The sequence below is a fragment of the Galbibacter sp. L-19 genome, from assembly GCF_056857615.1.
This window is the reverse complement of record NZ_JBSXNL010000055.1, coordinates 1-226,038: the sequence shown is the minus strand read 5'-3', so window position 1 is coordinate 226,038 and position 226,038 is coordinate 1. Positions and strand designations below refer to the sequence as shown.

Genomic DNA, 226,038 nt, shown 5'->3' with positions numbered 1-226,038 from the left:
CTAAATCTTTTGAGGGATTCAAAAACAGAATATTATCTAAGATTACGGCTATGACGGTCATTCAATATATAAACATATTTGAATTCAACAGAAATATCAATAACCTAAAAATCAATATTGCCTAAATGCACAACGGGTTAATATAATTAATAAATGGTAAGCTTTTTCTTTGTCTTCTAGGAATCTGAAATATCTTAAAATCTGCATATTTAAATCATTATTAGATCGAAACCAAATTAGTTTAGAAGTTGTTTGAGGTTATTTATGTTTTTCAACTTTTGTGCAGAATAGGATTTCTTGGCGTAGTTTGTATGAAAGTTATGTTTGTTTAAGAATTTGATATTCATTACTACCCACTGCTCATCAGAAAATTTTTGATTATTGAATAGAGCCCACTCTTTACGAATCTTTGCGTTCTTAACAAGAAAATTTTTTTTGCCCAGATGGGCAAGGTCTGCATCACAAATAACTTTTTGTGATACGGTTTCTGGATTTTGAGGCATTTTGGTTGCCTGTATATTTTTAAGGACCTTAATAATACGCTCCTCCGGAAAGTCTTCATTAGAAAGGAAATTTCGGGCATATTCACAACTCAGCTCTTCGTGATTGGTAGCACCATTAATATGTCCCAGGTCGTGAAAATAAGATGCAATGGCCAGCTCTTCCATTATATCTTCAGGAAGGTTTTCGTGTTGGGCTATCCATTTTGAATTACGCGCAACATCTTTGGCGTGCTGCCAATTGTGGAAGGGTAGATACTTACATCTGTTGGCTTCCATTGTACTTTTGCAATAAACCCTCGTTTTTTCTATTAATCCCAAATTATCCATAACAATAACACTTATATTTTAAACTTTAGATCACTAAACATTGGTTTCGGTCAACATACTTCCCTTTTTCATTATTTTTAAAATGAGATATATGAAACAGCTTGCTATGGCAGCATAAAACCAAAAATTAAATTCAACGGTTATTTTTTGTTTTTCAACCATACCGCCAATCCATTCGAAAAACCAGAAAACAATAAATATGGCCGCGAACCCATTCTTTTCTTTTTTCAGGACCTTTTTAGGGCAAAAAGGGTATTTTGCCTTGCGGTAATTTTTAAAATTTGGTATAAAAGCGGGTGTAATGGCTGACCACCTTAGGTAATCTGTGCCAAATTTTTTGATCAAATAGCTTTCTTCAGCATACATAATGCGTTCGTAGTACAACCAGTATAGCAATACGAAAGCTACTGTAAACCAAATATTTCCAGTAAGCATTGCTATCCCGAACCACATAAAGAAATTCCCTAAGTATAAAGGGTGGCGCAAGAGCGAGTACATTCCAGTGGTATTCAATTCATCTGCTATTTGACCGTTTTTTGTATTTCTGCCAGATGTGTTTCTAGGTGTATACCCTATAGTGGTTACCCGAATAAGCAAACCCAAGAGACTCAACATTAAACAGGTAAACTGATAATAACCTTCAGGTACTTTTTCAACTTGCCGTGGCTCAAAATATATCCCATATAGATACACGCCGAATCCCGCTGCCAGAAAAAGTAGCGGTAAATAGCTACGGTTCTTAAAAAGGAAATCCCCCTGTACCTTAAATTCTGTTTGTAATGCCATATTTTTTAAAATAATATTGGAAACAATTATTGTGTTATGCCGACTGTAACCTTTGGCCTATAGGCTTATGATTTTAATTTTGACCAAAAATAACCTACCAATCTTTTTGAAATTTGAAGAGAATCTAAAGGAAATCTAAAGTGTTATAAACCTATTTGTGGTAATATAACGTCCACTTTTGATAGTGCTTTTCGCTGTCGAAATTTTCTTTTAAAAAGGAAAATTTTTTATCTAAATCCCGTTTATTGCGAACAAGGAGATAGGTGGAGTGTTTTTTTGAAATTTTAGAAAGCTTATTTATTTCGGTTTCTTTATGCATATCCCAAAGATTTTGTTTGTAAGTGTCATTATTTTCAAATTGTGTTTCGCGCTGGGTAGTATGATGGGAATATTTTAGGGTTATTAAGGTATCATTAGTATAAAACGGAATAGACGAGAGAAGGTAATCGTAAACTAAAATAGTTTTGTTCCTTTCGTTGGAAACATTGTCTATGAATTTAACCATATCTTTCGTAGAATTGGTCACGGGACTATTATGTGACATAAAAGAAGTTGAAATCAAAATTATTGCACCGCCAAATGTTGCGGCCAATACAGGGGGCTTATAAAACTTTTCATTTTCAATAAAATGATATACTAATCCAAAAATGATAAGGGAAATAAGTGCTACTATAAGTGTTTTTATTGAAACATTTTCCATATTGGTTTTGAAAATCCAGCTAAAAACCAGACCAACAAAAAGCATTGTCAATAATGAGGCATAAGTAAGATTTACGATATTTTTAGAAGTATTGGAAATCTTAGGTAACCCGACCGCTATAATTATTGCAACCATCCAGAAAATTGGCAAGATGTACAGTATCAATTTTGTGCTGAATGCAGAAAATAAAAAAAACAAAATAGCACTTGAATAGATTAACACTTTGGTTTCCTTCTGCTTTGCAAAAAATGATTTTATATACTTTTTAAAGTTTGAAATTAGTGATAAGCACCAAGGTAAAAGCAGGCCAAGCAAAATTGGGAAATAGTACCAAAAAGGTTTCGACCTTTCCTTAAATGCGTTACCTGTCATCCTCCCCGCAAGCTGTTTATTGATAAAATAATCCCAAATTTTGGGGTGCTCCATAATTACTGCTATATACCAGCTAGCCCCTATTAAGGCGCACAATACAAAACCAATTACGTGGTGGTTGGTAATTTTCGCCCCATCTCCATAAATCAATTTTCTGGTAATGATATAAGCAAGAACAAATAGAAGGGCGACCGGTCCTTTGGTCAATAAGGCAACCCCCACGAGAGTATAAAAAAAGTATAAAAAGACAGTCTTATTTTTATGGTCATACACTTGCCAACAATATATAGCTCCAAGGATAAAAGTTGTCAGGAATGCATCGGTGGTCAGGTTACGGCTTGAAATTAAGACTATTGGAAACGAAAAATATACTAATCCTGCTATGAAGGCAATACGCTTGTCCTTATAGAGTAAATATGCCAAACGATATATTAATAACAACTGAATGATAATGGCCACTTGCAAAAAGAAGCGAGCGCCGAACTCATTAACACCAAAAATTTGATAACCCAAAGTTGTAATGTAATAGGTGATGGGGGGCTTGTGAAAGTGAAAAATTCCCAACAGTTCAGGGTTAAGGTAATCGCCGTTCAATAACATTTCACGGCTTATTTCTGCATAACGAGCTTCACTGGTTTCTGCAAGCCCATAACTTCCCAATCCTATAATAAGTATAAGAAAGGCTATAAAAAGAAATAAAAGGTAATAACGGTCGGTGGAATTTTTAAGCGTCACATCTACATTTTTAGAATGCAAATGAGGAAAGGGATTCTTATTAAAACCTGAACGGAATCTAAAGCAAATCTAAAGAAGTGTTTTTTCTTTTTTTAATAGTAAAATATTTCTTGTGTAAAGAAAAATCCCGAGTAAATGACCTGCTAGTAATACAGGATCTTTTCGCAAAACCGCATAGAAAAGTATAAGCGTTGAGCCTGTTAAACTTAATATCCAAAAGCCCATAGGGAGCTAAGACTCTTTTCGTTTTTCGCTGTAGAACCATTGATATACAAAACGCAAAGTGAAGATTGTTTGTGCAATGATACCAAGTATCAATAACCAAAATGGGATATTTTCATTCTGGAACAACAAAACGCGGTCATATACTTTGTTGTTATAACCAATATAGAGAATAATGAATGGAAATAGATACAAGAACCAACGTAAAAGCTTTGGAAATTTAATCCATTGATTTTGTAAGTGCATATTTCGTATGTAGATGAAATATGTCAAAATCTGTCCCAGCATTATCGCAAAATCATTTCTTAAATAACCATACACAAATAAGAGAAATGATGCAATTAAGCTCAATTGCCAGAAAAGCACCGGGGTGAGCACACGTTTGTTCCTTTCAGAAAGAACCCATTGCAAGATGGAGCGCCCTGAAAATAGGAGTTGGGCAGTAAAACCAATACTATATATCAACCAAATATTCACCCCTTATCCTCAACCTTGTAGTTAATATATTTTTTTCTCATCCATAAGAAAGCAAAGCAATCCATTAAGGGGCCGAGCAGGCGGTTCCACAAACCAAATTTCCCTTTACCGGCAATCCTGTGAAAATGTTGTATCGGTACTTGCTTCACTTTTCCTTCTTGCAAGAGAACCATTGCTGGTAAAAAGCGGTGCAGTCCCTTAAACATCGTAATGCGTTTGGCACAGTCTCTTTTAATAATTTTAAGTGGACAACCTGTGTCGTCCATACCATCGTGGGTGAAACTGCGGCGTACGCCATTGGCAATTATAGAGGACAGGTTTTTGGTAAAACTGTCTTTTCTATTGGAACGAACTCCTGTAACTAAATCATATTCATCAATATATTCCAGCAGGAGATTAAAATCCATTGGACTAGTTTGAAGGTCTGAGTCGATGTAGCCTATAAGCGAGCTCTCGGCATAGTCAAATCCAGCTTTTATAGCAGTACTCAAACCATAATTTTGGTCAAAATCAATGTAGTTGAATACAAGGCTTTGATCACATATTTGTCTTATAATGCTCAAACTTGAATCTTTGGATCCATCATTTACAAATAAAACCGAAGTAGGTATTTCTGCGCAATCTATGTACTCTTGGAGTTCTTTTTCAACTCGTCGTAAATTTTCTTCTTCATTATAAACAGGGACTATAATGGTAAAGGTTTCGCTCATTGTTTAATTTCAAAAATGGATTTAATAATAAACAAGCATTCTAAAGCAATTTTTAAGATTTACCTATTTTGAAAATATTGCCATAAACCTAACGGTCAGGACATCAATCTGAGAACGGATAAGGAATACACAAACGGGCAAGCAATAACAGTTATAGAAAGGTTGCTTGAAACCTCTATCAAAATTGAAGAAAAACCTCCTCGTTCAGGTGATCAATTAAGAACCAAGGCGATTATTGAGCTCAAAAATTACTGAATTACTATCCAAATATAAAACTTGAAGAAGGAGTATTAGAACAGTTAATTGGGTTAAGAACAAATTATAAAAAAATGTCCAAATCAGGTATAGATTTGGACATTACAAATTTAATCAAAGAAAAAATTTAATCTTCATCAACTTCCTCATCTTCTTCGGAATACTTTTTAACCACCTTGCCATTGTTGTCTATAACCACTTCCATTTCGCTATTTCCTTTTTCGATCTCGAACTCGTAGAACTTGCCGTCTGTAGTTTCGGTCATTTCGGCACTTTCAATATCATACCCTGGGAAATTCGATTTAAGGGATGAAATTACCGTGTTTGGTACTTCCGATTTTTCAATCTCGTGCTCGGTTTCCATCCAGGTTCCATTTTGCAGGAAATTTGCGGAATATTCCCTATTGTCCATTTTAAATTCGGCTTCCCATTCATCATTAGATTCTTTTCCCCAATCTACCTTTTTTGCGGTTGGGAATTTTTTAGCGAAAGCATTCTTTACGGTTTGGGGTACTTTCTCTTGGTTTCTCGTAGTAAATGCTACTGCGGTAATGGCCAAAAATAGCAAGCCTATACCTAAAATTGCTTTTTTCATTGTATTATATTTTTTAGTTATAGAGTAAACTTACGTTGTAATTCTAAAGATGGCTTTAAGGGATTCTAAAGAGATTCTATTGGTAGCAATTTTCCCCTTATTGCTGATAATTACATTTTTAGATTGAAATCTATTTGAAATATATGCTTTCCTTGTCCTTCCTGTAACTCTGTTGAAGCCCGAAAACGGTATGAAGGCAAAAACCCGTAATAGTCGCAAATTTTCTTAACAATGGAAAGCCCCAATCCAGTTGAGTCTTTCCGCCTACTTTCTTTATAAAAACGTTCAAAAACCTGATCGGGTCGGTCTAAAGTTTCATTTCCACTATTTATGACTTGTAGCTTTGTATCATAAATAGTAATAAGTATACGATCATTATTAAGATTGTGTCTGACTGCATTAGATAATAGGTTGTTGCACAAAACCGTTGCAAGGGAAGGATCCATTATTATATTAATCGTATTCTGTTCCTTAAGCTGAATATCGATTGATGTGAGTTCTTTAAAGTTTTCAATCGTTTCTTCAACAATATTATTAATTGAAATTGTCTCATTCGCTGTGAATTGATCGTTTTCAATTTTAGCAAGAAGAATTAGTTTCTTATTAAGCTGCTTTAAACGTGAAATATCAGATTGTAGGGAGGAAAATTGATGGAATTGCACTTCGTTTATTTCGGCATCATTGATCACCGTATCAATTTTAGCTTGCATAATAGCTAGTGGTGTTTGCATTTCGTGAGAGACATCTTCGGTAAATTGTTTGAGGTTACGATAATCTGTCTGGATTTTTGATGTCAGTATTTTTATCTCTTTATTGAGTTCGTAAAATTCCAATATTTCAGAATCTTCAAAGGTCAATGGGCTATCAGCCTTTAAGGAAAATTTTTTAAGCCGTTCAAGATTACTAAAAAAAGGCTTCCAAAGTTTTTTATTCCGGGATTTGTTAAGATAGAACAAGAAAATAAAAGCAAGGAATATTACCATCAAAAACATAAACACAATGGTAGATAAAATGTCCTCCGATTCGATTACCATTGACCGCACGGTGACCTTATATTCTTGTCCATTGATGTTTTTTGTTCCAGATAATTGCCTAAAAAGCTCTATTTCATCTTGAAGTGGATCATAGATAAGCGTATCTACGAGAATGTTTTTGTGTGGTTTTTCTGTTTTTTCGGCCATCATTATTGGGGGGACGCCTAACAGATTAGGATTTTGTTCCAGTAAATGTTCTACACGGTCTTTATTTGAAAAGAGCTCTTCTTCTATCTCATTTTGTAATAATTGTTTCAGATAAAAATAAAGACCAATACCAGAAAGCGTCATAATAATGACACTGGTAATCAGAAAGGTTTTAGATGCCTTTCTCAAAAGAGGTGTTTTATTTTTACTTTTGGTACTAATCTGCTATAAATTTATAACCGCTACCGTAGGCGGTCTGTATATATTTAGCCCCTTCTTTTGTGAGCTTTTTCCTTAGATTATTAATGTGTACATAAATAAAATCAAAATTGTCAAGTAAGTCACTATCATCACCCCATAAATGTTCTGCAATAATGGCCTTGGAAAGCACTCGGCCTTGGTTAATGATAAAAAACAACAGAAGGTCATATTCCTTCCGTGTGAGTGTGATTGGTTTATCGTTTACATAAGCACTACGTGCCAACGTATCAAGTCGTATCTCTTTAAATGTAATGGTATCATTTCCACCAAACTGTCCTCTTCTGAGTACCGCTTTGATACGAGAATTTAGTTCTGCAAGATGAAAGGGTTTAGTGATATAATCATCAGCACCCAGATCGAGCCCTTCCAGTTTATTGTCCAGGGAACTATTTGCCGATATGATAATAACCCCGCATTTTTTATGTTGCTTTTTAAGTTTTTTGAGCAAGACAAGACCACTTCCCGTTACCAGGTTGATATCGAGTATCACAAGATCATACTCATATAATTCTAATTTTTCAGAAGCCTCAAGATAATCTGATGCGGTTTCACAAATATTTGCATCACTGCTTAAATATTTAGCGATGGAAATTTGTAAATCTTTCTCGTCTTCGGCAATTAAATATTTCATTTGTTGTTAATAATTAAAAAATAAAAGTAATATAAAATTCTAAAGGGATTTTAAAGAAAATAAATAACGGGGAATAGTATAATCATTTTCTTTGGGAAGACACGGTAACAAATAGATTTTGATCACATACAGCAATTTTCTTCTTTTAATAAAAAACTCATCGGAAGGCGGCTACTGATCCATTTAAAAATTAAGGCCGTACAGGGACTAATATAAGTAAGTTTTAAAACGGTCATAGAATAATATTTTTAAAACATAAATTGATCAACTTACTGGATTTCAACAGTCTTAACTAGGTGGTTTTTTTTTACTTATCTTTTTTAAAAACGAAATTTTTTGGGTCAATCATTTTGGCCGAGAATACTGTTGAACAATCAGCAGGTCAAGAATAATGTTATTCGTTTCAGAAATTGGAAATAAAATAAGCATTTTCAAATAATAATCTTAAATTCGCACACTTAACATACAAAGGCGATGGAGTTCGCCAAAACCGCCCAAAAAGCTAATGACTCCTACTCAATTTAATCTAAAACGGTTATGGGTAGGATTTTTTTATTGGTGGGCACTGGGGGTTTTTTGGGCAGTATTGCAAGGTATCTCACGGCAATATGGTTGACCAAACACTTCCCCTCTGCATTTCCTTACGGAACATTTGCGGCAAACATATTGGGCTGTTTGTTGATCGGGGTGATTTTTGGCCTTGGGCAACGCTTTGAATGGCTCACGCCGGAACTGCGGCTTTTTCTTACAACCGGTTTTTGCGGGGGCTTCACCACATTTTCATCCTTTACTTTAGAAAACACAATTTTACTTCAGAATTCCAACTACCTCACTTTTGCCATCTACGCAATAAGCAGTTTCACGCTTGGCTTATTAGCTGTATTTGGGGGAATAACTTTAACAAAAATATGAATATGAAAAACTTTAATCCTTGGCACCACGTGCCCATCGGAAACGAACAACCTGAAATGGTTCAGGCCATTATTGAAATCCCCAAGGGAAGTAAGGCTAAATATGAACTGGATAAGGAAACCGGGATGCTCCGGTTGGACCGGGTGCTGTTTTCTTCGGTCAATTATCCCGAAAATTATGGGTTTATCCCCCAAACTTTAGGAGAGGACCACGACCCTCTAGATATATTGGTGCTTTCGCAAATCGATGTGCAACCGCTCTGTATTTTGGAGGCCAAAGTAATCGGGGTAATGCGGATGATAGATAATGACGAAGCCGACGATAAAATAATCGCGGTCGCGAAAAATGATATGAGCGTAAACCATATCAACGATGTTTCAGAACTGCCCAAACACTTTGCCCTGGAGCTCAAAAACTTTTTTGAGGATTACAAAAAGCTGGAAAATAAAACTGTCCGGGTGGAAGAATTTCAAAATGCGGCAATGGCGAAAGAAATTATTCAACAAGCAATTACAGACTATCAAAAAGAATTTAAAAACTAAAATTATGAAAATTCAAAAACTTATTGCAAGGGAAGTTTTGGACTCCCGTGGAAATCCAACTGTGGAAGCAGAAGTTACTTTAGAAAAAGGATTTTTTGGCCGTGCCATCTGCCCTTCCGGTGCAAGTACCGGGGAAAAGGAAGCTGTTGAACTCCGGGACGGGGACAAAACGCGATACAATGGCAAAGGGGTATTAAAGGCGGTAAACAACGTTAACCAAATTATCGCACCGGCCCTTTCCAATAAAGTGTTCGATAACCAACAGGAGTTGGACAATTTTCTAATGGAACTGGACGGCACCCCCAACAAATCAAATCTTGGCGCCAATGCCATACTGCCCGTTTCTATGGCATTTGCCAGAGCGGCAGCAGCATTTTCGAAAGAGCCTTTATACCGTTATTTGAATACCGATGGAAAATTCACAATGCCGGTGCCCTGTATGAACGTGATAAATGGCGGGGCTCACGCCGATAACAATGTGGATTTTCAGGAATTTATGATTGCCCCCCATAACGCCCCCGCTTTTTATGAAGCTATCCGAATGGGAGAAGAAACTTTCCACGCCTTGAAAAGTATCCTGAAAAATAAAAATTACTTTACCGGAGTTGGCGATGAAGGCGGGTTTGCACCTAATTTAAAATCTAATGAAGAAGCGATTGAAGTAATCCTTGAAGCCATTGAAAAAGCGGGCTATAAACCGGGCATCGATATTTCCATTTGCTTGGATCCCGCAGCGAGCGAACTATGGCAGGATGGGAACTATGTTTTATTTAAAAGCACTCAAAAAAAATATTCAAGCGACCAGCTCATTGATCTTTGGAAAAGCTGGGTAGATCAATATCCCATTATTTCGTTGGAAGATGGAATGGCGGAAAACGACTGGGAAGGATGGCGGACCCTCACAAATGAACTGGGGAGCAAGATCGAATTGATCGGGGACGATCTGCTGTGTACCAACAAAAGACTGTTACAGGAAGCCATCGATAAAAACGCCTGTAATTCCATTCTCATCAAGTTGAACCAAATAGGTACAGTTACCGAAACCTTAGAAACAATAGCATTGGCAAAGAAGAACAAATACGGTTTTTTCATTTCCCACCGAAGCGGGAAGACCGAGGATACTTTTATCGCAGATTTGGCCGTGGCAACGGCAGCCGGAAAAATAAAAACGGGAAGCGGTAGCCGTGGCGAGCGCATTGCAAAGTTCAATCAACTCATCAGGATAGAACAGGAATTGGGCAAAGAAGCTGTGTTTACGGGGATAAAAGCCTTTAAAAATAATTAATTAGGCCGTATGAATCTGAAAAAAATTAAAGAATCTTTAGCCTCAATAGAACAAATACCCTCCCTGCTATACCTTTTAAAGTGGATCTTGATCTGCTTGTTAATAGGTGCCATTGCCGGAAGTATTTCTGCGTTTTTTCTTTTAAGCCTGGAATGGGCAACGGCTTGGCGGGAATCCCATTTATGGATTATTGCCTTATTGCCCGTAGGTGGTTTTATAATCGGGCTATCCTATCATTTATATGGTAACAGCGTTGTTAAGGGCAATAATTTATTGTTGGAGGAATTTCACTCCCCAAAAAAGATCATTCCTTTCCGGATGGCACCTTTGGTATTGTTCGGAACTGTTCTCACCCATTTCTTCGGGGGGTCGGCAGGACGTGAAGGAACGGCAGTTCAGGTAGGTGGCGCAGTGGCCGACAGGTTTACGAAGCTGTTCAAACTTTCAAGACGAAACCGTAAAATTGTGTTGATTGCCGGGATAAGTGCCGGTTTTGCTTCGGTGTTTGGAACACCCTTGGCCGGGGGGATCTTTGCCCTTGAAGTTTTGGTATTGGGGCGTATAAGATTGGATGCTATTATCCCAAGTTTTATGGCGGCTGTTTTTGCTGATTATTTTTGCAGGATTTGGGGCGTTTCCCATACCCAATATCATATAACCGAAGTAGCTAATATGAACCCGGCAAATTTGTTATGGGCATTATTGGCAGGGATTATTTTTGGACTGGTAGGGATGCTGTTTTCCAAATCGACCCATTTTTGGGGAGATTTGTTTAAAAAATATATCAATTATCCGCCTTTACGACCGGTAATTGGTGGGGTTATTTTGGCAATCGCTATTTATTTTATGGGAACCACCAAATATATAGGGCTTGGCATTCCAACTATTGTCGATTCTTTTAATATTCATCTCAATTCTTATGATTTTTTATTAAAAGTTTTATTCACCTCGTTTACCCTTGGCGCAGGCTTTAAGGGAGGTGAAGTAACCCCTTTGTTCTATATCGGGGCTACATTGGGCAACGTTTTGATTTGGTTTATTCCTTTGCCAATGGGTTTGTTGGCAGGTATGGGATTTGTGGCCGTTTTTGCCGGGGCAACCAATACACCTATTGCCTGTACGGTAATGGGAATAGAACTTTTCGGAATAGAATCAGGTGTCTTTATAGCGTTAGCTTGTAGTACTGCTTATTTATTCTCCGGCCACTCCGGGGTTTATTCCTCCCAAATTATAGGAAGCCCCAAGCATCCGGTATATACCCGCGAAAAAGGCCTTCAATTAGCTGAAATTAAACATAGACGAAATAAAAACAATAATAAATGAAAAACCATATAACCATCAGGATTTACTTTGAATACGGTCAAAAAATCAAAAACCTTTCTTTTTGGAACAGGTTGAAGGCCGGGGATTTTGCTTCAGAATTGATAAAAAAAGCCAAAGCTTTTGATTTAGATCAGGCGTTGAATTTTAACGTGAGCAAAGGGTATTTTGAAAAAGGAAAAATTCACTGGGGAATTAGTGAAACAAGGCATTATAAACATCCACACGTGGTAGAACTCACAGATACAGAAGAAAAAATCAATGAATTCTTACAACATCAAAAGCTATTGCTTGAGGAAACAAAAATCGTAGTGGTAAAAAGTGAAATTGAATTGAAAAAATAAAGAATTGAATAGGTCAAGCTTTATCAATATACGATCTAAGAAAAATTATGGCAACCACCCAAAAATAGTTGATAATGATAGAAAAATTCAGCTCACTTGACACTAAGCTTTTCCTTTACCTTAACGGAAAGCACAAAGCTTTTTTTGATCCGATTATGTATTGGGCAAGTGATAAACTGTTTTGGGTACCCTTTTACATTGCTATCGCAGCTCTTTTGATATGGCATTACAAAAAATGGAGTATCCCGATTTTCATTTCCATTGGGATTCTTATTACTTTGGCAGATCAGATAGCCTCGCACCTTATAAAGCATATGGTAAAACGCTTGCGGCCATCTCATAATCCGGCATTGGAAGGATTAATCCATTTGAGCAAAGCCGGGCCGGGAGGTCAATATGGGTTTGTGTCGTCCCACGCGGCCAACGCTTTTGCCCTTGCTTCATTTTTATTTTTTATTTTACCAAAAAAATTCAACTGGTTGAAATGGATATTGGGCTTTTGGGCACTTCTGGTTTCCTACAGTCGGATTTATAATGGCGTTCACTATCCGGGGGATGTAATAGTAGCCGCATTGTTAGGAATAGGTTTAGGCTATTCAATAAGCAAATTGTATTTTTTCTATATAAAAAAAACCGCAAAACAACCTTTTAATGTTTAAAAATATAACCCGTCTGGTCTGGATACTTTCATTGGTAAGTATGTTTGCCGATATCGCAAGCGAAATACTGTATCCCATTATTCCGGTTTACCTTCAAAACATTGGGTTTTCCATATTTTTAATAGGTGTTCTGGAAGGACTTGCCGAAGCGACCGCAGGACTTAGCAAAGGCTACTTTGGAAACTGGAGCGACAGAGTTGGAAAACGGATGCCCTTTGTACGGGTGGGCTATCTTTTGAGCGCACTTTCCAAACCGATGATGGCCGTTTTCATTTATCCGATTTGGATATTTTTTTCAAGGACTATTGACCGTCTTGGGAAAGGTTTTCGTACCGCACCAAGGGATGCGCTGCTTTCAGGAGAGGCCACGTTAAAGACCAAAGGGCAGGTATTCAGTTTTCATAGAGGCTGGGACACCTTGGGCGCGGTATTCGGCCCTGCACTTGCACTACTGTTTTTATATTTTTATCCGGGCCAACTTAGGTGGCTTTTTTATATTGCTTTTGTGCCGGGGATTATTTCGGTAGGCATTACCTATTTTATAAAGGAGAAACCATTGCCAACAAAAAAGCAAATAAGTTCCCCGGGGTTCTTTTCATTTTTTAAGTATTGGAAAATTGCAAGCCCCACATACAAAAGGTTAATTGTGGGCCTTATTGCTTTTGCACTTTTCAATAGTTCGGATATGTTGTTATTGCTAAAAGTGAACGAAGCCACGGGAAGCGAAAACAATGTCCTCACAGTTTATATCTTTTATAACTTCATCTATGCCGTTGCCGCATTTCCGCTTGGATTATTGGCAGACCATATCGGTATAAAAAAGATTTTCCTTTTTGGACTGATCCTTTTTTCGGGCATTTACTTCGGAATGGCAGAAGCGGGAAACAATACCCTTTTTTATGTTCTTTTCGGGATTTATGGAATTTATATGGCAGCCACCGAAGGCATCTCAAAAGCGTGGGTGGCCAGCCTGGTCAAAAATGAAGAAGTGGGCACGGCAATGGGGCTATTTGTAGCCCTGCAAAGTATCGCATTGATGGTTGCCAGTGCGTTTGCCGGGTTGTTATGGACATTTTACGGCGCATCGGTTACCTTTCTGCTTACCGCAATAATGAGTATCTTAGTATTTCTGTTTATGTTGTTTTTTGTTCCCAAAACCAAAAATAAAATGGAACATCCACAATAACTTTTTTAATTCAAAAATAAATAGATATGGCGTACAAGAAAATTTTAATTGCCGTAGATAGCAGTGAGTATTCAATGAAAGCCGCCAAAAAAGGCTTGGAACTCGCTCATCAATTAGGGGCTAAGGCCGCATTGCTTTTTGTAATCGAAAAATCGAAAGCATTTGGCAATGTAGATGCCGGGATCACACACGAACAGGCCTTGATTGTATTAAAGAAAGAGGCGGAGCAAACCTTGGATGAATTGGCAGAAATGTACAATGGCAATGAACTTATGAAATTTATGCCCGAGGGCAATCCGGAAGAGGATATCCTAAAAAACGCACAAAACTGGAAGGCCAATCTACTTGTACTGGGAACTCACGGAAGGACAGGGTTAAAACATCTTTTGATGGGGAGTGTTGCAGAACGGGTGATGCGCCATTCCGATATTCCGGTAATGATGGTTTCTTGAAAATTGGAATTAACACATTTAGCTTTTATTCTGAACTATTTGATTGGGGATACGCTTTTAAAAATCCAAAAACCCATAAACGCCCAAATCAAAATGATTATGCCCCCGATCACCCAGTTGTTCTTTTTGTTCCAATTATAGTCTTTTGCCCTTGTCAAACACTCCGCTTTCACATCATCAGGGATAAGCCTGAAAGCTAAATAAATGCCTATCGGCAACAAAATTAGATCGTCCAAATAGCCAATTATCGGGATAAAATCTGGAATAAGGTCTATGGGGCTCAGCGCATAGGCAATGATTACGAATATCAATGCCTTGGCATACCAAGGTGTTCTTTTATCCTTATAGGCCAAATGCAGTAGCACCAATTGTAGCTTTAGCTTTTTTGCCCAAGCTTTTAGTTTTTTCATAATTATACAGAAGGTATTCAGATGCTAAAGGATTAGCACACAAAAAAATAGATAAAATTTGAAGGTATTTATTGTTTTTTAGTTTAAGATATTCATATATCTTTGTTTTCACGAATAAAATCGAGGCAAAGGTTACCTATTCGGTTACCTCGTTTTATTGAAACAATATAAGTGTCTGGTTATTAAAATATTGTCTAGTGGCAAGTTAGTTCTGCCACCCCGACTAACCTAGAAATGGGAAGAAATAAAACACTGTTAATCGTATGATTTTCAGTGTTTTTCGTTTTTTATGCATTTGTTTGATTTCATTTAAAATCATATAAAAGATGTGCAATGTTTCATCAAAATTGCACTATCTTAATAAAATTCCAATACTCATCTTCTATATAATCTCCATAAGAGATTGAATAAGAGTTTATATTCAAGAAAATTTATTATTTTAGTCTTACATTATTCTCCTCCTACAAATGGTCTCCCGCAACCTCTTTAGTTCATAAATTAAGTGCTTATTATTCGCTTTTTTTATTCTTTATAACACTGAAAATAACCAAATTCTAAAAAACCATGAAAATGAAATTCAAGGCAATAAACATTATAATGTTAAGTATTTTTCTCTGCTCTTTTATAGCATGTAAACAAAATACAACTGAAGCTATTACTGAAGCTGAAGTTACAACGGTAGTAGAACAAGCAGATCCTCTACCGTCTTGGAATGATGGAAAAACCAAGAAAGCTATTATAGAGTATGTAACCGATGTTACCACAAAGGAAAGCGCCAACTTTATTCCAATAGCAGATAGAATTGCAACATTTGATAATGACGGAACATTATGGTCTGAACAGCCTATTTACTTTCAGTTTTTCTTTGCGTTAGATCGAATAAAAACAATGGCTCCCGAACATCCAGAATGGAAAAGTAAACAACCTTTTAAAGCGGTGCTTGAAAATAATATGGAAGAATTGATGAAGCAGGGTGAAAAAGGATTACTTCAAATTGTAATGGCTACCCACGCTGGAACAACTACCGACGAGTTTGAAAATTTGGTAACAGATTGGATTGCCACTGCGCAACATCCTACCAAAAAGAAGTTGTTTACTGAAATGGTATTTCAACCCATGTTAGAGTTATTGCAATATCTACGTGATAATGATTTTAAAACTTTTATAGTATCTGGTGGCGGAATTGAATTTATGCGTCCTTGGGCAGAAGAAGTGTATGGTATTCCAAAAAATCAAGTAATAGGAAGTAGTGTAAAAACTGAATACGATTACAATAATGGGAGTCCGATAATTAAAAGATTACCTGCTATTGACTTAGTAGATGACAAAGAAGGAAAACCTGTAGGAATTAACCGCTATATTGGTCGCAAACCAGTATTTGCTGCAGGAAATTCTGATGGCGACTTACAAATGCTTCGTTGGACAGATGCAAATAAGCATAAAACCTTTAAATTGTATGTGCATCATACAGATGCTAATAGAGAATGGGCATACGATCGAAAATCTCATATAGGTACTTTTGACAAAGCACTAGACGAAGCAACCGAAAAAGGATGGACTATAGCTAGCATGAAAGATGATTGGAAGGTAGTGTATCCATAGATTAGCATGTATTTAAAAATCAAATATATCTCACTAAGTGTGTAAAGTTAAAAAAATAGCGGGGGCTGAGCCCCCGCTATTTTTTTAATCAACTACTTCGAGGCAAGCCTACGAGGTATTCAAAGGAAAAATATTTTAATCCATTTCGACGTAGAGCTCTTCGATAAACTCAGGGCAAGCTCTGGGGAATAAAACCCTCAATAAGGGATTTAATAACTCGAAAACATGTTACGAACATTTTAATCGTCTGCACTAAAATTTTTATTAAATTCTTCAATGGAAATTTCTATTACACTTCCGTGTCGCATTCCTTTTGGAAATGTAACTTCATCAGAAATATCTGTCCATTTTTTTAAGTCAGGAGACTTAACTGCCCCATACTTCTTATCGATATATTTATCAAAATAAACAATCCAATCTCCGTCAATTTGGGCTGTAGTTGGCCCTTCAGCCCAGTAATTTCCTGTAATAGGTTTCCCTGCATTTTCATAAGGTCCCGTTACAGTATCTGCAAATGCAATTCTAATATTTTTGGCTGCTAGTTCTCTAGTTTCATCTTTTAAAAACATAACATATTGTCCATTTTTAGGAACAACAGTTGCATCTATAACATTAAATCCAGGTTCGTAAAGCAACTCGGTAGCAGAGAATTCTTTAAAATTTTTAGTAGTTGTATAATACATTCGGTGGTTATACCCACTTTCTTCTTTTGATTGTGTCTCTGGATATTTACCTGCTATAGTTGTTGCCCAATAAATCAAATACAAGTCCTGTTTGGCATCATAGGTAATCTCTGGAGCCCAACAATTTCTAGCCTTTTCTTCAGTCTCCATCACTGGGAAGTACTGCTGTTTAGACCAATGTATCAAATCTGGAGAACTTGCATAACCTATTCCCTTCTCTGTCCATCCACAGGTCCAAACCATATGAAAATTACCATCCCTCCCTCTTATAATACAAGGGTCTCTCATTAGTTTACTCTCTCCTACAACTGGAGTTAAAAAAGATGCATCATTGTTTAATGCCTTCCAAGTATATCCATCCATACTATAGGCATAATGAAGTCCGTCTTCTCCATTTCCTTTAAAATAAGAGAATAGATAAACCTTTTTATTGGGTAAAATATTATTTGCTAATAGCCACTTTTCGCAAGCCTCAGTCCACTGCTTTGTCAACTCATTATTTCCCATCCCAAATCCATGCCCTCCTTTTTCATAAAGGTGTAGTTCTACAGCTACATTTTCTTTTTTTAGCGACTTGAAGTATTCAATACTGTTTTCTACAGGTACTGCTTGATCATCAATAGCGTGAACCAAAAATGCAGGTGGCGTTTGAGAATTTATTTGATAGCTTGAAGTAAACTCCTTTTTTAAAGCTTCGGAAGGGTTTTCTCCTAATAAATGGGTTTGAGATCCCTTATGAGTATAAGTATCTTCCATGGAAATAACAGGATACAAAAGAATAGAGAAGTCTGGCCTTGCACTTATATTTTCATCAAAATTATATACCTTTTTATTATATTGAGTTGATAAAGTAGCTGCTAAATGTCCTCCAGCCGAAAATCCTATCACTCCTACTTTTTCTGTGTTTATATTCCAATTTTCGGCATTTTTCCTAATAACTCTAATAGCTCTTTGAGCATCTTGCAAAGGACCTATTTTTTTATCCTTCATAATTTGATTACTAGGAAGTCTATATTTAAGCACAAAGGCAGCAATTCCTATACTGTTTAACCACTTTGCTATTTTATAACCTTCTTTATTAATAGATAAATGGGAATAACCTCCACCGGGACAAATTAGTATAGCTGGCCTTTTTTCATTGTATTTTTTTTCAGGCAAAAAAACTGTCAAAGTAGGTTTACTTACTTTAGATACTCTATTCGGAACATTATCCTCAGTATATTTTACTTCTTCTGTATAATCTTTTGCTTTTATACTTTCTGGAATCTCATCCCAAATATTAATAACTTTTTGGTCTTGAGAATACCCTAAACCAGTTATTAAAATAAATAAAAATGTTAAAAATGCCTTATTCCTCATAATCTATTCTAAATTCATACGATAAATCTCAGTACCTGCTAAAAGAAAACACCCTAATCCATAATCTTCAAAATCTGGAACTTTATCATACGACAAAGGTTGTCCTGCTTTAGGTTCCTTTCCAGTGGATTGTACATATCCTAAAAATCCATTTTCATGCAAACTATCTTTTATCAAAGCTTCCCAACCTTTTTTGATAACTGGTACATACGTTTCTTTATCCAAAATTCCTTGATTAACTCCATAAGCCATTGCATATATAAAAAGGGAAGTTCCTGTTGCTTCTTTGCCTCCATAGTTATTTTCATCATGCAAACTTACATTCCAAAAACCATCTTTTCGTTGCAATGGAACTAAAGCTTTAGCCATCGCTTTTAAATCCTTTATGTATTGGTCTCGATGTGGTGTTGATTCTGGAACAATAGCCAATACTTTTGCCAATGCTGCAATTACCCAGCCATTTCCTCTACTCCAATAAGAATCTTCTCCATTTGGCTCGGTATACGGCGGATCAAAATCTGCGTCTCTCCACCATAAGCCATCTTTAGGATTATACAATCCATTAGCTCCTTCTTTATCTCTTGTAAACATATACATATTGTACATCTTTTCATAAAATGCAGGATTATTATCCAATACACCCATTTTTGCCAAAACTGGCATCCCCATTTGTATCGCATCTATCCAATCCCAATCGTTTAACTGTGGGGTAGATAGCAACATTTGCATGCAAGCACGTGTGTTTTTAAGCTTGCTAGCCTCAGGCTCTAAATTATACAAATCTATATACGTCTGTGCAGCACAATAATTATCGGCATTTCTAGTGGTATTCCCTCCATTAAATCCCCATTTGTGAGAATTTGCCCAATCCAAAGCATATTGATAATAGGATTCTTTAGGATAAATTTCATGCAATGCCATAAGTCCTTCATAATACACTCCACGTGTCCATATATTACTAGGGCGCTCTTTATTGGTTATAATGGTTTTTCCTGTATCAGGCCATTTATCCATAAAGTATGCATTTGCTAACATAAGATTTTTTAATATCTCTTCTTTTTTAAAAGTGTCTTGTGCATAACTACTTGCAACTATGCAAAGTGTGATTATTAGTAATAGGTTTTTTTTCATCTGTTAATATTTATTGTTTTTTAATTATTGTTGTCCGATAAAAGTTAACGGAATTCATTGGACTTTGCTTATATCAAGATTTAAATGAGTTTTTTAGTCTTTTTGTCTTTGCTCTTTGCTCTTCTTGTCTTCTGTCTTTGTTCTTTATTCTTATAGCAAAGTGGTCTTGTATCTTACTTAGACATTAATGTTTTTTATTGCTGAATTAAAGGAGTTATGGTTACTGGCCCCATAAGTCCAGAAGGAGTAACCTTCCATTTAGTAGCATCAAATTTTTTATAATCCTTATCTACCATATTTATCTCATAGAATAGCTTCCACTCCTTTCCGCTTTCTTCTAAATTTTTAATCCGATTTGCTGGTAAATTGGTGACTTGAATTTTTAAAGTATTAACTCCTTTTTTAAACAAATTGGTTTTTATTTTAAATGGAATAGCCCACACAATACCTACATACTCATTATTAATCCACACTTTAGCACTTTCCCTTACTTGCCCTAAATCTAACTCCCAATAGTCCGCTGTTTTATCCAATTCAAAAGTAGTTTCATAAATTCCGCTCCCTGAAAATGCAGTAGCTTTTGCATCATCAATCTCAGTCCAAAAAGTAAGTTCTGATAGTTTTTTTGCTGATGGGATTTCTGGACCTCCTTGTTTAAAAGACAACTTCCAAGGCGTTTTTATTACTTCCTTTTCGGCAATTGGATTAGTGTACACCCATGGAGCAACAGCGGTGTCCAGTCCCGTTTTTAAAATATAAGCTTCTCCTGGTGCTATCTTTAATTTTACGTTGGTTTTATCTGCTTCTGAAGTAATTTTTGCTTTCCCTACATCTCCATTTAAAGGATTGTAAATGGTAATTTGTTCCGTAGAAAAATTCAAAAGAACTTCATCTTTGGCTTCTGCTGTATGGTTTACAACATAATATATTTTTTCTCCGTCTAGGTCTCTTCGGATATATTTCAAACCAGTTTCAACTAAATTTTCGTTTCTTACATTACTATTAGTTAACGCATCAAATAAACTGTTTTCAATATTAATATCCTTTGTAAGTGTTTTAAGCTTTTGTTCTTGCTCTTCTACTCCATAATAACCTGGAATGCTCTTTGGAACTCCTTGAAATATAATATGAGCCCCTTGTTTTTGAAGATTTCTAAGCTTCTGTAATGTTTTTAAAGGCATTAATTTGCAATCTGGAACAACCAAGGCTTTATAGACACCTCCAGGAAGTACAATTTTTCCTTCTTTTACTTCTATTTGCTCAATAAATCTATCCGACACATAATCTGCAGCATATCCTTTTTCTGTTAATTCTTTATTGGTTTTGTAAAATTTGGTATTTGTAAGCCATTCATCTAAAGAATGTATTTTAAACTGAAAAAATAAATCGCCTTTTAAATAGGAATCCCAACTATCATAAATAGGATAATATAGAAGCACCTCGTTATCTGGTTTTCCTAGTTGAAGAAAAGATTGGCAATTCGAGATATATGAAAATAAGCCCGAAGCATCTTCCCAAATACTATTGTTATAATTAAAATTAACAGAAGCATAAAATTTCCATCCTGGCCAAGCAGCTCTCGGCGGAGAATAAGTAGAACCGTGTAAGAAAATATGATTAATTCCATTAAGAAGCAAATCTTCTGCTTCTGGTTTACATTGAGAAAGTGCTGTTTTAAAATGATCTCGGAGCCATGTAAAAGTTTCTGATGACACCAATTTTTTTCCTGAAATATGAGCCGCTGAAGATGAGAATTTCAACATTGCAGGATCTGCATCTCCTTGCCTAATGTTTTCGGCCTCTCTTCTAAAACCCGGAATATCATATGGCATGGAACCAAAAGTTTCACATTCTGGAATATCAGCAGAAGCATATAAATCTATCAAGTTTCCGGGAGATCCATGCGCTTGTAATTTTGTTTTGAATCCCTTTTTATTCGCCCATGCAGTCCATGGCTCATCAAATTCTTCTAGCAATAAATCTGAAAGTGTTTCTCTATAATCACTTCGGATTCTATTGCTTATTTCATCATCTTTCTTTTCTAGTAATTTATCTAAATAAGGTTTTAAACTATACCCTCTTCTTTCTTCAAATTCTTCAAAAAATCGAGAGGTAAAATCAGTTCCATATACCTCATAACTGTCATTAAAAATAGCGCGTACTTTTCCTTTGGTTTCAGAAAAAGCCTTGTCAAAAGGTTTTACATAATCCTCTAAAGCTGCTTTAGAATAATGATCTAGTGTGTAACCTTTACCACCCGGAGCTGCCCGTTTTACTTGTTGCCCAGTAGGAGCCTGATAAATTATATACACTGTATATTCCTGATCTTTAGCCTCCCATTTTTTGTTTTTATAGGAAAGCTTTTCAGTTAAATCAACAAAAACATTGTTAGCTCCGTAGGCATAAATCCCTTTTAGCTTTAATGTAGTACCTTTTACAACAGAATCTCCTATAAATTGATGTAGGCTAGCTCCTTTGCTTAACTGTTTTTTGGCGCTTACTATTTTTTTTGCAGCATGAGAAACTTCTACTTGTTTCCCTCCATATGGCCAACCAGTTCCTAGCGTCATATCTACCCCCATGTGTAAACTATCAGCAACTTCAAGGGTGTAATCTAGCATCTGAATCCATCTCGGAGAAAGGTATTCTATAAAATTATCCTCCTCTCCTTTCACTCCATAAATAGGAGTAATCTCTACTCCCCCAATACCAGCTTTGTGCAACGCTTCTAAATTATATTTTATGCCGATAGAGTCTACCGCATTTCCCATCCACCACCAACGAGTCCACGTTTTTTGGGTTTTTGAAACTTCAGGCCACTTAGCATTGTTTTGTGCTGAAACAAAGGCTCCAATAAGCCCCAATATAATTGCTAGATATACTTTTTTATACATTTAATCAATTTAACCTTATCTGTTTATTACTGATTTCCTTGCCGATTGAATTATACTTTTGATTCGAAAAAACTCAGCAAAAAATAATGCCATCTAAAATAGTTTCCTCCTCTTATTTACCACATGCTGTTTAGTTCCTACTTTGAAGAAATATCAACTTTTTTGAACGTTAAATCCTTAATAAAATTGGTGTTCTCAATGGCTCCATCACTAGAATTTACCGAAATATTTTCAAAGGTGAAATTGGATAATTCATACTGATTAGATTCTTGAATATTAAAAACTTTATCGCAAGTCAGTTCTAAATTTTTCATAGTTATATGTTGCGCTTTAGACGCTCTAATATCCTTCTCCCCTTTCAAGTCAAAAAATTGAGTCCATGGCTTTATATAAATCATATTTCTTGCGCTTCCACTTATGTCTTCTATGGCAATATATTCATAATTCTGATTGGTATCTGGTCTCATTTTTAACCAAAAAACCCTACTGGCATCCTCCACAGTAGAACGTCTAAAAAGTACATTGTAATTATGTAAGGATTCACTCCCACAAGTAAGAGCACTGTGACAAAAACCATAGGTATTATCTTCTATTAAAATATTACGATTCTCACCATTATTTGGGTCTTCATGAGCAAATGGTCCCTTTCCTCCTTTTAGAGCAACAGCATCATCGTTAACCGACATATAACAATTCTTAATTAAGAAGTTAGTACATACATCAATATCAACAGCATCCGTACTAGGAGCTTTTACTGGTTTTGAAGGGGAGGTAATCTTTAAATTGAGTAATTTTACATTTTCACACTTATAAAAATGAGTTGTCCAAAAAGGGGAATCTTTTAGGTGAATATTAGAAATTTGAATATTCTTACTATTGGAAACATATAAAAGTCTTGGTCTCATTTCATCTTTATTGGTACAGTCTGGATTCCACTCTCTACGCAACCAAAAGGCCTTCCAATACCTTAATCCATTTCCATTGATAGTTCCTTTTCCAGAAACTGTAAAACCATCCAAGCCATCAGCGTTTACCAAAGCTGGAAAATATTTCCCAGACTGCCCTTCTATTCTTGTCATTACTACTGGAAAATCACTGATATCATCACTTCCTTTTAGCACACCTCCCTTTTCCAAATATAAATGAGTGTTTTGCTTAAAAAATAAAGCGCCACTTAAAAAAACTCCTTTCGGTATAACAATTACTCCACCACCACTTGTACCCGCTTGGTCAATAACTCCTTGAATTTTTTCAGTCTGTACTATCGTACTATCCATTTTAACATCAAAATCGGTAATAACGTATTGTTTCCCCAATTTAGAAATATCGGTTTCCTCCACTTGTTTAAACCAATCTGGGATGGTAGTTCCATCTGGAAAGACGTCTTGAGAAGTTACAAATTGGGGAGATATTAAAATTAAAAGAAGAAATATCTCTATACAGCTTGTTACGCTTAATACTTTCATAGGTTTAAATAGATTGGTATGGTTAAATAAAGGTATAAATATATAGTTTAAGCAAAAGTATATCATCCTGCTCCGTCCTGCACTAGCCTATTTTGATTCATTTTTAAGTACATAAAAAGTACTTTCCTTCGATAGAGTAATCACAAAATCCCCCCCTTCATATTAATAAATACACAATAAAAGCGCCTTTAAAAAGATAAAATGAAATAAAAACTTACAAAATATTCACTTAAAATCAATAAAAATATCACATTCTTAAATGCTTCAAAACATATGTGTTTACAGTACACTTAAGATATTTAAGTACTAAAATTCTTTAGAAAAGGGTAATCGATTACAGCACACAACAGGATAGTATAAAAACACCAATTAAATATTTTTGGTAAATCGATAACTAAACTAATTTATTTATGAAACAAAATTTTTTTCTTTGGCTAAGTACGTTACTCCTAATATTTATATCGGGTTCAGTTTATGGACAAGGTAAAAATATAACTGGTACAGTTACAGATGATTCTGGGATTCCAATGCCTGGTGTTAATGTAGTTGTAAAAGGAACACAAAGAGGTGTAAGTACAGATTTTGATGGAAACTACAGCATAAATGCTTCACAAGGAGAAGTATTGGTTTTTACGTATGTAGGCTCGCAAACGATTGAGAAGACTATTACCCAACAAAATACCTATAATGCAGTAATGAAATTGGACAGCAACGAACTTGATGAAGTAGTTGTAATTGGGTATGGAACTGCAAAAAAGAGTGACGTTACTGGAGCATTAGTTAGTGTAGGATCTGAAGAACTTATGAACCAACCTGTTAATAATGCCTTTGAAGCTTTACAAGGGAAAGCAGCAGGGATAGACATTACAAGTAATCAGCGTCCTGGTGAAATTGGAGATGTTCGAATTCGAGGAAGTCGCTCTTTAACTGCAAGTAACGATCCTTTATATGTTGTAGATGGGGTACCTCTTATGTCCGATAGTTCTATTGAAACATTAAACCCAAGAGATATTGAGTCTATTGAGGTTTTAAAAGATGCCTCAGCAACTGCAATTTATGGATCTCGTGGTGCAAATGGGGTAATTATAGTATCTACAAAACAAGGGAAACCGGGTAGATTTAGCTTGGATTATACTGGAGTTGTAACTACTTCTAATATTGTTGATAGAGCTCCTTCTATGAGTGCAGCCGATTTTATTGAATTTAGACGATGGGCTGCTTATAACCTTGATTCACAAACTTATGCAAACCCAAACAGTCCAACCTTAGAGAATGATCGTGTTATTTTTGATAGTGCTTTGGATGGACAAACTTCTAGAGATAATGTGTTAAGTGGCTGGCAAAACGGAACTTATGACGCTTCTAGAGTAATGAATACAGATTGGACAGATTTTGTTACAAAAACTGCTGTTACTACAGAACATAACATTAGTGCTAGTGGAGGTACCGAAAAGATGAATGCTTATGGTTCTTTTGGATACCTTAATAACGAAGGTACTCAAAAAGGGCAATTTTACGAGCGTTATACTGCAAAACTGAGTGCTGAAATAAAAGCAACAGATTGGTTTACATTTAACGCTACCATGAATGCTACTTGGAGTGAACAAGATTATGGAATGTCTAGGTTAGGAGCTCGTAGTGGTTCTGGTCCAGATGCAATCTATGGAAATGCAAAAGGAATTTACAATATGGCAGTTCCTTATGATGCTGATGGGAATCTAGTAATTAATCCTGGAGGAGAATCTGGTATTTATACCATTATTGACGAATGGGATAAAAGTACCCAGTTATCTGAAACCATGCGTTTATTAGGAAGTCTTTCTGCTACTATAGATTTAGGCGAAATTATTAGTCCGTTAAAAGGACTACAATACAAAATGAATTTTGGTCCTGATTTTCGTCATTGGAGAGAAGGTGCTTATATAGATGGTACTTCTTCTTATAAAATCAATGCCGACGGTTCTGAAGGTGTTAACTATGCAAGACTAAGAAATCGTAGAGATTTTTCGTGGACACTAGACAATATGTTATTATACAATAGAACTTTTGCAGAAAAACACAATGTAGGTTTTACCCTTTTACAAACCGCTTCCTCATGGAATATTGAAGAATCGGCTATGAGTGCTAATAACATTCCTAAAGAATCTTATTTATGGAATGCTTTTGGAACTATAGATATTACAAATCCAGATAATAATGCAGGAATGAGTTCGGGCTTAACAGAGCGTCAACTAAGCTCTTATATGGTTAGAGCAAATTATGGTTTTGACGACCGTTACCTTTTAACACTCTCTGGCCGTTGGGATGGAGCTTCTCAGTTAGGAGAAGGAAATAAATGGGACTTCTTCCCTTCTGCTGCTTTGGCATGGAGAATTAAGCAAGAAAGCTTTATGAGTGAAGCTACTTGGCTTAATGATCTTAAACTTCGTTTAGGATTTGGTGTTACAGGAAACTCAGCGGTTTCTCCATATGCTACCAAAGGAGATATTACTCAAATATACCTTCCATTTAACGGAATGGATAATTTAGTAGGATATACTACCAATGAACCATATTATTCTAGAGATCAATTAACAATGGCTAACTCTGATCTTGGATGGGAAAAAACCACTCAATACAACATAGGATTGGATTTTGCTTTGTTTAGTAATAGAATTAGCGGTAGTTTGGATATGTATAAGTCTTTTACAAACGACCTCTTAATGTCGGTAAACATCCCTACCCTAACTGGATATCCAAATATCATTGCTAACATAGGTAAAACAAATAACCGTGGAGTTGAGTTAACACTAAATGCTACTCCAATTCAAACCAATGGAGGCTTTGCATGGGATACTAATGTTAATGTAGCTTGGCAGAAAGACGAAATTGAAGAGTTAGCTTATGGTAAAAACGACATGGTAGATAATGGATGGTTTATAGGTAATTCTATAGCCATTGAATACGGTTATGACAACCAAGGTATGTGGCAAGATACTCCAGAGGACCAAGCGGAAATGGCTTTATGGAATGCCAATGGTTATGATTTTACGCCTGGAAATGTGCGACCAAAAGATCAAAACGGAGATTATGAAATGACAGAAGAGGATCGTGTAATTTTAGGAAACAGCAATCCTAGATGGGTTTTAGGATGGAACAATGCTTTTTCTTACAAAGGAATAGAACTTAGCATGAACATTTATTCTCGTTTAGGCTATAAAGATAATATTGGAGGACAAGCATTTACTTCCCATTCTAATCAAATAGATGTAGATTACTGGACTCCAGATAACACAGATGCAGAATTTCAAAAACCAATTTTAGGACAAGCAACCTCAGGTTCTCAAGATGACTTTTCAGGAATTCTAGGCTTTAAAGATGCTGGTTTTGTTAAAATAAGAAACATCTCCTTAGGATATAATTTCCCTAGAGATTTTTGCGACAAAAATGGATTTAACAATCTAAAAATCTATTTCCAAGCTATCAATCCAGGTAGTATTTATCAAACTGTAGACTGGTATGACTTTGATGTGAATTCCACATTCTTTAACAGAAGCTTTGCTTTAGGAATTAATATTGGACTATAATAACCTAGTACTGACGAATGAATATAAAAAATAAGATTATGACTACTATAAAAAACATAGGAATTTGCCTTTTCATCATATTAGGACTTTCATTGACTTCTTGTAATAAAGATTTCCTAGATGAAGAATTGACAACTCAATACTCTACGGATTATTTTGATACTCCTGAAGGTATAGAAGAACTTACACGCTCTCTTTATGGTAATATAAGATGGCATTTTGGATATGAATGGGCTTATGGTACAACACTCTATGGTACAGATGAGTTTACCAATGCCAACGATTTAACCAACGAAATGTGGAACACATACGATAATAGATTAGGACCACTTGGAGCAACACCAGAAACTGGAGCTGCTAACGGGAATGCTACTTCTCCAGCCAACCTTTGGGATCAATTGTATTACGGAATTGCTTCTGCTAATACCATTATTGCAAAAGCTCCTGAAGTTGTTGAAGACGAATCTGTACGTAATCGTTGCCTTGCACACGCTTATTTCTTAAGAGGTTATAATTACTACAGACTTACCGCTCAATACGGAAGTGTAGTATTACAAACCGAGCCCGCAGATGGAATTGTTAGAAATTTTGAAAGACCTACTGCGGAACAATGCTGGGAACAGATTATTTCAGATTTTAGAAATGCATATGATTTATTTGAAGGAGAAGTTTTTACCTACGGAAAAGGGATTACTTGGACCAAAGCCACAGCAGCACACTTTTTAGCGAAAGCCCTTTTATTTAGAGCTTCTGAGCGTAATGAAGATTGGAATAGTTCCTACATTGATGCAGACTTAAACGAAGCTGTAGATGTAGCTTCTTATGCTATTAATGCACGTGGACCTCTTACTCCAGATTATAACGATTTATATGCTAATTGGACAGGAATAGACTGTGAAATTGAGCAATTAGACGAAATCTTAATGGCTGCAGGATACAATGCCGATGGAGCAACTAGCGGACGCTTTGGAAATAGAACATACAACTACTTTAATCCGCAATTCTCTAGTTTTTCTGGAGGATGGGTACGCCGTGGTGTATGGATTGGTGGAATGGACTTTCAACGTTGTAGACCTACAGAATACAGTTATGCTGTTTTTGACCATGTAAACGATGCTCGTATGTGGAAAACTTTTAAAACCGTTTATGGAGCAAATAATATTGCAGATGAAGGATATGATGTTGAACCTGGAGATCCTGGAATTGTAATGATTCTTAATACCGAAGAAGATAATACCTATGATGGATATACTTTTGGTGCCTTTGTTCAAAATCCAGATTGGACAGATACAGAAGGAAGACTTGCAGAATGGAATATTGGAGAACGCCAAACACCAACCTCTGGTGGCCTTACAAATGAAACTGGACAATGGGTTCCAAATTCTTTAGTGTTGTATCAAAATGGAGAATATGTAGCTCCTAACTTTAAAAATCAGCCTATTTGTAACTTCTTTGCAGGAATTAACAAAACAGACGATGGGTCTCGTTTTGCTGAAAAAGGAGACGCACATAGAGACGTTACTATGGCAAGACTTGCAGAAACTTATCTTGTTAGAGCAGAATGCTATGTTAGATTAAATCAATATGGAAATGCTATGAATGATATTAATGAGGTTAGAAGAAGAGCGGAATGGAAAGCTGGAGAAAACAGATCTTATTATACCGATGGAGGAATGGCTTTTGAAAATAACAACCTAAATACGGGTACTGCCGCAGAAAATTACATCAATTCAAATCTTAATATGAATACTTATTATTTGTCTAATCCAGATGTTGATGTAACTACAGACCCTTCTAATTTAGAGCTTAGTTCTTTTCCTAGCAATTTACCTCCAGAAGATGAAAAAATATTAACAAAAGTAGGAGCTTCTAGCAATTATGAAAGAGCGTTGCATTTTATTTTAAATGAACGTACTCGTGAATTATTAGGAGAATGGCAAAGATGGGAAACTCTTTCTAGAACAGGAACTCTTGTTAAAAGAGCTAGAGCTTTTAATCCAGAAGCTGCCGCAGCTATTACTGAAAACAAACATGAACTACGACCAATTCCTCAATCTTTTATTGATGGATTGCTCAATGAAGATGGCTCAAACCTATCTCCTTCTGATAAGGCCATTTGGCAAAATCCAGGATATGGTAACTAATAAAAAAATTATGCAAAGATAATACCTTATCAACTACCTCGTGGCAAGTCCGCGAGATAGTCAAAGGAAAAATACTTTAATCCATTTCGACGTAGAACGTCAGGGAATAAAACCCTCAATGAGGGATTTAAATCTCGATTATCGAGTAAACTTTGTTCTTCATACATGCTAGCGTCATGTATTAAACGCTTCGTCTATAATAAGGCGAAGCGTTTTTTTATTTAACTCAACCTTCAGGTAAGTACAGGATAATTTAAGGTAAAGCAAACACTACTTTTATCTAGTTCCCTATTAAACTCTAAGAATATGATGAATAAATATTTACTTGTTGGATTCCTATTTACTTGTTTTCTGTTTTCATGTAAACAACAAAAAAAAGAAATAGCAGTCCAAACATCTCATATAACTGCTCCTTTTGGAAAAGTTTCCATAAAAGTGCCAGATTTTAGTAATAGTGAAGAATATTCCATTGCAGATTTTGGAGCTATTAAAGGAAATCAAGAAGCAACTACTAAAGCTATTAAACTAGCTATTGAAGAAGCAAATCAAAATGGTGGCGGGAAAGTTATTATCCCAAAAGGAGAATGGCTTACAGGAAAAATTCATTTAAAAAGTAATATAAATCTTTATTTAGAAAAAGGAGCTGTCTTACTTTTTTCAGACAATCCACAAGATTATTTACCTCCAGTTCATACTACTTGGGAAGGTTTGGAATGTTACAACTACTCTCCACTTATTTATGCGTACGAATGTAAAAATATAGCCATTACTGGACAAGGTGAGTTAAAAGCAAAAATGGATACTTGGAGGGATTGGTTTGATAGACCTCCAGGACACATGAATAGTTTAAAACGTCTTTATAATCTTGCAGCAAAAGATATTCCTGTTGAAGAACGTCAAATGGTAAGCGATTCTTCTGATTTCCGACCACAATTTATCCAATTCAACCGTTCCGAAAATATTTTAATGGATAGCATTACCATTACGCACAGTCCTTTTTGGGTTATTCATCCCTACCTATCTAAAAACGTTACCATAAAAAATGTAAAGGTATTTGCTCACGGGCATAATAATGATGGTGTAGACCCAGAGATGAGTCAGAATATAATTATTGAAGATTGTGTTTTTGATCAAGGTGATGATGCCATTGCTGTAAAATCTGGTAGAAATCAAGATGCTTGGCGATTAAATACTCCTTCAAAAAATATAATAATCAAGAATTGTAAAATCATCAACGGACACCAATTACTCGCCATTGGCAGTGAGCTTTCTGGAGGGATTGAAAACATTTATATGTCTAATTGTGAAGTTGCTGAAAATGCAAAACTCAATCATCTACTTTTCATAAAAACCAATGAACGTCGCGGAGGATATGTAAAAAATATTTATATGGATAGCATTCAGGCAGGAAAAATAAATGCTGGAATTCTAGGGATTGAAACTGATGTGCTTTACCAATGGCGAGATCTTGTTCCCACCTATGAACGCAAGCTTACTCCTATTAAAGATATTTATATGAATAAAATTCATGCAAAAAATGTAGAATTTGTATCTAGAATTTTAGGACAACAAGAAATGCCTATTGAAAGTATCCATCTAAAAGAAGTAACTGCCGATAGCATTAGAACGGAAAAAAACATCCATGAGAATGTTAATAATTTCAATCAAAATTAACCAAAAAATTTACCTATGTATAGAAACGCATTTACCATGAAGCTAAAACCTGGCTATATAAATGAATATAAAAAGAGACATGATGAGATATGGCCAGAACTTAAAGCATTACTTTCTGAAAAAGGTATTTCTAACTATTCCATATTCTTAGATGAAACTACTTTAACCCTGTTTGCAGTTCAGGAATTGACAAACGACTTTAATCCATCGGAAATTCCCAATCATCCTTTAGTAAAAAAATGGTGGAGTTATATGGCAGATATTATGGAAACTAACCCCGACAATTCTCCTGTTGAAAATTCATTGTTAGAAATGTTTCATATGGATTAAGAGAGCTCACCGCTCTTTACAATAGCCATTTCTAAACCTCGTATTTCTGCTAAACCTTTTAATCTACCTATAGCTGAATAACCTGGATAAGATGTGTTTTTGTTTAAATCGTCCAGCATTTTATAACCATGATCGGGTCGCATTGGTAATTTCTTTTCTGGTTTCTTCTTTCCACATTCATAAAATGTTTTTACTAGTCTAAACATATTTACGCTTCCTTCTAAATGAGCTGCTTCATGGAAATAAAAAGGTGCTGTTCGATGCACCGATCTTAAATGCACAAAATGAATCCGCTCATAAAAAGTTTCAATAATTTTTGGCAAATCATTCTTTTCTGACGCTCCTAAACTACCACTACAAAAAGTTAATCCATTGTATAAAGATGGTACGCTAGAAAAAATATAGTCTAGATCTTCTATACTACTAACAATGCGTGGTAAGCCAAATACAGACCATGGCGGATCGTCTGGATGAATTGCAAGGGTAACTTCTTCGGCTTCAGCAACAGGAATAACTTCATTTAAAAAATAAATTAAATTCTCTCTTAACTTTTCTCTATTTATATCTTTATAAGCCTGTATTCCTTCTTTTAATCGCTCTAAAGTAAAATTATTACTATCTCCAGGAAGCGCCAATAGCAAACTTGATTTTATTACTTCCAGATCTTCTTTAGAAATTTCATTATAATACGTATCTACCTCCTTTAATAATTCTTCCGAATAAAAACCCCTTGCATTTTCTCTTTTAAGCACATACATATCAAACAAGGCTACATCCCGCATATTATAGAGTAAGGTGGAGCTACCATCTGGTAATGAGTAATTAACATCGGTGCGTAGCCAATCTAAAATAGGCATAAAATTATAACAAATACAACGAATTCCACACGAAGCCAAATTCTTAATACTCTGCTTGTAATTTTCTATATAAACATTTCTATCGCTCTTTCCTTGCTTTATATGTTCGTGTATTGGCAAACTTTCCACCACATTCCAAAGCAGTCCATTTTGTTCTTTTACACCTTGTTCTATTATTTTTTTTCGTTCTTGAATAGCAGCTACACTCCAAACCTCTCCTACCGGAATTTGATGCAATGCAGTTACTACTCCAACTGCCCCTGCCTGTTTAATAGTTGCTAAACTCACCGAGTCTTCTGGACCAAACCATCGCCAACTTTCTTGAAATATCATGCAGTATTTGTTAGTTATTTTTTGTTTCGGACATTAATTTATACGGTACTGTATTAGTATTTGTTTTCAAGATAAAATAATCTAAACAAACCCCAGCATCAACACTATAAATCTTTAGCGTTTGTTTCCCAAAAGCTTTAATAGCTACCTCAACTTCCTTAATTGCTTTGTTACTCAATACATTTTGCTTCCAAGTTTCACTCCTGCCTTTCGTTTTAAAATCTATAATTTCAATAGGATCATCATTCCATTGTACAGCTATTCTTACATCTCCATTAGTCGTTAAAGGGTGAGTTGGCAACGCTGTAATTAACAATGTTGCTTTATCTGTTACAGTCTCGGTATAAAATTCATATTCTAAAACGGAAGCCTCTTTATAATTTAATATTGGAAGGTTTTCAAAAGACTCCGCTTGCATTACGGCTCCTGAATGCCCCAATCCTTCTATTTTATTCCACTTAATTTTTTCTGAAGCTTTATTTTTTAAATAACTATGAGCATATACCATAGCTACCCCATTTTTTTCAGTAAAACTATCTTCTGGAATAGAAGCATACTTGTTTGAAACATTTATTTGAATCTTTTTCTCCCTTCCATTCATTTCAATTTTAATAATTTCTGAAAGTGGTTTTCCAGCAGTTCTCCATGCTTTCCAGTCAATTGTAACATATACTCTTTCTTCTAAATCGTCTTCATTTAATTTTCCTGAAGATTTTGAAACTTTAACCCATTCTGGTAACGACTCAAATTTCCATTGAGCATTATTGGCTGCTTTAAGATAGATATCTATAAAATATGAAGCAAAATTGTTTACATAAAAAGTTGGAAGCTTATCAATTCCAGTTTCTGTTGTTAGCGTATCTTCCACCACAATCCCTGCAAGTTGCTTGTAATATACATCCGACAAATCTATTTCAGGTTTATCAAAAACAGGTAATCGTCTAGGCTTCATATCCATTATTCCATTCCATTTCCCATTAGAAATTTGATTATATGTTTTTGTCAATTCTACAATGTCTTTATAAGAATTGTAAGACAAATCTTTGTATTTATGAGCACTTTTCCTAAACTGTTTAGCATAGGTAAGCGACTTATCTCGATACAGAAACTTTTTATTTATTGCGGCGGAAGCTTTTACAGGATACTTAACTAATTGAAAATAAGTGCTTTTTAAATTTTCTGGTAGTTTTCCCTCTATTAAATCTACTTTTTCTTCAATATCCCCATAGGCATTAATCCGCTGTTGAACCTCATCTCCATAACTCAAAGTCTTATAGGCGGTTTGATATATGGATGTGGTAGGTTCGGTTTGACTCCACCCCATAAATTCTGGTTTTCGTTCAAAAGCCAATTTGTAATACCTATTTTGTACCTCACCAATACTTTTTGCTAAGTCAGCTCCAAAAATTGTAGCATAAAACTCTTGTTGATGCTCTTCTACATAGCTCGGATCCCGAAATTTTTCAGCATTGTATGCCATGTCCAAAAACAACTGGGTATTATATTCAGCAGGTTTTATATCGCCTACATTTAAAATCCATATTTCTTTGTTGTTTAAATTATAAGCTTTCATCATCTCTTCTCTTATCAAAGATGGATGAGTGGTGCTTAGCCATAGATAATCATGCGGGCGTCCCCAATAAGAAGCATGGTAATAAACCCCTCCTCCACCAGTTCGTTTGCGCTCTTCTGCATTACTTAAAGAACGGATGTACCCATAATTATCGTCTGTCCAAACCAAAGTAATGTCGTCTGGAATTTCAAGTCCGTTTTTATACAAATCCAAAACTTCCTTGTAAACGGTAAATGCCTGTGGAACGGCAGAAACTTCTTTATTGATGTACTTTTTTATTAAAAATCGTTGGTCGTTAATAACATCATTTAGAACAGCCACCGCTTCTTCTTTACTACTTACACCCTCCATACCACTGTCGTGAACGCCACGCATTCCAATGGTATAAATAGCATCCATTTTTTCAGCTTCTTTAACACGAGTTTCCCAATAATTGTAAACGTTTTCCTTATTGGTTTTATAGTTAAAACTCCCCATTTTTTCTTTGTCCCATTCGTCTACATTATTTCTCAACATTGGTTCAGCATGGGAGCTTCCAACAACAATATGGTATTTTTTTGCTATTTCTGGATTCCTTGGATAATAAAAAAATGCTTTGGTGCTCGGGTGCATTGCTGGCCAAATTGTATTGGCATTTAAACGCAATAAAAGCTCAAAAATCTGCTCGTATGTTTTAGGACCAATATCTTTAGTTTCTGTCTCAAAGTTATTAGCAGCCCAAGGCTGTAACCCCCAATCTTCATCGTTTAAAAATATTCCTCTATAGCTTACAGAAGGCTCTTTGGAATAAAATGTTTGTACATTTATTTTTAATTCTTCCTTTTTTTCAACAGGAACATCTGCCCACCAATACCACGGATTTACACCCAGTTTTTTTGAAATGGAAAACACTCCATAAGCTGTTCCCCTTGCATCGGTACCTGCAATAATTAATTGTTTTTTATCTTTCGAAGCTTGTAATAAATAACTTTCCTTTTGTGCTAAAAATTCTGTCTTTGGAGAATCCTGAAGATTTTTTTTAATAAAATTAGAAGTTACACTTCCAATTAAAATAGCAGATTCGTGTATTTCCTTTTTTTCTGGCTTAACAGTAGGTCTGTGTCCTGTTACCCGAGCAATATCATCAGCTAGTAAGTTTGCCGAAATAGAATCTAAAGAATTTCCATCAGCATCATAAAAAACAGCGGTTAATTTACCTTGAGTATAAATGTCAAAAACAATATCTCTTTCTATAGTTTGTGTACTTCCTTTAAAAGAAATCAACAAAATAATTATACCCAACCAAAACTTTACCATACGAAATATTGTTATTTTTTATTTTCAATTGAAGTATTTAGAGCAATCTGAGAGAGCCTATCTATTTCTTTTTGACTCAATACCAAATCTCTTAAACCAAGACTTTTATCAGCCTTTAAACATATTACCACTATCGATGCATTAAAAGAAGCCCCATCTGCATTGGTATGTGTATGATCTTTCGGGAAAAATTGTTTAATTTTCTTAGCTCCTATTTTCTCGTAAGCTACAGAAATACTATCATTTAAATCAATAAACGCTGCATTGTTTTTTTGAGCTATTTGTTTAGCCCATAAGCCATAAGTTTTATCGGCTCTTTCCACACTATTGCCCTTCCATTCGTTTCTTGGAATATGACTAAATACTATCGGAATTGCTCCTTTTTCTTTTGCTTGATTAATAAAAGTAGCCATATACCAACCGTAGGTATGCACCGTTTCTTTGATGCTGTCATTTTTTGTAACAACCATTGTAGAATCGCTAATCCCTTGTATGGAACCTCTATATTTTGGCTGGTCTATATGTCCGCCATCATTATGTCCAAATTGCATCAACACAAAATCTCCTTTTTGTAAAGTATCGTATACGGCTTGCCAGAGTTTTTCATTATAAAATGTACGACTACTCCTTCCTCCTCTAGCTTTATTAATAATATTAACGCGAGTGGTGTCTAAATATTTATGAAGTTCTACTCCCCATCCTACAGCCTCAGGGATTCCATTATTTGCTACTGTAGAATCTCCTATTAAATAAATATTTGTTTTTTTAGGAAGAATTATAGTGGGGTTTTCTAGCACAAAATCCTTTAAGGAATTATTTGTTTTTTTAAGTTCTTGCGTTATAATAGAAGCGGCTAAAACTGCTCCTTTTGCGCTGGTATGTGTGTGGTCTTTTTTATAAAATAAATTTCCATAAATTTTATCCTCTCCCAAGGTTTCCATCTTTTGAGCCATCTGTTCATTTAAGTCGATAAAAGTTACATGCTCTCGAGCTGCAACTTGTTTTGCCCATAACCCATAAGAATCATTATTTCTTGGTACTTTTTTTCCTTCCCACTTATTTCTAGGAATAGGAGACATTACTACTGGAATTGCCCCTTTTGACTTAGCTTCTTTAATTATTTTACTCAGGTACCATCCATAAGTATGCACAACCTCATGTTTACCTGTAAGCATATTGTCTATTTCTTCAGATTCACTCCCAATTCCTTTTATAGTACCACGCGCTCTAAAATCATCGTTAATTGGACCATCATCGTTATGTCCAAATTGAAGCAATACATAATCTCCTTTTTTCAAACTATCTAGTACTGGTTTCCACAAACCTTTTTGAATATAGGTTCTGCTACTAGTTCCTCCTAATGCATGGTTTTTAACTTTTACTTTTGTAGTATCTAAAAACTGATTTATAAAATCTCCCCAACCCCATAAACCTGCGGCGCCATTGCCCTGTCCATTTTTTACGGTTGAGTCTCCTACAGTATAAACCGTAGGTTTTTTAGAATTAGAATCTGCTTCTTTACATTGAATAAAGAAAATGCTAACGCAAAGTAATATAGCTATTGAATTTTTCATCAGTAATTATTTTATTGTTGTCCGATAAAAATTAACGGAATTTATCGGCTTCCATTTATATCAAGTTTTAAATGAGATCCTCAAAATAGCCCCTTTCTATTAATAAAAATGAATAAAAAGAGGGTTGGTTTTCTGTAATATTGTTTCTTTAAACTACATATTTTATAATAGTTAAGATTTAGTCTTTGTTCTTTTTTCTTATAGCGAAGCGGTCTTGTATTTTTACTCGGACATTAATTATTTTATTTATCTAAAATCAAACCATAAGTTCATAGAAATTCCATCGTCCCCACTTTTTATACGAATATTAGAAGGCTGACTATGGGGACCATGCTGAGAAACTGGTTTAAAAGATTTCATTGCTGGAATTTCATACATAAAGGAAATATCTCCTGGAGGAAAATCTGGGTACGCATCGGCACCCTTCAAAGCATATTTAGGCTCATCTGGAGTGAATAATCTTAAAAATACATTTTCAGATTCGCTAAATACCCTAAAAGTATCATCTTTTGCTGCTATCGTTGTAGCTACTAAATTAGCATGATACCCTTTAAATTCTGGATAAATTAAATTTTCAAAACTCTCTCCAGTAATTGTATTATTATACTCTTTTTCCCATAAACCGTAATTGGTTCCTTTAATTCTATTTTTCCAAACTCTGTATGGTCCTCTTCCAAACCATTTCATCCCTTCTACTTGATCTTCTGGGTACGAAAATGTAATGCCAAACTTATCAATATCTCCTTCGTAAAAAGCACCATCAAAACCACTACTTCTCCCTGAATTTTTTAATGCTAGCATTTGCATTTTTAACCTTCCGTCAGGAAATAATATCCACTTTATATGATCTATTCCTCCAGTATAATGTACTATACAAACCGCGTTATTGGCTTCCATTTTAGTATCCACCTGCTTTACTTCTGCTTTCATTCCAATAGGGTAAGGACCTTTATTAAATGGAACTAATTTTTTTCCGCGGTAAATACTTTTTATAATTCCATCTTCTTTTCCTATTTCAACACGGATATTTTTGGATTTTAAGACCACAGAACTGTTTAATTCTTCTACTTCTGCCTTTTTTTCACTTCCAACTTTTATTAATTTTTGAGTATAATATGTTGGCTGATGAATAGGCCATGTCCATGTGTTTATAAGTCTCCCATGCTGATCGTGGGCTTTAACCTCCAACCAATCTCCTTTAAAAAAAGTCGAAGTTATATCCATACTTACTCCTCTTTTCTCTCCTGGCTTTATAGAAGGTAATTCAATTTTTCCATTAGTTATGGAGGTTGCTTTTTTAGTTGAATAAAGAGCATCTTTATCTATAGAAAATACCTCATAACTTAAAGTACAGCTATTTAAATTTGTATAAATATATTCGTTGGATATAAAAAACTCACCATCAAAAGAAGATGTAATCCGTAGCGGATCAAACTGAATAGGACTCCAAACATCTTTTACGGTGTAGAAACTTCCTTCTTTTTCTCTATGAGGCCCTAAAATTCCATCGGGAGCCAAAGAACCCTTTGAATCGTATTTTCTATCTCCTTTCCAATCTGTTCTTAATACAGCTTCGTCTGAAAATGCCCACATAAATCCACCAGCAAAAAGCGGACTCTCCTTAAATCGGTTCCAGAAATCTTCTAGTCCAGATCCGTGACCATTATCATACGTTCCATGCATAAATTCAGTAGGAAAAAACACATTTTCTCCACTTACAAATCTATGCACTCCTGTTAAATATGTAGGATAATGATGCGTATCCCAACCATTATAATCCGCCCACGGATGAATAACTATTCGCTTTTGCGGATCGTGCTTATAAAAGACTGAATCCAACTCATCTCTCCATCCTCCTTCATTGCCTTGATCCCAGATAATAACCGAAGGATGGTTTACATCTCTAGAAACCGTTTCTTCTATTAGTTTTGTTCCAGTTTCAATATCATATGGATTTTGCCAACCAGCTAGTTCGTCCAAGACAAACAATCCTAAAGAATCGCATACCTCTAGAAAATGATCATCTGGAGGATAATGTCCTCGAACTGCATTCATATTCATATCTTTTAACAAATTAACATCCATTATGCTAATTTCTTTATCTGTGCTTCTTCCAGATTCGGGCCAAATGGTATGCCGATTGATTCCCTTCATTATTATTTTTTTTCCATTTACATAAATCCCATCCTTTTTTCTGAAATCTATGGTTCTAAAACCAAAACGCTGGTTTACTTCATGCAGGACTTTATTCCCTTGTTTTAATTGAAGTTTTAAACTGTATAAATTGGGAGTTTCTGGCGACCAAATTTGTATTTCATTCCAATGAAATTCTAATAAAGCATTAGCTGCATTTATAGCTATTTTTTGTGATGACGAAGTAGTATTGGTTCCACCTACAAGGCTTATTGAAGCCTCAACAAAGGCATTTTTAGGAATATTAGTTCCTTTGAAATCAAGAGTCATATTCCCATTCATTTTTGCATCTATTGCAATATGCTCGATATTCGATTTCGGTTTAATTTCAAGCCAAACAGGTCTGTATATCCCACCGAATAGCCACCAGTCTGCTTTTCGTTCTGCATTGTTTACAGAGGCGTTTTCGGAATGCTTTTTTACATGAACCTCTAAAAGGTTTTTCCCTTCTGTTTTTAACAAATCTGAAATATCATAACTAAACTCATAAAAACCTCCTTGATGAATTGCCCCAGCTATTTGTCCGTTTACTTTAACCTCAGTATCGGTCATAGCGCCACCAAAAAAGATCTTCACTTGTTGATTTTCATAGCGATTAGGGACTTCAAATTCATACTTATAAAACCCCTCTTCTTTACTAGGCTCTTCTTGATCTAATTCTTTATACCATCTTCCGTAGGTATACGTTCCGAAGCCTTCCAATTCCCACTGAGAAGGCACATTTATGGTAGTCCATTTATTACTATTTGCTCCATCAGTACACATAAACTCCCATTTTACTGGATGCTTAAAATCTTTTCCTGACAGATATATTTTAGCCGTTTCTTGTCCCCATATTATCTGTATAGACAATATGCAAACCACTACTAATAATCTTACTATAACACTTTTCATTCTTGTTGGTTTGTTAGTTTCCATCTGGTTTGATAGCTTTAAATCTCGGACTCATTGGGAAAGTCCAGTTTTTTATATTATTTGGTTTATTTGGAGTGTAATTACTTATTTTCTTCAAATATTTCTCTAATCCAGTAGTGTTTTTTCCTATCCCATCAACAACACATAAAGCAATCTCATTCGCACCAAAATCATTGAAATGAGTATTGTCTTCAAGCGCTTTATTTTGTCCTGGAAAAGTTTGAGCTGGATATTGTACAAATGCATTTCTAGAGATTTCATCCCCCCAACTTTCATAGAGCACAGTAGTCATTTTTGTTAGATCTATCAATGCTACATTTAGGTCTTTTGCTACTTTTCTCATAGCAGCTGGATAGTCTCCATGTGTGTCATTTAGCTTACCATTTTTGTCAAACCAACGGCGTTGAGTTGGGGTTATCAAAATTGGAGTTGCACCTTTTTCTCTTGCACCTTTCACATATTCTTTTAGCAAATCTGAATACGATTGCCACGGACCTATTCCCTCTCCTTTTCTTTTTCCATCATTATGCCCAAATTCAATCATTACATAATCTCCTTTTTTGATAAGTGATAAAACTTTTGCCCATCTTTTTCTTCCTTTAAAAGAAGCCAATGAAGCTCCAGAAGACGCATAATTGGCTACCACAATTTCATCATTAAAATACTGTGTAATAAACTGCCCCCATGAAGCCCAAGGCGATAAATCTTGATCGGTTACCGTAGAATCTCCTGCCAAAAAAAGTGTCTTAATAGCATCTATTTTGGTAATTATTAATTCTCTAACAGCTGTTCCTTTTGCAAATTCAAGAGTTAACTTTTCATCCCAATTTAAAGCTAATCTTTCCCTGTCTTTCAAATTAACAGTTTCCGTATTATTTATTTTAGCATTTTTAACATCTATAGCAAAGGTTTTACTTATAACCTCCCCTACATTTGTTTGTTCCTCACAAACCATAGCTCTCCTTGATTCTGCTTTTATGGTATTTATTGTTGAGGCGGTTTCACTTCCTAATTTAATAGTTACTTTGTAATTTCCATCTGGGATTGCTATTGAGAAATAAACCGTTTCTGTAGCGAGCATATAATGCTTTTTCATTTTAACAAAAGAAGAAGTCAGGAAATCAAATCCGTAGTTTTCTTTAAAAACCTTAGCATGAGAAACAGGTACAGCGTTATTTGACTCTTTTGTACCAAAATAATAGTGTAGTTCTTTAATACTAGCGTTTTGGCCAAATGTAGAATTTGAAATAATTAAGATTATAAGGAAAAATCTTATTTGTTTTATGTGCATTGGTTGGAGTTATATTTTGCCTAAATATATCAAGGCTTCATATAACCTCCATCCTGTACTATGATGACCGCTACTATTATAAGGAATTTCTTTCAATGTATTTAAACACATTCTTCACCTTTTCCTTTTTATTTTTTAGAACCATATAGGCAGCAGTTTCTCCCATTGCCTTAAAATCTGTACTAATAACAGTTATTCCTAATAATTCTTTTAGTGGAGTTTCATTATATGAAATAATTCCAATATCTGACCCCAAAACAAGTCCTTTCTTACGGATTTGTCTTACTAAATTTACCAAATCCATTTCTTCAATTGTAATATAAATATCTTTACTCTGAAGCTCCATATCATCATAGATTTCATCTAAAATCTCAAAATCAAAATTGTATTCTACACAAAATTGTCTAAAACCATGAAGAATTCGTTTTGGATATGGATGAACAGATTTTGTAGGATATACTAATAATATTTTATCATATTTTTTTAACCTATCCAATCCTTCTTTAAGAGCATTGTATATGTCTTCTTGAAAATCTTGAAAAACAGACCCATAATCTCCTTGAATAAATGGTTTTGCATTATCCATTATAATAAGTTTGTCTTTTGGGATTTGATTGATGGTATCCAATACCATTTCGGTATAGCTAACATGACTCAAATCGTCTAACTTAAAATGAGGCATGATTACATAATAATCATAAGCGCCCATATGTTTTTCTAGTGTTTTAACAAATAATGACTCCTCACAATGGTAAATAAATAAGTTTACATGTGCATTTACCCCGATAGCATTTACAAAAGAATTGTAGATCATCATTTTATAAGAACTAGGCTTATTAATCATGAAAAAGATATTTGCTTTGGATATAAGATCGGTTTTAGCAGTATAATACCCCTTCCCTTTTACAGATACAATTACTTTTCTTTCCTTTAATTGTTTATATGCTTTTTCTACCGTATCTCTAGATAAGTAACAAGCTTCACTCAATTCATTTATTGAAGGAATTTTCTGTCCCACTTGGAGTCTCCCTTTACTAATATCGTTAATTATAGAATCAACAATCTGTTTGTATTTAGGAACCCTAGAGGTTTCGTTAATGGTTATATTTATAATAGGTTGTGCCACGGAGGAACTCATAATTTATTGTGATTTCGGCGGTTATTTAAAGGATTAATTGCGTAAAATTAAATAATTTTTATCAATATAATCGTTTTTATCAGAAACTCTTTTTTCGCCCTATGCAGTACACTACAGGATACAATGGTATGATTTAAGAATTACATTTGATTTATCAAAATCAATTTAGAATTAAAAATGGACAAAACCTTTAAGTACGTAAACTATCTTTGGGATGATAAAAAAGCTAATGCATTAAAAGGAAAAGAAGTTGACCTTTTCTTGTACCGCTCTAATATATTAGGTGCAGACCTTAGGATTACTAATTACGGCGGAGGAAATACCAGCTGTAAAACCATCGAAAAAGATCCTTTAACTAATGAGGATGTTGAAGTAATGTGGATAAAAGGTTCTGGTGGAGATATTGGAACCCTTACACGTTCTGGTATAGCAGGACTATACACCAACCGCCTAAGAAACTTAAAAAATGTATATAAAGGTCTAGATGACGAAGATAGAATGGTGGGGCTTTTTAACCATTGTATTTACGATTTGGATAGCAGAGCTCCATCTATTGACACGCCTTTGCATGGGTTATTACCATTTAAACATATAGATCATTTACATCCAGATGCCTTAATTGCGGTTGCAGCAGCTGAAGATAGTGAGAAAATTACCAAAGAAATTTGGGGTGACACTATGGGATGGGTTCCTTGGCAGCGACCAGGATTTGATTTAGGACTCCAATTGGAAAAATGTCTAAATGAAAACCCTGGAATTCGAGGAATCGTTTTAGGTAGTCACGGACTCTTTACTTGGGGAGATACTTCTTATGAATGTTATATGAATAGCCTAGAAGTTATTGAAACAGCTTCTGCGTATATAGAACAGAAAACAAAAGAAAAAGGAAGTGTTTTTGGAGGCGAAAAAATTAAAAGTCTTCCTTCAGAAAAAAGAAAAGAAAAAGCTTCAGAATTAATGCCACTTTTAAGAGGACTATGTTCTTCTGAAAAACCTATGATAGGCCATTTTACAGATAGTGATGTAGTTCTAGAATATATAAATAGTAATGATTTAGAGCGTTTAGCGCCTATGGGAACTTCATGCCCAGATCATTTCTTACGTACTAAAATACAACCGCTTGTACTTAATTTGGATACTGCGGAAGATGTTAGTAATACCGATTCCATATTAAAAAAGTTACAGCCTGCTTTTGAGCAATACCGACAAGAATATGCCGATTATTACAATGCGTGTAAGCATGATAATAGTCCGGCAATGCGCGACCCAAATCCTGTTATAATTATATATCCAGGAGTTGGAATGTTCTCTTTTGCTAAAAACAAACAAACAGCACGTGTAGCAAGTGAGTTCTACGTAAATGCTATAAATGTTATGAGAGGAGCAGAAGCCATTTCTGCCTATACATCTTTACCTAGACAAGAGGCTTTTGATATTGAATATTGGTTGTTGGAAGAAGCAAAACTACAACGGATGCCTGCTGAACAACCACTTTCTAGAAAAGTGGCTATTGTTACTGGCGCTGGTGGTGGTATTGGTAAATCTATTGCTGATAAATTAGTTGCTGAAGGTGCTAATGTTGTACTTACAGACATTAATGAAGACTATTTAAAAGACGCAGAAAAAACATACAAAAAAGACCAAGTAGCCATTGCCCTTTGCGATGTTACTAAGGAGGATTCTATAAAAGAAGCTTTTAGTAAGGCATGTCTTGCCTTTGGAGGGGTTGACATTATTGTTCATTCTGCTGGTTTAGCCATTTCTAAATCTCTTGAAGATACCGAATTAAAAGATTGGGATTTACTACAAAATATATTGGTAAAAGGTCAATTTTTAATGGCGCAACAAGGAGTAGCTATATTAAAGAAACAAGGGCTCGGCGGTGATATTGTAAATATTGCAAGTAAAAATGGACTGGTAGCTGGCCCTAATAATGTTGGCTATGGAACTGCCAAAGCCGCACAACAACATATGACTCGACTTTTAGCAACAGAACTTGGAGAAGCTAAAATACGAGTAAATACTGTAAATCCAGATGGTGTTATTGTAGGGAGCAAAATCTGGGAAGGAGAATGGGCGGAAGGAAGAGCTAAAGCCTATGGAATCTCTGTAGATGAACTTCCTGCTCATTATGCAAAAAGAAACTTATTAAACGAAATAATTTATCCAGAAGATATTGCTAACGGAGTATTTTCATTCGTTGCTATTTTGGATAAATCTACCGGAAACATTATAAATGTAGATGGTGGAATGGCAAATGCATTTGTTAGATAAATGTAATAGTTGTTAGTTAGCTTAAGTAAATCTCCCATAGGTTTTTACCAACCTATGGAGATTTATTTTTAAATTCACTTTGGTTTTACAACCTAAAATAATCTAAACTTATGATCTTAAACCCAGACCAACTAAATACCAATAAAGACGATATATCTATTCATAAAGATCAATTTGATAACTTAGCTTCTTCTCTTTCGAGGCAAAATATTCAAGTAGATCAAATTGTAAATAAATTAGCCGATTTTCAAATAGCAATTCCAAGTTGGGCTCTAGGAGCTGGAGGTACCAGGTTTGGAAGATTTTCTTACCATGGAGAGCCTTCTTCACTAGAACAAAAACTAGAAGATATTGGAGTAATTCATAGCCTTACCAAAAGTGCTGGAGCTGTTTCATTACATATTCCATGGGACATTCCAAAGGATTATAACGCAATTAAAGAATTAGCAAATAGCCTCGATATAAAATTTGATGCTGTTAATTCCAATACTTTTCAAGATCAACCCAATGCAAAAGAGTCTTATAAATTTGGATCGCTTAGCAATACAAGTCAAGCGGTAAGAGACCAAGCTATAGCTCATAATAAAGAAGTTATTAATATTGGAGAAAAATTAGGTTCTAAAAGTATTACTGTTTGGTTAGCAGATGGGAGTTCTTTTCCTGGCCAAAGCAATTTTCAAACGGCACTTTCACATACCCAAAACAGTTTAAAAGACATCTATAAATCGTTACCCAATGATTGGAAACTTTTTATAGAGTACAAACCCTACGAACCTTATTTTTACAGCACTGTTATTCAGGACTGGGGGACTTCCTTTATGCTTGCTAATGAATGTGGTGAAAAAGCTTTTACACTTGTAGACCTTGGACATCATTTACCAAATACTAACATCGAGCAAATTGTTTCTACACTTATGCTTAAAGGAAAACTAGGTGGTTTTCATTTTAATGATAGTAAATATGGTGATGATGATATTACAGTGGGCTCTATAAAACCTTATGCGCTTTTCTTAATTTTTAATGAATTGGTTTACGGAATGGAAAACAATCCGCAAAATCCAGAACTCTCTTGGATGATTGACGCTAGTCATAATCTAAAGGACCCTTTGGAGGACCTTATTCAATCATTAGAAACCATTCAAATAACATATGCCAAAGCCTTATTGGTAGATCAAACCAAACTTAAACAAGCACAGGAAAATCACGATGTAAGTTTATGTCAGGAAATTCTTCAAAACGCTTATTTAACAGATGTACGTCCGCTTGTAAAACAAGCTCGACTGCAACAACAAGGAGCTTTAGATCCTTTAAAAACATATAGATTGCTTTCCATAAGAGAACAATTGATAAAAGAAAGAGGAAAAAATACGGTTGCAACTGGACTATAACGATTGAAACATGAAAAGGAAAGTTACTGCTGTTTTTGATATTGGAAAAACTAATAAAAAATTCTTTCTCTTCGATGAAGATTTTCAAGAGGTATATCGCGAATATGCTCGTTTTGAATCTATTGAAGATGAAGATGGTTATCCTACCGAAAACTTGGGAAAACTTCAGAATTGGTTAAAAAAATTATTTCATAGAATTTTAGAAGCGGAAGAGTTTGATGTTAAAGCTATCAATTTTTCTTCCTATGGAGCCAGTTTTGTTCATTTAGATGAAAATGGAGAAGCACTCACCCCCTTGTACAATTATACAAAACCGATTGAAGAAGATTTAATCAATTCATTTTATAAAAAATACGGTCCTGAATTGGAGTTCACACGGCAAACAGGTTCTTCTAAAGAAGGTCTTTTAAACTCTGGAATGCAGTTGTATTGGCTAAAACATACCAAACCAGAGGTGTTTAAAAAAATAAAATTTTCATTGCATCTGCCACAATACCTCAGCTATATTTTTACGGGAATTCCTTTGAGTGAATATACAAGTATTGGTTGCCATACTGCATTATGGGATTACAATAAAAAAGATTATCATCAATGGGTATATAAAGAAGAAATTCATAAAATTTTACCCCCTATCGTTTCTACAGAAACGAGTATTAATATGAATTACAACGGAAAACGTATTAAAATTGGTGTTGGAATTCACGATAGTTCTGCTGCTCTTTTACCGTATGTAAGGAGTTTAACAGAACCTTTTGTTTTGGTATCTACTGGTACTTGGAGTATCGCTTTAAATCCATTTACTTCTTCTGAGTTAACCACCGTTGAGGTTACAAATAATTGTATTAACTATATGAGAATTAATGGTAAACAAGTTAAAGCTTCTCGATTATTTCTGGGAAATGAATATAAAATTCAGGTAAAAAAATTATCAGAAATGTATCAGGTTTCAGAAGATTATCATAAAACTGTTCAGTTTGATGAAGATGCTTATTATGAAATAACTAAAGAATTTGAGCACCTTTTTAAATGGGAAAGTATTAAAAATAATATCGAACTAACAGCCACAGAACTTCCATACGATACTTTTGAAGATGCTTATTATCATTTAATGATTGAGCTTGTTAAGCTTCAGGTGCAAAGTATAGAAACTGCCAAAGGAGATGACCAAATAACAAAATTGTATGTAGATGGCGGGTTTAGTGATAATGATGTATATATTAAATTATTATCTCACTATCTTAGAAACATGGAATTACGTACTACCGATGCATCCTTAGGGTCTGCCTTGGGCGCTGCTATTAGTATTTCTGACACCCAGCTTAATTCTAAGTTCCTTAAAAAGAACTATTCATTAAAAAAACATGTTCCGCTAATTATAAAGTAACAAGTTATGGCATTAAACTTTAACTATAAATATCCTTCGGTTGATGATTTAAGGAAGAAAGCACAACAAAGAATTCCAAGGTTTGCTTTTGAATATTTGGATGGCGGTTGCAATGAAGATGTTAATATCCAACGAAACACTGCTGAGATTAGAGAGGTTCAGTTAGAGCCTAGATACCTTAAAAACTATAACGATAGTTCTATAAAAACCACCTTATTTGGTAAGGAATACGATGCTCCTTTTGGTATTGCTCCAGTAGGTTTACAGGGACTCATGTGGCCAAATTCGCCTGAAATTTTAGCAAAAGCGGCTTTTAACCATAATATTCCCTTTATTTTAAGTACAGTAACCACATGCAATATAGAACGAGCAAGTGAACTCACCGAGGGAAACGCATGGTTTCAACTTTATAATCCAGTTGACGATTACATCCGAAAAGATATTATAAAAAGAGCTGGAGATGCTCAATGCCCAGTTTTAGTATTATTATGTGATGTTCCTACTTTTGGTTACCGCCCACGAGATTTTAGGAATGGGCTAGCGCTACCTCCAAAAATGAGTTTACAAAATATCTTGCAAATTCTAGGAAAACCAAGTTGGGCTCTTGAAACTTTAAAACATGGACAACCAAATTTTGAAAATATAAAACCCTATATGCCAAACGGACTTAATTTAAAACAATTAGGGAAGTTTATGGATGAAACTTTTTCTGGGAGACTTAACGAAGAACGTATAAAACCAATCCGCGATCAATGGAAAGGAAAATTGGTTTTAAAAGGAGTTGCTTCTGAAGAGGATACTCAAGAAGCTATTCGATTAGGTTTTGATGGTGTTATTGTTTCCAATCATGGAGGGAGACAATTGGATGCTGGAGAATCTACCATCAAACCTCTTACAAACATTGCAGAAAAATACGGAAATCAGATTGAAGTGATGATGGATAGCGGACTCCGTTCGGGACCTGATATTGCTAGAAGTTTAGCAAGCGGTGCCAAATTTACCTTCATGGGAAGATCTTTTATGTATGGGGCTGCAGCATTGGGTAACCAAGGTGGCGACCATACAATTTCCATGCTAAAAGTTCAATTAAAACAAGTAATGGATCAATTGTGTTGTGAAAAAATAGCCGATTTACCTAAACATTTAATTAACCACTAAAACCAAATTATGACACAATACAGCATTGAAGATGATATAGAGCAAATTGCAGGAGGAGAATATGAAAGACAACGTGTTCCAGAATCAAAACTTAAAGGATGGAAAAGTTTTTTAGGAATGTATGCTGGGGAACACGCCGCAGGAACCGAATTTGTAATTGGTCCTCTATTTCTTACCACTGGAGTAAGCGCTTTTGACCTTATTGTAGGTCTTTTATTAGGGAATTTAATGGCGGTATTGAGCTGGCGATTTTTAACAGCAGAAATAGGGACTAAATTTAGATATACTCTTTATTTTCATTTGGAAAAAATATGTGGTAAAAAATTAGTGACGGTTTACAATTTGGCAAACGGAATTTTATTTTGTTTTCTAGCTGGAGCCATGATTACCGTTTCTGCTACTGCTGTAGGAATTCCTTTTGATATGGAAATGCCCAAATTAACAGATACAATGCCTAATAGTATTACTTGGGTTGTTATTGTATTGATATTAGGTGCCATTATTTCTTTAATTGCTGCCAAAGGTTACAATACGGTAGCCAAAGCTGCAAACTATATGTCGCCTATAATTGTACTCGCTTTTATAGTTTGCGGGATCGTAGCGCTATCTCAACTTAATGTACATAGTTTTTCAGATTTTTGGAATCTATGGGGAGAAGGAAGTGAACCTTTTCCAGGACAAATAAAATATACTTTTTGGCATGTTTTCTTATGGTCGTGGTTTGCTAATGCAGCCATGCATATTGGAATGTCCGATCTCTCTGTTTTTAGATTCGCAAAAAAACCATCTATTGGATGGACAACTGCTGGAGGAATATACATTGGTCATTATATAGCTTGGATCTCTGCTGCTTTATTGTATGCAGTATATTTAAAATCTCCAGAAGCACAGGCTTTTTTAGCAGGAGGTCAAGCTCCAACGGTAGCTCCCGGTCCCTTAGCTTATAATGCCATTGGTGTTTTCGGGATTATTGCAGTTATATTAGCGGGCTGGACAACAGCCAATCCTACAATTTATAGAGCAGGTTTGGCCTTTCAAGCCATAATCCCAAAAGCTTCTACTTTTTGGGTTACTATTTTAGCGGGTTCCATTGCTACAATTGCTGGTCTTTTTCCTGCTTTTGCAATGAAATTATTAGATTTTGTAGCGCTGTACGGATTTATTCTTGCTCCTATTGGTGCCATTATTGTTTTTGACCATTTCTTTGCTGAAAAAAGTGGCTTTAGCTCTTTCTTTGCTGAAAAAACAAATATCTCATTTAATTATGCCGTATTATGGGCTTGGTTAATAAGCTTTGGGGTATTCTATTTTATTTCTGTAAAATTTGATATTTTCTTATCCTTTGTCACCTTACCAACATGGCTCTGCTGTGGGATTTTATATATTTTATTCAGCAAGTACTATCAGAAAAAACATACAATTTAAAAAAATGTAAGTGACTCTCCATAAAGCATCTAAATTCTAAATATCATCCTGAGTAGGTCAAAGAATCTTTTGAATGTTAGTTATTTAAAAATTTTGACAGGCTTATTTTGATAACTACAAATTGCTTTATAGACAGTCACTTTTTTCATACATGGATGTACAGGATGCACTTTTCATGATATTTTAGAAACTTACGGTATCTAAGAAATTAAAAAAATGAAACCTATTTACCAAATCACCACTTTTTCCAAATATCTATTTTTATTGCTTTTTAATGGTCATCTGGAACAGCCAAATAATCATTCTACTGTGTTTCTAAAAATTAGACGTGGATGCTTCATACTATGCTTATTTAGCATATGTTTATCCTGTAAAAACAAGTCAGAAAACACCCCACAACAAGACACTCCTGCTTGGATTGATAAAGTTGGTGCAGAAAATGCTATTATCAAGGATACCGTATATTTTGTAAATGATTTTGGTGGAATTGGCGATGGCAAAACCATCAATACAGAGGCTATTCAAAAAGCTATTGATAAATGTGCAAAAAATGGTGGCGGTACGATAGCGTTTAAACCAGGAACTTATTTATCTGGTTCAATATTCATTAAAAAAAATATTCGTTTTAAAATTGGTAAAAATGTTACCATTTTAGGGAGTCAGGATATTAATGATTATAAAGAAATTGACACTCGTGTTGCTGGAATTGAAATGAAATGGCCAGCGGCTCTTATCAATGTTTCCAATCAAGAAAATGTAATTATAGATGGGGAAGGTTTAATTGACGGACAAGGAAAAGTGTTTTGGGATTATTATTGGGATTTACGAAAAAATGAATACGAGCCAAAAGGATTGCGATGGATTGTAGATTACGATGCTAAGCGTCCTCGAACCATCTTGATTTCCGATTCAAAGAATATTGCCTTAAAAGATTTAAACATACAAAAAGCTGGTTTTTGGACAGTACACGTCCTCTATTCTGAAAAAATAACTGTAGACGGGCTCATTATAAAAAATAATATTGGCGGACACGGTCCCAGCACAGATGGCATTGATATTGATTCTTCTAAATGGGTGTTAATACAAAATTGTGATATCGATTGTAATGATGATAATTTTTGTTTAAAAGCAGGTCGCGATTGGGATGGACAACGTGTAAATAGACCTACCGAATATGTAGTTATAAGGAATTGTATTGCAAGAAAAGGTGCTGGATTATTCACCCTAGGAAGTGAGACTGCTGGAAGTATTAGACATGTGTATGTTTCTAACATTAAAGGTTTAGGAACCAGCAATGGTTTAAATATAAAATCGGCTCTTACCCGTGGCGGAACGGTTGAGGATATCTCCTTGCAAAATATTCAGATGGATAGTGTGAAAACATTTGTGAAAATTTCCATGAACTGGAATCCTAGTTATAGCTATTCAAAACTTCCTGAAGGGTATGATATAGACAGTATTCCAATACACTGGAAAAAACTCCTTAAAGAGGTTCCAGCATCTAAGGGTATCCCTACATTTAAAAATATTTCATTAAGTAATATTGATGTTAAAGGAGCAGAAAAAGCCATGAACGTAAAAGGATTAGAGAATTCAATTATTGAAAATATCTCTTTAAATGATGTTCATATAGAAGCTAAAACTGCTGGAGGAATTTCATACAGTAAAGACTGGAATTTAGAAAATGTTTCTATAAAAACTGAAGACAAGTCAGAAATAACCCTGAATAATACAGAAGGAATTCATTTTAACACTCCTTAAAGCATGACCCTATTTAGAATCTGCATAACATTTTTATTTACCGTTATTTTAGTTTCATTTTTGAATGCCCAAAATTCTCAATATTGGCATGATAGCATTCGAAAAGTACATTACCTCCCCTTTGAAAAAGGTTTTAAATTACAAAATGGGGAGCGAAAATTCAACAGAGCTTTATACGGTACAAATACAGGATTTAGAGTAGAAACTGGAGATTTACCAGAATTTGCAATGTATATGCCTGGAATGGGAGGTAATTTTAAACTAGGAATTATTACTCAAGATGGCTCAAGTAAATGGTTAACCGAATTTGATAGTATAACTACTGTTTATACCCCAGGAATTATGAATTATCAAATTTCGGATTCTTTATTAAAACAGGGAAGCATACACCTTAAAGTAGTTGCTTTAGCAAAAAGTGAAGGGTTTATGCTCCAAGCTACTTCTATAGATATACCAGAAACCGTCAAACTTATTTGGGTATATGGAGGTGCTAGTGGTAAAAAGTTTCATCGAGATGGAGATATAGGAGCCGATCCAGAGTCTGTTTTTTATCTTCAACCAAAATATTGCATCAATAATCAATATTCGGTTACTAATAATTCGTTTATAGTAAAATACGGTTCAGAAAATAATAAAGAGAAAAAAGGAAATTACAGAACAATGTCTGGGGTTTTTCCTACTTCAGAAATTAAAATAGCATCTGCCTCCAATCAAGAAAATCCATTAGCTGTATATCAATCTGAAAAAGATTCTTTTCCAGTAATAATAGGAAAAGTAAACTCCTTAAAACAACCGCTCTATTGGAAGTTTGAAAATTCTGATGCATTAGCAATAGAAGCATCATTGGAATCCGATTTTAAAGCAGGGGTTGAAAAAGTTAATAAAACAGCTCAAATTTTAACGGTACAAACTCCTAATCCATACATCAATACAATTGGGGGAGCATTGGCAACCGCTGCAGATGCTATTTGGGAAAGTCCCGCTTTTTTACACGGATCTATTGCATGGCGAATGCATTTAAATGCATGGCGCGGTGCTTATGTAGCCAACCCCTTAGGATGGCATGATAGAGCCGAATCTCATTTTACAAGTTATGTAAATTCGCAAGTAATCGATCCTCCAACAGGACCCGTTGTACCAGATACAACAAGAAATTTTGCTAGACAGAAAGAAGAAATTGGCACAGCCATGTTTAGTAGTGGATATATTAGTAGACGGCCCAACAATAATACCATTGCACATCATTATGATATGAATTCGGTGTTTTTTAATCAGTTGTTCCGTCATTATTTATGGACGGGAGACGATGCGCTGATTAAAGAGTTATGGCCTGCCATTGAGCGACATTTAGCTTGGGAAAAAAGAAATTTTGATTCAGACAACAACCATCTCTACGATGCTTATGCAACCATTTGGGCTAGCGATGCCCTCCAATATAGTGGAGGATCGGTAAGTTATTCTTCTGCATATAATTACAGTGCTAATAAACTTGCTGGTGCAATTGCCGAAAAAAATAATATCACAAGTTCTAATAAAGATAATTACACCCAAGAAAGTAATCAAATAAAAAAGGCTTTAAATAATGAGCTTTGGATTCCAAAAAAGGGTGTTTTTTCAGAGTACAAAGATTTATTAGGAAACCAATTAACACATGATAGTCCAGGGGTTTGGAGTATTTATCACACTATAGATGAAGGGGTTGCAGATAAATTTCAAGCCTATCAAATGCTCCGCTATATTGATACTGAAATTCCTCATATTCCAGTAAAAGCAGAAGGTTTACCTTTTGATAATTTGGAACTAATTTCTACAACCAATTGGCAACCTTACACTTGGTCTGTTAACAATGTTGCATTAGCAGAAGTTTTGCATACTTCGTTAGCTTATTGGCTAGGACAACGTCCAGAAAAGGCATATAAATTGTGGCAAAGTGGAATTATGGAGAGTATGTATTTAGGGGCATCTCCAGGAGGTTTTCAACAATTATCTTTCTACGATGCCATGCGGGGAGAACTCTACAGAGATTTTGCCGACCCAATTGGAATGGCTGCTAGAAGCCTTGTAGAAGGACTCTACGGAATAAAACCTAATGCTATTTCAGACACCCTAACCCTTCAACCCGGATTTCCTGAAAGTTGGGATAATGCAAGTATTAAACTTCCAGATATCCACTATTCTTTTACTTCAAAAAACAATAAAAGTGTTTACCATATTTCTCCTTCGTTTCCAAAAAAGATGAAACTGAAATTAATAGTAAATGCTGAGAGAGAAGCTATTGAACAGATCAAGATTAATGATGAAAAAGTAACCTCTTGGTACGTTGATACTACGGCAATTGTAAAACCAAAAATTATAATTACTGATATTTATAGAACTGATTATAAAATAGATATTACATGGAAAGGAACTAAAATTGAGAAAGTTCAATTTCCAGTAAATTATACCCCTAACGATACTTTTAAACTGTTAAATAAAACAGTTCAATTCAAAAAAATATACGATCCACAATTAGTTTTTAGAAACCAATATCTTAATAAACATGATTTTTCGGGTAATTTTAATGAATCTCTTGGAGCTAAAACCTTTTTCCTTCAACTAAAGCAAGGAGCTTTTACATGGTGGCAGCCCATAGATGTAAAATTGATTCCAGCCATTAAATTGGCTAAGGTTGTAACGCTAGATAAGGGCTCACAAATTACCTTAAAAAGAAAAAATCCTCAGCAAGAATCTCTTCAATATTGGATAAACAATACTAAGAAAGGTGTTCTAAATAAAAAGAATTCTACTCTTAACATTGAAGAAAATGCTTTAATTCCTGGTTCTAATTTATTACACGTTTCATCTAAAAAAAATAAACGCTACAAAGTTGGCACTTTTCAAAATTGGAAAGTAAAAGCAGCAGCTAACAGCAGTTTTGAAACTATAGATATAGGTAGAAGCTTTAACAGTAAGGTAACTAATATATTTAAACAAGAATATATGGAACCTCGTCCTACATCTCCTACCCTACAACTTCCTACACAAGGCATTGGAAATTGGTGCTACCCTTTTATTGCTCCAGAAATAGATGCTACAGGAATTAAGCAAAAAGCGGCAGCAAACAATGGAAATATTATTTATAATAACATTCCTTTTAAAATAGCTCCAAAAAACGCCAATGATATTGTATTTACTTCCCAATGGGATAATTTCCCTGAAAAGATACAAATAAAACTTTCTGGGAAAGCCAAACACCTATACCTTCTAATGGCTGGAACTACTAATCCAATGCAAAGTAATATTACAAATGGAGAAATTATAGTTCATTATAAAGATGGGACTCATACAAACTTACCCCTTAAAAACCCTGAAAATTGGTGGCCTATAGAGCAAGATTATTATACCGATAATTTTGCTTTTACTACTAAAGCGTCAAAACCACCTCGTGTTCATCTAAAAACAGGAGAAATCTTTCTTGATTTTAAAGATTATACATCTATTAAAGGATTTACCAACTTTGCTATAGATGGTGGTGCTGCCACTATTTTAGACCTTCCGTTAGACGCAACTAAAGAATTAAAAAACATAGAATTAAAAACCATTGCTAATGATGTTGTTATCGGCATTATGAGTATTACTCTCTTAAAATAATTATTATGAAAACTACTTCCACCATTAAGCTTTACATTTTTCTTTTATTTATTAGTATAATTCATCAGGGATTTGCTCAAAAAATAGATAGAAAAGCACTGGTTACTCGCCATAACGTTGTTGTAACTTCGGTTGATACTTTGGCTTCTCTCACTGTAGGAAACGGAAAGTTTGCTTTTACTACAGATATAACTGGACTTCAAACATTTCCAGACTATTATCAAGGAGGCATTGCATTAGGAACACAATCCGAATGGGGATGGGACTCCAATAAAAACCCGAATTCCTACACTTTTGAAGAAACGCTTAAAGACTATGACCAATATGGACGTAAAGTTTCGTATTCCGTACAGATAAAAACTCCAAAACGAAATAACGATGCAGTTAATTGGTTTAGAGAAAACCCGCATCGTATCCAGCTTGGAAATATTGGTTTTGAAATTACTAAGAAGAATGGAGAGCTAATCAGTCCGAAAGATCTTACGGATATGAATCAGGAGTTAAATTTATGGACCGGAATCATTACCAGTAGTTTTTCTGTTGAAGGTGTGCCTGTTAAGGTTGAAACCCTTTCTCATCAAGATGAAGATCTAATTGCCGTAAAAGTAACATCCGACTTAATTAATAAAGGACAACTTAAAATTAGATATCGTATTCCATATCCTTCAAATAACTGGAAAGATACTGGCGTAAATTGGAATGGTTCTGAGAATTATACAAGTACCTTAAAATCTATTAATCCAAAAAAGGCTTTGGTAACTCATAAAATGGATTCTTTAACCTACCATACCTATTTTCAATGGAAAGAAAAATCGGCTAGCATTACTGAAAAAGAAGAGCATTATTTTATTATTTCTCCTACTGAAAACAATTTTTCTTTCACTTGTAAATTTACCCCTGAAAATAAAAATCAAAACATTTCTAACTTTGATAAAGCGGTAACTAATAGTGAAGAAAATTGGAAAGATTTTTGGCTAAGTGGTGGTGCTATTGACTTTTCATCGTGTACAGATCCTAGAGCATTTGAAATTGAGCGACGTGTGGTTCTCTCTCAATATTTAACCAAATTGCAATGTACCTCCAATCAACCTCCTCAAGAAACTGGACTTACTTATAATAGCTGGTATGGAAAACCACATCTTGAAATGCATTGGTGGCATGGTGTCCATTTTGCGTTATGGAACCGAAGTGATTTACTAAAAAACGCTATGCAATGGTATGATAAAGCCAGTGGAAAAGCATTTGAGATAGCCAAAAGACAAGGTTTTGATGGACTGAGATGGCAAAAAATGACAGATCCTTATGGAAATGAAAGTCCGTCATCTGTAGGTTCTTTTCTTATTTGGCAACAACCCCATTACATAACTTTTGCAGAACTCTTTTATCAAGAAAATCCTTCAAAAGACATTCTAAATACCTACAAAGACAATGTATATGCAACTGCCGATTTTATGGCTTCTTTTGCAAATTATAACGAAGAAAAAAATAGATATGAACTAGGACCAGGTGTGATTGCCGCACAAGAACGTTTTAAGGCAACCGAAACCTATAATCCAACTTACGAACTTAATTATTGGTATTGGGGGTTAAAAACGGCTATTGAATGGAAACAAAGACTGGGAGAAACTCCTCCTAAAAAGTGGATTGAGGTAATGAATAATTTATCAGATTTACCTATTTTAAATGATGTATATCTAGCTACAGAAAGCGCCCAAGATTCTTACACAAATCCCGTTTTTAAAACAGACCATCCATCAGTTTTAGGAACTTTAGGCATGCTTCCTTTAACTAAAAAAGTCGATCTCGACATTATGAAGAATACGTTTAATCTTGTTTGGACAGATTGGACTTGGGAAGATACTTGGGGTTGGGATTTCCCAATGGCAGCTATGACAGCAACACGCTTACAGATGCCAGAAAAAGCAGTTGAAGCCTTACTTATGGATATTCGTACCAATACCTACCTTCCAAATGGGCATAATTTTCAGGACGAACGCTTAACTTTATACCTTCCAGGAAATGGTGGCGTACTTACAGCTGTTGCCCTTATGTGTGCTGGATGGGATGGAAATACCGTTAAAAATCCAGGATTCCCAAAAGATGGAAATTGGAATGTAAAATGGGAAGGACTTCAAAAAATGTTTTAAATGAAAATTATAATCTTAGTGGTTTTTATAGGTCTTTCCAACCTATTAAATGCGCAACATGAAAATTCTCATGTTGCAGATAAGCCTTTATATAGAGACCCTATACATGATGGGGCTGCAGATCCTTGCGTTATTTGGAATAAAAAAGAGCAATTGTGGTATATGTTTTACACCAATAGAAGGGCAAATATTGATAGCTTAGATAATGTTAGTTGGGTACATGGAACAGAAATAGGCATTGCAACCTCATCCAATAATGGATCAACTTGGAGTTACAAAGGGATATGTACAATAGACTATCAACCTACTGACCAATATTCCTATTGGGCTCCAGAGGTAATAGAGATCAAGGGAATATATCATATGTTTTTAACTTATGTTCCCGGTATTTTTTCTGATTGGTATCACAAACGAAAAATTATTCATTTAACAAGTAGCGATTTAATAAATTGGGATTTTGTAATGGAGTTAAAACTAGCTTCAGAAAGAGTAATTGATGCAGATATAATAAAACTTCCGAATGGGAATTGGCGACTATTTTACAACAATGAAAACGATGGAAAATCTATATATTATACTGATAGTGATAACTTAAACCAATGGCCTAACCCAAGTAAAAAAGCGGTAAAAAAACGCGGTGAAGGGCCTGTAGTATTTAAATGGAAAGAATTATACTGGATGATATGCGATAGCTGGGATGGCTTATCTGTTTATAATTCTACCGATCTTACCAATTGGAACAAACAGGAACATAACATTTTAAAAGAACCAGGAAAAGGTATTGATGACCAAGTAAAAGGTGGGCATCCTGATGTGGTTATTGATAATGGTAAAGCCTATATTTTCTATTTTACGCATCCAGGAAGAGTTCCTTCAAATAAAGGAAAAGACAGTTATGAAACCCGCAGAAGTAGCATTCAAGTAGCGGAACTACATTTTAATGAAAAAGACATAACAATTACCTGTAACAGAGATCAAAAAGTAACTCTTAATTTAACCCGGATTATGCATTAGAATTCGTAGTGAAGGTTTAAAGTGGAAGAAAATCAGGCGGTTTGGAGATGGAGCCATAGCACCGCTATGGTGAGATCGAAAACAGAAACAGCGTGACTGATTTTGAAGCACTTTAAAGCTGTAATAGATTGTCTAATGCATATTTCGGGTTTAATTGGTAATTAGAAATTATACATTTTTAAAGCCACTTTTTAGGCACAGGAATAATACAAATATTTAAGCTTCTGCCATCTTTAGAAAGCATAGCCGATTGAATTTCTATTTTAGTACCATCAGGGCTAAAAGTAGGGTGCGGATGATCGGCAGCTGTTTGTTTATGCCCCGTGGATAACAACATCATTTCTCGGGTCTTCCTATTAATTAAATAAATACTTCTTGAAAAATCATCACCAACGGCAAAACGTCCATCTGGAGATCCATGCACATGCCATAAACCACTCCCTGAAGGGGTTTGCCCTACAATAGTCATTTCTCTAGTATTTATATTTACAATTCCAAGTCCTGTAGGTTTTTCTCTTGTTCCAGAAGGTCCCCACTCTGAATCTTGACCAGGATTGGCCCCCTTAACATCCGTTCCCGCAGATACTTTAACGGTAGACTCTGGAATTTGTCGATGTCCCATAATAGCAAATGCAACTTCATTGGGTGTTATAACCGCCTCATGGGTTACCCACTCATATTTTGACTCAGGGTAAAGCGGTCTCAAACCACTTCCGTCAGCATTCACTATCCACGTTCTTTGTGGAGATTTCCCGCCAGTTTCCCAACAAAATATAATTTGACCAGAAACCCAAGGGTTGGTTTGGATGTGCCCTACTTGAAACGGAACCGAAGTAACATATTTTATTTCCCCTGTATTAAGATTCATCCCAGCAATTCCGCCAGGACCTGCTCCCATATTTCTCGGGCCAAAATCTTCTTCAATCTTTATTCCTTTAGCTAAATGTTTTTGTGCAGCTTCTTTTCCTACCCGAAACCAAGCCCATTCTTCATCAGCATCTAAAGCCATATCCCCACCAGCGCCCAATTCTTCTGGAGTAACACCACATAGTTTTTGATAGGCATCAGCCGATTTTAAATTTCCGTTTGAACTGTCGTCAAAAAGCTTTTCTAAATTAACTACCACAATTTCAACCTCTTTACTTTCAGATACTTTCCTCATAAAATATAACTTCATACTATTACGAGCTACATTTAACATCCCAGAATACCCTCCCTCAGTTACCTGAACAATTTCTCCAGATTTTTCATTTACAGCCATTGCTTCTCCTTCTACTCGATGAGATCTAAAAATAACCCATTCCCCATCTGAAGTCCATTGATTATGGGTTGGGTATATTTTAGAATCCCCATGAGGCTGACTAGTCAAAAAAGTTAATTCCGTACCAGTTACAGAATCTTTAATCACTTTTTTTTCTGAAGGAAAACGTCTTCCTATTTGTGCTGATAAACTACTAACAAACAAAAAAACTGTTAGGCAAAATAAAGTTAGTGTTGTCTTTAACTGGACTTTCATATCTTAAATTTTTTATTCTTCTTTAAAAATAGGAGCATCAGTTGTAATTGGATGCGAGTAGAACATTACGGCACTATCATTCATTTTAGGATAATTATTCTCCAATAAAGAAATCATTTCTGCTCCTGCTAGCAATACAGGACCATAACCATGAGCTGCATATACATTTACAGGTCTGTAATAATAATACGCTGGGTCAAAGCCCATTCCAGTTCCTACACAAGTTCCTTCTACCTGTCCTTTATTATTTATTTTTGTACTAATAGCATTCCAAGCCAAACAAACAACAGGTCCATAAGCTTTTGCATCTACATATCCTTTATTTATGGAACGAGCTATGGCGTACGTAAAAATAGCGGTTGCTGAAGTCTCTAAAAATGAGTCATTTTTATCTATTAATTGATGCCATAAACCAGTAGCAGATTGATAGCTTGCCAAACCTTTAATATGATTTTGTAAGAGTTTTAATACTTCTTTTCTACCTTTATAATCCTCTGGAAGCACTTCAAGTAATTCCACCATTGTCATAATTGCCCAACCATTTGCTCTCCCCCAATGAAATTTTGGATGCTCTTCCATACTCTCAATCCATGCATGCATGTATAAATTCTTTTCGGTATCAAACATTCGCTCAGAAAACTGTAATACCTGTTTTACCGCATCATCATAATACTTATTGTCTTTGGTATACTTTCCCATTTGCGCTAGCGCAGGTACGCTCATAAAAAGATCGTCTAACCATAAGGAATTCTTCATAGGTCTATTTCTAGCTAGGGTTCCATCTTTTAATCTATATTGTTTATTACTTATATAATCAATATAGTTATTAATCATTCCATCTAATTCTCCTGAGAATCCTTGCCCTTTTGCTTTAATCATAGCGGCACAAATAGCTCCAGCATCATCTAAGGCATGCGGATGTATTACAGACTTTATTGGGTTTGATGCATCTGGATTTTCCTTATCTCGAGCCACCATGGATGGATATATTTCCGACAAGAATTGTATTCTATCCATCGTATAATCGCTAAATTTTTTGTCGCCTGTAACAGTTCCTGCTAAAAGCATTCCAGCATAGGTTACCCCCCATTCGTAACTAATTAATCTAAAATCTCCTTGCTTGAAAGCAATTTTATCATGCTTGGAAAAGTCTTTTATAACAACTACTTCCTTGGTAGTTGCATCCACTATTTCCGCAGGAGTAGTTTCATTTAAATAATTATATACTTTTTCTAATGAATTAAGCACATCTTGCTTTTCTGGAACCCCGTATGGAACATCATACTTCGGTTTTAATAAATGTAAAGGAGTGTCTGAATCGGTTCCCGATTTTTGGGTGTATTGTGCATAACCCTGTGAAAAAGGAAATAGAAAAGACGCAAATATTATAAAATAAATGAAGTGCTTATTTGAAGCCGACTTTTCTTTGGTTGTGAACTTTGGAAGAAGCATAATTTAGTTTAGTGAGTTAATTAATAATTCACACAAATTAAAACTTATGCTATGGTAATACATCCTGTTCTGTCCTGTAACATATTTTTAAGCATTTACAGCAGGGTATTGTTCTATACAAAGTATCAACTTTTGCTATTGTTATTTATTAATAGTTGTTTTATCTAAAGAATCCATACCATATCCTAAATAAAAAGAAGGCCATGGAGGTTGGTTATAACCTACATTTTGCCATACAATAGCCATTCTGTATTGTCTATTGTGCATTAGCGTGGTTAATCTTCTAGTAGAAACATCAGAATTTATATAAATGCGTAAAGCCGAATTATCTGACGTTCGAAACATAACCTCTTCTCTCCAATCTCCAAACAGATCTGCTTGGAGACTTGGAGTAGCCTTAGTTCCATTATTGGAGCTACAGTTTTCAGCAGTAAAAATAGTTCCTATCCCATATTTAGAAATGGTTGTTCCATCTAGGAGTTCTCGTTGTAAATCGTTATCCCACCAAATAGCAAAATTTATAGATGGAATCTTTGAATCTACTACTTTTCCTTTAACATTATACACTCCCATATCTCCCATTGCCCAGAACTCGGCTCCTAAATGAGTAGAATCTATATCGGCTGCAAGTCCTCTTCCTACATCAATATTTTTTTTATGCTGCCAAATGATCTCTCCTGTACGAGCGCTTCTAAAAGTAACTCCATCTTTTTTATTTTCATGAGGCATAAAAACTTCTAACCCTGGTCTGTTTGGATCAAAATCAGACACATGTAATGCATCTCCATGTCCTAAACCAGTTGTATAAAGACCTGTTCCATCATTATCAACCGTCATCGAACCATAAATAATTTCATCTTTCCCATCTTCATCTACATCTGCAATACTTAAACTATGATTTCCTTGTCCTGCATACTCTTGATTTACTTTATCATCTGTATCAAAAACCCAACGTTTAAGAAGTTGCCCATCTTTAAAATCCCAAGCTGCAATTACAGTTCGTGTATAATAACCTCTACACATTACCAAACTAGGATGTTGACCATCTAAATATGCTACCCCGCCTAAAAAACGATCTACCCTATTACCATAAGTATCTCCCCAAGCTTCTAAATCTCCTCTAGCAGGCACATAATCTGTGGTTGATATAGCTTTTCCTGTTTCTCCATCAAAAACGGTAAGATATTCTGACCCTTGTGTTATCCTTCCTACTTTATTTCTGTAATCTTTATTTGTTTCTCCGATGATATTTCCGAGTCCATCTTTAGTTCCATCTGCTGTTTTACAAGCCATTTCTGCTTTTCCATCGCCATCCAAATCATATACCATAAATTGCGTATAATGCGCTCCAGCACGTATATTAATCCCTAAATCTACACGCCATTTTAACTTTCCAGTCATTGTATATGCATCTATATAAACATTCCCAGTGTAACCCTCGTGCGAATTATCTTTTGCATTAGTAGGGTTCCATTTAAGAATAACTTCATATTGACCATCGCCATCTAAATCTCCCACACTTGCATCATTAGCAGTGTAAGTATAAGAAACCCCATCGGGAGTTGTTCCTCCTTGTGGAATTTGTAATGGAATTTCTAAATAATTCTGTTGCCATACTTTTACCTTCTCAGAAACTAAGACCTCTTTATTATCCAGAACAGCTTTTATTTGGTAAGTAGCGTTTTTAATAGTAGCATCAAGGAAATTTGTAGATTGTTTTATAGGTTGATTATTTAATAAAACCCCATCTCGATACACATTAAAAGAAACATTTTTAGAGTCGCTTTCCAATAATCTCCAAGCCACATATACCTCCTTAGGATTTGTTCTTATGGCGACTAACCCTCTGTTTAAATCTTCCATTTTATGTTGTGCACTGGTATTAAATAATCCTGCAATTGTAAATAACAGCATCCATAGGTAGTTGGCTTTCATATTGGCTTTTCTTAAGATTTTAAGACTTATAATTTAGATTCTTAAAAGTATGCCATTGTAAGAAACCTCTTATCCTGTACTATCCTGAAGTTAAGAATTATAAATTATTTAGTTATTCCGTAAAGCTGTTATTAATTCTTTTTTCTTCATTTTAGAGCGTCCAGAAATACCAACATTTTTGGCTTGGTCATACAACTCCTCTTTTGTCCATTGCTCATAAGGTTTTGCTTTCCCTCCTTTTTTTCCTGAATCTGGTGTATTTGCTATTCGGGCAGATTTTTCTTTACTATAACCTTTATCTCGTAAAGCCTCATACTGCTCTTCATTTTTTATTCTTGGATTTGGCATTTTCTTAAAATTTTAATAGTTAAATCAACTACCTCAAGGCAAGCCTACGTGCTATTCAAAGGAAAATAATTTAACCCATTTCGACGTAGAGCCCTTTGGTAAACTCGACTCTGGGGAATAAAACCCTCAATGAGGGATTTAATCGTGTTCTTGTAGATATTCCTGACAAGCATTAGCACATTCCTTACAAGCCTGTGCACAAACTTGACAATGATTATTAGTGTGTTGCTCGCACTCCTTTTCACATTGCTGACAAACAAAGAAGCAGAAATTAATCAACCCTGAGGTTTCCTTGAAATTGGTTGATAATACTTCTGCTAAAGCATTACATGTAGTAGCACATACATTATTTAATCGAATACAGTTACTCATATCCATTGGTTCTTCCAAACAAGCATCTGCACAATGGTAACATTTGGCAACACATTTATATAATATGGAAATTAATGCTTCTTTTTTCATAATTTCTAACTTTTTGGTTACTTAAATTTACACATCATAAAACCGTAACACAATAATATTCAGGTGGTTTATCAAAACTTTAGCACTCTTTTTCATCTTTTTAACATACAAAAAGCCTTCAGCAAAAAAAATGCTGAAGGCTTCTTTAAACAGATAGTTTTACTAATCTCTAACCACTATTCTGTTCTTTTGGTTGCATCCAAAATGGACATCAACCAAACACTAATCAAAAAAAACTAATCCTATTTTTAAAGTAAGAATGAGGGAACCTTACTAACACTAAATTCAGGATTAATTAATCATTACGAATGCTAATTCCATCCGCCACCAAGTGCGCGATACATTTCTACCATCGCACTCATTTGTTCCATTTTTGTTTCAACAAGATCAAACTTAGACTCTAATGCATCGCGTTGCGTTAACAACACTTCCATATAATCTGCTCTGGCAGATTTAAACAGAATATTAGAAATATCTATTGATCTGGTAAGCGCAGCTACCTCCTGAGATCTAAGGTCATAACTTTGCTTAATATTATCTATTTTTGCTAGCTGATTTGCCACTTCTACATACGCATTTAAAACCGTTTGTTCATAATTATAAACAGCTTGTATTTGCTGTGCGTTTGCGCTGTAATATGTTGCTTTTATAGCACTTCTATTAATTAAAGGCGCTGTTAACTCTCCTGCAACATTATACAATAGAGATTCAGGAGAAGTAAAAAGATATTTGGTATCAAAAGCCTGATATCCAATCCCTGCTGTAATATCTAGACTAGGATAAAATCTTTTTTTGGCAACTTTAACATCCAATTTAGAAGCTGCTAATTCCAATTCTGCTTGTCTAATATCTGGACGATTTTCTAGCAATTGTGCGGGAACTCCAGTATGAATCATACTAGGAGATAATTCTGTAAACGATTTTGAATCTCTCTCTATATGCTGAGGATATCTTCCTGTTAAGAAATTAATTCTATTCTCCGTTTCTGTTATTTTCTGCTGAATATCAAATTGTAAACTCTTTGTATGAAGCACTTCTGCTTCAAATTTACGAACTGCTAACTCTGTAACTTTAGCAGCTTCTTTTTGAAGTTTTACAATCCTTAAAGCATTAGATTGAATCTCAACATTCTGTTTTACAATTTCAAGCTGATTATCAAGAGCTAATAATTCGTAATAAGAGTTAGCTATTTCAGCAATTAAATTAGTAATCACAAAATTTTTCCCTTCCACAGAAGATAAATACCTGCTCACTGCTGCTTTCTTAGCATCGTGTAGTTTACCCCAAATATCTACTTCCCAAGAGGCATGCGCTCCCAGCATAAAATCTGGAAGCGGATCTGGCATTTCTTCTCCTGGTTTAATATCTGTAGTGGCATCATTAGCTCCTAAACTTGTATAACGCGCACGTTTTTCAAGCCCTGCTCCAGCTCCAAGTCCAATTGAAGGCATATACTCTCCTTTTTTGGCTCTCACTTCACTCTTAGCAATTTGGATTTCTTGTAACGTAATATTTAATTCCTGATTGTTTTCCAAAGCAATTCCAATCAAGCTATCCAAATATGGGTCGGTAAAGTACTCCTTCCATTTAATTTGGGCGGTATTCAAACTGTCTGTAGTTTGATTCTTAAATTGCTCTGGAACCGACTTATCTGCTTCCATACTTTTAATAGTTGGAACACAAGAATAAAGGGTTGTTATAGCAATAATCCCAACCAGATACGTTTTTTTAGAGTGTAACATAATTCCCTTTTTATTGTTCATCGTCAGATTTTTTCATTAATTTTTTCATGAGTTTATCAATTCTGCGAAGCTTCATTTCTGTTTTTCTCTCCCCTTCTCCGGTACGCATAAACTCTTCTGAAACAGGCTCCGTATTTTCATCCTTTATAAGCTCACGTCCGTCGGACATTTTAGCAAAAACAAAGTACAACCCTGGAATAACTAATACCCCTAGAATAGTTCCTATAAGCATTCCTCCCATGGCAGAGCTACCAATAGTTCTGTTTCCTATTGCCCCTGCTCCAGTTGCAATTACTAAAGGAATTAATCCAGCAACAAAGGCAAAGGAGGTCATTAAAATTGGTCTAAACCTAACTTTTGCTCCTTCAATAGCAGCATCAATAATACTAGATCCTTGTCGCCTTTTTTGAACTGCAAATTCTACAATCAATACGGCATTTTTACCCAGTAATCCAACCAGCATAATAACTCCAATCTGTGCATACACATCGTTTGCTAACCCTGTTAATTTTAATAATAAGAAAGATCCAAAAACCCCTACAGGTAAAGAAAGAATAACTGCCAATGGCAATAAGAAACTTTCATATTGAGCAGCAAGTACTAAATACACAAATATTAATACGACTCCGAAAATGTATAAAGATTCATTTCCTCTAGAAGCTTCATCATAAGAAAGACCTTCCCAACCTATATCATATCCTCTTGGCAGCGTTTGCTCGGCTACTTCACGGATAGCTTTAATAGCATCTCCACTGGTATAACCTTTAGCTGGAAGTCCTCTAATTGCGGCAGAATTATATAAGTTGTATCTGGTAATTTCATTAGGTCCTAATTTCTTTTCCATTTTCATGAAAGCAGAATAAGGAACCATCTCTCCTTCTTCATTTTTAACATACAGCTTTTCTAAATCGGATGGCATTCCTCTATATTCTGGAGCTGCCTGTGTATATACTTTAAAAAATCTTCCGTATTTAATAAATCCTTGTTCATACGTACTCCCAATTAATATATTAAGGTTTTCCATTGCTTTTCCAATAGAAACTCCTTTTTGCATAGCAGCTTTATTATTAATTACTAACTCATATTGTGGATAATTGGCAGCAAAGAAGGTAAATAAACCTGTAATTTCTGGTCGCTTTCTCAATGCATCCATAAAATCGTTATTTACGCTTTCGAACTCATGAAAGTCTGTTGAACTTGTTTTATCGAGTAAACGCATTGCAAAACCTCCTGAAGATCCAAAACCAGGTACCGCAGGTGGCTCGAAGTACTCAATAACAGCTCCAAGGTCTTTGGTTTCTTCTTCTAACTCTTCCATTATTTCATGAACACTGTGTTGGCGCTCATCCCATGGTTTTAAGTTAATAAGGCAAGTCCCAGCGTTTGACCCTCTACCTTCGGTCATAATTTCATAACCTGCCAATGAGGACACAGATTTTACTCCTTCGGTTTCTTCACAAATCTTTTGCAGCTTTTTTGCAACTTCATTTGTACGCTCTAATGTTGCTCCTGGAGGAGTTTGAATAATGGCGTAAATCATTCCTTGGTCTTCATTCGGAATAAATCCTGCTGGCAACACCTGATTAGTAAAGAATATCCCTACACAGAAAGCTGTTAAAAGTCCGAAAGTTATTACTCTACGATTAACTATTAATGTAAGTAGTTTTACATACCTTCCTGTAAGCTTATCAAACTTAGAGTTAAACCAATCTATAAATTTATCTACAGGAGATCTACGCTTTTTACCATGATTGTTTTTTAATAAAATAGCACATAAAACTGGGGTTAACGTCAATGCTACAACCGCCGATAAAATAATGGCAGCCGCCATTGTTATAGAGAATTGACGGTAGAAAACTCCCACTGGTCCAGACATAAAGGAAATTGGAATAAATACGGAAACCATTACAAGGGTAATAGCAACAATAGCTCCTCCCATTTCTTCTAATACGGCATATGAGGCTTTGTATGGCGTGAGGTTCTCTTCATGAATTTTAACATGGACTCCCTCTACCACCACAATAGCATTATCTACCACAATACCAATAGCCAATACCAATGCAAAGAGGGTAATTAAATTAATAGAGAGTCCAAACATTTGCATAACAAAGAAGGTTCCTATTAAAGATACAGGTACTGCAATAATCGGAATCAGCGTGGAGCGCCAATCTCCTAAAAACAAGAACACAACAATTCCTACCAGAATAAAAGCATCTCGTAAGGTATGTACTACTTGTTCAATAGAAGCATCTAAGAAATTTGATACGTCATATCCAATTTGATAATCTACCCCTGGAGGTAAATCTGCTTCCAACTCTTTAAGTTTATCTTTTACAGATTTTATTACATCACTACCATTACTTCCAAAGGTTTGCTTTAAAACTATAGACGCCGCTGGATCTCCATCTAAATTGGAGTAAATATCAAAAAATTCACTCCCTAATTCAACATCGGCTATATCTTTTAATTTTAAAACCTCCCCATCTTCATTGGCTTTAATGATAATGTTTTTATAATCTTCAGGTTCATTGTACCTTCCTTGATAGGTAAGCACATATTCTAAAGCTTGTGCCTTTTTACCCGAACTTCTACCTAATCTTCCTGGCCTAGCTATAATACTTTGTTCGTCCATAGCCTCTAAAACTTCTTCAGCAGAAACTTTATAAGCTCTCATACGGTCTGGCTTTAACCAAACTCTCATTGCATATTTACGACTTCCCAAAATTTTAGCACTTGCAATTCCTTTTATACGCTGTATTTCTGGAACTATTTTAGTGTATGCATAGTTGTATAGAAATTTCTCATCGTTATTCTCATTCTTACTAAACAAGTTAACATACATAAGCATACTCGGCTGTACAGGGGTAATTACCACTCCTTCTCTTTGTACTAGTTCTGGTAAAAGGGGCATTACTTGGTCAACCCTAGTTTTTACTCTTACTACAGCCTGATTAGGGTCTGTACCTGGTTCGAAAATAATACGTAAAGTTCCTTCTCCTGCACTGGTTGCATCTGAAGCTATATAACGCATTCCTTGTACCCCATTTATAGAAGTTTCTAAAGGAATTAAGGTTGAATTTACTAATACATCTGCACTTGCTCCCGGGTATGCAATAAAGATATTAACAGTAGTTGGTGCAATTTGCGGAAATTGCGATATTGGCAATTGCTTCATGGCCAGTAATCCCGTAAAAACGAGGACCACCGATATGACAATAGCCAACACGGGTCTTTTTATAAATTTACTAAACATTTTGTTGTAATTTTATGGGTTTGAATTACTCTGCGTACATATCTAAGTTTGCTAAAACAGCATCTGGTTTTTCAAGCTCATACGCTATCTTTTCACCATCTTTAACCATTCGGATCCCTTCGAGTAATATCTTATCGTTTGCGGAAAGACCTTTATCTATAATAAACAAGTGTGGTAACTCGGCTTTTACACTTACCTCTGTTTGTCTCACTTTATTATCTTTATCAATTACAAAAACAAACTTCTTACTTAAAATTTCGAAGGTTGCTTTTTGAGGAATTATCATAGCGTCTTTAAATGGAACTTCCATCATAATACTTCCTGTTTCTCCATGTCTAAGCAATCCTTCAGGATTTGGAAATGTTGCTCTAAATGGAATGTTCCCTGTTTCATTATTAAATTCAGCCTCAATAGTACTTACTTCTCCTTGGTGCTTAAACAGTTGATTATTTGCCATCAATAAATTAACATCTATAGGATTTTCTTTACTAAAACTAGTAGTGTAATTCAAGTATTCTGCTTCTGGTACATTGTAGTATACCCACATTTCACTATTATCAGAAAGGCTCGAAAGTAATTCTCCTTCGTCTACTAAACTTCCTTCTCTTACAAGAAAACGGTCTATAATTCCGTCGTATGGGGCTCTAATTTCTGTAAACTGAAGATGAACATTAGATAGCGCCAACTCAGCTTTAGCCTTCTCCCATTTTGCTTTCGCCATTGCTAATTCGTTTGGCGAAACAATATCGTTATCAGCTAAATTTTTAGTGTTATTGTATTCTATTTCTGCAAAATTTGCTTCTGCCTTTGCTTTCTCAAATTCTGCCTCATATAATTTTGGCATTATCTGAAATAATAATTGGCCTTTTTTTACATGCTGACCTTCATCTACATATATTTTTTGTAAATACCCACGTTCTTGGGCTCTTAATTCTATATGTCTAATGGATTGTATTTGACACACATAATCTTCGGTAATAATTGTGTCTTTAACTTTAGGAGTAGTTACTGCAAATTTAACTTCTTCCTTCTTTTCTTTTTCTTTTTTTGATGAACAACTTGTATGACTTAACAAGGCAAACAAGCTCATCACTATGAGCGTATTCTTCATAACAATTTTGCTTTTAAAGCGTAAGGATTATTTAAGGTTATTTAAAAATTTGAAAAACACAGCAGATGCTTATAGCAACCTTAATTGTTGCTAATAACTTTGTGTTTAAATTTTAACTAAACGGAAGTGAAAGACAATGACTCTTGCCCTTCTAATACTTTAAAATCAAATTCGGAATACTCGAAATATGATATACAATCTGTAAGATAATGAGTTAGGTAATTTCTTACAGTGAAATAAATGTTTTTTTGGAAAAGGAAAGAAAGCTATAAGTGCTAAAGAGAAAAGTGTAGAATTAATAAAATTATTTAACTCTACTTGCTTTTTATAAGAAGTTACCTCTTCCTCAACTTCGCTTTCTATTATTTCTAATCTGTGATTCTTTTTTTCTGAATTAGAAAAAGAATATGCACTTAAAGATTGTGCATTTTTAATAAGTTCAACTCCAGAATGTGTAGAGCTTTCAATACCATTTATAATAGAAATACCACATTCTTCCTTATTACTATTAGCAAACAGTAAACTGTAGCCAGTTATAAGGACAACAATGAAAGATATTAATATTTTATAGAGTAGTTTCATTTGCGGGGCTAAAACTACAAAAAGAGTCAATTTCTTACAAGATAAGAATCGTTAAATATTGTTATAACTTTTTTATGCCTTTCTATTTTTCTTCAATTTAAAAAAATAAAATCATAAATAACTGATAATCAGAATATTTGAAACCATTAATGTCCGAATAAAAATACAAGACCGCTTCGCTGCAAGAGAAAAGAACAAAGACTAAATCTTAACTATCACAAAATGAGTAGCTTAAAGAAAAAACATTACTAAGCTCCTCTTTTTATTCATTTTTCTTAATAGCAACGGGGCTATTTTAAAAACCTCTATTAACCCTTGATATATGTGGAATGCTATAAACGCTGTCTGCTTTTATCGGACGACAATAATATTTAGATAAAAATACTTTTCTTATATTCTGATAAAAATAACAGCATAAATAATATCGAGATTAAGAAGTGTTTATATCTTGTGTTATAATTAACACCTAAAATTCATATTTTTGTAAAAAATAAAACGAATATGCTCATAATCGGAATTGCTGGTGGAACTGGCTGTGGGAAAACAACCGTTGTTAATCAAATAGTAAACGAACTTCCAGAGAACGAAGTAGGAGTTATTTCTCAAGATTCTTATTACAATGAAACTTCTCATTTAAGCTATGATGAACGTACAAAAATAAATTTTGACCATCCACGGGCTATCGATTTTGATCTTTTATACGATCATTTAGTAGCTTTAAAAAATAATGAAGTTATAGAGCAACCTGTATATTCTTTTGTAAAACATAATAGAACAAAAGATTCTATCCTTACGCACCCCCACAAAGTAATGATTGTGGAAGGTATTTTAATCCTTACAAATCCTAAAGTACGAGAACTTTTTGATATTAAAATATATGTACATGCCGATTCTGATGAGCGATTAATACGTAGAATAAAGAGAGATATTTCTGAAAGAGGGCGAGATATTGACGAAGTTTTATTACGTTACCAAACAACGCTAAAACCGATGCACCAACAATTTATTGAGCCTACAAAAGAATTTGCAGATATTATTATTCCAAACAATAGATACAATACTGTTGCCGTTGATATTGTAAGAACCATTATAAACGAACGCTTGCTATAAAATGACATTTAAAGAAATAAGAAAATCTAGATGGTTTAAATTTTTCAGCAACATTTACGTGCTTGTTCTAACCGTATTTGTTATTTGGATGTTATTTTTTGATGCCAATTCTTGGTGGTTTACACATAGAGAATTGGATAAAGAAATAGAAAAATTAGAGGAACAAAAAGTTCATCTAAAAGAAGCTATAGAAAAAGATAAATCTATTCTTCGGAAGTTAAACAGCAAAGAAGAAATAGAAAAATTTGCTAGAGAAGAATACTATCTAAAAAAAGATGATGAAGAAATTTACCTTATTGAATATGCCGATAGTATAAAAAACGACTAACTTTTTAGGTCTAAAACAAAGACTACTTCCTAAACCAAAACTGAAATAAGCCACTATGACTAATTCACTTTTTAATGAGTTTCCAGAAATCTCTACTAAACAGTGGAAACAAAAAATACAGTTTGAATTAAAAGGAGAAGATTATAATGATACTTTGGTAACTAAAACACCCGAAGATATTAATATCAAACCTTTCTATAATTCTGATGATTTTCCGGCAGAAAACAACAGTATTATAAATCCTGAATGGAATATCTGTGAAAAAATATTTGTGGCTAAAGCTTCGGGAGCTAATGTAAAAGCTATTGAAAACATTAAGAAAGGGGCTCAAAGTATCCTTTTCTTTTTCCCCGATGATACAGCCGACCTTCATACATTATTTAAAAGTTTTCCTTTTAAAACTGTAGCAATTCATATAGAAACAGCTTTTTTATCTGTTGATTTTGTAAAGCAACTTGTTAATTTCTTTAAAAATAAACAAGCACATATTTTCCTACACATAGACATTATTGGAAATCTTGCACGAACAGGGAATTGGTATTTCAATTTTAAAAAAGACTTTGCTATTTATAATAACATCCAAAGCATTCTTACCGATATTCCCCAATTTAAAACCGTTGTAACTGTTGATCTTTCTTTATACCAAAATGCTGGTGCCAATATGGTACAACAACTAGCTTATGGGCTGGCACATGTAAATGAGTACTTTACCTATTTAGAAAGAAAAGATTTTGCAGTAACTTTTAAAATAGCTGTTGGGAGCAATTACTTTTTTGAAATTGGGAAACTAAAAGCATTGCGTATTTTATGGAAAACCATAGCTTCAGAATATAATTCTACTGCTAATTGTTTCCTTTTTTGCACCCCAACAAAGCGGAATAAAACGCTGTACGACTATAATGTAAACATGTTGCGAACCACCACAGAATCCATGAGTGCTATAATTGGTGGTGCCGATACTATTTGCACACTTCCTTATGATAGTTTTTATCATAAAGACAAGGAATTTGCTTCAAGAATTGCAAGAAATCAATTGTTAATTCTTAAACATGAAAGCTATTTTGACAAAGTAAAGAATCCTTCAGATGGAAGTTATTATATTGAATCTATTACGGAAGATTTAGCTAAAAAAGGACTCGAATTATTTAAAAAGATTGAAGCAAAAAATGGTTTTTTAACTTTATTAAAAGAACATCTTATTCAGAAAAAGATAAAAGAAAATGCAAATACCGAGCAGACAAAATTCAACGAAAAAAGTAAAATATTAGTAGGCACAAATAAATATCAGAATCAAAAAGACCGCATGCAAAATGAGCTTGAGCTCTATCCTTTTGTAAAAACTGAAATCAGAAAAACACTAATCGAGCCAATTATAGAGCGAAGATTAGCAGAAGCTTCTGAACAAGAACGATTAAAAAAGGAAGTTTTATGAAACGGAAAGACCTTCAACATATTACCTTAAAAAAAGCTTTAACTAAAGAAGAAAATGCTTCTGAAAGTATTTCTTTTCCTACTGCTGAAAAAATAAATTTAAAAGCGGTTTACAATAAAGACGATATGAAGCAGCTTGAGCATTTAAATTTTGCTGCAGGCTTTCCTCCTTTTCTTCGGGGTCCATATAGCACCATGTATGTTCGAAAACCATGGACTATAAGGCAATATGCTGGTTTTTCTACTGCTGAAGAAAGTAATGCTTTTTATAGAAGAAATTTAGAAGCTGGTCAAAAAGGACTCTCAGTAGCCTTTGATTTGGCAACGCATCGTGGTTATGATTCGGATCATGAAAGAGTAGTTGGCGATGTAGGAAAAGCTGGAGTAGCTATCGATTCGGTTGAAGATATGAAAATACTTTTCGATCAAATTCCCCTTGATAAAATGTCGGTTTCTATGACCATGAATGGTGCGGTACTTCCTATAATGGCTTTTTATATTGTTGCCGCTCAAGAACAAGGGGTGGATATAAAAACCCTCTCTGGAACTATTCAGAATGATATTTTAAAGGAATTTATGGTTCGAAATACCTATATCTATCCTCCTACACCTTCTATGAAGATTATTGCAGATATTTTTGAATTCACCAGCAAGAACATGCCAAAATTTAATAGTATTAGTATTTCTGGCTACCATATGCAAGAAGCGGGCGCTACTGCCGATATTGAACTTGCATATACACTAGCAGATGGATTGGAATATATTAAAACAGGGATAAAGGCCGGCATGGATATCGATACATTTGCACCCAGACTCTCATTTTTCTGGGGGATTGGAATGAATCATTTTATGGAAATTGCTAAAATGAGAGCCGCTCGAATGCTATGGGCAAAATTAGTCAAGCAATTTAATCCGAAGAACGAAAAATCTTTATCGCTCCGCACCCATTGTCAAACTAGTGGTTGGAGTTTAACCGAGCAAGATCCTTTTAACAATGTTGCTCGAACTTGTATAGAAGCTACGGCTGCTACTTTTGGCGGCACACAGTCGCTTCACACCAATGCCTTAGATGAAGCTATTGCACTTCCTACAGATTTTTCAGCAAGAATAGCAAGAAATACGCAATTGTTTTTGCAAGAAGAAACTGAAATTACAAAAACAGTAGACCCATGGGCAGGAAGCTATTATGTAGAAAGTCTCACCCATGAAATTGCAAATAAAGCATGGAAACTTATTGAAGAAGTGGAGACTTTAGGAGGCATGACAAAAGCTATAGAAGCTGGTATTCCTAAAATGCGTATTGAAGAAGCCGCAGCAAGAAAACAAGCTCGAATTGATAGCAATCAAGATATAATTGTAGGGGTAAATAAATATAGATTAGAGAAAGAAGATCCACTCCAAATACTAGAGGTAGATAACCAAACCGTTAGAAAACAACAAATTGAACGCCTAGAAAGCATAAAAGCTACACGAAATGAGGCTGCTGTTACCGCTTCTTTATTAAAATTATCACAATCGGCTAAATCGGGCGAAAATAATTTACTAGCTTTAGCTATAGAAGCTGCCAAAAATAGAGCTACTCTGGGAGAGATTTCCTCTGCTTTAGAAGAAGTTTTTGGCAGATACAAAGCAAAAATTCAATCTTTTAGTGGCGTGTATTCAAAAGAAGTAAAACAAGATAAGAGTTTTGAAAAAGCAAAATCGATGACCGATAAATTTGCAGAGCAAGAGGGCCGTAGACCTAGAATTCTTATTGCCAAAATGGGACAAGATGGTCATGATAGAGGCGCCAAAGTTGTAGCTACTGGGTATGCAGATATTGGTTTTGATGTAGATATTGGTCCGCTTTTCCAAACACCACAAGAGGCTGCTAAGCAAGCCGTAGAAAACGATGTTCATATCCTTGGGGTTTCCTCTTTGGCAGCTGGACACAAAACTTTAGTTCCAGAGGTAATTAATACGCTAAAGAAATATGGTCGAGATGATATTATGGTCATTGTAGGCGGAGTGATTCCGAAACAAGATTATCAATTTTTATTTGATGCTGGCGCTGTAGCTGTTTTTGGACCTGGAACCAAAGTAAGTGAAGCCGCTATTAAAATTTTAGAAATTTTGATTGAGGAGTGAGGAAGTCGGAAGATTAAATAATTAAAAGATTAAAGGATTGAAAGATTGAAGGATTGAAAGACTTGGGAGTCGGAAGTTTAAAAAAATCTTTACAATTTTGAGATTTTGAACCTGAAATTAATAGAAAAGAAACCAGAAACAGGAAACAGGAAACTAGAAACATCAGAATTTAATCCCCTTTGCGACTTTACACATCTTTAATTTTTTAACTTTCAACCTTTAACTTTTCAACCTTCAACTTTAAACTTTTTAACTTTCAACTAACTAAAAAACATACATATGAAATACACAGATAAAATGCTTCGTGATGGAGCGCTTGAAGGAAAATCAATAGTAGTAACAGGTGGTGGTAGCGGTTTAGGCAAGGCTATGACCAAATACTTTTTAGAGTTAGGAGCCAATGTTGCTATTACCTCTAGAAGTCTTGAAAAATTAGAAACTACAGCTAAAGAACTAGAGGCTGAAACAGGTGGAACTTGCTTTGCTGTAGCTTGCGATGTTCGCCATTATGACCAAGTAGAAGCAATGCGAGATAAAGTAATTGCCAAATTTGGAAAAATAGATGTACTCCTTAATAATGCAGCTGGTAACTTTATATCTCCTACAGAAAGACTTTCTGCTAATGCATTTGATACCATTATTGACATTGTATTAAAAGGGACCAAAAACTGTACACTAGCTTTTGGAAAACATTGGATAGATACAAAGCAAGAAAACACCAATGTATTAAATATTGTAACCACCTATGCTTGGACAGGCTCTGCATATGTAGTTCCATCTGCTACAGCAAAAGCTGGAGTATTAGCACTTACAAGAAGTTTAGCCGTAGAATGGGCAAAATACGGAATGCGTTTTAATGCAATTGCCCCAGGCCCCTTTCCTACAAAAGGTGCATGGGATAGATTGTTGCCGGGCGACTTAAAAGAGAAATTCGACTTAGCTAAAAAAGTGCCTTTAAAAAGAGTTGGCGATCATCAAGAATTAGCAAATCTTGCCGCTTATATGGTTTCAGATTTTGGAGCATATCTTAACGGAGAAGTAATTACTTTAGATGGAGGAGAGTGGTTAAAAGGCGCTGGTCAATTTAATTTGTTAGAAGCTGTACCAGAAGAAATGTGGGATATGCTAGAAGCAATGATTCGCAGTAAAAAGAAGCAATAAAATAGTATTAAGTATTTTGTACATAAGATTAAAATATTGAAAGATTAAAGGATTAAAAAATTTTATTACTTATTTTACTTTGCCTCTTTGAGTTGAAAGTTGAAGGAAACACGTATAAAGATTCTTTTTCTTCGGACTTCGGACTCCCGACTTCTCTTTCATTCACAAATTTACAACTATACCCCTCTGCTACGAAGAAACAAACTATCCATAAAAAGCAATGAAGTAGATCCGTGAATCTGTGGCTATAATCTATAAAGATTAAAATATTTTTAAACCATGTTTAAAACCAAAAAACTTTCAGAAAAAAGCATCTATAAAAAAAATTATCAACTGAAATACAAATAAATATCCTATAGATAATCTATGCTTCGATGAGGTGTTGAATAACTGTTAACAAAATTCATTTTCTAAACTCGCAAATAGTTGTATTTTTACCTAACTATAATTTACCTTACTAAATCGAATTTCAAACATGGGCAAAGTAATTGCTGTAGCTAATCAAAAAGGTGGTGTTGGAAAAACTACAACATCTGTAAACCTCGCTGCTTCTTTGGGAGTACTTGAGAAAAAAGTACTTCTTATTGATGCAGACCCCCAAGCGAATGCTACTTCTGGTCTCGGTATTGATGTTGAGTCGGTTGAAGGAGGTACATATCAATTATTAGAGCATTCTGTAAAACCAGAAGACACTATTATTAAGACGGATTCCCCAAACGTTGATTTAATACCTGCCCATATAGATCTTGTAGCTATCGAAATAGAATTGGTAGACAAAGACTCAAGAGAATATATGTTGGCTAAAGCTATGGAACGACTGAAGGATTCTTACGATTATATTTTAATTGATTGTGCGCCTTCTCTTGGCCTATTAACATTAAATGCTTTAACAGCATCAGACTCGGTTATCATTCCTATTCAATGTGAATATTTTGCATTAGAAGGACTTGGAAAACTATTGAATACTATAAAAAGTGTTCAGAAAATACACAATCCTAATCTAGATATAGAAGGGTTATTACTCACCATGTATGACTCTAGATTAAGACTTTCTAACCAAGTGGTAGAAGAAGTGCAAAAACACTTTAGTGAAATGGTATTTGATACCATAATCCAACGAAATGTTCGTTTAAGTGAAGCACCAAGTTATGGAGAAACAATTATTAATTATGATGCTACAAGTAAAGGTGCTACCAATTACCTAAGCTTAGCACATGAAATAATTAAAAAGAATAAGCAAACAGTTTAAATGGCAAAGGCAACAAAAAAACAAGCTTTAGGAAGAGGGTTATCTGCTTTATTAAACGACCCTGAAAACGATATTAAATCGGCTTCAGATAAAAATGCAGATAAAGTAGTAGGTAGTATTGTGGAATTGGATATTGATGCCATTGAAGTAAATCCATTTCAGCCACGTACTAATTTTAACGAAGAAACGTTACAAGAACTTTCTACTTCTATTAAGGAATTGGGTGTTATACAACCAATTACCGTTAGAAAAATGGAGTTTAACCAATACCAATTGGTTTCTGGAGAAAGACGTTTAAGAGCTTCTAAATTAGCAGGATTAAAAGCAATCCCTGCTTATATCCGTATTGCTAACGACCAAGAGTCGCTAGAAATGGCATTAGTTGAAAACATTCAGCGTCAGGATCTAGACCCTATTGAAATTTCATTATCATACCAACGTCTTATAGACGAAATTAATATTACGCAAGAGCAACTTAGTGACCGTGTGGGTAAAAAACGTTCTACCATTACCAATTACCTACGTTTATTAAAACTAGACCCAATTATTCAAACAGGAATGCGCGACGGTTTTGTAAGCATGGGGCATGGAAGAGCTTTGATTAATATTGAAAATAAAAAAGACCAGTTAGAAATCTACGAAAAGGTAATTACTAATAATCTTTCTGTTAGAGAAACCGAAAAATTAGTTAGAGAATATCAAACTGGAAAGGAACAGAAAACAGAAAAAACCACTACTTCTGAAGTTCCAGAGTACATCTCAAAAAATGTAGAGGAACTTACCGAATACTTTTCTTCTAAAGTAGACGTTAAAATAGCAAAGAATGGTAAAGGAAAGTTTATTATTCCTTTTCATTCAAAAGAAGACTTTTTACGCCTCACAAAACTTTTTAAATAGTGTTTAAAAGAAGTATTGCCGTTTTATTTTTATTACTTTTTCATTTTATTTCATCAGCTCAAGAAAAAGTAATCGACTCAGTAAGTAAAAATACCGAGGTCGATGCCACGCATGAAATGACCAAAAGAGAATTGCGAAAACTTGAAAAAGAAGCCCAAGATTCTCTTCAGAAATACGAAGAAGTAGATACTTTAGCAATTGCTTCTGACACTCTGTCGAGAAGAGAAAAACGCAAACTTAGAAAGCAACGAGAAATAGATAGTTTAGCAAGTTTAAACATCGATATTGATCCGCTTTCTCCTGCAAAAGCTGCATTTTATTCTGCCATTCTCCCTGGTTTAGGTCAGATTTACAATAAAACCTATTGGAAAGTACCTATTGTATATGGAGCAATTGGAACTGGAATGTATTTTTACATTAACAATACCAATTATTACAATAAATATCGGGATGCCTATAAACGTAGGTTAGCAGGATTTTATGACGACGAGTTTTACGATATTAATGGAGATGGAGTAATTCCCGGAACTCCAGATGTTAGTGATGATGCTTTAAGAGATGCGCAAGAATACTATCAACAAAATAGAGATTTATCTCTCCTAATTACGATAGGATTGTACGCCTTAAATATTATTGATGCCAATGTTACTGCACATCTAAAACAATTTAACGTGAGCGATAAACTTGCATTAAAACCTTATTACGAATACAATCAAATTGACTACACTCCCAACTATGGAATGCGGTTAAGTTTGAGCTTTTAACCTCTCACAGAGGGTTTTAAAATAGAAGATAACGGCGTACAGCAAGCCATATATAACTCATAGTTAATTAGCTAATTAATTAAAGTTAAGAGATATTTACAAGTCTGCCATTTTTTTAATTTATCTTATTGAAGAGGATCATAAAAAAAGTCCATGCTTAAGTGAAAAATCATCACTAATTTATACGCTACAAGCTATATTCAAGTATGCTGTAGCTAATGTATAACTGACATTATAAATAAAATAAAGTTGTTTTGGAATAAATTTTGCAATATATTTACTAATACAAAGTTTAAGAAAATGTCTAAAAAGATTGTAAATTATAAAATATCTTCTGCAACTATACGTAAGGCAAACTCTTTACTTATTCGCAACGGAATATCTGAAAAATCAAGGAATGCTTATAACGGGGATATTAATATACAGTACCAGACCAAAAACGGAATTGTAAAAAAATCTTTTTCTAATTCAGATATCAAAGAAGCCTACAAAAAAGCATTACACGCTTATGTCCAAAAAGTTTAACTATATCTACGAAAAATTAGTAGATGATAAAAATGACATAATTGGTCATATTGCATATTCTATTTACAAGCAAGATAAAATAGATTATATCACTTCCAAAAAAGAAGAAAATCTTGAAATAAAGAACAAAATATTAATACCTTTTCACGAAATATCTTCAACAGCATCCTCAATAGAAGCTTATAAAATAAAAGCAGAGATAGTTATGCAAGCTTTCTTTGAAAACACTATAAGCGAAATCTACTCGGATATAGAAAAAGAAACTAAAGAAAATTACACCCAATTAATAAAAGATACGATAAAACCTCTTACATCAGGATTTTGGAAAAGCTTTTGAGCAGGATTATTAAGTGCTTTTATTTTCGCTTTAGTTATAGCAGCAATAGCCTTTATTCTTCAGTTTCAGAATTCTACAATAAATGTTACAGTTGACAAAAATAAGACTGAAAAAACAACTAAATAGAAATAAAAAACACTACAAAACATAGAGTAATAATAAAAATAAAAACATGAAAATAGCTTTACTTGGATATGGAAAAATGGGAAAAATGATTGAGCAAATTGCTATTTCCCGAGGACATGAAATTGTAGCCAAAGTAGACGAAAGTACACAAGATTTTGATATTAAAACTGCCGATGTAGCCATCGATTTTAGTATCCCTTCTGTTGCTTTTAAAAATATTTCTCTTTGTTTAGAGAATAATGTTCCTGTTATATCTGGAACTACTGGTTGGCTTGACAACTATGATAAAGCAGTAAAACTCTGCAACAAAAATAATGGCGCTTTTATCTATGCTTCTAACTTTAGCTTAGGAGTAAATGTTTTTTTTCAGCTGAATGAATATTTAGCTGAAATGATGAAAAACCTCTCTCAATATGAGGTAGCTATTGAAGAAATTCACCATACTCAAAAATTAGATGCTCCTAGTGGAACAGCCATTACACTTGCTGAAGGAATTATAAACAACTCCAACAAAGAAGCCTGGAAACTTGAGGAGGCTGCATCAAATGAAATTCCGATTACAGCTTTACGAGAGCCTGAAGTTCCTGGAACACATACTATTTCTTATAAAAGCGAGGTAGACACCATTGATATTAAGCATACAGCTCACAACAGAGAAGGTTTTGCTCTAGGAGCTGTGGTTGCTTCAGAATGGATTATCGGCAAAACAGGAGTTTTTAGTATGAAAGATGTGTTAAACTTGGGTTAAAAACATCCTTTTTGGGTTCTAAATATAGGCACATACGCTTATTAAACCGATAAAAAATATATTTTTACCGTAACTAAAATCCTTTTTGATTGTCTTATAGACATATCAAATAGGAACAAAGCATATTATTATGACGATTACACAATGGTTAATTTTCTTTCTGATAATTCAAGTAATTCATTTTTTAGGAACTTGGAAACTATATGTTAAAGCAGGAAGAAAAGCTTGGGAAGCAATAATTCCTGTATACAATGCAGTAATTTTAATGAAAATAATCAACCGCCCGTGGTGGTGGACAATCCTACTTTTCATCCCAATTATAAACCTTATTATGTTTCCAGTTGTTTGGGTAGAAACAATTAGAAGTTTTGGAAGAAACAGCACTGCCGATACTTGGCTTGTAGTGCTTACGCTGGGTTTATATATTTTCTATGTTAATTATGCTTTAGATGTAAAATATATTGAAGAAAGAAGCTTAAAACCTCGTACCGCTACAGGAGAATGGGTAAGCTCAATACTTTTTGCTGTGGTAGCAGCCACCTTGGTTCATACGTATTTTATGCAACCTTATGTAATCCCAACCTCGTCTTTAGAAAAAACCTTATTGGTAGGCGATTTCCTATTTGTCAGTAAGTTTCATTACGGTGCTAGAACCCCAATGACAACGGTTGCTTTCCCTATGGTACATGATACCATTCCTGTAATTAAAACAAAATCATATTTAAAAAAACCACAATTACCATATTTCAGACTTCCGGGTTTACAAAAAATTAAACGCAATGAGATTGTAGTTTTTAGCTGGCCTGCGGATACTGTAGAACAGTTTTTTGTAAAAACTAACAAGAGGATCCGAAAACCAATAGACAAAAAATCTAATTATGTAAAACGTTGTGTTGGACTCCCAGGAGATTCTCTTTCTATTAAAGATGGCTATGTATTTATTAACGGAAAACAAACAGTTTTACCAGACCGCGCCAAGCCTCAATTCTCTTATTACGTTCAAACAAAAGGGCAGTTAACCCCTCAATACATGTATGAACGCTATGGAGTAACAGGACGATTTGGACAAGTTAAGCAAGGCGTATACTTCTTTAGCGCCATGACTGCCGAAGCAGCTAAACAGCTTGAGGATAATCCGAATGTTATTAGCGTTAAAAGAAATATAGACACCCAAGGTAACACGCAAATGGGTACTGTATTCCCTAATTCTAAAGATTATAAATGGAATCAAGATCAATTTGGTCCAATATACATTCCTCAAGAAGGAAAAACAGTTGCTTTAAACCTAAAAGTTCTTCCTATTTATAAAAAAGTAATAGAAGAATACGAAGGAAATACCCTTTCCGTAAACGGAAATCAGATTTTAATTAACGGAAATCCGGCAGATTCTTATACTTTTAAACAAGACTACTATTGGATGATGGGAGACAACCGTCATGCCTCTGAGGATAGTCGTTATTGGGGATTTGTTCCAGAAGATCACATTGTTGGAAAACCAGTGTTTATTTGGTTTAGTTACGATACCAATGCTAGTGGTCCTTTTTGGAATAAAGTACGTTGGGATCGAGTATTTACAACAGTTGGTGGTGACGGAAAACCACGTTCTTACCTCGTATATTTCTTAGTAGCAATAGCTCTTTGGTATGGAATAAGTAAATTCAGAAAACGTAAAAAAGAAAGTAGTTAGTATTTAAATTCTAAAATCACAAAAGTTATAAAGTTGCTTTTTTTACAATCAACTACCTCGGGGCAAGCCCACAAGGTATTCAAAGGAAACAAATTTAATTCATTTCGACGCAGAGCCCTTCAGTATACTCAAGACAGGCTCTCGGGAATTAGACCTCTATGAGGGATTAAAATAAAAGATTGTGGAGCATCAATAAATCCGAAAATTGTATAATTCTAATGAATAAGATTTTATCAATAATTAAAAAACCTTAAACTTTAAACTTTAAAACTTTTAACTTAATTACAAACTCTAGAATGCAAACTGTTATTCATCCTACATATTTTCCTTCTGTAGCACATTGGATTGAAATCAATAAGGCTGCTGAAAACTTAATATTTGAGAAAGAAGACAATTACCAAAAGCAAACTTATAGAAATAGAACCTATATATACAGTCCAAATGGCATACAAATGCTTTCTATTCCTATAAAACACAATAAAAATAAAGCACATCAAAAGTATAAAGATGTTGAACTAGAGACCAATTTTGATTGGAAAAAGCAACATTGGAAATCCATACAAACTGCCTATAGAACTTCTCCTTTTTTTGAGTTTTATGAAGATGAATTTGCTCCTTTTTTTGAAAAGCAACACAAATTTCTTTATGATATGAATATGGAAAGTATTGAGATTTTAGCAGATTGCTTTCAAATAGAATTGGATTTTTCTTTTACTACGGAATTTGAAAAAGAGATCAGTGGAGTTTTAGATAACCGACACTTAGCAAAAGCAAAAGAAGAAAAGAACTATAATTTTGATGTCTACACACAAGTTTTTGATGATAAACATGGTTTTATAGAAAATCTAAACGGCTTGGATTTACTCTTTAACGAAGGAACCAATGCTTTAAATTATTTAGACAACCAATCTAAGTAGAATTTTTTAAAAGTATATGCTCCGATTTATAGTCCATTACGGAATCCATTTTATAGTTCCCCTTCTTGTTGCGTATTTATTTTACAAAAAAGATTTTTTAAAAGTAAGCGGGATTCTTTTACTTGGAATTCTAATAGACATAGACCACCTCTGGGCTTCTCCTATGTTTGATGCTAATAGATGTAGCATTGGATTCCATTTTCTGCATAGCTATTATCTAATTGCGCTTTATTTTGCATTGCTATTTTTCAAAAAAACGCGAATTATAGGTATCGCTTTAATGATACATATAATTGCAGATCTAACCGATTGTTATCTCATGAAACATCCATGTCTATTTTCATAGCGGAATGATTATTTTAGATATCCCATATAACTCTTAAAAAAAACATATATATGAAATAAACACGCTAGTCGCTCTTAAATTTTCAATTGAGAGATAATAGGATAATGATCTGAAAGTAGCTCATATCTATTCTTATGAGACATCACCTCTATGGTTTCATCCACCAAAATAAAGTCAATTCTAAACGGAAAATACTTAAAGTAATAAGTTTTCCCTGTGCCACTCCCCTGCTCATCAAACGTATCTACATCGTCTCCTTTAATTTGCTTATAAATTGCCGAATATTGATTATTGTTTAAATCGCCACAAGTAATTGTTTTATATGGACATTGTTCTTTATGAGAAACAAAAATATCTGTTTGGACTTGTTGTTTTGAAAACACAGTCCCCATCCGTTTAGCTAATTTACTGGAGTTTTCTTGAGAAATTTCTTCATCTTGAGGATTAATATGGAACGATTGCATATGTAAATTATACACCCTAACAGTATCATTATCTTTTAAGATATCAATAAAAATTGCATTATTTTGAGAGTTGGGAAAGTTTAGAGACCCCTTTTTCACAATTGGGAATTTAGAAAAAATAGCTTGCCCAGTACCTTTAGTCTTGTATTTTATAAAACGGTATTTATAATTCTTAAACTCCTTCTCTTTAGAATCGTGAAACTCTTGTAAACATAGAATGTCTGGGTTTTCCTCTTTTATCATATCCATAATTTCTTCGGATACTCCTTCTCTATCCAACCATTTATAAAGGTCGAAAATACGCACGTTGTAGGTCATTACTTTAATTGCAGACTGACTAACAACATTTTTAGTTCCAGAAAATTGATATAATGAAGAAACTTGACCATACCCTAATAAGAGGATAATAAACGAAAGTAAAAAATGTCGTTTCCACTTTACAATCCAATAAACAAGAAAGGCTATATTTAATAAAATTAGTACAGGCGTTGCAAGACTAAAAATAGCTGTTTTAGGAAACGATTTAACAGGAATATATGGTACTAAAAGGCTTATTTGTAATAAAAAAGCAAATACTGTATTCAAAGTAAAAACACCTTTATTAATCCAGTTAAGCTTTTTCATGTTTAATATAATTTATATGAAGTCCCTTTTATTCTTTGCCTGCTTTAAATAAAAAATCCTTTTCTTCTTTGGACAAACTCTCGTAGCCACTTTTACTTATCTTATCTAAGATAGCATCTATTTTTTTCTGATGCTCATTTTTTGAAGCTTTATTAGCAGATGCCCGTTTTGTATCTTTATGAACCGTTTTTAAGGGAGATTTTTTTTTCCTTTTAAAAATATTAGAAATAGACGAAACAAAACCATCAACTCCCGAACCTATATCTTTCCCTTCTTGAAGCTTTTTAGCATACACATACCCCAACAAAGCTCCTCCTAAATGCGCAATATGGCCGCCAGAATTTCCTAGTGGTAACTGTACTAAATCCAACAACACAAAAGCAACTCCTAAATACCAAAGTTTAATATTGAAGAAAATTAATCTTACTTCTTGATTAGGAATGTAGGTACAAACAAAAATAAGAATTGCCATAATAGCAGCAGAAGCTCCAATTAAAGGAGAATTTACTCTCGAGAAAACAGGAAATATATTATAGCTAAGTAAGAAAAAAGCACCGCCTAAAACAGCTCCTAAGAAATAAACATTTAAAAAATATCTCTTACTAAAAAGGTTTAAAAATATTCTTGATGAAAAATATAACAACAACATATTCCAAAAAAGATGCATAAAGCCTCCGTGAAAAAATGCGTAGGTAACAATAGACCAAGGCTGTACAATAAAGCCTAAAAAGCTTTTTGGCAACTGAAACCATTGCATTATAGCATCTGGCATTAGTTGTAGCAAAAAAACTATCAATGCATTTAAAATGAATATAGCAACATTTACAACAATGAGCTTTTCTGCTATATTTAATGTTGAAAATTTATATTTAATATCGTTTGTAATACTCATTCGCTATTTTATTTCTGTAAAATACTATAACCCCATTATTAAAAGGTTTGGCATGTTGTAATTCTATATTTTATCTCTATCTAATAAAAATCAATTCCAACGATTTCCGTTAAATTGATTTCGTTTCCAGTACCACATCATTATAAAACCAAACAAGGCACCTCCTAAATGCGCAAAATGTGCTATTCCTTGTCCAAAAATAGAATATCCTGTTACCCCAGAAAATAAATCCAAGGCAATAATTACTGGAATAAAATACTTTGCTTTTATAGGAATAGGTAAAAATATCAGCATCAATTCTGCATTAGGAAACATCATTCCAAAAGCTACTAAAACTCCATAAATGGCTCCAGACGCTCCTACAGCAGGCGTCATATAAGAACCTATAAAATTTTGGAGGGTACTTTCAGATATCACATTAGCCCAAGAAGTGTCGTACTTTCCTTGACTAAGAATGTTCAATATTTCTGCTTGATTATAACCTTGCTCAACCAACGCTTGCATCCCTTCATTAAAATAATAATAGTTTACAAGTGTATGTATTAAAGCGGCTCCTAAACCTGCAGAAAAGTAAAAGAAAAAGAATTTTCCTTTACCCCACATTTGTTCCAAAGGAGTTCCAAAAGCCCATAAAGCATACATATTAAACAAAATATGCATAAAACCTCCATGCATAAACATGTGAGTAACAACCTGCCAGAGTTGAAAATGTTCATTTTTAGGAAACCACAGTGAAAACAAATCGTACATCTGCTGCCCCATAAGCTGTGTTGCAATAAAAAACAACACATTAATAATTAATAAATGCTTTACTGCATCGGTAATTCTTCCCATTACTTGGAATTTAATTTTATAAAAATCGTTTATCTATTTCTTCAACGGTCATTGTAATATATGTAGGCTTATTAAATGGGGACACTGTTGGCTCTTTGGTTGCAAAAAGATTATTTACTAACGCTTCTTGAGATGTTATATTTAATAATTCTCCACTTTTTACTGCTAATGTTTTACACATAGCCTTTGCTAAAATATCCGCTTGAGACAATGAACTCTCTGGCACTTCCGACTGAAAATCTGATAACAATTGGTCTACTATAATTGCTACTTCACTTTCAGAAATATTTAAAGGAATTCCACTTACCTCCACTTCATCTTCCTTAAAATTAGAAAATAAAAATCCTGTATTTTCTAAACTGTCTTTTAATTCTTTCAATAATGCTATTTCAGTTTTCGAAAAACTCAAAATTAAAGGAAATAGCAATTGCTGACTCACCCCTTTATCAACCGTAATATTTTTTAAATATTGCTCATACAACACCCGTTGATGTGCTCGGTGTTGGTTTATAATAACCATTCCCGATTTTATAGTAGTAACAATATATTTTTTATGCAACTGATACGTAGTTGCAGCTAACTCTTCATTTTCATTATTAAACAAAGAACCGGTAACTTCTTCTGACTCTAACTCAATAGAACTAAAATCTGATTTTCGCTCTAGACCTACATACAAATTCTCCCAACTAGCCTGCGGTTTCTCTCTTTTCTGATATCCAACAGAAATCCCTCCTTTGCTTTCTTTTTCAAACGGATTAAAATTTGCATCTACCTCTACCGTTGGAAAGTCTGCATTTTTACTTTTGTAATTATAAGGCGTATCCAAATTGGCATCTCGCTCAAAATCAAGCACTGGAGCCACATTAAATTGCCCTAAACTATGCTTAACAGAAGCCCTTAAAATAGCGTAAAGAGCATGCTCATCGTCAAACTTAACTTCTGTTTTTGTTGGATGAATATTGATATCAATCCCAGAAGGATCTACCTCTAAAAATAAAAAATAGCTAGGGTGGGTTTGCTCTTTCATAAGTCCTTCAAAAGCGGAACAAACCGCATGATGTAAATATGAATTTTTAACAAATCTATTATTCACAAAAAAGAATTGCTCCCCCCGTGTTTTCTTTGCAAATTCAGGTTTACAAATAAACCCACTCAGATTTACAACCTCTGTATCTTCTTCTACAGGAACTAATTTTTCATTTGTTTTCCCTCCAAAAATATGCACAATTCGTTGTCGCAAATTGGATGCTGGAAGGTTAAAAAGCTCACTCCCATTATTATAAAAATCAAACTGAATAGTGGGATGCGCCAAAGCCACCCTTTGAAATTCATCTATAATATGGCGAAGCTCTACAGTATCCGATTTTAAAAAATTCCTACGTGCAGGAATATTAAAAAACAAATTTTTAACCAGTAAAGAAGTCCCTTTTGGAGTTACTGTAACTCCTTGATCTACAATTTTACTTCCTTCAATTTTAAGTTGTGTTCCAACCTCATCTCCTTCCTGGCAGGTATTCATTTCTACATGAGCAATTGCCGCAATAGAAGCCAATGCTTCTCCACGAAACCCTTTTGTATGTAATTGAAATAAATCTTCTGCTGCTTTAATTTTAGAAGTTGCATGGCGCTCAAAAGACATTCTGGCATCGGTAACACTCATTCCCTTACCATTATCTACTACTTGAATAAGTGTTTTCCCAGCGTCTTTAATAATTAGTTTAATAGAAGTGCTCCCTGCATCAACTGCATTTTCTATAAGTTCTTTAACAACAGAAGCGGGTCTTTGTACCACTTCCCCCGCTGCAATTTGATTTGCAACATGGTCTGGTAAAAGCTGAATAATATCTGCCATTAAATAAGTTTATCTAAATTAATATATCGTACCGCTACCATTGCAAACATTAGTAAGAAAATTAAAATAACTATAAAACGAATTCGTGAGTTCATACTAGAAGAAGTAGAACGTACCGTTTTCCAATCATCTCGGTATGCTTTTCTCCTATACCCCTTAAAATACTCCTCATCAGAACGTTTCTCTTTGCTCTTTTTAAGCTCTTCTAAACGCTCTTTTCTTTCATCATAATACCTTGGCGTATAGTTATACGACTTATTGGCGCTTGTCTTAAAAAGTGAAGGAAGTCTCACAGCTTTATGGTTTTTTAAATTTAATGTAAATGTTTATCTGACTGAAAAATAAAATTCTTCAATCAACAATATAAATTTATTGCGATAAATATCAAAATTACTCAAAAAGGAATAGACTTACCACCTATAAATCCTAAAAGTTGTTAAGAAAAATAGTTATTTATGCTAACTAAATTATTACTAAGGACTCTCTAATAAAATATAATTATTCTATTACGGAATCCTAGAAACTAGAAGATATTAATTTCCTAAAGCAGCCATTTTTATAGCAGCAATAGCAGCCTCTGTACCCTTATTTCCATGCTTTCCTCCACTCCTATCAATGGCTTGTTGCATGGTATTATCGGTTAAGACGCAAAAAATAACTGGGGTATCATATTTAACATTAAGATCTTTTATCCCTTCTGCGGTAGCTCCACAAACAAAGTCAAAGTGCTTAGTCTCCCCTTGAATAACACTTCCAATAGCTATAATAGCATCTGGCTCGTGTTTTTTAATCATTTTCTTTGTTCCATATGTAAGCTCAAAACTTCCTGGAACATCCCAACGAATGATATTTTCTACAACAGCCCCACAATCCAATAAAGCATCCATAGCTCCTTGACATAGTCCTTCTGTTATTTCTGAATTCCATTCTGAAACAACAATCCCAAATCGAAAATCTTTCGCATTTGGGATTGTAGCTTTATCGTATACTGATAAATTTTTATTTTCTGTAGCCATACTTTTTACGCTAAGTTAATCATTCAATATCAATTTACATTAATAAAGGAACAACCAACCAATTACTTTTTAAGCGTTTCTGCTTTTCCAATATAAATATCTATAGTTCTTCCTTCTTCAGAATCGCTATATTCATTTTTTACTCTATTGAAATATTTTAATGCTTTAGCTGCATCTCCAGCCTGTAAAGAAATTACACCCGCTTTAAATAAAAATTTAGGGGTTGTAAAAGCATTTTCAGAGGTAGCAATTGCTTTTTCATAATACTCCAAACCGTCTTGCTCTTGTCCTAATTGCACAAATGCATCTCCAATTCCTCCTTTTGCCAAAGCACTTAAAATTGGATCATCAGATTTAAAATCTTGAAGATATTTAATTGCTTCATCATACTTTTGAGTATTTAAAAATGCCATTCCAGCACTATAATGCGCAAGATTAGCAGCTTTTGTACCCCCGTAATTATCGATAATATCGATTAAACCATATTTTCCATCTGCTCCATTCAATGCTAATCCGTACAACGAATCTTTTGCAGTGCTATTTACAGCCTCATCAAAATATTGTTGCGCAAAAAACATTTCATTAGAAGCCTCAGCCTCTTTAGGTTTTAAAATAAACTGTTGGTATCCCAAGAACCCAAGCACTAAAAGCACTACAACTCCTATTCCACCCAATATAAACTTTTGGTTACTTGCAACCCACTCTTCTGTTTTGCTAGCACTTTCGTTTAATGTATTAAATACTTCTTCTGTAGTACTTTCACCATCGTACACCTCGTTCTCCAAAAGATCTCCTTCCTTTTTCGTTGGTTTCTTATAGCCTCTTTTCTTATACGTTGCCATATCTATATTTTATTAAGCCTCGCAAAAATAAAATTTTTATTCAAATAGGAAAGGGAATTTATTTTATTATTTTTTATCTGTCTTTTTTATTTTACTAATTTCGTCGTTTTATATTTGCCAATAACGCCATTAGTCTATTAATTTAGCTATGTTATAACATTACTATTTATTTTTAACTGAAAAAATAATTCCGTAGAATCCTACAAATGCAATTACAAAAATTATCGCTTATAAATTTTAAAAATTTCGATTCGCAAAGTTTTGAATTTGATGCTAAAATAAACTGTTTTGTAGGTCAAAATGGTATTGGAAAAACAAATGCGCTAGATGCTATTTATTTACTTTCCTTCGGAAAAAGCTATTTCAATCCAATTGCCTCTCAAAACATTAAACACGAGGAGAGTTTTTTTGTAATTGATGGGGAATTTTTAAGAGATGAAAAAGAAGAAAGAATTATTTGTAGCTTAAAAAAAGGGCAGAAAAAAATTATAAAACGCAACGGAAAAATTTACGACAAATTATCCGAACACATTGGTTTTATTCCGCTTGTAATTATTTCTCCTGCAGATAGAGACCTTATTATTGAAGGAAGTGAAACACGCCGAAAATTTATAGATAGTGTTATCTCTCAAAGCAATAAATCCTATTTACAAAATCTAATAAACTACAATAAAGTTTTAGCGCAACGTAATTCGCTTTTAAAATATTTTGCACTCAACAATACTTTTAATGCTGATACTCTTGAAGTCTACAACGACCAATTACACGATTACGGGCATAAAATCCATGAAGCACGCAAAGATTTTCTAGACATTTTTATTCCTATTTTTAAAGAGCGTTATGCCTCTATCTCTGGTGGAAAAGAAGCAATTAATTTAAGCTACCAAAGTCGGTTAACAGAAAAAGACCTCAACACCCTTTTTAAAGAAAATTTGAATAAAGATAAAGCTTTACAATATACTTCTGTAGGAATCCACAAAGACGATTTAAGTTTTGAAATAGGAGATTTCCCTATCAAGAAATTTGGAAGTCAAGGGCAACAAAAATCGTTTTTAATTGCTTTAAAGCTTGCGCAATTTGACTTTATTAAAGCACAAGCTGGACACACTCCTATTTTGCTTTTGGACGATATTTTTGACAAACTTGATGAAAATCGTGTGAGTCAGATTATAACCCTAGTAAATCAAGACGAATTCGGACAAATATTTATAAGTGATACCCATGCCGAAAGAACCGAAAATGTTGTTAAACAAACACATCAGTCTTATAAAATGATTATTTTAAAATAGAAAAGTTTTTGGTTGATTTGAAAATTCGCTAATTTGATAATTTACATTAAAAAATTATTCTCTAGATTTCCTTTTTAAATTTCCAGCTATTAATAATCCAGCTCCTACTCCTATTAAAATCCCTGATATAAAATCTGTTCCCTCTTGATCTGCAATATATTGAACTAAGATTCCGATTACTAATATTGCCAGTCCTATGATTCTTATTTTGTTCATTGTTTAATTTTGGTTAGCTAAATATAAAAATATCCTTATATAAAAGCTTTTTAATGATTTGAAAATGTGTTGATTTAAAAAATCGCTAATTCGCTAATTTACATTTAAAAAATCTATCCTTTCAAATTTCACTTAGCCAACAACTTTTAGCTACCTTTGTTTTTCCAAAAAACTTAGCTTTGAAAATTAGAGTTCTTATCATTCTTTGCAGTATATTTTTAAGCTGCAACAAAACGCAAATCGAAGACATCTCGCTTCTTAATGGCTATTGGGAAATTGAAAAAGTTACATTCCCTTCCGGAGAAAATAAAGATTACAAAGTAAATACTGTGATTGACTATTGGCAATTAAAAGATTCTACTGGAACAAAAGAAAAAGTAATGCCTCGATTAGACGGAAGGTTTCTTAACATGAAAGAGTTTGAAAACTTCAGTATAAAAAAAGAAAACGACGGACTTTACATTGAGTACAATAACGATGGAAATGTCCGAAAAGAAAAAATAATCTTACTTACCAAAGATAGATTTGGTATCGTAAACAGTCAAGACAAAACTTATTATTACAAACGTTTTGAAAAATTCTCTTTAAAATAATGGCCAAAAGACGAAACGAATATATTTCATTAAGTGATGCACTGAAAGAATTTGTAAATGAAAACAAATTAGAGACAGGCATGGATAAAGTGGACGTTCGAAACGCTTGGCAAAACCTTATGGGAAACGGCGTAAACAACTACACCACACAAGTGCAATTAAAGCAAGACACGCTCTATGTCTCTTTATCCTCCTCTGTGTTACGCCAAGAATTAAGCTATGGAAAGGAAAAAATTGTAAAGATGTTAAATGACGAATTAGGAAAAGAAATTGTAAAAAGTATTGTTTTAAGATAAGCAAATAATCTCTCTGGATAAAGACGTAAGACCGCTTCGCTACAGAAAAAAAGAGCAAATACTAAATTGTAACTATCATAAAATGATGGCATCTAAAGTACATTTTCATCTCTATTTTTAATAGCAAAAGAGATATATTCCTGAAATTTTTCTCAAACCTTTGCCATTAATAAAGTTTCAATATGTAAACTTCCTCTTACTAGACAATGGTGTTTTGATATCACAAAAAAAGCTCCATTTTTCAAAAGAAAATGGAGCTTTTTTATAATTATACTTTTTTGCTTAGAAAATCTCTCTTCCAGAAAAATGGAAAGAACCTTCTATAGCAGCATTTTCATCGCTATCTGAACCATGAACTGCATTTTCTCCAATAGAAGTTGCAAATAATTTACGGATAGTTCCTTCTGCAGCTTCTTCTGGATTAGTAGCACCAATTAAGGTTCTAAAATCGTCCACAGCATTATCTTTTTCTAAGATTGCTGCTACAATTGGACCGCTAGTCATAAATTCTACTAATTCTCCAAAGAACGGACGCTCACTGTGAATTGCATAAAACGCTTCTGCATCACGCTTACTTAACTGCGTATACTTCATCGCTACGATATTAAACCCTGAAGCAGTAATTTTTTCAAGAATAGCCCCGATGTGTCCGTTTTTTACAGCATCTGGCTTAATCATTGTAAATGTTCTGTTTGTTGCCATTTCTTTTAAATCAAATTTTGCAATTTTATAGTTAATTGCACATTAACAAACGCCCTTTTTGGGCTTTTTTAATTTTGCCGCAAAAGTAAGGGTTTTATTTGACTTATTCCCATAGGAAACACAAAATACGTATTCTAACCGTATATTCTCCCTAATACCCTTGTTCTAATTGGTTTAAAACCTTATTTCCATCGCCTCTCATCTCCATTTTTACATGATAATTTTTCATATTCAATTTTAACAAACCGAAACTTTTTACTTTTACTACTTCGCCTACTCTGTAAGGGTTTTCTTCTCCTGAATAAGCTTCATACGTATGTGTAAGTCCGCTAGAAGTAAAATCTATTATAGGATACGCTAAATCGCTTATATTAATTTCCGAAAACTCAGAAATATGTCGGTCGCCAGATAATAATATAACTCGTTTTGCATTGCTTGTTTTTATAAGCTTAAAAAGTTTTTCTACCTCACTCGGAAAATTCCCCCAAGCTTCAAATCCATGTTTATTAGAGAGCACCTGTATACTACTTACAATAATATTAAAAGCTGCTGTAGAATTAGTAAGTTCGTTAGTAAGCCATTGCCATTGTTTGTTTCCCAATATTGTACCTACCCCCGCTGGATTCGGCATATAGCGTTTGCCACTATCTCCTAAATTTTTTGTAAGTGGAGATCTAAAATAACGCGTATCTAAAAGTATTACTTTTACATCTCCAGCCTTTGTTTTATATGTTTTAGAACTGTAAACCCCTTCTTGTTTTCTCCTTGGATCATATTTTGGGACATTCATAAAATTAAGAAACAACTCCTGCGCTTTTTCTTTCATCTCCCAATCGGCACCACCATCGCCTAAACCATAATCGTGGTCGTCCCAAGTACCAATAACATCCATTGACTTTACAATTGCCTTATAACCATCTTGATACCGCTGCTCTTCATAGTCTTTTCTCATTTGGCGAAAATCATCAGTATCTGAATAAATATTATCGCCTCCCCAAATCCAAACAGAAGGTTTATTCAATAAAACATCATCCCATAATACGTTTTCTTCGTCTTGCTTATTACAAGATCCAAAAGCAATGACAAAATCATCTCCTTGCAAGGGATAAATAGATGTTTTAGCTGTTTTACATCCGCAGCAAAGAATAGCTACACATAACGCAACAAAAATTACACGCATAAATATAGTTTAAGACTACAAATGTACTATTCCTTTTTTAAGTATTATATTATTAAATTGTATATTAGCCGACCATGGAAGAAACGCAAATAAAAGAATTAAAAACACTCCTATCTACTCCAAAAAAGATAGTGATAATACCACATAAAAACCCAGATGGGGATGCTATTGGGTCTTGCTTAGGACTCTATCATTATTTAACACAATACAAGCATGACCTCAGTATTGTAGCACCTAATGAGTATCCTGAATTTTTAAAATGGATGCCAGGAGAAAGTAATATTATAAAATATGAATACCAAACAGAATTGGCTTCTCAAAAAATAAAAGAAGCTGAATTGGTTTTTACTTTAGATTTTAATTCTTTAAGCAGAATTGACGATGTTGCAAATGCATTAGAAAGTTTTAAGGGGGATTATATTATGATAGACCACCATCAAGCCCCCGACGATTATGCGCGTTTTATGTATTCTGATACTTCAATGAGTAGTACTTGTGAGATGGTCTATAATTTTATTGATTTTTTTAAAGACACCAATAAAATTACTGCCGAAATAGCTAGTTGTTTATACGCTGGAATTATGACTGACACAGGTTCTTTTAGGTTTCCATCAACCACTAGTAATACGCACAGAATTATTGCCAACCTAATAGATAAAGGGGCAGAAAACTCATACATCCATAATGCTATTTTTGACAGCAATTCCATTGATAAATTACATTTATTGGGTTGTGCCTTAAAAAATTTAGTAGCATTGCCAGCATACAACACCGTTTACATTACCCTTTCTAGAGAGGAATTACAGCAGTACAATTATAAAAAAGGTGACACCGAGGGTTTTGTAAACTACGGACTCTCATTACAAGGCATAAAATTTGCTGTTATTTTTATTGAAAGTGTACAAGAAGATATCGTAAAAATTTCGCTTCGTTCTAAAGGCGATTTTTCTGTAAATGAATTCTCTAGAAGTCATTTTCAAGGAGGCGGACACAATAATGCGGCTGGAGGAAAAAGCGACTTATCGTTAACTGAAACCACCAAATATTTTGAATCTGTTTTAAAAGATTATAAATCTCAATTACAATGATAAAAACCTACGTCCCATTACTTGCCATTGTATTATTATTTATGGCCTGCAAACAACCCGAAGCCCGGAGACCAGTAAGTGTAAAATCGGGGTCGTTTATGAGAGCTTCTATTGAAAGAAATAAAGGCCTTTTAGAATATGAAGAATCTTTAATAGATAGTATAATCAAAATAGATTCTTTAAATAAATACCACTCTTCTTCCAATGGATATTCTTATTATTTTATAACTAGAGATTCCACACAAAGCTACCTTCCAAAAGAAGGAGATGTTGTTAAAATAAACTATGATATTCGCACCCTTGCCGAAGATACTATTTATTCTAGCCAAGAAATTGGAATTGTAGACTTTAAAGTAGACAAAGAAGACTATTTTCCTGGTTTAAGAACAGCTGTTAAATTATTAAAAAAGGGAGAAAAAGCCACTTTTTTATTCCCATCTTCCTTAGCTTATGGCTACCATGGAGATGATGATAAAGTAGGTACTAATCAGACCATAAAAAGTACAATTACATTATTGGATATCGATCAAAAAGCTATTGATAGCACAAATACTACTTCAAAAGAATAATTATAATAAAACAATCAATTTTAATATGTATACAATGAAAAAATTAAGTTTCATTTTTATCCTAGCTGCCGTACTAGTTTCGTGCTCTACCTCTAAATACCCTGACTTAGGAGATGGTTTATATGCAGATATTCAAACCAACAAAGGAGATATGGTAGTTAAGCTTTTCTATAAACAAACCCCAGTTACTGTAGGTAATTTTGTTAGTTTAGCTGAAGGAACAAACACTTACGTTATAGATTCTTTAAAAGGAAAACCTTATTATGATGGCGTTATTTTCCACAGAGTTATAAAGGATTTTATGATTCAAGGAGGAGATCCAACTGGAACAGGAAGTGGAAATCCAGGCTACAAATTTAAAGATGAATTTGTAGATTCTTTAAAACACGATAAAAAGGGAATCCTTTCTATGGCGAATGCAGGTCCTAAAACAAATGGGAGTCAGTTTTTTATTACCCATAAAGAAACTCCTTTCTTAAATGGAAAACATACTGTTTTTGGAGAAGTTGTAGAAGGTTTAGCTATTGTAGATACCATAGCAAATGTAAAAACCTCTCAAGATCCAATGACGAGAGATAGACCAATTGATTCTGTAATAATTAAGCATATTGAGATTATTAGAAACGGAAAAGACGCTAAAGGTTTTGATGCTGCTAAAGTATTTGCTGCTTCTTTTGCTGAAGCTGCCGAAGCTAAAAAGGCAATCGAAAAAACTAAACGTGATATCGCTACCGAGTTTGCTGCTCAAAAAGAAAAAGCAGAAACTGCAGATTCTGGACTAAAATATCTTATGATTAAAGAAGGGGATGGAGAAAAACCTAAAGTAGGAAAAACTGCTCTTGTAGAATATACTGGGTATTTTGAAGATGGAAATGTTTTTGACACAAGCTCTTTAGAAATTGCCGAGAAATTTGGCAATGTAAATCCCGCAAAAAGAGACCGAGGAATGTACCAACCTGCTCCAATGCCTATCAGTCCAGATGCAACTATAATTCCTGGATTCAAAGAAGGATTAATGATGTTAAAAGTTGGAGATAAAGTTAGGTTATTTATCCCTTCCTATTTAGCGTATGGAGAAGCTGGATATGGGCCTATTGCTCCAAATACTGACTTGGTATTCGATTTAGAAATGGTTGGTGTCCAAGAATAAAGTAAACTACCTCAAGGCAAGCCTACGAGGTATTCAAAGGGAAATAATTTAATCCTCTTCGACGTAGAGCCTTCGGCAAACATAGGACAGGCTCTGGGAATAAAACCCTCAATGAAGATTTAAGCTTTATTTACAAAAAACAACCCCGAAGATTATATAATCTTCGGGGTTGTTTTTTAGGCAATATTTGTTTCATTACGGATTGTAACCTTCAATTTAAATTTACCCCTTCACAGGAATATCTTTTAAAATCTCTTTTAAGAATTTCCAAAACTTTTCTACGGAAGCAATATGCGCTCTTTCATCTGGAGAATGCGCTCCTTTAATTGTTGGTCCAAAACTTATCATATCCATTTCAGGATAATTTTGCCCTAAAATTCCACATTCCAATCCTGCATGGCAAGCAACCACATCTGGAGTTTCATTAAATAATGTTTGATATTTATCGGTTAACACCTTTAAAATAGGGCTCTCTGGATTTGGTTTCCACCCAGGATATTCTCCACTAAATTTTACTTCACATCCACATAATTCAAATGCTGCTCTTAAGGCATTTGCTAAATCAATTTTTGAGGATTCTACAGAAGAACGTGTAAGACAAAGTATTTTTATTTTTCCTTCTCCAATTTTTACACGAGCAACATTATTTGAGGTTTGTACTAAATCTTCCATATCTGGACTCATAGCATACACTCCATTATGCGCTGTGTACAGAGCTCTAGTAATTCCCTCCTGAACTCCTATTCCCATTACGCTACTTGGCGTTTCTGTAACTTCTGCAGTAATAGACAACGAGGGTTCTGTAGTTTTATATTCTTTTTTAATAACCGCTGCCAATTGGTTAAATTCTAAAGCAAATGCATCATGGTGCATTTCTTCCACCACAATTGTAGCCTCACTTTCTCTTGGAATTGCATTCCTTAATCCGCCACCATCAATAGCTGCTATTCGGAGTCCAAAATTTTCAAAACCATCAAAAAGTAGACGATTCATAATCTTATTAGCATTCCCAAGACCTCTATGAATATCCATTCCGCTATGTCCTCCTTGGAGTCCTTTTACAGAAATTTTATAGGCAGTTACACGCTCTGGCGTCTCCTCTTCTTGATATTTTCTAGTTGCAGTAACATCTACTCCTCCAGCACATCCTATATCAATTTCATCATCTTCCTCGGTATCTAAATTTAAAAGGATTTCTCCGTTTAAAACCCCACCTTTTAAGCCTTGAGCTCCAGTCATACCTGTTTCTTCATCTATAGTAAATAACGCTTCAATAGCTGGATGTGCTATGTTATTACTTTCTAAAACCGCCATAATAGCAGCAACTCCTAGTCCGTTATCTGCTCCTAATGTAGTTCCTTTGGCTTTTACCCAGCCATTTTCTACAAACATCTCAATTCCTTGTGAGCTAAAATCAAAAGTGGTGTCATTATTTTTTTGGTGCACCATGTCTAAATGCGACTGTAGCACTACTGCTTTTCTGTTTTCCATCCCTGCTGTTGCAGGTTTTTTTATAATAACATTTCCAACCTCATCCTTAAAAGTTTCTAAATTGAGTTTCTTCCCAAACTCCAACATAAAAGCAATAACTTGCTCTTCTTTTTTTGAGGGTCTTGGAACCGCATTTAAATCGGCAAACTTATTCCAAACTTCCTTAGGCTGTAAGTCTCTTATCTCTGAATTCATATTTATAACTTAGATTTTCACAAAAATAAGCATTGCTTTTTTAATAAATTACAAGGCTATTATAAAAGTCGGAAAACATAACTTCTTATTAGTATGTTAAGAGCATTTTTATCAACTAAATAATTTCTATTTTTGACAGTATGTCCGACCGAATTAAAACGTATATAGCACTTTCCATAATTCCTCAATTTATTTTGATAAAATGGTTGGCTTACTATCCTGAAATTGTAGAAAAATACTACAGTAATTTTTTATATCAAGGCATTGCTAAGACTTCTAGATTTTTATTAGGATGGATTCCTTTTTCTGTAGGAGATATTCTTTATACAGCCCTTGCCATTATAATTATTCGATTTTTTATTCTGAAAGGAAAAACTCTTATTACCAATTCAAAATATTTTTTTCGGGAACTATTTGTGGCCATTTCTACCATTTATTTTTTGTTTCATCTATTATGGGGTTTAAATTATTACCGTCTTCCCATTCATGAAAAACTAACTATTTCTGATACCTATACCTCCGAAGAACTTTACAGTTTTACAGAACAACTCATTAAAAAAAGTAACGAAACTCACTTTCAACTAACACAAAACGATTCCTTAATAGTAAAAATCCCATATTCAAAAGCAGAAATTTACCAAAAAACACTGGATGGATATCAAATCCTATCCAAAGAGATTCCTGCTTTTACTTACCATACAAAAAGCATAAAAACCTCTCTTTATAGCACTGCTTTAACTTATATGGGATACAGTGGATATCTAAACCCTTTTACCAATGAAGCACAAGTAAACGGACTGCAAATAGACTTTAAATATCCTACCGTAAGCTGCCATGAAGAAGCGCATCAAATAGGTTATTCTGCTGAGAATGAAGCTAATTTTGTAGCTTTTCTAGCTGCTACCTCCAACAACGATTTATATTTTAAATACTCAGGATATATTTATGTGCTTCGCTATTGTTTAGCTGAAGTAAAACGAAGAGATATTAAAAAATATGATCAATTTAATACAGAAATTCATCCTGGAATTATAAAAAACTATATCGAAGTAGCCAATTTCTGGAGAAGACATAAAACCAAAGCAGAACCCTTTTTTAAGAATACTTTCAATTCTTTCCTAAAAGCAAATAATCAAAAAAAGGGCTTAAAAAGTTATAGTTATGTAGTGGCGCTATTGGTAAATTATTATAAAGATAAAAAATTATAGTTCTGCCTATTAATTGTTGATTTTGAAACAAAAAATCATATTTTTACCAGTAAACTACCTCAAGGCAAGCCCACGAGACGTTTAAATAGGAAAATATTTTGATTTCGAGGCAAGCCTCGGAGCATTTAAATCTCGATAATCGAGTAAACTCATTTAACTAATTCATAACTCAAACTTAAAACATGAAGCTAAAATTATGCCTTCTAGCACTGTTTTGTTTTTGTATTACTGTTTCTGCACAGGAATACTTCCCAAAAAATGACGGTGTTAAAACTAAAAACTCAAATTACACAGCATTTAAAAATGCTAAAATCTATGTTTCTCCAACTAAAATTTTAGATAATGGAACTTTACTTATTCAAAATGGAAAAGTAGTTGCTATTGGAAACTCTGTGAGTATTCCAGAAAATGCAGTAAGTATTGATTTAAATGGTAAATACATTTATCCTTCTTTTATTGATATGTATTCCGATTTTGGTATTGCTGAACCTAAAAAACCACAATCGGATAACAGTCCGCAATACGATGCCTCAAGAGAAGGGTATTATTGGAACGACCATATTATGCCAGAAAACAACGCTGTTGAAAACTTCGCTTTTGATAAGAAAAAAGCTGAAGAATTACTTAAAGCCGGATTTGGAGTAGTAAACTCTCATATTTCCGATGGAATTGTAAGAGGTACAAGTTCTTTAATAGCATTAAACAACGATGCTTCTAATAGCAAACGTATTATTACTCAAAAAGCATCGCAAGTTTTGTCTTTTGAAAAAAGTAATGCTTCAAGGCAGGCGTACCCAACATCGCTTATGGGAGCTATAGCACTTTTACGTCAAATGTATTATGATGCTGAATGGTACCAAAATGGAAATGCTGATGGGAAAGATTTATCATTAGAAGCTTTAAATAATAATAAAAGTCTTCCGCAGATATTTGTAGCTAATGATAAGTACAACGACATCCGCGCAGACAAACTCGGAGACGAGTTTAAATTGAACTATATTATAAAAGGTGGCGGAAATGAATTTGAGCGCATCGAAGAAATTACAGAAACAAATACCTCTTACATTATTCCATTAGACTTCCCTGAAGCATATGACGTTACCGATCCATATATTGCTAACAAAATTGCCCTAGAAGAAATGCTTCTGTGGAACCAAGCCCCTACCAATCCAAAAGTATTAGCAGACAACAATATTACCTTTGCTTTTACTGCTTCTGACAACAAAAAAACAACCGATTTTAAAAGCAATTTATTAAAAGCTATTGCCTACGGTTTGGACAAGACTAAAGCTTTAGAAGCGCTTACAACTACTCCTGCAACGCTTTTAAATAAAGCAGATGAGATTGGAAGCTTAGAGAAAGGGCATTATGCAAACTTTTTAATTACCTCTGGAGATATTTTTGAAAAAGAAACTACCCTCTATGAAAACTGGGTACAAGGCTCTAAATATGTGGTAAACAACATAAATATAATTGATGTTAGAGGAGATTATACGCTTACTTTAAATGGAAATAGCTATACTTTAAAAATAGATGGCGAACCTGAAAAAATAAAATCTACCTTAAAGCAAGGAACTACTAAAATAGCTTCCAATGCTTCATACAATAACGGGTGGCTAACGCTTTTTTACAATCCAGAAGGAGCTACTAATAAAGATGAGTTTATCAGACTTTCTACTAAAGTTGCTACGGAAGGAAATCTAAGCGGTACGGCAGTTCTAACCAACGGAAATAATGCAACATGGACAGCCGTTAAAAAATCTTCCGAAGAAAAAGAAACTGATAAAAAAGAAGGTAATGAACTTCCTAAATTATTACCAGTTACTTATCCAAACAAAGCTTATGGCGTAAAAACACTTCCTACACAACAAACTATTTTATTTAAAAATGCTACAGTTTGGACAAGTGAAGATGCTGGGGTTTTAGAAAATACCGATGTCTTAATTAAAAATGGAAAGATTGCAAAAATAGGAAAAGACCTTTCTGGTTCTGGGGCAACTGTAATTGATGCTACGGGGAAACACCTTACCGCAGGAATTATAGATGAGCATTCCCATATTGCTGCTGCAGCTATTAATGAAGCTGGTCATAACAGTTCGGCAGAAGTAACTATTGAAGATGTTGTAAATCCAGACGATTCAAATATTTACAGAAACCTTTCTGGTGGAGTTACTACCATTCAAATTTTACACGGTTCGGCTAATCCAATTGGAGGACGTTCAGCAATTATTAAATTAAAATGGGGAGAAGATGCTGATAATTTATTATTAAAAGACCGACCAAAATTTATAAAATTTGCCTTGGGAGAAAATGTTAAACAATCTAATTGGGGAAGCAATAACACCATCCGTTTCCCACAAACGCGCATGGGAGTTGAGCAAGTTTTTACCGATTACTTCCAGCGTGCTAAAGAATATGATGAGCAATGGAAAGCTTTTAATAATTCATCTTCTTCAAAAAAATCAAAATCTAAAGCTCCTCGTTATGATGTAGAGATGGAAACTTTAGCTGAAATTTTAAATAAAGAACGCTTTATTTCTTGTCACTCTTATGTGCAAAGTGAAATTAATATGCTAATGAAGGTTGCAGATAAATTTGACTTCAATATAAATACTTTTACTCATATTTTAGAAGGTTACAAAGTTGCCGATAAGATGAAGGAACACGGAGTTGGCGGCTCTACTTTTTCCGATTGGTGGGCATACAAATATGAAGTAAACGACGCTATTCCTTATAATGCAGCAATTATGCACAATCAAGGTATTACAGTGGCCATAAACTCTGATGATGCCGAAATGTCTAGACGTCTAAACCAAGAGGCTGCAAAAACAGTAAAATATGGAGGCATGAGCGAAGAAGAAGCATGGAAGTTTGTTACTATAAATCCTGCTAAACTTTTGCATTTAGACGACAGAATTGGAAGTATTAAAGAAGGTAAAGATGCTGATGTTGTACTTTGGAGCAATCACCCTATGTCTGTTTATGCCGTTGCTGAAAAAACTATTATTGAAGGAGCTGTATATTATGATTATGAAAAAATGCAGCAAGTCGAAAAAGAAGTTCAGCAAACTAAAAATGAGCTTATCAATATGATGATTCGAGAGAAGAATAAAGGGGTAAAAACTCAGGCTCCAAAAGTAAAAGAAGAAGAAGAATTCCATTGTGACACTTTAATCTATCAATTGTAAAAAAATGAAACATCCAGGTCTAATTTTTAGACACATAGCGGAATAATTATTTGGATGTTCTATGTGACCGCTAAAAACAATAAAAATAAACACATGAAAAACATAATACAACTCATACTAATAATGTTCGTTACTATTTCTGTAGCGCAACAAACACCTGCCCCAGCACAAAAGGAGAGTATTTTAATAACAGGAGCCACTGCTCATATTGGTAATGGAACTGTTATTGAAAACAGTGCGGTTGGGTTTGAAAATGGTAAAATAACTTTTATTGGGAAGGCTTCCGAAGCGAATACCTCTAATTACAACCAAGTAATTGACGCTAGTAATAAGCATGTATATCCTGGATTTATTGCTTTGAACTCTACTTTAGGTCTTGTAGAAATAGACGCGGTAAGAGCCACCGACGATGAAGACGAAGTTGGGTCGCTGCTACCACATATTAGAAGTCTAATTGCCTACAATGCAGAATCAAAAATAGTAGAATCTATGCGTCCTAACGGAGTACTTATGGGTCAAATAACTCCTCGTGGAGGGATAATTTCTGGGACTTCTTCTGTGGTTCAATTTGATGCTTGGAACTGGGAAGATGCTGCCATAAAAACCGATGACGCTATTCATCTTAATTGGCCAAATAGCTTAAAAAGAGGTCGCCCATGGAGAGGGGAAGAACCAGGTCTTAAACCAAATGAAGATTATAATAATGAAATAAACGAAGTAACAAGCTTTCTTACAGAAGCTAAAGCGTATTTCTCTGGAGATGAAAAGCCAAGAAATCTCCCTTTTGAAGCTACCGAAGGACTTTTTAATGGTTCAAAAAAACTATTTATCCATGTAGATGGAGCTCGAGAAATTACAGATGCTATTAACTTCGGAGAAAAAATAGGTGTCCAAAATATGGTTATTGTAGGGGGAGACCAAGCAGATAAAGTTTCAAATATGTTAGCTTCCAAAAACATTCCAGTTGTTATTCAACGTCCACACCGCTTACCATCTAATAATGATGAAAATATAAAGCATACATTCATGCTAGCTTCTCTTTTAAATAAAGCTGGAGTACTATGCGGGATCGATCCTTCTGGAGGTATGGAACGCATGAACACTCGTAATCTACCTTTTTACGCAGGAACTTTTGCTGCCTATGGATTAGAGAAAGAAAAAGCGGTACAGTTAATAACCGAAAATGCAGCTAAAATTGCAGGAATTGATGCTTTTGCTGGAACTATTACAACAGGAAAAGATGCTACATTATTTATTTCTGAAGGAGATGCGCTTGATATGCGTACCAATATTATTAGTGATGCTTTTATTCAAGGTCGAGCTATTAGCCTAGAAACACATCAAACGGAATTATGGCACCGTTATAGCAATAAATACAAACAACAATAAATACTATAGCTGTCTGTCGAAGTCATCCAGAGCCTGTCGAAGTCATCCTTCGACAGGCTCCTTTTTTACTCCCGACTCTTCTATAACAGTAAGCAGTGTTCAGTAGACAGTGTTCAGTAGGCAGTAGTTTTTGGTTTTTGGTTTGTAGTTTGTGATAAACTAAAAATTCAAAAAAGCATAAGAACACAAAATCTATATTCTCTTCTCTTTATTCTTATCTCCCCTTTTAATTCCGACTCCCGACTTTTTCAATCTTTCAATCTTTCAATCTTTTAATCTTTCAATAAGCCTTTAATAAAACTAAAAATCCGAAAAAAGCATAAGAACAAAAATCTATATTCTCTTCTCTTTATTCTTGTCTCCCCTTTTTCTTCCAGCTTCCGACTCCCGACTTTTTCAATCTTTCAATCCTTAAATCTTTCAATCTTTTAATCTTTTAATGAGCAGTAGTTTATGGTTTATAGAAACTAAAAATTCAAAAAAGCATAAGAACACAAAATCTATATTCTCTTCTCTTTATTCTTACCTCCCCTTTTAATTCCGACTCCCGACTCCCGACTTTTTCAATCTTTCAATCTTTCAATCTTTCAATCTTTCAATAAGCCTTTAATAAAACTAAAAATCCGAAAAAAGCATAAGAGCAAAAATCTATAGTATTGCTAAAGTTCGATACAATTCAGCAGCAATTAAAAAATAATCGTTTTCTAGTTCTATTTGTGATACCCTTGCTTTTACCAATTTATTTTCTCGAGTATTGATATAAAAAATAGAACTTTCTCCCATTTCAAACAATCGGACTTCAGCATTATGCATTTGCTGATAATCTGATACTAAATCGGCATTCATTAGTATTTGTTCTTGGTAGGAATTTAGCTCCGCAAATTTAGCCTTTACTTTATTCTGAAGTTCTTGCATTTGGAACTTCAATCCATATTGGGCATTACTCAATTCTGCCTTTGCTATTTTCACATCAGCTCTCTCTTTTCTCAATAGAATAGGAAAAGAAAGCGAAGCTCCAATTTTATAATCATCCCAATTATAGTTGTCTATATAATCTGGTGTTGCTATGTAATTATAATTTACATTTAGCTTTGGTAAAAGTTTATTTGCCATTAGTCTCCTATCCACATCTTTCATGGCTATTTTTGTACTCAAGGCTTTTAATTTTGGATGATTTTCAAGATCTACTTCTTCAGAAACAGGATTGATATTCAAAACAGAAAGGATATTATCTTTTAAAGTTTCCTCTGGTTGCATTTGTTCAGAAACTTCAAGAGGAATTTCATCTTCTGTCCAAATATAATTAGATAAAGAAAGTCTACTTTTTGTGAGTTTTAAATTTGCCTGCTCCCACTCTAACCTACGAGTTTTTAAATTAATTCCAGATTCTACACTATCAATTGGAGAAAGTTCGCCTAATACAATGGATTTAACAATCCATTCCTGACGTTCTTTAGCATTTTCATAAAACGTTTCATACAGTTTTGCTTTATCATATTGCTGTTTCCAGTCAAAATAAGCTGCAGATGCTTCCGTTATGGCATCAACTACAGCCAATGTACGTTCATAATCTCCTAATTCTTGATAGAGTTTTCCTTTTTTAACTTCAGCCATTCTTTTATTAATCCATAATCCTTGTCCTACAGGAACCGAAATTCCAAAGCTTGCTAAACCATCTTCTGGAACATAATTTTCTGGATTGATATAATCTCCTTGATTTTTATCAAAAGCTGCCTTTAGTTCTACTCCATACCAAGTAGGAATTTTAAAACTCCCATTAAATAAAGAATAATACTCTGTGTCTTTATAACGTTTTTTATTAAAATCTGCCGTTACTTTTGGATCAAAATAACCACGGGCTTTTAAAAGTTTTGCTTCTGAAGTGGTTAAAATTAAATCGGCTTGTCTTACCAAAGGATGGTATTTTTTTACAACGCCCAAGAACTCTTCATAAGTAAATGTTTCATTAAAAGTTTCTTCTTGAGCATTTCCTTTTTGCACACCAAAAAACATCCCTATTAAGAACAAGGAGAATACATAGATATGTAACTTACTGATCTTCATAAAAGCTTATTTTTCGTTTTTTTCTGCATTACCTTTATCTACCACTTTGTTTTGCGTCTTATAAAAATTAGGAGGGAATCCATTTAGTGTTCGCCAAATTTCAAACCAAATTGGCACGGTATCTAAAAGCGCCAATGTTTGTGCACCTGCACCAATACTCAATAAATTAGGCCATGTTTTTTCTTCTGGATCGGGTGCAATTAAAACACGATATTTTCCATTAGCACTAATAAAGTTTTCTTTAGCAACAATAACTCCACCAAAAGTTCCATAAGACACTCCAGGCCAACCACTAAAAACAATTGTTGGCCAACCATCAAACCAAATACGTACTTTTTCGCCTGTATTAATTAACGGATAATCCATTGGTTCTACATAAGACTCTACGGCAATCTCAAAATCTGAAGGCATAATACTTACCACAGACGCTCCTTCTTTAATAGTTTCTCCGAGTCCCGATTGTAAGGCGCGGTTTACGTAACCCGCCTGTGGTGCAGTAATATAATACATCCCGTTACGAATTTGATAACTCGTATATTGAGAACGCAACTTACTTACCTGAGATTCGGTATCAAACTGTGTACTTAGAGCCGTCTGTCGATCGCTCGCAGCCTTAGCTAATTTCTCAGCATAAGAAGCCTCCAAACGTGTAAGTTCCATTTCACTATTAATTAATTCGTTTTCACTGGTTAGTAACTTATTTTCTTGTGTTACTATTTTGGCTTGCATTTGTTGTAGCTTTACTTTCTTCTCCTCCACATAAGTCATCGGTTTCAAACCTTCATCATTTAGTTTAAAAGCACGTTCATACTGTGTTTCAGCAATACTCAATTGAGTTTTTACGGCTTCCAAATCAATACTATCACTTTTAACTTTCAGCCTACTTTGTTTCAATTTATTTCCAGCCTGCTTCAGTTTAAGTTGTCTTTCCCGTTTTATAGCATTAATTTGTTGTGCCAAAGCTTCTACTTTTGCCGTGTAAGACACTACAGCGCTCTCTTTTGCCTTTACTTGAATTCCAGTATTTTCAACTAAATTTGGATCAAAATATTCCGATTTAGTTTCAGAGATATGTAAAATAGTATCTCCTTTTTTAACAAAATCTCCTTCTTGTACATACCAAGCTTCTATTCTACCACCAATAATGGCATGTACAGCTTGTGGCCTTTGTCCTGGTTTTAACGTAGTAACAAATCCGCTTCCCTTAATATTTTGCGTCCACGGAAGAAACAATACTAATACCATGGCAATAAACACCCCCCATACTACTTTCCGAATAATTTTATAATGCTTATTATCTGCAAAGATTGTCATAGATTTAAACCTACTCGAATCTACATAATTGTGAATTCTATTATTTGAAATATTCAGCATAGTCTAACTTTTTAAGGTTCCATTTACCATATAAAAACTCTTATTAGATTTTGATTTCCAATATGGATTTTTGGAAATTACTATTAAAGTCCAGTTTTTATCAGGTGCGGTCATATAATCTATAATGTCTATGGAAGAAGCTTTATCTACATTTTCTAGTGGTTCTTCTAAAAATATTATCCTCGGATTTGAAAGTACACAACGTGCTAATAATATTTTCTCGACTATAGAAGACGATAATTGTTTCCCTCCAGAATGTACTTGTGTATCCAATCCATTAGGAAGCGACCTAATGTAATCTGAGAGTTTCAATTCTTCTAAAACTTTTAATATTCTAGAAAGTGATATTTCTGGATTTTTACACGTAATATTTTCCAGAATTGTCCCTTCAAAAACATTATCATTTACACTAATAGAACTCATATTAAACCTATAATCTTCTAAAGAGTATTTTTTATAATTAGTTCCATTTATATACACCATTCCTTCGGTGGGTTCTACAATTCTACTTAAAACTCTTACCAAAGTAGTTTTTCCAGAGCCATTTGGTCCTTCTATTAAAATACGGTCGTTTGGATCTATTTTTAGGGTTATATTTTTAAGCACATAGTGTTCAGAATCTGGAAACTTGTAGCTTAATTCTTTAGTTTCAATTGAAATTGGAGTTTCCTCTAATTTATACTGCCCTTTTTCTTCAGACTCTAATTCTATGTCCATCACTTTCCCTATTTTTTCTAGGGATGCCAACACATCGTAAAACAATTCTGTTCCAGAAAAAAGCTTTTCTACTGCGTTGGTAATATTTAAGATGATAATTTCTGCGGCTACAAACTGTCCAATATTCATTTGTTGATTAAGTACCAATATCCCCCCAATAATTAAAAGACCAGCTGTCATTAATACTTTAAATCCTGTTAGCTGTATAAATTGTCTTCTTAAAATGGCAAAATGACTTTCTCTATACTTTAAATATCCCCCTACCAACTCATCATTTTTATCCAACGAAAAATTAAAAACACGCTTGTTTTTAAAACTCATATGATTACGTGCTACTTCTTGTAACCAATGTGCTACTTTATATTTTAAATTCGATTCTTGTAAACTGGTATCAACCCCAGGGTTAAAGTTTAATTTGAAAATAAAATATAATAGCGTAATAAGCATCAATCCGAAGAAAATAAAGAAGGAATGATAGAGCGATAATAATATAATTCCGAAGAAAACTTGTAAGGCAGCACCACTCATATCTAATAAAAGCTTTGATACTCCTTTCTGTACATTAATGGTATCAAAAAATCGGTTTGCTAGCTCTTCAGGCAAGTATGGATATAGCTTACTGAATTTCATTTTTGGGAACCGAAAAGCAAACTCAAAAGAAGAACGTACAAATATTTTTTGCTGAAGATTCTCCGTAATTCGATATTGCATAATCTTAAAAACCCCTACCATAGCTACTCCCAATACTACAATAATAACTAGTACTACCCATGAAGTACTAACTTTTCCGGCTTGTAAAAAGTTTACAATGGACTGAATCCCTAATGGAAGCGATAAACTAATAACTCCCGCTAGAATGGAATAAAGAATAATTTGATATATATCCTTTTTATCGACTTTTAATAAGCCTCTAAATCTTTGAAATGGCGTCATAACAATATTTTATCAAGTGTTTGGATGTAAAATGATGCTACATTTTTATCTGGTTCTGAAAAATCGGTAATACTTTTAAAGTGTCGTTTTATAAAATGCTGATTTAAAGCTCCAACAACAACACTTGAAGCCAACGATTTACTGTATGGATATTCGGGATTTACTTCAGCAATAATGTTTGCTAGCAGTGAAATCACTTTTTTATAGACCAAGAAAAAACCGTCTTTATTTTCTGTATCCACCTCTTTAGTTAAAAATGCTTTGGAATACTCAGAAATAATAATTCTATTTAGAACAGCTTCATCAATATATTCCGTTCTTATATCGTCTTTTACCTCGCAAGTAACCTCATAGACTACTCTATGAAGCTTTTCTTTAAAGTCGTTGATATTCTGAATAGCAAATAACATTCTATATTCTACCCAAGACCAATACCAAGATGATAAGTACAATAACAGCTTGTGTTTGTTTTCAAAATACCGATAAATAGAACTCTCATTAGAACCTATACACTCTCCTAATTTCTTAAAAGTGAAAGCATCAAATCCTATTTCATCTATCATTAAAATAGAGTGCTTCAGAATCTTTCTCCCTAAGTCAGACGACTCAGGGTCTTTTAAAAATAGCTTCTCATTTATCGTAAACCTCAGGTTACCAGGCAACTTCATAGCCTTTATTTTTTTATTGATATTACAGCATTCAAAATTAATAGTATTACTATCAACATATGTTTATTTAACATTAATTAACTGTATAAAAATGATATTAAAAATAAAAGCATAAAAAATTATCAATATGTAAAAAACTACCTATTCAAGTTGCCAAATTATCATTTTAATAACAGAAAATAAACTTTAATAAACCCTTGTAGTATTACAAAAAATCGTTTTCCTTGATTTCACATCTTGAAAAACCACAGATTTAAAGTATTTTTGAAAAAAAATACTGTTGAAAGAGATTACAAGCACACAAAATAGTTTGGTAAAGCAAATTTTACACTTAAAGGAAAAATCCAAAGAGCGTAAAAAATCGGGTTTATTTATTGTTGAAGGTATCCGAGAAACCGAGCTAGCCTTAAAGGGTGCATACCATCTAGAAACAGTTCTTTTTAATGAATCCATTATTTCGGAAGAAGCGGTAAAATTAATACTTCAAAAACATCCGAATGTAGAATTAATTAAAATTTCAAAAGAAGTTTATCAGAAATTAGCATACAGACAAACCACCGAAGGTATTCTGGCAATTGCAAAAGCAAAAACGCATAACCTCTCTAACCTTCAATTTAAAAATGAAAATCCGTTGATTTTGGTTGCCGAAGCACCTGAAAAACCAGGGAATATTGGTGCCTTGCTACGTACAGCAGATGCTGCCAATTTGGATGCTGTAATTATTGCAAATCCTAAAAGCGACATATATAATCCCAATATTTTACGTTCTAGCGTTGGTTGTATTTTTACAAATAATATTGCTACTGGGAGCACTTCAGAAATTATTTCTTTTCTAAAAAATAAAAATATTTCTATTAATTGCGCTGCCTTAACGGCTTCCATAAATTATAGCAAAGTAAATTATAAGCAAGCAGCAGCCATTGTTGTAGGAACTGAAGCTACTGGATTAAGCGGAGAATGGCTTGAAGCCTCTACTCAAAATATAATTATTCCCATGCAAGGAGAAATAGATTCCATGAATGTTTCTGTAGCTGCAGCTATTGTTATATTTGAAGCCAAAAGACAACGTGGCTTTTAACAGCCAAATTATTTAATTTATCTTAAAATGAGTCCACAAACAATATTTTACATCATTATTGCCATACTTAGTATCGATTTTATAGTTGATAAAATTTTAGACAGCTTAAATGCTAAAAATTTTGACAATCCAGTTCCAGATGCTTTAGCAGATGTTTATGATAAAGAAGCATATAAAAAGTCGCAGGCTTATAAAAAAACGAATTATAAATTCTCTAATATCAGTTCTTTATTTTCGTTATGCCTAACCCTTGGTTTCTTCTTTTTTGACGGATTTGAATATGTTGATGAGATAGCTAGAAATATAAGCAATAATGAAGTTATTATCGCTTTAATTTTCTTCGGAATAATAACTTTTGCAAGTGATATTATTACCACACCATTTTCTTATTACCATACTTTTGTTATTGAAGAAAAGTATGGTTTCAATAAAACTTCAAAAAAAACTTTCTTTCTAGACAAACTTAAAGGGTGGTTAATGCTAACTGTTTTAGGAGGTGGAATTCTAGCTCTTATTATTTGGTTTTATCAAATAGCAGGTGCTAATTTTTGGATTTACGCATGGATTATGGTAGCTGTATTTACCATTTTTATGAATATGTTTTACAGTAAAATAATTGTTCCACTTTTTAATAAGCAAACCCCTTTAGAAGATGGGAGTTTAAAAACCAAAATTGAAAACTACGCTGCAAAAGTAGGTTTTCAGCTTGATAATATTTTTGTTATTGATGGTTCTAAGCGCTCTACCAAAGCAAATGCTTATTTTTCTGGTTTTGGAAAGCAAAAAAGAATAACACTTTTTGACACCCTTGTAAACGATTTAGAAGAAGAAGAAATTGTAGCCGTGTTAGCTCATGAAGTTGGTCATTATAAAAAGAAACACATTATTTTTAATATAGTTGCTTCTATCATTTTAACAGGGATTACACTATTCATTCTATCATTATTTGTTAATGTTCCCGAATTGTCACTTGCAATTGGTGTAAATCAACCGAGTTTTCATGCGGGATTAATCGCTTTTGGAATTCTTTACAGTCCGATTTCAGAAATCACCGGACTCATAATGAATTATTTTTCAAGGAAATTTGAATATCAAGCAGATGATTTTGCAAAAAATACCTATGCTGGGGAGCCACTAGTTACTTCGTTAAAAAAACTATCAAAAAATAGTTTAAGTAATCTTACACCACATCCAGCCTATGTTTTTGTACATTATTCTCACCCAACATTATTGGAACGCTTTACAAATTTGGTTAAGTAAAAACCAAATTTGGTAATACTAATCTTACATTTTGCTTATTGCCTTCTTACAAGGAAAAACATTTCTTAAAGAATTAATCGTAAGGCATAGATTTTGTTGGTTAATAATAAACTTTATGTTATTTTTATTCTATGACGGTATTAGAGGTAGAAAAGGAAAACAAGCAAATTGCTAGGCAATACAAAGAGTTATTGCGCATAAGTTATCAAACCCTAACAGATGAGGATAAAAAACTCATTCGTTTGGCTTTTGACACAGCTGTTGATGCGCATAAAGACCAACGCAGAAAAAGCGGGGAAGCCTATATTTTCCATCCAATTGCGGTAGCTAAAATTGTAGCGCAGCAAATTGGACTGGATGCTACTGCCATTGCGGCAGCCTTGTTGCATGATGTTGTTGAAGATACTTCTTATACTTTAGAAGATATGGAACGTTTATTTGGGGAAACTGTTGCCCGAATTGTAGACGGTCTTACAAAAATATCTCAAATGACTTCGGAGCAGGATATTTCACTGCAAGCAGAAAATTTCCGAAAAATGCTTCTTACTTTAAATGATGACGTTAGAGTAATTCTTATAAAAATTGCCGACCGACTCCATAATATGCAAACCATGGATTCCATGGCTGCACATAAGCAGGTAAAAATAGCTTCGGAAACGCTGTACATATACGCTCCCCTAGCCCATAGAATCGGCCTTTACAATATTAAAACAGAACTAGAAGACCTTGGTTTAAAATACACCGAACCGAATGTTTACAACGACATTCTAAGTAAGATGGAAGAAACTAAGGAAGACCAAGAGGTCTATATAGAGTCTTTTAGCAATGTTATAAAAGAAAGTTTGGATGTAGAGGGTTTAAATTATTCTATCAAAGGAAGACCTAAATCTATATTTTCTATCCGTAGAAAAATGAAAGCTCAAAATGTGAGCTTTGATGAAGTTTATGATAAGTTTGCCATTAGAATAATCTACAAGAGCGATCGTGACAATGAGAAATTCCTCGCTTGGAAAATATATTCCATTGTAACAGACCACTTTAGACCAAATCCAACCCGTTTAAGAGACTGGATTTCTTCTCCTAAAACTACAGGATATGAAGCACTCCATATTACAGTTATTGGTCCGAAAGGACGTTGGGTAGAAGTACAAATACGAAGTGAACGTATGCATGAAATTGCCGAGAAAGGTTATGCTGCTCACTTTAAATATAAACACGGAGAACAAAAAGAACAAGGAATAGAAATCTGGTTAAACAGACTACAAGAGGCACTAGAAAACGCCGACGGAAATGCCGTAGATTTTGTTGAAGAATTTAAACTTAATCTATATTCCCAAGAAATTTTTGTTTTTACCCCAAAAGGAGAACTAAAGTCCTTACCAAAAGGAGCTACGCCATTAGATTTTGCTTTCAGTATCCACACAGAAATAGGTTTAAAAACTAGAGGTGCAAAAGTAAATGGAAAATTAGTTCCATTAAGTAGAGAGTTAAAAAGCGGAGATCAGGTAGAAATTATAACTTCGGAAAGCTCAAAACCAAACGCCAACTGGCTAGATTATGCTACCTCAGCAAGAGCAAGAGCTAAAATAAAATCTTCTCTTAAAGACGAGAAAAAAGAAATTGCCGAAGAAGGAAAAGAAATATTACGCCGTAAACTAAAACAACTCAAAATAACACTTAATGAAAGTGTTGTTAACGATTTGGTAGTATATTTTAAATTAAAAACAAGTTTAGATCTTTTCTACCGTGTAGGAATTAGCACAATTGACAACCAGATGTTGAAAGATTTTGCTTCTTCGCGTAACAATACCTTTATTAATTTCTTCAAGAATAAAATGCGGAAACCAGCCGCTCAAGAGGAAATTAATCGGGAGGAAATTACAACTAATTACGACCAACTTGTATTTGGTAAAGAAGAAGAAAAATTAGATTATAAATTCTCCAATTGCTGTAATCCTATTCCTGGAGACGATGTGTTTGGTTTTATTACGGTAAATGAAGGCATTAAGGTTCATAAAAAAAACTGTCCTAATGCTATTACTTTACAATCAAATTATGCGTACCGGATTATTTCTGCAAAATGGATAGATTCTACACAGCAAGAATTTACAGCCATCATAAAATTAGATGGTATTGATAATTTAGGATTAGTAAGTAATGTTACCAAAGTAATTTCTAACAATATGCATGTAAACATGAAAAATATCAACTTCGAAACAGAAGGTGGTGTTTTTTCAGGTAAAATTACAGTAGAAGTTAAAAATAAAACCATTCTGAAAAAATTGTTAGAAAATTTGAAAAAAATTAATGGTATTGATAAAGTTAGACGTATTTAAATAAGCACATTAAGAACAAAGTACTCTCTTAATATTGTTATAATGTTTTGCGAGTACTTTTTATTTTCTGGTGCATATTTCGTCATTAAACATTACATTTGTATCCTAATTCGTAGATTTGATTATGGCGAACGAAAAAAATCAAGAAATCGTTAAAAATGTGTTTACCAAATTTTTGGAAGAACACAAACACAGGAAAACACCTGAACGATATGCTATACTACAAGAAATTTATGATAGTACTGAACATTTTGATATAGAATCTTTGTATATCAAAATGAAAAATAAGAACTATCGTGTAAGTCGTGCTACCCTCTATAATACTATAGAGCTTTTGTTGGAATCTGGTTTAGTAAGAAAACATCAGTTTGGACAAAATCAAGCACATTACGAAAAATCATATTTTGACAAGCAACACGACCATGTTATTTTAACAGATACTGGAGAAGTAATGGAGTTTTGCGATCCACGTATACAAAATATCAAGAAAACTATTGAAGAGGTTTTCGACATAAAAATTCAAAATCATTCACTGTACTTTTACGGTACAAAAAATGAAAAAAGCTAATAATTTTATTTACAGAAAATGGCAGTAGACTTACTACTAGGATTACAATGGGGAGACGAAGGAAAAGGTAAAATCGTTGATGTACTCACCAAAAATTATGATATCATTGCTCGTTTCCAAGGAGGCCCAAATGCTGGTCACACTTTAGAATTTGATGGCATAAAACACGTTTTAAGAACAATTCCATCAGGTATTTTTCATGAAAACTCTATTAATGTAATTGGAAATGGGGTTGTTATAGATCCTGTAGTTTTTGTTAAAGAACTAGAAGGGTTAGATCAATTTAAAATAGATTACGTTAAGAAACTTATATTATCTAGAAAAGCGCATCTTATTCTTCCAACACACAGATTATTGGATGCCGCTTCTGAAGCTTCCAAAGGAAAAGCCAAAATAGGTTCTACTTTAAAAGGTATTGGCCCAACTTATATGGACAAAACTGGAAGAAACGGTCTAAGAGTTGGAGATATTGAGTTAAGCGACTTTAAAGATAGATATAGAGCTTTAGCCGATAAACATGAGGCTATGATTAGCTTTTATAATGTAGATATTCAATATGATTTAGCAGAACTTGAAAGAGAATTCTTTGAAGCTATTACCGAATTGAAAAAATTAAAATTCATAGATAGTGAAGAGTTTTTAAATCAATCTTTAAAAGAAAATAAAACTATTCTAGCTGAAGGAGCTCAAGGATCTTTATTAGATATTGACTTTGGAACATACCCATTTGTAACCTCTTCTAACACAACTGCTGCTGGAGCTTGTACAGGTTTAGGAGTTGCTCCAAACAGAATTGGTGAAGTTTTTGGAATTTTCAAGGCTTACACCACTCGTGTAGGAAGTGGCCCTTTCCCAACAGAGTTATTTGACGAAGATGGAGAAAACATGGCTAGAATTGGAAATGAATTTGGAGCTGTAACGGGAAGACCTAGAAGATGTGGATGGTTGGATTTAGTTGCTTTAAAATATGCTGTACAAGTTAATGGAGTAACCCAATTAATGATGATGAAGGCTGACGTTTTAAGCGGATTTAAAAAATTAAAAGTCTGTACCGCTTATTCATATAAAGGAGAAACTATTGAGCATTTACCTTATAATATTGAAGCTGAAAATGTAACTCCTATTTATACTGAAATGAATGGATGGGATAAAGACCTTACTAAATTAAGCTCAACAGAAGAATTTCCGAAGGAATTAAATGATTATATAGATTTCCTTGAAAAAGAATTAAATGTTCCTATAAAAATAGTTTCTGTTGGACCAGACAGAACTCAAACTATTAACAGATAGTTTTAAAAATATTACAAGCTATAAAGCCTCATTTCATTAAGATTTGAGGCTTTTTTATTTCGAACTTGAGCATCTATACAAATCAAAAGAGCCTAAAGTATAAATACTAAAGGCTCTCTCTTAAATTCAATTTTTACAAATTGAGAACAATCTTTAATTTACATCCCACCAAAGTTTAGTGTGTAAATTATCTGGTCCTTGAAACTGAATCATTTCTTGATAATTGACTGCATTATTATCAGAAATAGAAGCATCGTAAGCATGTCTTACTGGAATTCGAGGGTCATTAGCATAAGACGATGGTGTTAGTGCAGGAGCATCTAACCTTCTCCATTCTGCCCAAGCCTCTGGTCCATTTAAATATAATGCCACCCATTTTTCATAAGCTATAGTTGCTATACCAGCATAAGGATGTGCAGTAATATAGCTTTGTATATCTGTAGCCTCTACTCCCCAATACTCCATGGAAGCGCTTATGGCCTCTTCATAAAAAGTAGCAGCATCTCCATTTACATTCCAACCTTTCATTGAAGCTTCCGCCAAAGCAAATTTTATCTGTGCAGCGGTATAAATTGGCGATGGATAATCTGGTTCGTAAATAATCTCACTCGCTATAAAAGAATAACTAGGAACGTTTCCATTTACATTCCCATTAGGAGCCCCTACATATTCAGCATCTATCCCTCCAGGGAAATTAGTTATTGTTGAGATACTATCTCTAGCAGGAACTGCAAACTCAAACAACCTTGGATCCATATTATCTCTCAAAGATTCAACCATAGTTCGCGACAGGATATAATCCTCTCTTGTTCTAAAGTTATCCATCCATGGACTATCACTGGCATCATCTGTTCCATAATGATATTCAATATTATCGGCATTGTCCATTACTAACAATCCAGAAGCCACAGTCTCTTCAAACTTAGTTTTAGCCAATGTTGGATTTACATCGGAAATTCTCAATGCCATGGTCATTTTTAAATTATTAGCAAATGCTTCCCAACGATCCATATCTCCAGCAAATAATATATCGCCACTTGGCCCTGATGCGCTATGATCTATGGTAGCCAATACATCTTCAATTTCAGCAAACATAAAATCATAAAGACTCTCTTGAGTATCAAATTTAGGTTGCGGATTATCTATTCCCATAAAAGCTTCAGACCAAGGTAGTGCCCCCCAACGATCTGTCATATACTGTAAAAAATAAGCTCTAATTATTTTAGCTGTTGCTATTTGATTTGCATTAGCTCCATAAACAGCCACATCCTCCGCGGTTTCAGGGTCACTGTTAATAGCAATAATTTCATTTAAATCTTGTAAAGCTCCTGTATACCATCCGTCGTAACTATAGGTTAGCCCAGAATATCTTGAAGCTCCAGGATACTGCCCTTCTGTAATATGTTGCATATATAATATTGGGGTTTCATCCACTACAATATCAGGAATGCTTGTTAATGCATTAGTTAAAAGTTGAGAAGTAACCGCACTGGTTGGTCCATTTGGATTCTCATTGGTATCGTCATAATCTATGGTGCTACATGAACTACATAATACAGTTATACATGCCACTATCTTTATATGTCTTAATATGGTATTCATCATCATTGTTTTTTTAGAAAATTAAATTCAGGTTTAAACCAACAGTACGAGTCATTGGTAAAGTCCCCCCTTCTGCCCAATTTATATCATTTCTTTTTTCTAATTCTGATGGGTCAATCCATGGTTCATCAGAATAAATTAACCAAACATTATTGGCATATAAGCTTATTGAAGCTCCCGAAAGACTCAGTTTTTCTATTAACGCCTTATTAAAGTCATATTTCAAACGAATGGTTCTTAATTTTATATAAGTAGCATCATGAAGGTTATTCTCATAGATGGTCCCTAAGTTTCCAGAGTTATATAATACCTGTGGATCTACATAAGCATCCACAACAGTTCCATCGCTAATTGGATTTCCGTCAGCATCCAATCCAGTTTGAAGCACCCCTACAATATGCTCTCCTCCTCCACTACTTACAGGATCTCTCTTGGGATTCCCCAAATCATTTAAACCAGCAGTTTTAGCAGAAAGTCCAGAATGGTCTAAATAACGCTCTGTACGTGAGTAATACTTTCCTCCTTTTTGAAAATCGAATCCTAAATTAAAAGAGAGGTTTTTATACTTGAAGTTTGAAACAATTCCGCCTGTATAATCTGGTAATAGGGATCCTAAAAATTTATTCTGCTGAATACTATAGTAATAGTTTCCATCATTTTCGGTAAAAAGAATATTCCCATTTTCATCCTTAGCATATCCTGTTCCGTAGAACAATCCATATTCTTCCCCTACTCTCTCTTGCAACCTTATACTAGTACTATAGGTACTTAAATCTCTAGCATCAATCCCTGGATAAAGTTCGTTGACAACCTTTTCTAAAGTTGCAAAATTCACCCCAAGAGTCCAAGTTACATCTTTACTCTTTATAATATCTCCTGTTATTCCAACTTCAAAACCATTTGTAGTTTGTTTTCCACTATTCACGGTAATATTAGAATATCCTGTAGCGCCGTCTAAAGGCACATTAATAGGAAGATCATTGTCTATTCTATTAAAGTAAGTTAAATCCAAAGAAACTCTATTTCTAAAAAATTGCAACTCAGATCCTATTTCAAATTCATCCCTAGTTCCTCCTCTTAAAATAGGATTTTCTTGATTATTAGATACTGAAAGTCTTCCATTTCCTTGATACAAAACATCCACATCATAAACATTACTAGTTAAATATGGATCTGGAAAAAAAGGTGCGCTAGCATAACCAGCTCTTAGTTTAGCAAATGTTAAAATATCATTTTTGGGAAGTATTTCATGCAACAGAAAACTAAGAGACCCTCCATATGTTTCTACTCGGTTATCATCGGCTCTAGCCGTTGAAGACCAATCTAATCTATATGACCCATCTATATATATTGTTCCTTTATATCCTAAGGATGCTTTAGTAAACAATCCATTTCTCTTCTCTCTTTCAGTTAGATTTTCAGCTGTAACAGGATCTTGAGAACCAGCTAGATTATAGAAATCAGGTATTGTAAGATCTCCATTGGTAGTACTGTATAATGATCTGTAATCTTCCTCTATTTTTTCCCCTCCAACAACAATGTCAAGATCTAAATTTTCATTAAATAAACGCTTATGATAATTAAGCATTCCAAAGAAGTCTTGCCGCTCTCTTCTACTTTGCTGCTCTGAATAAAAAGCAGGATCTAATAAACTAATTGTTGTAGCTCTATCATCTGCTAAGTAGGAATAAAAAGTTCTTCTTACATCGAATGTAAAATCAAGATCATCTGTTATCTCATAAACAATCCCTATTTTACCAAAATATGAGTTTTTATAATCATGCCTTTCATTTTCATAAGAATGAAAATAAGGAGAATCCCAATACAAAGGCCTAGCATCTCTTGGACCTCTTATATTCCAAGACACTGCTTGTCCATTTCTCATATAATCCTGTAGTCTATTAAAATCTAATTGTCTTTGCCACCATTGATTAAAATTAGAGCCTAAATTGCCATAACCTTGATCCGGGTTATTCAATCTATCTCTATCCTCTATATTAATATTTGCTACAAACTTTAATTTATCGGTAACATTATAAAAAGCATTTAACGCTACTTTAGTGTATTGGTTACTTGTATTTGGAATCACACCATTTTGATTAACATAAGACACTGTACTCATTACATTATAATCTTCACCAGCTTTAGAAAAAGAAACCGTAGTATTATTGGTGAGGGCAGAATCGTAAAAACTTCTTACATCGTTTGGAGATTGTGTCCAAGGTCTAAGCTCTCCAAATTCAGGAGTACCTGGAATCCAACTATCCCAATGTCTCACCATTTGTCCATCTAACCTTGGTCCCCAACTTTCATCAGCCCAAAAATCTGGGTATTGCTGTCCGTCAAATGAAGCCCATGATGCAGGGTCTTGAGCAGGATCATAACTAAACGTATTAAAAGTTTGACTATATCCCCCTCCATATTCATTTTGATATTTTGGTAGGGCAGAGACCGAACTCAACCCAACAGAGTAATTCACTTCCACTTTAGCAGCACCTATAGCACCCGACTTACTGGTAATGATAATTACCCCATTTCTTCCTTCAGGGCCATAAATTGCAGTTGCAGAAGCCCCTTTTAAAACAGACATCTCAGCAATATTATCTGTATTTATATCACTAGAATTATTAATCCTAACCCCATCCACTACATAAAGCAAATCGTCATTTCCTCTAAGTCTAACTTTAGACTCCCCAAAAGTAGAACTACTGTTTCCAACCACCTGAATCCCAGAAACCCTACCAGCCAAGGCATTATTAACATCTGTTTCTCTAGCCTGAACTAACTGATCTCCTTCTACAGATTGCTGAGAAAAACCCAGTGCTTTTTTCTCCCTTCTAATTCCTTGCCCTGTTACTACTACTTCAGCCAAGGCCTGAGCATCTTGCACGAGCGCTAAATTAATTTCATTAGAAGTCCCTACTGTACGTTCTTCTGGTTTTTGTCCTACATATGAAAAAACTAATATATCTCCTACATTAGCTTGAATAGAATACTCACCATCAAAATTTGTTTGAGCTCCTACTGCAGTTCCTTTTACTACAACATTTGCTCCAGGTAGGGGTAAACCATCTTGATCTGTAACCACTCCGGTTACAGTTTTTTCTTGCGCAAAAATAAATTGCACATTAAATGCTAGTACTAGCATTAAAAATACACTCAATTTTGATTTCATTATTAAATATAGTTTTTGATTAGCGGTACTAACTTATAGAAATTTATGTTAAAACTATATTGAAAAACTAAAGAATAGTTAATTTTAATGAATTATTATTAGTGATTTAAATAATTAGGTGAAAAAAAATCAATAATATAATATCTATCTAATATTTTAAGAATGTGTTAAATATTGTTAATCAAGTAAGAAAAGTCTATAGATTTAGTAGATAATACAATTCTATTTTATCTGAAAAAAGATACACTAAACGTAAAAAAAATGTCGTTTGGAACTAGTTCCAAACGACATTTTAGCCATTCATTATTCAATAATAAATAGTATAATTTTCTATCTTATCTATTAACTTAGATAGAAAACTTTAATATTTATTTTGATCGTCTTCTGTTAAGTTTGGATTTGCATCAATCTCAGCTTGTGGAATTTTCCATATCCATTTTGGATTCACCGAAGGTTTAGCTTGCATAAATCCATTCTGATATAAAACCTCAGCAGCTCCTGAATTTGATTGATCTAAACCTTCATCCCAACGAATGTTATCATGAAAGCTAAATCCTTCAGCCCACAGCTCTACACGACGTTGAAATTTAATTTGCTCCATCAATGATTCTTTAGTTCCAAAAGCAGTTTTATCAAAAGCTGAATCCCTCTTCTCTCCTAAAATAGCCAATGCATTTTGAGCGCCAGAAATATCTCCCAACATAGCCTTTGCTTCTGCTTCTATCAATACCATTTCTGAGGAACGCATGTATATTACATCATCTGGATCTGTGGTTCCTGGATTTTTCTGTAAAAACTTAACATTCATATATGGATGCGTATTATGCCCTGTAGTCATACCATAAGTAGTTATAATATCTTCCCAAGCATCCCAAAAGTCATCGTCATTATCATAATTAGGATCAGTTTCATAACTTCCTCCTTGATCATTAGAAGCACCAGAATTTGTGTTAGGAGCTAAAGGCAACCATGCATCTGCACGATAATCTGTAGCAGGAATTTGATTATATAATTCACTACTAATTAACTTAGGATTACTTCTATTTTGAGACCCATTAAAGGTTGAGCATATATAATAGAAATAGGATTGGAAATAATTCGTTTCAGCATCTATTACACGTCCACCCCAAATAACTTCTGATAAATCAGTAGTATTAAATCCTGTTTTCCATGCAGCTTCATCAATTAAAGAGTAACCATTTCTAGCTAAAGCTGCTGCATCAGCAGCTTCTTTCCATGCTCCTTTTGACAATGCAATTCTTGCTTTTATACCATAAGCGGCATTTATTGATATATGAGATTTATTTGCTGCTGCAGAAGCATTTTTGAAATACCCAATAGAAGTATTTATATCATCTGCTATTTGTTGATAAATAACTGCCACTGTTGAACGTGGTTGACTTGTATATGGTGCTTCTGTTGCTAATAACAAAGGTACTCCTGGATCTGTATCTGGACTACCTACCAAATACCCTTTTGCATAAGTCATTATTAATTGATGATAAGCCCAAGCTCTATAAGCATGTGCTTGTGCAAGAATATTATTCATCTCCTCATCAATTACAAACTCTCCTTCAGCAACTTCATTAATAATAGAATTACAACTAGCGATAAAATGGTAACGTTGGTACCAAAAATTTTTCACAGTAGTAGAACCAGCATTGATGTGGGTACGCCATTGTAAATCTGAAGTCATCCAACCATTCCCTGGAGAAGAGTGGATTATATTTCCTCCCATTGCATCTAAAGCAGGTATAAAGTGACTTTGTCCACTTCTAGAACTCTCAGCCCCTGGCAATGGAGACTGTGCATACATTTGTCTATGAAGACCTTCAAGTATTAACATCATATTTTCAGGAGAAGAAAGTGCATCGTCTGCTGAAATAGCATCTGTTGGTGTTGTGTCCAAATAATCTTCTGAACAACTTATGGTAAAAAGTACTGTTGAGACTATCAACAAATACATATAAATTTTTCGTAACATAATTTTCAATTTATTATTTTTTAATTCCCCTTAAAATGAAACATTAACTCCAAAAGAAATTACTCTAGATGGGTTATAATCATTTCCTTCTGGTGTTCCTGATAAATTATACATTGGGTTCAATCCTCTTCTTTCAGAATCTATAAGTAAGTTCTCTCCAGTAACATAAAATTGAAGTTTACTTAATCCTAACGGATCTAGGATATCATTACTAAAATTATATGCTAAGCTTACATTCTTAACTCCAAAATAAGAGGCATCGGTTAGAAATCTTGTAGATCCTGATACCAATTGATTTGGTGCTCCATTTTCCAATCTTGGAACATCTGTAATATCTCCAGGTGCTTTCCAAGCATTCATCATATCTGGATGAAGCGATTCTCCATATTCTCCCTCATGCATCATAGCCGCATAACCATAATCTAAAACTTCTCCCCCTATAGAATACAAAAGAAGTACACTAAGCTCTAAATTTTTATATCTAAAGCGATTGGTAATCGATCCAAATAAATCTGGGATTGGCGTGGAGTTTGCATATGCTTTCCCTGCATCTTGATAATCATTTGTAGTTTCATGGTCTCCATCTGCATTTAGTACAGGAACTCGGCCCCCAGTGTCTACATCATCTTCATACATATAATACAATGCATCCCCATTATCTGGATCTACTCCAGCATAATCATAGATAAAGAAGTCGTACCTAGAACGTCCAACATCCCATCTCTTCGAACCATCAATAAATGGTGATGGAATATCTGTAATCTCATTCTTCAGAGTAGAAGCTTGAACAGTTAAATCCCAATTAAAATCATTTGATCTTAGTAACTCCCCAGTAATACCAATTTCAAAACCTTCATTGTACATGTCTGCAATATTTGCTGGTCCTTCATTTAAACCATTTGAAAGTGGAAGCGGTACGTTGTATAATAAGTCAGAAGAATTTTTTCTGTAATACTCCAAAGAACCGTGTAATCTATTATTAAAGAAACCATACTCCAATGCAACATCCCAGCTATCTACTGTCTCCCATGTCAAAGCATTGTTTCCTAAATCTGACCAATATATCCCTGGATCCCCAGCATTTGTATATAATGAGTATCTAGGCTGAGAAATGTAATAATCGTTTAAATCATCGTTACCTACTTGACCAAAAGACGCTCGCAATTTTAAATTATTAACAAAATCAACATCTTCCATAAAACCTTCTTGGTCTATTCTCCAAGATCCTCCTATTGAATAAAAATTACCCCATCTAACATCTTTATTAAATACTGATGATCCATCGCGTCTTGCAGAGGCACTTATATAATATTTATGTCCGAAGTTATAATTCAACCTTGCAAAATATCCTTCAAGTCTCTTATCTGAGCTATATCCAGATAAATCTGAGATAGTAGAAAAATTATCGAACTCATAAATCCCTACAGCTGTTTGGGTATTACTAGAACCATCCATTTCACTATAATGACGGTTAAAACTTTCGTGTCCTAAAGTAACGTCAAAATTATGTCTCCCGAAGTCCTTATTATAGGTAATAATCTGATTAAAGTTTTCTACAGTTCTTCTAAATCTCAACTCACCATAGCGACCAGCAGGCGCTCCATCTCCTACAATGTTGTTTTCGTATTCCTTATTTATATAATCATTAGTATCTTGACCATATAATAATTTAAAATTTAAGCCTTCTAAGATTTTAAAATCTGCAGTATATCTAAGACTTATATTATTAATTTTAGTAACATCACTATTAAATAAAGCTTCAGCAATAGCATGACGCCCTACGTTTACGGGTCTAGAACGAATTCCATAATCTGAATATCCTTCACCATAATCAAACTGAGTTGCTCCTTCAGCATCTAAAATATAATCCCCTGTAGTTGGATCCACCACATATACTGGATAAACTGATCCCATTCCTTTTGCAAAACCAAATGGATTGGCAATAGAACTTCCTCTAGACATTGGTCCTTTTTGTGTGGTAGAAGAAAAATTCATGTTTGCTCCTAAACTCAACCATTCTGCAGGAGAAAAGCTCCCACTTAAACGATTAGTCATTCTTTTATAATCACTAGTTACAACATATCCTTTTTCATCTAAATAAGATGTTGAGAAAAACACGTTATGATTTTCACCACCTCCAGAAGCATTTAAAGAAAGATTTTGTCGGCTTCCTGTTCTCTCCAAAGCATCATACCAATCTAAACCTTGAGCAATTACTTGGGCATTTGGGTTTAATTTTCCATCTACCCCTACTATTTGATCATTAGGAACATTAAATGGATTATAACCCAAACGATTATAAATAGATGCAGAAGCCTCTGTAGCTGGGTCACTTCCTCCTAAAGAATTTTTATATGCCTGCCACATCATTTCGTAATATTGACCAGGCGATGCAGCTTCATACTCAGGAACACCTTTTGTAACTACCCCATATTGACTTGACATATTTACTTTAATACCAGTTCCTTTTTTACCTTTCTTAGTTGTTATCATAACAACTCCATTTGCAGCACGAGAACCATATAATGAGGTTGAAGCTGCGTCTTTTAAAACCGTAATAGATGCAATATCATCTTGGTTTAGACTATTAATACCTCCTTCAAACTGAATACCATCTACAATATAAAGCGGATCTGTATCTCCATTTAATGTACCCACACCTCTAATAACTATACTAGGTGAAGAACCTGGCTGACCAGAAGTTGATAAAACCTGAACTCCAGTTGTAGACCCCTCTACTGCTCCAATAGGAGAGGTTAATGTTCTTAAGCCAAAATCTTCAGCTTTAATAACATCTGCAGAACCAGTAAAGTCTTTCTCTGTAGAAGTTCCATAAGCTACTACTATAACTTCATCCAACGTCTGCGCATCTTGTTGCAAAGCAACATTAATAATATTTGAAGCTCCTACTTTACGTTCTACTGTAGTTTGCCCTACGTAAGAAAAAACTAAAATATCTCCTGTAGATGCATTAATGGAATAATTTCCATCAAAGTCGGTCTGACTTCCATTTTTAGAACCTTTGACCAACACATTAGCTCCGGGCAAAGGAATATTGTCCTGGTCGGTAACTGTTCCCGAAACGGTTACTTCTTGTGCAACGGCAAATTGAACAAGAAACGCTAAGAATAGCGAAAAAAACACATGTAATTTTGATTTCATTATTTAAATAAGTTTAGAAATTAGTGCCGCGAAAGTAGCCAAAAAAGTCAGTTTTTTGTAGGAAAGAATGCTTTTCAGTAAGAATTTTATCCGTTATTATGGATATACAAAAATCCAAATTATAATTTCATAATATCTTATTTTGAAGAGCCCATTTTCAATAAATTCATAATTCAAATTAACTAGTTTGGAAGTCTTTTTCCTGAAATTTCACCAGATAAATTAAAGGTTTCGCCTTTCTTTTTTATAAATTCTTCCTAACAAATCATCAACTAAATGAAAAAACTTTATTTTTGATGCAAAATTTAAACGGTTGACTCAAATACGTACATATCTATCCCTCATCCTCTTTTGTTTTTCTACTGTGTTATTGGCTCAGGAGAAAAAAGAAATTACCATCATTCATGGAGGAGATTTTAATAAAGATGAAGTAAAATATCCAGGTGCCTCTATATTTAGTAAAGACGATAGACAGGTTCAATTTGAACATCAAGGAATTGATCTTTGGTGCGATCTTGCTGTTTATTATCAAAAAGAAAATAAAATACAAGCCTATGGAAATGTCTTTTTTCAACAAGGAGATTCCATTAAAATGAATAGCGAATATGTAGAATACGATGGAACTACAAAAATTGCTTTGGCTAAGGAAAAGGTTGTTTTAAGAAACAACTCAATGACGCTAAATACCGAAGAATTAGAATTTGACAGAAATAAACAAGAAGCATTTTACGATAATTTCGGAACTGTAAAAGATAGTGCCAATGTCCTAACAAGCGATAAAGGTCGCTATTACATGGAAATTGATAAATACGAGTTTAAAAGTGATGTAAAAATTACCAATCCTGATTATGTAATTAATTCAGCCCGAATGGATTATTACACCAATACCAAAAACGCATATATGTACGGCCCATCAACTGTGGTTGGAGAAGACTATAAAATGTATTGCGAGCGTGGTTTCTACAATACGGTTGCAGAAACTGGTTATGGGGTTAAAAATACGCGTATAGATTACAGTGACCGGATTATTTATGGAGATAGCTTATATTTTAACAAGGCTACAGAATTTGCTTCAGCAACCAACAACATTAAAGTAATAGACACTGTAAACGATGGAGTTTTAAGAGGTCATTATGCAGAGATTTATAAAGCAAAAGATTCTGTTTTAGTTACTAAAAAAGCCTTGGCTATTAGTCTTTTTGAAAAAGATTCCATGTATATCCATGCAGATACTTTAATGGTTACTGGAAAAGAAAATGAGCGTATTGTTAGAGCTTTTAGAGACGCGCGTTTTTTTAAAACAGATTTAAGTGGAAAATGTGATTCTATTCATACGGACGAAAAAACTGGAATTGCGCAACTTATAACTAAAATTCCGCCAAATACTCCAGAAAACAAACTTTCCGCTTTCCGACCCGTACTTTGGAGCGGAGAAACACAAATGACAGGAGATAGCATTCATATTATCTCCAATGTAAAAACCGAGAAGCTAGACTCCCTCAAAGTGTGGGACAATGCTTTTATTATTCAGAAAGACTCCTTAAGTGGTGTAAAGTTTAAAGACTCTCTTAAACAAGGTTACAACCAGATAAAGGGAAAATATCTCTATGGTTTATTTGAAGAAAATGAATTAAGAATTGTGGATATTGTCAAAAATGCGGAACTTATATATTACTTATGGAATGATGATGATGAGTTGGTAGGGATAGACAAACGTCTTTGTGGACTTATCCAAATGGTAATGGAAGATAACGAAATTGACAATACCACCTCTTTTATTAATGTAGAAGGAATTATTTATCCCGATTCTGAACTTCCTGTTAACGGTCGTAAATTTAGAGGTTTCTATTGGCGTGGCGATGAAATTATTTCTAGTGTAGACGATTTATTTAGTGAAGAAGATAAAAACATAAAACTCCCTGTAATTAATGGAGTTAACAATCCTATAGATATTGATAATCCTAATTTAGCTCCAGAAGAATTAACTCCTATTAATCCTGAAGAAGAAAAAGAGGAAACGCCTACAAACACTGCTAATTCAGTAAATAAAAAAGCAACACTTCCTAAAAAAGCGCCTGTTAAGAAAGCTGAAAAAGAAGAAAGTTCTAAATAATGAAGCAAAACTTTTTAAAATATCAAGCACAAACGGGACCAACTCCCTTAGGTATAGAAGTTTCTCACGCAAGAGGTTCCTATATTTATGATCTTGATGGAAAATCTTATTTAGACTTTGTTGCTGGAGTCTCTGCCAATACGTTAGGCCATAGTCACCCAAAAGTTGTGAATGCTGTGCAAGAGCAAGCTGCTTCTTATATGCATGTAATGGTTTATGGAGAATATGCACAAGGCCCTGCGGTTGAGCTTGCAAAGTTATTAGCACAACAATTACCAGAACCTTTGAGCAGCACTTATTTAGTAAATTCTGGCACAGAAGCTATAGAAGGGGCTATGAAACTCTCAAAAAGAGCTACTGGAAGAGGAGAAGTTATTGCTGCAAAGCATGCGTATCATGGTAATACTCAAGGCTCTATGAGCTTAATGGGGTATGAAGAAAGAAAAAAAGCGTACCGCCCTTTATTACCTGGTATAAAATTTATTGAATTTAATAACGAAAAAGATTTAAAAAATATAACTACTAAAACTGCTGGAGTTATTCTTGAAACCATCCAAGGAGGAGCCGGATTTATAGAACCGAAAAACAACTATTTACAGAAGGTAAAAAAACGTTGTGAAGAAGTTGGGGCTTTACTTATCCTCGACGAAATTCAACCTGGTTTCGGGCGGACAGGAAGACTTTTTGGTTTTATGAACTACCATGTTACTCCAGATATTTTAGTAATGGGGAAAGGAATGGCTGGCGGAATGCCTATTGGCGCTTTTACCGCCTCATATGACATGATGGCACAATTAAAAGAAGCTCCAAAAATGGGGCATATAACTACTTTTGGAGGACATCCTGTTGTAGCCGCGGCTGCACTTGCCACCTTAAAAGAATTAACTACCACAACTTTAATTAAACAAACACTAGAAAAAGAAAAACACTTCCGATCACTTTTGGTACATCCTTTGATTAAGGAGATTAGAGGAAAAGGATTAATGTTGGCAATACTTGTTGAAAATGCAGAAGTTGCAAACTTTTTAGTACTTGAAGGAATGAAAAAAGGACTCATTCTCTTTTGGCTTCTATTTGAAACAAGAGCAGTACGAATTACACCACCATTAACCATTTCAAATGAAGAAATTGAAAAAGGTTGTAACACTATTTTAGAGCTTCTAAATGAGTGGAATAACCAAAATGTTAACTAATTTGTTAATAACAATAAGGTTTTTGATTCAATCATAACGCTTCAAGCCCTAAATTTATTAACGTAGAAATCTAAAAACGCATCGCTTATGCCATTTAGTGCTCACGAAGATCATAACCCACCGTTAGCAAAATTTGAATCAATGTTGAAAACTAATGACGTTTACTTCTTTGATTCGGAAGACTTCCAAGAGATAACACATCATTATCTTGATTCTGGAAAAGTTGCTTTAGCTAAAAAAGCTATACAAATTGGTTTACAACAACACCCTACTTCTTCAGAGTTAAAACTCTTACAAGTAGAGATTCTTGTTTTTGAAAATCGGTTTGATGTTGCTGAAGTAATTTTAGATGAATTGGAAGCAATAGAATCTTCTAACGAAGAAATATTAATCCAAAAGGCTAATATTTATTCCAAACAAGACAACCATCAAAAGGCAATAGAATTACTGCATGATGCTTTATCTATGACAGATGATAATGCAGATATTTATTCTTTATTAGGAATGGAATATCTTTTTTTAGACGATTATGAATCGGCTAAAGATGCATTTATTAATTGTTTAAATGAAGATTATGAAGATTATGCTGCCCTATATAATGTAATTTATTGCTTCGATTTCTTAGAAGATTTTGATGGTGCTATTACATTTTTAAATTCGTATCTAAATCAGAATCCGTATTGCGAAGTTGCATGGCATCAATTAGGAAAGCAATTTGTAAGTAAAAAAATGTACAAAGAAGCGCTTTCTAGTTTTGATTTTGCTATTTATTCCGACGATACTTTCATAGGTGCTTACCTAGAAAAAGGACGGGTATTGGAACGTTTAAAAAGATATAATGAAGCCATTGAAAACTACGAAATCACTTTAGGTTTAGACGATCCTACTTCTTATGCTTATTTAAGAATAGGAAAATGTCATGACAAGCTAGGGAATTTAGAATTAGCAAAAAAATTCTTTTATCGTACCGTTCATGAAGATCCGCTTTTAGACAAAGGCTGGATTGCTATAACCGACTTTTATTTTAAGCAAGGGAATTATCAAAAAGCACTATATTACATCAATAAAGCTATAAATATTGATAGTGAAAATGTATTATATTGGAAACGAAGCGCCAAAATAAATGAATTACTTCATTTTTATGAAGAATCAGATCTTGCCTATCAAAAAGCCGTAGAATTAGGAAACTATGAATTACAAACATGGATTTCATGGTCGGATATTTTATTGAAATTAGGCGAGTATGACAGCGCTATTCACACACTTTTACAGGCTTTAGAATTTTATCCTGAGCATGCAGACTTAGAATACCGTTTGGCAGGAATGTACTACCTATCTTCTGATGCTTTAAAAGGAACATATCATTTAAAAAACGCCTTAAAACACAACTATGAGGAGCATGATACTATGGAAATTTTATTCCCTGCAGTTTATAACCGCAAAACAGTAAAAAATATAATCCATAGTTTTAAAAATGCGTCCCTATAAAATTGCTATTTTTGTTCCCCTAAGAACAAAATATGCAAAGATCAATTTTAGACTACTTTATTATCACCCTTAAAGGTATTGCTATGGGTGCAGCAGATGTTGTACCTGGCGTTTCTGGAGGTACTATTGCTTTTATTTCTGGTATTTATGAGGAACTTATAACCTCCATAAATAATATCAGCATAGAAACTTTTAATATTCTAAGAAAAGAAGGTTTTAAAAAAGCTTGGAATCATATCAATGGTAATTTTTTAGTTGCCTTGTTTCTTGGTATTGCAATTAGTATTTTATCCTTAGCCAAATTATTAGCATGGCTATTAGAGACGCATCCAATTTTATTATGGTCGTTCTTTTTCGGACTTGTAGTAGCAAGTATTATTTTTGTTGGAAAACAAATTACAAAATGGAATGCTGGTAGCATTATTGCCTTTATAGCTGGAGCTGCGGTTGCATTTTATATTACCACCCTCCCCCCTATGCATGAAACTGGTGGAGCTCTTCATTTGTTTTTTTCTGGAGCCTTAGCCATATGTGCTATGATTTTACCTGGAATTTCTGGAGCTTTTATTTTAGTTCTCTTGGGTTCTTATGGTACCATTTTGGCAGCAGTAAACGAGAGAGACATTCAAACAATTGCTATTGTTGGGCTAGGAGCTATCTTTGGATTATTAAGCTTTTCTAAACTTTTAAAATACCTATTTACAAATTACAAAAATGTTACGTTGGCTGTTTTAACAGGTTTTATTTTAGGCTCTTTAAATAAAATATGGCCCTGGAAATTGGTTACCGAAATCAAAAAATTTGGCGATAAAACTATTATTATTGACGAAAGTACGAGTCCTTTTAATTATGATGGCGACCCGCAGCTATTATGGGCAATAATTTTGGCTATTATCGGTTTTTTAACCATCTTTCTTCTTGAAAAATTGGCTACCATAAAAAAATAAAAATGCAACAACCAACGCGTACACTTCTCGATAAGTTTTTCCTTTTCATAAAGGGATTAGCCATGGGAGCCGCCAATAAAGTTCCTGGCGTTTCTGGAGGGGTGGTTGCTTTTGTTGCTGGTTTTTACGAAGAATTTATTTACTCGCTTCAGAAAGTAAACTTAAAAGCTCTAAAATTAATCCTTAATGGACGGTTTAGAAGCTTTTATCAATATATAAATGGTCGCTTTTTAAGTTTATTGCTATTAGGAATGCTAGTGAGTTATTTTAGCGTCTCTAAACTTTTAGACTACTTTATAGCGCAAAAAGAATTGTATGTTTGGGCCGCTTTCTTCGGAATGATTTTAGGCTCTATTTATTATATAGCCAAGGATTTTCATTATTGGAATCGGAAAACCATTTTATCCTGTATCATTGGAATAATGATAGGTATCTCCTTAAGCTTTTTTAACCCAGCAAAACAAAATGAGAATCTATTTTTTGTGTTTTTCTGCGGAATAATAAGTGTTTCTGGGATGACGCTACCAGGCTTATCTGGTTCTTTTATTTTAATTCTACTTGGAAATTATGTACTCCTTTTAGTAGATTCTGTAAATGCTCTTTATGATACTTTTGCTGAAATATTTAAAGGCGATTTTAACTTTATAAACAACCAACAGCGAATAGAAATGTTGAAAATTTTAGCAGTTTTCACCTTAGGATCGGTTACTGGTTTGGTTACACTTTCGCATTTATTAAGCTATGTTTTAAAGCATTTTAAACATATTACCACCGCCATTATCCTAGGGTTTATTACTGGCTCTCTGGGAGTTGTTTGGCCTTGGAAAAAAACAATATACAGACTCAACGAATTTGGAGAAGTAATGAAAGATTCGGCTGGAGAAAAAATAATTGTTAACTACCAACGCTACCTACCACATATAAATAATACAGAAACATGGATTGCCATTGGCTTTGTTATTGTTGGAATCTTAATTGTATTAGGATTGGATTGGTACGGAAAACTAACTCAAGGCGAAACTGTAAAACATTAATTTTAATATACACCAACCGCCAAAACGTATAAAACTTACTTAATGAAAAAAGAACTTAGACATTTCGGATTATTAGGAAAGAATATTTCATACTCATTTTCTGCTGGTTACTTTACGGAAAAATTTAAGCAGCTCGATCTTGATAACCATTCTTATGTTAATTTCGATTTACAAAACATTGAAGAAATTAAAAATGTTTTAGCACAAGATAAAGATATTGTTGGTTTTAATATCACCATTCCCTACAAAGAAGCTATTATTCCTTTTTTAACTGAAATAGACCCAAAAGCAAAAGAAATTGGCGCTGTAAATACCGTAAAAATAACCAAGAACGGTTTGAAAGGCTACAATACAGATGTTTATGGCTTTTATAAATCTATAGAACCCTTTATAAAATCACACCATAAAAAGGCACTAATTCTAGGTACAGGAGGTGCTTCTAAAGCAGTAAAACACGCTTTAATTGACTTAGGTTTGGAGATTCAATTTGTATCCAGAACTGCATCGGAAAACAAATTGAGTTACGAGATGCTTACAAAACAAGTTATGGAGCAACACCAAGTAATTGTGAATTGCTCTCCAATTGGTACTTTTCCAAATACGGAAGTTAAACCTGCTATTCCATATGAATTTCTTACTGAAGAGCATTTAGTTTTTGACTTAATCTACAACCCTCCAAAAACAGCTTTCATGAAATATGCTGAAGCAAATGGCGCTACCGCAGTAAACGGAAGCAAAATGCTAGAACTCCAAGCTGAAAAAGCCTGGGAAATTTGGAATGGGTAGAAGTCGGGAGTCCGAAGCTAGACAGTGTTCAGTTTACAGATTGCAGTCTTTTTGGTTTATGGTTTATGGTTTATGGTTTATGGTAAATTAAAAATTCACAAAAGAATAAGGACAAAAAATCTATATTCTTTTCTCTTTATTCTATATTCTTCTCTTTAACTCATTAACTTTTTAACTCAAAGTGGCATAGGTTCAAAGATGCAAAGATTCAAAGATGTCAATTTGAAGATTTGGATATGCGGAAGTGAAAAAAGGTTTGAAGTCGGAAGACCGAAGTCGGGAGTGTTCAGTAGACAGATTGCAGTTGGTTTATGGTTTGTCGTTTTTAGTTTTTAGTTTTCAGTTTTTGATAAACTAAAAATTCAAAAAGTATCAGAATACAAAAATCTATATATATTGTTTCTTTATTCTTGTTTCCTTCGAACTTCCAACTTCCAACTTCCAACTCCGGACTTCAGACTATTTCAATCTTTGAATCTTTCAATCTTTGAATCTTTCAATCTTTGAATCTTTCAATCTTTGAATCTTTCAATCTTTCAATCTTTGAATCTTTGAATAAGCAATAGGCTTTTGATAAAATGCAAATTCGAAAAATCATAAGAACACAAAAATCTTTACTCTATACTCTTTATTCTTGTTTCCTTCGAACTTTTTACTTCCGTCTACCGACTTCAGTCTTCCGACTTCAAACTTCAAAACTTACCCTCAACTTTAAACTTTTTCACCTAATACTCAACAGTTCCAAACAAAACACTTGGCTAATTTGTTACTTGTTAGTATCTTTCAACTTGAAAGTATTGACGAACCTTAAACATTTACAAAATGTTAGAAGAAAAAGATGATAACCTGCAGCCAGAGGCAGACGGAAGTGAAAAAAATAGCGAGACGCCGCAAATTGACAATCAAGAGAGTGTTACTACCGAAGAAACGGTAAGTGAAGTGGAAGTAACTGCTGATGCTGAAGGAGAAAATAATGATGATCCGCAGAATGAAATAGATGAGTCGAATGCGGAAGATGCGGAAGATGAAGGACACAAAGAGCGTCATGAAATTCCTATGCTAGACTATCATGCCATGAATATGGATACGTTAGTTGAGGAACTCAATATACTTATTACAAAAGAAAAAATACAGGCTATAAAAAGTCATGTTGACCAAATAAAATCAGAGTTTGATCTAAAATTTCAAGAACTCTTAGAACAGAAAAAAGAAGATTTTATCCAAGAGGGAGGCAATGAAATTGACTTTAATTATTCTTCGCCAGTTAAGAAGCGTTTTAACGAACTATATAATGAATATAGAGATAAACGCAATCAATATTATAAGAATTTAGAACATCGATTGGATCTAAATCTAAAAAATAGATTAGATATTATTGAAGAATTAAAGGGCTTGATTAATGTTGAAGAAAATATTAACGACACTTATAAACACTTTAAGGAGTTACAAGAACGATGGCGAAATGCTGGTCCGATTCCACGTGTAAATTACAATGATGTTTGGCGCACCTACCACCACCATGTGGAGATATTTTACGATTTCTTAGATTTAAATAGAGACCTACGCGATTTAGATTTTAAACATAATTTAGAAGAAAAAGAAAAAATTATTGCTCAAGCAGAATCTCTTGCCGAAATGGGCGATGTAAACAAGGCCTTTAGAGAATTACAGTTGCTTCATAAAATATGGAAAGAAGATTTAGGCCCTGTAGATAGAGAACATCGAGATGCTATTTGGGATCGTTTTAGCGCTGCTACCAAAGCAATACATCAAAAGCGACAAGAATATTTTAAGAATCAAGATGTAATACATGAAGCTAATCTTTTAGTAAAACAAGATATTATTAAAAAGATTGAAGCTATTACGCAGCAAAAAGTAAATAACCACAGTAGCTGGCAAAAACTCATAAAAGAAGTAGAAGCTTTACGAGAAGAGTTTTTTAATGCTGGGAGAGTTCCTTACAAAGTAAATGAACAAACTTGGGCTGCCTTTAAAGAAGCTGTGCGTAAATTCAACAGAAATAAAAATTCTTTTTATAAAGGACTTAAAAAAGACCAGCAAGACAATCTAGATAAAAAAATGGAATTGGTAAAATTGGCTGAATCCCTAAAAGACAGTGATGAATGGGAAAAAACTACGCCAATAATGAAGAAAATTCAATCTGATTGGAAAAATATCGGTCATGTTCCAAGAAAATATTCTGATAAAATCTGGAATGAATTTAAGTCTGCTTGTAACCATTATTTCGATCGACTTCATGCTAAGAAAAACGAGCATTTTAAAGATGAAATGGAAGCTTTCGAACAGAAGAAGGCATATTTAGATAATTTAAAAGAATTCCAATTATCTGGAGACAAGGAAAAAGACTTAGAGCAAGTAAAAGCTATTATTGCCGACTGGAAGGCTATTGGAAGAATCCCTCATAGCAAAAAAAGCATTGAAGGAAAATTCAACAAAATATTGGATGCATTATTCAAGAAATTAGACCTCGATAAGCAAAAGGCGGAACTTATAAAATATGGGAACAAGCTAGATCAACTGGCAAATGCAGATAATGATACGCTAATTAATAATGAGCGTGTATTTATCCGTAGAAAAATTGACGAAGTAAAATCGGAAATACGTCAATTGGAGAATAATTTACAGTTCTTTAATGCAGATGAAAGCAATCCTATTGTAAAAGAGGTGATGAATAATATTGATAAACACCATGAAGATTTAAATTTATGGAAAGCAAAACTCAAAAAGCTTAAAAACATAAATCAATAATATATTCAAAGTAAGGTTACACACTATTTTATTAAAAAAAAAGCAATCTAAAAAGGTGTATTCAGAAAATACCCTTATTCCATATAAGTATGCGGTTGTGCATTAAATTGAAATAACAAAAAACCCCGAAAAAGGCTGTTCAGAGCTAAAATCGGGGTTTTCTTATTCCATTCATTTATGAAAACACAGAAAATTAGTGAATTTTCAGTATATACATTTTCCTTTTTTTATTTCAATATACTCAATAGCCTTTTTCCATAACCGCTTTTCATTAACGGCTCAATTAAAGCTATAAATTCTTCTTTTGTAATATAACCCATTTCATAGGCAGCACCTTCTATAGCTCCAATTTTAAGTCCTTGTCGCTCTTCAATAACTTCTACAAATTGCGAAGCTTGCATTAAAGATTGAAATGTTCCTGTATCTAGCCATGCAGTTCCTCTATCCATAATACCAACCTGTAATTTTCCTCGTTCAAGATACACTTTATTAATATCGGTAATCTCTAACTCTCCTCTTTTACTTGGCTTGATATTTTTTGCTATTGCCACCACCTCATTGTCATAAAAATAAATCCCTGGAACCGCATAATTCGATTTTGGACTTTGTGGCTTCTCCTCAATTGAAATAGCTTGCCCATTTTCATCAAACTCTACTACACCATATCGCTCTGGATCATGAACATGATATGCATAAACAATTCCGCCATCAGGATTATTATTTTCTTGTAACAACTTATCTAATCCAGTTCCATAAAATATATTATCTCCTAAAATCAAAGCTACTTTATCATTTCCAATAAAGTCTGCTCCAATAATAAAAGCTTCTGCCAAACCATTAGGATGTTCTTGTACCGCATATTCAAAAACACAACCATACTTTTTACCATCTCCCAGCAATTCTTTAAACAACGGTAAATCTTTTGGAGTAGAAATGATTAATACTTCTCGAATTCCTGCTCGCATTAACGTAGAAAGCGGATAATAAATCATCGGTTTATCATAAATAGGCATTAACTGCTTACTAACCGATAATGTTAATGGATGTAATCGTGTTCCTGAGCCTCCAGCGAGAATAATTCCTTTCATTTTTAGTTAAATGTTTAAAGTTTAGTGTTCATTTTCAGACTGATTTTTTCAATCCACTAATCATCTTAGCAATTTCCATCGCCATATCTTTTACCATTTGAGAGCTTTCGGTACTTATATAACTCAATTCCTTAGCAATTATAATTTGATTTACTAATTCCATTAAACTCCCATAAGCTATAGTGTAAAATCTTTTTTTATCTTTCTTTGAGTCCCGAGAAGTTCCTTCTGCAATATTTGAAGGAATCGAAATTGCCGATCGTCGAATTTGCGAGGTTAATGAATATTGTTCTTCTTTTGGAAAATCAGAAGTTAATTTATAAATAAATTTAACAAGCTGAATACTCTTTTCCCATACTTTTAGACTTTCAAACCCAAATCTATTTTCGCTCATTTTTTAATGGTTTAGGTCTATAAAACTTTACACTTCACTCTCAACTCTCAACTTTTCAACTTTTCAACTAACACCCATATTGCTTATCATAATACCTCTGATATTCTCCAGAGGTTACTTGCGCCAACCAGTCACTATTATTTAAATACCAATCGATAGTTTTTGCTAGTCCTTCTTCAAAAGTAACCGAAGGCTCCCACCCTAGTTCTTTGTTAATTTTAGAAGCATCAATAGCATAACGTAAGTCATGCCCTGGTCGGTCTTTTACATAGGTAATCAATGCTTCCGATTCGCCTTCCCTTCTGCCTAACTTTTCATCCATCAATTTACATAGCAATTTAACCAAATCGATGTTTTTCCATTCGTTAAAACCTCCAATATTATAAGTCTCCTGATTTCCTCCTTCATGAAAAGCTAAATCAATAGCCCTTGCATGATCTATTACATACAACCAATCGCGCGTATAATTTCCATCTCCATAAACTGGTAATGGTTTTTTCTGAATGATATTATTGATAAATAATGGAATTAATTTCTCCGGAAAGTGATTAGGCCCATAATTATTAGAACAATTACTTATAACATATGGCAAACCGTAAGTTTCTCCATAAGCTCTTACAAAATGATCTGAGCTTGCTTTGGAAGCGGAATATGGCGAGTTTGGATCGTATGAAGTGGTTTCGGTAAACAAACCATCTTCTCCTAAAGACCCATAAACCTCATCGGTACTTACATGATAAAAACGAGCCCCCTCCCAGCCTCCCCCATTGGGGTGAGGAGTGTGTAACCAAAGTTTTTTTGCCGCATTCAATAAATTCATTGTCCCGATAACATTTGTCTTAACAAAAGCCAACGGATCTTCAATAGAACGGTCTACGTGACTTTCTGCCGCCAGGTGTATTACTCCATCGAATTTATATTGCTGAAATAGCTGATTTATAAACGACTCACCTGTAATGTCTCCTTTTACAAAAGTATAGTTAGCAGCACTCTCTATGTCCTTCAGGTTCTCTAAATTCCCTGCATAGGTTAAAGCATCCAAATTAATGATTTGATAGGATGGGTATTTATTTACAAACAACCGAACCACATGAGACCCTATAAATCCTGCTCCTCCAGTTATTAAGATTTTTTTATTTTTATTATCAGAACTATTATTCATTTTAACCTTGGTTTTCTTTACCTATGAAAAAAAATTTAAGGCGATTCCCAATATTTTTTTCACTCCTATCACAAAGGTATTACAATCTCTCTGTAACCAATTCTTTAGGTAAAAAACTTTTCACATCGTAAATAACCGTTCGCGGACTAGATTTTAACTTTTCAAAATCCAATTCTAAAAACTGATTATGACCAACTGCCAAAACAATAGTTTCGTATCTCTCTGTTATTTCATCTATTAAATCTACTCCATAATACTTTTTCACTTCCTCTTTATCTGCATATGGGTCGTAAGTATCTACATTCAAACCAAAGCCTTCTAATTCTTCAATAACATCTATCACTCTAGAATTTCTAACATCGGGGCAATTCTCTTTAAAGGTAATTCCCAACACCAATGCCTTTGCATTTTTTACTGGAAGCTGATCTTTCACCATCAGTTTAACGATTTTATTGGCAATAAAAATTCCCATATCGTTATTAATACGTCGTCCAGATAAAATTACCTGTGGATGGTATCCTAATCGTTCTGCTTTATGAGTTAGATAATATGGATCCACTCCTATACAATGCCCTCCTACCAAACCTGGACGGAAAGGTAAAAAATTCCATTTAGTGCCTGCCGCTTCCAATACCTCAACGGTATCTACTCCTATTCTATCAAAAATAAGTGCCAATTCGTTCACTAAGGAAATATTAATATCTCGTTGCGTATTTTCAATAATCTTAGAAGCTTCTGCCACTTTTATACTCGATGCTTTATGAGTTCCTGCGGTAATTATACAGTTATAAAGTTTATCCACCTCTTCAGCTATCTCGGGAGTACTTCCTGAGGTTACTTTCATAATATTTGGAAGTCTTCGCTCTTTATCCCCTGGATTTATTCGTTCTGGGGAATATCCACAATAAAAATCTTCATTAAATACTAATCCGCTTGAAGCTTCTAATACTGGCACACAATCTTCCTCAGTACAGCCAGGGTATGTTGTAGATTCGTACACAACAATATCTCCTTTCTGAAGATATTTCCCTACAGTTGTACTAGCAGAAATTAATGGTGTTAAATCTGGCTGTTTAAAATCGTTTACTGGTGTTGGAACCGTTACTATATACATATTGCAATCTTTCAGATCGCTTTCATCAGAGCTAAAAATAAGTCCTTTAGCGTCTTTTAAATCATCATCTAAAACCTCATCTGTAACATCTTTTCCTTCTTTTAATTCTGAAACTCTCTTTTTATTGATATCAAAACCTATTACCGAAAATTCTTTTCTAGCAAATTCAACTGCCAATGGTAACCCTACGTATCCTAAACCTATTACGGCTATTTTATATTTTTCTTTCATGTGTATATTTATTGTTTTTTTTTGCGGTCACATGGAACATCCAAATAATCATTCCGTTGTGTGTTCAAAAATCATACATGGATGTTTCACCTTTATTTAATTTTATTATTTATCATTTAAAAATTGAGTTCCTATATCTTGCCCCCAATTTTTAACAACTCACAAAATAATATATCTTTTTATCATATACGAAGCGTTTGTAAAAATAGGCTTTCTTATTAAGAAACTTTAACCTTCTCCATGAGAAACTCCTAATTGTAGCAACAAAAAAAAAGAGGCTTTTGAAATAAATCAAAAGCCTCTCCCTGTTGTAAATATTTTTTTTACTAAACAATCATTCCAGCTGCAACTGTTTGATTAGTTGCTGGGTCTATAAGAATTAGACTTCCTGTCATTCTATTCTCACGGTATGAATCGTACATCAAAGGTTTTGTAGTTCTAATTTTTACCTTTGAAATATCATTCATATGAAGTTCTTTATCATCATTCTTTCGAGAAAGAGTATTGATATCTATCTTATAAATCACTTCTTTTATCATAGCCATTTGCTCATTTGAAGTATGACGAACCACATATTTTGTTCTCGGTTTTGCCGATTCATTATTTAACCAACACAACATCACTTCTAAATCTTGAGAAGATTCTGGTTTGTTTTTAGTGCGCACTATCATATCTCCGCGACTAATATCAATATCGTCTTCCAAAGTAATAGAAACCGACATTGGTGCATAGGCTTCGTCTATCTCTTCTTCAAAAGTGTCAATCGATTTAATTTTAGAGGTGAATCCAGAAGGCATTACTGTAATTTCATCTCCTTTTCTAAAAATTCCACTAGAAATTCTTCCAGCATAACCTCTATAATCTCTATGCTCTTCACTCTGAGGACGTAAAACTGTTTGTACTGGAAAACGACCATCAACTTTATTAATATCACTACTAATATGCATGGTTTCCAAAGTATCCAACAACGGAGAACCTTGATACCAATTCATATTTTCAGAACGCTTAACAACATTATCTCCCAACAAAGCACTTATAGGGATAAAACGTACATCTCTAACTAATAATTTAGAAGAAAATTCCTCAAACTGCGCAATGATTTTATTGTAATCTTCCTCTCTAAAATCTACCAAATCCATTTTGTTAATACAAACAATAATATGTGGTATTTGCAATAAAGAAGCAATAAAAGCATGCCGTTTAGTCTGCTCAATCACTCCATGGCGTGCATCTACCAATATAATTGCAGCATTTGCTGTAGAGGCACCGGTAATCATATTTCGAGTGTATTGAATATGTCCAGGAGTATCAGCAATAATAAACTTACGCTTTGGAGTTGTAAAATATCTATAGGCTACATCTATTGTAATTCCTTGCTCTCTTTCATCTCGAAGTCCGTCTGTAAACAAAGCTAAATCAACACCTTGATGTCCTTTTTTCTTACTCGTAGTTTCAATTGCTTCCAATTGGTCCTCGAAAATCGATTTTGAATCGTATAATAATCTACCAATAAGCGTACTCTTTCCATCGTCTACACTTCCCGCTGTGGTAAATCTTAATAATTGGTTGTTATCTATTTGCATTATTTTAGGCTTTAGGCAATAAGCTATACGCATTAGGCTATTAGCTTTTTGCTTAAATTATATAATTTACTTTTTATCTCATTAATTTTTATAGTCAACTCATCAAAAATGTCTTCAGAGATATAATTTAAATCCTTCGAAAGAAGAATGAAATACTCTAACTCATGTGCAGAACCTAAACATACTTGAATAAATCTATTAAAGTCCTTATCAGAATCCCGACCACATCCTTCACTAAAGTTCGAGGGAATAGAATAAGCTGCCCGCTGCATTTGAGACATCAATTGAAATCTTTCTTCAGAAGGGAAATTCTTCGTCACTTTGTAAATTTCCAAAGTAAACTCATGACTTAAGCTCCAAATATTATATTTTTTAAAATCCCTCATACAATTTAGATCTATAGAGCTTAATGCCATAAAGCGTACAGCTTAAAGCTTTTCTAGAAATACCCCTGTCTCTTTCTATCTTCCATGGCTGTTTCTGAGCGTTTATCATCTGAACGATTTCCACGCTCTGTTTGTCGCATTGCAGAAACTTCTTGTGCTATTTTTTCTACAGTATCGGCATCACTCTCAATACCTCCTGTAATTGTAATATCTCCTAAAGTTCTAAAACGAATTTTCTTTGTAAGTACTTCTTCATTTTCTTCTAATTGCAGAAATTCTGAATACGGAATCCAAGAACCACTTCTTCTTACCACCTCTCTCTCATGAGCAAAATACAAAGACGGAATTTCAATATTTTCTCTATTGATATAATTCCAAATATCCATTTCTGTCCAATTACTTATTGGAAAAGCTCGGAAATGCTCTCCTTCAAATTGCTTTCCATTAAAAAGATTCCATAATTCTGGGCGCTGATTTTTCGGATCCCACTGACCAAAATCATCTCGATGTGAAAAGAAACGTTCTTTAGCTCTCGCCTTTTCTTCATCTCTACGTCCACCTCCAATTGCACAATCTACTTTATTAGTTTCAATAGCATCTAAAAGCGTTGTAATCTGTAAGGCATTTCTGGTAGCACTTTTTCCTTTTTCTTCGGCAACTCTCCCCTGATCGATAGATTCTTGAACCGAACCAACAATTAATTGAACGCCTAAACTTTCTATTAAATCGTCTCTAAATTTTATAGTTTCAGGAAAATTGTGCCCCGTATCTACATGCATCAATGCAAATGGAATTTTTGCTGGATAAAATGCTTTTTTAGCTAAGTGAGTTACCACTATCGAATCTTTTCCTCCTGAAAATAATATTACAGGATTTTCAAATTGAGCCCATACTTCTCGCAATACATATATTGCTTCCGATTCTAACTCGTCTAAATAATTTAAATAATACTTACTCATTCTTATTTTGAGTTTTAACATCAATTTTTAGCTAAAATATTTTACTAAAACTGATACAACTTATCTTTAATTTCTAAATATATTTTTTCAACAGCCCCATCAACACTGTCGCTTTCTGTAATTTCAACATCGGCATTCTCTGGAGCTTCATAAGGAGCATTAACCCCTGTTAGATTCTTCAACTCTCCGCTTTCTGCCAGTTTATAGAGTCCTTTTTTATCTCTTTTTTTACAAATATCAAGCCCTATATTCATGTAAACTTCGACAAATATATTAGGTTTTATTGTCTTTTCTACATATTCTCTATCTTTTTTGTAGGGTGATACAAAACTTGCCAAAACTACAGCCCCAGATTTCAGTAATAAATTAGCTGTTTCAGCCACTCTTCTGATATTCTCTGATCGGTCTTCCTCACTGAAATCCAACCCCTTACAAAGCCGCCCTCTCATGTTATCTCCATCCAAAATAAACGTTCTTATTTTTTCTGAATATAATTTTTGTTCTAAGGCATCTGCAACCGTAGATTTACCAGAACCTGACAATCCAGTAAACCAAACAAGCAAGGAATTATGTTTATTCAGCAAATTCCTATCGCTTTGCGTTATATTAAATTTATATGGAAAAATATTCGGCTCCATTATTAAATTTTATTCTTTCGTTTATCCAATCCAAAGTTAATTTTATACCATGTACGTTCATGTAAATAATATAAAACCATTTTTGTAACCACTTCGGCACCTCCTATTTTAAGACCTGTAAATGGGTCTCCAGAAATAAACCAAGCTAACATCATGGTATCCAAAGTCCCTAAAAGTCGCCAAGTAATGGTTTTAAAAACATGCCGTTTTCTACTATCAGGAACATTTGCCTTAAACCAAATCCTTTCATGAAAATAGTAAAGCAACATCTTGGTTACTACTTCTGCTAACCCGATTTTTAATCCTGTAAAAGGGTTTCCCGAAATAATCCACGATATAATAATCGTATCTATTGTCCCAACAATACGCCAAGTAATAGCCTTAGCAATATGTCTTTTTCTTGTTTTATCTTGCATTTAATTTACAATAAAAGAAGGATTTACCAACTCTTTTTTATTATACACTAATCGTTTTTTAGTCTCGGCATCTATTACCTTTAAACCTGCGGCAGAACAGATAGCGTCTCCCGCACAGGTATCCCACTCCATTGTAGGAGAAAATCTAGGATAAATTGAAGCTTTTCCTTCAGCCAAGAAACAAAATTTTAACGAACTTCCTACAGAAACAAATACTACTTCCTCTCCCGATTGCCTGATTTCTTCAATATATTTTTTTGTTGCTGATGAAAAATGAGATCTACTCCCAATTACTTTTTTTACAGTGGAAGCACCAACCGCTCCATTCAACTCTTCAGCTTTACCCAATAAATCTTCTGAAAAAGTAACAGTATTGATTTTATAAGCCTTTTTTTCTGAAGTTAGTCCGAAGTATAAATCGCCAGAAACTGGAACATAAATAACACCCATTATCGGAAGGTTATTTTCAACCAAAGCTATATTTACGGTAAACTCTCCATTCCTTTTGATAAACTCTTTTGTACCATCCAACGGATCTACAACCCAACAACGATTCCATTGTTTACGGGTTTCATAATCCATTATTTTATTCTCCTCACTAATAATAGGGATTTGTGTAGCCTGCAAATATGTATTAATAACAGCATTTGCATTTTTATCGGCTAAGGTAATAGGGGAATCATCCAATTTCTTTTGAATTCCGAAATCGTTTTGATGGTATATTTTTAGAATTTCATTCCCTGCTTCAATAGATGCTCGTATCGCAATATTTAATAGCGCTTTGTTTTTATGATTCATATAAACTGAAACTAATTACAAAACCTTAAAAATACAATAAAAGTAGTAAGTTGAAAATTGAAAGATTGAAAGATTTAATTTTGAATTTTAAATTTTGAATGCTTAATGTTGAATGATAAAAAACTGATTACTGTATACTGAACACTGAAATTTTGAATTTTAAATGCTTAATGTTAAATGATAAAAAATGATTACCGTTTACTGAAAACTGAACACTGAAATTTTGAATTTTGAATGCTTAATGTTAAATGATAAAAAATGATTACCGTTTACTGAAAATTGAACTTTTGAATTTTGAATGCTTAATGTTGAATGATAAAAAACTGATTACTGTTTACTGAATACTGAACACTGAACTTTTAAATTTTGAAAGATTTAATTTTTTTAGAAAACTAGAAACGCATATTGCTTAGAGCCTACAGCGTAAAGTTTATAAATTAAAACGGCACGTCATCTTCTCCAAAGTCTTGATTCATGGAGCTTCCAAAAGCTTCGTCTGCACTCGGTAAATCTTTAGTTGCAAACGGATTCTCTTCGCCATCATTCATTTTAGATTGGAATTCGAAAGGCGAATCAAAGTCATCTAAATTATCAAACTTACCAAGCTGACCGATAAACTTCAGACGGATATTCTCCAAACCACCATTACGGTGTTTTGCAACGATAAACTCTCCTTGTCCCTGAGTTGGACTACGTTCATCGTCATCCCATTCTTCAATTTTATAGTATTCTGGTCGGTAAATAAAAGATACAATATCCGCATCCTGCTCAATCGCACCCGACTCACGAAGATCGGAAAGTAAAGGTCTTTTACTCCCTCCTCGTGTTTCTACCGCACGCGATAACTGAGAAAGTGCAATAACGGGAACACTCAATTCTTTTGCTAAAGCTTTTAAGTTTCGAGAAATTGTGGAAATCTCTTGCTCTCTATTTCCTCCTTTCTGACTCCCTCCAGCCGTCATTAACTGCAAGTAATCAATAATAATCATTTTAATTCCATGCTGAGATGCTAATCGGCGTGCTTTTGCTCTTAAATCGAAGATGGAAAGCGAAGGTGTATCATCTATAAACAAAGGTGCAGTTTCAAGAGATTTTACTTTTACATTTAACTGCTCCCACTCGTGTTTTTCTAATTTTCCTGTTCTCAATTTTTCAGAAGACAAGCCTGTTTCCGAAGAAATCAAACGTGTTATTAACTGTACTGACGACATCTCCAAAGAGAAAAAAGCTACAGGAATATTGGAATTTACAGCAATATTTCTCGCCATGGAAAGTGTTAAAGCTGTTTTTCCCATACCAGGTCTTGCAGCTACAATAATTAAATCACTCGGCTGCCAACCAGAAGTAAGTTTATCTAATTTATCAAAACCAGATGGAATTCCACTTAAACCTTCTTTATTAGAAATTTCTTCAATCTTCTTTTTAGCCTGAATTACCAAACTCTGTGCTGTTTCCGAAGATTTTTTAATATTTCCTTGCGTTACTTCGTATAATTTTGCCTCTGCATTATCTAACAAATCAAAAACATCGGTTCCTTCATCATAAGCCTCTTCAATAATTTCACTAGAAATTTTAATAAGACTTCGCTGAATGTATTTTTGTAGGATTATACGTGCGTGAAACTCAATATGCGCTGAAGATGACACTTTTTTAGTAAGCTGAATTAAGTAAAAGTCGCCTCCAACAGCTTCTAATCTTTTATTCTTCTTTAATTGCGCTGAAACTGTTAATAAGTCTATTGGCTCTGAAGTTTCAAAGAGCTGAACTACAGCTTCATAAATATATTTATGACCATCTTTATAGAAGGCATCGGGATGAAGTATATCTATAATTTCATCAACACCCTTTTTATCAATCATCATTGCACCCAATACAGCTTCCTCTAAATCAATAGCTTGCGGAGGGATTTTACCTTTCTCCAGCTGAATCACATTTGATTTATCAACTTTAATTCCTTGTATCGGGTTTATTTTTTCCATGAATGCGAATGTATATAATTGTAACCTGAAAAGTGGTTAAATTGAACGCTTGGTTTTTAACTAACTGTCAACAAACTAGTTGTTAATAACTTGTTTTTCTTGTTAATAAAGGTAAAAAAAACCGAAGCGCAAACTCCGGTCTTAACAATAAGGTAACAAATACGGGGATTTAATTTTTAAATACTCCCATGTTTGCATATTTATCCATTCTTTGATTTACTAATTCTGTTGGGGATAACTTTTTCAACTCATCATGAACTGTAGTAATTTGCTTTGCTACGGTTTTAAAAGTTGTTTCCCTATCGGAATGCGCCCCCCCAAGTGGCTCTTTTATAATATCGTCTACCAAATGTAACTTCTTCATATCGGTAGCCGTTAATTTAAGTGCATCTGCTGCTTGTTCTTTATATTCCCAGCTTCTCCATAAAATAGAAGAACAAGATTCTGGAGAAATTACAGAATACCAAGTATTCTCTAACATCATAACCTTATCTCCTACTCCAATACCTAAAGCTCCACCAGAAGCCCCTTCACCAATAATTAAAACAATAATTGGTACTTTAAGGCGTGTCATTTCAAGAATATTCCTTGCAATAGCCTCCCCTTGCCCTCTTTCTTCAGCTTCAATACCTGGATAAGCCCCTGGAGTATCTATTAATGACACTACAGGAATTCCAAACTTCTCAGCCATTTTCATTAGGCGTAGCGCTTTACGGTATCCTTCTGGATTTGCCATCCCAAAGTTTCTATACTGACGGGTTTTAGTATTATATCCTTTTTGTTGACCGATAAACATATAGGTTTGATCTCCTATTTTTCCTAATCCGCCAATCATAGCTTTATCGTCTTTTACATTTCTATCGCCATGAAGCTCTAAAAATGTATTTCCGCATAACGCTTTGATATAATCTAAAGTGTAAGGCCTTGAGGGATGCCTGGACAATTGTACTCGCTGCCAAGCAGTAAGATTTTTATAGATGTCCTTTTTAGTCTTTTCTAACTTTTTTTCCAATTGAGTGCATGTATCAGTAACGTCAACATCGCTTTCTGACCCGAGAACTTTACATTTATCTAATTGTTCTTCAAGCTCTTTAATTGGTAACTCAAAATCTAAATACTCCATGAGTCTTGTTTTGATAATTTTATTAGCGTACAAATATAAAACTTTAAACTATTTAGCCTGCCCTAGAGAGACATTTCTTTTCAACGAATTCTTTAAAATACCGTTGGCCAGCACAGTAGCTAAAATAATTAAGGCGCCTATGTAAAAACCTTCACTCATTTTTTCTGATGATCCTAAAATCATGTAAGCTAAAACAATTCCATAAATAGGCTCCATATTAATGGTAAGCATTACTGTATATGGGCTTATTAGCTTCATTACTTTTACAGATCCTATAAATGCATATGCCGTGCAAACACTTGCTAACAACAGCAAATACATCCAATCTGATGCCGAAAGTATAAAAAATTCAGCAGAGAAACCACCTGTAAATAATAAATATAATGTTATGAACGCAACACCACTTCCTAATTCATAAAAGGAAATAATAGAAGGCTTATATTGTTTGGCTAATTTTCCGTTGATTAAAGAAAAAGTAGCAGAAAGTAACGTAGCTATTAAAGCATAAACAATCCCTAATACATACTGTGTTTCTACACTGAAAATTATATACAAACCGGCAATAACAACAAGTCCGAAAAAAATTTCATACCAAATCATTTTACGTTTATAAAAGATAGGTTCTAAAATTGCGGTAAAGAAAGCTCCTGTAGACACTGTTGCTAATGTTACCGAAACATTAGAAACTTTTATTGCCATAAAAAAGAAGATCCAGTGCAATGCAATAGTAATTCCTGCAATAATTAATGTTCTCAATGCTTTTTTAGGAACTCTAAGTGAGAATTTCTTAAACATAACATAGAGTCCTACAAAAAATATTGCCAAAAGCATTCTAAACCATACAAGTGGAATTGCATCTATAGTTATAAGTGCCCCGAGCACAGCGGTAAACCCCCAAATAAACACAACCAAATGTAAATGGAGGTAGTTTTTTAATTTATCGTTTAGCATTTTTTAATAAGTAGATCGCAAGGATACCGAATAAAATATTAGGAATAGCAACAGCCAATAAAGGTGGGAAATTAGATTGTTCTGCCATGGTTCCAAAAACTTTATCAAAGAAAATATAGATAAAAGCCAAAGAGATTCCTACAGCTAAATTTACTCCCATTCCTCCCCTTCGTTTCATTGAAGAAACAGAAACAGCAATAATGGTTAAAATAAATGCTGAAATAGGCAAACTCCAGCGTTTGTATTTTACTACTAAATATGTGTTTATGTTTGGAGCTCCTTTCTTACGTTGCTCTTCAATAAAACTATTTAATTCGAATAAATTTTTTGTTTCAGCCACATAAGAAACAGGTGTAAGATCGTCTAAATCAAATTCAAACAGCGTATCAAGTCTGTTTTGCTTTTCAAGGATATCATCATTAACACCAATAGTACGTTTCATATATCCACTCAAACGGTAAATACTATCTTTATCTATCCAACGAATATTGCTAGCCGTAATTTTATATTCCAACTCGTTTCCGTCAAAATGTTCTAATGTAAAGTTGTACCCTATTTTTGTACTCGGAGTAAAGCTACTTACATAAATATACTCGTTATCATTTACCTGATTAAAAACCCGCGAAGTCTCTCGGTCCTTATCTCTTCCCCCTTTTAAATATTTTATTCGAAAATCGTTATAGCCTTCACTAGCTTTTGGCACTATAAACATTCCCATAACAAACGAAAATACTGCAATTATGGAAGCTCCAATAAAATAAGGTCTCAAAAAGCGCCAAAAAGAAATTCCAGAACTCAAAATAGCAATAACTTCTGTATTATTTGCCAACTTAGAAGTAAACCATATAATTGATAAAAAGAGAAATATTGGAAATAATAAACTAGCAAAATAGAAAGTAAAGTCAATATAATAGGATAGAATATCGGCAGTAGGCGCTTCATTATCTATCATTTTATCAACTTTTTCTGATACGTCAATCATAATTCCAATAGGAACGAACAACATTATCATAACAAAAAAGGTAGCTAAATACCTCTTAAGAATATACCAATCTATTATTTTCACTTGTTCTTTATTTCTGGGGTTTCAGACTTACTCCTCTCAACTATGGTTAATAAAACTGTAAGCTTAAATTATTTAGTATTCAGCTTAAAAAATTACAATCTTTTATCCATTTGCTTAACCATCTTATTTTTCCAATCTGTAAAATCTCCTGCTAAGATATGTTTTCTAGCTTCACGAACCAACCACAAATAAAACCCTAAATTATGAATTGTAGCAATCTGTTTTCCTAAATATTCATTTGCAGCAAATAAATGTCTTAGGTAAGCTTTTGTATAATACGTATCTACATCGGTAATTCCCATTTCATCGATAGGAGAAAAATCGGCTTCCCACTTTTTATTTTTTATATTAATTGTACCATGCGCGGTAAACAACATTCCATTTCTAGCATTTCTTGTTGGCATCACACAATCAAACATATCAATTCCAAGTGCAATATTTTCAAGAATATTGATAGGAGTTCCTACCCCCATTAAATAACGAGGTTTATCTTCAGGAAGAATCTCACAAACAACCTCTGTCATTTCATACATTTCTTCAGCAGGCTCCCCTACAGAAAGCCCTCCTATCGCATTTCCTTGCGCACCAGAATTTGCAATATACTCGGCCGATTGTCTTCTTAAATCTTTATAAGTAGAACCTTGAACTATAGGAAACAATGTTTGTTCGTATCCGTATTTATCTGGTGTCTCATTAAAGCGTTTAATGCATCTATCTAACCAACGGTGCGTCATGTGCATAGAACGCTTCGCATAATTATAATCGCATGGATACGGGGTACATTCATCAAAAGCCATGATAATATCTGCCCCGATGGTTCTTTGAATATCCATAACATTTTCAGGAGTAAAAAAGTGATAAGAGCCATCAATATGACTTTTAAACTTAACTCCTTCTTCCTTAATTTTTCGATTATCAGATAAAGAATACACTTGGAATCCCCCACTATCTGTTAAGATATTTCGATCCCAATTCATAAATTTATGCAACCCACCAGCTTGTTCAATAATAGAAGTTTTTGGTCTTAGGTAAAGATGATAGGTGTTTCCTAAAATAATATCAGGATTAATATCTTCTTTTAATTCTCTTTGATGTACTCCTTTTACAGTGGCCACAGTACCAACTGGCATAAAAATAGGTGTTTCAATTGCACCATGATCGGTTGTTACTACTCCTGCCCTTGCCTTACTTCCGGCATCTTTTCCACTTAACTTAAATTCCATTCTTGTTTCTAACTATTAAGATTTTTGGATTTTGATAGCAATAAACATCAACCTAAATCCTCCTTATGTTTCCTCACAAAGTGAGTTTTAAATCTGCAAAGATAATCAACAAAATTGCTCTTTCTTCATAAAGAACCTCTAAAACCTTACATTTAAAACAAATATGTAGCATATCTATGTAAAATTTACTTTGCTATGGTTTTATAAAGGTTTATTTTTGTTTAAGATAATTAATTAACAATTACAGATGCCAGACACACAACAATTAAACGATTTGACAACCCAAGTAAGAAGGGATATTGTAAGGATGGTGCACAAAGTAAACTCAGGACACCCTGGTGGTTCTTTGGGATGTACAGAATTCTTAGTAGCACTATACAACGAAATTATGGAAGTAGATACCAACTTTAAAATGGATGGTATTAATGAGGATTTATTCTTCCTTTCTAACGGACATATTTCTCCTGTTTTTTATAGCGTATTAGCAAGAAAAGGGTATTTCCCTGTGGAAGAATTAAATACTTTTAGATTATTAGATTCTCGTTTACAAGGACACCCAACCACCCATGAAGGTTTACCAGGAGTAAGAATTGCTTCTGGATCTTTAGGACAAGGAATGTCTGTAGCTCTTGGAGCTGCACTTGCAAAAAAACTAAACAACGACACACATACTGTTTATAGCTTACATGGAGATGGAGAGCTTCAAGAAGGTCAAAATTGGGAAGCTATTATGTATGCTGCGGGTAATAAAGTAGATAATTACATAGCTACAATCGACCTAAACGGACAACAAATAGACGGAGCAACAGACGATGTTCTTCCAATGGGAAGTATTAGACAAAAATTTGAAGCTTTTGGATGGGATGTTATGGAAGTTGAAAAAGGAAACGACCTTGAAGCTGTTATAGCAGGACTTAAAGAAGCTAAATCTAGAACTGGAAAAGGAAAACCAGTTTGTATTTTACTTCATACTATTATGGGTAATGGTGTAGATTTTATGATGGGAACACATGCATGGCATGGAAAAGCTCCTAACGATGAGCAATTAGAAAAAGCATTGGCTCAAAATCCTGAAACTTTAGGAGATTATTAATCTGTTGCCGAGAGATTATTAATTGATGTATAACTCTTAGTAAGCTAATATCAATTATTTATAACTCAATTTGCAGCGTATTTACATCTCGTATAGTGAGTAAAATGCTTCAGACCAAGCTCAAGAAGCATTCAAAGGAAAAGTTGAAAACATCTTGACGCAAATGTCAAAGCATTCAAATCTCGATTATCGAGTAAAACACAGAAATTAAAGAAATGAAAAAATACACATACACAGAAAAAATAGATACACGAAGTGGTTTTGGAGCAGGTCTTACCGAACTTGGTCGCACCAATCCAAATGTAGTTGCGCTTTGTGCTGATTTAGTAGGATCTTTAAAAATGCAGGATTTTATTAATGAAAACCCTGAAAGATTTTTCCAAATCGGAATTGCAGAAGCAAATATGATGGGAATTGCAGCTGGTTTAACCATTGGTGGTAAAATTCCATTTACAGGTACGTTTGCAAATTTTTCTACAGGAAGAGTTTACGACCAAATAAGACAATCTATTGCTTATTCTGATAAAAACGTAAAAATTTGTGCTTCTCACGCAGGTTTAACTTTAGGTGAAGATGGTGCAACACACCAAATTCTAGAAGACATTGGACTTATGAAAATGCTTCCAGGCATGACCGTTATCAATCCATGTGATTTTAACCAAACTAAAGCAGCTACTATTGCCATTGCAGAGCATGAAGGGCCTGTTTATTTACGTTTTGGTCGCCCTGCGGTTCCAAACTTCACCCCTGCCGATCAAAAATTTGAAATAGGAAAAGCTGTTAAAATTAACGAGGGTAGCGATGTAACAATTATAGCAACTGGGCATTTAGTTTGGGAAGCTATTCTTGCAGGTGAAAAATTAGCAGAACAAGGAATTTCTGCAGATATATTAGACATTCACACTATAAAACCTTTAGACGAAGAAGCTATTTTAGCTTCTGTAGGAAAAACTGGTTGTGTAGTAACCGCAGAAGAGCATAACTTCTTGGGAGGTCTTGGAGAAAGCGTAGCTAGAACTTTAGCACAAAATACTCCTGCGCCACAAGAATTTGTTGCTACGCAAGATACTTTTGGAGAAAGTGGAACTCCAGCTCAATTAATGGACAAATACGGATTGAATAGTGAAGCTATTGTTAAAGCTGTTACAAAAGTGTTAAAAAGAAAATAAACGGCAGTAATTTCAGTTTATAACATAATTAACATTTAAAAAATAACAGACAAACATGAAAAAATCAATCTTAATAATCTGCCTACTAGCAGGTTTCACAAGTTTTGCTCAATCTGAATCAGGTTTCGGACTTAAAGGAGGTTTAAACTTTAACTCCAATGGAGATGCCTCTATAGGTAGTGACATTGGAGATATTGGTTCCGATTCTCAGGTAGGTTTCCATGTAGGAGCTTTCGGGAAATTAGATTTTGGAACCTTATACGTTAGACCAGAATTGGTATACACTAACACCAATTCTGATTATGACGGTGATAAATTTAAAATGAGTAAACTGGACATGCCACTATTGGTTGGACTTAATATTGTAGGGCCGTTACATATTTTTGCAGGACCTTCTTTACAATACATACTCGACACCGATTTAGAAGGAGTTACTATAAACGATGTTGAGAATGATTTTACAGTAGGCTTAAATATGGGAGTTGGCGTTAATCTAGGAGAACGATTAGGAGTAGACCTGCGTTACGAAAGAGGATTTAGTGATAATGAAGCTGAATTTGTTGGTTTATCAGGAACTGGAAGAATAGACACCAGACCTTCTCAACTTATATTGAGTTTATCGGTAAAACTATAAAAGCATTCATTTATAAAGCATAAAAAAAACCAGCGCAGTAAACGCTGGTTTTTTTTATGCTTTGCTTTATCTTCTTTGGTAATTTTTCGATATAAACTTAAACATAGAGTAGATTTAACCACATAACTTTCAGTTATTTTAACCTCTAGAAAAATTAATTTCCTTCAATTCGAGAATCTGGATCTAAATAATCTGGAACACCATCCCCGTCTGAATCGTCTACAACTCCATCTTCATCATAATCATATTCCGCTTTTGTTAAAACACCATCTCCATCATCATCGGCATCTAAATAATTAGGAATTCCATCTCCGTCGGTATCATCGTTTCTTGGGTCTCCATCTCCATCTACATCTTCTAAATGAGAAGGAATCCCGTCTGGAGAAGCAGCTGTTTGAGAAGAAGAAATATATACAATATCTTCATCTAGCTCATTAAATTGAAGCATATCCACTTTAAAAATAAGTGGACTATATGCTGGAATTCCAGACTGAGCTGTGCTAAAATACCCTAACCCAGAAGGCATAAAAACAGCTCCTACTCCATAATCTTGAGTCCATTCTAATGTTCCGTCTGTATTTTCAGTAAAAGATGTTCCTACTTTTAGTTCTGGGAAAACAGACCCAAAACCAGCAACAACACTTAATGTACTAAATCTTACTTCTACATTGGAAACATCAAAAACTTCCCCATCAATTAAACTCCCCTCATATCTTGTAATTACTTGATGCCCCAGAGCTGGACTTTCACCAACACCTTGACGTGCTATTAAATAGTACAAAGTATGAGATACATCTTGAAAATCCATCAATTTCTGATCAACTTGTTCTATCAATGGAGTTTTATCAGCATTAGCCCCTGCAATCGTATCAAATACAATTTTATAATCAAAATCGGCAGGAGGGTTTTGAAACTCTTCATAATTATAAAAATGAGTTTGCAAATACAACTGTAACTCAGCATCATCTTCAGCTTCAACTTCAGCAACGTCTCTTACCTCTATTGTATCTCCTCCATCATCGTCATTATTACATGAGATTGTAAAAAAAGTACAGGCCAATAATAAAATAGGTATTATAAATTTAATCTTCATCAATCTTGCTTTTAGTATCTATATTTATATATTCCACAAATTCAGGTGCGCAAGATACTATTTTCTAGTATTTTTGCTTTACCCATTAACGAAATTTTTTAATTAGTGTTATGCGTATTGATAAGTATTTATGGTGTATTCGGTATTTTAAAACCCGAAATATGGCTACTGAAGCCTGTAAAAAGGGTCATGTTAAAATTAACGAGCAAAAAGTAAAGCCTTCTCGCGATGTTTTTCCTTCTGATAAAATAGAGCTCCGCAAGAATCAAATTAACTATACAATCAAGGTTTTAGACATCCCTGAAAGTCGCGTTGGAGCTAAGTTGGTCGATATTTACCGAAAAGACACCACTCCTAAAGAGGCTTTTGAACATGTAGACCTTCTAAAATATTCTAAAGATTATTATAGAAAAAAGGGAACTGGAAGACCTACAAAAAAAGACCGTCGAGATATTGACGATTATAAAGAAGAAGGAACATTGGACACTCCGAAAAAGGTTGATAGTTGAAAATATAAAGAATAGAGAGAAAAGGTCAGGAGTCCGAAGTCCGAAGTCCGAAGATTTTTATTCCTTAATTTACATTTTTAAATTTCCAAATTGGCTCATCCACAAATTTAAAACTTTGTCTCTTTGAACCTTTGAACCTTTCAAACTTCCAAACTTTGCCTTTTTTTCTTTCAGCGAAGCGGTCTTAAATCTTTATCCAAAAACTATTGTTATTAAAAATTTGGATGCGTCTATTAACTTTTCATGCATACAAAATCAAACTTTAGTATCTTTGGATAAAATTATTAAGCAATGACAATTCAACAAAATAAAATTCTCAACCATACAGAAATTGAGCATAAAATAAAGCGTATCGCTTATCAAATTTATGAAACTTATGTAGATGAAGAAGAAATTGTTATTGCAGGAATTGCTTCTAGCGGACTAGAATTAGCAAAAAAAATAAATAAAGTAATTACAGAAATTTCTGAAATTAAAACTACTTTTTGCGAAGTTAAAATTGACAAAGAGAATCTTTTAACTCCTGTTCAAACATCTATAAGCGAAAAAGAATACCAAAACAAAGCCGTTATTTTAGTAGACGATGTTTTAAATTCTGGAGGAACTCTTATTTATGTGGTTAAACATTTTTTAAACGTTCCTTTAAAGAAATTAAAAACGGTAGTTTTAGTAGACAGAAATCATAAAAGATATCCTGTAAAAGCCGATTTCAAAGGAATCTCCCTCTCCACTTCGTTACAAGAACATGTAGATGTTGTTTTTGAAGAGGGAAATGACGCCGTCTATTTAGGCTAATTTTTCTGAGATTTTAGTTGCAATTTCCTCTGGAGTTTCATTCGCTACCGAAATAATGTGATGCGACTTTAGATAATAAAAGTTTCTTTCAAAAAGATGCTTCCTTATAAATTCTGATAATTCTTTATCGGCAATATCTTTTATTAAAGGTCTTTGTGCTTTCTCCTTCTGAAGACGCTCTTCTAATTTATCAACAGATAGTTTTAAGTAAAAAACATTCGGAGTAGCCTCTAAGACAACCTCCATATTATTTCCAAAACAAGGAGTTCCTCCTCCTAAAGAAATTACTGCTTCTGGTTTTTGAGAAAGTAATTCGGTTAAATATTCTGTTTCTTTTCTTCTGAAATATATTTCTCCTTTTAATTTAAAGATTTCTGGGATAGATAAATTCTCTTTTTCCACAATATAATCATCAAAATCGATAAACATTAAATTGTTGTTTTTTGCCAAAACCTTCCCCACTGTAGATTTTCCGCTTCCCATATACCCTATTAAAATCTGCATCATTTATTTTCCAATTTATTAATTTTCACTGTTTTATATATTCAACATAAAAAAAAGACAAATTTATAGTAAAAATGGCTTGAATAATAAATAAATCATCTTATATTTGCACCCGCAAACGGGAAAAGTTTGCGACGTACTTTTAACATTACGTAATGACTCGATAGCTCAGTTGGTAGAGCACAACACTTTTAATGTTGGGGTCCTGGGTTCGAGCCCCAGTCGGGTCACTTTAATTTTTTATAATTGTTTTCTTTTGAAAATTTATTATTAAATTACGTTGTTACATTTTTCAATGTAACAAAATATGTATTTAAAATAGCTGCAAAGCTATTATTTTTTTAGACTCGATAGCTCAGTTGGTAGAGCACAACACTTTTAATGTTGGGGTCCTGGGTTCGAGCCCCAGTCGGGTCACAAAATGACAATTTAAATGTCATTAAAGATAAAAAAGTTGAGCTTCTTGCTTAACTTTTTTTATTTTAGCTACCTACAAACACCGGGATGCTGGAATTGGTAGACAGGCATGGTTGAGGGCCATGTGTCCATTAGGGCGTGTGGGTTCGACTCCCATTCCCGGTACAACAAAAGGCTCAGAAGTAATTTCCTGAGCCTTTTTTAATGTATATAGTTCTATTTATTCAAATTATTGTAAATTATCATTATACTCATACAGAGGAACTGAAACATCAAATTTTAAGCCCATAATCTCGTTTTTAAAAGGCTTTATCCTTTTTTTACATAAATATTGATTTACTTTTGCATAGCATGCAATAGCCACTTGATATACAGTTATAAAATGAAAAAAGACATAACCCAGCTAGACGACATAAAACTTCTTGTAAATACATTTTATGATAAAGTTAGAGAAGACGATTTGCTCAAGGATATTTTTAATGAAGTTATTCAAGATAAATGGTCTATTCACCTTGAAAAAATGTATCGTTTTTGGGAAACTGTTTTATTGGAGAATCACACATACTACGGAGGACCTTTTGCTCCACATGCCAAACTACCTGTAACAAAAGAACATTTTGACCGATGGAAACTTCTTTTTTTTCAGACCCTTAATGATAATTTTGAAGGAGAAAAAGCTGATGAAGCAAAATGGCGTGCTGAAAAAATGGCCGAAATGTTTTTATATAAAATTGAATATTTAAGAAGTTAACCCTGCTTTCTTTAACACCTTATTATTCAATATTTTCTTTTTTAGCTTAAAAATACGTGTGTACTTTTTATTAGTAGGATATTGCCTACTCGAAGTAATATTATTAAAAACTAAAGCTACTACTAATAAAATAAGGCATCCTGTTAATACTGGAGAAATTACATACATATATCCCAAATCTTTAACCTTTTCAGAACCTATTACTGCTATCAATGCAGTAGCCCCTCCTGGCGGATGTAACGTTTTTGTTATTTGCATAAACACAATAGACAAAGCCACAGCCAATGGTGCGGTTAACCATATTATATCTGGAAGAATCTGAAAAACTGTTACTCCAATTATAGCCGAAATAACATGACCACCAATTAAATTTCTAGGCTGAGCAAATGGACTTTGAATGGAACCATACACCAACACACTCGAGGCTCCAAAGGAACCTATCAGGAATAAATTTTCATATCTTGATAAGGATTCGCTGTGAAAAAAAGCCATTAAACCAATTCCAATAAAAGCTCCAATAAACGACCAAAAGTGTTCTTTTATATCTATTAGCGTTTCTTTATAAACAACATACCGTGTTATCCTCGCGCTTCTTTTAATTTGCTTTTTCAATGGATTTACAATTTTCTAAAGAAATTTCTTTTTTTTCAGCACAAAAATAACTCACTCTTAATAGACCTACCATAAATTAAAATAATCAAACAAAATGTTAGGATTAAATTATAATTTATACATTTCTGATTAAGAAAGAACAAATTTATACGCTCCAAAACCTACTCTTTGTTAAACAAAGGACTTACGTTGGAATATTATTTAGGTCTCTTTTTATGCTATATTTACTTTCTCTAAACTAGTTTGTTAGATGGTCTAAAATATCTTTTGCCATTTTAGACATATCATAATTATGCTGCCAATCCCAATCCAAGCGCGCTCTTGTATCGTCAATACTATCTGGCCATGAAGCAGCAATTTCCTGACGAAAATCTGGGTTATACTTAATCTTAAAATCAGGGTAATATTTTAAAAGCTCACTATATATTTCTTTAGGCGAAAAACTAACTGCAGAAACATTGTAAGATGAGCGAATACTAATATCTTCTTTTGGAGCCTGCATCAAATCTAAAGTTGCCTTTATAGCGTCTGGCATATACATCATTGGAAGGTACATATCTTCTGCTAAGAAACACTCAAACTCCTCTCCTTCAATGGCAGCTCTAAAAATATCTACCGCATAATCTGTAGTACCACCACCAGCGGCCGACTTATAACCAATTAATCCTGGATATCTTAAACTACGTACATCTACACCGTACTTTTCAAAATAATAAGCACACCATCGTTCTCCAGCAAGTTTAGATATTCCATAAACTGTTGTTGGATCCATTACACAATCTTGAGGAGTATTATCTGCAGGGGTGTTTTTTCCAAAAACCGCTATTGATGAAGGCCAATAAATTTTTTCAATCTTTCCTGCCTTTCCAATTTCTAAAACATTTAAAAGGCTATCCATATTTAATTTCCAAGTAAATAGTGGATTCTTCTCTCCAACTGCCGATAAAATTGCTGCTAAATGATATACTTCGGAAACCTCATATTTATCAATAAGCTCAACTAAGCGATTATTATCAAGAACATCTAAAACCTCAAAAGTGCAATAATCAAATTTATCTTTTGCATTTTCGTTTATATCCGTAGCTATAATAGTTGCACCTCCAAATTTATCTGCCAAAGCAGCAGTTAACTCCGATCCTAATTGACCTCCAGCGCCAGTTATAAGTATTTTACCCATATTAGAAATTAAAAAATTTGTAAAAAACAATCCTTTGAAAACTTCAAATTTTCACATTCGCAAATATCCTTAAATTTTAAGGAGTTTTTAAAGCAAAAAGCATTTTTTTTATTTTTTAACTTCTCTTTATTATTGAGAATTTAATTGTAATTTTTTTTATTCAAAACAAGCCATAGACAATCTTTTTAAAATCACTACTTTTGTTTAAAGACTTTTCGGTTTGAGATGAACATTATAAAAGAACATTTTAGCATTAAAGACCTTGAAAACCTTTCAGGAATAAAGGCACATACCATTCGTATTTGGGAGAAGAGATACAACCTACTTGAACCTAATAGAACCGACACTAACATTCGTTACTACTCTTTAAAAAGCTTACAGAAGCTGCTAAACATAACAACATTATACAATAATGGGCATAAGATTTCTAAAATAGCTAAACTTCCTGAAAAGGATTTATTTATTTTAGTGAAGGAAATTACCAGTAATAAGAGTCAGAAAAACTACTATTTAAACGATTTAAAATTAGCAATGATGAATTTTGATCAGAGTCTATTTTTTTCTGTTTACAATAGTCTTCTAGCTGTAAAATCCTTTAGAGAAATATTTTTTGAAATCTTCATTCCTTTTCTTGATGAGCTTGGCCTTTTATGGCAAACCGAAACAATATCTCCTGCACATGAGCATTTTATAACTCATTTAATCAAACAAAAAATTATTATTAACACAGAGAAGTTCCAACAACAAGCTCCCATCCATACAGACCGTGTTTTTGTACTATTTCTACCAGATAATGAGATTCATGAAATAGGATTGTTATATCTAAATTACGAAATAATGTTACGAGGTTATAAGTCGATTTACTTAGGGCAAACACTGCCCGTTCATGGACTCCAAAATATTGCACAGCATCATCAAAATATTACCTTTGTTAGCTATTTTACAATTACCCCACTCAAGGAAAATGTAAATAGTTATTTAGAAGAATTTAATTCTTACGTTGGCAATTCTGAGACTAACAATATATGGGTGCTAGGAAGTCAAATACAAGATATTAATATCTCTGATACATTGAAAAACGTAAGAACCTTTAGAAGAATTGATGAAGCCGTACACGCTATATAATCTTTTTTTATTCTGACACTAATTTATCTAGCGTACTCCTCATTTTGTCACTATTCCAATTAGCGGCTCCTTTTTCATCAATAACAATAGCTCCATCTTTAGAGATTAAATACGTAGCAGGTATCGATTTAGAAATTAAATGTTTAGGCACTTCAGAGAAACTATTAAACACTGGAAGCGTGTATTGATGTTTTTCCAAAAACTTCGCTAAAGTCTTCTTTTCTTCATTACTAACAAAGACAAAAACCACCCGATCTCCATAATCCTTATACAGTTTTTGCAGAGAAGGCATTTCGGCAATACATGGTGGGCACCATGTAGCCCAAAAATTTACAAGTACAACTTTTCCTTTTAAATCTGAAAATTCTAATTGTTCACCTTCTAAACTAACCAAACTCCAATTGTAATTTTCTAACACCTTTCTTTCTTCAGTAGTTTCAACACTAGGACTCATGGCTAACAGCCTTGTTACATGTACTTTTATATATGTTCCAATTGGAGTAAATAATAAAACAATTATTAATCCTAGAAATAATAAATTACTAACGGTTGATTTTTTTATATGCACATCTTAATAATTTAAAAAGTGTACTTTCATATACAATGGAAGCACACTTTTTTAGCAAAAAACTTCTTTAAAATTACAAAAATTTATCGAGTAGCAGTACCAGTTGGCAAGCTTCCTAAATTTAAACCTAAACTATGTACCTCTGGTGCTGTTGCAGTACCTGCAGTTCCCACCAAAGGCTTCAATGTAAACGGTGCCGGAGAATTATCTGGAGATGGTTCTACAGAAATAACAACTGTTTTCCCTCTTACATCCAACGGAAAAGTAAATCCACTAGGCGCATTTAAGAAAAAATCTTCCCCAGGAATAGGAGGACCAGCATTAGCCTCAGCTCCGCTAAAAGGGTTCCCACTATCTACAGCATCAAGAGCGGTAAAAGTACCAGTTGTAATTGGCCCTTCATCTGCAACAACCCAACCTTCATAAACCCAACCATCTGGTAAATCAGGAAGCTCTAAACCCGCTGTTGGCGGCATTCCTGGTAATCCAAACCACACTCCATTTTCATCATTTCCGTTATTAGTTCCAGTCTCATCTGTAGGTGTTCTTAAGAAAAAACTTCCGGTAGCATCAGTAAAATCTCCAACAATACCTGTTGTTAACGAAGCATTGTCATTAGAAAAATTTCCTACTAAAATTTTTGTATCGGCTGGCGCTGGATCAGAATCAACTGAAGGCTCTATAGAAAGAACAAAAGTTGTTGCTGCATCTAATACGGTCTCTTCTATTTCAAAATTAGTTTGAGAAAGAACTCCTTCAGAATTTACTGTAAACACTCCTGTACTTACTGGACTACCGTTAACTATAACCCATCCTTCATAAACATAATTTTCTCCAAGATCTTCTAGTCCATTAATATTTAAACGGAGTGTTTCTAAATCTGATCCATTATTATCGTCATCGCTACTACAAGAAACAAGCGTTAAAAATCCTATCAGCATCAATGCCAATCCATTTTTTACTATTCTAATCATGATTATTTTATTTAATTATTTATCCCCTAAAGCTACCAATTGTAAAAATCAAGAAATGTTAGCTAGCTAACATTTCTTGATTTTTTGATAAAATAATCTCATTTCTATAGTACACTAACACTCCTTCGTCTTTTAACTCATTAAATAATCCATTTAATGTGGGTCTTGAAGTCCCTAACAGACTCGCCATATCTTTTTGTGTGTAGGGATGTTTAATTATATGCTCTCCAGTATGCTTACAATTATATCCATACTCTTCTGACAACTCTTTTAGGAATTCTATGAGTCGTGATTTAACATCTTTAAACAGTAGAATAGACAACCTTCTTTCAATCTTTTTAAAACGAAGTCCTATAAATTTATATATTTTCAAACTGAAATGTTGATTATCTCTCATGAGTTCCAAAATTGTATCTATAGACAAACAACAAATAGAAGTATCTGACAAAGCTACGGCAAACTCATTACGGTTTTCTTCCCCTATAATAGCTTTTTCTCCAAATACATCTCCTTTTCCATGGATACTTTTAACAATTTCTCTCCCATCTTCAGTATAGTAACCAATCTTAACTTTACCACTCTCTATGAGGTAAATTTTATCAGAATTATCCTTTTCAAAATAAATATAATCTTCTTTAGAATACTTATGAAAAGTGTGATTCTCTTTGTAACAAGCATATTTATGAGGACATAGAATACTGAAAAGATTTACATCTATTAAAGACCACGTACATGTCATTTTGACTATTTCAAGTTACCAGTTAGCATTATAGTCTATAAAACAACTCGTTACTTACAAAAAAAAGCTCCCGAAAATTCGAGAGCTTTTTGAAAATTTATAATAACTCCCTCAGGATAAACCCAAGGGATGTTTAAAAATCTTATTTATGAAGCATTTTGCTTTTTAATAAGGTTTAATGCAGACCCTTCATTGTACCATGCAATTTGAGAATCGTTATAAGTATGATTTAATTTAATCACATCTTTAGAACCATCTGCATGAACTACCTCCACAGTTAAAGGTTTGTCTGGTGCAAATTCATTTAAATCTAAAAAGTTAAAAGTATCATCTTCTTGGATTAAATCGTAATCATTTTCATTTGCAAAAGTCAACCCTAACATTCCTTGTTTTTTAAGGTTTGTTTCGTGGATACGAGCAAAAGATTTCACTATTACAGCAGCCACTCCTAAATGTCTAGGCTCCATTGCAGCATGCTCACGAGAAGAACCTTCTCCATAGTTATGATCTCCAACTACTACAGAGTAAACCCCTTTAGCTTTATAATCTCTAGCAACATCTGGAACTCCTCCATATTCTCCCGTTAATTGATTCTTAACGAAGTTTGTTTTCTTACCAAATGCATTTACAGCACCGATAAGCATATTATTAGAAATATTATCTAAGTGTCCACGGAAACGCAACCAAGGTCCAGCCATAGAAATATGGTCTGTAGTACATTTACCGAAAGCTTTGATTAGTAATTTAGCACCTTTTATTTCACTTCCAATTGGCTCAAAAGGCGTTAACAATTGCAACCTTTCTGATTCTGGACTTACAGAAACATTAACTCCAGTACCATCTACTAAAGGTTCCACATATCCTGCATCTTCTACAGCAAACCCTTCTGGTGGTAACTCAATACCTCTTGGCTCGTCTAATTTAACTTCTTCTCCATCCTCATTGATTAAAGTATCTGTCATAGGATTGAAATCTAGACGCCCTGAAATTGCTATTGCAGCAACCATTTCTGGAGAACCTACAAAAGCGTGTGTATTAGGGTTACCATCTGCACGTTTTGAAAAGTTTCTATTAAAAGAGTGTACTATTGTATTCTTTTCTTCTCCTTTTAAGTCACTTCTATCCCATTGTCCAATACAAGGTCCACAAGCATTTGTAAATACTGTAGCATCAAGGTCTTCAAATATTTTCAAAATTCCATCACGCTCTGCAGTGTAACGAATTTGTTCTGAACCAGGATTAATTCCGAAATCGGCTTTAGATTTAATCTTTTTATCTACAGCCTGCTTAGCAATTGAAGCAGCTCTTGTTAAATCTTCATAAGAAGAGTTTGTACAAGACCCTATTAGTCCCCAATCTACTTTAATTGGCCAACCGTTTTCTTTTGCTTTAACTCCAAGCTCTCCAACAGGAGTTGCTAAATCTGGAGTAAAAGGTCCATTTAAATGAGGTCTTAATTCGTCTAAATTAATCTCGATTACCTCATCAAAATATTGTGCTGGATTTGCATATACTTCATCATCTCCAGTTAAATACTCACGAACTTCATTTGCAGCATCTGCAACATCTGCTCTATCTGTAGAACGTAAATAACGCTCCATAGAATCGTCATAACCAAAAGTAGAAGTAGTTGCTCCTACCTCAGCTCCCATGTTACAAATTGTTCCTTTACCAGTACAAGAAAGGTTTTTAGCTCCCTCTCCAAAGTACTCTATAATTGCTCCAGTTCCACCTTTAACGGTTAAAATTCCAGCAACTTTAAGAATTACATCCTTTGCTGAAGTCCATCCGTTAAGACTTCCTGTTAATTTTACTCCAATAAGTTTTGGGAATTTAAGCTCCCAAGCCATTCCTGCCATAACATCTACAGCATCTGCTCCACCAACACCAATAGCTACCATTCCTAAACCACCTGCATTTACAGTGTGAGAATCGGTACCAATCATCATTCCTCCTGGGAATGCATAGTTTTCTAAAACTACTTGGTGAATAATTCCTGCTCCAGGTTTCCAGAAACCAATTCCGTATTTATTTGATACTGAACCAAGAAAATCGAATACTTCGTTACTAGTTTCATTTGCACGCTTCAAATCTTTTGCAGCACCTTGTTTTGCTTGAATCAAATGATCGCAATGTACAGTGGTTGGAACTGCTACTTTTGGTTTTCCTGCTTGCATAAACTGTAAAAGAGCCATTTGCGCAGTTGCATCTTGACAAGCAATTCTATCTGGTGCAAAATCAACATAGTCTTTACCTCTTGTAAAAGCCTTTGTTGGATTACCATCCCAAAGGTGAGAATAAAGTATTTTCTCCGATAAGGTTAGTGGCTTACCTGTTAGCTCACGAGCCTTGTCTACTCGTTCTGCCATAGTAGCATAAACCTTCTTAATCATATCAATATCAAAAGCCATATTTTTTGTATATTTTTAATTTGAAAAGTCCTGCGAAAATACGAAAAACCAAAGAGTTATTAAAGTTTTTAATAAAACATTCAGATAGTACATACATTTTAGAAATAATTCAAATAAAAATAATATTGACGTAAATTAATGTAAAATAAAATATCGTTTTTTACGAATTCATCAAAAATGAAGGTTAAAAAAAATGAATCTCCAACAATAGAGGCTCATTGAATATCAAAGTCGTAGTAATTTGTTAAAAAAAGTAGTGACAAATAAAGGAATTTTTAGCATAAAATAAAGATGCAAGACCGCTTCGCTGTAAGAATAATGAGCAAAGACTAAATTATAATTCCCATTAAATCTTTAGTTTACAGAGAACCCTTTTAAAATTTCTCTTCCCTTTTAAAATTTTAAATAAGAAAAGAGGATATTCTTTCAACCCTTGATATTATTATTTTTTCAAGTATTTATACTCATTATTAACGGACAATGTGCCAACAAATGCCCAATTACAATTTAGAGAAGGCTTTTTATAATCTGTTCTACAGAAAGTCCTTCTGCAGCTGCCTTATAATTTTTTAAGATTCTGTGTCTTAAAACACCATTAGATACCGCTTGCACATCTTCAATATCTGGAGAGAATTTACCACGAACCACAGCATGCGCTTTTGCTGCTAATATTAAATTCTGAGACGCTCTAGGCCCTGCACCCCAGGCAACATATTCATTCACTAAATCGGTAGCTAAATTACTATTGGGTCTTGTTTTCCCCACCACTTTAACTGCGTATTCAATAACATTATCTGCCACTGGAACTCTGCGAATTAAATGCTGAATTGCAACAATCTCCTCAGCAGTAAACAAAGATTTTATTTTATTAGCCTCATCAGAAGTGGTTGCTTTTACAACTGCTACTTCTTCTTCAAAAGAAGGGTAATTAAGTTCTATAGCAAACATAAATCTGTCCAACTGCGCTTCTGGTAGCGGATATGTACCTTCCTGTTCAATAGGATTTTGGGTTGCCAATACAAAGTAAGGTAAATTTAATGGATACTGATTTCCAGCTACCGTTACCGATCTCTCCTGCATAGCTTCCAATAAAGCTGCTTGCGTTTTTGGTGGGGTTCGGTTAATTTCGTCTGCTAAGATGATATTTGCAAAAATCGGTCCTTTTAAGAATTTGAATTCTCTGTTATTATCCAAGATTTCACTTCCTAAAATATCACTTGGCATTAGGTCTGGCGTAAACTGTATCCGTTTAAAATCTAACCCCAAAGCTGTTGCTATAGTATTTACCATAAGGGTTTTTGCTAACCCTGGAACACCTATTAATAATGCATGACCTCCGGAATAAATAGACAATAAAATTTCGTCTATTACTTGTTCCTGACCAATAATTATCTTTGCAATTTCTTGCTTTAGCTCCCTATGTTTTTTAACTAGATTTTCAACAGCAGTAACGTCGGACATCTATTATTATTTTTTCAACCAGTTATTAGCAAAATCACAGTCTCTACTATCTGCAGCTACATTTATGTAAGTATCTTTTATTTTCTCGTCCATCCATTTAGCTATCTCATCAAATTGCTTTTCCTTCAAAGCTAATTCTTTAATTTTTACATAATCTTGAGAATAATCTGCTTTATGAGATTTAAATCTAGTAATAACTTTTAAAAGTTTAAACTGAACTCCTGTTCTAGTTTCTTCCATTAAAGGCTGAGAAATTTCGTCTCCCTGTAATGGACTAATCTGACTGTACAAAGTAGGATCCATTTTGGTAAGCTCGAATTTAGTATCAAAAGTTTCAGGGTTTCTTAAAACTCCCCCATCAAAACGGGTTTCTTTTTCATCTGAAAAATTACGCGCAGCTTCAGAAAAAGTAAATTCTCCTTCTAATATTTTTGCACGAATACTATCTAACTCTGTTTTAGTTTCTTGAATAGCTTCTTCTGAAATTTTTGGACGCAATAATATATGACGGATATCTCTTTCCTGACCTCTTATTTTTTCAACATAAATTATATGATACCCAAAAATAGTTTTAAAAGGATCTGATATTTCTCCTTCTTTTAAAGAAAAAGCAACATCTTTAAATTCTTGTACAAAGCCAGTACTTTTACTTATTTTATAGACTCCTCCATTCTCTTTTTTCCCAGGATCGTCAGAATATAGCGTCTGTTTTATAGCAAAACTAGAACCGTTCTCCTCAACATCTCGTTTATATTCATTCAACTTATCTATAACCTCTTGCACTTCTTTATCTGAAGGCTCTGGTACTTTTACAATCTGAGCAATTTCTACTTCATCTCCAAAAACTGGTTTTTCATCTTCAGCTAAACCATTATACCATTGACGCACTTCCTCTGGAGTAATTTCAATTTCTTCCACTACTTTAGCCTGCATACGCTGCGATAATTGCTGCGCTTTTACAATTTCAAATAGCTCTTCTCTAAAACTTTGTTCATCTTCTTTTCTATAAAACTCTAAAAGTTTATCTATAGAACCTACTTGACCCACTAAAAAGTTTAATTGACGATCTACGGTGCTGTTAATTTCAGCATCAGAAACCACAATACTATCTTGAATTGCTTGATGCGCATAAAGCTTATCTTCCATTAATCTTCCTAACACTTGACAACGAGTAATCCCTTTTGTAGAAACTCCTTGCGTTTGCATATCGATAAAACTTTTATCAATATCAGATTCTAATATTACATAATCTCCAACTACTGCTGTAACACCATCCACTTTTTCTCTTTTGGTATCTACAGCTGTTGTATCTGCAACCGCAGTAGCTTCTGTACCACTTGTAGCAACTGGATTTTCTGCTAAAATTTTATTAGAAGTTACTGTTAAAGAATCTACCGACTTTTCTTGTGCAACCATAGTTGTTACAAACATCAACATCAATCCTGCAACATATAAAACTTTACTCATTTCTGATTATTTTTTATTGAATTGTATATTATTTTCAAATATTTCAAACTCTTTTTTTCTAGTTGCTTCATCCATTAAATCTTTTTCAAGATTTTTTATAAAAGTAAGCTTCCGCTTGTTCAAAATAATTTTTTTTACTGTTGGCTCTACATATTCCAAAGGAGCCGTTTCTGTACGATTAAGCACTTCATTTACAGTGACCAAATATACTCCTAAAGAATCGGAAAGCTCAAAAAAATGTGATTTTTTTAAGTAAGACTCTTTATTTTCTGAGGTTATTTTTGGTATCTTTTTTACTACTGAAGACGATTTTACCCAAATAGAATCGTTAAAAGTATATGCTTTAAATTTTATAGCTTCACTTTGAAGGTAACTCTTATCATCATCATTATACCTTTTAAAAGCTTTTCTAATACTAGACAATTCTCCATAATCTACTGGTAAACTAATGTACCTTAATTTTACCAAATCTTCATTCAGCTTGAAATTAATTTTATGACTTTCATAAAATGCTTCCAACTCCTTCTTACTTACAGTAGTATCCATAGATTTGTCTACCAAACCTTCTTTGTATGCATTTATATAAAGGTCTGCTCGATATTTCCTTACTAACTCTTCAAACTGAATTTGTTTATTCTCAGAAAGATTTATTTTTGCACGCTCCAAAAATATTTGTTGCTGCGCCCAATTTTGAATATAGTTATTCACTACAATCAAACTATCCTCTTTAGTAATATTGGAATTTAAAATCTTTTTCAAATCAGATTTTACTAAATAATTTTCTCCTACACGAGCTATAGGATTCTCCACGGGCTCAGATTTAAAATAATCGCACGAGGTTAGGAGGAGTACCAATAAAATTGCTATTAAATTTCTTTGCATTATTAATTTATTAATCAACTTCCTCAAAAACAAGTCCAAAAAAATATAAACGAAATAAATTTACTTATTTCAACTCAGGACAAGCTTCAAAGAAGTTAAACCCGCTATGAGGGATTAAAGCAAAAGCTTTAATTCGGACAAAAATAACAATTAGGGTATATAAACCAAGGATTTTAACAACGCTATAAGATAGTTTGTTGTTTGCAGTTGCTCCTTTATTTATTCATTTTCAGGAAAAGTAATCCTCTTAAAATTTATTATTTGAAAGATATTTAAGAGCGATGTTTATCTTTGTAAAAATTACTATAAATGCAATTATTAAAACTAATATGGGATTTTAGAAGTCCTACTGCTCTTGAAACTGCTAAGCATTATGAGATTCATTTAAAAGAATTTATGGCCATTGATAAGGTTCCATACGTAAAATCTGGGTATGAAGTTATTATTCCAGATGAACATGCTATTGCCTTTATTGTTGTTGCTAAGGAACATATGATCCAAGTTCGAGATGCTTTAAAACCCCAAAGAGGAGAATATTATAAAGAAGAAGCATAGTAAACATACAAGACCACTTCGCTGTAAGAACAAAGAGACAGGAGACAAGAGACAAGAAGACAGAAGACAGAAGACAGAAGACAGAAAAAAGGTAAAAAAAATTTAAACACCCATTCGTGTATCTATGGCTAAAAAATTTTAGCACAAAGGGTTGAAAATATAAAAGTATAGGAGATTATTAAGAAGAAGGTTTTTTTGTGTGCAACTTTGCATAAACACAACTTTTGGGAATGATCCTTTATTTTTATCAGACAATAATGATTAATAATAAAAAAGGGCAAAGTTGAAATAAACCTTGCCCTTTCATTATATATTAACACAACTAATTACCTACTATAATTAGGTGCTTCATTTGTAATAGTTACATCGTGTGGGTGACTCTCATGGATACCGCTAGAAGTAATTTTTACAAAACGTCCATTCTCTTTTAAAGCTTCAATACTATCAGCTCCGCAATACCCCATTCCAGCACGAAGACCTCCAATAAATTGATGCATACTTTCGTACAACTCTCCTTTATATGGAACACGTCCTACAATTCCTTCAGGAACTAGCTTTTTAAGATCATCTTCTACATCTTGAAAATAACGATCTTTACTTCCGTGTTGCATCGCTTCAACAGAACCCATTCCACGATACGATTTATATTTTCTACCGTCGTATATAATAGTTTCTCCTGGAGATTCTTTTGTTCCTGCTAAAAGAGACCCTAACATTACGCAATCTGCACCAGCTGCAATTGCCTTTGGAATATCTCCTGTATAACGAATTCCTCCATCTGCAATTACTGGCACTCCAGTTCCTTTAAGCGCTGCAGCTACTTCTAAAACCGCAGAAAACTGAGGAAAACCAACACCTGCAACCACTCTTGTAGTACAGATAGAACCTGGACCAATCCCAACCTTTACGGCATCTGCTCCATTTTTTACAAGATATTTAGCAGCTTCTGGAGTTGCAATATTCCCTACTACTACTTCTAAATCTGGAAATTCCTTTTTAACTTCTTTTAAAATTGTAACTACCCCTCTAGTATGCCCATGTGCAGTATCTATAACTACCGCATCAACACCAGCGTAAACCAATGCTTTTGCTCTATCCAGCGCATCTCCTGTAACCCCAATAGCTGCGGCTACTCTCAAACGCCCAAAGATATCTTTATTAGCAATAGGTTTTTGTGTAAGTTTTGTAATATCTCTAAAAGTAATGAGCCCAATAAGCTTATTATCATCGGCTACTACAGGAAGTTTTTCTATTTTATGTTGTTGTAAAATCCCTTCAGCATCATCCAAAGAAGTTCCTTCGGCTGCTGTTACTAAATTCTTGCTGGTCATTACCTCAACAATAGGACGCTTGTTTATTTTCTCAAAACGAAGATCTCGGTTAGTAACAATTCCTTTTAAAAAACCATCCTCATCTACTACTGGGATTCCTCCAATACTATGCTCACGCATGCTATTTTTAGCATCTTCCACAGTGGCAGTTAGAGGCAAAGTAACAGGATCGATAATCATACCACTTTCTGCACGCTTTACTTTCCTAACCTTAAGTGCCTGCTGTTCAATACTCATGTTTTTATGCAAAACACCAATACCACCTTCTCTAGCCATGGCAATTGCCATTCTACTTTCGGTAACTGTATCCATTGCCGCAGAGACAATTGGCACATTAATTTTTATGTTTTTTGTGAATTTTGTTTGTATACTAACTTCGCGGGGTAAAACCTCAGAATAGTTAGGAACGAGTAGGACATCGTCGTAAGTTAATCCTTCGCCAACAAACTTGTTTTTGTGAGCATCCATATTGCAACTTATCATTTAGTTGCACGCAAATATACTGCTTTTTTCAGTAACAAACTACCTGTTTTTTATTTTATGAATATCTTAACTTTATTCATAAAATATCGTTTCATTCTATTAAAAATAAACAGTAAAACAGAAATAATAGTATTAATAATATACTTAACTCAATTAATGATAAAATTTAAAAACTTTCAAAGCTTCATTATAAGCGCTTTCAAAACTCATTGCTTTTATATTTGAGTTTGCTTTTACTGAATTTGAATAGGAGAATAATTTTTCGGTTGGCATATTCCCAGTAAGTTCATCGGCGGCCATTGGGCAACCTCCAAACCCTTGAATGGCTCCGTCAAAACGTCTGCATCCTGCTTTGTATGCAGCATCTACTTTTTCATGCCAACTATTTGGGGTTGTGTGTAAATGTGCTCCAAATTCTATTTTAGGATATTTAGGAATTAGATTAGAAAACAGATAATTAATTGTTTCTGGATTAGAAGTTCCTACAGTATCCGACAATGAGAGAATTTCCACACCCATACTGGACAACTTTTCGGTCCACTCCCCTACAATTTCTACATTCCATGGATCGCCATATGGATTTCCAAAACCCATAGACAAATACGCCACCACTTTCTTATTACTTTTATAAGCATGCTCTAAAATTTCTGAAAGAACAGCCACACTTTCCTTAATAGTTTTGTGTGTGTTACGCATTTGAAAATTTTCTGAAATAGAGAAAGGATAACCTAAATAATCAATTTCAGGATGTTTACAAGCATCTTCTGCTCCACGAACATTCGCTACAATTGCTAATAACTTACTTCTGGTTTCTGTAAGATCCAAACGCGACAAAACTTCCGCAGTATCTACCATTTGCGGAATTGCTTTAGGAGAAACAAAACTCCCAAAATCTATGGTATCAAAACCACAACGTAGCAGTGATTGGATGTATTGCACCTTTTTTTCTGTAGGAATAAAATCTTTTATTCCTTGCATAGCATCCCGAGGGCATTCTATGATTTTTACAGATTCCATTAAGAAGCCAATTGTTTTATTTTTTCTGAAGTTAATTCAGCAAAAGAATCAACAATAATATCTGCAGATGACAAATCTTGGTTTCCAGAATTTACATTCCTAAACCCAATACAAGTCATTCCAGCTGCTTTAGCTGCTTTCACTCCATTTCGACTATCTTCAATTACCAAAAATCGAGCTGGATCCACCTTATAATTATCGGCTACTTTTAAAAAAATATCAGGATTGGGCTTGCTTCTTACCACATTTTCCCCACTCACCAAATAATCAAAATAAGAAGTTATTTCAAGGTTGTTTATAAATTGCTCAATAAGCTTAATGGAAGAAGACGATGCTAATGAAATTCTAAAATCTAAAGTTTTTAATTGCTGAAGAAAATCTAAAACTCCAGGAACAGCTTCAACACTTTGAGCGTCCATTTCGATAAAAAGAAACTCTTTATGAAAATTCATCAATTCTCTGGCATTAGTTTCTATATCAAAATCCAACTTAATTTTTTCCCACATAGGAATGGCTGCCATCCCAACTAATGTTTGATGGTAAGCATCGGAAAAATCTAAACTCAATTCCTCAAAAACTTTCTTCAATATTTCTTTATGAGCCGGTTCGCTATCTACAATAACTCCGTCCATATCAAAAATAAAATGGTCTTTTATCAAAATCTATCAGGTTTAAATCAAAGGTAAACAACCTACTTAGCTTACACAAGTATTTTCTATGGCTGCGTTATCTTTATTTAGACACAGTTTATTTCTGACTATTGACTTGGCATTTTAGAATTTTCAACTAAAGCCTCTCTACCTCCTGGCGTATTGTCTTCTTCTATTTCCACCGTGGTTGCTGTAGTAGCATTTGTGTTGTTATTAGGAGCATTTACCAAAAGTATAGCTGCCTCATTAGCAGAAAAGCTAGGATCTGTATCATTAGTTCCATTTGGCTTATTATCGCTAATATTTGTTGCCGTTCCCAAGGCAATATCATATAAGAATACTTTTGAATTTAGCATTCTTTGATTTTCATTTTCAAACTCAGAAATATCATGCGTATACAAAACTTTATTTCCATCTATTGAAATATCTACTCCCCCAACGGCTCCTTTTACCCCGCTAATAACAGTAGTTAAAAGAGCTCCAGAAGCGTCTACAACATACACAGAGCCTTCATATCCAGAAATATTAGTTTCCAATACAGCTATTTTTGACCGATCCAAACTTTGAGCAGCATCCATAATATAACGCCCACTTTGTGCGGTGTATATAAGCTGACTATCACCGCCGTTTATATTAATTTTAAAGAGATTTTCGAAATTAGGGTATATAATTGCAGCATCTCTATCTGCCCAACAAAATCCAATCTCTTCATTATTTATAGAATTTGCTGGGATAGATTTTGTAAGTTGTTTTAAATTACTCCCATCTAAATCCATAGTAAATAGCTGAGTCATCCCAGAAACTGTTCTATAAAAAGCTACTTTATTCCCTCTAGCATTTAGCTTTGGCCTAAAGCTATTTAAAGCACTACTTGTAAGCTGATTCTCATTTCCTTCTTCATCTATAGAAAAGATCACATTATTTCCATCTATTTCTCTTACAAACACATAACCGTAAGCTGGTAAGGGCTTTGTTTTAAAGGTTTGCACTTTACTTAAAACTGGTCCGTTAATACTGTCTGAAGCTGAGACTTGCCAAAAATATTTATATCCATAATTTAATTCAGAAATAGTATATAAGGTATCTTTTATATCTTCAATGGTAATAACATCACTATTTACACTATTTTTTAACTCTAACTTATAAGTTAGTTCATCGCCCTCTTTATCTACAGAATTCCAAGCAAATTGTATTTCTAATTCTTGGTTTGTAGCTTCATCTTCAGGAAATAATAACTCTGGAGCTGAAGGTTGTTTATTGTTGGCTGTTTCTGTCTGAAGTTCAAAAATAACATTAATTGTTTGTCCAGCCTTTAAGGTAGCACCCTCTACTCCAGTTATATAACCCGTTTTTTGCGCTTGAACAGAATAATCTCCCTCTACTATTTCATTTAATATAAAATCTCCATTTTCATCAGAAAAAACGGTTGTAGAACTTGGACTTGTTGATACTTTTACGTTTTCAAGAGGACTATTATCTCCTTCCAGCACCACCTTGCCTGTAATAACACCAGTTCCATAATTATCTACAGTATCTTCGCTACATGCAATCACACTTACTATTAGTACTATGAATATGAATTGTCTAAATAGGTTCATACTATGATTTTTTATTTTTTCGATTGAAATTTATTTTTAACACCTAGAGTAAAATTGACCCCAATTCCGAAATTGAAATAATAATCATCTCTAGTTCCATTCACCAAATAATCTAAGTCGTCTGAAAAAGTTATATTTTGATCTGCAAATAACTTAACAGAGAACTTCTGATTAACAAAGTATTCTAAACCTACTCCATATTGCATTTTAAAAAAGGTGCTTTCGCTATCTGCTGGGGTATCATCATTATCAAAACCAAAAAGAATTCCCCCTCCTCCGTATACATAAGGAGTTAAGTCGTCGTTTGGTAAAAAAGTAATTCCCAGATTTGAATCTATAGAAGCAAATTTCCTGCTGTATCTAACTTTATTATTAAGCTCAAAAAAACTACTACTAATATTGTAGGAGAAATAAGGAGAAATCCTATAATTATAATCAAACTTAAATGAAGGTCTTAATTCTGCGGCATTGTAATCTCCAGAAATTAGAGCTCCCCCAACACTTATCCCTATGGTACTATTGTACAGTCTGTTTATATATTTTCTATCGTATAATTTAGTTAGTTCTGCCTCCTCTTTTTCCTCTTTATATTGATTTACCAATATTTCCTCAACTTCTCCCCCATCTTTAGCATGCCAGAGATCCGATTCAATCCCCTCTACAATCATACCTTCCACTGCTTTTTCTATAGCTTCCGTTACTGCCAATTGCACAGGCTCATTTCTAGTAAAACCTACTTCGGCCTCTAAAAGTCGCTGAAACTTTACATATTTAAACAAACTTGCATCTAACGCCTGAGAAAGTATGGTTTTAGAAACATAAATATTTTTAAGGATTTTACCACTGGACGTAGAAATTGCTCTTAAATATACTGTAACTCGATCTTGACGGTATTGCGTACTCCCGCCAACACCAAAATAACGAGCTCCCATTCCCCCAGTAATAATATTAGAATCGTAAGAAACAATTCCCCCTTCAAAGAGCACTCCCGCAAATAACAATGGAGGCACATTGGGTTGCCCTTGATTTCCTTGGTACTCCTCTCTGGTAGAACGAATAATATTACGCTCATTTAATAGGTTTCCAATATTTTCTCGTTCTATTGGAGTAAACCATCCAGAATCTTCCATGGCATTTATTAGAATAGCTGTACCTCCTTGAGTTACAGCTGTACTAAAAGTGCTTCCTAATTCTGTTGGTTTGTATTGCCCAGTAAGGTCTCTAAAATTATAAACCCCTACAACAACCTTTTCTTTAGGCTCTGGCAAATTATTGAGGCGTTTTGTAACGTCTGTATTTTCTCCTATTCTAGCCTCTGTAAAATCTACTGGCTGATTAAAATAAGAACCACAGCTTGTTAAGAATAATAAAGTAATAATGGTTAAGATTCGATAAAACATAATTCATCATTAATTTGGTACTACGACCTGGGTTTGCTCTCCTGTTTCGGTATCTAAAATATCTACAATTAATCCTCCATTTGAAGGATATACATCTACAGCCAACCCTCCGAAATTATAACGCCCAGCCTCTATAGGGCCATCTCCAAACTCATCTTCAAATAATTTCCTACTTAGCTGACTTAATATTTGGGCATTTAGATTTTCTTTAAAAGATTCTAATTGTGTTTTTTGATCGAATGCATCATCTCCATCTGGGTCCTCAAAAGAATTTTGTGCATCTGCAGAACTCAACAACCATTGATAATTATAACTGTTTCCTCCAAAATTTGGATTCTTAGGCGTATACACTAATGCTTGTGCAGACAGCCCTGAGAAGGTAAATAATAGCGTTAATATTACTAGTGTTTTCATTGTTAGAGTTTAATATTTTACTTGATATTCGTTACGTTGCTTTTGTTGGTATATGTACTGGTTTACTCTCATTAAAGCATTTTTAGCTTGCTCCTTTAAAAAGTCTAATTTGGGTTGCGCAAAAAACTGATATACTAAATCGTCTCCCACTTTAACCGTTAACCTTGTAGTTCTTCCAAAACTTACAATTTCTTCAATCTTTACAATTTTATCAGACTGAATTGGACTCATATTATAGTTTTGATAGAAAAAATTATAAAAGTCTCTCCCTGCCTTTGTTTTAGTATTATCATTTACAAAACCTCTCAATTTAATCCCTTCATTCATTTTATTATAAGACTGCTTAGACTGCTCCTCTTCTTTTGGATTAACTAAAACCCTTTTTGTACTTATCAGTTCCCCTTCATTATACAATAACAATAAGGCTATAGATTGTACTGAGTCATTCTCTTCTATAAGAAATTCGTCTATTTTTTTAGTCTCAAAAGGCTGTAGTGTAAATCTATTTTCTTTAGTTTCTTTTAGTATAGAACTATCATTTACCTTGGTTATACTAGAGAATTTAAAAGACAAACTATAGCTTGTATTTGTTTTATTCTCTGCATATCCAGATAATAAAAACATAGCTTCTTTAGGGCCACCCACTACTATTTGAGCATCAACTTCTTTATTAAAGTTCTGACCGTTAACTAGAGTTCCCATTAAATAAATGGCAACACAAACTATAAGTCTTACTATTGTTACCACATTTTATTTCCTAAAAATTTCTAATAATAACTGTCCTGTTAGTACCGTCCATATTAATTTTCATATTAGCACCAATACTATTGGTGCCATATTTTTCTACACGTAAATTAGTACCCTTTTGTACTACCTGAGAATTGGAGGACTCCATTGGCCTATTTGAAATTTCAAATACTTCATTGTTAGTACCTTTCTGATAAATTTTTTCGTTAAGTGTTTGGGAGTTTTTGTATTGAGTAATTTTATTTGAGTTCCCATATTGAGTTAACTCAGAGGAAGAATTTTTAGATACATAATTCACTTTTATGGAATTATAATGACCAACTTGCTGTATATTAACACTATTTACATTGTATGCTAATGCTACAGAAGAGGATGAATTATTCTGTTGAGAAGAAATTAAATGCTGATTTAGCATTCTATTTTTTTTAAAATCTTTTTCGTTAGGAGATTGCGAAAAAGTACTCAAGGAACACATCAATCCAATAACTATAAATATTTTATTTATTGCTTTCATTTTGGCTATATAAAAACTAGTAAGGGAAAACCCCTTACTAGCTTTATTAGTGTGTTAATTAACTAAAATTGTTCTTAGTTTGACTGAGTGTAAGTAGCCATATTACCAGAACCTGCTTGAAGAGAAACAGCTAAGTGAGCATCACCAGTTTGAGTAATTCCACTCATGTTCCCAGTACCAGTCTGAACTGTTAAAGCACGGTGATCCATTCCTGATTGATTTACATTACTCATGTTACCAATACCAGTTTGAACAGCTAATGCAGAGTTTCTACGACCATCTTGAGTTACATAACTCTGGTTAAGAAAACCTAATTGATACGTGTCTGCATCATTTCTTCTTCCTGTTTGGCTATCAACAGCTAAGTTACCAGCACCTAATTGGAATTGAGTAGAAGAGTTTCTTCTACCGTCTTGACTAACTGAAGCAACGTTTAATACCCCAATTTGATCAACATCGGCCTCATTTCTTCTTCCGTCTTGATCAACAATAGCAAGGTTTAATGGCCCCATAGTTTGGTTAACATCCGCAGAGTTACGGCGACCGTCTTGAGTAACTAAAGCTGCACTCGCAAAACCTACTTGAGTTACAGTAGTTTCGTTCTTAACACCATCTTGTCCAACAAGAGAGGCATTTAATGTACCAGTCTGACTAACAGTTACTTCATTTTCAGTTCCAACCTGAGTTGATAAACCGAAGTTACTTTGAGCCATCATTGTAGCTCCACACAATAGCGCCCCAGCGCAAAAAATTACTTTTTTCATAATAGATAGATATTTAAATGGTTAAAATATTAATAATCTAGAGCGTTCGGGGGAAGAACTAATAGCATACTCTCATTCTGGGGCAGTGTTCATTAAGAATTTCTTAACAACAGTGTAAAAGTATTAATGCTTTAAAATTTTCCAACTAAATCTCGATGAAAAACAAAATTACTTGCTAAAGTGAATAAATTATTCAACTTTTCGTGTAATCTTTATCTTTCATGAGGTAAAAAAATTACTTATAATAGAAAAAAAACTGTATTATATATGAAGAAAATGAAAGAAAATTAACCCTAAACGAAAATAAAAAGTGCTATTGTAATAAAAACTATTATTTGAAGCCATTTAAACAATAGCCCAATATTTTTATGAGTTATAATATAAGAAGCAACTTTACTTGCCAATAAAACAATAAATAAGAACACAAAAAACGAAACAATTATAAAGATTCCTCCTAATATATAGAACTGATAAATTGAATTTATAGAATTACTAAATAAAAACCCTGGAAAGAAAGCCAAAAAGAAAATAGAAACTTTAGGATTGAGAACATTCATAAAAAAACCTTGTACAAAGAGAGATTTAAAAGATTTTTTTGAAACCTTATTATTAGACAAATCAATTACATCACTACTTCTATAAACACTATAAGCCAAATACAATAGGTATAATGCACCAAATACTTTAAGAATAGTAAACAAAATTTCGTTTTGCTTAATAATAACAGAAACTCCAAAAGCCACTAAAGTTGTATGTACCAAACAGCCCGACATTAATCCCAATACCGTAGCAATTCCGCTTTTACGTCCATGCACCATACTTTGCATGAGTACATATATGTTATCTGGACCTGGTGCAACAGCCAAAGCAGCCGATGCCAAAACAAATGCAGTTAACACTTCTATATCCAAAATAGTTACTTTTTAAGAATGGCTTTATTTATTTTTTTGATAATAGCTGGTCCCTCATAAATAAAACCAGTATACAGCTGAACCAAAGAGGCTCCAGCATTTAATTTTTCAATAGCATCTTCAGGAGAATGAATCCCGCCAACACCAACAATAGGAAACGCCCCATTACTTTTTTCAGCAAGAAATTTTATCACCGCAGTAGAACGTTCTCTAAGCGGCATTCCACTCATCCCTCCCATTTCATTCTTATTCTCGGAAATTAACCCTTCCCTACTAATAGTAGTATTGGTTGCAATAACGCCAGCAATTTTGGTAGTAATAACAATGTCTACAATATCTAGTAACTGACTATCGGTTAGGTCTGGAGCTATTTTCAATAAAATAGGTTTTGCTTTTTCCTTCTTCTCATTTAATTGCTGCAACGTGTTTAATAAGGCCGTTAAAGGTTCTTTATCTTGTAATGCACGTAAATTGGGAGTGTTTGGAGAACTTACATTTACTACAAAATAGTCAACATAAGGATACAATGCTTCAAAACAAATTTTATAATCTTCAACAGCATCTTCATTGGGGGTAACTTTATTTTTTCCAATATTCCCACCAATTAAAACATTTTTATTAGACTTCAAACGGGCAACAGCCTCCTCAACACCTCCATTATTAAACCCCATTCTATTTACAATTGCCTTATCGCTTATTAATCTAAACAATCGTTTTTTAGGGTTTCCAGGTTGCGGTTTAGGTGTTAATGTTCCAATTTCTATAAATCCGAATCCAAAATTTGAAAATTCCCTATATAATTTTGCATCTTTATCAAATCCAGCCGCCAATCCAACTGGATTTTTAAACTTCAATCCAAATACTTCACGCTCTAATCGTTTGTCATCAATTAAATAAATAGCTCGCAGTAAAGCCGAAACTCCAGGAATTCTATTTATAAATTTAACAACCGAAAATGTAAAATGATGTATCGCTTCTGGGTCAAAAAGAAAAAATATAGGTCTTATCAGTAATTTATACATGGATATGCTTGTTTGCGCAAAAATACTTAAACTTAAAAATTAATGCTTTCTTTTTAATAATTAATTTATGAAGCATTATGTCTTTGTTTTTTTAGGTTAAGCTGTTGCCCGCTTTCACTACTACACGGTAGTACGCTCAATCGGGGCTAGGTACTAGTGCCAGTTATTAACTAGCAACTACCTCGAGGCTAACCTACGAGGTATTCAAAGGAAAAATATTTTAATCCATTTCGACGTAGAACCCTTCAAGATACTCAGGACAGGCTCTGGGGAACAAAACCCTCAATGAGGGATTTAATATTCCGCCCTACAAATAATCCACATTCCAACTAATATATTATTTTTGATAAAAAAGAATTCTATGCAAAATATAATTGACCGTTTTATAAGCTATGTAAAAATAGACACTCAGTCCGATCCTAATAGTAACACTACACCAAGCACAGAAAAGCAATGGAATCTTGCCAATAAACTAGCCGAAGAATTAAAAGCTATTGGCATGGAAGATGTTTCTATTGATGAAAACGCTTATGTTATGGCTACGCTTCCCTCAAATCTCGACAGAGAAGTGCCTACTATTGGATTTATTTCGCATTTTGATACCTCTCCAGATTTTTCTGGAACCAATGTGAATCCGCAAATTATAGAGAATTATGATGGAAATGACATTATTTTAAACGAAGAAAAAAACATTATCCTTTCTCCTAATTATTTCAGCGATTTAAAACAATATAAAGGACAAACCCTCATAACCACCGATGGGAATACCTTATTAGGTGCCGATGATAAAGCAGGAATAACAGAAATTGTTACTGCTATGGAATACTTAATTAATAATGCTCATATTCACCACGGCCCTGTAAGAGTTGCCTTCACTCCAGATGAAGAGATTGGTAGGGGCGCTCATAAATTTGATGTCAAAAAATTTGGAGCACAATGGGCATACACCATGGACGGGTCTCAAATTGGAGAACTTGAATATGAAAATTTTAATGCCGCTTCTGTCAAAATAAAAGTACAAGGCAAAAGCGTACATCCTGGCTATGCAAAAGGTAAAATGATAAACGCAGTAATCATAGCAAACGAATTTTTATCGTTAATGCCAAAAAAAGAAATGCCACAATTTACTAGTTACCGAGAAGGCTTTTTTCACTTTTACGATTTTAAAGGAGATGTGGAATATGCCGAAATAAACGGGATTATAAGAGACCATGACCGAGATAAGTTTGATGCCAGAAAAGAACTATTACAACGTGTAGTTTTTGACTTAACAGAACGTTTTGGAGATATTATTTCTATTGAAATAAAAGACCAATACTATAATATGAAAGAAAAGATCGAGCCTGTTATGCATATTGTTGACATTGCAGAACAAGCCATGAAGGATTTAGAAATTGAACCTCTTATAAAACCTATTCGTGGCGGAACAGATGGTTCTCAACTTTCTTATATGGGACTTCCATGCCCTAATATATTTGCTGGCGGACATAATTTCCACGGAAGGTACGAATATGTCCCCGTAGAAAGCATGAAAAGAGCCACCGATGTAATTGTAAAAATTATTGAGCTAACTGCTAAATATTATAATGACGAAGCCTAATAATGTAGAAGAATATATTGTTTCAAACGTACCATGGAAAGAAGAGCTCTCCATGCTTCGTTCTGTTATAAATACAACAGAAATGAAAGAAACTATAAAATGGGGAGTTCCTACCTATACGCTATCTAATAAAAATATAGTGGGAATTGCAGCTTTTAAATCCTATGTTGGATTGTGGTTTCATAACGGCGCCTTGCTAAAAGATAAAGCTAAAGTTTTAATAAATGCTCAGGAAGGAAAAACAGTTGCGTTAAGACAATGGCGCTTCAAATCGGTTGAAGAAATAAATATAAATCTGATTAAAACATATCTCAACGAAGCTATTTTTAATCATAAAGAAGGAAAATCTGTAGTAATTCCGAAGAAAAAGGAAATCCAATCTCATGCATTGATGCTTGCGCTTGAAGAGAATTTAGAACTAAAAAAGTGCTTTATGGAGCTTACCAAAGGAAAGCAAAGAGAATATCATGAGTACATTGCTGAAGCAAAAAAAGAAACTACCCAACAAAACAGAATCAACAAAATAATCCCTTTAATAAAACAAGGCAAAGGACTTTATGATAAATACAAGAAAAGCTAATCCTAGCAGAATCTGAATTCCTTAAAAAGCAAAAGCACCAATTTTAAAAAATTGGTGCTTTTTATTTTATTCCTCTTAACGCTTATTTCTTTTCTTTAACAGGCGTTGCTGGTGCATTTAATTTTTGAGAAAGCTCTAAAGAAAGTGCTGAACGTTCAAACTTCATTTTACCTGCCATCGATTCGATAATGCACGTATTATCGTTGTTTAAATCTACTATTTTACCATGAAGACCACTTTTAGTAACTACACGATCTCCTTTCTTTAATTCTTGTGCAAACTTCTTTTCTTGTTTTTGTTTTTTCATCTGTGGACGTATCATAAAAAAATACATCACAGCAAAAATTAAAAGAAAAGGTGCAAACTGATTTATTGCTTCCATTAAAATTTATTTATTTATGCTTATGCTTTTGGTAGCGCTGCAGCATCTTTAGCTTCTACAAACGCTTTTATTCTTAATTGTTCTGTTCCTTTTTCGGTATTAGCAGTAATAGTAACTGTTTTAGTTACTGCATTTCTTCCACTACCATTGTATTTTACTAAAATTTCTCCTGTTTCTCCTGGAGCAACTGGTGCTTCTGGTTTTTGTGGGATTGTACATCCACAACTACTTTTTGCATCGGTAACTACTAAAGGAGCGTCTCCAGTATTTTTAAATTTGAAAACTTTTTCCACTGTTTGTCCTTGAGGAATGTTTCCAAAATCAAATTCTGTTTCTTCAAATGTCATTACTGGCATTTTTTTAGCTGCTTCGTCACGTTGCTCTGCTTTGGCAACATTATCAGAATTTACTTTATTAGCTGCGTTGTCTTTACAAGATGTAAAACTAACTGCTGCTGCAATCGTTAATATTAAAAAGACTTTTTTCATTTTTAAAAGATTTTAATTTTTAATAAGTGGTTAATTTTTGAGGATTATATTAAAAACCCCTAGCATTAATCAACAAAAGTAGTAATATTTTAATTACATCAAACCTCTACCGGACTTATTTAACGTATTGTTAGCTTCGTACTCTTTTACCAATTTATCTAAAATTCCATTTATAAAAATACTACTCTTTGGAGTACTGTATTCTTTGGCTATTTCTAAATATTCATTAATAGTAACCTTAACAGGAATGGAAGGGAATTTCAAAAACTCGCATATTGCCATTTTCAATAAAATAGCATCCAATTCTGCAATTCTATCGGTATCCCAATTTGGAGTTTTTCCTTCTATTTCTTGCTGAATTCTTTCATCATTTAAAATAGTCTTCTTAAACAATTCACTTGCAAAAATCTTATCATCTTGATCTTTAAACAATGAAGGATGGAAATAATCTTCAGGAGCATCTTTCTTGAGCTTTTTAATCATCTTCACTAAAAGCGTGTTTACTAACGGAAGGTCGTCAACCCAAGTAAGTTTTTTGTCTTCTATATATTCGTATAACTTTTCATTGGGCGCAATAACCTTTTGATATAAATCTAATATTAGTTTTTTATCATCTTTAAAATCGGTAGCTTCTTTAGCCATATACTCCTTATATAAATCGCTTTCAAGAATAGCTCTGTAAATAATTTTTACATACTCTTCATCTAACTCCCAACTTATATGTCTATTTTCCAATTTTTCAGCTAAAACAGTATCGTTTACTAATTGCTGTAAAATTGGGTTATCAATAAATTTGCGTTTCGGATTTTTCTCCTCATTTGTAGCGAGGTATTTTTTTTGGGATAGGGTAAGTTGCTCTTCAGCCGTTTTTTGTACTTCAACCAGTAAACTTACGAGCGTTAAGTACAAATTGTACATATTCTCCATACTGGATGATAAAAATTTTTCTTCTTTACCTAAATCAGTGTTTTTTGATTGAATGAATGCATAAACAGATTGCATTACTTTAACTCTGATGTGTCTTCTTGTTAACATGCTTAAGAACTTTCTTACCTAAATTAACCCTTTTTAAGGGCACGATTACACGACATAAATGTCGAAATTAGTTTTATTTATTCTGAATACCTCAAAAAATAGTTGAAGACATCCAATAAAAAGGGCGAAAAGGAATTATCCTTTCGCCCTGCAAAAATAATATTATTTTAGAAACCTTCTTATTTTTTCAATGCTAATTTTCGGTTATCTATTCTGCTTTGTGCAATGCTTAGCGCAGATTGATGTGTAGTACACTCATTTTTATCTGCATGACTAAAAATATCTAAGGTAGTTTTATAAATATTTTCAGTTTTTCTAAGGATTTCTTTTTTATCATATCCTTCTAATTCTGCATATACATTTATAATTCCTCCTGCATTAATTAAGAAATCTGGAGCATACGCAATTCCTCTTTCTTTTAAGATAGCTCCATGAACTTTCTCATCTGCAAGCTGATTATTAGCTGCTCCTGCAATTACTTTAGCTTTAATTTCATTTACAGTAGCATCATTTATAGTAGCACCTAAAGCACAAGGAGCATATACATCTAAATCCTGATTAAAAATTTCATTTCCTGCTATAATCTGTGCTTTATACTTTTTGCTTAACTCTAAAAGTCTTGCTTCATTTATATCAGAAATAAACAATTGTGCACCTTCATTGTATAAGTGGTCTACTAAAGTCTCTCCTACGTGACCAACTCCTTGTACTAAAACTCTTTTCCCTTCTAAACTATCATCTCCAAATTGGTACTTTGCAGCTGCTTTCATCCCCATAAACACACCGTATGCGGTAATTGGCGACGGGTTTCCAGCACCTCCCTTTTCCTCAGAGATTCCTGTTACATAAGGCGTAACCTCTCTAACAGTATCCATATCGGCAGTTTCCATTCCAACATCTTCAGCTGTAATATATTTCCCACTTAAAGAATGTACAAACTCCCCAAAACGTTTCATTAACGCAGGATTTTTCTGCGTTTTTGCATCTCCAATAATTACGGCTTTTCCACCACCAAGATTTAATCCAGTAATAGCTGATTTATAAGTCATTCCACGAGAAAGACGTAAAACATCGTTTAAAGCTTCCCATTCATTTTCATAATTCCACATTCTAGTACCTCCTAAAGCAGGTCCTAAAACTGTGTTATGAATTCCTATTATTGCTTTTAATCCTGTATCTTTGTCCTGACAGAAAACAATCTGCTCATGATCGTTAAAAGAAAGTTGACCAAACACTGGATCAACTTTTTTAAGTTCTGTAGGATTTATAATTTCTGACACCATATTAATTTTCGTTTTTATTTGCTTTATATTTTTAAATCGACAATATAACGGCGCAAAAATACGAATATTTCAATATAAAAGCTAAAAATAGCCCTCATATTGAGGATTTATCAAAAAAATCGATTTTAGAGTAAAGTAATGAAGGAACTAAAATATATTAACAAATTCTTTAAGAAATATAAGTGGAAATTAATCATTGGGGTTTTTATTACTATTCTTGCTACGGTCTTTAAATTAGTTTTACCAGAATATGTAGAGCAATCTGTGAACGCTGTAGAGGAATATATCTTAAATGAAAACGCTGATCTTTCTACAGTTAAAGCCAAACTTTTACGCTATATAATTATCATTATTGGCTCGGCAGCACTCTCTGCTTTGTTTACTTTTTTAATGCGTCAAACCATTATTAATATATCAAGATATATTGAATTTGACTTAAAAAATGAAGTTTACGAGCAGTATGAACGACTCTCATTAAACTTTTACAAGAAAAATAGAACTGGAGATTTGATGAATCGTATTAGTGAAGATGTAGGACAAGTACGTATGTATGCTGGCCCTGCCATTCTATATAGCATTCAAACCATTACCTTATTTTTATGTGTAATTCCTTTAATGTTTTATACTGCACCAAAACTAGCTGCATATACACTTATTCCGCTTCCTATTTTATCGGTCTTAATATATAATATCAGTAAAATAATTCATAAACGAAGCACCAAAGTACAGCAATACCTTTCTAAATTATCAACATTTACACAAGAATCTTTTTCTGGAATTTCTGTAATAAAAGCCTACGGAATAGAAAAAAGAATTGGAGCTCAAGTAGATGAGTTAGCTCTAGAAGGTAAGAATACAAATATGGATTTAGCCAAAGTAAATGCTTGGTTTTTTCCTTTGATGCTTTTGTTAATTGGAATCAGTAATATTTTTGTTATTTATGTTGGTGGGATGCAATATATAAATGGTGAAATTGCTACTACTGGAGTTATTCTAAAATTTATTATTTACGTAAATATGCTTACTTGGCCCGTAGCAACTGTTGGCTGGGTTACCTCAATAGTACAACGCGCAGAAGCTTCTCAAAAAAGGATTAATGAGTTTTTAGATCTTGATCCTGAAATAAAAAACCCTACAGAAGAACCTTCAGAAATAAATGGCAAAATTGAATTTAAGGACGTTACTTTTACTTATGACGACACTAATATTACCGCATTAAAAAATGTTTCGTTTACCATAAATCAAGGAGAAACATTTGCTATTATAGGAAAAACTGGCTCTGGAAAATCTACCATACTAGACCTTATCGGCAGACTTTATGATGTTACTTCTGGAAGCATTCTAATAGATAACAAACCTATAGAAACCTTGAACCTAACAGATTTAAGAAATGAAATAGGTGCCGTTCCACAAGATGCCTTCTTATTTTCCGACTCTATTGGAAACAATATTAAATTCGGCTATAAAAATGCCACACAAGAAGAAATAGAAACCGCTGCCAAAAAAGCAGCAGTACATAAAAATATTATTGAGTTTACTAAAAAATACGATACTGTACTTGGAGAAAGAGGTTTAACACTTAGTGGAGGTCAGAAACAACGTGTTTCTATAGCGAGAGCTTTGATTAAAAAACCTAAAATATATTTATTCGACGACTGCTTATCTGCTGTTGACACCGAAACAGAGGAGGAAATTTTAACTAATTTAAAGCAAGTTTCAGAGAAAAGCACCACAATTATTGTAAGTCATCGTATTTCTTCAGCTAAAAATGCAGATAAAATTATTGTCTTAGAAGATGGTGAAATTACAGAGCAAGGAACTCATAATCAGCTAATAACCAAAAAAGGGTATTACCATGAACTATACTTAAATCAGCTGTCAGAAAAAGAAAACTAGAAAAATTGTTGTTTCATTTCATTTTTTTTCACATTTTTGATTTTGTTAACAATAATAAAAAGTATTTAGAGGAATTATGAGCGATAAAGGTTTTGTAGAGAAAGATGAGATATTCTCTAAAGTGTTGAGAGCTGGAAGAAGAACTTACTTCTTTGATGTTAGAGGAACGAAAGCGGGAGATTATTACTTAACAATTACTGAAAGTAAGAAATTTACCCATGACGACGGATCTTACCACTACAAGAAACACAAGATTTATCTATACAAAGAAGATTTTGCTGCTTTTAAAGAGAATTTAGAAGAAATGATTGACTTTGTTATTAATGAAAAAGGTGAAGAAGTAATTTCTGAACGTCATCAAAAAGATTTTAAAAAGGAAACTTATTCTGATGAAGAAGATGGCTCTAATTTAGAAGAAGTGACTACTGAAAAGTTTACAGATATTAGTTTCGACGACATATAAAAAACGTCAATCTCAAAACACAAAAGGCTGTCTGAAATAATTTCAGACAGCCTTTTTATTGTTTTTAAATTAATAATCAGCTCAGGAGAATATACCTTCTACAAAGGATTAACCTATTCTTAAACCATTTTCAACTTTAAAATCAGGATTTAGGAGTACTACATCTCCTTCCTCTCCTACTGCTCCAATAACCAAGCATTCACTCATAAAATTTGCTATTTGTTTTTTAGGAAAATTCACAACTGCAATTACTTGCTTATTTACTAAATCCTCTTTTTTATACCGTTTTGTAATTTGAGCTGATGTTTTTCGGACACCTATTTCTGCTCCAAAATCAATATTCAATTTGTAGGCTGGATTTCTTGCTTCTGGAAAATCCTTTACTTCTATAACCGTTCCTACACGCATTTCTACTTTTTGGAAATCACTCCAACTTAAATCTGTCATTTTAATTTTAATCTAATCAATGTTTAGGTTTTAATTTTTCTATCATTTCTCGAGATACGTTTCCAGAATATGCCCCATACGCATCTACCAAAAGACCTTTATCCCCTTCTGAAGTTTCAATAACATACAATACCGAACTGTCATCTGGATTCGTCATTCCTTCAAAACGATAATGTTTTACAATTTCTAACTCTTCAGCTTTATGTATTTTCTTTCTCGATTTATTTTCCACGCCAGCATCGCATAAGTTATAATCTTCTGTATAACCCTCTTTTTTTAATGCTTCAATAGCTACCGATAAACTTTCATATGACTTTTTCATTGTTCTTTTTCTTTGGTTTCAATAAAAGTTACAAACAACAAAAAGAGTGTCCAAAAATTTAATCTTTTTTTATGATTTAGAAAGGTTTTTATAAAGTACTTGCCAAACTCTTTTTTAAAACAATTTCTTATTTGTAATTTACAAGAAACAGAAAATTTAACCATGGCAAGAACAGAAAGCAATATGTTACCACTTGGTACAAAAGCACCAAATTTTAATCTTTTAGACACGGTTTCTGGCAAGAAATTAAAATTAAGCGATGTATATGGCGAAAAAGCAACCGTTGTAATGTTTATCTGCAACCATTGTCCATATGTTCAACATCTAAACAAAGAAATAGCAAAACTTGTAAACGACTATACTGATAGTGATGTTAATTTTGTTGCTATTTCTAGCAATGATGTTGAAAAATATCCTGAAGATAGTCCTGAAAAAATGAAAATAACTGCGGAAGAAAATGGATATGACTTTCCTTATTTATATGATGAAACTCAAGAAATAGCCAAAGCATATGATGCTGCATGCACTCCAGATTTTTATGTTTTTGACGCTAATTTAGAACTTGTTTACCGTGGTCAGTTTGACGATTCCAGACCAGGAAATAGCATGCCAATTACTGGAAGAGATATCCGAAGCGCAATAGATGCAGCTATTATGGGAAAAAGAATCTATAAAACCCAGAAACCAAGCATGGGATGCAATATTAAATGGAAATAACCTCCTAGTAACATTTTAAGAAACTTTATATAAAAACAAGTGCTAAGCATTGCATTTAAATTATAGAGCAAACTAAAATTAGTTCTTTAACAATCTTTTATCAATAAAAAATCTGAGCAAAACTATTAATCTAGTAACTTTGTAGAGTAATAATTAAATCAAATAGACATGGCAACACTAAGATTAGGAGATAAAGCACCAAACTTTTCTGCACAAACATCTGTAGGAGAAATCAATTTTCATGATTATTTAGGAGATAGCTGGGGAATCCTTTTTTCTCATCCAGCAGATTACACTCCCGTTTGTACTACAGAATTAGGTACCGTAGCTAAATATAAAGATGAATTTGAAAAGAGAAACACAAAAGTAATTGCATTAAGTGTTGACGGAGTAGAATCTCACAAAGGATGGATTAACGATATTAACGAAACACAAAACACAGAAGTTAATTTTCCTATTATTGCAGATGAAGATAGAAAAATAGCAGAATTATATGATATGATTCATCCAAATGCTGATGCAACCTTAACCGTTAGGTCTGTATATATTATAGCGCCAGATAAATCTGTTAAGCTTATGATTACTTATCCTGCTTCTACAGGTAGAAATTTTGACGAGCTTTTAAGAGTAATAGATTCGCTTCAATTAACAGCATACCACAAAGTAGCTACTCCCGCAAATTGGAAACATGGAGACGAAGTAGTTATTAGTCCTGCAATTTCTAGCGAGGATGCTAAAAACATATTTACAAAAGGATTTAAAGAGGTTAAACCTTATTTAAGATTAACACCGCAGCCTAATTTAGATTAAGCTTAGACTAATCAAAACTTATTCAACATGTGACGATTAAAGTTTTACGCTTTATTTTTTGCATGAGTAAAAACTGAACACTGAATGACAGAAACTATTGAGTTAAGGAATAAACCAGAATTGAAAATTATTCTGAATACACACGAGTTTGAAGTTATAGATGCTTCAGAACCAAAAAACAATGGAACTTACTCATACGCTGAAATAAAAAGTGTGAAACTAAATACGGAAAAAACTGATTGGTTTATTTCTATAACAAGTTATATAGTGGGTTTCTTTACGGGAAATGGTAATGGTGGAAACTATAAAAACAAAGCCAATCTTACCATACAATTAACTAAACAAATTGTAAAAATTTGGCTAGTTGACACTGATTTTAAAAAAGTAGAAGAAATATCGGAATTAATTAAAAATAAAAGTTCCTACATAAAAACACTATAAAAAACATCATCACCTCTTACTTTTCTCAATCGGAAAGTAAGAGGTGATGAATTATACTCGGTCTACACAAACAATTTTCTTAGATTTTAGCACAAAAAACCAAGGCAATCATCAAATAACACTAAAGGTATTTGCACCATAAATTTATTATCCTTCTAAAAAACGGGAAGTCTAAGTATCTCAAATAAAATTTAGGACAAGCATTATGGAAACTTGAAAAAATTGGACAGCAATGCTAAAAAAGAATTTAAATCAACTACCTCAAGGCAAGCCTACGAGGTATTCAAAGGAAAATAATTTAATCCATTTCGACTTAGAACACTTCGATATACTCAGTCAGAACAGGCTCTGGGAAATAAAACCCTCAATGAGGAATTAAACACCTTCCAACAAAATAACAAAGCAATCCTACACCCTCATTAGTTTTACACCCAATCCTCTCGCAAAGCAAGATTATTTAAATGTGCAAAATGGTGTCTGCAATGCCAATCGTAGATAGAAATTAATTGATCCAAAGCAATTTCTTTATTAGTTTCAGGATGAATAAACGAACGCTTTAGTTGATCTGGAGTTAACTTTTTCAACATAGACGCCCATCTTTTATGTAATGATTCAATAAGTAGTAACGTCATCTCAATATCATCATATTTACCATCCTCTAGATCTGCCCATCTATCTTCAAAATAGGCTTTTATTACAGGCTTATCTTCAGTAAGAGTCCATTTAAAACGAATATAACTATTCATATGGCTGTCTGCTAAATGATGAATTAACTGCCTTGCAGTCCAACCTTCTGGGCGGTACGGAGTATCTAATTGCCCATCATCAAAATCTTCCACTAAAGCCTCTAGCTTCTCAGGAAAAAACTCAATTGTTTGAATCCATTTTTTAATATCATCAGAAGTAATAACCTCTGGGGCTTTGTATTTCCCGATAGGATATTGCAGTTTAGTTTGTTCTAGATTTGCCATGTTTCAAATATAAAAAATCCTGTTGCACAAATGTGTAACAGGACTTTAAAATATTATATTATTATGATTGAATTTATGGTTACTTTAAGTTCCAAAAAAATTCGCAACGTTTTAACCAAAAACCTCCATTCTAATTAATAAGTTAACACCACTTATTTAACCTACATTAACCAATTCCACATCAAAAATTAAAGTAGCATTTGGCGGAATTACACCCCCAGCTCCTCTAGAGCCATAACCTAAATGTGCAGGTATTACAAAACGAGCTTTATCTCCTACTTGCAATAAAGAAATTCCTTCATCCCATCCAGAAATAACCTGACCAGCTCCTAAAGTAAAATCGATAGGCTGATTTCTTTGGTAAGAAGAATCGAATACTTGTCCGTTTTCTAATTGCCCTTTATAATGCACAGAAACAGTTTTACCTTTTTCAGCTTTTACACCATTTCCTTTTTGGATCATTTTGTAACGTAAGCCACTTTCTGTTTTATCAAATCCAGCAGCTAATTTTTCAAGTGCAGCTTCTGCTTTTTCTTTTTCTTCCGCTAAACGCTTTTCACGAGAACCTTCAAAAGTTCTAAAAGCCTCTATTGCATTCCATTTTTCTGCCTCATCTCCTACTCTAACAATCTCTAAGCTTTCAATTTTATCTCCTTGAGCAATAGCATTAACCACATCTTGTCCTTCTTCAACAAAACCAAAAACAGTATGCTTATCGTCTAACCAAGGGGTTTCTACATGGGTAATAAAAAACTGAGAACCATTTGTTCCAGGCCCCGCATTTGCCATTGATAAAACTCCAGGTCTATTATGTCTTAAAGAACTATCAAATTCGTCATCAAATTTATATCCAGCATCTCCAGTTCCAGTTCCAAGCGGACACCCACCTTGAATCATGAAATCGTTAATTACTCTATGAAAAGTAATTCCATCGTAATATGGCTGCCCTTGAGGCTTTACACTATTTTCCATATTTCCTTCTGCTAAAGCAACAAAATTCCCAACTGTTCCAGGTGTTTTATCGTATGTTAATTTAACAAGAATCTCTCCTTTTGAAGTATTGAATTTTGCGTAGATACCGTTTTCCATAGTATTGTTTTTATATTAAAGCGTAAATTATTTTTATTATTCCTCACAGAAAGCTTCACCTGAAGCAATTGTTTAAATCCCGAGCAGGGTGTAAAAACTAAAAAAAACGCTCCACAAAGTAGCGGAGCGTTTATAATATTGTATAACTAAGAATTAATGTTTAAAGAGCAGTAACTCTTCTAGTCAATCCTGATTTTAAGTTTCCAGCTTTGTTAGCGTGAATAATATTTTTCTTTGCTAATCTATCAATCATACTGATAACAGATGGTAATAAAGTTTCTGCATCTTTTTTATCCTCTGTAGAACGTAATTTTTTGATTGCGTTACGTACAGTTTTATGCTGATATTTATTTCTTAAACGAACTGCTTCGTTTCTTCTAATTCTCTTTAATGCCGACTTGTGATTTGCCATCTTTTCTTAATTTTTACAAACAGTAGAAATTTTCTCCTGCGCCATGTTATACTTTATAGTAGTCCGTAGGGGAATCGAACCCCTGTTACCAGGATGAAAACCTGGCGTCCTAACCCCTAGACGAACGGACCAATTGCTCTTTCGAGCTACGGATATTCTCCGTATATTTTAATGAACTCAATCTTTTGTAGTCCGTAGGGGAATCGAACCCCTGTTACCAGGATGAAAACCTGGCGTCCTAACCCCTAGACGAACGGACCATTATTTCCTTAATTGCGGATGCAAAAATACAACTATTTTTAAATCATGCAATACTTAGAAATGATTTTTTTTATTTTTTTTTAGTTAGTACGCTTTTGCAAATAAAACTCGTTGTTTGGAAGGCTTTCCAGAATACACACAAACGCCATTTTCTTCCTTGAAATTCAGAGGAATACAACGAATGGTTGCTTTTGTAAGCTCTTTTATCTTGTCTTCTGTAACTGTTGTACCATCCCAATGCGCCGATAAAAATCCTCCTTTAGTTTCTAAAAGTTCTTTAAACTCATCAAAATTATTCACCTCTGTAATATGACTATCTCTATAATCTACAGCTTTTTTATAAATTGTTTCTTGAATCTCATCAAGCAAGCCTTCTATTCTTTCTACAACTCCATCTGCAGAAACCACTTCCTTAGAAAGCGTATCTCTACGAGCCAATTCATAGGTGTTATTTTCCATGTCTCGCATTCCAATAGCCAATCTCAATGGCACACCTTTTAACTCATACTCATTAAATTTCCAACCTGGCTTGTAAGTATCTCTATCATCAAATTTAACAGAAATTCCTTTTGACCTTAATTCTTTAACTAATGGATTTACACGCTCAGAAATAGCATCCAATTGCTCTTCTCCTTTATGTATTGGAACAATAACAACCTGAATAGGTGCTAATTTTGGAGGCAATACTAATCCGTTATCATCACTATGCATCATAATTAAAGCTCCCATTAACCTTGTAGAAACTCCCCATGAGGTAGCCCATACATGCTCTTGTTTCCCTTCTCTAGTGGTATACTTAACATCAAAAGCTTTTGCAAAATTCTGACCTAAAAAGTGAGATGTCCCAGCTTGCAATGCTTTTCCGTCTTGCATTAACGCTTCAATACAATACGTTTCTACAGCACCAGCAAAACGTTCGCTATCTGTTTTAACACCTTTTATTACTGGAACTCCCATAAAAGTTTCAGCAAATTCTGCATAAACATGCATCATTTGTTCTGCCTCCTTAATAGCTTCTTCTTTAGTTTCATGTGCAGTATGCCCTTCTTGCCATAAAAACTCTGATGTTCTTAAAAACATACGAGTTCTCAATTCCCAACGAACTACATTTGCCCATTGATTAACCAAAATAGGTAAATCTCTATAAGATTGAATCCACTTTCTATAAGTATCCCAAATAATAGTTTCTGAAGTTGGACGCACAATAAGTTCTTCTTCTAATTTAGCCTCTGGATCTACAATAACTCCGCTTCCATCTTCTGCATTCTTTAATCTATAATGAGTAACAACAGCACATTCTTTAGCAAAACCATCAACATGAGCTGCCTCTTTACTTAAATATGATTTTGGAATGAATAATGGAAAATAAGCATTTTCATGTCCAGTTTCTTTAAACATCTTATCTAATTGCGCTTGCATTTTCTCCCAAATAGCATACCCATAAGGCTTAATAACCATACAACCTCTAACTGCAGAATTCTCTGCTAGATCTGCCTTGGAAACCAGCTCGTTATACCATTTTGAATAATCTTCACTTCTCTTTGTTAAATTCTTGCCCATTATATGTAGTTTGGCACAAAACTTGCACCTTAGTTAAATGTAATAAATAGTTTGACAAAACTAACTATTTTTGTTATGTTCAACAATAAATATTTGCAATGATGAAAACACTATACATTCCTAGAAATTTTAAAGTCAGTTTGACTGTTTTGGTCATTGGAGTTCTTGTAGGTTCATGCGGTTCTTACGAACAAGCATCATACTATGATAATGATGGAATATATGATAATGATATTGCATATTATGACGATACTAAAAACACCAATGATAACCAACAGAAGCAGACTACCACACCTAATGTTGTTATAACTGATTATGAAAGTTATTTCAATAATAGAGCTGAAATGTTAGGTCAGGCCATAGAGTACCAAGAACAGAATGAAATATTCACAGACGTTAATGGATATTCTAGTACTGATGTAGACAGTACAGATGTCTCTCAAGATTATGTTTTAGACTATAACGAAGGAAACCCTGGATGGGGAGAAAATCCTGAGAGTACAGTTGTAAATGTCTACTCCAACAATTGGGGTTATGGATATGGAGGTTACGGATATGGTTACGGCGGTTGGTACGACCCATTTTGGGGACCTTATTACGGCGGATATTATGGCCCATGGGGTTATGGTGGCGGCTGGTATGGTGGCTTTTACGGCGGTGGCTGGGCTCTAAGCTGGGGATGGGGTTACCCATATAGACCAGGATGGGGTTACGGCGGTGGCTGGTATGGTGGTGGATACTACAGACCATATTACGGAAACCATAGATATGCTTACACCAATTCTAGAAGAGGTTACTACGGAAGAAATACAGCTGCAATTGCACGTCATAACGAGAACGCAAGACGTTCTAACACCGCAACAAGATCTTCTAGAGGGTATTCTAGATCTTCACAAACTGGTAATACAAGAAGCAGAAGTAGCGTTAACAGAAGCGGATACTCTAATAGCGCAAGAGTTGGTGTAGATGGAGGAAGATACAATAGAACTTCTGGATATTCTAGAAGTGCAAATTCTTCTTCAAGAAGTACAACAACAAATAGAAGTACTAATGGATATTCTAGATCTTCTTCTTCTAGCAGAAGCAATTCTAGCTATTCAAGACCTACATCCTCTAGCAGAAGTAACTCTAGTTATTCTAGATCATCTTCTTCTAACAGAAGTAACTCTAGCTATTCTAGATCGTCTTCCAGCAGAAGTAGTGGATCTTTCTCAAGATCTAGCGGAGGTAGCTCAAGATCTTCTAGCGGCGGTGGCTCTAGAGGTGGTGGCTCTAGAAGCGGTGGAAGAGGTAGATAAAAACACAAAGGCTTGCCTTCTTAAAGTTTGCAAGCCTTTTTCAAACTACACTACAACTTAATAGAATTAAATTACCGAATACATAGGAATCAAATGAGAAATCAAATTTTATTTTTGGCGACTTTCATATTCGCTGTAGGTGCTTTTGCACAAAATCGAAATGACGTAGCTCTATATGGTAGTGACAATCTAAATGGTACTGCCCGCTACCAAAGTATGAGTGGAGCCTTTGGGGCATTAGGTGGAGACATGTCTGCCATAAACATCAACCCTGCAGGGTCGGCTGTTTTTACAAATACTGCATTCACTATTTCTATGGCGAATTATAATATTAATAACAACACTCGCTATTTTGACGGTGAAAGTAACACAGATTTTTCTCAGTTAAAACTTAATCAAATTGGAGGTGTTTTAGTTTTTAATAACGGAAACACTTCTTCTCCATGGAAAAAATTTACCATGGCTTTTAATTACGAGTTAAATAATAATTTTGAAAATGAGTTTTTAGCTATTGGAACTGGAAACACTTCTATAGCCAACTATTTTTTAAATAATGCAGACGGCTACAAAGTAGGAAATTTAGAGCCTTTAGATAATGAGAACATAACACAAGCATATATCAATATAGGTCGCGATTTAGGCTACAATGCACAACAAGGTTTTTTAGGGTATCAAAATTATATTATTGACCCTGCTACCACCGATAACCCTGATGAAACAAATTATGTTTCAAACGCAAGCTACGCAAATGGCATAGATCAAGAACAATTAGTAATAACTTCTGGTTATGACAGTAAATACACTTTAAACTTTGCTTCTCAATACACAGATAACATTTATTTAGGTTTTGGTTTAAATTTCCACAGCTTAGAACGCAGAAGAATCTCTCAGTTTGATGAGTATGGATACGATTCTGATTCTAAATTACAATATGTCCAATTTGATAACGATTTATATACCTACGGAAATGGATTCTCTTTTAATATTGGAGGAATTGCTAAACTAAGTAATATGGTACGTGTTGGAGCAAGTTACCAATCTCCTACATGGTATGGAATGACCGATGAATTATTTCAAAACATAAATACCGACTTTTTAGCAAATCCAGGAGATACTGAGGCTACATATTCTGAAGCCACTCCAAATAGTTCTATTATTTTTCCGGATTACGACATCTACATTCCCGGTAAATTAACTGGAAGTATGGCTTTTATTTTTGGTCCTTATGGATTATTAAGTTTAGATTATACCTACCAAGACATGTCTAACGCTAAATTAAAACCAACTTTCGATTCTTTTTTTGCTGAAGAAAATCGTGTTATTGAGAATGAATTTCAAGCTGTTTCTACGGTTAGAGTTGGTGGAGAATTTAGAGTTAAAAGATTTAGTTTTAGAGGCGGGTACCGCTTCGAAGGTAGCCCATATAAAGATGAATTTACCATGGGAAATCTTAACGGATATTCTTTAGGTGCTGGTTATAGTTTTGGTGCTACAAAATTAGACTTAGGATTTAGTCAAGCATATAGAGATTATAACGTTCAACTATACAACACAGGACTTACCTCTGTTGCTGCAATTGATAATAAAAATACAAACGTAACTTTATCGCTTACTTTTAATTTATAAAAATAAACTCGAGACAAGCCTACGAGGTATTCAAAGAAAAATATTCTAATCCATTAAGGCATAGAGCCCTTCGGTAAACTCTGGACAGGCTTTGGGGAACAAAACAACCCTCAATAAGGGATTAAAGTATCTATACAACATATTTCAAACTCATTTAAGTTTAGCCTAACTTAAATGAGTTTTTTTATTAAATATCGTACGTTTGATATAAATCTAAATATAGAATAGATTCAACTAAACACCTTTTAAATAGGTCAGCTTTCTTATATATTCATAATTTTCATGTCGAACTCACGTTAAACATCATACTCTTTATTTATTCTTTAGAAAACATCTCTTTTTTCAAAATCGCTACAGAGTAGTTGCGAGTTACAACTTCTCCTGTTTTAGATTTAACTTCTTCACTTTTATTTATAATATCCTCCAATAAAAACTTCGACTTTAAAATTAAATCTTTTATATCTTCATTATTATACAACTTGAATTTTTCATTTACAAAAGGCAAGCGCTTCATAAAATCTTTTTGAGCATAACAAATTGTAAAAATCCCTTTTGGACGCATTACCCTATATATTTCATCTAAAAAATTAGAAGGTTCTTTCCAAAAATAAATTGTATTTACCGTAAATATTTTATTAAAAACTTCCTCTTGAAAAGGAAATTCCCATCCATTATATAAATAAAATTTAGCCCCTGCATTTATAGCTTCAGCATTTTTTATAGCCTCTTTATGCATTACTTCAGAAATATCTATTCCAGAATACTGCAAATTATTGGCTTGAGAATAAATTTCTTTTATATGTTTTGCATTACCATGTCCTATTTCTAAAACTTCATCCTTATTTTCTATAGAAAGTACAGCAATTGCACTTTTAGTCATTTCTATATTTGTAGCATGCATCATATCTCCCATTTCTAGACCTTTAGCTCCTTTAGGGTTTTCTAATTGAGATGCAATTATATCTAAATCAGACTTCTTCATTTAAAAACTACATTATATATTCTCCGTTTACACTTTGAACAGGCTCAGGAATATTTTGTTCTTTCAATAATTCTAATAAATTTATTTCGATGGTTCGCGTAATCTGATTTAAAGGAATTCCCGTTGGAATATTATCAAACGGATTTAAAAGCGCCATTCCAATTTTATGTGTAGTCAAGAAAATATAACCTACAAGTATCCCTACAATAATTGACCATGCTCCCATATCGTCTACAGCCGACCATGTTACACTAATTATAAAAATCCACACAAATACACGCGTGTAAAAATTATAAGTTGTTGGAAAAACTGTATTTTTAATACGTTCAGACATTCCCATTTCATCACAAAAATTCACAAGCATTTTATTAAGCTCCAAAAACTTAAATCCATCTATAGATTTATTTTTACTGAGCGCTTCAATATCTTTGGTTTGTAAATTCAATAGGGCATTTGCCTTATTCGATTCTTTACTGATAGCTTCATAATCTTCCGCCGACAAATAAATTCGGTATTGCTCTTCCGCATCGTTTCGAAGGTTATCTTTTAAAGCATAAAGGAATGCTATATGTCGGTAAATCAATTTTACTTTTATGGGATTAATTAGATCCGAAGAACTCCCCAAATCTTCAATATAATAGAAAACTTGTCTTGCCCAGCTTCTGGAATCATTTACTAATGCTCCCCAAATTTTTCTAGCTTCCCACCAACGGTCGTATGCCTGATTATTATTAAAACCTATAAAAAATGCTAGTGCGGTACCTAAAATTGTAGGAATAATACTCGAAACAATTATGGAGTCAAAAACATGAATAGACTCTACATATCTGTACACAAAATAAGCAGAAACACAGGCAACAATTTCATAAAAAAAATGTCGCCACGTTCCGCTTAAAATTCTATAGATGTTAACTTTTTTGGATATGAGCATTGGAATGTATAATTTATATCTATAAAGATACTTATTCCATTGCAAACGAATTACCTATTATCTTTTAAAAATTCTGGGAAACATTTTTGTACTATTTCCCCCCATCCTGCTTTAAAATTATCATAAGCCAAATCGGAGCCTGCATCCGAAAAATTTTCAATTCCACTATGACTTAATCTTATATAGGTAACATTTTCTTTAGCTGTTAATTTCCACGTTACTATAGAAATCCCTTTTGAATATTCTGGATAACTCCAAGAATGGCGAATTCTCTTACCCGGCACTACATCTATTACTTTACAAACATGCTTAAAATTTGTACCATTTGGTTCGTAAAAATAAAACTCATTTCCTCGTTCTAGTTTAAAGTTATGCACCTCAAAATACCATTGTTTCATTTTTTCAGGCATTGTTATCGCTTCCCATACCTTCTCTATTTTTGCATTTACAGCTATTTCTTCAATAATTGTTTGATCCTTCATTTAAAATCTTAATATTTAAAAATTAAAAGCATCAGTTTAGGTAAATTATCGTTTTATAATAAACTACCTCAGAGCAAGCTTCCGAGGCGTTAAAAGAAAATCCTAAAAAATATTTCGACGCAAGCCTTTCTGCAAACTCAAGGCAAGCTTTAGAGCACTTAAATCTCGATTATCAAGTAAAATGTCTTTTACATATTTGAAAGGTTTCAAATAAAAATACAACTAACAAAAAAGGAGCTAATCTCTTTATTAGTTATATTAGGTAGGTTGATAAAAAATAAAATGAATTCAACTTACCACAATATTAACGTTAATAGGCTATAAATATGTATCTTTGCTGTCAATTTTTTTTATTGCCAACTTTTACGCTTTTATAGTTATACGATTAAGCTCTTTATATAGTTGGTTAGTAATAAAACATATTAAAAAATGGTATAAAAGCATCCTTGTCTAATTTGTTAGACACACAGCAAAATGATTATTTGGATGTTATATAACCAATCAACTACCTCGAGGCAAGCCTACGAGGTATTCAAAGGAAAAATATTTTAATCCATTTCGACGTAGAACGTCGGGGAATAAAACCCTCAATGAGGGTTTAAAAAGCAATAAAAATAAACATATGAAAATAGATAAAGCTTTAGAAGATCATTTTGAAGAATTGGGTAACGACCATGTATCATCTGCAGCGGAAACTCCTATGAGAAAAGATGCTTTTGACATATCTGATGATGAAAAAATAGAACAAATAGAATCTCAAGTCTATAATATTATGGAGACTTTAGGTTTGGATTTAACAGACGATAGTTTACGAGGAACTCCTAGGAGAGTTGCTAAAATGTTTGTAAAAGAAATCTTTGCTGGATTACACCCAGATAGAAAACCAAAAGCTTCTACATTCTCCAATAAATACAAATATGGGGAAATGCTTGTGGAAAAAAACATTACTGTATACTCTACATGTGAGCACCATTTATTACCAATTGTTGGTAGAGCACACATTGCTTATATCTCTAACGGAAGTGTTGTTGGACTTTCAAAAATGAATAGAATTGTTGATTATTACGCAAAACGTCCGCAAGTACAAGAACGTATGACTATGCAAGTTGTTCAAGAACTTCAAAGAGCGCTTGGCACTAAAGATGTTGCCTGTGTGATTGATGCAAAACACCTATGTGTAAACTCTCGAGGAATTAGAGATATTGAAAGCAGCACGGTAACTGCAGAATTTGGTGGAAAGTTTAAAGATCCAGCTGTTAGAAGAGAGTTTTTAGATTACATTAAATTAGATACGGAGTTTTAAGATAAGGTGTTTAGCTGATAAAACGGTAAAGTGTTAAAATGTACTTTGAATCAAATTAACTCATTTCGACGCAGAGCCCTTAGATAGACTAAAAAGCAGATGTTGAAGAATTAAACCTATAAGGGAATAATTTATAAAAAAGTCGCTATGCATCAATATGCTTTCGAAAAATTAAAGGTTTGGGTTGAATCCAAAGAATTGATTAAAGAAATCTACTTATTGGCCAAAAGTTTCCCAAGTTTTGAAAGTTTTAATTTCACATCTCAACTTCAACGTAGCTCTTTATCTATTACCTCAAATATTGCTGAAGGTTCTAGCAAACATACGCACAAAAACCGAACTCGATTATGGTAATAGCATATAGATCCACAACCGAAACCTTAAATTTGATTATTATTGCTAAAGAACTAAACTATGTTTCCGAAGAAGATTATGACCGTATTAGAAAAGTTATTGAAAAGATAACCAATAAAATAAATTCATTAAGAAACTATTATCTTAGTAAAAAATAAACAAACGTCAATTAAATAACTACTTAACGACTAAACAATAAAATGCAACTATATCAAACTAACGAATTAAAAATTTACAATTCGATTACTGGAGAGAAAGAAGTTTTTAAACCAATTACGGAAGGTTATGTAGGAATGTATGTTTGCGGCCCGACTGTTTACAGCAATGTTCATTTAGGTAATGTTAGGACTTTTATGTCTTTTGATTTAGTTTTTAGATACCTTAAACACTTAGGATACAAAGTTCGTTATGTAAGAAATATCACCGATGCAGGGCATTTAGAAAACGATGCCGATGTAGGGGAAGATAGGATTGCAAAAAAAGCACGTTTAGAACAGATTGAACCTATGGAAGTAGTGCAACGCTATACTGTTGACTTCCACAATACCCTCAATAAATTCAATAATTTACCTCCTAGTATTGAGCCAACAGCTACAGGACATATTATTGAACAAATAGAGGTAATTAATGAAATTATAGATAATGGCTTTGCATATGTTGTAAATGGCTCTGTTTATTTTGACGTTTTAAAGTTTAACCAAACTAATGAATACGGAAAACTGAGCAAACGTAAAGTAGAAGACCTTATACATAACACCCGCGAAACCGCTGGGCAATCTGAAAAGAAAAACCCGCAGGATTTTGCGCTTTGGAAAAAAGCAGAACCGCAACACATAATGCGTTGGCCTTCTCCTTGGAGTGATGGTTTCCCTGGATGGCATTTAGAATGTACTACTATGAGTACCAAATACCTAGGAGATCATTTTGATATCCACGGAGGGGGAATGGATCTAAAATTCCCACACCACGAATGTGAAATAGCACAAGCGGAAGCCTCCACAGGTATTAGTCCCGTAAACTATTGGATGCACGCCAATCTTCTTACTTTAAATGGAAAGAAAATGGCTAAATCTACTGGTAATAATATCTTACCAAATGAAATTTTTACAGGCAACAACGACATTTTAGACAAGGCTTTTACCCCATCTGTTACTCGTTTTTTTATGCTTCAAGCCAATTATCGTAGTATTTTAGATTTTAGTAATGAAGCTCTTATAGCATCCGAAAAAGGGTTTAACCGCCTTATGGATGCCTTCCACACAATTAACAATTTAAAAACAGGAAGTTCTTCTAGTTTTGATAGCAAACTATGGAAACAAAGTTGCTATGATGCTATGAATGACGATTTTAATAGTCCGATTCTAATAGCAAATCTTTTTGAAGCTGTAAAGCAAATCAACCTTATAAAAGAAGAGAAAGCTACTATTACACAAGAAGATTTAGCAATTATAAAGGAAACCATGCAAGCTTTTATTTTTGAAGTTCTTGGCTTGCAAGACGAAAGAAGCGCCCAATATAATTCTTCTGATAAATTAACTGGAACTGTAGAGCTATTAATTCAGCTTCGTGCAGAAGCAAGAGCTAATAAAGACTTTGCTACTTCAGATAAAATTAGAGATCAATTAGCAGCTTTAGGAGTTGAACTAAAAGATGGTAAAGACGGTACTACGTTTAGTTTAAACTAAGCTTTAGGTTTTGGTCAAAAATTACATTACAACCAAAACCTTCATTTTATAAACTATTAAGCTTAAAATTATTTTAAAGAAAATTCTTATAGCGCCTTTTATTTTTTTAGTTCGCTTTTATCAGGCGGCTATATCGCCTTTTACCCCTGCTACTTGTCGCTATTCTCCTACTTGCTCTCAATACACCTTGGAAGCACTTAAAAAGCATGGACTTTTTAAAGGCGGTTGGCTCTCTATTAAAAGAATATTAAGTTGCGGCCCATGGGGAGGTTCTGGCTATGATCCTGTTCCTTAATTCAATTTATTTGTTTAGATAGTTTTAACTTTATATAAGAAAAAACACTTCTTCATAAACCATCAATTAGTTATATTTACCTCAAAATAAACGAGAATGCACTTTTTAAGTATCACTTGGGATCCTAACGGGGTTCTCTTAGACCTTGGTTTTTTCCAATTACGTTATTACAGTTTAATGTTTGTTATTGCTTTTTCATTAGGTTGGTTTTTAATGAAGAAAGTATATAAAAATGAAAATCAGTCTGAAGAAGCGCTAGATTCTCTGTTTATTTACATGGTGCTCTCTGTGCTTATTGGTGCTCGATTAGGGCATTTTATTTTCTACGAACCAAGCATGTTTTTAGAAGACCCTCTTAGCATTATCCTCCCTTTTAAATTTAGCCCCTCATTTGAATTTACAGGTTTTAGAGGCCTTGCTAGTCATGGTGCAGCTATTGGAGTTATTATAGCTATGTACTTGTACAGCAAAAAAGTTATTAAAAAACCAATGCTATGGATTCTAGATAGAATTACAATTCCCGTAGCCATAGGTGGAGTTTTTGTTAGACTTGGAAACTTTTTTAATTCTGAAATTGTAGGAAAACCAACAGGCTCAGATTACGGAGTAATTTTTAAGCAATTAGGAGAAACCTTCCCTAGACATCCAGCACAACTCTATGAGGCTTTTGGTTATGTATTTGTATTTATTGCTTTATTATATACGTATTGGAAAACTGACAAAAAAGACAACCTTGGTTATATGTTCGGTCTTTGGCTAGTACTTACTTGGACAGTGCGTTTTATTGCAGAATTCTATAAAAAATCTCAAGGCGGATTTGAATCGGCTCTTGGCGTATTCTCTACTGGACAGTGGTTAAGTATTCCTTTTGTTCTTTTTGGATTATACCTTATGTTTTTCTACAAATCATCAAAAAAGGTATCATGATAAACGTTTTAGTTCGTATTATTCTAGCTTTTGTTGTGCTTTGTTTATCGTTAGTAAGTTGCAACACTAATTCCTCACAAAAAGAGGTAAAAACAGAAGAAGTTTCTTTTACTAAAGAAGGGGAATTATCCATTTCTCGTAAAGATTCTATTATAGTTTCCAAAATAGATATTGAAATTGCCGATAATGAATACGAACGTCAAACTGGACTAATGTATCGTTCTTCAATGGAAAAAAAACAAGGAATGCTTTTTATTTTTAAAGATGAGCAACCTCGTTATTTTTATATGAAAAATACTGAAATCCCTTTGGACATCATTTACATCAGCAATAAAATGAAGATTGTTAGCATGGTTAAAAATGCACACCCAATGAATGAGTCTTCCCTTCCTTCTAATGCTCCTGCACAATATGTTTTAGAATTAAACGGAGGAATGGCAGATACATGGAGTCTTAAAGTAGGCGACAGTATAAATTATTCTGAAATGTAAACCAGTCTTGCCTGTCGGAAATGGTTTTACATTCCGACAAGCATAAAAAAGACCAGTTAAATATAAATAACCTCGAAGCAAATACTCGAAGTCTGGAAAGCAAAAACTAAACTTCTACCTGATACTTTTCTCTAAGTGCTTTTGCAGCACCTACCATTTCCACTAAAGCATCATTTGTTTCCTGCCAACCACGCGTTTTAAGTCCGCAATCTGGATTAACCCATAAGTTTCTTACAGGAATTAAAGCTGCCGCTTTCTTAATTAGATCTTCCATTTCCTCTTTGTTTGGAACTCTTGGCGAATGGATATCATACACCCCTGGACCTATCTCATTTGGATATTTAAAATCTACAAAAGCATCGAGCAACTCCATTTGAGAACGAGACGTTTCTATGGTAATAACATCCGCATCCATCGCTGCAATGCTCTCTATAATATCATTAAATTCAGAATAACACATATGTGTATGGATTTGCGTTTCATCTTCAACACCAGACGCACTTATCCTAAAAGCTTTTATAGCCCAATCTAAATAGGCTTGCCAAGCACCTCTTCTTAAAGGCAGTCCTTCTCGAATAGCAGGCTCATCAATTTGAATAATTTTTATTCCAGCTTTTTCTAAATCCTGAACTTCCTTCCGGATAGCCAATGCAATCTGGTTTGTTGTCTTTTCTCTCGACTGATCGTTCCTTACAAATGACCATTGTAAAATGGTGACTGGCCCCGTTAGCATCCCTTTTACAGGTAAATCTGTTTGCTCTTGAGCGTAAGCTGTCCAAGCCACCGTCATCGGGTTTACTCTATCTACATCTCCATAAATAATTGGAGGTTTTACAGCTCTAGAACCATAACTCTGTACCCATCCAAATTTAGTGAATGCAAAACCTTCAAGCTGCTCCCCAAAATATTCTACCATATCATTTCTTTCAAACTCCCCATGAACAAGCACATCTAATCCAATCTCTTCTTGCCATTTTATAGCGTTTTCAATTTCAGCTTTAATTCCTTTTTCATACGCCTCCTCAGAAAGAACATTCCTTTTTAATTGAGAACGCAACAACCTTACATCTTTTGTTTGCGGAAAAGAACCAATAGTCGTAGTTGGAAATAATGGAAGCCTTAAACTGTTTTGCTGCAATACTTGCCTTGCTTCAAATTTACTTGTACGCTTACTTAAATCTTCCGTTATATTATGTACAGCTTTTTGAACAGCTGCATTATGAATAAGTTTTGACTCCTGCTTAGAAAGCATTGCTTTTTTATTAGCTTCAAAAGCAATTTTTGCCTCATCAGAAGGAGTGTTAGCTCCTAAATCTGCTAACACAACAACTTCCTTAATTTTCTGTTTTGCAAATGCCATCCAATTTTTAACCTCCAAAGAAAGTGTAGTTTCGTCTGTTTCATTCTCCAAATCAAAAGGCGAATGCAATAGCGAACAAGATGGAGCAAGCATCAACCTATCTTCCCCTATTGCCAATACTGCTTTCTTAATTAAAGAGAGGGAATTCTCAAAATTATTCTTCCAAATATTCCTTCCATCAACAACTCCTAAAGACAATTTTAAAGAATCTGGAATGTTTTTTAACACAGAATCTAATTGATTTTCTCCTCTTACCAAATCCAAGTGCAATACATTTACAGGAAGCTTAACCACCCACTCCATATTATCCTCTAGTGCGCCAAAATAAGTTGCTAAAACAATTTTTAATTCAGGAAAACGAGCTGCTATGGTTTTATAAACAGATTGATATACTTCTTTTTCCGCCTCCGTAAGATCCATCACTAAAAAAGGTTCATCAAACTGAACCCATTCAGCACCGTTTTCAGTCAGTTTAGACAAGATTTCAAGATAAACAGGCAACAATTTATCTATTAATTGCAAACGATTAAAGCCTTTATCTTTTTCTTTTCCTAACAATAAATAAGAAACAGGCCCAACAAACACAGGCTTTGCATTAATTCCTAACGATTTTGCTTCTAAAAACTCATCTAAAAACTTAGTAGATGTTAATGAAAACTTTTGGTCTTGGTAAAATTCTGGAACTATATAATGGTAATTTGTATCAAACCATTTTGTCATTTCCATAGCCGTAATATCAAATCCATTATGCTGGTAGCCACGCGCCATGGCAAAATAAAGATCTAGTGGATTTTCTTCTTCTAAAAAGACATCAGAATAACGTTTTGGAATGGCTCCAACAGTTTGCGTCATATCCAAGACTTGGTCGTAAAACGAAAAATCGTTAACAGGAATTAAGTCAATCCCTGTTTGTTTTTGCAACTTCCAATTCTCTTCTCGGATTCGCTTTCCTTCTTGTAATAAGGCAGAAATATCAATCTTTCCAGACCAATATTGTTCACAAGCTTTTTTAAGCTCTCTTTTGGCACCTATACGCGGGTAGCCCAAATTTTGTGTGATCATTTTTTTGTTTTTAATCTGTTAAACACTTCGGATTTTCACAAAGCGCTTTCCGACTAAAAACAACAATCAATAGCAAATTTCACCCATTAAAATGCGTGTTAAACTATCAATTCTTGATTATTGCTTTAGGTCGCGAAAGCATCATCATTTTAATTTCGGCAGGTCTCCTGGCTTGTAACATTTTTACCTCCTTCCCATTTTGAACTTTTCAAAACAGTGGATTAATTGATAAAAACTTTTTCGTTACTTACAGTTGCGCGACAGCTTGTGATTTTCACACAATTCCCTATTATTCTACCTTAAGCAGAACCGCAATTAGATTGATCAATATGTAAAGAACCAATTAAAGCACAAAGCTACGTAATATATTTCTAGAAAACACAAACTTTAAAAACACCACTAGCTATAAATGTTATAAAAATAATTAGGGTAATTGGCCACCAAAAAAAGGTGTCCACCGCGCTTTCCGCTGCTAGTATTTGGCAAACCACAAACTAAAGTTTGCCAAAAGCTATCCACTACAATCGCTATTACAAAAAAAAGACTGCCTTTTCAGACAGTCTTTTAAAATATTATATAGAATTTTTTGTTCTATTGAACTTCTTTCTTCTTATTTCCTTTATCCTTTAATGTATCAAACATAACAGGAGTTGCAATAAACAATGAAGAATATGTACCTACCGCAATACCAACAATCATTGCAAACATAAATCCTCTTAAAGATTCACCTCCAAAAATAAAGATTGCTAATAATACCACTAAAGTAGTTAACGAAGTATTTAATGTTCTACTCAACGTACTATTCAAGGCTTCGTTAGCATTATCTCCGCCTCTCCATCCTTTCTCTCTAACCACTTCTCTAATACGGTCAAATACAATAACGGTATCATTTAACGAATATCCAATTACAGTAAGGATTGCCGCAATAAATGCTTGATCTACCTCCATATTAAATGGCATAATACTAGATGTAATTGAGAAAATTCCTAATACTATCAATACATCATGGAATACTGCAGCTACAGCTCCTAATGAGAATTGCCATCTACGGAAACGCAATAAGATGTATAAGAACACTACTGCTAACGATCCGATAATTGCCCAAATAGCATTTTTCTTAATATCATCTGCAATTGTAGGTCCTACTTTTAAAGATTGTAAGATTCCGATTTTATCAGTTCCACTTCCTTTAGAAAAGTCTTCATAAGTTATTCCTTCTGGAAGATGCTTTTTAACGGCTTCATAAAGACTATTTTGGATTTCTTGATCTACAGCAGTTCCTTCTTCATCAACCTTATATTTAGTGGTGATTTTAACCTGATTAGCATCTCCAAAAGTTTTTACCTCTGTATTTCCAAATACATCATTTAAATCTGCCGCAATCTCAGATGGATTCACTGGGTTTACAAAACGTACTTGGTACGAACGTCCTCCAACAAAATCTACCCCACCTTCTAAACCTTTAGTAAATAAAGATGTTAAACTAATTAAGATTAAAATACCTGAGATAATATAAGCCATCTTACGTTTCGATAAGAAATCGAAATTAGGATTTTTAGGCAATGCACTTGTAACTGCTGTAGTAAATGTTAACGGATTTTTACCTCCTCTTACATTCCACTCAATTAATAATCTAGTTACAAAAATTGCTGTAAATAATGACGTAGCAATACCTATTATTAAAGTGGTAGCAAAACCTTGAATTGGTCCTGTTCCGAATAACAATAAAATAATTGCTGTTAAACCTGTTGTAATGTTTGCATCAAGAATTGAAGAAAGTGCATTGCTAAATCCATCTGCAATTGCTTGCATTTGTCCTTTTCCAGCTCTTAATTCTTCCTTAATACGCTCAAATATAATTACGTTAGCATCCACCGACATACCAATTGTTAAAACGATACCGGCAATACCTGGTAATGTAAGTACCGCACCTAAACCAGCCAATACTCCAAATATTAATACAATATTAAATACTAGTGCAATATCTGCAAATATCCCTGCTCTACCGTAATAAACAAGCATCCATACTAAAACCAATACCATTGCAACCATAAAAGAGAACATTCCACTATCTATAGCTTCTTGCCCTAATGATGGTCCAACAACTTCCGATTGGATAATATCTGCAGATGCTGGTAATTTACCAGCTCTAAGTACATTTGCTAAATCGTCTGCTTCTTCTAAGGTAAAGTTTCCAGAAATTTCAGAATTACCACCAGAGATAGCTCCTTTAGAAACTCCAGGTGCAGAATAAACAATATTATCTAAAACAATAGCAATATTACCTTGCTCTCTAAATGCTTTTCCTGTAAGTTCTTCCCATATTTTTGCTCCTCTAGAATTCATTTGCATAGAAACTGCAGGTCTTCCAGCCATATCATATGCTTGAGCTGCATCTGTAATTACATCTCCACTCATATCTGGAATGTTCTCACGATTAGCTTTTAACGCATACAACTCAACTACCTGAGTATCTTTTGGTGGAATTCCCCATGCAAATTTTACATACTGAAGATTATTAGGAAGCTGCTGTCTTACTTGAGGCATCTTTAAATACTCATTGAATTTAGCAGTATCTTTAGTTGCAACCATTGCAATTACTGGAGAACCCTGTGCTCCACCACTAGCAATTAAATCGAAAAGCGGATTTACTTGGTTAGCAACATCTAAAGAATCTTCAGCAGCATCAGATAAAAGAGAATCTATTTCAGAAGTAGTTTCTTCTTTTACTTCCTCTTTTGTTTCTGTTTTTACAATATCTTTTAAAGTATTATTTGCAGCAATTAAAAATGGAGCTACTTGGTCTGCTTTATAAGTTTCCCAAAACTCTAATTGTGCTGTACTCTGTAATAAGTTTTGTACACGAGCTACATCTTTGGCTCCTGGTAATTCTACCAAAATACGTCCAGAAGTTCCTAAACGCTGAATATTTGGTTGTGTAACCCCAAATTTATCGATACGCTTACGTAATACTTCGAATGCTGAAACGATAGACTCATCAATTTTTCTACGGATAATAGGTTTTACCTCATCATCTGTCATTTGAAAATTGATTTCTTCGCTCAAGGATTTATTAGCAAAAATATCTGGAGAAGCTAATTTTGTAGCTCCAGTACTAGCCTTCTCAAATTCTTGGAAAAAGATATCAACATAATCGTCTTGACTGCTTTTAGAAGCCTCATCTGCTTGCGCTAGCGCTTTATTAAAAACAGGATCTTTGGTATTGTTTGCCAATCCTTTTAAAATATCTTTTACAGATATTTGAAGAATAACATTGATACCTCCTTTAAGGTCAAGTCCTTTGTTTAATTCTTTTTCTTTTACCTCTGCGTAGGTAAATTGAGCAAATCCAAGGTTAAAAACCTCTTCATTATTAAGAGAGTCTAAATACCTAGATTCTTCGGCTTCTCGCTTCGCTACGTAGTTCTCTTCTGCATCTGAAATTTTGTTTAAAGCATAAGTTTCTGCTTCAGCATCCACTTTATTCGCAACGAATGTAAATGAAAGTTGATAGATACTTACAATTCCAAACAAAATAGCAAACAGCCTAATAAGTCCTTTATTCTGCATTCTAAATTTATTTAATGGTCAATTTTTAAAACGGACAAATATAGCGTTTACGTTATGAACTGACAATTATTTTTTTGAAGTTTTAAACACAAAAAATCCCACAAAATATAATTTTGCGGGATTTTTAATATTCTTATGTAGAGAATTGCTTTTTACAACTCTAAAAGTCCGTTTGTTTTTCTAACTCCTTCAGCACTTTCTTGCAGCTTAGCTTTCTCAGCATCAGACAGTTCGATCTCTACAATCTTTTCAATTCCATCTTTACCAAGAATTACAGGCGCTCCGATACAAATATCTGAAAGTCCGTATTCTCCATCTAATAAAGTTGAGCATGGAAACATTTTTTTCTGGTCGCAAGCAATAGCCTGCACTAATCCAGATACAGCAGCTCCTGGCGCATACCAAGCACTAGTTCCTAATAATTTAGTTAAGGTAGCTCCTCCTACTTTAGTATCTTCTTTTACTTGCTCTAAACGATCTTCTGACAAAAATTCTGTTACAGGAACACTGTTTCTAGTTGCCAAACGTGTTAATGGAAGCATTCCAGTATCGCTATGTCCACCAATTACCATTCCGTCAACATCAGAAATAGGCGCTTCTAAAGCTTCTGCCAAGCGGTATTTAAAACGAGCACTATCTAGAGCTCCTCCCATTCCAATAATTCTATTTTTAGGAAGTCCAGTTGTTTTATGTACTAAATATGTCATTGTATCCATTGGATTACTAACCACAATAATAGTTACATTTGGAGAGTGCTTTATTAAATTACTAGAAACATCTTTTACAATTCCAGCATTTATTCCAATAAGTTCCTCACGAGTCATCCCTGGTTTACGAGGAATTCCACTTGTAATTACTGCAATATCAGAATCTGCTGTTTTAGAATAATCTCCTGTAGTTCCTGTAATTTTAGTATCAAAACCATTTAAAGAAGCTGTCTGCATTAAATCCATTGCTTTCCCTTCAGCAAAACCTTCTTTAATATCCAATATTACTACTTCAGATGCAAAATCTTTAATAGCGATGTACTCTGCGCAGCTAGCACCTACTGCTCCTGCTCCTACAACTGTAACTTTCATATATATGTTATTTTATTTAAATGAATATTTATAAAACACAAAGCTACTAATTTTAACACAATCAGTAGCTTTGAAAATTATTAAATATGTTATAAAAATACTATCGGATGCCAAAATTCAACCCTAGAGAAAAACTATCGTATTCTGCGAAGGTATAATCGGCATTTATACGAAAAAATCCTAACTTTAATCTAGTACCTAAGGTTGCTCTTACCCCAGAAACGCTACTAGAAACCGAATATGGATCTACAATTGCTTCTGAAGAAATCCCCAAGGCATCATTAGTTACAATATAAGTTCCCAAAACATCGGATTCCGATTTCCCACTTAAATACCCTAAACCTCCATAAAAGTTAATAACTGGCAATCGAGTAGAACCTATAAGTTGAAACAACCAAGTATTGGTACTATTTTCCAAGCGTTGGTTTTCACCATCAATCCCTGAAGTATCTGTAAAGTCGTATTTCCCATCTAAATGAGTATAAGCCACCATCCCCGAAATAGCAACTGGTAGCAATTTATCTGCTGGCAACCAATGGGTAAAATCGTGTTGCAACCCAAAACCATACATTCCAATTTCCGTATCATCGGCATTTATTTTAGGTACAAATCTAGCTTTAAACTCAGTCCCAAAAGAAAGTCCTATACTTCCTTGCAAAAAAGCAGTAGGCAGAAAACTAATGTTCTCTGCCGCCAATCCGTTTGGTAATTCTAATGCTACTGTTTGATTTCCAAAAATAGGATCTTCATACGTAACTTCAACTAAAACAGAAGGATCATTTTCTCCTAAAACCGTGCCCACATTTTGACTCTGTTCACCATTTACAAAGGAAACATTGTCATAGTCGGCAGTATTCATTAAAAAAGATTTCTTACTATCGCTAATAATTCCAGCATTTGCCATTACAGAAATCTCAAACCCTAATAAAGGCTTTACTTTGGCCGTATTATACCAGCCATTGTTAATTCCATACATCAACGCATCGGTTCCGGGAGCAAGGTAATCGTTAGTAAATTGTTGCGCATCGTTTACTCCAGCGGCTAAAAGCGCATCAAAACTATCTTGCGCTCTTAAAAAAGAGGTAGAAAGTAAAACGATAAAAAGTAAAAATATTTTTTTCATTTAAGTTGATTATATGATTTTAAACTGGCTGCAAAATAAAAAAACTCATGGTTTCCCATGAGTTTTTCAACATAAAATATGTTATATTAATTAACTACCTCAAGGCAAACCTACGAGGTATTGTAAAGAAAAATAATTTAATCTATTTCAACGTAGAGCCGCTTCGGTAACCTCAGGACAGGCTCTCGGAAAATAAAACCCTCAGGAAGGGATTTAAGCATCAATATTTGCATATACTGCGTTTTTCTCGATAAACTCTCTACGAGGCGGCACCTCATCTCCCATTAACATAGAGAAAATTCTATCGGCCTCGCTACCACTATCTATGGTTACTTGACGTAGCGTTCTAAAATCTGGATTCATAGTAGTATCCCACAATTGTTCTGCATTCATCTCTCCAAGACCTTTGTAACGTTGTACGTTTACACTTCCTCCAAATTCTTCAGCTAATCTATCTCGCTCTTTATCATTCCAAGCATATTCTTTCTTGTTACCTTTCTTAATTAAATACAAAGGCGGAGTAGCAATATAGATATAACCATTTTCTACCAACTCACGCATATATCTAAAAAAGAAAGTAAGAATTAGTGTAGCAATGTGAGAACCATCGACGTCGGCATCACACATAATTACCACTTTATGATAACGTAATTTGGAAAGATTTAAAGCTTTACTATCTTCTTCTGTTCCAATAGTTACTCCTAATGCAGTAAAAATATTTCTAATCTCTTCATTTTCAAAAACCTTGTGTTGCATTGCTTTCTCTACGTTCAAGATTTTACCACGCAGTGGAAGGATTGCTTGGAAATTACGATCACGTCCTTGCTTAGCCGTTCCACCTGCCGAATCTCCCTCTACAAGAAATACTTCACATTTTTCTGGGTCTTGCTCAGAACAATCGGATAGTTTCCCTGGAAGTCCACCTCCGCTCATTACTGTTTTACGCTGCACCATCTCACGAGCCTTACGAGCTGCATGTCTAGCCTGCGCTGCTAAAATTACTTTTTGAACTATGGTTTTAGCATCGTCTGGATTTTCCTCCAAGTAATTTTCTAGCATTTCAGAAACAGCTTGAGATACTGCAGAAGTAACCTCTCTATTCCCTAATTTTGTTTTAGTTTGTCCTTCAAACTGTGGTTCTGCCACTTTTACAGAAACAATTGCTGTTAATCCTTCACGGAAATCATCCCCAGCAATTTCAAACTTTAATTTATCTAATAATCCAGAAGCATCTGCATATTTTTTAAGCGTTGTTGTTAAACCACGTCTAAAACCAGATAAATGCGTCCCTCCTTCATGTGTATTAATATTATTTACATAAGAGTGTAAATTTTCAGTAAAAGAAGTATTATAGACCATTGCCACCTCAACAGGGATATCATTTTTCTCCCCTTCCATAGAAATAACGTCCTTAATTAAAGACTCACGATTTCCATCTAAGAATTTTATAAATTCTTTAAGTCCTTCTTCTGAATGAAATTTCTCAAAAACAAACTCTCCTTTTTCATCTTTATGACGCTTATCTGTAAGTGTAATGGTAATTCCTTTATTCAAGAAAGCCAATTCACGCATACGACTCGCCAACGTATCATAACTATATTCTAGCGTTTGCTGAAAAATAGTTGGGTCTGGCTTAAAAGTAACCAGCGTACCTCTTAGATCTGTTTCTCCAACAGATTTTACAGGATATAAAGATTTACCACGCTCATATTCTTGCTCCCAAATAGTACCATTACGATACACTGTTGCTTTTAAGCTTTCTGAAAGTGCATTTACACATGAAACCCCAACTCCGTGAAGTCCCCCAGAAACTTTATAAGAATCTTTATCAAATTTACCTCCGGCACCAATTTTAGTCATTACAACCTCTAATGCAGAAACCCCTTCTTTTTTATGAAGGTCTACAGGAATACCACGACCATTATCCTCAACAGTAACCGAATTATCTTCGTTTATTACAACACGAATTGTATCACAATGACCAGCTAAAGCCTCATCAATAGAGTTATCTACCACCTCATAAACCAAGTGATGCAACCCACGTACACCTACATCTCCAATATACATGGATGGACGCATACGCACGTGCTCCATTCCTTCCAGCGCCTGAATACTATCCGCCGAATAATCATGCTTTTTAACTTCTTCGCTCATAAATTTATCCTTTCTAAATTAATTGAAAACTCTAAAAAACAAACAAAGAAGCTTGTTTCAAATGAGTCTTTATGATTATCTATTTTTGAACCAATTAAACATAAAAAAATGCACTGAGTGCATCCTTTTGAATACTTACAAATATACGAAAATATCGCCTTATTTTAAAGCTTTTGAAGTCAAACCACCTAAAATTATCAACAATTGTTGATTACTTTAAAACGCTCTTAAATAGCCTTAAAACAGCCTTAAAATTAATTCTAAACAATTTTAACATTTGTAAAAATCAGCAAAAGCTACAAAATCCCGCAAATGCGAGATTTTGTAGCTTTTATAAATCAAAATAACTAGATTTTCTGCTTAAAAATTACTTTTGATAAGCATCTGTATGTACTTTTGCAACTGCCCTACCAGAAGGATCGTTCATGTTTTTAAACGCCTCATCCCATTCTAAAGCTATTTGTGTACTACATGCTACCGAAGCTTCTTGTGGCACGCAAAGCGCTGCTGCATCCGATGGGAAGTGTTCTGCAAAAATAGAACGGTAATAAAATTCTTCTTTAGAAGTTGGCGTTTGTATTGGGAAACGGAATTTAGCATTTGCCAATTGCTCATCGCTTACTTCTGCGTTTACCATTTCTTTTAAAGTATCAATCCAACTATACCCTACTCCGTCAGAAAATTGCTCTTTTTGTCTCCATGCAACACTTTCTGGTAAATAATCTTCAAAAGCCTTACGAACCACCCATTTCTCCATACGCTCCCCGTTAATCATTTTATCCTGAGGGTTGATACTCATGGCTACATCCATAAATTCTTTATCCAAAAATGGAACACGCCCTTCAATTCCCCATGCTGCTAACGACTTGTTTGCTCTTAAACAATCGTACATATGAAGTTTACTTAATTTTCGAACTGTTTCTTCATGGAATTCTTTTGCATTTGGCGCTTTGTGGAAATATAAATACCCTCCAAACAACTCATCGGCTCCCTCTCCAGATAAAACCATTTTTATCCCCATAGATTTAATTACTCTAGCCATTAAGTACATAGGCGTGGAAGCTCTAATGGTGGTAATATCATAAGTTTCTAAGTTATAGATTACATCTTTTATAGCATCTAATCCTTCTTGAATTGTAAATTTAATTTCGTGGTGTACAGTTCCAATATGATCGGCTACCTTTTGTGCTGCTGCTAAATCTGGCGATCCTTCTAGTCCTACTGAAAAAGAGTGTAAACGTGGCCACCATGCTTCTGAAGTATCATCAGATTCAATTCTTTTTTCTGCATATTTTTTAGCTATTGCTGAAGTTACTGAAGAGTCTAAACCTCCTGAAAGCAATACTCCATAAGGCACATCCGACATTAACTGACGATGTACAGCAGCTTCTAAAGCATCTTTTACTTTCTGAATACTGGTTTCGTTATCTTTTACAGCATCATATTCTGTCCAGTCTCTAACATACCATTTTTTAAACTCACCATCCGAACTGTGCATATAGTGTCCTGGAGGAAATAACTGAATTTTACTACACACTCCTTCTAAAGCTTTTAATTCTGATGCTACATAAAAGGTTCCGTTAATATCCCATCCAATGTAAAGCGGAATAATTCCCATATGATCTCGCGCTACAAAATACTCATCCTTTTCAGCATCATAAATAGCAAAACCAAAAATCCCGTTCATTTCATCTATAAAGTCAACTCCTTTTTCTTTATATAATGCTAAGATAACTTCACAGTCGGATTCCGTTTTAAAGCTATACTTTCCTTCAAATTGCTTACGGAGCTCTCTGTGGTTATAGATTTCTCCGTTGGCAGCTAGAACTAATTTGCCATCCTCACTTAATAAAGGTTGTTTCCCAGAAGCTGGATCAACAATAGCTAAACGCTCATGTGTTAAAATAGCCTTATCATCACTATAAATACCACTCCAATCTGGACCTCTATGTCGCACTCTTTTAGACATCTCTAACAACTGAGGCCTTAAATCTTCTGCCTTTTCTTTTAAATCAAATGCACAAACAATTCCACACATAACTATATATTTAATTTTTTATTTCTGATTATTTATAAGGCAAATATGCAATCTTAGTTTTATATTAAAAACAAAAAGTGTATTATAGCTTACATATATAAACTAAAAATAGAAATAATATAATAGAAATAAACTCTTATCAAAAAAATAACTGCTTTTTTTTAAAGATTTGTAAGTTCTAAAGTTTTATTACTACTACAACTAAAGAAGTTTATAAATAACTTTGTAGCTAATAACAATTAAATAATCCATAATGAAAAGAACCATTGTTGCTATGATTTTCATAGCTTTATTATCATTCACAACACAAGTAGAGGCTCAAAAATTTAGCGGTCTAGATAAGAGTCCTGCTGATATAGCCTACTTTAGACCAGAGAAAAATGCTGCTCCATTAATTAAAGTTATTTACGGAAGACCTCAATTAAAAGGTCGTGTTGTAGGTATTGATCTTGCTGCTTATGGAGATGTTTGGAGAACTGGAGCAAACGAAGCTACAGAAATTAAGTTTTTTAACGATGTTACTTTAGGTGGAAAACCTATCAAAGCTGGAACTTACAGTTTGTTCTCTATTCCTGGAAAGGATCAATGGACAATTATTTTAAGTACAGACACCGATGTTTGGGGAGCTTATTCTTATAATGAAGCTAATGATGTTGCTCGTATTAATGTTCCAGCATCAAGTGAAAAAGAATCTCTTGAAGCATTCTCTATCATGTTTGCTCCAATGGAAAACGGTGCAAAAATGATTATGGGATGGGATAAAGTTCGGGTAGAAGTACCTATTACTGTTCAGAAATAAACCCACTTCATATATAAATGCTAATATTTCTAGCATACTAATGAAAAGTTTTTTGCTACGAATTCACAAATACATTTATTATTCCTGCCTTGTCCTACTGGCATGCCATTGAAAGGAAAATGGAATTATATATTTGTGAATTCGTGGCGAAAACTTAACAATCCTTCAACGGACTCAGAACGACAATCCAACAACTAAAAGAAATTGTATTTTAGGTTTCGTTATTTTTAAGATAATCTCCTTTATTATTTTAACTCCCTCATCTCTAAATTGAGCGTTATTTGCACTTACAATTTTTCTTAATCTTTTTTATATCCTTTCTTATTGCTTTTGACAATATATTATAAGCAGAAGGCGCAAAAACAAAATCTCCATCATCGTCATCTTCATCTTTTGATACAGAAACAGCTCCTCTAGTATTTATATAATGTATTTGTGTTTGAGTTTTTAAATCGTAAAAAGCAATAGAAACCTCAGCAATATTTTCATCATCAACATAGGGTTCATCTCGTTGGTACCCCATCCCTCCAAATTCGTTTTTCACAATTTTCCCTTCTAGCGTTATTAGATAAGACGCATCTGTTCCTTTACTTATTTCCCTTAATTCAGTTTTGGAAGGCTCAAAAGAAATTTTAGACATTATAAGCTTGTGTTGCCGCTCTTGATGCAGATTAACAATAGAATCTTTAATACATTCTTTTAAAAATTCCATTAATTTATTTTCTAATCTAACCCCATCACAATTCACGCAAGTAGCGTCATTCAAAACCCATCTTCCCTCCGTAAAATCAAGAGCCCCATTTGCCCCAGTGCTAGTTATATATCTAGCATGATGACAGGATAAAAAAGAAGCAATAACAACTAAAACAATTAGTTTTCTACACATGCACACATTCTATAAGTGCAGTAAATATACTATTTTATTTTACTTGCTTCCCACCAACATAAGTAGCCTCCACTTTTAAGTTTGGAATTTCACTCTCTGGCACCCTCATTATATCTTTATCCAATACTATAAAATCTGCCCACTTTCCAGCTTCAATACTTCCCTTTTCATTTTCCTCAAAATTAGAATAGGCTGCCCAAATAGTCATTCCCCTTAAAGTTTCTTCTCTACTTAAAGCATCTTTTGTTTGAAAACCATTTTCTGGATAACCTTTAATATCTTTTCTAGCTACCGCTGCATAAAAAGTTAAAAAAGGACTTACATGCTCTACAGGAAAATCTGTACCCAAGGCTATAACTCCAGCCTTTTCCAATAAGGTTTTATAAGCATAAGCACCTTTAATACGTTGCGCCCCTACTCTATCTTCTGCCCAATACATATCGCTAGTTGCATGTGTTGGCTGAACAGAAGGAATAATATTATTGGAGAAATAATCAAAATCGTTAACAGCTACAATTTGAGCATGTTCAACCTTCCAACGTTTATCTTTTTTACCTTGTAACGCTTTTTCATAAGCACGAAGCACCACCACATTTGCAGAATCTCCAATAGCATGTGTATTTAATTGATAATCGGTTTCTGCCAACCTTTCTGCCAAACTATAAATCTGATCTACAGGCGTTACCATCGCTCCAAAATGATTATGTTTATCGGAATATGGCGCTTTTAAAGCTGCACCGCGCGATCCTAAAGCTCCATCTGCATACGCTTTTACCGAACGTACATCTAATTTATCTGTTTTTAAAACCCCACGATCAAGGAAGTAATCTAAGTTTTCTGGAGTATTACTAACCATTGCATAAATGCGCATATCTAGTACTCCTGCTTTTTGCAAACTATCTATCAATAAAATAGTTTCTTTACTTAAACCAGCATCATTTACAGTTGTGAGTCCGTAATCAAAGCAAATTTTCTGAGCATCTTCTAAAGCTTTTGTTGCAACTTCAGGTGTTGTTTCAGGAAAAACCGCATCTATTAATCCCATTGGATTATCAACTAGAACTCCTGTAAGCTCTCCATCTTGAAGAACTATTTCTCCCCCGTCAACTTTTGTTTCTGGAGTAATTCCTGCCAAATCCAAGGCTTTTTGATTCACTAAATAAGCATGTCCATCAATTCTAGATAAAACCACAGGCGTGTTAGGATACAAAGAATCTAAAGCTTCTTTTGTAGGAAACTCCTTTTCCTCCCAATCATTCTGATCCCAACCTCTACCTACTATAAAATCGGTATTTCTTTTTTTCTGAAAATCGACCACCCGCTGAATAACCTCTTCATAACTTTGGGTTCCTACTAAATCTACATTTTGCTCTTGAAGTCCTAATCCATAAAAATGGCAATGTGCATCTATAAATCCTGGATAAACAGGTTTTCCTTTTAAGTCTATTATTTTTTCTGAAGTATATTTTTTTGTTATCTCATCGGATGTTCCTACCGCAACAAACTTTTCGTCTTTTACTGCAAAAGCTTCTACATTCGACATTAAACTATCTACCGTATATACATTTGCATTGATAACTACTAAAGCTACTTTTTCCTTTTGACCGCACGAAACAAGCATTAAAATAATTCCTACAAAGAAGATATTTCTCATATTTAGATTGATTAAGTTTATTGAATTTCAAATATACACCGATTTCATAAACATAGTATTTAAAGTTTGAAGTCGGAAGACAGAAGTCAGGAATCAAGAGTCAGGAATCAAGAATCAAGAGTCAAGAAAAATCTATATTCTTTTCTCTATATTCTATATTCTTCTCTTTTAACTCATTAACTTTTTTACTTCCTACTTTTTTACTGAACTTCCCTGAATAGAGTTGACCGTTTTTAAATATTAATTTCATTGTTAAAAATAGTAATTGTTTTTTGATGAAAAGTACTTTTCATCAAAAACTGTTTTTCAAACGCTATTGGACTTATTTTTCCAATATTATCATGCGGTCTTATGGTATTATAGTGATTGACTGCTTTTTTTATCATTCGCTTTAAGCTCTCAAAACTTTTAGGCTTCCAGTATTCAATATAATCGTTCTTTATGGTTCTGTTTATTCGCTCTGCATAGGCATTTTCCTGAGCTGTTTTAGCCATACTTATTTTACATCCTTTACTTTCTAAAAGATTTATATATTCTTTGTATGTGTATTGACTACCTCTGTCAGAGTGGTGTATTACAGGAACTTTATTACTTTTTAAAGCCATTTGAAGTGCTTTAATATTTGCCTGAGCTCTCATGTGGTCTGAGACTTGATACCCCACTATTTTTTTGGTATAAACATCGATGATGAAAACTGCATAATAAAAGGCTTCTCCAACACGGATATAGGTAATATCGGATTGCCAAATTACAGAAGGAGCCTTTACTTGCATTCCTTTGATTAGGTTAGGGTAATACACAGATGCTGAATAGGTTGTTCTTCTATAGTTTTTCTTACGTTTTAAACGATACCCCAATTCCATAAAAGTTTCTACAAAGCGGTCTCTTCCTATAAAATCAGGTCTTAGGGTATGATACATTTTCTCAACCCCACAACCGGGATGGTCTTCTCTTAACTGGTCTGCTTCCATAAGCAAATCAGCTATCTTTTGATTAAAAGAAGCTTGGCGTTTAGCGTATTGATAAACGGCTTGTTTACTAATGCCAATGCTTTTGTACAACTGGTTCATAGAGAATGCTATTTTCTTTTGGTTGTTTCGGAACCACTCGATGGTGGGGTGTTGGAGTTTTTTTTGATATCGATATTTAATTCGTCCTTGGCAATATCAATCATCTTTTCAAGGTAATCAATCTGTATTTGTTTTTGACCAACGGTACGTTCAAGTTCTTTGATCTTTTGCTCTAATACTTTTAATTTTTGTGTGCTGCTATCTTTCATCTCTACAATACGTTGACCTTGCTCATTTGAAGGGGAATATTTATAAATCCAACGATAGATTGAACGATTACTGATCTTATGCAATCGCTCCAATTGGGACACGCTAAATTTACCACTTTCAAAATCTGCAACAATAGATTTTTTATACGCTTCAGAAAACTTACGGG

186 protein-coding genes, 5 tRNA genes, 3 pseudogenes and 2 riboswitches are annotated in these 226,038 nt (G+C 34.0%); of the genes and pseudogenes, 85 read left to right on the top strand and 109 right to left on the bottom strand.

Annotated features, from left to right (window positions below; genetic code table 11):
- A pseudogene (locus tag AC13CQ_RS10330) lies at positions 1-125 on the top strand (IS982 family transposase); the annotation flags it as partial.
- 111 nt (positions 126-236) lie between these two features.
- Here the strand turns inward: AC13CQ_RS10330 and AC13CQ_RS10325 are convergent.
- The 8 genes and pseudogenes from AC13CQ_RS10325 to AC13CQ_RS10290 form a co-directional block, all read right to left on the bottom strand.
- A complete protein-coding gene (locus AC13CQ_RS10325) occupies positions 237-830 on the bottom strand; it encodes an HD domain-containing protein (RefSeq protein ID WP_008612710.1) in 594 nt (197 codons plus the stop codon).
- Positions 831-863: 33 nt separating this feature from the next.
- Complete coding sequence (locus AC13CQ_RS10320; RefSeq protein WP_008612709.1) at positions 864-1,616, bottom strand: methyltransferase family protein; 753 nt, start codon at positions 1,614-1,616, stop codon at positions 864-866.
- Between the two features lie 151 nt (positions 1,617-1,767).
- Entirely contained in the window at positions 1,768-3,423 is a 1,656-nt protein-coding gene (locus AC13CQ_RS10315; RefSeq protein ID WP_008612708.1) for an ArnT family glycosyltransferase, read from the bottom strand.
- Positions 3,424-3,492: 69 nt separating this feature from the next.
- Positions 3,493-4,122: pseudogene (locus AC13CQ_RS10310) on the bottom strand (lipid-A-disaccharide synthase N-terminal domain-containing protein).
- Complete coding sequence (locus tag AC13CQ_RS10305; protein ID WP_008612707.1) at positions 4,119-4,832, bottom strand: glycosyltransferase; 714 nt, start codon at positions 4,830-4,832, stop codon at positions 4,119-4,121. Before AC13CQ_RS10305 ends, AC13CQ_RS10310 begins: the two are co-directional and overlap by 4 nt.
- Positions 4,833-5,214: 382 nt before the next feature.
- Positions 5,215-5,682: a PepSY-like domain-containing protein gene (locus tag AC13CQ_RS10300; protein WP_008612706.1), complete on the bottom strand. Its 468-nt coding sequence runs from the start codon at positions 5,680-5,682 to the stop codon at positions 5,215-5,217.
- Between the two features lie 110 nt (positions 5,683-5,792).
- Complete coding sequence (locus tag AC13CQ_RS10295) at positions 5,793-7,052, bottom strand: sensor histidine kinase (RefSeq protein ID WP_008612704.1); 1,260 nt, start codon at positions 7,050-7,052, stop codon at positions 5,793-5,795.
- 28 nt (positions 7,053-7,080) lie between these two features.
- The gene (locus AC13CQ_RS10290) at positions 7,081-7,755 is read right to left on the bottom strand and encodes a response regulator transcription factor (protein ID WP_008612702.1); all 675 of its coding nucleotides are present in this window, start codon (positions 7,753-7,755) and stop codon (positions 7,081-7,083) included.
- Positions 7,756-8,216: 461 nt separating this feature from the next.
- A riboswitch (Fluoride riboswitch) is annotated at positions 8,217-8,277 on the top strand.
- A 15-nt stretch (positions 8,278-8,292) separates the two neighbouring features.
- On the opposite strand from AC13CQ_RS10290, the gene crcB reads away from it, so the two are divergent.
- The 8 genes from crcB (at position 8,293) to AC13CQ_RS10250 (ending at position 14,455) form a co-directional block, all read left to right on the top strand.
- Entirely contained in the window at positions 8,293-8,667 is a 375-nt protein-coding gene (gene crcB / locus AC13CQ_RS10285) for a fluoride efflux transporter CrcB (RefSeq protein ID WP_008612701.1), read from the top strand.
- 2 nt (positions 8,668-8,669) lie between these two features.
- Positions 8,670-9,209: an inorganic diphosphatase gene (locus AC13CQ_RS10280; RefSeq protein ID WP_008612699.1), complete on the top strand. Its 540-nt coding sequence runs from the start codon at positions 8,670-8,672 to the stop codon at positions 9,207-9,209.
- A 4-nt stretch (positions 9,210-9,213) separates the two neighbouring features.
- Entirely contained in the window at positions 9,214-10,494 is a 1,281-nt protein-coding gene (gene eno / locus AC13CQ_RS10275) for a phosphopyruvate hydratase (protein ID WP_008612698.1), read from the top strand.
- Between the two features lie 9 nt (positions 10,495-10,503).
- Positions 10,504-11,817 carry a voltage-gated chloride channel family protein gene (locus tag AC13CQ_RS10270; protein ID WP_008612697.1) on the top strand — a complete coding sequence of 438 codons (1,314 nt, stop codon included), beginning with the start codon at positions 10,504-10,506 and terminating at the stop codon, positions 11,815-11,817.
- Complete coding sequence (locus tag AC13CQ_RS10265) at positions 11,814-12,158, top strand: DUF190 domain-containing protein (RefSeq protein WP_008612696.1); 345 nt, start codon at positions 11,814-11,816, stop codon at positions 12,156-12,158. Before AC13CQ_RS10270 ends, AC13CQ_RS10265 begins: the two co-directional genes overlap by 4 nt.
- 74 nt (positions 12,159-12,232) lie before the next feature.
- A complete protein-coding gene (locus AC13CQ_RS10260; RefSeq protein ID WP_008612694.1) occupies positions 12,233-12,817 on the top strand; it encodes a phosphatase PAP2 family protein in 585 nt (194 codons plus the stop codon).
- On the top strand, positions 12,810-14,003 hold the full coding sequence (locus tag AC13CQ_RS10255) for an MFS transporter (RefSeq protein ID WP_008612693.1): 1,194 nt from the start codon (positions 12,810-12,812) through the stop codon (positions 14,001-14,003). The genes AC13CQ_RS10260 and AC13CQ_RS10255 overlap by 8 nt, the downstream gene beginning before the upstream one ends.
- Before the next feature lie 26 nt (positions 14,004-14,029).
- Positions 14,030-14,455 carry a universal stress protein gene (locus tag AC13CQ_RS10250; RefSeq protein WP_008612692.1) on the top strand — a complete coding sequence of 142 codons (426 nt, stop codon included), beginning with the start codon at positions 14,030-14,032 and terminating at the stop codon, positions 14,453-14,455.
- Positions 14,456-14,490: 35 nt separating this feature from the next.
- Here the strand turns inward: AC13CQ_RS10250 and AC13CQ_RS10245 are convergent, their stop codons facing one another.
- Positions 14,491-14,865 carry a YkvA family protein gene (locus AC13CQ_RS10245; RefSeq protein ID WP_050989677.1) on the bottom strand — a complete coding sequence of 125 codons (375 nt, stop codon included), beginning with the start codon at positions 14,863-14,865 and terminating at the stop codon, positions 14,491-14,493.
- Between the two features lie 570 nt (positions 14,866-15,435).
- Between AC13CQ_RS10245 and AC13CQ_RS10240 the strand changes: the two genes are divergently transcribed.
- Entirely contained in the window at positions 15,436-16,467 is a 1,032-nt protein-coding gene (locus AC13CQ_RS10240) for an HAD family hydrolase (RefSeq protein ID WP_474506551.1), read from the top strand.
- Positions 16,468-16,706: 239 nt separating this feature from the next.
- On the opposite strand, the gene AC13CQ_RS10235 is transcribed toward AC13CQ_RS10240, so the two are convergent.
- From AC13CQ_RS10235 to AC13CQ_RS10220, 4 genes are all read right to left on the bottom strand, one after another.
- Entirely contained in the window at positions 16,707-18,509 is a 1,803-nt protein-coding gene (locus AC13CQ_RS10235) for a prolyl oligopeptidase family serine peptidase (RefSeq protein WP_474506552.1), read from the bottom strand.
- Between the two features lie 3 nt (positions 18,510-18,512).
- Positions 18,513-19,640, bottom strand: a complete 1,128-nt coding sequence (locus AC13CQ_RS10230) for a glycoside hydrolase family 88/105 protein (RefSeq protein ID WP_337901062.1) — start codon at positions 19,638-19,640, stop codon at positions 18,513-18,515.
- 194 nt (positions 19,641-19,834) lie between these two features.
- The gene (locus tag AC13CQ_RS10225; protein ID WP_474506553.1) at positions 19,835-22,534 is read right to left on the bottom strand and encodes a glycosyl hydrolase; all 2,700 of its coding nucleotides are present in this window, start codon (positions 22,532-22,534) and stop codon (positions 19,835-19,837) included.
- A gap of 137 nt (positions 22,535-22,671) precedes the next feature.
- Complete coding sequence (locus AC13CQ_RS10220) at positions 22,672-24,000, bottom strand: rhamnogalacturonidase (protein WP_335587785.1); 1,329 nt, start codon at positions 23,998-24,000, stop codon at positions 22,672-22,674.
- 410 nt (positions 24,001-24,410) lie between these two features.
- Here AC13CQ_RS10220 and AC13CQ_RS10215 point away from each other — a divergent pair, with 410 nt between their 5' ends.
- The 4 genes from AC13CQ_RS10215 to rhaM all read left to right on the top strand — a co-directional run bounded on the left by AC13CQ_RS10215 (position 24,411) and on the right by rhaM (position 31,714).
- The gene (locus tag AC13CQ_RS10215; protein WP_474506554.1) at positions 24,411-27,566 is read left to right on the top strand and encodes a SusC/RagA family TonB-linked outer membrane protein; all 3,156 of its coding nucleotides are present in this window, start codon (positions 24,411-24,413) and stop codon (positions 27,564-27,566) included.
- Positions 27,567-27,604: 38 nt separating this feature from the next.
- Positions 27,605-29,710 (top strand): RagB/SusD family nutrient uptake outer membrane protein, encoded by a 2,106-nt coding sequence (locus tag AC13CQ_RS10210; RefSeq protein ID WP_335587787.1) that lies wholly within the window; start codon positions 27,605-27,607, stop codon positions 29,708-29,710.
- Positions 29,711-30,016: 306 nt separating this feature from the next.
- Positions 30,017-31,384: a glycoside hydrolase family 28 protein gene (locus tag AC13CQ_RS10205; protein WP_456865803.1), complete on the top strand. Its 1,368-nt coding sequence runs from the start codon at positions 30,017-30,019 to the stop codon at positions 31,382-31,384.
- A 15-nt stretch (positions 31,385-31,399) separates the two neighbouring features.
- Positions 31,400-31,714, top strand: coding sequence for an L-rhamnose mutarotase (rhaM, locus tag AC13CQ_RS10200; RefSeq protein ID WP_335587789.1), 315 nt, complete (start codon positions 31,400-31,402; stop codon positions 31,712-31,714).
- On the opposite strand, the gene uxuA is transcribed toward rhaM, so the two are convergent.
- The 6 genes from uxuA to AC13CQ_RS10170 all read right to left on the bottom strand — a co-directional run bounded on the left by uxuA (position 31,711) and on the right by AC13CQ_RS10170 (position 42,884).
- Positions 31,711-32,904 (bottom strand): mannonate dehydratase, encoded by a 1,194-nt coding sequence (gene uxuA, locus AC13CQ_RS10195; RefSeq protein ID WP_474506555.1) that lies wholly within the window; start codon positions 32,902-32,904, stop codon positions 31,711-31,713. The genes rhaM and uxuA overlap by 4 nt on opposite strands.
- A 10-nt stretch (positions 32,905-32,914) precedes the next feature.
- Entirely contained in the window at positions 32,915-35,773 is a 2,859-nt protein-coding gene (locus tag AC13CQ_RS10190) for a glycosyl hydrolase 115 family protein (RefSeq protein ID WP_474506556.1), read from the bottom strand.
- 11 nt (positions 35,774-35,784) lie between these two features.
- Positions 35,785-37,347, bottom strand: a complete 1,563-nt coding sequence (locus AC13CQ_RS10185; RefSeq protein WP_474506557.1) for a rhamnogalacturonan acetylesterase — start codon at positions 37,345-37,347, stop codon at positions 35,785-35,787.
- Positions 37,348-37,593: 246 nt separating this feature from the next.
- On the bottom strand, positions 37,594-40,458 hold the full coding sequence (locus AC13CQ_RS10180; protein WP_474506558.1) for a glycoside hydrolase family 2 protein: 2,865 nt from the start codon (positions 40,456-40,458) through the stop codon (positions 37,594-37,596).
- A complete protein-coding gene (locus tag AC13CQ_RS10175) occupies positions 40,448-41,746 on the bottom strand; it encodes a rhamnogalacturonan acetylesterase (RefSeq protein WP_474506559.1) in 1,299 nt (432 codons plus the stop codon). Before AC13CQ_RS10175 ends, AC13CQ_RS10180 begins: the two co-directional genes overlap by 11 nt.
- 76 nt (positions 41,747-41,822) lie before the next feature.
- On the bottom strand, positions 41,823-42,884 hold the full coding sequence (locus tag AC13CQ_RS10170) for a GntR family transcriptional regulator (RefSeq protein WP_474506560.1): 1,062 nt from the start codon (positions 42,882-42,884) through the stop codon (positions 41,823-41,825).
- A gap of 177 nt (positions 42,885-43,061) precedes the next feature.
- Between AC13CQ_RS10170 and AC13CQ_RS10165 the strand changes: the two genes are divergently transcribed.
- From AC13CQ_RS10165 to AC13CQ_RS10125, 9 genes are all read left to right on the top strand, one after another.
- Entirely contained in the window at positions 43,062-45,158 is a 2,097-nt protein-coding gene (locus AC13CQ_RS10165; RefSeq protein ID WP_474506561.1) for a bifunctional aldolase/short-chain dehydrogenase, read from the top strand.
- A gap of 110 nt (positions 45,159-45,268) precedes the next feature.
- On the top strand, positions 45,269-46,546 hold the full coding sequence (locus AC13CQ_RS10160) for a sugar isomerase (RefSeq protein WP_335587798.1): 1,278 nt from the start codon (positions 45,269-45,271) through the stop codon (positions 46,544-46,546).
- Between the two features lie 10 nt (positions 46,547-46,556).
- Positions 46,557-47,930, top strand: a complete 1,374-nt coding sequence (locus tag AC13CQ_RS10155; protein WP_474506562.1) for an FGGY-family carbohydrate kinase — start codon at positions 46,557-46,559, stop codon at positions 47,928-47,930.
- A gap of 6 nt (positions 47,931-47,936) precedes the next feature.
- The gene (locus AC13CQ_RS10150; RefSeq protein ID WP_008612674.1) at positions 47,937-49,088 is read left to right on the top strand and encodes an alpha-hydroxy acid oxidase; all 1,152 of its coding nucleotides are present in this window, start codon (positions 47,937-47,939) and stop codon (positions 49,086-49,088) included.
- A 9-nt stretch (positions 49,089-49,097) separates the two neighbouring features.
- Positions 49,098-50,513 (top strand): purine-cytosine permease family protein, encoded by a 1,416-nt coding sequence (locus tag AC13CQ_RS10145; protein ID WP_474506563.1) that lies wholly within the window; start codon positions 49,098-49,100, stop codon positions 50,511-50,513.
- 216 nt (positions 50,514-50,729) lie between these two features.
- Positions 50,730-52,274, top strand: coding sequence for a glycoside hydrolase family 28 protein (locus AC13CQ_RS10140; protein WP_474506564.1), 1,545 nt, complete (start codon positions 50,730-50,732; stop codon positions 52,272-52,274).
- A 3-nt stretch (positions 52,275-52,277) separates the two neighbouring features.
- Positions 52,278-55,904, top strand: a complete 3,627-nt coding sequence (locus tag AC13CQ_RS10135) for a DUF4450 domain-containing protein (RefSeq protein ID WP_474506565.1) — start codon at positions 52,278-52,280, stop codon at positions 55,902-55,904.
- Between the two features lie 5 nt (positions 55,905-55,909).
- Entirely contained in the window at positions 55,910-58,051 is a 2,142-nt protein-coding gene (locus AC13CQ_RS10130) for a hypothetical protein (RefSeq protein WP_474506566.1), read from the top strand.
- On the top strand, positions 58,052-59,065 hold the full coding sequence (locus AC13CQ_RS10125; protein WP_474506567.1) for a family 43 glycosylhydrolase: 1,014 nt from the start codon (positions 58,052-58,054) through the stop codon (positions 59,063-59,065).
- A gap of 178 nt (positions 59,066-59,243) precedes the next feature.
- Here AC13CQ_RS10125 and AC13CQ_RS10120 read toward each other — a convergent pair whose 3' ends face one another.
- The 9 genes from AC13CQ_RS10120 to AC13CQ_RS10080 all read right to left on the bottom strand — a co-directional run bounded on the left by AC13CQ_RS10120 (position 59,244) and on the right by AC13CQ_RS10080 (position 71,466).
- The gene (locus AC13CQ_RS10120) at positions 59,244-60,581 is read right to left on the bottom strand and encodes a hypothetical protein (RefSeq protein ID WP_474506568.1); all 1,338 of its coding nucleotides are present in this window, start codon (positions 60,579-60,581) and stop codon (positions 59,244-59,246) included.
- Between the two features lie 12 nt (positions 60,582-60,593).
- Complete coding sequence (locus AC13CQ_RS10115; RefSeq protein WP_474506569.1) at positions 60,594-62,033, bottom strand: glycoside hydrolase family 88/105 protein; 1,440 nt, start codon at positions 62,031-62,033, stop codon at positions 60,594-60,596.
- Between the two features lie 141 nt (positions 62,034-62,174).
- Positions 62,175-63,968, bottom strand: coding sequence for a rhamnogalacturonan lyase (locus AC13CQ_RS10110; RefSeq protein WP_474506570.1), 1,794 nt, complete (start codon positions 63,966-63,968; stop codon positions 62,175-62,177).
- A 108-nt stretch (positions 63,969-64,076) separates the two neighbouring features.
- Positions 64,077-64,316: a DUF7218 family protein gene (locus AC13CQ_RS10105; protein WP_474506571.1), complete on the bottom strand. Its 240-nt coding sequence runs from the start codon at positions 64,314-64,316 to the stop codon at positions 64,077-64,079.
- A gap of 138 nt (positions 64,317-64,454) precedes the next feature.
- Positions 64,455-64,778, bottom strand: a complete 324-nt coding sequence (locus tag AC13CQ_RS10100) for a four-helix bundle copper-binding protein (protein WP_008612663.1) — start codon at positions 64,776-64,778, stop codon at positions 64,455-64,457.
- 311 nt (positions 64,779-65,089) lie between these two features.
- The gene (locus AC13CQ_RS10095; RefSeq protein WP_337901083.1) at positions 65,090-66,541 is read right to left on the bottom strand and encodes a TolC family protein; all 1,452 of its coding nucleotides are present in this window, start codon (positions 66,539-66,541) and stop codon (positions 65,090-65,092) included.
- The gene (locus AC13CQ_RS10090; protein WP_008612660.1) at positions 66,531-69,773 is read right to left on the bottom strand and encodes an efflux RND transporter permease subunit; all 3,243 of its coding nucleotides are present in this window, start codon (positions 69,771-69,773) and stop codon (positions 66,531-66,533) included. Before AC13CQ_RS10090 ends, AC13CQ_RS10095 begins: the two co-directional genes overlap by 11 nt.
- Before the next feature lie 25 nt (positions 69,774-69,798).
- Entirely contained in the window at positions 69,799-70,884 is a 1,086-nt protein-coding gene (locus tag AC13CQ_RS10085; RefSeq protein ID WP_008612659.1) for an efflux RND transporter periplasmic adaptor subunit, read from the bottom strand.
- Positions 70,885-71,049: 165 nt separating this feature from the next.
- Positions 71,050-71,466, bottom strand: a complete 417-nt coding sequence (locus AC13CQ_RS10080) for a hypothetical protein (RefSeq protein ID WP_474506572.1) — start codon at positions 71,464-71,466, stop codon at positions 71,050-71,052.
- A gap of 501 nt (positions 71,467-71,967) precedes the next feature.
- On the opposite strand from AC13CQ_RS10080, the gene udk reads away from it, so the two are divergent.
- From udk to AC13CQ_RS10010, 14 genes are all read left to right on the top strand, one after another.
- Positions 71,968-72,576 (top strand): uridine kinase, encoded by a 609-nt coding sequence (gene udk, locus AC13CQ_RS10075; protein ID WP_008612657.1) that lies wholly within the window; start codon positions 71,968-71,970, stop codon positions 72,574-72,576.
- 1 nt (position 72,577) lies between these two features.
- Positions 72,578-72,904 carry an FtsB family cell division protein gene (locus AC13CQ_RS10070; RefSeq protein ID WP_008612656.1) on the top strand — a complete coding sequence of 109 codons (327 nt, stop codon included), beginning with the start codon at positions 72,578-72,580 and terminating at the stop codon, positions 72,902-72,904.
- Between the two features lie 55 nt (positions 72,905-72,959).
- Positions 72,960-74,336, top strand: a complete 1,377-nt coding sequence (locus tag AC13CQ_RS10065; RefSeq protein WP_008612655.1) for a methylmalonyl-CoA mutase subunit beta — start codon at positions 72,960-72,962, stop codon at positions 74,334-74,336.
- Positions 74,333-76,462: a methylmalonyl-CoA mutase gene (scpA, locus tag AC13CQ_RS10060; protein WP_474506573.1), complete on the top strand. Its 2,130-nt coding sequence runs from the start codon at positions 74,333-74,335 to the stop codon at positions 76,460-76,462. The genes AC13CQ_RS10065 and scpA overlap by 4 nt, the downstream gene beginning before the upstream one ends.
- A gap of 279 nt (positions 76,463-76,741) precedes the next feature.
- Positions 76,742-77,623, top strand: a complete 882-nt coding sequence (locus tag AC13CQ_RS10055; RefSeq protein ID WP_008612653.1) for an SDR family oxidoreductase — start codon at positions 76,742-76,744, stop codon at positions 77,621-77,623.
- 475 nt (positions 77,624-78,098) lie between these two features.
- A complete protein-coding gene (locus AC13CQ_RS10050; protein WP_008612652.1) occupies positions 78,099-78,872 on the top strand; it encodes a ParA family protein in 774 nt (257 codons plus the stop codon).
- A complete protein-coding gene (locus tag AC13CQ_RS10045; RefSeq protein ID WP_474506574.1) occupies positions 78,873-79,769 on the top strand; it encodes a ParB/RepB/Spo0J family partition protein in 897 nt (298 codons plus the stop codon). It begins immediately after the preceding gene.
- The gene (locus AC13CQ_RS10040; protein WP_008612650.1) at positions 79,769-80,533 is read left to right on the top strand and encodes a DUF5683 domain-containing protein; all 765 of its coding nucleotides are present in this window, start codon (positions 79,769-79,771) and stop codon (positions 80,531-80,533) included. Before AC13CQ_RS10045 ends, AC13CQ_RS10040 begins: the two co-directional genes overlap by 1 nt.
- Before the next feature lie 300 nt (positions 80,534-80,833).
- A complete protein-coding gene (locus tag AC13CQ_RS10035) occupies positions 80,834-81,058 on the top strand; it encodes a hypothetical protein (RefSeq protein ID WP_008612649.1) in 225 nt (74 codons plus the stop codon).
- Complete coding sequence (locus AC13CQ_RS10030; protein WP_474506575.1) at positions 81,042-81,395, top strand: hypothetical protein; 354 nt, start codon at positions 81,042-81,044, stop codon at positions 81,393-81,395. The genes AC13CQ_RS10035 and AC13CQ_RS10030 overlap by 17 nt, the downstream gene beginning before the upstream one ends.
- A gap of 172 nt (positions 81,396-81,567) precedes the next feature.
- Positions 81,568-82,269, top strand: coding sequence for a 4-hydroxy-tetrahydrodipicolinate reductase (gene dapB / locus AC13CQ_RS10025; protein ID WP_335588707.1), 702 nt, complete (start codon positions 81,568-81,570; stop codon positions 82,267-82,269).
- A 130-nt stretch (positions 82,270-82,399) separates the two neighbouring features.
- Positions 82,400-83,956, top strand: coding sequence for a signal peptidase I (gene lepB / locus AC13CQ_RS10020; protein ID WP_474506577.1), 1,557 nt, complete (start codon positions 82,400-82,402; stop codon positions 83,954-83,956).
- A gap of 296 nt (positions 83,957-84,252) precedes the next feature.
- Positions 84,253-84,873, top strand: a complete 621-nt coding sequence (locus AC13CQ_RS10015; RefSeq protein WP_335588705.1) for a WbqC family protein — start codon at positions 84,253-84,255, stop codon at positions 84,871-84,873.
- A gap of 16 nt (positions 84,874-84,889) precedes the next feature.
- The gene (locus tag AC13CQ_RS10010) at positions 84,890-85,219 is read left to right on the top strand and encodes a DUF6122 family protein (RefSeq protein ID WP_008612643.1); all 330 of its coding nucleotides are present in this window, start codon (positions 84,890-84,892) and stop codon (positions 85,217-85,219) included.
- 74 nt (positions 85,220-85,293) lie between these two features.
- Here the strand turns inward: AC13CQ_RS10010 and AC13CQ_RS10005 are convergent, their stop codons facing one another.
- From AC13CQ_RS10005 to AC13CQ_RS09975, 7 genes are all read right to left on the bottom strand, one after another.
- A complete protein-coding gene (locus tag AC13CQ_RS10005; protein WP_474506578.1) occupies positions 85,294-86,307 on the bottom strand; it encodes an endonuclease/exonuclease/phosphatase family protein in 1,014 nt (337 codons plus the stop codon).
- A gap of 28 nt (positions 86,308-86,335) precedes the next feature.
- Positions 86,336-87,199, bottom strand: a complete 864-nt coding sequence (locus tag AC13CQ_RS10000; protein ID WP_474506579.1) for a rhomboid family intramembrane serine protease — start codon at positions 87,197-87,199, stop codon at positions 86,336-86,338.
- A 90-nt stretch (positions 87,200-87,289) separates the two neighbouring features.
- The gene (locus AC13CQ_RS09995; RefSeq protein WP_335588702.1) at positions 87,290-88,033 is read right to left on the bottom strand and encodes a rhomboid family intramembrane serine protease; all 744 of its coding nucleotides are present in this window, start codon (positions 88,031-88,033) and stop codon (positions 87,290-87,292) included.
- Positions 88,034-88,049: 16 nt separating this feature from the next.
- Positions 88,050-89,885, bottom strand: coding sequence for a DNA mismatch repair endonuclease MutL (gene mutL / locus AC13CQ_RS09990; RefSeq protein ID WP_008612639.1), 1,836 nt, complete (start codon positions 89,883-89,885; stop codon positions 88,050-88,052).
- Positions 89,885-90,178, bottom strand: coding sequence for a hypothetical protein (locus AC13CQ_RS09985; RefSeq protein ID WP_008612638.1), 294 nt, complete (start codon positions 90,176-90,178; stop codon positions 89,885-89,887). Before AC13CQ_RS09985 ends, mutL begins: the two co-directional genes overlap by 1 nt.
- Before the next feature lie 240 nt (positions 90,179-90,418).
- Positions 90,419-90,901 carry a 6,7-dimethyl-8-ribityllumazine synthase gene (ribH, locus tag AC13CQ_RS09980; RefSeq protein WP_008612636.1) on the bottom strand — a complete coding sequence of 161 codons (483 nt, stop codon included), beginning with the start codon at positions 90,899-90,901 and terminating at the stop codon, positions 90,419-90,421.
- A gap of 62 nt (positions 90,902-90,963) precedes the next feature.
- On the bottom strand, positions 90,964-91,743 hold the full coding sequence (locus AC13CQ_RS09975) for a tetratricopeptide repeat protein (RefSeq protein WP_008612635.1): 780 nt from the start codon (positions 91,741-91,743) through the stop codon (positions 90,964-90,966).
- A 206-nt stretch (positions 91,744-91,949) separates the two neighbouring features.
- On the opposite strand from AC13CQ_RS09975, the gene recF reads away from it, so the two are divergent.
- Complete coding sequence (gene recF, locus AC13CQ_RS09970) at positions 91,950-93,032, top strand: DNA replication/repair protein RecF (protein WP_474506580.1); 1,083 nt, start codon at positions 91,950-91,952, stop codon at positions 93,030-93,032.
- A gap of 54 nt (positions 93,033-93,086) precedes the next feature.
- Here the strand turns inward: recF and AC13CQ_RS09965 are convergent, their stop codons facing one another.
- Positions 93,087-93,248, bottom strand: a complete 162-nt coding sequence (locus tag AC13CQ_RS09965; RefSeq protein WP_008612633.1) for a hypothetical protein — start codon at positions 93,246-93,248, stop codon at positions 93,087-93,089.
- Positions 93,249-93,427: 179 nt separating this feature from the next.
- Between AC13CQ_RS09965 and AC13CQ_RS09960 the strand changes: the two genes are divergently transcribed.
- Positions 93,428-93,841: a lipocalin family protein gene (locus AC13CQ_RS09960; protein WP_008612632.1), complete on the top strand. Its 414-nt coding sequence runs from the start codon at positions 93,428-93,430 to the stop codon at positions 93,839-93,841.
- Positions 93,841-94,137 (top strand): DciA family protein, encoded by a 297-nt coding sequence (locus AC13CQ_RS09955; RefSeq protein WP_008612630.1) that lies wholly within the window; start codon positions 93,841-93,843, stop codon positions 94,135-94,137. The genes AC13CQ_RS09960 and AC13CQ_RS09955 overlap by 1 nt, the downstream gene beginning before the upstream one ends.
- A gap of 282 nt (positions 94,138-94,419) precedes the next feature.
- Here AC13CQ_RS09955 and AC13CQ_RS09950 read toward each other — a convergent pair whose 3' ends face one another.
- Positions 94,420-94,839: a nucleoside-diphosphate kinase gene (locus tag AC13CQ_RS09950; protein ID WP_474506581.1), complete on the bottom strand. Its 420-nt coding sequence runs from the start codon at positions 94,837-94,839 to the stop codon at positions 94,420-94,422.
- 151 nt (positions 94,840-94,990) lie between these two features.
- Complete coding sequence (locus AC13CQ_RS09945; RefSeq protein ID WP_335588696.1) at positions 94,991-96,019, bottom strand: alkaline phosphatase D family protein; 1,029 nt, start codon at positions 96,017-96,019, stop codon at positions 94,991-94,993.
- A gap of 74 nt (positions 96,020-96,093) precedes the next feature.
- Between AC13CQ_RS09945 and AC13CQ_RS09940 the strand changes: the two genes are divergently transcribed.
- From AC13CQ_RS09940 to AC13CQ_RS09930, 3 genes are read left to right on the top strand one after another with little or no spacing between them, the layout of a single operon-like run.
- Positions 96,094-97,107, top strand: a complete 1,014-nt coding sequence (locus AC13CQ_RS09940; protein WP_474506582.1) for a DHH family phosphoesterase — start codon at positions 96,094-96,096, stop codon at positions 97,105-97,107.
- Positions 97,104-97,676: a gliding motility-associated peptidyl-prolyl isomerase GldI gene (gene gldI, locus AC13CQ_RS09935; protein WP_008612623.1), complete on the top strand. Its 573-nt coding sequence runs from the start codon at positions 97,104-97,106 to the stop codon at positions 97,674-97,676. The genes AC13CQ_RS09940 and gldI overlap by 4 nt, the downstream gene beginning before the upstream one ends.
- A 34-nt stretch (positions 97,677-97,710) precedes the next feature.
- A complete protein-coding gene (locus AC13CQ_RS09930; RefSeq protein ID WP_474506583.1) occupies positions 97,711-98,826 on the top strand; it encodes a peptidylprolyl isomerase in 1,116 nt (371 codons plus the stop codon).
- 222 nt (positions 98,827-99,048) lie between these two features.
- Here AC13CQ_RS09930 and AC13CQ_RS09925 read toward each other — a convergent pair whose 3' ends face one another.
- Positions 99,049-100,512 carry an aminoacyl-histidine dipeptidase gene (locus AC13CQ_RS09925; RefSeq protein ID WP_474506584.1) on the bottom strand — a complete coding sequence of 488 codons (1,464 nt, stop codon included), beginning with the start codon at positions 100,510-100,512 and terminating at the stop codon, positions 99,049-99,051.
- 140 nt (positions 100,513-100,652) lie between these two features.
- Here AC13CQ_RS09925 and AC13CQ_RS09920 point away from each other — a divergent pair, with 140 nt between their 5' ends.
- From AC13CQ_RS09920 to AC13CQ_RS09910, 3 genes are all read left to right on the top strand, one after another.
- Positions 100,653-101,720, top strand: coding sequence for a DUF3810 domain-containing protein (locus tag AC13CQ_RS09920; protein ID WP_474506585.1), 1,068 nt, complete (start codon positions 100,653-100,655; stop codon positions 101,718-101,720).
- Positions 101,721-101,902: 182 nt separating this feature from the next.
- The gene (locus tag AC13CQ_RS09915) at positions 101,903-104,908 is read left to right on the top strand and encodes an amidohydrolase family protein (RefSeq protein ID WP_474506586.1); all 3,006 of its coding nucleotides are present in this window, start codon (positions 101,903-101,905) and stop codon (positions 104,906-104,908) included.
- Positions 104,909-105,001: 93 nt separating this feature from the next.
- Positions 105,002-106,297 (top strand): amidohydrolase family protein, encoded by a 1,296-nt coding sequence (locus tag AC13CQ_RS09910; RefSeq protein WP_474506587.1) that lies wholly within the window; start codon positions 105,002-105,004, stop codon positions 106,295-106,297.
- A gap of 648 nt (positions 106,298-106,945) precedes the next feature.
- Here AC13CQ_RS09910 and AC13CQ_RS09905 read toward each other — a convergent pair.
- From AC13CQ_RS09905 to AC13CQ_RS09890, 4 genes are read right to left on the bottom strand one after another with little or no spacing between them, the layout of a single operon-like run.
- Positions 106,946-108,361 carry a TolC family protein gene (locus tag AC13CQ_RS09905; protein ID WP_335588689.1) on the bottom strand — a complete coding sequence of 472 codons (1,416 nt, stop codon included), beginning with the start codon at positions 108,359-108,361 and terminating at the stop codon, positions 106,946-106,948.
- Positions 108,362-108,367: 6 nt separating this feature from the next.
- Positions 108,368-109,735, bottom strand: a complete 1,368-nt coding sequence (locus tag AC13CQ_RS09900; protein WP_335588688.1) for an HlyD family secretion protein — start codon at positions 109,733-109,735, stop codon at positions 108,368-108,370.
- A gap of 3 nt (positions 109,736-109,738) precedes the next feature.
- Positions 109,739-111,385 (bottom strand): peptidase domain-containing ABC transporter, encoded by a 1,647-nt coding sequence (locus tag AC13CQ_RS09895; protein ID WP_008612614.1) that lies wholly within the window; start codon positions 111,383-111,385, stop codon positions 109,739-109,741.
- Positions 111,382-112,053: a TetR/AcrR family transcriptional regulator gene (locus AC13CQ_RS09890; RefSeq protein WP_474506588.1), complete on the bottom strand. Its 672-nt coding sequence runs from the start codon at positions 112,051-112,053 to the stop codon at positions 111,382-111,384. The genes AC13CQ_RS09895 and AC13CQ_RS09890 overlap by 4 nt, the downstream gene beginning before the upstream one ends.
- A gap of 280 nt (positions 112,054-112,333) precedes the next feature.
- Here AC13CQ_RS09890 and AC13CQ_RS09885 point away from each other — a divergent pair, with 280 nt between their 5' ends.
- The 5 genes from AC13CQ_RS09885 to AC13CQ_RS09865 all read left to right on the top strand — a co-directional run bounded on the left by AC13CQ_RS09885 (position 112,334) and on the right by AC13CQ_RS09865 (position 118,585).
- Positions 112,334-113,131, top strand: coding sequence for a TrmH family RNA methyltransferase (locus tag AC13CQ_RS09885; protein ID WP_474506589.1), 798 nt, complete (start codon positions 112,334-112,336; stop codon positions 113,129-113,131).
- 27 nt (positions 113,132-113,158) lie between these two features.
- Positions 113,159-114,391, top strand: a complete 1,233-nt coding sequence (locus tag AC13CQ_RS09880; protein WP_337901107.1) for a M48 family metallopeptidase — start codon at positions 113,159-113,161, stop codon at positions 114,389-114,391.
- Positions 114,392-114,522: 131 nt separating this feature from the next.
- Positions 114,523-116,727 carry a RelA/SpoT family protein gene (locus AC13CQ_RS09875; protein ID WP_337901109.1) on the top strand — a complete coding sequence of 735 codons (2,205 nt, stop codon included), beginning with the start codon at positions 114,523-114,525 and terminating at the stop codon, positions 116,725-116,727.
- 124 nt (positions 116,728-116,851) lie between these two features.
- The gene (locus AC13CQ_RS09870) at positions 116,852-117,295 is read left to right on the top strand and encodes a Fur family transcriptional regulator (protein ID WP_008612608.1); all 444 of its coding nucleotides are present in this window, start codon (positions 116,852-116,854) and stop codon (positions 117,293-117,295) included.
- An 18-nt stretch (positions 117,296-117,313) separates the two neighbouring features.
- Complete coding sequence (locus AC13CQ_RS09865; protein WP_008612607.1) at positions 117,314-118,585, top strand: adenylosuccinate synthase; 1,272 nt, start codon at positions 117,314-117,316, stop codon at positions 118,583-118,585.
- A gap of 153 nt (positions 118,586-118,738) precedes the next feature.
- Here AC13CQ_RS09865 and AC13CQ_RS09860 read toward each other — a convergent pair whose 3' ends face one another.
- The 4 genes from AC13CQ_RS09860 to AC13CQ_RS09845 all read right to left on the bottom strand — a co-directional run bounded on the left by AC13CQ_RS09860 (position 118,739) and on the right by AC13CQ_RS09845 (position 128,508).
- Complete coding sequence (locus tag AC13CQ_RS09860) at positions 118,739-120,187, bottom strand: SusD/RagB family nutrient-binding outer membrane lipoprotein (protein WP_474506590.1); 1,449 nt, start codon at positions 120,185-120,187, stop codon at positions 118,739-118,741.
- Positions 120,188-120,200: 13 nt separating this feature from the next.
- Complete coding sequence (locus tag AC13CQ_RS09855; protein WP_474506591.1) at positions 120,201-123,362, bottom strand: SusC/RagA family TonB-linked outer membrane protein; 3,162 nt, start codon at positions 123,360-123,362, stop codon at positions 120,201-120,203.
- 361 nt (positions 123,363-123,723) lie between these two features.
- Positions 123,724-125,346: a RagB/SusD family nutrient uptake outer membrane protein gene (locus AC13CQ_RS09850; protein ID WP_335588638.1), complete on the bottom strand. Its 1,623-nt coding sequence runs from the start codon at positions 125,344-125,346 to the stop codon at positions 123,724-123,726.
- Between the two features lie 30 nt (positions 125,347-125,376).
- Positions 125,377-128,508, bottom strand: a complete 3,132-nt coding sequence (locus AC13CQ_RS09845) for a SusC/RagA family TonB-linked outer membrane protein (RefSeq protein WP_008612603.1) — start codon at positions 128,506-128,508, stop codon at positions 125,377-125,379.
- Between the two features lie 313 nt (positions 128,509-128,821).
- Here AC13CQ_RS09845 and AC13CQ_RS09840 point away from each other — a divergent pair, with 313 nt between their 5' ends.
- The 7 genes from AC13CQ_RS09840 to AC13CQ_RS09810 all read left to right on the top strand — a co-directional run bounded on the left by AC13CQ_RS09840 (position 128,822) and on the right by AC13CQ_RS09810 (position 138,838).
- A complete protein-coding gene (locus tag AC13CQ_RS09840; RefSeq protein WP_474506592.1) occupies positions 128,822-130,621 on the top strand; it encodes an OstA-like protein in 1,800 nt (599 codons plus the stop codon).
- Positions 130,621-131,814, top strand: coding sequence for an aspartate aminotransferase family protein (locus AC13CQ_RS09835; protein WP_474506593.1), 1,194 nt, complete (start codon positions 130,621-130,623; stop codon positions 131,812-131,814). Before AC13CQ_RS09840 ends, AC13CQ_RS09835 begins: the two co-directional genes overlap by 1 nt.
- An 87-nt stretch (positions 131,815-131,901) precedes the next feature.
- Positions 131,902-133,302: a tetratricopeptide repeat protein gene (locus tag AC13CQ_RS09830; RefSeq protein ID WP_008612600.1), complete on the top strand. Its 1,401-nt coding sequence runs from the start codon at positions 131,902-131,904 to the stop codon at positions 133,300-133,302.
- Positions 133,303-133,334: 32 nt separating this feature from the next.
- A complete protein-coding gene (locus AC13CQ_RS09825; protein ID WP_008612599.1) occupies positions 133,335-134,249 on the top strand; it encodes a polyprenyl-phosphate transporter in 915 nt (304 codons plus the stop codon).
- A 2-nt stretch (positions 134,250-134,251) separates the two neighbouring features.
- Positions 134,252-135,283, top strand: coding sequence for a DUF368 domain-containing protein (locus tag AC13CQ_RS09820; protein ID WP_474506594.1), 1,032 nt, complete (start codon positions 134,252-134,254; stop codon positions 135,281-135,283).
- A 42-nt stretch (positions 135,284-135,325) separates the two neighbouring features.
- Positions 135,326-136,069: a shikimate dehydrogenase family protein gene (locus tag AC13CQ_RS09815; protein ID WP_337901121.1), complete on the top strand. Its 744-nt coding sequence runs from the start codon at positions 135,326-135,328 to the stop codon at positions 136,067-136,069.
- Positions 136,070-136,891: 822 nt separating this feature from the next.
- The gene (locus tag AC13CQ_RS09810) at positions 136,892-138,838 is read left to right on the top strand and encodes a DUF349 domain-containing protein (RefSeq protein ID WP_337901122.1); all 1,947 of its coding nucleotides are present in this window, start codon (positions 136,892-136,894) and stop codon (positions 138,836-138,838) included.
- Positions 138,839-139,065: 227 nt separating this feature from the next.
- Here AC13CQ_RS09810 and rfbA read toward each other — a convergent pair whose 3' ends face one another.
- The 15 genes from rfbA to tgt all read right to left on the bottom strand — a co-directional run bounded on the left by rfbA (position 139,066) and on the right by tgt (position 153,949).
- Positions 139,066-139,926: a glucose-1-phosphate thymidylyltransferase RfbA gene (gene rfbA / locus AC13CQ_RS09805; RefSeq protein WP_337901124.1), complete on the bottom strand. Its 861-nt coding sequence runs from the start codon at positions 139,924-139,926 to the stop codon at positions 139,066-139,068.
- Positions 139,927-139,960: 34 nt separating this feature from the next.
- A complete protein-coding gene (locus AC13CQ_RS09800; RefSeq protein WP_337901126.1) occupies positions 139,961-140,320 on the bottom strand; it encodes a four helix bundle protein in 360 nt (119 codons plus the stop codon).
- A 67-nt stretch (positions 140,321-140,387) separates the two neighbouring features.
- A complete protein-coding gene (gene rfbB, locus AC13CQ_RS09795) occupies positions 140,388-141,482 on the bottom strand; it encodes a dTDP-glucose 4,6-dehydratase (RefSeq protein ID WP_337901128.1) in 1,095 nt (364 codons plus the stop codon).
- Between the two features lie 79 nt (positions 141,483-141,561).
- Positions 141,562-142,827, bottom strand: coding sequence for a nucleotide sugar dehydrogenase (locus tag AC13CQ_RS09790; protein ID WP_008612590.1), 1,266 nt, complete (start codon positions 142,825-142,827; stop codon positions 141,562-141,564).
- 326 nt (positions 142,828-143,153) lie between these two features.
- Positions 143,154-144,410, bottom strand: coding sequence for a sulfate adenylyltransferase subunit CysN (cysN, locus tag AC13CQ_RS09785; protein WP_337901129.1), 1,257 nt, complete (start codon positions 144,408-144,410; stop codon positions 143,154-143,156).
- Positions 144,411-144,442: 32 nt separating this feature from the next.
- The gene (locus AC13CQ_RS09780; RefSeq protein ID WP_008612588.1) at positions 144,443-144,826 is read right to left on the bottom strand and encodes a four helix bundle protein; all 384 of its coding nucleotides are present in this window, start codon (positions 144,824-144,826) and stop codon (positions 144,443-144,445) included.
- 23 nt (positions 144,827-144,849) lie between these two features.
- Positions 144,850-145,755: a sulfate adenylyltransferase subunit CysD gene (gene cysD, locus AC13CQ_RS09775; protein ID WP_040879991.1), complete on the bottom strand. Its 906-nt coding sequence runs from the start codon at positions 145,753-145,755 to the stop codon at positions 144,850-144,852.
- 44 nt (positions 145,756-145,799) lie between these two features.
- Positions 145,800-146,393, bottom strand: coding sequence for an adenylyl-sulfate kinase (gene cysC / locus AC13CQ_RS09770; protein WP_337901130.1), 594 nt, complete (start codon positions 146,391-146,393; stop codon positions 145,800-145,802).
- A 2-nt stretch (positions 146,394-146,395) separates the two neighbouring features.
- A complete protein-coding gene (locus AC13CQ_RS09765) occupies positions 146,396-146,809 on the bottom strand; it encodes a DUF2061 domain-containing protein (protein ID WP_008612583.1) in 414 nt (137 codons plus the stop codon).
- A complete protein-coding gene (gene cysQ / locus AC13CQ_RS09760) occupies positions 146,810-147,607 on the bottom strand; it encodes a 3'(2'),5'-bisphosphate nucleotidase CysQ (protein WP_337901131.1) in 798 nt (265 codons plus the stop codon).
- Between the two features lie 437 nt (positions 147,608-148,044).
- Positions 148,045-149,586, bottom strand: a complete 1,542-nt coding sequence (dnaB, locus tag AC13CQ_RS09755) for a replicative DNA helicase (RefSeq protein WP_008612581.1) — start codon at positions 149,584-149,586, stop codon at positions 148,045-148,047.
- A 169-nt stretch (positions 149,587-149,755) separates the two neighbouring features.
- Positions 149,756-150,709, bottom strand: a complete 954-nt coding sequence (locus AC13CQ_RS09750; RefSeq protein WP_008612580.1) for an acetyl-CoA carboxylase carboxyltransferase subunit alpha — start codon at positions 150,707-150,709, stop codon at positions 149,756-149,758.
- A gap of 48 nt (positions 150,710-150,757) precedes the next feature.
- Complete coding sequence (locus tag AC13CQ_RS09745) at positions 150,758-151,660, bottom strand: DMT family transporter (RefSeq protein WP_474507347.1); 903 nt, start codon at positions 151,658-151,660, stop codon at positions 150,758-150,760.
- Positions 151,647-152,726 (bottom strand): LptF/LptG family permease, encoded by a 1,080-nt coding sequence (locus AC13CQ_RS09740; protein WP_008612578.1) that lies wholly within the window; start codon positions 152,724-152,726, stop codon positions 151,647-151,649. The genes AC13CQ_RS09745 and AC13CQ_RS09740 overlap by 14 nt, the downstream gene beginning before the upstream one ends.
- A 92-nt stretch (positions 152,727-152,818) precedes the next feature.
- Entirely contained in the window at positions 152,819-153,949 is a 1,131-nt protein-coding gene (gene tgt, locus AC13CQ_RS09735; RefSeq protein WP_008612577.1) for a tRNA guanosine(34) transglycosylase Tgt, read from the bottom strand.
- Positions 153,950-154,196: 247 nt separating this feature from the next.
- Here tgt and AC13CQ_RS09730 point away from each other — a divergent pair, with 247 nt between their 5' ends.
- The 3 genes from AC13CQ_RS09730 (at position 154,197) to AC13CQ_RS09720 (ending at position 156,845) form a co-directional block, all read left to right on the top strand.
- The gene (locus AC13CQ_RS09730) at positions 154,197-155,042 is read left to right on the top strand and encodes a transketolase (protein ID WP_008612575.1); all 846 of its coding nucleotides are present in this window, start codon (positions 154,197-154,199) and stop codon (positions 155,040-155,042) included.
- 215 nt (positions 155,043-155,257) lie between these two features.
- Complete coding sequence (locus tag AC13CQ_RS09725; protein ID WP_008612574.1) at positions 155,258-156,211, top strand: transketolase family protein; 954 nt, start codon at positions 155,258-155,260, stop codon at positions 156,209-156,211.
- A gap of 55 nt (positions 156,212-156,266) precedes the next feature.
- Entirely contained in the window at positions 156,267-156,845 is a 579-nt protein-coding gene (locus AC13CQ_RS09720) for a porin family protein (protein ID WP_008612571.1), read from the top strand.
- A 154-nt stretch (positions 156,846-156,999) separates the two neighbouring features.
- Here the strand turns inward: AC13CQ_RS09720 and AC13CQ_RS09715 are convergent, their stop codons facing one another.
- Positions 157,000-157,938: an FKBP-type peptidyl-prolyl cis-trans isomerase gene (locus AC13CQ_RS09715; RefSeq protein ID WP_335588617.1), complete on the bottom strand. Its 939-nt coding sequence runs from the start codon at positions 157,936-157,938 to the stop codon at positions 157,000-157,002.
- Positions 157,939-158,048: 110 nt separating this feature from the next.
- On the opposite strand from AC13CQ_RS09715, the gene AC13CQ_RS09710 reads away from it, so the two are divergent.
- Positions 158,049-158,447 (top strand): RNA-binding S4 domain-containing protein, encoded by a 399-nt coding sequence (locus tag AC13CQ_RS09710; protein WP_337901134.1) that lies wholly within the window; start codon positions 158,049-158,051, stop codon positions 158,445-158,447.
- A gap of 291 nt (positions 158,448-158,738) precedes the next feature.
- Positions 158,739-159,242, top strand: coding sequence for a phosphoribosyltransferase family protein (locus AC13CQ_RS09705; RefSeq protein WP_008612563.1), 504 nt, complete (start codon positions 158,739-158,741; stop codon positions 159,240-159,242).
- Here the strand turns inward: AC13CQ_RS09705 and AC13CQ_RS09700 are convergent.
- Entirely contained in the window at positions 159,234-159,749 is a 516-nt protein-coding gene (locus AC13CQ_RS09700; protein ID WP_008612562.1) for a shikimate kinase, read from the bottom strand. The two genes, AC13CQ_RS09705 and AC13CQ_RS09700, sit on opposite strands and share 9 nt — an antisense overlap.
- A 154-nt stretch (positions 159,750-159,903) precedes the next feature.
- Here AC13CQ_RS09700 and AC13CQ_RS09695 point away from each other — a divergent pair.
- The 4 genes from AC13CQ_RS09695 (at position 159,904) to AC13CQ_RS09680 (ending at position 160,914) form a co-directional block, all read left to right on the top strand.
- Positions 159,904-159,976: transfer RNA gene (locus AC13CQ_RS09695), tRNA-Lys, on the top strand.
- Between the two features lie 114 nt (positions 159,977-160,090).
- Positions 160,091-160,163, top strand: a tRNA-Lys gene (locus tag AC13CQ_RS09690).
- Between the two features lie 81 nt (positions 160,164-160,244).
- Positions 160,245-160,328, top strand: a tRNA-Leu gene (locus AC13CQ_RS09685).
- A gap of 217 nt (positions 160,329-160,545) precedes the next feature.
- Entirely contained in the window at positions 160,546-160,914 is a 369-nt protein-coding gene (locus AC13CQ_RS09680; protein WP_008612561.1) for a group III truncated hemoglobin, read from the top strand.
- Here AC13CQ_RS09680 and AC13CQ_RS09675 read toward each other — a convergent pair.
- Together AC13CQ_RS09675 and AC13CQ_RS09670 are read right to left on the bottom strand one after the other, a co-directional pair.
- Positions 160,903-161,526, bottom strand: coding sequence for an HPP family protein (locus tag AC13CQ_RS09675; RefSeq protein ID WP_008612560.1), 624 nt, complete (start codon positions 161,524-161,526; stop codon positions 160,903-160,905). The two genes, AC13CQ_RS09680 and AC13CQ_RS09675, sit on opposite strands and share 12 nt — an antisense overlap.
- Before the next feature lie 238 nt (positions 161,527-161,764).
- Positions 161,765-162,703 carry an NAD-dependent epimerase/dehydratase family protein gene (locus tag AC13CQ_RS09670; protein WP_335588612.1) on the bottom strand — a complete coding sequence of 313 codons (939 nt, stop codon included), beginning with the start codon at positions 162,701-162,703 and terminating at the stop codon, positions 161,765-161,767.
- 225 nt (positions 162,704-162,928) lie between these two features.
- On the opposite strand from AC13CQ_RS09670, the gene AC13CQ_RS09665 reads away from it, so the two are divergent.
- Positions 162,929-163,828 carry a MerR family transcriptional regulator gene (locus AC13CQ_RS09665; RefSeq protein WP_335588611.1) on the top strand — a complete coding sequence of 300 codons (900 nt, stop codon included), beginning with the start codon at positions 162,929-162,931 and terminating at the stop codon, positions 163,826-163,828.
- Between the two features lie 7 nt (positions 163,829-163,835).
- Here the strand turns inward: AC13CQ_RS09665 and AC13CQ_RS09660 are convergent, their stop codons facing one another.
- The 7 genes from AC13CQ_RS09660 to AC13CQ_RS09630 form a co-directional block, all read right to left on the bottom strand.
- Positions 163,836-164,396 carry a TlpA family protein disulfide reductase gene (locus AC13CQ_RS09660; protein ID WP_474507453.1) on the bottom strand — a complete coding sequence of 187 codons (561 nt, stop codon included), beginning with the start codon at positions 164,394-164,396 and terminating at the stop codon, positions 163,836-163,838.
- 83 nt (positions 164,397-164,479) lie between these two features.
- Positions 164,480-165,370 carry a hypothetical protein gene (locus AC13CQ_RS09655; RefSeq protein WP_474507452.1) on the bottom strand — a complete coding sequence of 297 codons (891 nt, stop codon included), beginning with the start codon at positions 165,368-165,370 and terminating at the stop codon, positions 164,480-164,482.
- Between the two features lie 58 nt (positions 165,371-165,428).
- Positions 165,429-166,109 (bottom strand): Crp/Fnr family transcriptional regulator, encoded by a 681-nt coding sequence (locus tag AC13CQ_RS09650; protein WP_474507812.1) that lies wholly within the window; start codon positions 166,107-166,109, stop codon positions 165,429-165,431.
- A 146-nt stretch (positions 166,110-166,255) separates the two neighbouring features.
- Positions 166,256-168,520 (bottom strand): aconitate hydratase, encoded by a 2,265-nt coding sequence (locus AC13CQ_RS09645; protein WP_008612553.1) that lies wholly within the window; start codon positions 168,518-168,520, stop codon positions 166,256-166,258.
- Positions 168,521-169,027: 507 nt separating this feature from the next.
- Positions 169,028-169,981, bottom strand: coding sequence for an AAA family ATPase (locus tag AC13CQ_RS09640; protein ID WP_008612552.1), 954 nt, complete (start codon positions 169,979-169,981; stop codon positions 169,028-169,030).
- A 6-nt stretch (positions 169,982-169,987) separates the two neighbouring features.
- Positions 169,988-171,448 (bottom strand): peptidylprolyl isomerase, encoded by a 1,461-nt coding sequence (locus AC13CQ_RS09635; protein ID WP_008612551.1) that lies wholly within the window; start codon positions 171,446-171,448, stop codon positions 169,988-169,990.
- Between the two features lie 6 nt (positions 171,449-171,454).
- Complete coding sequence (locus tag AC13CQ_RS09630; RefSeq protein ID WP_008612550.1) at positions 171,455-172,330, bottom strand: hypothetical protein; 876 nt, start codon at positions 172,328-172,330, stop codon at positions 171,455-171,457.
- Between the two features lie 309 nt (positions 172,331-172,639).
- Here AC13CQ_RS09630 and AC13CQ_RS09625 point away from each other — a divergent pair, with 309 nt between their 5' ends.
- Complete coding sequence (locus tag AC13CQ_RS09625; RefSeq protein WP_008612549.1) at positions 172,640-172,885, top strand: hypothetical protein; 246 nt, start codon at positions 172,640-172,642, stop codon at positions 172,883-172,885.
- A 326-nt stretch (positions 172,886-173,211) separates the two neighbouring features.
- On the opposite strand, the gene guaB is transcribed toward AC13CQ_RS09625, so the two are convergent.
- The 11 genes from guaB to AC13CQ_RS09570 form a co-directional block, all read right to left on the bottom strand.
- Positions 173,212-174,684 carry an IMP dehydrogenase gene (gene guaB, locus AC13CQ_RS09620; RefSeq protein ID WP_008612548.1) on the bottom strand — a complete coding sequence of 491 codons (1,473 nt, stop codon included), beginning with the start codon at positions 174,682-174,684 and terminating at the stop codon, positions 173,212-173,214.
- 168 nt (positions 174,685-174,852) lie between these two features.
- Positions 174,853-175,716 carry a hydroxymethylglutaryl-CoA lyase gene (locus AC13CQ_RS09615; RefSeq protein ID WP_008612546.1) on the bottom strand — a complete coding sequence of 288 codons (864 nt, stop codon included), beginning with the start codon at positions 175,714-175,716 and terminating at the stop codon, positions 174,853-174,855.
- Positions 175,716-176,375, bottom strand: coding sequence for an HAD family hydrolase (locus tag AC13CQ_RS09610; RefSeq protein ID WP_008612545.1), 660 nt, complete (start codon positions 176,373-176,375; stop codon positions 175,716-175,718). The genes AC13CQ_RS09615 and AC13CQ_RS09610 overlap by 1 nt, the downstream gene beginning before the upstream one ends.
- Positions 176,376-176,473: 98 nt before the next feature.
- Positions 176,474-177,964, bottom strand: a complete 1,491-nt coding sequence (locus tag AC13CQ_RS09605) for a carboxypeptidase regulatory-like domain-containing protein (RefSeq protein ID WP_008612544.1) — start codon at positions 177,962-177,964, stop codon at positions 176,474-176,476.
- A gap of 11 nt (positions 177,965-177,975) precedes the next feature.
- Positions 177,976-179,364 (bottom strand): CsgG/HfaB family protein, encoded by a 1,389-nt coding sequence (locus tag AC13CQ_RS09600; protein ID WP_008612543.1) that lies wholly within the window; start codon positions 179,362-179,364, stop codon positions 177,976-177,978.
- A gap of 9 nt (positions 179,365-179,373) precedes the next feature.
- A complete protein-coding gene (locus AC13CQ_RS09595; RefSeq protein ID WP_008612542.1) occupies positions 179,374-179,778 on the bottom strand; it encodes a curli production assembly/transport component CsgF in 405 nt (134 codons plus the stop codon).
- A 9-nt stretch (positions 179,779-179,787) separates the two neighbouring features.
- Positions 179,788-180,525, bottom strand: a complete 738-nt coding sequence (locus AC13CQ_RS09590; protein ID WP_474507276.1) for a CsgE family curli-type amyloid fiber assembly protein — start codon at positions 180,523-180,525, stop codon at positions 179,788-179,790.
- Positions 180,526-180,535: 10 nt separating this feature from the next.
- On the bottom strand, positions 180,536-181,039 hold the full coding sequence (locus AC13CQ_RS09585) for a hypothetical protein (protein WP_008612540.1): 504 nt from the start codon (positions 181,037-181,039) through the stop codon (positions 180,536-180,538).
- A 74-nt stretch (positions 181,040-181,113) separates the two neighbouring features.
- Positions 181,114-181,803 (bottom strand): hypothetical protein, encoded by a 690-nt coding sequence (locus AC13CQ_RS09580; RefSeq protein WP_474507275.1) that lies wholly within the window; start codon positions 181,801-181,803, stop codon positions 181,114-181,116.
- 293 nt (positions 181,804-182,096) lie between these two features.
- A complete protein-coding gene (locus AC13CQ_RS09575; protein ID WP_474507782.1) occupies positions 182,097-182,714 on the bottom strand; it encodes a LysE family translocator in 618 nt (205 codons plus the stop codon).
- A gap of 5 nt (positions 182,715-182,719) precedes the next feature.
- Positions 182,720-183,736 carry a quinone-dependent dihydroorotate dehydrogenase gene (locus AC13CQ_RS09570; protein WP_474507274.1) on the bottom strand — a complete coding sequence of 339 codons (1,017 nt, stop codon included), beginning with the start codon at positions 183,734-183,736 and terminating at the stop codon, positions 182,720-182,722.
- A 361-nt stretch (positions 183,737-184,097) separates the two neighbouring features.
- Here AC13CQ_RS09570 and pepT point away from each other — a divergent pair, with 361 nt between their 5' ends.
- Positions 184,098-185,336 (top strand): peptidase T, encoded by a 1,239-nt coding sequence (gene pepT, locus AC13CQ_RS09565; protein ID WP_008612536.1) that lies wholly within the window; start codon positions 184,098-184,100, stop codon positions 185,334-185,336.
- Entirely contained in the window at positions 185,323-185,916 is a 594-nt protein-coding gene (locus tag AC13CQ_RS09560) for a YdeI/OmpD-associated family protein (RefSeq protein WP_474507273.1), read from the top strand. The genes pepT and AC13CQ_RS09560 overlap by 14 nt, the downstream gene beginning before the upstream one ends.
- Before the next feature lie 82 nt (positions 185,917-185,998).
- Here the strand turns inward: AC13CQ_RS09560 and yajC are convergent, their stop codons facing one another.
- From yajC to AC13CQ_RS09540, 4 genes are all read right to left on the bottom strand, one after another.
- On the bottom strand, positions 185,999-186,298 hold the full coding sequence (gene yajC / locus AC13CQ_RS09555; RefSeq protein WP_008612532.1) for a preprotein translocase subunit YajC: 300 nt from the start codon (positions 186,296-186,298) through the stop codon (positions 185,999-186,001).
- 20 nt (positions 186,299-186,318) lie between these two features.
- Positions 186,319-186,786 carry a DUF1573 domain-containing protein gene (locus AC13CQ_RS09550; protein WP_335588269.1) on the bottom strand — a complete coding sequence of 156 codons (468 nt, stop codon included), beginning with the start codon at positions 186,784-186,786 and terminating at the stop codon, positions 186,319-186,321.
- Positions 186,787-186,879: 93 nt separating this feature from the next.
- Positions 186,880-187,821: a transcription antitermination factor NusB gene (gene nusB / locus AC13CQ_RS09545; RefSeq protein ID WP_040879620.1), complete on the bottom strand. Its 942-nt coding sequence runs from the start codon at positions 187,819-187,821 to the stop codon at positions 186,880-186,882.
- Positions 187,822-188,000: 179 nt separating this feature from the next.
- A complete protein-coding gene (locus AC13CQ_RS09540) occupies positions 188,001-189,104 on the bottom strand; it encodes a Glu/Leu/Phe/Val family dehydrogenase (protein ID WP_008612529.1) in 1,104 nt (367 codons plus the stop codon).
- A gap of 138 nt (positions 189,105-189,242) precedes the next feature.
- On the opposite strand from AC13CQ_RS09540, the gene AC13CQ_RS09535 reads away from it, so the two are divergent.
- Together AC13CQ_RS09535 and AC13CQ_RS09530 are read left to right on the top strand one after the other, a co-directional pair.
- Complete coding sequence (locus tag AC13CQ_RS09535; protein WP_008612528.1) at positions 189,243-191,000, top strand: ABC transporter ATP-binding protein; 1,758 nt, start codon at positions 189,243-189,245, stop codon at positions 190,998-191,000.
- Between the two features lie 76 nt (positions 191,001-191,076).
- Complete coding sequence (locus tag AC13CQ_RS09530) at positions 191,077-191,463, top strand: PUR family DNA/RNA-binding protein (protein WP_008612527.1); 387 nt, start codon at positions 191,077-191,079, stop codon at positions 191,461-191,463.
- A 108-nt stretch (positions 191,464-191,571) separates the two neighbouring features.
- Here AC13CQ_RS09530 and AC13CQ_RS09525 read toward each other — a convergent pair whose 3' ends face one another.
- Both AC13CQ_RS09525 and AC13CQ_RS09520 read right to left on the bottom strand, forming a co-directional pair.
- The gene (locus AC13CQ_RS09525; RefSeq protein ID WP_008612526.1) at positions 191,572-191,910 is read right to left on the bottom strand and encodes a tRNA-binding protein; all 339 of its coding nucleotides are present in this window, start codon (positions 191,908-191,910) and stop codon (positions 191,572-191,574) included.
- A 16-nt stretch (positions 191,911-191,926) separates the two neighbouring features.
- Positions 191,927-192,232, bottom strand: coding sequence for a phosphoribosylpyrophosphate synthetase (locus tag AC13CQ_RS09520; protein WP_456865600.1), 306 nt, complete (start codon positions 192,230-192,232; stop codon positions 191,927-191,929).
- A 162-nt stretch (positions 192,233-192,394) separates the two neighbouring features.
- Between AC13CQ_RS09520 and AC13CQ_RS09515 the strand changes: the two genes are divergently transcribed.
- The 3 genes from AC13CQ_RS09515 (at position 192,395) to AC13CQ_RS09505 (ending at position 194,200) form a co-directional block, all read left to right on the top strand.
- A complete protein-coding gene (locus AC13CQ_RS09515; protein ID WP_008612524.1) occupies positions 192,395-192,949 on the top strand; it encodes a thioredoxin family protein in 555 nt (184 codons plus the stop codon).
- Between the two features lie 168 nt (positions 192,950-193,117).
- Positions 193,118-193,759, top strand: coding sequence for a peroxiredoxin (locus AC13CQ_RS09510; protein WP_008612523.1), 642 nt, complete (start codon positions 193,118-193,120; stop codon positions 193,757-193,759).
- Positions 193,760-193,843: 84 nt separating this feature from the next.
- The gene (locus AC13CQ_RS09505; protein ID WP_456865597.1) at positions 193,844-194,200 is read left to right on the top strand and encodes a hypothetical protein; all 357 of its coding nucleotides are present in this window, start codon (positions 193,844-193,846) and stop codon (positions 194,198-194,200) included.
- Positions 194,201-194,625: 425 nt separating this feature from the next.
- Here AC13CQ_RS09505 and AC13CQ_RS09500 read toward each other — a convergent pair whose 3' ends face one another.
- From AC13CQ_RS09500 to proS, 6 genes are all read right to left on the bottom strand, one after another.
- Positions 194,626-195,171 (bottom strand): YfiT family bacillithiol transferase, encoded by a 546-nt coding sequence (locus tag AC13CQ_RS09500; RefSeq protein WP_008612521.1) that lies wholly within the window; start codon positions 195,169-195,171, stop codon positions 194,626-194,628.
- A 156-nt stretch (positions 195,172-195,327) separates the two neighbouring features.
- Entirely contained in the window at positions 195,328-196,260 is a 933-nt protein-coding gene (locus AC13CQ_RS09495; protein ID WP_008612519.1) for a peptidylprolyl isomerase, read from the bottom strand.
- Positions 196,261-196,420: 160 nt separating this feature from the next.
- The gene (rpsT, locus tag AC13CQ_RS09490; protein ID WP_008612518.1) at positions 196,421-196,672 is read right to left on the bottom strand and encodes a 30S ribosomal protein S20; all 252 of its coding nucleotides are present in this window, start codon (positions 196,670-196,672) and stop codon (positions 196,421-196,423) included.
- A gap of 59 nt (positions 196,673-196,731) precedes the next feature.
- Positions 196,732-196,803 (bottom strand) — tRNA-Glu (locus tag AC13CQ_RS09485).
- A gap of 57 nt (positions 196,804-196,860) precedes the next feature.
- Positions 196,861-196,932: transfer RNA gene (locus tag AC13CQ_RS09480), tRNA-Glu, on the bottom strand.
- Positions 196,933-197,017: 85 nt separating this feature from the next.
- Entirely contained in the window at positions 197,018-198,493 is a 1,476-nt protein-coding gene (proS, locus tag AC13CQ_RS09475; protein ID WP_335588275.1) for a proline--tRNA ligase, read from the bottom strand.
- 101 nt (positions 198,494-198,594) lie between these two features.
- On the opposite strand from proS, the gene AC13CQ_RS09470 reads away from it, so the two are divergent.
- Positions 198,595-199,791, top strand: a complete 1,197-nt coding sequence (locus AC13CQ_RS09470) for a hypothetical protein (RefSeq protein ID WP_482882872.1) — start codon at positions 198,595-198,597, stop codon at positions 199,789-199,791.
- 93 nt (positions 199,792-199,884) lie between these two features.
- Positions 199,885-201,417 carry an OmpP1/FadL family transporter gene (locus AC13CQ_RS09465; protein ID WP_456865588.1) on the top strand — a complete coding sequence of 511 codons (1,533 nt, stop codon included), beginning with the start codon at positions 199,885-199,887 and terminating at the stop codon, positions 201,415-201,417.
- A 316-nt stretch (positions 201,418-201,733) separates the two neighbouring features.
- On the opposite strand, the gene AC13CQ_RS09460 is transcribed toward AC13CQ_RS09465, so the two are convergent.
- From AC13CQ_RS09460 to AC13CQ_RS09450, 3 genes are read right to left on the bottom strand one after another with little or no spacing between them, the layout of a single operon-like run.
- Positions 201,734-202,399: a class I SAM-dependent methyltransferase gene (locus tag AC13CQ_RS09460; protein WP_456865585.1), complete on the bottom strand. Its 666-nt coding sequence runs from the start codon at positions 202,397-202,399 to the stop codon at positions 201,734-201,736.
- 7 nt (positions 202,400-202,406) lie between these two features.
- Positions 202,407-203,330 carry a bestrophin family protein gene (locus tag AC13CQ_RS09455; RefSeq protein ID WP_008612512.1) on the bottom strand — a complete coding sequence of 308 codons (924 nt, stop codon included), beginning with the start codon at positions 203,328-203,330 and terminating at the stop codon, positions 202,407-202,409.
- A 50-nt stretch (positions 203,331-203,380) separates the two neighbouring features.
- Positions 203,381-203,812: an SRPBCC family protein gene (locus AC13CQ_RS09450; RefSeq protein ID WP_008612511.1), complete on the bottom strand. Its 432-nt coding sequence runs from the start codon at positions 203,810-203,812 to the stop codon at positions 203,381-203,383.
- Positions 203,813-204,434: 622 nt separating this feature from the next.
- On the opposite strand from AC13CQ_RS09450, the gene folE reads away from it, so the two are divergent.
- The 6 genes and pseudogenes from folE to AC13CQ_RS09420 all read left to right on the top strand — a co-directional run bounded on the left by folE (position 204,435) and on the right by AC13CQ_RS09420 (position 208,867).
- Complete coding sequence (gene folE / locus AC13CQ_RS09445) at positions 204,435-205,115, top strand: GTP cyclohydrolase I FolE (RefSeq protein ID WP_008612510.1); 681 nt, start codon at positions 204,435-204,437, stop codon at positions 205,113-205,115.
- Between the two features lie 147 nt (positions 205,116-205,262).
- Positions 205,263-205,627: pseudogene (locus AC13CQ_RS09440) on the top strand (four helix bundle protein).
- 42 nt (positions 205,628-205,669) lie between these two features.
- Positions 205,670-207,154, top strand: coding sequence for a cysteine--tRNA ligase (gene cysS / locus AC13CQ_RS09435; RefSeq protein ID WP_456865580.1), 1,485 nt, complete (start codon positions 205,670-205,672; stop codon positions 207,152-207,154).
- 70 nt (positions 207,155-207,224) lie between these two features.
- Positions 207,225-207,449 (top strand): membrane protein insertion efficiency factor YidD, encoded by a 225-nt coding sequence (gene yidD / locus AC13CQ_RS09430; RefSeq protein ID WP_083833455.1) that lies wholly within the window; start codon positions 207,225-207,227, stop codon positions 207,447-207,449.
- Between the two features lie 96 nt (positions 207,450-207,545).
- Complete coding sequence (lgt, locus tag AC13CQ_RS09425; RefSeq protein ID WP_335588960.1) at positions 207,546-208,376, top strand: prolipoprotein diacylglyceryl transferase; 831 nt, start codon at positions 207,546-207,548, stop codon at positions 208,374-208,376.
- On the top strand, positions 208,373-208,867 hold the full coding sequence (locus AC13CQ_RS09420) for a DUF192 domain-containing protein (protein WP_337901171.1): 495 nt from the start codon (positions 208,373-208,375) through the stop codon (positions 208,865-208,867). The genes lgt and AC13CQ_RS09420 overlap by 4 nt, the downstream gene beginning before the upstream one ends.
- A 106-nt stretch (positions 208,868-208,973) precedes the next feature.
- Here the strand turns inward: AC13CQ_RS09420 and metE are convergent, their stop codons facing one another.
- The 6 genes from metE to asnB all read right to left on the bottom strand — a co-directional run bounded on the left by metE (position 208,974) and on the right by asnB (position 221,253).
- Positions 208,974-211,289, bottom strand: coding sequence for a 5-methyltetrahydropteroyltriglutamate--homocysteine S-methyltransferase (gene metE / locus AC13CQ_RS09415; RefSeq protein ID WP_456865575.1), 2,316 nt, complete (start codon positions 211,287-211,289; stop codon positions 208,974-208,976).
- A 140-nt stretch (positions 211,290-211,429) separates the two neighbouring features.
- Positions 211,430-211,618, bottom strand: a riboswitch (cobalamin riboswitch).
- Positions 211,619-211,880: 262 nt separating this feature from the next.
- Positions 211,881-214,859: a protein translocase subunit SecDF gene (gene secDF, locus AC13CQ_RS09410; RefSeq protein ID WP_337901173.1), complete on the bottom strand. Its 2,979-nt coding sequence runs from the start codon at positions 214,857-214,859 to the stop codon at positions 211,881-211,883.
- Between the two features lie 152 nt (positions 214,860-215,011).
- Positions 215,012-215,938 carry a malate dehydrogenase gene (gene mdh / locus AC13CQ_RS09405; protein ID WP_008612501.1) on the bottom strand — a complete coding sequence of 309 codons (927 nt, stop codon included), beginning with the start codon at positions 215,936-215,938 and terminating at the stop codon, positions 215,012-215,014.
- 100 nt (positions 215,939-216,038) lie between these two features.
- Positions 216,039-217,061: a DUF6588 family protein gene (locus AC13CQ_RS09400; protein ID WP_337901176.1), complete on the bottom strand. Its 1,023-nt coding sequence runs from the start codon at positions 217,059-217,061 to the stop codon at positions 216,039-216,041.
- Positions 217,062-217,274: 213 nt separating this feature from the next.
- The gene (gene gyrB, locus AC13CQ_RS09395; protein WP_008612499.1) at positions 217,275-219,215 is read right to left on the bottom strand and encodes a DNA topoisomerase (ATP-hydrolyzing) subunit B; all 1,941 of its coding nucleotides are present in this window, start codon (positions 219,213-219,215) and stop codon (positions 217,275-217,277) included.
- A 367-nt stretch (positions 219,216-219,582) separates the two neighbouring features.
- On the bottom strand, positions 219,583-221,253 hold the full coding sequence (asnB, locus tag AC13CQ_RS09390) for an asparagine synthase B (protein WP_456865569.1): 1,671 nt from the start codon (positions 221,251-221,253) through the stop codon (positions 219,583-219,585).
- Positions 221,254-221,506: 253 nt separating this feature from the next.
- Here asnB and AC13CQ_RS09385 point away from each other — a divergent pair, with 253 nt between their 5' ends.
- Positions 221,507-222,052 carry a DUF2911 domain-containing protein gene (locus tag AC13CQ_RS09385; RefSeq protein WP_456865566.1) on the top strand — a complete coding sequence of 182 codons (546 nt, stop codon included), beginning with the start codon at positions 221,507-221,509 and terminating at the stop codon, positions 222,050-222,052.
- A 277-nt stretch (positions 222,053-222,329) separates the two neighbouring features.
- Here the strand turns inward: AC13CQ_RS09385 and AC13CQ_RS09380 are convergent, their stop codons facing one another.
- From AC13CQ_RS09380 to AC13CQ_RS09365, 4 genes are all read right to left on the bottom strand, one after another.
- Positions 222,330-222,938 (bottom strand): hypothetical protein, encoded by a 609-nt coding sequence (locus AC13CQ_RS09380; protein ID WP_456865564.1) that lies wholly within the window; start codon positions 222,936-222,938, stop codon positions 222,330-222,332.
- Between the two features lie 34 nt (positions 222,939-222,972).
- Positions 222,973-224,592, bottom strand: a complete 1,620-nt coding sequence (locus AC13CQ_RS09375) for an amidohydrolase (RefSeq protein ID WP_008612495.1) — start codon at positions 224,590-224,592, stop codon at positions 222,973-222,975.
- Between the two features lie 233 nt (positions 224,593-224,825).
- The gene (locus tag AC13CQ_RS09370) at positions 224,826-225,662 is read right to left on the bottom strand and encodes an IS3 family transposase (protein WP_482882871.1); all 837 of its coding nucleotides are present in this window, start codon (positions 225,660-225,662) and stop codon (positions 224,826-224,828) included.
- 8 nt (positions 225,663-225,670) lie between these two features.
- Positions 225,671-226,038, bottom strand: a 368-nt coding sequence (locus tag AC13CQ_RS09365) for a transposase (RefSeq protein ID WP_482882870.1), incomplete at its 5' end; no start/stop codon positions are given.

Bases quoted from the DNA above. Each gene is read 5' to 3' on its own strand.
- AC13CQ_RS09570 (WP_474507274.1), bottom strand. From the start codon at position 183,736: ATGTATAAATTACTGATAAGACCTATATTTTTTCTTTTTGACCCAGAA.
- AC13CQ_RS10140 (WP_474506564.1), top strand. From the start codon at position 50,730: ATGAAACCTATTTACCAAATCACCACTTTTTCCAAATATCTATTTTTA.
- AC13CQ_RS09995 (WP_335588702.1), bottom strand. From the start codon at position 88,033: ATGGGAAGAATTACCGATGCAGTAAAGCATTTATTAATTATTAATGTG.
- AC13CQ_RS10095 (WP_337901083.1), bottom strand. From the start codon at position 66,541: ATGAACAATAAAAAGGGAATTATGTTACACTCTAAAAAAACGTATCTG.
- AC13CQ_RS10210 (WP_335587787.1), top strand. From the start codon at position 27,605: ATGACTACTATAAAAAACATAGGAATTTGCCTTTTCATCATATTAGGA.
- cysC (WP_337901130.1), bottom strand. From the start codon at position 146,393: ATGGAGCCGAATATTTTTCCATATAAATTTAATATAACGCAAAGCGAT.
- AC13CQ_RS09910 (WP_474506587.1), top strand. From the start codon at position 105,002: ATGAAAAACATAATACAACTCATACTAATAATGTTCGTTACTATTTCT.
- AC13CQ_RS09955 (WP_008612630.1), top strand. From the start codon at position 93,841: ATGGCCAAAAGACGAAACGAATATATTTCATTAAGTGATGCACTGAAA.
- AC13CQ_RS09400 (WP_337901176.1), bottom strand. From the start codon at position 217,061: ATGAAAAAAATATTTTTACTTTTTATCGTTTTACTTTCTACCTCTTTT.
- mdh (WP_008612501.1), bottom strand. From the start codon at position 215,938: ATGAAAGTTACAGTTGTAGGAGCAGGAGCAGTAGGTGCTAGCTGCGCA.
- AC13CQ_RS09635 (WP_008612551.1), bottom strand. From the start codon at position 171,448: ATGAGTAAAGTTTTATATGTTGCAGGATTGATGTTGATGTTTGTAACA.
- AC13CQ_RS09780 (WP_008612588.1), bottom strand. From the start codon at position 144,826: ATGGCATTAAGCTCTATAGATCTAAATTGTATGAGGGATTTTAAAAAA.
- AC13CQ_RS09965 (WP_008612633.1), bottom strand. From the start codon at position 93,248: ATGAACAAAATAAGAATCATAGGACTGGCAATATTAGTAATCGGAATC.
- cysS (WP_456865580.1), top strand. From the start codon at position 205,670: ATGCAACTATATCAAACTAACGAATTAAAAATTTACAATTCGATTACT.
- AC13CQ_RS10150 (WP_008612674.1), top strand. From the start codon at position 47,937: ATGGCATTAAACTTTAACTATAAATATCCTTCGGTTGATGATTTAAGG.
- AC13CQ_RS10230 (WP_337901062.1), bottom strand. From the start codon at position 19,640: ATGAAAAAAAACCTATTACTAATAATCACACTTTGCATAGTTGCAAGT.
- AC13CQ_RS09450 (WP_008612511.1), bottom strand. From the start codon at position 203,812: ATGAAGGATCAAACAATTATTGAAGAAATAGCTGTAAATGCAAAAATA.
- AC13CQ_RS09670 (WP_335588612.1), bottom strand. From the start codon at position 162,703: ATGGGTAAAATACTTATAACTGGCGCTGGAGGTCAATTAGGATCGGAG.
- AC13CQ_RS10005 (WP_474506578.1), bottom strand. From the start codon at position 86,307: ATGAAAAAGCTTAACTGGATTAATAAAGGTGTTTTTACTTTGAATACA.
- AC13CQ_RS10280 (WP_008612699.1), top strand. From the start codon at position 8,670: ATGAAAAACTTTAATCCTTGGCACCACGTGCCCATCGGAAACGAACAA.
- AC13CQ_RS09625 (WP_008612549.1), top strand. From the start codon at position 172,640: ATGCAATTATTAAAACTAATATGGGATTTTAGAAGTCCTACTGCTCTT.
- AC13CQ_RS10145 (WP_474506563.1), top strand. From the start codon at position 49,098: ATGACACAATACAGCATTGAAGATGATATAGAGCAAATTGCAGGAGGA.
- cysN (WP_337901129.1), bottom strand. From the start codon at position 144,410: ATGCAAATAGATAACAACCAATTATTAAGATTTACCACAGCGGGAAGT.
- AC13CQ_RS10120 (WP_474506568.1), bottom strand. From the start codon at position 60,581: ATGAAAGTCCAGTTAAAGACAACACTAACTTTATTTTGCCTAACAGTT.
- nusB (WP_040879620.1), bottom strand. From the start codon at position 187,821: ATGTTAACAAGAAGACACATCAGAGTTAAAGTAATGCAATCTGTTTAT.
- AC13CQ_RS10215 (WP_474506554.1), top strand. From the start codon at position 24,411: ATGAAACAAAATTTTTTTCTTTGGCTAAGTACGTTACTCCTAATATTT.
- AC13CQ_RS10320 (WP_008612709.1), bottom strand. From the start codon at position 1,616: ATGGCATTACAAACAGAATTTAAGGTACAGGGGGATTTCCTTTTTAAG.
- AC13CQ_RS09630 (WP_008612550.1), bottom strand. From the start codon at position 172,330: ATGCAAAGAAATTTAATAGCAATTTTATTGGTACTCCTCCTAACCTCG.
- AC13CQ_RS09925 (WP_474506584.1), bottom strand. From the start codon at position 100,512: ATGAATTCAGAGATAAGAGACTTACAGCCTAAGGAAGTTTGGAATAAG.
- rhaM (WP_335587789.1), top strand. From the start codon at position 31,400: ATGTATAGAAACGCATTTACCATGAAGCTAAAACCTGGCTATATAAAT.
- ribH (WP_008612636.1), bottom strand. From the start codon at position 90,901: ATGGCTACAGAAAATAAAAATTTATCAGTATACGATAAAGCTACAATC.
- AC13CQ_RS10125 (WP_474506567.1), top strand. From the start codon at position 58,052: ATGAAAATTATAATCTTAGTGGTTTTTATAGGTCTTTCCAACCTATTA.
- AC13CQ_RS09845 (WP_008612603.1), bottom strand. From the start codon at position 128,508: ATGAAATCAAAATTACATGTGTTTTTTTCGCTATTCTTAGCGTTTCTT.
- crcB (WP_008612701.1), top strand. From the start codon at position 8,293: ATGGGTAGGATTTTTTTATTGGTGGGCACTGGGGGTTTTTTGGGCAGT.
- dapB (WP_335588707.1), top strand. From the start codon at position 81,568: ATGAAAATAGCTTTACTTGGATATGGAAAAATGGGAAAAATGATTGAG.
- AC13CQ_RS09800 (WP_337901126.1), bottom strand. From the start codon at position 140,320: ATGAGCGAAAATAGATTTGGGTTTGAAAGTCTAAAAGTATGGGAAAAG.
- AC13CQ_RS09385 (WP_456865566.1), top strand. From the start codon at position 221,507: ATGAAAAGAACCATTGTTGCTATGATTTTCATAGCTTTATTATCATTC.
- AC13CQ_RS10165 (WP_474506561.1), top strand. From the start codon at position 43,062: ATGGACAAAACCTTTAAGTACGTAAACTATCTTTGGGATGATAAAAAA.
- AC13CQ_RS09820 (WP_474506594.1), top strand. From the start codon at position 134,252: ATGCAACAACCAACGCGTACACTTCTCGATAAGTTTTTCCTTTTCATA.
- AC13CQ_RS10070 (WP_008612656.1), top strand. From the start codon at position 72,578: ATGACATTTAAAGAAATAAGAAAATCTAGATGGTTTAAATTTTTCAGC.
- AC13CQ_RS09645 (WP_008612553.1), bottom strand. From the start codon at position 168,520: ATGGCTTTTGATATTGATATGATTAAGAAGGTTTATGCTACTATGGCA.
- AC13CQ_RS09720 (WP_008612571.1), top strand. From the start codon at position 156,267: ATGAAAAAATCAATCTTAATAATCTGCCTACTAGCAGGTTTCACAAGT.
- AC13CQ_RS10055 (WP_008612653.1), top strand. From the start codon at position 76,742: ATGAAATACACAGATAAAATGCTTCGTGATGGAGCGCTTGAAGGAAAA.
- AC13CQ_RS10030 (WP_474506575.1), top strand. From the start codon at position 81,042: ATGTCCAAAAAGTTTAACTATATCTACGAAAAATTAGTAGATGATAAA.
- AC13CQ_RS09460 (WP_456865585.1), bottom strand. From the start codon at position 202,399: ATGAAGAAGTCTGATTTAGATATAATTGCATCTCAATTAGAAAACCCT.
- AC13CQ_RS10085 (WP_008612659.1), bottom strand. From the start codon at position 70,884: ATGAAGAATACGCTCATAGTGATGAGCTTGTTTGCCTTGTTAAGTCAT.
- AC13CQ_RS10135 (WP_474506565.1), top strand. From the start codon at position 52,278: ATGACCCTATTTAGAATCTGCATAACATTTTTATTTACCGTTATTTTA.
- AC13CQ_RS09470 (WP_482882872.1), top strand. From the start codon at position 198,595: ATGAAAACACTATACATTCCTAGAAATTTTAAAGTCAGTTTGACTGTT.
- AC13CQ_RS10305 (WP_008612707.1), bottom strand. From the start codon at position 4,832: ATGAGCGAAACCTTTACCATTATAGTCCCTGTTTATAATGAAGAAGAA.
- AC13CQ_RS09860 (WP_474506590.1), bottom strand. From the start codon at position 120,187: ATGAATACCATATTAAGACATATAAAGATAGTGGCATGTATAACTGTA.
- AC13CQ_RS10250 (WP_008612692.1), top strand. From the start codon at position 14,030: ATGGCGTACAAGAAAATTTTAATTGCCGTAGATAGCAGTGAGTATTCA.
- AC13CQ_RS09640 (WP_008612552.1), bottom strand. From the start codon at position 169,981: ATGTCCGACGTTACTGCTGTTGAAAATCTAGTTAAAAAACATAGGGAG.
- AC13CQ_RS10190 (WP_474506556.1), bottom strand. From the start codon at position 35,773: ATGGTAAAGTTTTGGTTGGGTATAATTATTTTGTTGATTTCTTTTAAA.
- AC13CQ_RS09515 (WP_008612524.1), top strand. From the start codon at position 192,395: ATGGCAAGAACAGAAAGCAATATGTTACCACTTGGTACAAAAGCACCA.
- AC13CQ_RS09465 (WP_456865588.1), top strand. From the start codon at position 199,885: ATGAGAAATCAAATTTTATTTTTGGCGACTTTCATATTCGCTGTAGGT.
- folE (WP_008612510.1), top strand. From the start codon at position 204,435: ATGAAAATAGATAAAGCTTTAGAAGATCATTTTGAAGAATTGGGTAAC.
- asnB (WP_456865569.1), bottom strand. From the start codon at position 221,253: ATGTGTGGAATTGTTTGTGCATTTGATTTAAAAGAAAAGGCAGAAGAT.
- AC13CQ_RS10000 (WP_474506579.1), bottom strand. From the start codon at position 87,199: ATGAGTATTACAAACGATATTAAATATAAATTTTCAACATTAAATATA.
- AC13CQ_RS10220 (WP_335587785.1), bottom strand. From the start codon at position 24,000: ATGAAAGTATTAAGCGTAACAAGCTGTATAGAGATATTTCTTCTTTTA.
- AC13CQ_RS10155 (WP_474506562.1), top strand. From the start codon at position 46,557: ATGAAAAGGAAAGTTACTGCTGTTTTTGATATTGGAAAAACTAATAAA.
- AC13CQ_RS10080 (WP_474506572.1), bottom strand. From the start codon at position 71,466: ATGAAACTACTCTATAAAATATTAATATCTTTCATTGTTGTCCTTATA.
- gldI (WP_008612623.1), top strand. From the start codon at position 97,104: ATGATAAAAACCTACGTCCCATTACTTGCCATTGTATTATTATTTATG.
- AC13CQ_RS09540 (WP_008612529.1), bottom strand. From the start codon at position 189,104: ATGGTGTCAGAAATTATAAATCCTACAGAACTTAAAAAAGTTGATCCA.
- lgt (WP_335588960.1), top strand. From the start codon at position 207,546: ATGCACTTTTTAAGTATCACTTGGGATCCTAACGGGGTTCTCTTAGAC.
- secDF (WP_337901173.1), bottom strand. From the start codon at position 214,859: ATGCAGAATAAAGGACTTATTAGGCTGTTTGCTATTTTGTTTGGAATT.
- AC13CQ_RS09835 (WP_474506593.1), top strand. From the start codon at position 130,621: ATGAAGCAAAACTTTTTAAAATATCAAGCACAAACGGGACCAACTCCC.
- AC13CQ_RS10105 (WP_474506571.1), bottom strand. From the start codon at position 64,316: ATGCCAAATCCAAGAATAAAAAATGAAGAGCAGTATGAGGCTTTACGA.
- AC13CQ_RS10245 (WP_050989677.1), bottom strand. From the start codon at position 14,865: ATGAAAAAACTAAAAGCTTGGGCAAAAAAGCTAAAGCTACAATTGGTG.
- AC13CQ_RS09505 (WP_456865597.1), top strand. From the start codon at position 193,844: ATGACAGAAACTATTGAGTTAAGGAATAAACCAGAATTGAAAATTATT.
- AC13CQ_RS09945 (WP_335588696.1), bottom strand. From the start codon at position 96,019: ATGCGTGTAATTTTTGTTGCGTTATGTGTAGCTATTCTTTGCTGCGGA.
- AC13CQ_RS09530 (WP_008612527.1), top strand. From the start codon at position 191,077: ATGAGCGATAAAGGTTTTGTAGAGAAAGATGAGATATTCTCTAAAGTG.
- AC13CQ_RS10265 (WP_008612696.1), top strand. From the start codon at position 11,814: ATGAAAAACCATATAACCATCAGGATTTACTTTGAATACGGTCAAAAA.
- AC13CQ_RS09705 (WP_008612563.1), top strand. From the start codon at position 158,739: ATGACAATTCAACAAAATAAAATTCTCAACCATACAGAAATTGAGCAT.
- AC13CQ_RS10130 (WP_474506566.1), top strand. From the start codon at position 55,910: ATGAAAACTACTTCCACCATTAAGCTTTACATTTTTCTTTTATTTATT.
- recF (WP_474506580.1), top strand. From the start codon at position 91,950: ATGCAATTACAAAAATTATCGCTTATAAATTTTAAAAATTTCGATTCG.
- AC13CQ_RS10035 (WP_008612649.1), top strand. From the start codon at position 80,834: ATGTCTAAAAAGATTGTAAATTATAAAATATCTTCTGCAACTATACGT.
- AC13CQ_RS09830 (WP_008612600.1), top strand. From the start codon at position 131,902: ATGCCATTTAGTGCTCACGAAGATCATAACCCACCGTTAGCAAAATTT.
- AC13CQ_RS09715 (WP_335588617.1), bottom strand. From the start codon at position 157,938: ATGAAGATTAAATTTATAATACCTATTTTATTATTGGCCTGTACTTTT.
- AC13CQ_RS09880 (WP_337901107.1), top strand. From the start codon at position 113,159: ATGAGTCCACAAACAATATTTTACATCATTATTGCCATACTTAGTATC.
- proS (WP_335588275.1), bottom strand. From the start codon at position 198,493: ATGGGCAAGAATTTAACAAAGAGAAGTGAAGATTATTCAAAATGGTAT.
- AC13CQ_RS10010 (WP_008612643.1), top strand. From the start codon at position 84,890: ATGCTCCGATTTATAGTCCATTACGGAATCCATTTTATAGTTCCCCTT.
- yajC (WP_008612532.1), bottom strand. From the start codon at position 186,298: ATGGAAGCAATAAATCAGTTTGCACCTTTTCTTTTAATTTTTGCTGTG.
- mutL (WP_008612639.1), bottom strand. From the start codon at position 89,885: ATGGCAGATATTATTCAGCTTTTACCAGACCATGTTGCAAATCAAATT.
- AC13CQ_RS10255 (WP_008612693.1), top strand. From the start codon at position 12,810: ATGTTTAAAAATATAACCCGTCTGGTCTGGATACTTTCATTGGTAAGT.
- AC13CQ_RS10225 (WP_474506553.1), bottom strand. From the start codon at position 22,534: ATGTATAAAAAAGTATATCTAGCAATTATATTGGGGCTTATTGGAGCC.
- AC13CQ_RS09520 (WP_456865600.1), bottom strand. From the start codon at position 192,232: ATGAAAAAGTCATATGAAAGTTTATCGGTAGCTATTGAAGCATTAAAA.
- AC13CQ_RS09560 (WP_474507273.1), top strand. From the start codon at position 185,323: ATGACGAAGCCTAATAATGTAGAAGAATATATTGTTTCAAACGTACCA.
- AC13CQ_RS09930 (WP_474506583.1), top strand. From the start codon at position 97,711: ATGAAAAAATTAAGTTTCATTTTTATCCTAGCTGCCGTACTAGTTTCG.
- AC13CQ_RS09745 (WP_474507347.1), bottom strand. From the start codon at position 151,660: ATGCTAAACGATAAATTAAAAAACTACCTCCATTTACATTTGGTTGTG.
- AC13CQ_RS09905 (WP_335588689.1), bottom strand. From the start codon at position 108,361: ATGAAGATCAGTAAGTTACATATCTATGTATTCTCCTTGTTCTTAATA.
- AC13CQ_RS10100 (WP_008612663.1), bottom strand. From the start codon at position 64,778: ATGAAAAAAGAAGCATTAATTTCCATATTATATAAATGTGTTGCCAAA.
- AC13CQ_RS09815 (WP_337901121.1), top strand. From the start codon at position 135,326: ATGAAAAAAGAACTTAGACATTTCGGATTATTAGGAAAGAATATTTCA.
- AC13CQ_RS09900 (WP_335588688.1), bottom strand. From the start codon at position 109,735: ATGCTGAATATTTCAAATAATAGAATTCACAATTATGTAGATTCGAGT.
- AC13CQ_RS09525 (WP_008612526.1), bottom strand. From the start codon at position 191,910: ATGACAGATTTAAGTTGGAGTGATTTCCAAAAAGTAGAAATGCGTGTA.
- AC13CQ_RS09600 (WP_008612543.1), bottom strand. From the start codon at position 179,364: ATGTTTTATCGAATCTTAACCATTATTACTTTATTATTCTTAACAAGC.
- AC13CQ_RS09975 (WP_008612635.1), bottom strand. From the start codon at position 91,743: ATGGCAACGTATAAGAAAAGAGGCTATAAGAAACCAACGAAAAAGGAA.
- AC13CQ_RS09605 (WP_008612544.1), bottom strand. From the start codon at position 177,964: ATGAACCTATTTAGACAATTCATATTCATAGTACTAATAGTAAGTGTG.
- AC13CQ_RS09580 (WP_474507275.1), bottom strand. From the start codon at position 181,803: ATGAAAAAAGTAATTTTTTGCGCTGGGGCGCTATTGTGTGGAGCTACA.
- AC13CQ_RS10170 (WP_474506560.1), bottom strand. From the start codon at position 42,884: ATGAGTTCCTCCGTGGCACAACCTATTATAAATATAACCATTAACGAA.
- AC13CQ_RS09940 (WP_474506582.1), top strand. From the start codon at position 96,094: ATGGAAGAAACGCAAATAAAAGAATTAAAAACACTCCTATCTACTCCA.
- AC13CQ_RS09725 (WP_008612574.1), top strand. From the start codon at position 155,258: ATGAAAAAATACACATACACAGAAAAAATAGATACACGAAGTGGTTTT.
- AC13CQ_RS09585 (WP_008612540.1), bottom strand. From the start codon at position 181,039: ATGAAAGCAATAAATAAAATATTTATAGTTATTGGATTGATGTGTTCC.
- AC13CQ_RS09375 (WP_008612495.1), bottom strand. From the start codon at position 224,592: ATGAGAAATATCTTCTTTGTAGGAATTATTTTAATGCTTGTTTCGTGC.
- AC13CQ_RS10050 (WP_008612652.1), top strand. From the start codon at position 78,099: ATGGGCAAAGTAATTGCTGTAGCTAATCAAAAAGGTGGTGTTGGAAAA.
- AC13CQ_RS09890 (WP_474506588.1), bottom strand. From the start codon at position 112,053: ATGAAGTTGCCTGGTAACCTGAGGTTTACGATAAATGAGAAGCTATTT.
- AC13CQ_RS09825 (WP_008612599.1), top strand. From the start codon at position 133,335: ATGCAAAGATCAATTTTAGACTACTTTATTATCACCCTTAAAGGTATT.
- AC13CQ_RS09615 (WP_008612546.1), bottom strand. From the start codon at position 175,716: ATGGAATCTGTAAAAATCATAGAATGCCCTCGGGATGCTATGCAAGGA.
- AC13CQ_RS10090 (WP_008612660.1), bottom strand. From the start codon at position 69,773: ATGTTTAGTAAATTTATAAAAAGACCCGTGTTGGCTATTGTCATATCG.
- AC13CQ_RS10185 (WP_474506557.1), bottom strand. From the start codon at position 37,347: ATGAAAAATTCAATAGCTATATTACTTTGCGTTAGCATTTTCTTTATT.
- AC13CQ_RS10260 (WP_008612694.1), top strand. From the start codon at position 12,233: ATGATAGAAAAATTCAGCTCACTTGACACTAAGCTTTTCCTTTACCTT.
- AC13CQ_RS09700 (WP_008612562.1), bottom strand. From the start codon at position 159,749: ATGATGCAGATTTTAATAGGGTATATGGGAAGCGGAAAATCTACAGTG.
- AC13CQ_RS09765 (WP_008612583.1), bottom strand. From the start codon at position 146,809: ATGCAAGATAAAACAAGAAAAAGACATATTGCTAAGGCTATTACTTGG.
- AC13CQ_RS09810 (WP_337901122.1), top strand. From the start codon at position 136,892: ATGTTAGAAGAAAAAGATGATAACCTGCAGCCAGAGGCAGACGGAAGT.
- AC13CQ_RS09665 (WP_335588611.1), top strand. From the start codon at position 162,929: ATGAACATTATAAAAGAACATTTTAGCATTAAAGACCTTGAAAACCTT.
- AC13CQ_RS10065 (WP_008612655.1), top strand. From the start codon at position 72,960: ATGACTAATTCACTTTTTAATGAGTTTCCAGAAATCTCTACTAAACAG.
- lepB (WP_474506577.1), top strand. From the start codon at position 82,400: ATGACGATTACACAATGGTTAATTTTCTTTCTGATAATTCAAGTAATT.
- AC13CQ_RS09495 (WP_008612519.1), bottom strand. From the start codon at position 196,260: ATGGAAAACGGTATCTACGCAAAATTCAATACTTCAAAAGGAGAGATT.
- AC13CQ_RS09950 (WP_474506581.1), bottom strand. From the start codon at position 94,839: ATGGCAACAAACAGAACATTTACAATGATTAAGCCAGATGCTGTAAAA.
- AC13CQ_RS10045 (WP_474506574.1), top strand. From the start codon at position 78,873: ATGGCAAAGGCAACAAAAAAACAAGCTTTAGGAAGAGGGTTATCTGCT.
- AC13CQ_RS09550 (WP_335588269.1), bottom strand. From the start codon at position 186,786: ATGAAAAAAGTCTTTTTAATATTAACGATTGCAGCAGCAGTTAGTTTT.
- AC13CQ_RS09920 (WP_474506585.1), top strand. From the start codon at position 100,653: ATGTCCGACCGAATTAAAACGTATATAGCACTTTCCATAATTCCTCAA.
- AC13CQ_RS09535 (WP_008612528.1), top strand. From the start codon at position 189,243: ATGAAGGAACTAAAATATATTAACAAATTCTTTAAGAAATATAAGTGG.
- AC13CQ_RS10015 (WP_335588705.1), top strand. From the start codon at position 84,253: ATGCAAACTGTTATTCATCCTACATATTTTCCTTCTGTAGCACATTGG.
- cysD (WP_040879991.1), bottom strand. From the start codon at position 145,755: ATGAGTAAGTATTATTTAAATTATTTAGACGAGTTAGAATCGGAAGCA.
- AC13CQ_RS09500 (WP_008612521.1), bottom strand. From the start codon at position 195,171: ATGGCAAATCTAGAACAAACTAAACTGCAATATCCTATCGGGAAATAC.
- rfbA (WP_337901124.1), bottom strand. From the start codon at position 139,926: ATGAAAGGAATTATTCTCGCTGGAGGCTCAGGAACACGATTACATCCA.
- AC13CQ_RS09455 (WP_008612512.1), bottom strand. From the start codon at position 203,330: ATGCTCATATCCAAAAAAGTTAACATCTATAGAATTTTAAGCGGAACG.
- uxuA (WP_474506555.1), bottom strand. From the start codon at position 32,904: ATGATATTTCAAGAAAGTTGGCGATGGTTTGGTCCAGAAGACTCGGTG.
- AC13CQ_RS10300 (WP_008612706.1), bottom strand. From the start codon at position 5,682: ATGAAAAAAGCAATTTTAGGTATAGGCTTGCTATTTTTGGCCATTACC.
- AC13CQ_RS09915 (WP_474506586.1), top strand. From the start codon at position 101,903: ATGAAGCTAAAATTATGCCTTCTAGCACTGTTTTGTTTTTGTATTACT.
- AC13CQ_RS09680 (WP_008612561.1), top strand. From the start codon at position 160,546: ATGAAAAAAGACATAACCCAGCTAGACGACATAAAACTTCTTGTAAAT.
- tgt (WP_008612577.1), bottom strand. From the start codon at position 153,949: ATGGAATTTAAGTTAAGTGGAAAAGATGCCGGAAGTAAGGCAAGGGCA.
- AC13CQ_RS09710 (WP_337901134.1), top strand. From the start codon at position 158,049: ATGCGTATTGATAAGTATTTATGGTGTATTCGGTATTTTAAAACCCGA.
- AC13CQ_RS09730 (WP_008612575.1), top strand. From the start codon at position 154,197: ATGCCAGACACACAACAATTAAACGATTTGACAACCCAAGTAAGAAGG.
- AC13CQ_RS09875 (WP_337901109.1), top strand. From the start codon at position 114,523: ATGACGGTATTAGAGGTAGAAAAGGAAAACAAGCAAATTGCTAGGCAA.
- AC13CQ_RS09380 (WP_456865564.1), bottom strand. From the start codon at position 222,938: ATGTGTAGAAAACTAATTGTTTTAGTTGTTATTGCTTCTTTTTTATCC.
- AC13CQ_RS10290 (WP_008612702.1), bottom strand. From the start codon at position 7,755: ATGAAATATTTAATTGCCGAAGACGAGAAAGATTTACAAATTTCCATC.
- AC13CQ_RS09865 (WP_008612607.1), top strand. From the start codon at position 117,314: ATGGCAGTAGACTTACTACTAGGATTACAATGGGGAGACGAAGGAAAA.
- eno (WP_008612698.1), top strand. From the start codon at position 9,214: ATGAAAATTCAAAAACTTATTGCAAGGGAAGTTTTGGACTCCCGTGGA.
- AC13CQ_RS10115 (WP_474506569.1), bottom strand. From the start codon at position 62,033: ATGCTTCTTCCAAAGTTCACAACCAAAGAAAAGTCGGCTTCAAATAAG.
- AC13CQ_RS09510 (WP_008612523.1), top strand. From the start codon at position 193,118: ATGGCAACACTAAGATTAGGAGATAAAGCACCAAACTTTTCTGCACAA.
- rfbB (WP_337901128.1), bottom strand. From the start codon at position 141,482: ATGAATAATAGTTCTGATAATAAAAATAAAAAAATCTTAATAACTGGA.
- AC13CQ_RS10205 (WP_456865803.1), top strand. From the start codon at position 30,017: ATGATGAATAAATATTTACTTGTTGGATTCCTATTTACTTGTTTTCTG.
- dnaB (WP_008612581.1), bottom strand. From the start codon at position 149,586: ATGGAAAAAATAAACCCGATACAAGGAATTAAAGTTGATAAATCAAAT.
- cysQ (WP_337901131.1), bottom strand. From the start codon at position 147,607: ATGAATCATAAAAACAAAGCGCTATTAAATATTGCGATACGAGCATCT.
- AC13CQ_RS10160 (WP_335587798.1), top strand. From the start codon at position 45,269: ATGATCTTAAACCCAGACCAACTAAATACCAATAAAGACGATATATCT.
- gyrB (WP_008612499.1), bottom strand. From the start codon at position 219,215: ATGAGCGAAGAAGTTAAAAAGCATGATTATTCGGCGGATAGTATTCAG.
- AC13CQ_RS09850 (WP_335588638.1), bottom strand. From the start codon at position 125,346: ATGTTACGAAAAATTTATATGTATTTGTTGATAGTCTCAACAGTACTT.
- AC13CQ_RS10180 (WP_474506558.1), bottom strand. From the start codon at position 40,458: ATGGAAACTAACAAACCAACAAGAATGAAAAGTGTTATAGTAAGATTA.
- AC13CQ_RS09420 (WP_337901171.1), top strand. From the start codon at position 208,373: ATGATAAACGTTTTAGTTCGTATTATTCTAGCTTTTGTTGTGCTTTGT.
- AC13CQ_RS09790 (WP_008612590.1), bottom strand. From the start codon at position 142,827: ATGAAAGAAAAATATAAAATAGCCGTAATAGGTTTAGGATACGTAGGG.
- AC13CQ_RS10240 (WP_474506551.1), top strand. From the start codon at position 15,436: ATGAAATTCAAGGCAATAAACATTATAATGTTAAGTATTTTTCTCTGC.
- AC13CQ_RS09750 (WP_008612580.1), bottom strand. From the start codon at position 150,709: ATGGAGTATTTAGATTTTGAGTTACCAATTAAAGAGCTTGAAGAACAA.
- metE (WP_456865575.1), bottom strand. From the start codon at position 211,289: ATGATCACACAAAATTTGGGCTACCCGCGTATAGGTGCCAAAAGAGAG.
- AC13CQ_RS10235 (WP_474506552.1), bottom strand. From the start codon at position 18,509: ATGAGGAATAAGGCATTTTTAACATTTTTATTTATTTTAATAACTGGT.
- rpsT (WP_008612518.1), bottom strand. From the start codon at position 196,672: ATGGCAAATCACAAGTCGGCATTAAAGAGAATTAGAAGAAACGAAGCA.
- AC13CQ_RS09595 (WP_008612542.1), bottom strand. From the start codon at position 179,778: ATGAAAACACTAGTAATATTAACGCTATTATTTACCTTCTCAGGGCTG.
- AC13CQ_RS09370 (WP_482882871.1), bottom strand. From the start codon at position 225,662: ATGAACCAGTTGTACAAAAGCATTGGCATTAGTAAACAAGCCGTTTAT.
- AC13CQ_RS10110 (WP_474506570.1), bottom strand. From the start codon at position 63,968: ATGAAAGCCAACTACCTATGGATGCTGTTATTTACAATTGCAGGATTA.
- AC13CQ_RS09895 (WP_008612614.1), bottom strand. From the start codon at position 111,385: ATGACGCCATTTCAAAGATTTAGAGGCTTATTAAAAGTCGATAAAAAG.
- AC13CQ_RS09650 (WP_474507812.1), bottom strand. From the start codon at position 166,109: ATGACATGTACGTGGTCTTTAATAGATGTAAATCTTTTCAGTATTCTA.
- AC13CQ_RS10325 (WP_008612710.1), bottom strand. From the start codon at position 830: ATGGATAATTTGGGATTAATAGAAAAAACGAGGGTTTATTGCAAAAGT.
- AC13CQ_RS09855 (WP_474506591.1), bottom strand. From the start codon at position 123,362: ATGAAATCAAAATTGAGTGTATTTTTAATGCTAGTACTAGCATTTAAT.
- AC13CQ_RS10270 (WP_008612697.1), top strand. From the start codon at position 10,504: ATGAATCTGAAAAAAATTAAAGAATCTTTAGCCTCAATAGAACAAATA.
- AC13CQ_RS09655 (WP_474507452.1), bottom strand. From the start codon at position 165,370: ATGATTAGAATAGTAAAAAATGGATTGGCATTGATGCTGATAGGATTT.
- scpA (WP_474506573.1), top strand. From the start codon at position 74,333: ATGAAACGGAAAGACCTTCAACATATTACCTTAAAAAAAGCTTTAACT.
- AC13CQ_RS09870 (WP_008612608.1), top strand. From the start codon at position 116,852: ATGGCGAACGAAAAAAATCAAGAAATCGTTAAAAATGTGTTTACCAAA.
- guaB (WP_008612548.1), bottom strand. From the start codon at position 174,684: ATGGATGCTCACAAAAACAAGTTTGTTGGCGAAGGATTAACTTACGAC.
- udk (WP_008612657.1), top strand. From the start codon at position 71,968: ATGCTCATAATCGGAATTGCTGGTGGAACTGGCTGTGGGAAAACAACC.
- pepT (WP_008612536.1), top strand. From the start codon at position 184,098: ATGCAAAATATAATTGACCGTTTTATAAGCTATGTAAAAATAGACACT.
- AC13CQ_RS10175 (WP_474506559.1), bottom strand. From the start codon at position 41,746: ATGCACATAAAACAAATAAGATTTTTCCTTATAATCTTAATTATTTCA.